The 226,863-nt window shown below is 64.8% G+C and carries 212 protein-coding genes, 3 tRNA genes and 2 pseudogenes (2 of these 217 only partly in view); 98 read left to right on the top strand and 119 right to left on the bottom strand.

What is annotated here, in order from left to right:
• Together AC1DR6_RS02715 and AC1DR6_RS02710 are read right to left on the bottom strand one after the other, a co-directional pair.
• Positions 1–429, bottom strand: the 5' portion of a protein-coding gene (locus tag AC1DR6_RS02715) for a hypothetical protein (protein ID WP_476827628.1). Its footprint begins 213 nt before the window's first position; 429 of the gene's 642 nt are visible here — the first part of the coding sequence; its start codon is at positions 427–429; its stop codon lies off the left edge, out of view.
• Positions 429–1,742, bottom strand: coding sequence for a tyrosine-type recombinase/integrase (locus AC1DR6_RS02710; protein WP_476827627.1), 1,314 nt, complete (start codon positions 1,740–1,742; stop codon positions 429–431). Before AC1DR6_RS02710 ends, AC1DR6_RS02715 begins: the two co-directional genes overlap by 1 nt.
• A 218-nt stretch (positions 1,743–1,960) precedes the next feature.
• On the opposite strand from AC1DR6_RS02710, the gene AC1DR6_RS02705 reads away from it, so the two are divergent.
• From AC1DR6_RS02705 to AC1DR6_RS02685, 5 genes are all read left to right on the top strand, one after another.
• Entirely contained in the window at positions 1,961–3,154 is a 1,194-nt protein-coding gene (locus tag AC1DR6_RS02705; RefSeq protein WP_476827626.1) for a tyrosine-type recombinase/integrase, read from the top strand.
• Positions 3,155–3,245: 91 nt separating this feature from the next.
• Positions 3,246–3,473: a helix-turn-helix transcriptional regulator gene (locus tag AC1DR6_RS02700; protein ID WP_476827625.1), complete on the top strand. Its 228-nt coding sequence runs from the start codon at positions 3,246–3,248 to the stop codon at positions 3,471–3,473.
• Entirely contained in the window at positions 3,470–3,670 is a 201-nt protein-coding gene (locus AC1DR6_RS02695) for a hypothetical protein (protein ID WP_476827624.1), read from the top strand. The genes AC1DR6_RS02700 and AC1DR6_RS02695 overlap by 4 nt, the downstream gene beginning before the upstream one ends.
• A gap of 144 nt (positions 3,671–3,814) precedes the next feature.
• Entirely contained in the window at positions 3,815–4,078 is a 264-nt protein-coding gene (locus AC1DR6_RS02690; RefSeq protein ID WP_476827623.1) for a hypothetical protein, read from the top strand.
• The gene (locus AC1DR6_RS02685) at positions 4,065–5,306 is read left to right on the top strand and encodes an AAA family ATPase (protein WP_476827800.1); all 1,242 of its coding nucleotides are present in this window, start codon (positions 4,065–4,067) and stop codon (positions 5,304–5,306) included. Before AC1DR6_RS02690 ends, AC1DR6_RS02685 begins: the two co-directional genes overlap by 14 nt.
• Positions 5,307–5,725: 419 nt before the next feature.
• On the opposite strand, the gene AC1DR6_RS02680 is transcribed toward AC1DR6_RS02685, so the two are convergent.
• Complete coding sequence (locus tag AC1DR6_RS02680; protein ID WP_476827622.1) at positions 5,726–5,968, bottom strand: hypothetical protein; 243 nt, start codon at positions 5,966–5,968, stop codon at positions 5,726–5,728.
• Positions 5,969–6,655: 687 nt separating this feature from the next.
• Between AC1DR6_RS02680 and AC1DR6_RS02675 the strand changes: the two genes are divergently transcribed.
• The 9 genes from AC1DR6_RS02675 (at position 6,656) to AC1DR6_RS02635 (ending at position 14,585) form a co-directional block, all read left to right on the top strand.
• The gene (locus AC1DR6_RS02675; protein ID WP_476827621.1) at positions 6,656–7,426 is read left to right on the top strand and encodes a hypothetical protein; all 771 of its coding nucleotides are present in this window, start codon (positions 6,656–6,658) and stop codon (positions 7,424–7,426) included.
• Positions 7,427–7,832: 406 nt separating this feature from the next.
• Positions 7,833–8,684 (top strand): hypothetical protein, encoded by an 852-nt coding sequence (locus tag AC1DR6_RS02670; protein ID WP_476827620.1) that lies wholly within the window; start codon positions 7,833–7,835, stop codon positions 8,682–8,684.
• A 147-nt stretch (positions 8,685–8,831) separates the two neighbouring features.
• Complete coding sequence (locus AC1DR6_RS02665; RefSeq protein ID WP_476827619.1) at positions 8,832–9,245, top strand: hypothetical protein; 414 nt, start codon at positions 8,832–8,834, stop codon at positions 9,243–9,245.
• Positions 9,242–9,592 carry a hypothetical protein gene (locus AC1DR6_RS02660; protein ID WP_476827618.1) on the top strand — a complete coding sequence of 117 codons (351 nt, stop codon included), beginning with the start codon at positions 9,242–9,244 and terminating at the stop codon, positions 9,590–9,592. Before AC1DR6_RS02665 ends, AC1DR6_RS02660 begins: the two co-directional genes overlap by 4 nt.
• Position 9,593: 1 nt before the next feature.
• A complete protein-coding gene (locus tag AC1DR6_RS02655; protein WP_476827617.1) occupies positions 9,594–10,169 on the top strand; it encodes a hypothetical protein in 576 nt (191 codons plus the stop codon).
• Positions 10,157–11,056, top strand: coding sequence for a head maturation protease, ClpP-related (locus AC1DR6_RS02650; protein ID WP_476827616.1), 900 nt, complete (start codon positions 10,157–10,159; stop codon positions 11,054–11,056). The genes AC1DR6_RS02655 and AC1DR6_RS02650 overlap by 13 nt, the downstream gene beginning before the upstream one ends.
• Before the next feature lie 35 nt (positions 11,057–11,091).
• Positions 11,092–11,316 carry a hypothetical protein gene (locus tag AC1DR6_RS02645; protein ID WP_476827615.1) on the top strand — a complete coding sequence of 75 codons (225 nt, stop codon included), beginning with the start codon at positions 11,092–11,094 and terminating at the stop codon, positions 11,314–11,316.
• A gap of 204 nt (positions 11,317–11,520) precedes the next feature.
• A complete protein-coding gene (locus AC1DR6_RS02640) occupies positions 11,521–12,156 on the top strand; it encodes a hypothetical protein (protein ID WP_476827614.1) in 636 nt (211 codons plus the stop codon).
• Positions 12,153–14,585 (top strand): phage tail tape measure protein, encoded by a 2,433-nt coding sequence (locus AC1DR6_RS02635; RefSeq protein ID WP_476827613.1) that lies wholly within the window; start codon positions 12,153–12,155, stop codon positions 14,583–14,585. The genes AC1DR6_RS02640 and AC1DR6_RS02635 overlap by 4 nt, the downstream gene beginning before the upstream one ends.
• Before the next feature lie 68 nt (positions 14,586–14,653).
• Here the strand turns inward: AC1DR6_RS02635 and AC1DR6_RS02630 are convergent, their stop codons facing one another.
• Positions 14,654–14,968: a hypothetical protein gene (locus AC1DR6_RS02630; RefSeq protein WP_476827612.1), complete on the bottom strand. Its 315-nt coding sequence runs from the start codon at positions 14,966–14,968 to the stop codon at positions 14,654–14,656.
• A 70-nt stretch (positions 14,969–15,038) separates the two neighbouring features.
• Positions 15,039–15,176: a hypothetical protein gene (locus AC1DR6_RS02625; protein WP_476827611.1), complete on the bottom strand. Its 138-nt coding sequence runs from the start codon at positions 15,174–15,176 to the stop codon at positions 15,039–15,041.
• Positions 15,177–15,966: 790 nt separating this feature from the next.
• Here AC1DR6_RS02625 and AC1DR6_RS02620 point away from each other — a divergent pair.
• Complete coding sequence (locus AC1DR6_RS02620; RefSeq protein ID WP_476827610.1) at positions 15,967–16,293, top strand: hypothetical protein; 327 nt, start codon at positions 15,967–15,969, stop codon at positions 16,291–16,293.
• Positions 16,294–16,491: 198 nt separating this feature from the next.
• Here AC1DR6_RS02620 and AC1DR6_RS02615 read toward each other — a convergent pair.
• A tRNA-Asn gene (locus AC1DR6_RS02615) sits at positions 16,492–16,566 on the bottom strand.
• Between the two features lie 160 nt (positions 16,567–16,726).
• Here AC1DR6_RS02615 and AC1DR6_RS02610 point away from each other — a divergent pair.
• The 4 genes from AC1DR6_RS02610 to AC1DR6_RS02595 all read left to right on the top strand — a co-directional run bounded on the left by AC1DR6_RS02610 (position 16,727) and on the right by AC1DR6_RS02595 (position 19,979).
• A tRNA-Cys gene (locus AC1DR6_RS02610) sits at positions 16,727–16,800 on the top strand.
• A 211-nt stretch (positions 16,801–17,011) separates the two neighbouring features.
• Positions 17,012–17,653 (top strand): protein-L-isoaspartate O-methyltransferase family protein, encoded by a 642-nt coding sequence (locus tag AC1DR6_RS02605; RefSeq protein WP_476827609.1) that lies wholly within the window; start codon positions 17,012–17,014, stop codon positions 17,651–17,653.
• Positions 17,654–17,851: 198 nt separating this feature from the next.
• Positions 17,852–19,231, top strand: coding sequence for a TolC family outer membrane protein (locus AC1DR6_RS02600; protein ID WP_476827608.1), 1,380 nt, complete (start codon positions 17,852–17,854; stop codon positions 19,229–19,231).
• 157 nt (positions 19,232–19,388) lie between these two features.
• Positions 19,389–19,979, top strand: coding sequence for a PopZ family protein (locus AC1DR6_RS02595; protein WP_476827607.1), 591 nt, complete (start codon positions 19,389–19,391; stop codon positions 19,977–19,979).
• Positions 19,980–20,045: 66 nt separating this feature from the next.
• Here the strand turns inward: AC1DR6_RS02595 and AC1DR6_RS02590 are convergent, their stop codons facing one another.
• Both AC1DR6_RS02590 and AC1DR6_RS02585 read right to left on the bottom strand, forming a co-directional pair.
• Entirely contained in the window at positions 20,046–20,351 is a 306-nt protein-coding gene (locus tag AC1DR6_RS02590; protein WP_476827606.1) for a hypothetical protein, read from the bottom strand.
• Positions 20,352–20,364: 13 nt separating this feature from the next.
• On the bottom strand, positions 20,365–20,850 hold the full coding sequence (locus tag AC1DR6_RS02585) for a pyridoxamine 5'-phosphate oxidase family protein (protein ID WP_476827605.1): 486 nt from the start codon (positions 20,848–20,850) through the stop codon (positions 20,365–20,367).
• 265 nt (positions 20,851–21,115) lie between these two features.
• On the opposite strand from AC1DR6_RS02585, the gene dps reads away from it, so the two are divergent.
• The 4 genes from dps to AC1DR6_RS02565 all read left to right on the top strand — a co-directional run bounded on the left by dps (position 21,116) and on the right by AC1DR6_RS02565 (position 26,787).
• Complete coding sequence (dps, locus tag AC1DR6_RS02580) at positions 21,116–21,631, top strand: DNA starvation/stationary phase protection protein Dps (RefSeq protein ID WP_476827799.1); 516 nt, start codon at positions 21,116–21,118, stop codon at positions 21,629–21,631.
• Between the two features lie 133 nt (positions 21,632–21,764).
• Positions 21,765–24,584, top strand: a complete 2,820-nt coding sequence (locus AC1DR6_RS02575) for a valine--tRNA ligase (protein ID WP_476827604.1) — start codon at positions 21,765–21,767, stop codon at positions 24,582–24,584.
• Between the two features lie 153 nt (positions 24,585–24,737).
• Complete coding sequence (locus AC1DR6_RS02570) at positions 24,738–25,319, top strand: YqaA family protein (RefSeq protein WP_476827603.1); 582 nt, start codon at positions 24,738–24,740, stop codon at positions 25,317–25,319.
• Between the two features lie 721 nt (positions 25,320–26,040).
• Complete coding sequence (locus tag AC1DR6_RS02565; protein WP_476827602.1) at positions 26,041–26,787, top strand: tetratricopeptide repeat protein; 747 nt, start codon at positions 26,041–26,043, stop codon at positions 26,785–26,787.
• 30 nt (positions 26,788–26,817) lie between these two features.
• Here the strand turns inward: AC1DR6_RS02565 and xth are convergent, their stop codons facing one another.
• The gene (gene xth, locus AC1DR6_RS02560; protein WP_476827601.1) at positions 26,818–27,597 is read right to left on the bottom strand and encodes an exodeoxyribonuclease III; all 780 of its coding nucleotides are present in this window, start codon (positions 27,595–27,597) and stop codon (positions 26,818–26,820) included.
• A gap of 261 nt (positions 27,598–27,858) precedes the next feature.
• The gene (locus AC1DR6_RS02555) at positions 27,859–28,293 is read right to left on the bottom strand and encodes a BA14K family protein (protein WP_476827600.1); all 435 of its coding nucleotides are present in this window, start codon (positions 28,291–28,293) and stop codon (positions 27,859–27,861) included.
• A 238-nt stretch (positions 28,294–28,531) separates the two neighbouring features.
• On the opposite strand from AC1DR6_RS02555, the gene AC1DR6_RS02550 reads away from it, so the two are divergent.
• Positions 28,532–29,104 carry a TIGR00645 family protein gene (locus AC1DR6_RS02550; RefSeq protein ID WP_476827599.1) on the top strand — a complete coding sequence of 191 codons (573 nt, stop codon included), beginning with the start codon at positions 28,532–28,534 and terminating at the stop codon, positions 29,102–29,104.
• 120 nt (positions 29,105–29,224) lie between these two features.
• Here the strand turns inward: AC1DR6_RS02550 and trpE are convergent, their stop codons facing one another.
• Positions 29,225–30,739, bottom strand: a complete 1,515-nt coding sequence (gene trpE / locus AC1DR6_RS02545; RefSeq protein ID WP_476827598.1) for an anthranilate synthase component I — start codon at positions 30,737–30,739, stop codon at positions 29,225–29,227.
• Between the two features lie 2 nt (positions 30,740–30,741).
• Positions 30,742–32,652, bottom strand: a complete 1,911-nt coding sequence (locus AC1DR6_RS02540) for a SurA N-terminal domain-containing protein (protein WP_476827597.1) — start codon at positions 32,650–32,652, stop codon at positions 30,742–30,744.
• 216 nt (positions 32,653–32,868) lie between these two features.
• Between AC1DR6_RS02540 and tpiA the strand changes: the two genes are divergently transcribed.
• From tpiA to AC1DR6_RS02520, 4 genes are all read left to right on the top strand, one after another.
• A complete protein-coding gene (gene tpiA / locus AC1DR6_RS02535) occupies positions 32,869–33,633 on the top strand; it encodes a triose-phosphate isomerase (protein ID WP_476827596.1) in 765 nt (254 codons plus the stop codon).
• Positions 33,634–33,810: 177 nt separating this feature from the next.
• Positions 33,811–34,224, top strand: coding sequence for a preprotein translocase subunit SecG (gene secG, locus AC1DR6_RS02530; RefSeq protein WP_476827595.1), 414 nt, complete (start codon positions 33,811–33,813; stop codon positions 34,222–34,224).
• 154 nt (positions 34,225–34,378) lie between these two features.
• Positions 34,379–36,007, top strand: a complete 1,629-nt coding sequence (locus tag AC1DR6_RS02525; protein ID WP_476827594.1) for a CTP synthase — start codon at positions 34,379–34,381, stop codon at positions 36,005–36,007.
• Positions 36,008–36,085: 78 nt separating this feature from the next.
• Positions 36,086–36,967 (top strand): VOC family protein, encoded by an 882-nt coding sequence (locus tag AC1DR6_RS02520; protein WP_476827593.1) that lies wholly within the window; start codon positions 36,086–36,088, stop codon positions 36,965–36,967.
• A 46-nt stretch (positions 36,968–37,013) separates the two neighbouring features.
• Here AC1DR6_RS02520 and mdoH read toward each other — a convergent pair whose 3' ends face one another.
• Positions 37,014–39,155 carry a glucans biosynthesis glucosyltransferase MdoH gene (gene mdoH, locus AC1DR6_RS02515; RefSeq protein ID WP_476827798.1) on the bottom strand — a complete coding sequence of 714 codons (2,142 nt, stop codon included), beginning with the start codon at positions 39,153–39,155 and terminating at the stop codon, positions 37,014–37,016.
• A gap of 32 nt (positions 39,156–39,187) precedes the next feature.
• Entirely contained in the window at positions 39,188–40,687 is a 1,500-nt protein-coding gene (locus AC1DR6_RS02510; protein ID WP_476827592.1) for an OpgD/OpgG family glucan biosynthesis protein, read from the bottom strand.
• 321 nt (positions 40,688–41,008) lie between these two features.
• Here AC1DR6_RS02510 and glmU point away from each other — a divergent pair, with 321 nt between their 5' ends.
• Together glmU and glmS are read left to right on the top strand one after the other, a co-directional pair.
• Positions 41,009–42,373, top strand: a complete 1,365-nt coding sequence (glmU, locus tag AC1DR6_RS02505; RefSeq protein ID WP_476827797.1) for a bifunctional UDP-N-acetylglucosamine diphosphorylase/glucosamine-1-phosphate N-acetyltransferase GlmU — start codon at positions 41,009–41,011, stop codon at positions 42,371–42,373.
• Positions 42,374–42,481: 108 nt separating this feature from the next.
• The gene (glmS, locus tag AC1DR6_RS02500; protein WP_476827591.1) at positions 42,482–44,308 is read left to right on the top strand and encodes a glutamine--fructose-6-phosphate transaminase (isomerizing); all 1,827 of its coding nucleotides are present in this window, start codon (positions 42,482–42,484) and stop codon (positions 44,306–44,308) included.
• Between the two features lie 53 nt (positions 44,309–44,361).
• Here the strand turns inward: glmS and AC1DR6_RS02495 are convergent, their stop codons facing one another.
• Genes AC1DR6_RS02495 through AC1DR6_RS02475 form a run of 5 tightly spaced genes read right to left on the bottom strand, consistent with a single transcriptional unit; the run spans position 44,362 to position 49,897 of the window.
• A complete protein-coding gene (locus AC1DR6_RS02495; RefSeq protein WP_476827590.1) occupies positions 44,362–45,360 on the bottom strand; it encodes an ABC transporter ATP-binding protein in 999 nt (332 codons plus the stop codon).
• Positions 45,357–46,391: an ABC transporter ATP-binding protein gene (locus AC1DR6_RS02490; RefSeq protein WP_476827589.1), complete on the bottom strand. Its 1,035-nt coding sequence runs from the start codon at positions 46,389–46,391 to the stop codon at positions 45,357–45,359. Before AC1DR6_RS02490 ends, AC1DR6_RS02495 begins: the two co-directional genes overlap by 4 nt.
• Positions 46,388–47,275, bottom strand: a complete 888-nt coding sequence (locus AC1DR6_RS02485) for an ABC transporter permease (protein ID WP_476827588.1) — start codon at positions 47,273–47,275, stop codon at positions 46,388–46,390. The genes AC1DR6_RS02490 and AC1DR6_RS02485 overlap by 4 nt, the downstream gene beginning before the upstream one ends.
• 5 nt (positions 47,276–47,280) lie before the next feature.
• Positions 47,281–48,234, bottom strand: a complete 954-nt coding sequence (locus AC1DR6_RS02480) for an ABC transporter permease (protein ID WP_476827587.1) — start codon at positions 48,232–48,234, stop codon at positions 47,281–47,283.
• A gap of 55 nt (positions 48,235–48,289) precedes the next feature.
• Complete coding sequence (locus AC1DR6_RS02475; RefSeq protein ID WP_476827586.1) at positions 48,290–49,897, bottom strand: ABC transporter substrate-binding protein; 1,608 nt, start codon at positions 49,895–49,897, stop codon at positions 48,290–48,292.
• A 280-nt stretch (positions 49,898–50,177) separates the two neighbouring features.
• Here AC1DR6_RS02475 and AC1DR6_RS02470 point away from each other — a divergent pair, with 280 nt between their 5' ends.
• From AC1DR6_RS02470 to hpxZ, 5 genes are all read left to right on the top strand, one after another.
• Positions 50,178–51,773 carry an ABC transporter substrate-binding protein gene (locus AC1DR6_RS02470; RefSeq protein ID WP_476827585.1) on the top strand — a complete coding sequence of 532 codons (1,596 nt, stop codon included), beginning with the start codon at positions 50,178–50,180 and terminating at the stop codon, positions 51,771–51,773.
• A 101-nt stretch (positions 51,774–51,874) separates the two neighbouring features.
• Positions 51,875–52,888, top strand: a complete 1,014-nt coding sequence (locus AC1DR6_RS02465; RefSeq protein WP_476827584.1) for an ABC transporter permease — start codon at positions 51,875–51,877, stop codon at positions 52,886–52,888.
• Positions 52,889–52,891: 3 nt separating this feature from the next.
• Positions 52,892–53,791 (top strand): ABC transporter permease, encoded by a 900-nt coding sequence (locus tag AC1DR6_RS02460; RefSeq protein ID WP_476827583.1) that lies wholly within the window; start codon positions 52,892–52,894, stop codon positions 53,789–53,791.
• A gap of 2 nt (positions 53,792–53,793) precedes the next feature.
• A complete protein-coding gene (locus AC1DR6_RS02455) occupies positions 53,794–55,515 on the top strand; it encodes a dipeptide ABC transporter ATP-binding protein (RefSeq protein WP_476827582.1) in 1,722 nt (573 codons plus the stop codon).
• Positions 55,516–55,568: 53 nt separating this feature from the next.
• Positions 55,569–55,949: an oxalurate catabolism protein HpxZ gene (hpxZ, locus tag AC1DR6_RS02450; protein WP_476827581.1), complete on the top strand. Its 381-nt coding sequence runs from the start codon at positions 55,569–55,571 to the stop codon at positions 55,947–55,949.
• A 44-nt stretch (positions 55,950–55,993) separates the two neighbouring features.
• On the opposite strand, the gene atzF is transcribed toward hpxZ, so the two are convergent.
• The gene (atzF, locus tag AC1DR6_RS02445; protein WP_476827580.1) at positions 55,994–57,799 is read right to left on the bottom strand and encodes an allophanate hydrolase; all 1,806 of its coding nucleotides are present in this window, start codon (positions 57,797–57,799) and stop codon (positions 55,994–55,996) included.
• Between the two features lie 193 nt (positions 57,800–57,992).
• Between atzF and AC1DR6_RS02440 the strand changes: the two genes are divergently transcribed.
• Both AC1DR6_RS02440 and AC1DR6_RS02435 read left to right on the top strand, forming a co-directional pair.
• Positions 57,993–58,220, top strand: a complete 228-nt coding sequence (locus AC1DR6_RS02440) for a DUF4089 domain-containing protein (protein WP_476827579.1) — start codon at positions 57,993–57,995, stop codon at positions 58,218–58,220.
• Entirely contained in the window at positions 58,217–59,620 is a 1,404-nt protein-coding gene (locus AC1DR6_RS02435; RefSeq protein WP_476827578.1) for an AtzE family amidohydrolase, read from the top strand. The genes AC1DR6_RS02440 and AC1DR6_RS02435 overlap by 4 nt, the downstream gene beginning before the upstream one ends.
• A gap of 192 nt (positions 59,621–59,812) precedes the next feature.
• On the opposite strand, the gene AC1DR6_RS02430 is transcribed toward AC1DR6_RS02435, so the two are convergent.
• From AC1DR6_RS02430 to AC1DR6_RS02390, 9 genes are all read right to left on the bottom strand, one after another.
• Positions 59,813–60,616, bottom strand: coding sequence for an MBL fold metallo-hydrolase (locus AC1DR6_RS02430; RefSeq protein WP_476827577.1), 804 nt, complete (start codon positions 60,614–60,616; stop codon positions 59,813–59,815).
• Positions 60,617–60,626: 10 nt separating this feature from the next.
• Positions 60,627–61,430, bottom strand: a complete 804-nt coding sequence (locus tag AC1DR6_RS02425) for a TatD family hydrolase (protein WP_476827576.1) — start codon at positions 61,428–61,430, stop codon at positions 60,627–60,629.
• Positions 61,430–62,989, bottom strand: a complete 1,560-nt coding sequence (gene metG, locus AC1DR6_RS02420; RefSeq protein ID WP_476827575.1) for a methionine--tRNA ligase — start codon at positions 62,987–62,989, stop codon at positions 61,430–61,432. Before metG ends, AC1DR6_RS02425 begins: the two co-directional genes overlap by 1 nt.
• 21 nt (positions 62,990–63,010) lie before the next feature.
• The gene (locus AC1DR6_RS02415; RefSeq protein ID WP_476827574.1) at positions 63,011–64,081 is read right to left on the bottom strand and encodes a DNA polymerase III subunit delta'; all 1,071 of its coding nucleotides are present in this window, start codon (positions 64,079–64,081) and stop codon (positions 63,011–63,013) included.
• Positions 64,081–64,728 (bottom strand): dTMP kinase, encoded by a 648-nt coding sequence (gene tmk, locus AC1DR6_RS02410; protein WP_476827573.1) that lies wholly within the window; start codon positions 64,726–64,728, stop codon positions 64,081–64,083. The genes AC1DR6_RS02415 and tmk overlap by 1 nt, the downstream gene beginning before the upstream one ends.
• Before the next feature lies 1 nt (position 64,729).
• Positions 64,730–65,935, bottom strand: a complete 1,206-nt coding sequence (locus AC1DR6_RS02405) for a D-alanyl-D-alanine carboxypeptidase family protein (RefSeq protein WP_476827572.1) — start codon at positions 65,933–65,935, stop codon at positions 64,730–64,732.
• A 79-nt stretch (positions 65,936–66,014) separates the two neighbouring features.
• Entirely contained in the window at positions 66,015–67,211 is a 1,197-nt protein-coding gene (locus tag AC1DR6_RS02400; RefSeq protein ID WP_476827571.1) for a septal ring lytic transglycosylase RlpA family protein, read from the bottom strand.
• A 455-nt stretch (positions 67,212–67,666) separates the two neighbouring features.
• Entirely contained in the window at positions 67,667–71,215 is a 3,549-nt protein-coding gene (mfd, locus tag AC1DR6_RS02395; protein WP_476827570.1) for a transcription-repair coupling factor, read from the bottom strand.
• A gap of 175 nt (positions 71,216–71,390) precedes the next feature.
• Entirely contained in the window at positions 71,391–71,687 is a 297-nt protein-coding gene (locus tag AC1DR6_RS02390; protein WP_476827569.1) for an FAD assembly factor SdhE, read from the bottom strand.
• A 195-nt stretch (positions 71,688–71,882) separates the two neighbouring features.
• Between AC1DR6_RS02390 and recG the strand changes: the two genes are divergently transcribed.
• Complete coding sequence (gene recG, locus AC1DR6_RS02385) at positions 71,883–73,982, top strand: ATP-dependent DNA helicase RecG (RefSeq protein ID WP_476827568.1); 2,100 nt, start codon at positions 71,883–71,885, stop codon at positions 73,980–73,982.
• 139 nt (positions 73,983–74,121) lie between these two features.
• Here recG and AC1DR6_RS02380 read toward each other — a convergent pair whose 3' ends face one another.
• Positions 74,122–74,844 (bottom strand): DUF502 domain-containing protein, encoded by a 723-nt coding sequence (locus AC1DR6_RS02380; protein WP_476827567.1) that lies wholly within the window; start codon positions 74,842–74,844, stop codon positions 74,122–74,124.
• A 106-nt stretch (positions 74,845–74,950) separates the two neighbouring features.
• Here AC1DR6_RS02380 and AC1DR6_RS02375 point away from each other — a divergent pair, with 106 nt between their 5' ends.
• Entirely contained in the window at positions 74,951–75,331 is a 381-nt protein-coding gene (locus AC1DR6_RS02375) for a YbaN family protein (protein WP_476827566.1), read from the top strand.
• A 31-nt stretch (positions 75,332–75,362) separates the two neighbouring features.
• Here AC1DR6_RS02375 and AC1DR6_RS02370 read toward each other — a convergent pair whose 3' ends face one another.
• A complete protein-coding gene (locus tag AC1DR6_RS02370) occupies positions 75,363–76,241 on the bottom strand; it encodes a LysR family transcriptional regulator (protein ID WP_476827796.1) in 879 nt (292 codons plus the stop codon).
• A gap of 3 nt (positions 76,242–76,244) precedes the next feature.
• Between AC1DR6_RS02370 and AC1DR6_RS02365 the strand changes: the two genes are divergently transcribed.
• The 8 genes from AC1DR6_RS02365 (at position 76,245) to AC1DR6_RS02330 (ending at position 82,524) form a co-directional block, all read left to right on the top strand.
• Positions 76,245–77,735, top strand: a complete 1,491-nt coding sequence (locus AC1DR6_RS02365) for an MFS transporter (protein WP_476827565.1) — start codon at positions 76,245–76,247, stop codon at positions 77,733–77,735.
• Positions 77,736–78,023: 288 nt separating this feature from the next.
• Positions 78,024–79,268, top strand: coding sequence for a tyrosine-type recombinase/integrase (locus tag AC1DR6_RS02360; RefSeq protein WP_476827564.1), 1,245 nt, complete (start codon positions 78,024–78,026; stop codon positions 79,266–79,268).
• The gene (locus AC1DR6_RS02355; protein ID WP_476827563.1) at positions 79,265–79,780 is read left to right on the top strand and encodes a hypothetical protein; all 516 of its coding nucleotides are present in this window, start codon (positions 79,265–79,267) and stop codon (positions 79,778–79,780) included. Before AC1DR6_RS02360 ends, AC1DR6_RS02355 begins: the two co-directional genes overlap by 4 nt.
• Before the next feature lie 140 nt (positions 79,781–79,920).
• On the top strand, positions 79,921–80,244 hold the full coding sequence (locus AC1DR6_RS02350) for a helix-turn-helix transcriptional regulator (protein WP_476827562.1): 324 nt from the start codon (positions 79,921–79,923) through the stop codon (positions 80,242–80,244).
• Positions 80,245–80,247: 3 nt separating this feature from the next.
• On the top strand, positions 80,248–80,577 hold the full coding sequence (locus tag AC1DR6_RS02345; protein ID WP_476827561.1) for a hypothetical protein: 330 nt from the start codon (positions 80,248–80,250) through the stop codon (positions 80,575–80,577).
• 201 nt (positions 80,578–80,778) lie between these two features.
• Positions 80,779–81,102: a hypothetical protein gene (locus AC1DR6_RS02340; RefSeq protein ID WP_476827560.1), complete on the top strand. Its 324-nt coding sequence runs from the start codon at positions 80,779–80,781 to the stop codon at positions 81,100–81,102.
• On the top strand, positions 81,099–82,325 hold the full coding sequence (locus AC1DR6_RS02335) for a hypothetical protein (RefSeq protein WP_476827559.1): 1,227 nt from the start codon (positions 81,099–81,101) through the stop codon (positions 82,323–82,325). Before AC1DR6_RS02340 ends, AC1DR6_RS02335 begins: the two co-directional genes overlap by 4 nt.
• Positions 82,309–82,524 (top strand): hypothetical protein, encoded by a 216-nt coding sequence (locus AC1DR6_RS02330; RefSeq protein ID WP_476827558.1) that lies wholly within the window; start codon positions 82,309–82,311, stop codon positions 82,522–82,524. The genes AC1DR6_RS02335 and AC1DR6_RS02330 overlap by 17 nt, the downstream gene beginning before the upstream one ends.
• 135 nt (positions 82,525–82,659) lie before the next feature.
• Here the strand turns inward: AC1DR6_RS02330 and AC1DR6_RS02325 are convergent, their stop codons facing one another.
• Positions 82,660–83,187, bottom strand: coding sequence for a hypothetical protein (locus AC1DR6_RS02325; protein WP_476827557.1), 528 nt, complete (start codon positions 83,185–83,187; stop codon positions 82,660–82,662).
• Between the two features lie 742 nt (positions 83,188–83,929).
• Between AC1DR6_RS02325 and AC1DR6_RS02320 the strand changes: the two genes are divergently transcribed.
• Entirely contained in the window at positions 83,930–84,718 is a 789-nt protein-coding gene (locus AC1DR6_RS02320) for a hypothetical protein (protein ID WP_476827556.1), read from the top strand.
• A 175-nt stretch (positions 84,719–84,893) separates the two neighbouring features.
• Positions 84,894–85,136, top strand: a complete 243-nt coding sequence (locus AC1DR6_RS02315; protein ID WP_476827555.1) for a hypothetical protein — start codon at positions 84,894–84,896, stop codon at positions 85,134–85,136.
• Between the two features lie 73 nt (positions 85,137–85,209).
• Here AC1DR6_RS02315 and AC1DR6_RS02310 read toward each other — a convergent pair whose 3' ends face one another.
• The 10 genes from AC1DR6_RS02310 to AC1DR6_RS02265 form a co-directional block, all read right to left on the bottom strand.
• Positions 85,210–86,190 (bottom strand): ComEC/Rec2 family competence protein, encoded by a 981-nt coding sequence (locus tag AC1DR6_RS02310; protein WP_476827795.1) that lies wholly within the window; start codon positions 86,188–86,190, stop codon positions 85,210–85,212.
• Between the two features lie 5 nt (positions 86,191–86,195).
• Positions 86,196–86,897: an ANTAR domain-containing protein gene (locus AC1DR6_RS02305; RefSeq protein WP_476827554.1), complete on the bottom strand. Its 702-nt coding sequence runs from the start codon at positions 86,895–86,897 to the stop codon at positions 86,196–86,198.
• Between the two features lie 4 nt (positions 86,898–86,901).
• Positions 86,902–88,950, bottom strand: a complete 2,049-nt coding sequence (locus AC1DR6_RS02300) for a sensor histidine kinase (protein ID WP_476827553.1) — start codon at positions 88,948–88,950, stop codon at positions 86,902–86,904.
• 49 nt (positions 88,951–88,999) lie between these two features.
• Entirely contained in the window at positions 89,000–90,271 is a 1,272-nt protein-coding gene (locus AC1DR6_RS02295) for a DNA methyltransferase family protein (protein WP_476827552.1), read from the bottom strand.
• A 463-nt stretch (positions 90,272–90,734) separates the two neighbouring features.
• The gene (locus AC1DR6_RS02290; RefSeq protein WP_476827551.1) at positions 90,735–91,142 is read right to left on the bottom strand and encodes a hypothetical protein; all 408 of its coding nucleotides are present in this window, start codon (positions 91,140–91,142) and stop codon (positions 90,735–90,737) included.
• A 9-nt stretch (positions 91,143–91,151) separates the two neighbouring features.
• Positions 91,152–91,349: a hypothetical protein gene (locus AC1DR6_RS02285; RefSeq protein WP_476827550.1), complete on the bottom strand. Its 198-nt coding sequence runs from the start codon at positions 91,347–91,349 to the stop codon at positions 91,152–91,154.
• Positions 91,350–91,609: 260 nt separating this feature from the next.
• A complete protein-coding gene (locus tag AC1DR6_RS02280; protein WP_476827549.1) occupies positions 91,610–91,858 on the bottom strand; it encodes a hypothetical protein in 249 nt (82 codons plus the stop codon).
• A gap of 205 nt (positions 91,859–92,063) precedes the next feature.
• Positions 92,064–92,285 carry a hypothetical protein gene (locus AC1DR6_RS02275; protein WP_476827548.1) on the bottom strand — a complete coding sequence of 74 codons (222 nt, stop codon included), beginning with the start codon at positions 92,283–92,285 and terminating at the stop codon, positions 92,064–92,066.
• Positions 92,285–93,307, bottom strand: a complete 1,023-nt coding sequence (locus AC1DR6_RS02270; RefSeq protein WP_476827547.1) for a phage major capsid protein — start codon at positions 93,305–93,307, stop codon at positions 92,285–92,287. Before AC1DR6_RS02270 ends, AC1DR6_RS02275 begins: the two co-directional genes overlap by 1 nt.
• A gap of 602 nt (positions 93,308–93,909) precedes the next feature.
• A tRNA-Ser gene (locus AC1DR6_RS02265) sits at positions 93,910–93,999 on the bottom strand.
• 189 nt (positions 94,000–94,188) lie between these two features.
• On the opposite strand from AC1DR6_RS02265, the gene modA reads away from it, so the two are divergent.
• The 6 genes from modA to AC1DR6_RS02235 all read left to right on the top strand — a co-directional run bounded on the left by modA (position 94,189) and on the right by AC1DR6_RS02235 (position 101,351).
• Positions 94,189–94,989: a molybdate ABC transporter substrate-binding protein gene (gene modA, locus AC1DR6_RS02260; protein ID WP_476827546.1), complete on the top strand. Its 801-nt coding sequence runs from the start codon at positions 94,189–94,191 to the stop codon at positions 94,987–94,989.
• Positions 94,990–94,999: 10 nt separating this feature from the next.
• Complete coding sequence (gene modB, locus AC1DR6_RS02255) at positions 95,000–95,698, top strand: molybdate ABC transporter permease subunit (protein ID WP_476827545.1); 699 nt, start codon at positions 95,000–95,002, stop codon at positions 95,696–95,698.
• Positions 95,695–96,792, top strand: coding sequence for a molybdenum ABC transporter ATP-binding protein (modC, locus tag AC1DR6_RS02250; protein ID WP_476827544.1), 1,098 nt, complete (start codon positions 95,695–95,697; stop codon positions 96,790–96,792). Before modB ends, modC begins: the two co-directional genes overlap by 4 nt.
• Before the next feature lie 66 nt (positions 96,793–96,858).
• Entirely contained in the window at positions 96,859–99,363 is a 2,505-nt protein-coding gene (locus AC1DR6_RS02245) for a heavy metal translocating P-type ATPase (protein ID WP_476827543.1), read from the top strand.
• Between the two features lies 1 nt (position 99,364).
• On the top strand, positions 99,365–99,766 hold the full coding sequence (gene cueR, locus AC1DR6_RS02240) for a Cu(I)-responsive transcriptional regulator (protein WP_476827542.1): 402 nt from the start codon (positions 99,365–99,367) through the stop codon (positions 99,764–99,766).
• 166 nt (positions 99,767–99,932) lie between these two features.
• On the top strand, positions 99,933–101,351 hold the full coding sequence (locus AC1DR6_RS02235; RefSeq protein WP_476827541.1) for an amidohydrolase: 1,419 nt from the start codon (positions 99,933–99,935) through the stop codon (positions 101,349–101,351).
• A 313-nt stretch (positions 101,352–101,664) separates the two neighbouring features.
• Here AC1DR6_RS02235 and AC1DR6_RS02230 read toward each other — a convergent pair whose 3' ends face one another.
• The 6 genes from AC1DR6_RS02230 to ssb form a co-directional block, all read right to left on the bottom strand.
• Entirely contained in the window at positions 101,665–101,913 is a 249-nt protein-coding gene (locus AC1DR6_RS02230; protein WP_476827540.1) for a hypothetical protein, read from the bottom strand.
• Between the two features lie 101 nt (positions 101,914–102,014).
• Entirely contained in the window at positions 102,015–102,887 is an 873-nt protein-coding gene (locus AC1DR6_RS02225) for an energy transducer TonB family protein (protein WP_476827539.1), read from the bottom strand.
• Complete coding sequence (gene exbD / locus AC1DR6_RS02220) at positions 102,884–103,330, bottom strand: TonB system transport protein ExbD (protein WP_476827538.1); 447 nt, start codon at positions 103,328–103,330, stop codon at positions 102,884–102,886. Before exbD ends, AC1DR6_RS02225 begins: the two co-directional genes overlap by 4 nt.
• Before the next feature lie 4 nt (positions 103,331–103,334).
• Positions 103,335–104,324, bottom strand: a complete 990-nt coding sequence (exbB, locus tag AC1DR6_RS02215) for a tonB-system energizer ExbB (protein WP_476827537.1) — start codon at positions 104,322–104,324, stop codon at positions 103,335–103,337.
• Positions 104,325–104,619: 295 nt separating this feature from the next.
• Positions 104,620–104,970: a winged helix-turn-helix domain-containing protein gene (locus tag AC1DR6_RS02210; RefSeq protein ID WP_476827536.1), complete on the bottom strand. Its 351-nt coding sequence runs from the start codon at positions 104,968–104,970 to the stop codon at positions 104,620–104,622.
• Between the two features lie 100 nt (positions 104,971–105,070).
• Positions 105,071–105,637: a single-stranded DNA-binding protein gene (gene ssb / locus AC1DR6_RS02205; RefSeq protein WP_476827535.1), complete on the bottom strand. Its 567-nt coding sequence runs from the start codon at positions 105,635–105,637 to the stop codon at positions 105,071–105,073.
• A gap of 249 nt (positions 105,638–105,886) precedes the next feature.
• Between ssb and AC1DR6_RS02200 the strand changes: the two genes are divergently transcribed.
• Positions 105,887–106,396 carry a cupin domain-containing protein gene (locus AC1DR6_RS02200; RefSeq protein WP_476827534.1) on the top strand — a complete coding sequence of 170 codons (510 nt, stop codon included), beginning with the start codon at positions 105,887–105,889 and terminating at the stop codon, positions 106,394–106,396.
• A gap of 4 nt (positions 106,397–106,400) precedes the next feature.
• Here AC1DR6_RS02200 and AC1DR6_RS02195 read toward each other — a convergent pair whose 3' ends face one another.
• Positions 106,401–106,973, bottom strand: coding sequence for a DinB family protein (locus AC1DR6_RS02195; RefSeq protein WP_476827533.1), 573 nt, complete (start codon positions 106,971–106,973; stop codon positions 106,401–106,403).
• A 150-nt stretch (positions 106,974–107,123) separates the two neighbouring features.
• Between AC1DR6_RS02195 and AC1DR6_RS02190 the strand changes: the two genes are divergently transcribed.
• Positions 107,124–108,305: a pyridoxal-phosphate-dependent aminotransferase family protein gene (locus AC1DR6_RS02190; protein WP_476827532.1), complete on the top strand. Its 1,182-nt coding sequence runs from the start codon at positions 107,124–107,126 to the stop codon at positions 108,303–108,305.
• Between the two features lie 64 nt (positions 108,306–108,369).
• Here the strand turns inward: AC1DR6_RS02190 and AC1DR6_RS02185 are convergent, their stop codons facing one another.
• Positions 108,370–108,633, bottom strand: a complete 264-nt coding sequence (locus tag AC1DR6_RS02185) for a DUF6894 family protein (RefSeq protein ID WP_476827531.1) — start codon at positions 108,631–108,633, stop codon at positions 108,370–108,372.
• 141 nt (positions 108,634–108,774) lie between these two features.
• Between AC1DR6_RS02185 and AC1DR6_RS02180 the strand changes: the two genes are divergently transcribed.
• On the top strand, positions 108,775–109,491 hold the full coding sequence (locus tag AC1DR6_RS02180; protein WP_476827530.1) for a Crp/Fnr family transcriptional regulator: 717 nt from the start codon (positions 108,775–108,777) through the stop codon (positions 109,489–109,491).
• Between the two features lie 439 nt (positions 109,492–109,930).
• Positions 109,931–112,948 carry an excinuclease ABC subunit UvrA gene (gene uvrA, locus AC1DR6_RS02175; RefSeq protein WP_476827529.1) on the top strand — a complete coding sequence of 1,006 codons (3,018 nt, stop codon included), beginning with the start codon at positions 109,931–109,933 and terminating at the stop codon, positions 112,946–112,948.
• 4 nt (positions 112,949–112,952) lie between these two features.
• Here the strand turns inward: uvrA and AC1DR6_RS02170 are convergent, their stop codons facing one another.
• On the bottom strand, positions 112,953–114,866 hold the full coding sequence (locus AC1DR6_RS02170) for a hypothetical protein (protein ID WP_476827528.1): 1,914 nt from the start codon (positions 114,864–114,866) through the stop codon (positions 112,953–112,955).
• 1,089 nt (positions 114,867–115,955) lie between these two features.
• Between AC1DR6_RS02170 and AC1DR6_RS02165 the strand changes: the two genes are divergently transcribed.
• Positions 115,956–116,225 carry a hypothetical protein gene (locus tag AC1DR6_RS02165; protein ID WP_476827527.1) on the top strand — a complete coding sequence of 90 codons (270 nt, stop codon included), beginning with the start codon at positions 115,956–115,958 and terminating at the stop codon, positions 116,223–116,225.
• 42 nt (positions 116,226–116,267) lie between these two features.
• Here AC1DR6_RS02165 and AC1DR6_RS02160 read toward each other — a convergent pair whose 3' ends face one another.
• Entirely contained in the window at positions 116,268–117,488 is a 1,221-nt protein-coding gene (locus AC1DR6_RS02160; protein ID WP_476827526.1) for a sensor domain-containing diguanylate cyclase, read from the bottom strand.
• A 237-nt stretch (positions 117,489–117,725) separates the two neighbouring features.
• On the opposite strand from AC1DR6_RS02160, the pseudogene cobA reads away from it, so the two are divergent.
• The 4 genes and pseudogenes from cobA to rimO all read left to right on the top strand — a co-directional run.
• Positions 117,726–118,490: pseudogene (cobA, locus tag AC1DR6_RS02155) on the top strand (uroporphyrinogen-III C-methyltransferase); the annotation flags it as partial.
• A 117-nt stretch (positions 118,491–118,607) separates the two neighbouring features.
• Positions 118,608–119,045 carry an OsmC family protein gene (locus tag AC1DR6_RS02150; RefSeq protein WP_476827525.1) on the top strand — a complete coding sequence of 146 codons (438 nt, stop codon included), beginning with the start codon at positions 118,608–118,610 and terminating at the stop codon, positions 119,043–119,045.
• Positions 119,042–119,902: a sulfurtransferase gene (locus AC1DR6_RS02145; RefSeq protein ID WP_476827524.1), complete on the top strand. Its 861-nt coding sequence runs from the start codon at positions 119,042–119,044 to the stop codon at positions 119,900–119,902. Before AC1DR6_RS02150 ends, AC1DR6_RS02145 begins: the two co-directional genes overlap by 4 nt.
• Positions 119,903–119,988: 86 nt before the next feature.
• Positions 119,989–121,329, top strand: a complete 1,341-nt coding sequence (rimO, locus tag AC1DR6_RS02140) for a 30S ribosomal protein S12 methylthiotransferase RimO (protein WP_476827523.1) — start codon at positions 119,989–119,991, stop codon at positions 121,327–121,329.
• A gap of 57 nt (positions 121,330–121,386) precedes the next feature.
• Here the strand turns inward: rimO and AC1DR6_RS02135 are convergent, their stop codons facing one another.
• Entirely contained in the window at positions 121,387–122,361 is a 975-nt protein-coding gene (locus tag AC1DR6_RS02135) for a quinone oxidoreductase family protein (protein ID WP_476827522.1), read from the bottom strand.
• A gap of 132 nt (positions 122,362–122,493) precedes the next feature.
• Between AC1DR6_RS02135 and AC1DR6_RS02130 the strand changes: the two genes are divergently transcribed.
• A complete protein-coding gene (locus AC1DR6_RS02130; RefSeq protein WP_476827521.1) occupies positions 122,494–123,678 on the top strand; it encodes an FAD-dependent monooxygenase in 1,185 nt (394 codons plus the stop codon).
• Here AC1DR6_RS02130 and AC1DR6_RS02125 read toward each other — a convergent pair.
• Positions 123,675–124,790 carry a CaiB/BaiF CoA transferase family protein gene (locus AC1DR6_RS02125; RefSeq protein WP_476827520.1) on the bottom strand — a complete coding sequence of 372 codons (1,116 nt, stop codon included), beginning with the start codon at positions 124,788–124,790 and terminating at the stop codon, positions 123,675–123,677. The two genes, AC1DR6_RS02130 and AC1DR6_RS02125, sit on opposite strands and share 4 nt — an antisense overlap.
• Before the next feature lie 22 nt (positions 124,791–124,812).
• On the bottom strand, positions 124,813–125,784 hold the full coding sequence (locus tag AC1DR6_RS02120; protein ID WP_476827519.1) for an AEC family transporter: 972 nt from the start codon (positions 125,782–125,784) through the stop codon (positions 124,813–124,815).
• A gap of 271 nt (positions 125,785–126,055) precedes the next feature.
• Between AC1DR6_RS02120 and AC1DR6_RS02115 the strand changes: the two genes are divergently transcribed.
• The gene (locus AC1DR6_RS02115) at positions 126,056–127,105 is read left to right on the top strand and encodes an HpcH/HpaI aldolase/citrate lyase family protein (RefSeq protein WP_476827518.1); all 1,050 of its coding nucleotides are present in this window, start codon (positions 126,056–126,058) and stop codon (positions 127,103–127,105) included.
• A gap of 109 nt (positions 127,106–127,214) precedes the next feature.
• The gene (hspQ, locus tag AC1DR6_RS02110; protein ID WP_476827517.1) at positions 127,215–127,544 is read left to right on the top strand and encodes a heat shock protein HspQ; all 330 of its coding nucleotides are present in this window, start codon (positions 127,215–127,217) and stop codon (positions 127,542–127,544) included.
• An 80-nt stretch (positions 127,545–127,624) separates the two neighbouring features.
• Here the strand turns inward: hspQ and AC1DR6_RS02105 are convergent, their stop codons facing one another.
• Positions 127,625–128,404: an invasion associated locus B family protein gene (locus tag AC1DR6_RS02105; RefSeq protein ID WP_476827516.1), complete on the bottom strand. Its 780-nt coding sequence runs from the start codon at positions 128,402–128,404 to the stop codon at positions 127,625–127,627.
• 240 nt (positions 128,405–128,644) lie between these two features.
• Between AC1DR6_RS02105 and AC1DR6_RS02100 the strand changes: the two genes are divergently transcribed.
• From AC1DR6_RS02100 to lexA, 10 genes are all read left to right on the top strand, one after another.
• On the top strand, positions 128,645–130,495 hold the full coding sequence (locus AC1DR6_RS02100; RefSeq protein ID WP_476827515.1) for an extracellular solute-binding protein: 1,851 nt from the start codon (positions 128,645–128,647) through the stop codon (positions 130,493–130,495).
• Between the two features lie 9 nt (positions 130,496–130,504).
• Complete coding sequence (locus tag AC1DR6_RS02095; protein WP_476827514.1) at positions 130,505–131,521, top strand: AMP-binding protein; 1,017 nt, start codon at positions 130,505–130,507, stop codon at positions 131,519–131,521.
• Positions 131,522–131,587: 66 nt separating this feature from the next.
• Positions 131,588–131,887 carry a hypothetical protein gene (locus AC1DR6_RS02090; protein WP_476827513.1) on the top strand — a complete coding sequence of 100 codons (300 nt, stop codon included), beginning with the start codon at positions 131,588–131,590 and terminating at the stop codon, positions 131,885–131,887.
• A 139-nt stretch (positions 131,888–132,026) separates the two neighbouring features.
• The gene (locus AC1DR6_RS02085; protein WP_476827512.1) at positions 132,027–133,538 is read left to right on the top strand and encodes a helicase HerA domain-containing protein; all 1,512 of its coding nucleotides are present in this window, start codon (positions 132,027–132,029) and stop codon (positions 133,536–133,538) included.
• 102 nt (positions 133,539–133,640) lie between these two features.
• Positions 133,641–134,258, top strand: coding sequence for an anthranilate synthase component II (locus tag AC1DR6_RS02080; RefSeq protein WP_476827511.1), 618 nt, complete (start codon positions 133,641–133,643; stop codon positions 134,256–134,258).
• Positions 134,259–134,275: 17 nt separating this feature from the next.
• Positions 134,276–135,289 carry an anthranilate phosphoribosyltransferase gene (gene trpD / locus AC1DR6_RS02075; protein ID WP_476827510.1) on the top strand — a complete coding sequence of 338 codons (1,014 nt, stop codon included), beginning with the start codon at positions 134,276–134,278 and terminating at the stop codon, positions 135,287–135,289.
• Between the two features lie 8 nt (positions 135,290–135,297).
• A complete protein-coding gene (gene trpC, locus AC1DR6_RS02070; protein WP_476827509.1) occupies positions 135,298–136,110 on the top strand; it encodes an indole-3-glycerol phosphate synthase TrpC in 813 nt (270 codons plus the stop codon).
• Positions 136,107–136,589 (top strand): cyclic pyranopterin monophosphate synthase MoaC, encoded by a 483-nt coding sequence (moaC, locus tag AC1DR6_RS02065; protein ID WP_476827508.1) that lies wholly within the window; start codon positions 136,107–136,109, stop codon positions 136,587–136,589. The genes trpC and moaC overlap by 4 nt, the downstream gene beginning before the upstream one ends.
• A complete protein-coding gene (locus AC1DR6_RS02060; protein ID WP_476827507.1) occupies positions 136,589–137,800 on the top strand; it encodes a molybdopterin molybdotransferase MoeA in 1,212 nt (403 codons plus the stop codon). Before moaC ends, AC1DR6_RS02060 begins: the two co-directional genes overlap by 1 nt.
• 105 nt (positions 137,801–137,905) lie before the next feature.
• Entirely contained in the window at positions 137,906–138,619 is a 714-nt protein-coding gene (gene lexA / locus AC1DR6_RS02055; protein ID WP_476827506.1) for a transcriptional repressor LexA, read from the top strand.
• A 7-nt stretch (positions 138,620–138,626) separates the two neighbouring features.
• Here lexA and AC1DR6_RS02050 read toward each other — a convergent pair whose 3' ends face one another.
• On the bottom strand, positions 138,627–140,876 hold the full coding sequence (locus AC1DR6_RS02050; protein WP_476827505.1) for a ComEC/Rec2 family competence protein: 2,250 nt from the start codon (positions 140,874–140,876) through the stop codon (positions 138,627–138,629).
• Between the two features lie 145 nt (positions 140,877–141,021).
• Between AC1DR6_RS02050 and gltX the strand changes: the two genes are divergently transcribed.
• The 3 genes from gltX (at position 141,022) to AC1DR6_RS02035 (ending at position 145,168) form a co-directional block, all read left to right on the top strand.
• On the top strand, positions 141,022–142,440 hold the full coding sequence (gltX, locus tag AC1DR6_RS02045) for a glutamate--tRNA ligase (protein ID WP_476827504.1): 1,419 nt from the start codon (positions 141,022–141,024) through the stop codon (positions 142,438–142,440).
• 309 nt (positions 142,441–142,749) lie between these two features.
• Complete coding sequence (gltA, locus tag AC1DR6_RS02040) at positions 142,750–144,039, top strand: citrate synthase (RefSeq protein WP_476827503.1); 1,290 nt, start codon at positions 142,750–142,752, stop codon at positions 144,037–144,039.
• 139 nt (positions 144,040–144,178) lie between these two features.
• A complete protein-coding gene (locus AC1DR6_RS02035; RefSeq protein WP_476827502.1) occupies positions 144,179–145,168 on the top strand; it encodes a Bug family tripartite tricarboxylate transporter substrate binding protein in 990 nt (329 codons plus the stop codon).
• Positions 145,169–145,192: 24 nt separating this feature from the next.
• Here AC1DR6_RS02035 and lpxB read toward each other — a convergent pair whose 3' ends face one another.
• The 14 genes from lpxB to AC1DR6_RS01965 all read right to left on the bottom strand — a co-directional run bounded on the left by lpxB (position 145,193) and on the right by AC1DR6_RS01965 (position 160,273).
• Positions 145,193–146,380 carry a lipid-A-disaccharide synthase gene (lpxB, locus tag AC1DR6_RS02030; RefSeq protein ID WP_476827501.1) on the bottom strand — a complete coding sequence of 396 codons (1,188 nt, stop codon included), beginning with the start codon at positions 146,378–146,380 and terminating at the stop codon, positions 145,193–145,195.
• The gene (locus AC1DR6_RS02025; protein WP_476827500.1) at positions 146,380–147,213 is read right to left on the bottom strand and encodes an LpxI family protein; all 834 of its coding nucleotides are present in this window, start codon (positions 147,211–147,213) and stop codon (positions 146,380–146,382) included. The genes lpxB and AC1DR6_RS02025 overlap by 1 nt, the downstream gene beginning before the upstream one ends.
• A 26-nt stretch (positions 147,214–147,239) precedes the next feature.
• Entirely contained in the window at positions 147,240–148,049 is an 810-nt protein-coding gene (gene lpxA / locus AC1DR6_RS02020; RefSeq protein WP_476827499.1) for an acyl-ACP--UDP-N-acetylglucosamine O-acyltransferase, read from the bottom strand.
• 90 nt (positions 148,050–148,139) lie between these two features.
• Positions 148,140–148,598 carry a 3-hydroxyacyl-ACP dehydratase FabZ gene (gene fabZ, locus AC1DR6_RS02015; protein WP_476827794.1) on the bottom strand — a complete coding sequence of 153 codons (459 nt, stop codon included), beginning with the start codon at positions 148,596–148,598 and terminating at the stop codon, positions 148,140–148,142.
• Positions 148,599–148,765: 167 nt separating this feature from the next.
• Positions 148,766–149,827, bottom strand: coding sequence for a UDP-3-O-(3-hydroxymyristoyl)glucosamine N-acyltransferase (gene lpxD, locus AC1DR6_RS02010; protein ID WP_476827498.1), 1,062 nt, complete (start codon positions 149,825–149,827; stop codon positions 148,766–148,768).
• Positions 149,828–149,861: 34 nt separating this feature from the next.
• On the bottom strand, positions 149,862–152,381 hold the full coding sequence (gene bamA, locus AC1DR6_RS02005) for an outer membrane protein assembly factor BamA (RefSeq protein WP_476827793.1): 2,520 nt from the start codon (positions 152,379–152,381) through the stop codon (positions 149,862–149,864).
• A gap of 210 nt (positions 152,382–152,591) precedes the next feature.
• Positions 152,592–153,740: an RIP metalloprotease RseP gene (gene rseP, locus AC1DR6_RS02000; RefSeq protein WP_476827497.1), complete on the bottom strand. Its 1,149-nt coding sequence runs from the start codon at positions 153,738–153,740 to the stop codon at positions 152,592–152,594.
• Positions 153,741–153,763: 23 nt separating this feature from the next.
• The gene (gene dxr, locus AC1DR6_RS01995; RefSeq protein ID WP_476827496.1) at positions 153,764–154,939 is read right to left on the bottom strand and encodes a 1-deoxy-D-xylulose-5-phosphate reductoisomerase; all 1,176 of its coding nucleotides are present in this window, start codon (positions 154,937–154,939) and stop codon (positions 153,764–153,766) included.
• Between the two features lie 4 nt (positions 154,940–154,943).
• On the bottom strand, positions 154,944–155,771 hold the full coding sequence (locus AC1DR6_RS01990; protein WP_476827495.1) for a phosphatidate cytidylyltransferase: 828 nt from the start codon (positions 155,769–155,771) through the stop codon (positions 154,944–154,946).
• Positions 155,768–156,526 carry an isoprenyl transferase gene (locus AC1DR6_RS01985; RefSeq protein WP_476827494.1) on the bottom strand — a complete coding sequence of 253 codons (759 nt, stop codon included), beginning with the start codon at positions 156,524–156,526 and terminating at the stop codon, positions 155,768–155,770. The genes AC1DR6_RS01990 and AC1DR6_RS01985 overlap by 4 nt, the downstream gene beginning before the upstream one ends.
• 65 nt (positions 156,527–156,591) lie before the next feature.
• Entirely contained in the window at positions 156,592–157,155 is a 564-nt protein-coding gene (gene frr, locus AC1DR6_RS01980) for a ribosome recycling factor (protein ID WP_476827493.1), read from the bottom strand.
• Positions 157,156–157,291: 136 nt separating this feature from the next.
• Positions 157,292–157,999 (bottom strand): UMP kinase, encoded by a 708-nt coding sequence (gene pyrH, locus AC1DR6_RS01975; RefSeq protein ID WP_476827492.1) that lies wholly within the window; start codon positions 157,997–157,999, stop codon positions 157,292–157,294.
• Between the two features lie 145 nt (positions 158,000–158,144).
• Positions 158,145–159,068, bottom strand: a complete 924-nt coding sequence (gene tsf / locus AC1DR6_RS01970; protein ID WP_476827491.1) for a translation elongation factor Ts — start codon at positions 159,066–159,068, stop codon at positions 158,145–158,147.
• Positions 159,069–159,262: 194 nt separating this feature from the next.
• Entirely contained in the window at positions 159,263–160,273 is a 1,011-nt protein-coding gene (locus AC1DR6_RS01965; RefSeq protein WP_476827490.1) for a 30S ribosomal protein S2, read from the bottom strand.
• Between the two features lie 201 nt (positions 160,274–160,474).
• Between AC1DR6_RS01965 and AC1DR6_RS01960 the strand changes: the two genes are divergently transcribed.
• Positions 160,475–161,608: a GGDEF domain-containing protein gene (locus AC1DR6_RS01960; protein WP_476827489.1), complete on the top strand. Its 1,134-nt coding sequence runs from the start codon at positions 160,475–160,477 to the stop codon at positions 161,606–161,608.
• Positions 161,609–161,637: 29 nt separating this feature from the next.
• Here the strand turns inward: AC1DR6_RS01960 and AC1DR6_RS01955 are convergent, their stop codons facing one another.
• From AC1DR6_RS01955 to AC1DR6_RS01910, 10 genes and pseudogenes are all read right to left on the bottom strand, one after another.
• On the bottom strand, positions 161,638–162,114 hold the full coding sequence (locus tag AC1DR6_RS01955) for an EVE domain-containing protein (protein ID WP_476827488.1): 477 nt from the start codon (positions 162,112–162,114) through the stop codon (positions 161,638–161,640).
• A gap of 11 nt (positions 162,115–162,125) precedes the next feature.
• A pseudogene (locus tag AC1DR6_RS01950) lies at positions 162,126–162,499 on the bottom strand (VOC family protein).
• Between the two features lie 82 nt (positions 162,500–162,581).
• Positions 162,582–163,277 carry a helix-turn-helix transcriptional regulator gene (locus AC1DR6_RS01945; protein WP_476827487.1) on the bottom strand — a complete coding sequence of 232 codons (696 nt, stop codon included), beginning with the start codon at positions 163,275–163,277 and terminating at the stop codon, positions 162,582–162,584.
• Between the two features lie 6 nt (positions 163,278–163,283).
• Positions 163,284–164,012 carry a bifunctional nicotinamidase/pyrazinamidase gene (gene pncA / locus AC1DR6_RS01940; protein WP_476827486.1) on the bottom strand — a complete coding sequence of 243 codons (729 nt, stop codon included), beginning with the start codon at positions 164,010–164,012 and terminating at the stop codon, positions 163,284–163,286.
• 75 nt (positions 164,013–164,087) lie between these two features.
• The gene (gene dnaE, locus AC1DR6_RS01935) at positions 164,088–167,561 is read right to left on the bottom strand and encodes a DNA polymerase III subunit alpha (protein WP_476827485.1); all 3,474 of its coding nucleotides are present in this window, start codon (positions 167,559–167,561) and stop codon (positions 164,088–164,090) included.
• Between the two features lie 519 nt (positions 167,562–168,080).
• On the bottom strand, positions 168,081–168,773 hold the full coding sequence (locus tag AC1DR6_RS01930) for an ABC transporter ATP-binding protein (protein WP_476827484.1): 693 nt from the start codon (positions 168,771–168,773) through the stop codon (positions 168,081–168,083).
• On the bottom strand, positions 168,773–170,062 hold the full coding sequence (locus AC1DR6_RS01925; protein WP_476827483.1) for a lipoprotein-releasing ABC transporter permease subunit: 1,290 nt from the start codon (positions 170,060–170,062) through the stop codon (positions 168,773–168,775). The genes AC1DR6_RS01930 and AC1DR6_RS01925 overlap by 1 nt, the downstream gene beginning before the upstream one ends.
• Positions 170,059–171,390: a proline--tRNA ligase gene (gene proS, locus AC1DR6_RS01920; RefSeq protein ID WP_476827482.1), complete on the bottom strand. Its 1,332-nt coding sequence runs from the start codon at positions 171,388–171,390 to the stop codon at positions 170,059–170,061. The genes AC1DR6_RS01925 and proS overlap by 4 nt, the downstream gene beginning before the upstream one ends.
• Before the next feature lie 283 nt (positions 171,391–171,673).
• Positions 171,674–172,174: a pantetheine-phosphate adenylyltransferase gene (coaD, locus tag AC1DR6_RS01915; RefSeq protein ID WP_476827481.1), complete on the bottom strand. Its 501-nt coding sequence runs from the start codon at positions 172,172–172,174 to the stop codon at positions 171,674–171,676.
• 94 nt (positions 172,175–172,268) lie between these two features.
• Positions 172,269–172,391 carry a hypothetical protein gene (locus AC1DR6_RS01910; protein WP_476827480.1) on the bottom strand — a complete coding sequence of 41 codons (123 nt, stop codon included), beginning with the start codon at positions 172,389–172,391 and terminating at the stop codon, positions 172,269–172,271.
• Between the two features lie 153 nt (positions 172,392–172,544).
• On the opposite strand from AC1DR6_RS01910, the gene AC1DR6_RS01905 reads away from it, so the two are divergent.
• Together AC1DR6_RS01905 and AC1DR6_RS01900 are read left to right on the top strand one after the other, a co-directional pair.
• On the top strand, positions 172,545–174,419 hold the full coding sequence (locus AC1DR6_RS01905; protein ID WP_476827792.1) for an ABC-F family ATP-binding cassette domain-containing protein: 1,875 nt from the start codon (positions 172,545–172,547) through the stop codon (positions 174,417–174,419).
• Between the two features lie 77 nt (positions 174,420–174,496).
• Positions 174,497–174,787, top strand: a complete 291-nt coding sequence (locus AC1DR6_RS01900) for a DUF1330 domain-containing protein (RefSeq protein WP_476827479.1) — start codon at positions 174,497–174,499, stop codon at positions 174,785–174,787.
• A gap of 11 nt (positions 174,788–174,798) precedes the next feature.
• Here the strand turns inward: AC1DR6_RS01900 and AC1DR6_RS01895 are convergent, their stop codons facing one another.
• The 4 genes from AC1DR6_RS01895 to AC1DR6_RS01880 form a co-directional block, all read right to left on the bottom strand.
• The gene (locus AC1DR6_RS01895) at positions 174,799–175,056 is read right to left on the bottom strand and encodes a hypothetical protein (RefSeq protein ID WP_476827478.1); all 258 of its coding nucleotides are present in this window, start codon (positions 175,054–175,056) and stop codon (positions 174,799–174,801) included.
• 14 nt (positions 175,057–175,070) lie between these two features.
• Positions 175,071–175,562 carry a hypothetical protein gene (locus AC1DR6_RS01890; RefSeq protein ID WP_476827477.1) on the bottom strand — a complete coding sequence of 164 codons (492 nt, stop codon included), beginning with the start codon at positions 175,560–175,562 and terminating at the stop codon, positions 175,071–175,073.
• Positions 175,559–176,011, bottom strand: coding sequence for a DNA polymerase III subunit chi (locus AC1DR6_RS01885; protein ID WP_476827476.1), 453 nt, complete (start codon positions 176,009–176,011; stop codon positions 175,559–175,561). Before AC1DR6_RS01885 ends, AC1DR6_RS01890 begins: the two co-directional genes overlap by 4 nt.
• Positions 176,012–176,136: 125 nt before the next feature.
• Positions 176,137–177,630: a leucyl aminopeptidase gene (locus AC1DR6_RS01880; protein ID WP_476827475.1), complete on the bottom strand. Its 1,494-nt coding sequence runs from the start codon at positions 177,628–177,630 to the stop codon at positions 176,137–176,139.
• A gap of 153 nt (positions 177,631–177,783) precedes the next feature.
• On the opposite strand from AC1DR6_RS01880, the gene lptF reads away from it, so the two are divergent.
• From lptF to rsmA, 4 genes are all read left to right on the top strand, one after another.
• Positions 177,784–178,977: an LPS export ABC transporter permease LptF gene (lptF, locus tag AC1DR6_RS01875; protein ID WP_476827474.1), complete on the top strand. Its 1,194-nt coding sequence runs from the start codon at positions 177,784–177,786 to the stop codon at positions 178,975–178,977.
• Entirely contained in the window at positions 178,977–180,071 is a 1,095-nt protein-coding gene (gene lptG / locus AC1DR6_RS01870; protein WP_476827473.1) for an LPS export ABC transporter permease LptG, read from the top strand. Before lptF ends, lptG begins: the two co-directional genes overlap by 1 nt.
• A 49-nt stretch (positions 180,072–180,120) precedes the next feature.
• Positions 180,121–182,673, top strand: a complete 2,553-nt coding sequence (locus AC1DR6_RS01865; protein WP_476827472.1) for an LPS-assembly protein LptD — start codon at positions 180,121–180,123, stop codon at positions 182,671–182,673.
• A gap of 152 nt (positions 182,674–182,825) precedes the next feature.
• Entirely contained in the window at positions 182,826–183,677 is an 852-nt protein-coding gene (gene rsmA / locus AC1DR6_RS01860; protein ID WP_476827471.1) for a 16S rRNA (adenine(1518)-N(6)/adenine(1519)-N(6))-dimethyltransferase RsmA, read from the top strand.
• 8 nt (positions 183,678–183,685) lie between these two features.
• Here the strand turns inward: rsmA and gmk are convergent, their stop codons facing one another.
• The 7 genes from gmk to fabD all read right to left on the bottom strand — a co-directional run bounded on the left by gmk (position 183,686) and on the right by fabD (position 190,459).
• Entirely contained in the window at positions 183,686–184,336 is a 651-nt protein-coding gene (gene gmk / locus AC1DR6_RS01855) for a guanylate kinase (RefSeq protein ID WP_476827470.1), read from the bottom strand.
• A gap of 5 nt (positions 184,337–184,341) precedes the next feature.
• Entirely contained in the window at positions 184,342–185,223 is an 882-nt protein-coding gene (locus tag AC1DR6_RS01850; RefSeq protein WP_476827469.1) for a YicC/YloC family endoribonuclease, read from the bottom strand.
• A 131-nt stretch (positions 185,224–185,354) separates the two neighbouring features.
• The gene (gene mltG / locus AC1DR6_RS01845) at positions 185,355–186,701 is read right to left on the bottom strand and encodes an endolytic transglycosylase MltG (protein WP_476827468.1); all 1,347 of its coding nucleotides are present in this window, start codon (positions 186,699–186,701) and stop codon (positions 185,355–185,357) included.
• Positions 186,702–186,911: 210 nt separating this feature from the next.
• Positions 186,912–188,183 (bottom strand): beta-ketoacyl-ACP synthase II, encoded by a 1,272-nt coding sequence (fabF, locus tag AC1DR6_RS01840; RefSeq protein ID WP_476827791.1) that lies wholly within the window; start codon positions 188,181–188,183, stop codon positions 186,912–186,914.
• 47 nt (positions 188,184–188,230) lie between these two features.
• On the bottom strand, positions 188,231–188,467 hold the full coding sequence (locus tag AC1DR6_RS01835; RefSeq protein ID WP_076438249.1) for an acyl carrier protein: 237 nt from the start codon (positions 188,465–188,467) through the stop codon (positions 188,231–188,233).
• Positions 188,468–188,719: 252 nt separating this feature from the next.
• A complete protein-coding gene (gene fabG, locus AC1DR6_RS01830; RefSeq protein ID WP_476827467.1) occupies positions 188,720–189,457 on the bottom strand; it encodes a 3-oxoacyl-[acyl-carrier-protein] reductase in 738 nt (245 codons plus the stop codon).
• A gap of 57 nt (positions 189,458–189,514) precedes the next feature.
• Positions 189,515–190,459 (bottom strand): ACP S-malonyltransferase, encoded by a 945-nt coding sequence (gene fabD / locus AC1DR6_RS01825; RefSeq protein ID WP_476827466.1) that lies wholly within the window; start codon positions 190,457–190,459, stop codon positions 189,515–189,517.
• 335 nt (positions 190,460–190,794) lie between these two features.
• Between fabD and rpsF the strand changes: the two genes are divergently transcribed.
• From rpsF to AC1DR6_RS01775, 10 genes are all read left to right on the top strand, one after another.
• The gene (gene rpsF / locus AC1DR6_RS01820; RefSeq protein WP_476827465.1) at positions 190,795–191,229 is read left to right on the top strand and encodes a 30S ribosomal protein S6; all 435 of its coding nucleotides are present in this window, start codon (positions 190,795–190,797) and stop codon (positions 191,227–191,229) included.
• 3 nt (positions 191,230–191,232) lie between these two features.
• Positions 191,233–191,478 (top strand): 30S ribosomal protein S18, encoded by a 246-nt coding sequence (rpsR, locus tag AC1DR6_RS01815; protein ID WP_038367644.1) that lies wholly within the window; start codon positions 191,233–191,235, stop codon positions 191,476–191,478.
• Between the two features lie 295 nt (positions 191,479–191,773).
• On the top strand, positions 191,774–192,718 hold the full coding sequence (locus AC1DR6_RS01810) for a DUF2232 domain-containing protein (RefSeq protein ID WP_476827464.1): 945 nt from the start codon (positions 191,774–191,776) through the stop codon (positions 192,716–192,718).
• Positions 192,719–192,746: 28 nt separating this feature from the next.
• Positions 192,747–193,316 (top strand): 50S ribosomal protein L9, encoded by a 570-nt coding sequence (rplI, locus tag AC1DR6_RS01805; protein WP_476827463.1) that lies wholly within the window; start codon positions 192,747–192,749, stop codon positions 193,314–193,316.
• Positions 193,317–193,513: 197 nt separating this feature from the next.
• Positions 193,514–195,001 (top strand): replicative DNA helicase, encoded by a 1,488-nt coding sequence (locus AC1DR6_RS01800; RefSeq protein WP_476827462.1) that lies wholly within the window; start codon positions 193,514–193,516, stop codon positions 194,999–195,001.
• Complete coding sequence (gene alr / locus AC1DR6_RS01795; protein ID WP_476827790.1) at positions 195,001–196,128, top strand: alanine racemase; 1,128 nt, start codon at positions 195,001–195,003, stop codon at positions 196,126–196,128. Before AC1DR6_RS01800 ends, alr begins: the two co-directional genes overlap by 1 nt.
• A complete protein-coding gene (radA, locus tag AC1DR6_RS01790) occupies positions 196,128–197,558 on the top strand; it encodes a DNA repair protein RadA (protein WP_476827461.1) in 1,431 nt (476 codons plus the stop codon). The genes alr and radA overlap by 1 nt, the downstream gene beginning before the upstream one ends.
• Positions 197,559–197,634: 76 nt before the next feature.
• On the top strand, positions 197,635–198,294 hold the full coding sequence (locus AC1DR6_RS01785) for a CvpA family protein (protein WP_476827460.1): 660 nt from the start codon (positions 197,635–197,637) through the stop codon (positions 198,292–198,294).
• Between the two features lie 50 nt (positions 198,295–198,344).
• A complete protein-coding gene (purF, locus tag AC1DR6_RS01780) occupies positions 198,345–199,817 on the top strand; it encodes an amidophosphoribosyltransferase (RefSeq protein WP_476827459.1) in 1,473 nt (490 codons plus the stop codon).
• Positions 199,818–199,833: 16 nt separating this feature from the next.
• The gene (locus AC1DR6_RS01775; RefSeq protein ID WP_476827458.1) at positions 199,834–200,574 is read left to right on the top strand and encodes an SDR family NAD(P)-dependent oxidoreductase; all 741 of its coding nucleotides are present in this window, start codon (positions 199,834–199,836) and stop codon (positions 200,572–200,574) included.
• A gap of 138 nt (positions 200,575–200,712) precedes the next feature.
• Here AC1DR6_RS01775 and der read toward each other — a convergent pair whose 3' ends face one another.
• From der to AC1DR6_RS01645, 26 genes are all read right to left on the bottom strand, one after another.
• Positions 200,713–202,101 (bottom strand): ribosome biogenesis GTPase Der, encoded by a 1,389-nt coding sequence (der, locus tag AC1DR6_RS01770; RefSeq protein WP_476827457.1) that lies wholly within the window; start codon positions 202,099–202,101, stop codon positions 200,713–200,715.
• 5 nt (positions 202,102–202,106) lie between these two features.
• Positions 202,107–202,769, bottom strand: coding sequence for a tetratricopeptide repeat protein (locus tag AC1DR6_RS01765; RefSeq protein ID WP_476827456.1), 663 nt, complete (start codon positions 202,767–202,769; stop codon positions 202,107–202,109).
• Positions 202,770–202,838: 69 nt separating this feature from the next.
• The gene (gene queA, locus AC1DR6_RS01760; protein WP_476827455.1) at positions 202,839–203,936 is read right to left on the bottom strand and encodes a tRNA preQ1(34) S-adenosylmethionine ribosyltransferase-isomerase QueA; all 1,098 of its coding nucleotides are present in this window, start codon (positions 203,934–203,936) and stop codon (positions 202,839–202,841) included.
• Between the two features lie 100 nt (positions 203,937–204,036).
• Positions 204,037–204,507: a peptidylprolyl isomerase gene (locus tag AC1DR6_RS01755; RefSeq protein ID WP_476827454.1), complete on the bottom strand. Its 471-nt coding sequence runs from the start codon at positions 204,505–204,507 to the stop codon at positions 204,037–204,039.
• Positions 204,507–205,157, bottom strand: a complete 651-nt coding sequence (locus AC1DR6_RS01750; protein ID WP_476827453.1) for a hypothetical protein — start codon at positions 205,155–205,157, stop codon at positions 204,507–204,509. Before AC1DR6_RS01750 ends, AC1DR6_RS01755 begins: the two co-directional genes overlap by 1 nt.
• Before the next feature lie 10 nt (positions 205,158–205,167).
• The gene (locus tag AC1DR6_RS01745) at positions 205,168–205,716 is read right to left on the bottom strand and encodes a peptidylprolyl isomerase (protein ID WP_476827452.1); all 549 of its coding nucleotides are present in this window, start codon (positions 205,714–205,716) and stop codon (positions 205,168–205,170) included.
• A 381-nt stretch (positions 205,717–206,097) separates the two neighbouring features.
• A complete protein-coding gene (locus tag AC1DR6_RS01740; protein ID WP_476827451.1) occupies positions 206,098–206,328 on the bottom strand; it encodes a DUF1467 family protein in 231 nt (76 codons plus the stop codon).
• Positions 206,325–206,717, bottom strand: coding sequence for a RidA family protein (locus AC1DR6_RS01735; protein ID WP_476827450.1), 393 nt, complete (start codon positions 206,715–206,717; stop codon positions 206,325–206,327). Before AC1DR6_RS01735 ends, AC1DR6_RS01740 begins: the two co-directional genes overlap by 4 nt.
• Positions 206,718–206,721: 4 nt before the next feature.
• Entirely contained in the window at positions 206,722–207,126 is a 405-nt protein-coding gene (gene mce, locus AC1DR6_RS01730) for a methylmalonyl-CoA epimerase (RefSeq protein ID WP_476827449.1), read from the bottom strand.
• Positions 207,127–207,165: 39 nt separating this feature from the next.
• Entirely contained in the window at positions 207,166–208,836 is a 1,671-nt protein-coding gene (locus AC1DR6_RS01725; RefSeq protein WP_476827448.1) for a ribonuclease J, read from the bottom strand.
• Positions 208,837–209,029: 193 nt separating this feature from the next.
• Positions 209,030–209,794, bottom strand: coding sequence for a biotin--[acetyl-CoA-carboxylase] ligase (locus AC1DR6_RS01720; protein WP_476827447.1), 765 nt, complete (start codon positions 209,792–209,794; stop codon positions 209,030–209,032).
• A gap of 106 nt (positions 209,795–209,900) precedes the next feature.
• On the bottom strand, positions 209,901–211,328 hold the full coding sequence (nuoN, locus tag AC1DR6_RS01715; protein ID WP_476827446.1) for an NADH-quinone oxidoreductase subunit NuoN: 1,428 nt from the start codon (positions 211,326–211,328) through the stop codon (positions 209,901–209,903).
• A 9-nt stretch (positions 211,329–211,337) separates the two neighbouring features.
• Positions 211,338–212,849 (bottom strand): NADH-quinone oxidoreductase subunit M, encoded by a 1,512-nt coding sequence (locus tag AC1DR6_RS01710; protein ID WP_476827789.1) that lies wholly within the window; start codon positions 212,847–212,849, stop codon positions 211,338–211,340.
• 4 nt (positions 212,850–212,853) lie between these two features.
• A complete protein-coding gene (gene nuoL / locus AC1DR6_RS01705; RefSeq protein WP_476827445.1) occupies positions 212,854–214,920 on the bottom strand; it encodes an NADH-quinone oxidoreductase subunit L in 2,067 nt (688 codons plus the stop codon).
• A gap of 28 nt (positions 214,921–214,948) precedes the next feature.
• Positions 214,949–215,257 carry an NADH-quinone oxidoreductase subunit NuoK gene (nuoK, locus tag AC1DR6_RS01700; RefSeq protein WP_476827444.1) on the bottom strand — a complete coding sequence of 103 codons (309 nt, stop codon included), beginning with the start codon at positions 215,255–215,257 and terminating at the stop codon, positions 214,949–214,951.
• Positions 215,254–215,877, bottom strand: coding sequence for an NADH-quinone oxidoreductase subunit J (locus tag AC1DR6_RS01695; RefSeq protein ID WP_476827443.1), 624 nt, complete (start codon positions 215,875–215,877; stop codon positions 215,254–215,256). The genes nuoK and AC1DR6_RS01695 overlap by 4 nt, the downstream gene beginning before the upstream one ends.
• Positions 215,878–216,138: 261 nt before the next feature.
• Entirely contained in the window at positions 216,139–216,627 is a 489-nt protein-coding gene (nuoI, locus tag AC1DR6_RS01690) for an NADH-quinone oxidoreductase subunit NuoI (RefSeq protein WP_476827442.1), read from the bottom strand.
• A 20-nt stretch (positions 216,628–216,647) separates the two neighbouring features.
• Positions 216,648–216,884, bottom strand: a complete 237-nt coding sequence (locus AC1DR6_RS01685) for a hypothetical protein (protein WP_476827441.1) — start codon at positions 216,882–216,884, stop codon at positions 216,648–216,650.
• Positions 216,881–217,933, bottom strand: a complete 1,053-nt coding sequence (nuoH, locus tag AC1DR6_RS01680; protein ID WP_476827440.1) for an NADH-quinone oxidoreductase subunit NuoH — start codon at positions 217,931–217,933, stop codon at positions 216,881–216,883. Before nuoH ends, AC1DR6_RS01685 begins: the two co-directional genes overlap by 4 nt.
• 6 nt (positions 217,934–217,939) lie before the next feature.
• On the bottom strand, positions 217,940–220,003 hold the full coding sequence (nuoG, locus tag AC1DR6_RS01675; RefSeq protein WP_476827439.1) for an NADH-quinone oxidoreductase subunit NuoG: 2,064 nt from the start codon (positions 220,001–220,003) through the stop codon (positions 217,940–217,942).
• Between the two features lie 4 nt (positions 220,004–220,007).
• Complete coding sequence (gene nuoF / locus AC1DR6_RS01670) at positions 220,008–221,312, bottom strand: NADH-quinone oxidoreductase subunit NuoF (RefSeq protein ID WP_476827438.1); 1,305 nt, start codon at positions 221,310–221,312, stop codon at positions 220,008–220,010.
• An 8-nt stretch (positions 221,313–221,320) separates the two neighbouring features.
• Positions 221,321–222,259 carry an NADH-quinone oxidoreductase subunit NuoE gene (gene nuoE / locus AC1DR6_RS01665; protein ID WP_476827437.1) on the bottom strand — a complete coding sequence of 313 codons (939 nt, stop codon included), beginning with the start codon at positions 222,257–222,259 and terminating at the stop codon, positions 221,321–221,323.
• Positions 222,259–223,449 (bottom strand): NADH-quinone oxidoreductase subunit D, encoded by a 1,191-nt coding sequence (locus AC1DR6_RS01660; RefSeq protein ID WP_476827788.1) that lies wholly within the window; start codon positions 223,447–223,449, stop codon positions 222,259–222,261. The genes nuoE and AC1DR6_RS01660 overlap by 1 nt, the downstream gene beginning before the upstream one ends.
• Before the next feature lie 14 nt (positions 223,450–223,463).
• Positions 223,464–224,069, bottom strand: a complete 606-nt coding sequence (locus tag AC1DR6_RS01655; protein WP_476827436.1) for an NADH-quinone oxidoreductase subunit C — start codon at positions 224,067–224,069, stop codon at positions 223,464–223,466.
• A 39-nt stretch (positions 224,070–224,108) separates the two neighbouring features.
• On the bottom strand, positions 224,109–224,693 hold the full coding sequence (locus tag AC1DR6_RS01650; RefSeq protein WP_476827435.1) for a NuoB/complex I 20 kDa subunit family protein: 585 nt from the start codon (positions 224,691–224,693) through the stop codon (positions 224,109–224,111).
• Positions 224,694–224,759: 66 nt separating this feature from the next.
• Positions 224,760–225,140, bottom strand: coding sequence for an NADH-quinone oxidoreductase subunit A (locus tag AC1DR6_RS01645; RefSeq protein ID WP_476827434.1), 381 nt, complete (start codon positions 225,138–225,140; stop codon positions 224,760–224,762).
• 321 nt (positions 225,141–225,461) lie between these two features.
• On the opposite strand from AC1DR6_RS01645, the gene AC1DR6_RS01640 reads away from it, so the two are divergent.
• Entirely contained in the window at positions 225,462–226,205 is a 744-nt protein-coding gene (locus AC1DR6_RS01640; RefSeq protein WP_476827433.1) for a YcbK family protein, read from the top strand.
• Between the two features lie 54 nt (positions 226,206–226,259).
• On the opposite strand, the gene AC1DR6_RS01635 is transcribed toward AC1DR6_RS01640, so the two are convergent.
• Positions 226,260–226,863, bottom strand: the 3' portion of a protein-coding gene (locus AC1DR6_RS01635; protein ID WP_476827432.1) for an amino acid ABC transporter substrate-binding protein. 416 nt of this gene lie beyond the right edge of the window; 604 of the gene's 1,020 nt are visible here — the last part of the coding sequence; its start codon lies beyond the right edge, outside the window; the stop codon is at positions 226,260–226,262.

Here is a 226,863-nt window from a genome sequence, read left to right as displayed (position 1 = left end):
GGCCCCAAGGCCCGCATGAAATGCATCGATCAGCTCATGGAGCCTCGCGGCTTGCGCGGCGATTTCGGCCAACGCGGTCGACTGCGTTTCCAGCGCCGTCATGAATTCGTTCGCCACAGCTCGGTGCCTGCTGCTGAGCTTGTCGAGAGGCTTCTTGTCGATAACATTCGCGTCGATCACAGGGGTGTCGCCGAGCACCGACCGCAGATTGAAAGCCGCTTTACGAGCAGACTTAAGTGCAGCGATTTCCTCGTGGAAACCTTCGATTTCGTAACTCCTGACGCGAAGTTGCGCTCGTTTCGCCAGAAGCAGCGCGAGATGCTGTAGGAACTCGACCATCGGCGTGCCGTGGAATTGGGGGAGCCAAGTTCCCGCCGCGGCGATCGATGCCAAGGTAAGATCGGCATGAATGTCGGCAGGCTCTGCCATTACACAGCCCTGATAGCGACGACCTTGCCACCGGACCTCAAACGATCCAGCTCGTCAGCCCACCACTGCGCCATCCGGACGCGTTCGTCCCAAAACTTCCCCCGTGCATAAGCTCGCCGAACAGCGTCGGTATCCTGATGGGCAAGGGCGGCCTCGATCGCGTCCGACGACCAAAGTCCGCTCTCGTTCAACAAGGTCGAGGCGGCGGCTCGAAAGCCGTGGGCGGTCATCTCGTCCTGAGCGAAGCCGAGCCGCCGGAGTGCGGCATTCATAGTATTCTCGCTGAGCGAGCGATGCTCGACCGGGCGCCCGTTACTGCCGCTCAGCCCATAGCCGGGCAACAGTAGCCGCCCCGCGCTACTCAACGGCCGAAGCCCTTCGATGATATCAATCGCTTGACGTGGCAGGGCCACCTGATGCGCCCGTCGCATCTTCATGCGCGTCGCCGGGATCGTCCAGATTGCTTTCTCGAGGTCAAACTCGGACCACTCTGCCTGCCGCAGTTCGCCGGGGCGCTGGAACAGCAGCGCCATAAGCTTAAGTGCCGCTTTGGTAACGGGCTGACCAGTGTAGCCCTCAATCGCCCGCAGAAGGCCGCCAAAGGCAACCGGGTCCGTGATAGCAGCGCGGTGTTTCACGACCGGCGCCATCAAGGCGCCTCGCAACGAGTAGGTCGGATCGGTGGTCGCGCGGCCGGTGGCAATAGCATACCTGACCGTCTCGCCGATTGTTGCCCGAAGCCGCTTCGCGGTCTCCCGACGACCTTTCGCTTCGACCCCCCGGATCACTGCCAGAACTTCCGGCGGTGTAATCGCGGCAATAGGACGCGGGCCTAGAGCAGGCAAGGCGAGATCGACGAGCCAGCGCAACTTCTCGAGCGTGCGGACCGCTTTGCCTTCTGCTTTTTTCTTAGCGATCAGTTCGGCGGCGATGACCCCGAAAGTTGCAGCGGCGGCAGAAGCGGCCGCCAACTTGTCTAGGCGGCGTTGCACTCCAGGATCAAGGCCTTCCCGCAACAGCCCGCGAGCGGCGTCCCTTGCTGCCCGGGCCGCCGCAAGGCCGATCTCGGGGTAGTTTCCGATGGAGAGCACCTTTTGCCTTCCATCGACCCGATAGGCGAAGCGCCACAGGCGGCTACCTGTTGGGGCGACCTGAACGTAGAGGCCGCCGGCGTCGGCAATTTTGCGAGGCTTATGGGTGGGCTTTAGCGCCCGTAGCGCGGCATCCGTTAGCGGCATGTTGGCATCGCCTTTGTTGATCTCGACGCGATACCAACAGCGATACCAACAACTTCGCTGGACGCCAGCGGACACCCTCGATCCGCTAAAGCCATGCACAAGCGAAAAAAATGCGCCGGAGCGGCGCTTTTGGACGATCTAGCACTGTGTCGGGGTGATTGCTGGCTCCCGGAGCAGGGGGCAAGTTATTGAATTTAGTGGTATAATTGACTTATAGCGGCGTCTGAACTAGCTCCTTACCGACAATTTCGACATTCAAGACAGTGGGTAGTTAGGAAAGGCGTTAGGATCGGATGGCGCGCAACCTCCTGACCACGGCTGCGATAAAGTCAGCAACCAAACCGAAAATCAGGGACGGGGACGGGCTATGGCTGCACAAAGCGGCGTCAGGTCGTCAGTATTGGGTTTTCATCTACACCCGCGCCGGCAAGCGACGCGAACTCGGGCTGGGCCGATATGGCGCCTTGCCGGGGGAGGTCGGCCTGACCTTGGCGCGACGCAAGGCCGACGAGATTAGAACTTTGCTCGCCGCCGGCCTCGACCCGTACACTGAACTGAGCAAGCGGAAGGCCGGCGAAGATCGCCCGACCTTCGGCAAGATCGCCGACGAATATATCGAAGCGATGAAGTCACAGTGGCGCGGTAGGCACACCGAGCCGAGATGGCGCCGCTTTGCTGATGTTCATGCGCTGCCGCTTCGCAAGATTCCGATCGCGGATGTAACGACGGACGACGTTGTGAAAATGCTCCGGGTGATATGGACGACGCTGCCGGAGACCGCGGGCAAATGCCGTGAAATGGCAAAGATGGTCCTCGACCACGCCAAGGCTCGCGGGCTGCGATCCGGTGACAACCCGGCACAGTGGAAAGGCCACATCGACCAAATCTTGCCGAAGCGCGACGCCCTATCCAAAGAGAACCACGCGGCGATGCCTTACACGGATGCGCCCGCGTTCTTTGCCAAGCTGGCGGATGAGACGAGCGTCTCGTCCCAGGCTCTGGCCTTTACCATCCTCACCGCTGCACGATCGGGCGAAACTCGCGGCGCCTTGTGGAATGAGATGGACATGGACGGCGCGCTTTGGGTCGTGCCGGCGGCGCGCATGAAATCAGGGAGAGAGCATCGGGTGCCCCTCTCTCCCGCGGCTGTTGGTATCCTGCAGGCCATGATGGCCCGGTCTGTGAGCGACTACGTGTTTCCCGGCGGTCGAGACAAGGCGCCGCTTGCTGACGTGTCGCTGTCGAAGCCGCTGGGCAAGCTCGGGGCCGGGGCCTTCACGGTTCACGGCTTCCGATCTGCATTTCGCGACTGGTGTGGCGAGGCCACTGATTTTCAGCGCGAGGTTGCGGAGGCCGCGCTTGCCCACTCGGTCGGCGACGCCGTCGAGCTAGCCTATCGTCGAGGTGACGCTTTGCAAAAGCGCCGGAAGCTTATGGATGCTTGGGCGTCGTTCCTCTTAAAGAATGACGCAATCGGGCATCGCTAAGCCGGCCATAGGCTAATTGTGGACAATAAGGAGTAGGAACCGCCATAAGCTTAGGGCTGTCGCTCATGGCAGCATCTTCCCCGAGGAAGTCATGCTTACCAGCGCTCCCAACAATGACAATTTGCCGGCTCTGATCAACATCGGCGAGGCCGCCCGCCTCACGTCGTTGAGCCGGCCTCAAATCAATATCCTTCGCGGAGACGGTCGGTTTCCGGAAGCCGTTCGGCTCGGCGAACGCCGCATCGCTTTCGTCCGCGGCGAGGTTCACGACTGGATAGCGGCGCGGATTGCAGCCCGGACGGGGAGGGCGGCGGCATGAGCCGCACCGACCAATTACAGGCCGCCCTTACCGCTCTAAACGTAGAGATGGTCGCGAAGCTCAAACTCGAGGCTGACGACCACTGGCCAGATTTCTGCAGCGATTACGACGAGCCGGAAGCGCGGCGCCAGCATAAGCGTCTCGTCGACCGCTTGGCCGAGACGAACAGCGGGATTCGTCCGATCGCGCCTTCCTGAACGCCGTCCCCGGCGCGGCCACCGCCCGGTCGAAACCCGTTGCCGCAGCGCCGCGCCGGGCTGCCTCCCCCGCCACGAACCCACCGCAACCTGCGCCGATCCCGGCGCCGGATCGCCCCCGCTTGTCCGGCAAAAGGAGCTTCCATGAAGATCACAGAACTGCGCCCCGAACGCGATCGGGGGTCGGGCTCACTGCTCGCCAGATTTGACCTGCAGGTCACCGACGGCCTTCGCATCTTCGGACTTCAACTTCGCCAGCGCGCCGACGGCTCATATCGGATCGCCGCGCCGAACCTATCCGGCCGGCACGTCGCAACCTTCACGCCGCCCGTCGCCATCGAAATCACCGCCGCCGCCGTTGCGGCTTACCTTGGAGGGCCAGACGCCCGTGACCATGCCCGCACCTGATTGCAGCGCCAAGCCGCTTGTCGACCTAACCGCTCTGATCGGTCCGATTAGGCCGTCCGATTGGGATGTCGAAAATCCTGGCCCGGAAACCGCAGACGACGTCGAGTGGCTCGCGCGAAAGCAGGGCTGCGAAGACCTGTCTTATAGCGTTGAGTTATCAGCCTATTTGGATCGCCAAAGACTAGCTGACTTTGACCGAGAGATCGGCGCCGCCGCCCGCGGCACTAGGCTCGACGTCGTGGCAAAGTTATGCGGTCTTAAGAACACCATGGACCTGAGGCGGGCTGCTCCTACAGCAGCCAATGACAACGCTCGTGTCTCCACATCCGTTGACGCCGAAACGCTGCTCGGCATGGTCTTTGCCCCGATCAAGTATGTCGTTCCTGGCTTCGTCGCTGAGGGCCTGACGATCCTTGGCGGACGGCCTAAGCTCGGAAAGTCCTGGCTCGCTCTCGACTTCGGTATTGGCGTCGCATCCGGCGGTGATTGCCTCGGCACGACCTGCGGTCAGGGCGATGCGCTGTACCTAGCACTCGAGGATAATCAGCGTCGGCTTCAAGACCGGCTGCGGCTTGTACTCCCCCAGCAGGGTCGTCCCGACATTCGGCGCCTTACGCTGGACACCGAGGCTCCCAAGATCGGCGCTGGCCTAATCGAACGCCTAGACGCCTGGCGCCTTTCGGTCGAGCTACCGCTGCTCGTCGTGGTCGACACCCTAGCCATGGTTCGGCAGCCCAAGGGCCGCAATCAAGATTCCTATGCAGCCGATTATGATGCGCTGTCTCCGCTGCAGCGTTGGGCCAGCGAGCATCGGATTGCAGTCGTCGTCGTGACGCACGTCCGCAAAATGGAAGCGGAAGACCCGTTGGAAATGATCTCGGGCACGAACGGCCTAACCGGTGCGGCGGATTCGATATTGGTGCTCACGCGCACTGCGGACGGGCCGAAGCTCTATGGACGTGGCCGCGACGTCGAAGAAGTCGAAAAGGCACTGCGGTTCGATGCCGGCCGTTGGTTTGTCATTGGCGATGCTGCTGACGCCAAGCGATCCGATGAACGGCGGCAGGTCATGGCCTCGCTGAGGGCCGGCAACCGCTCACCCGGCGAGATCGCTAAGGACACCGGCATGAAGTTGGCCAACGTCCAGTACCTGCTCGGTAAAATGGTTGAGGCGGGTGAGGCAGAAAAAGGGGGGTACGGTCTCTATGTACCCCCCTCAGAGTGCTAAGACTCCTCAGTCTGAGGACTCTGAGGAGTCTTAGGTACTTACATAAGAGCGAAACGGTCGTTGTAATCTGCAACGCCCGTCTGGCCGGCAAGCGGCGGTCAGGACCGCTGCGCTTTCTTTGCTCTTAAAGTCAGGACCGCCTTGATCGCAGACTGCTGAACACTCGGATCAAGCTCGCTCTGACGCATTGCGTGCACGGCCGACATTTTCCGTACCTCAACGTCGCATTGCCCTCTCATGGCCAAGGCGATTGTAGAAGCGTCTGAAATGCCATCATCGAGGCGTTGAGCGGATCCCCAAAGGCACGACGTCAAGCTTTCCAGTGCGTCCTTCGCATCAGCGCTTCCGGGCCTTTCTGACACGCAGCCCTGTAATGCGGTCGCACACATAAAGGCGACTAGGTAGGATCGAGACACTTGCTAGGCGCGCTCAACAAAAGGTTTCGCAATTATATGCGTGACTTTTACGATCGCGTAGCCATTTTTTGCGACCTCAGCAACAACACGGGCGTCGATGTCCTCTAGTTCATCTTCTTCGGTGACGTCCCATGTCGCGTCGCGGCCCATGTAGTCGGGTACATGCAGCCGGCTTTGGGCATAGACAACGTCTTTCATCGCGACAGACTTGCCGTCGATCATTTTCGTGAATTTGACCAAGATCATCGTGCTTCTCCCGCTGCCCATACCGACCGTCGCACGGATCGCGAACCCTACGCTACGGGCTGCACTCTCTGACGGGCGCTATCCCTGCGGGCCACACTGGTAGCGGACCTACGGCCCGTGCCCGTCCACGGCCCGCACTGCCCCGGCGTGATGCCATCGGCGCGAGTGGCGACCCTACCCCCCCCCCAGGCAAGGGACCGTGTGATAAATATCACACCGCCTCGGACGCAAGACCCCCAGATGTCCGCAGCCGCGGACTCCGAAAAGGGGGTAACAACTGTTACGAAAGGTAACAAGAAATGGCCTCTCAAAGCGAATATGCGGCCCATCGCGGCGTCAGCCGCAAGACGGTCACCGTGTGGAAACAGCGCGGTTTGCTCGTTTTAAACGCAGATGGCAGCGTCAACGCTGCCAAAACCGACGCATTTATTGCGAACCACGGTGGTAACATCACTCCGTTACCATCCCGGGCAAATGTGTTACCTAGAGTGCCCGCGGATGTCCCCAAGGTAACAACCAAGTGCCCCCACTGCGGACACCCCACTTTGCCAAGTCGTTGAGTTCGTTAGGGCAAGGTGCCCGCAGGCTGGGGACAGTGCGGACGCCGGCTGGGGACAGTGCGGACACCTTGCAATCCCGTTCTGGATCACGCAGCACTGGCCGCTACGACAAATCTGGAGTTGCGCGGTGTCTATGAGTTTCGAGGAAATCAAACAGGCTTCGAAAGAGAAGTTGGATTTTGATCGCCGACAAACCAGTGAAATATCCGAGACAACACCGCCTGCGATAACGTCAGCGATTATTGCTTTTGCACGGGGATTTTCAACGGGCGCCCCCGATTTCGTCAGCGTAGCGCCAGACCAATTCGGCACTTACGGTTGGTGCTGTGATGGTGTCCGAGCAAAAATTGCGACGGATGGCGGCAGTGAGGTTTTCGGTTGGACGATTTGGGAGTGGCCGCAAGTCCTACTCACTGCCGAATTCCACTGCGTTTGGAAATCTGACGACGGGGATCTGGTCGATATAACGCCAAAGCCTCAGCATGAAGAACGAATACTTTTCGTCCCTGATCCTAATTATAGTCCCGAATTCAATTTTGATAATCGCCCCGGAAACAAACGTGCTAGTTTATTTGAAGAACCGGACACTTATGAGATTGCCGATCAGAAAATCAGCAAAATGTCTGCGAGCCAACTAAGCTACGAGACTCGGCGATCCGAAAAAGCTGGCCTTTCACTGCAAGAATTTATTGCTAAAAAGCATGTTATCCATCCTCTTGCTGCGGCCATTGACGATTTTATACTGCAATACGAAGATCATGACCGTGAATTCGATAGCTTCGGAGTGTCGGGGCAGGTCGCGGTTACAAATAGCTTCATAGCCAAGGCAAAACGCTTGAATGAGACTCTTTTGAAGGTGCGGCGGCTTCATAAGGATTGGAAAGGCAGCAAGAGTTAAATGCGATCCCGCGCGTCAACGCTCCAGCATTTGGCATAGGTGCGCCCGCATGCGCTACGCGGCCCGATCTGTGGATAACGGGCAGAACAACCGCGCAGCGACGCCGTATAGGCTCGCTAATCCGCATAAGTTGCAGATTTTCCCGAAGCAATTTTTACGCGCTCTCCAACCCGTTGATTCCGTTAGGCAATCCAGAACGGCGTTATGAGGCCATGTGTTATAATTCCAAAGATTAGGAAATGGCCTGATCGCGAATGCGCCGCCAGCGCTAGCGAAAGCCCCGATGCCGCACGCGTCCCACTGGTCTCCCGTTGTCAGTCATCATCTAGGCAGCCTGCCGTTCCGAGTTCCTGCGAACGACAACACCCCGGCGGCCCGTCGCCGCATTCTGGAGACCTGGCGCGCCATGGCGCCCGAGAATGACAGAGCGATATTCTCGCGTCGGGCTGCGACTGCCGCGCCCCGGATGGCGGGCCTTGCTGCCGAGTTGGCCGGCCTGATGGTGTGGAAGCGCCTGCGTGAAGATTCTGAAAGCGATGGCGTCGGCTCGAACTGGCTGGCCGCGCATGAGGCCCCCTCGGCCGACAACGCGCCGTCGCAGTCGCCGCTCGTCGAGTTCGTAATCAAAGAGGACAGCGCCGAGGCGCTTTTACGCCGCCTCGGCGACTACGAGACCGCGGCGCGCGAGGACGTCATTTTGCGTCGTAACGTCGACGGCGGCTTCGACATAGCGGAACGGCGAACGTCGGTTGTCATCACCGGCCAACGGTCAGGCCAGTTCGAACGCTACCCCGAAACTCGATTCCGAAAGAAGCCGCGGTCGCGCACGAAGCTGGTCGCGCCAGGCGGGCTTCGCCGCTGCGGCCTGGCAGTGTTTTCTGGCCCGGAACACCGCGGCAAATCCGAACCGCCCACCGTGCGCGTCGGCACCCTCGGCTACCTGACGAGGTCTGGCGCCTTCGTCCGGCTCGATGCGGAGTGGGACCACGTAGAGCGCACGAGCAGCACCCCGCCAGCGGCCGCAGTCGTCGACCCAGACACGGTGATTGATGCGCGTCGCCGTATCGGCCGGCTGCTTTCGACGCTCGGCGAACGCGACGTCCTGGCGCTGGACGTCGCGTTGCGCGCCGAGAATTTCGCCGCGATGGGAGCGGCCCTCGGCCACGCCGGTAGCTATGCGCCGAAGGCAGCACGTCGCGCCCTCCTGGCGGCGTGCGAAGCTTTAGGTGCCGCCCTCGAAGAAATCGACGCCGCCTGACCGGGTTCGTGTCTCGGAATTGCAGCGTGTCGCAATGTATATAAGCGGCAATCAAGCCCGCGACGATAATCCGCCCGCCACTCCAAGGAGTTGGCGGGCTTTTCTATTGCCTCTCATTTCCACGTTCGCGAAGAACAGGAGAACGATATGTCCGACGTCCGCCGATGGCGCACGATCGACGCCGCGCGCGCGGCCGATTGTCCGTATCGCCACTTTAGTACGCTGCTCGATCGCCAAATCTTCCGCCTAGCCGAAGATGACATCGCCACGACCGGCCCCGGCCACAGCCGGCAGTTGACCCGCGAGTCGGTTTTTAGACTGGCCGCCACCGTCGCGCTTGCTCGAGCCGGCATCAACTACAGGCTAGCCGTCAAGATCGTCGACGACTTCGCCGTGCTCGGCGCCGACGACGACTTCCCGACGACGCTCGTCGCCGACCTGGCCAACGGCGGCCGGATCATCAGTGCCGGCGAGACCGCGTCGATCGCGCTCGCCGTTGACCTTGGCCCGATGTTCGCGGCCGTCAACGATCGCCTTTCCAAACTGGACCCGACATCATGACCAAGAAATTCTCCATCGACCCAGCGCGCGTTGAGCGCCTGACGTCCCGCAAGGACGCGTTGTTCGAGGTAGCGCGAGACGCCGAGCGTGAACGCAACGAAGCGATCGCTTCCCTAAAGGCGATCGAGACAAGTCATGCGCTCTCCCGCGAGACCGTCCGCCGTTGGATCGCGCCGCCATCAGAGGTCGCCAAGCTCGCGCAGTTGAGGGCGGATTTCGAAGCGGCCACGCGCCGAGCAGCGTCGGCCCTTGCCGACGCGCAGGCCTACGGCCGGATCGCAACATCCGTCGCCGAATACGCCAAACCCCGCCCCGCCACCTGGCGCGATGCGATGGGGGGATTCTGACATGGCCAGCAAGTCAACCACAGGCGGCTTGGCCGCGTCGATCGCCGCCGCCAATGCAGCAATCGAAACGAAGCGCGCGCGCATCGCCGAACTACAGGGCCACCTTAGTTTTCTTGAGACCGCCAATGTCAGCTTCGACGAGGTCGAGAGGCGTGTCGACCGCGCCATCGCATCCGCGCAAGGACGAGGTTTGCCGACACAGAACGGCCTACGGTCGCGCCGCGAAGGCGATTGGGAACGGGAGTTCAACACATCAGCAGCGGGACATTCCGGCACGGCTGGCGGCCCGCGGATTGACGCCCGGCCGTTCGATTTCTTCGCGATCCTGGCGCCCGACGCACTGCGGACCGCTTTGCTTTCAGGCTATCTGACCGGGTCGGTTACGGAGCCTGACCGGGCCGCAGAGATGGCGAAGGCCGAGGCCGAGCTATTCGAGTCAGAGTGCCACGAAGAAATCATGTGCCGTGGGTTCGACGCCGTAATGGGCCGAGGTGGCGACTTCCCCCGCCGTGAAGACGCGCAACCCGCGATTCTTTGCGCTCCCGATCATGAATTGGAGTCCGCATGCGTATCCTAAACGGGACGGAACTGCGCCTGTATGGCCCGGTCGGCTATCTCGACGGCAGCGAGGGATTCACCTCCGCAGATGTTGTCGACGCACTGGCCGCAGTTGGAGGGGATGCGGACATAACCGTTCGCATTAACTCGGGAGGCGGTTGGGTGCATGAGGGCGTGGCAATCCACACAGCCCTTGCGGCCCATAAGGGCAGGGTTGCTGTTCAGATCGACGCCGTCGCTCTTTCGGCCGCTTCCCTGATCGCCATGGCAGGTGACGAAATCACCATGGCGACGGGCGCCCTGATGATGCTCCATGACCCGAGCGTGATCACAGGCGGCAACGTCGACGACCACGGTCGCAGCATAGAGCAGTTGCGAGCGACAGCCGCCGCGATGGCCGATGTTTACGCCCGCCGTACACGCCAGTCGGTCGCAGCGATCCGCGCGGCTATGTCTGCCGAAACGTGGATGACTGCCGACGAGGCTGTCTCTCAGGGCTATGCTGACCGCGTCGGCAGCGCACCAGCCAAAACCGCTGCGTCGTTCGACCACAGCCTCTATTCCCACGTTCCGTTCACAGCGCTTGCCGCAATTGCTGCACAAGCCCGCGCCGATTCCCCCGCGGGCCGCGCCAGCGCTGCCGGATGGGCGAAAGCAGCGGCCAAGCTCAACGGTCCCGCGGCTGTCGACGTCGATTCCGCAATCGAGCGGGCCGAAGCCATTCGCGCTGCGGCTGCCGAGCGAGGCGTGACGGCTCTAGGCGAGGAATTGGCCGCCGGCAAACTGCCGGTCGCCGAAGCCCTGGCGCGCCTTTACCGGTATCCCGCCAAGATTGTCATGACATCGGCGCTTGCCGGCGTCCCGACGCTTGCGGCTACGCTTGCGGATCGGCGGGGCGTGCCGTGATCCGGAACTTTAAATGGGCGCCAAACGAAAAGACGTTGGCCAGGTTCAGCGTCGAAACGGGCGGCATTCTTCTGCGATCCGTCACGCTGAGCATCGGCGGAAATGGCGGCTACAAGATGTCGCCGCCAAAATTCGGCGGTCAGGCCGCGTTCGTCGTCCCGCCTGACATTTGGGCTGAGGTCCAAGACGCCGCGGTCGCCCGATACGAGCGCCATCGGCGCTCACTGACACAACGCCCTGCGGTCATCGCGGCGGGCTGATCCTTCCCAACATCACCTTCCCCACGCCGCCGGCATCCGCCGCGGGCTTTTTGCATTGCAAAAGGTGCCTCCGCGCCCATTCAAACCACAATATCGGCACCGTCCCCGACGACCCGCGCGCGTGGCCGATCCGTCCACACTCACAATCAACCGCGTCGGCCTTAGCCCCGCGCCGCCGCGCGCTTGCGGCCGAAAGGATTTCCCATGACCCAACGCATTCCAGCCAAACTCGATGTAATCCGATACAGGACCACATTCTCTCGGCTGACCAAGCCGAAGCGCCAAAGAATTTCTCAGCTACAATCTGCACTAGCAGAGCTTACGTGCCCAAGTGATAACGCCGAAGACGTCACCCTGCGCGCTGATCGTGCCATCGCCAAAGCTGCGCGGAGGCTGTCGAGCCGAAATGCTTCCGATCCCGCAGAAACTGAATGGCGGGAATTTTATGGGTACAGGATTCTGGCCGCCCCCGATCACGGGGTCGACGGTGAGCGCGCTGCCAAGCTCGCAGACATCGCAGACGAGTTGCTACAACTCGAATGCGAGGAAGAATTGTTGTTCCGCGCATATGAATTAGCGACTGGCTACAGCCGGTCCGACAACGCATCCCTTCGCCCCGACGCGCGGGATGATATTCAACGCGCGGGTGGCAACGATCTCATGTGTTGCTTGAGCGGGCCGGCACATGGGCGATTTCTGATTCAGAGAATGCCGGCGACGACCGGCGGCACGGATATCCGTTCGGTAGATTCCTGGTCCGCACTGGAGCCGCCGCTCACACCGGAGCAAACAGCGGATATTCGCACGCGCAGTCGCGCGCCAAGGACACTGCACCGATGACTGACATGCGGGCGCGGGCCATTATCGAAGCCGTCGACAAGACGGGCAAGACCTTCGACAATATTGCCGGGAAAATGAAGGCTGTCGACAAGGCTGCGGCCGCGCTCGGCAAGGCGTCGGGCATGGCCAAGCTCGGCAAGCAAGCCGACGCCGTCGCGGCGTCACTGCAGAAGGTCAGCGCGATCGACGCGTTTCGCGGATCGCAGGCCAGCTTTACGGCCGCGCGCACCGCGTTTCGCGACGCGTTGGCCAATGTCGCCCGTCTCGGCGCCGAAATGGCCAAGGCCGGCAAGCCGACCGCCGCACTCGGCCGGGGATATGCAAAAGCGCAGCGCGAGGTCCGCAGCGCGTCGGCCGCATTTGAAGCGCAGAAGTCCGCCGTCATCGCGAACAAGCGCGCGCTCGAGCAGGCCGGCGTTCCACTGTCCAAACTCGCCGCGCAAGAGCGTCAGCTAGCCGCAGCGACGAATACCGCCACGGCGGCCCTGCATAAGCGCCAGGCGGCTTTGATGCGGTCGCAGGGGCGCAAGGAAGCGGCCGGTGCGCTTGCCGCGGGAGCGGGCGCGGGCTTGGCCGCGAAGGCACCGGGCTTCATTGGAAAGGTAGCATCGACGGTTGCCGATTTCGACATCGCGATCCGAAAGCAGCGGGAATTCACTGACATAAGCGAGGCCGCGCAGAAGGGCGCACTGCTACCCCAGGCGAACCGGATCGCGCAGGCGACGCAGTTCAACAATCTCGACATCGTCAAAGCCCAGACTAAGGCCATGCAGGGCCTGCCGTCCAATATTACCGGCGATCTAAAGGCCGAAATCGGTCAGGGCATCATCGAGAACGTCAAGAATTACGCTCTCGTCATGGAAGCCGATATGGAAAAGGCCGCGGAGGCAATCCGCAGCTATTTGCAGTCGACCGGCAAGGACATTTCGACAAAGGAGAAAGCGCTTTTCGAGGCCAACAAGGCCACCAATCAGCTTGTCAAAATGGCCAAGCTCGGCGGCATGTCGGACGAGGACGTTCAGCAATATATCAAATACGCTGCCGCATCCGGCACGGCTGCCGGACTGACGCCCGAATCCATGATGTCGATCGCGGCCGTCGCCAGGCGCGCGGGCCTGCGCGGTGACGAAGCCGGCACGTTCATGCGATCTACGGCGTCCAAGCTTGTCGCCCCGACTAAAGACGGGCTTGCGGCTCTCAACGCGGCAGGGATCGACTATAACAAGTTCGTCAAGATGCCGGGCAGCCTCGACGTCAACGGCCTGCAAGGTCAGTTCCGCAATGGCATGGGCCTCGAGTTCACGCCGCAGACCCGCGCCAATCTCGAAAAGGTCTTGGCGGACAAGGGCCTGATTGGTGACAAGGGGAAATTCACGACCGCTGTCACCGAGGCCGTTGAAGGTCAGATGGGCAAGACGAAAAAGGGGACGATGAAACCCGCCGATCGGGTCAACGTTGCCAAGGCAGCCGGCAAGTTCCATCAGATGTCCGCCGAGTCCGTCGACGCTGAAGGGCTGCTCGACGCGGTCATGCAGTCGAAAATGACGCTCGCGCAGTTGAATGCGTTCCTGACCAACAAGCATGGTGGCAAGGGCGCGATCACGGCGGCGCAGCGTGACGAGTATGTCTCGAGCCGAAAGGCTTTGGGCGGCGCCGGGGATGATCCCGACTTCGCGAAGAAGAAAGCCGACGCGATCATGGCCGGCGTTGGCGGTTCCTTCGAGCAGGCAAAAGGCGCGATCGAGCAGTTCGTCTTGTCGGTTGGCAGAGCCAACGAAGGGCTGATCAAGTTTGGCGCCGATCAGTTTTCAAATGGCCTCGGACTGTTCGACAAGTTGCCGGACGGTGGGAAGCAGGCTCTGTCGCTTGGCGCAGGCGCTGCGGCCCTCTACGGCGGCGCTAGAGGAGCGATGAAGCTTTCGGGCCTCATCACAGGCGGTGCCGCCCTTGGCGCGTCAGCGGCCGCTCTGGATGCGTCAGCGGCGGCATTGACTGCGGCGGCCGTGAAGCTCGGTGGCGGAAGCGTCGTCAACGACGTCATGAAGAAAGGCGCGCCTGGCGTGGCCATCGGATCGGCTGCGTTGGGTGGCGCCGCTATCGCTGCCGTTGTCGGAACTACGGCGATCCTGCTCAACGACTACAAGCCTGCGGCGCCTGGTGTGACCAAGGAAAACGCCCTACCGGGGCAGGAGCATGACGACGCGAAAAAGCGTCGCCATGAGTATCACGAAAAGCTCCGTGCCGAGACGCAGGCGGTCAAGGCTACAGTTGAAGGGCCGGTCACCTCGACGCTCGAGGGTTCGATTGCGTCAACGCTAACCGTCAAGATCGACGGCCCTGGCACGGTTTCGGGCATGTCGTCGACGTCGTCAACGCCGCTGGTGAAGACCAGCGTCGGTACGTCTATGGGCCATCTGGTCACCCGATAAGGTTGACGGCCTTTGGGCTGTCATAGGACGCCCGCGTGATCCCGGATGTACGGACACGCGGGCGTCATTTAAACCGAGTACGTGTAGAATTTACCCTCGCCATAATCATAGAGTGATACCGTTTTTCCTTTTATGGTTCCGGTAAAATGGTGGCCGTCGCCATAATCATAGCCCTCAAACTTCTCTCCATTGACCTTTAGGCTAAGGTGGCTGCTTTCACCGTAGTGATAGCTATCGGAAAAGTGAGCGGACGCTTCAAAGTCGTAGCCTTTACTCATAATGGCGTACGCCGAACTGTCAAAGCTGTAGATGCTCGAAGGAGCCTTACCTGTATGCTTTTCGACGGCTGAACTTACGATTGCTCGCCGGATTGTCTCTTTCATATCGCCCCCGTGGTGGAGAGGTTGGTGCGGCGAGTTTCCTCTCGCCGCACCTTTGCAGCTAAGCTGAAACTCAGCGACGCCCCTTTTTCTCGTCCTGACTCAGAACCGACGCAGCGAGTGTCTTGACCTGAGCTTTGGTGGGCTTCGCTCCGCCGAGCACCTTTCCGGCGATCGACGAGGCTTTGTTACCAGTCTGCTTCGTTGCCATTTGAATGGCTCCGGGTGGCTTGCTCTGAACCCTTTTCCCGAGCTAAACACGCGTTGTTCAGACTACGTGATCCGGTACTGCTTAGGCGCACCGGACCTAATGCAGAGGGGCAGGGCCGCAGACGCAGCCTTGCCCTTTTTTACGCGAATCACCGGCTATTCGTCAATGACTAGTGCTGATTTGAGCCTGTGGACACGACATCTGGTAGGTTATGGAGCCATAGGCATAAGGTTCAAAGGCCTCGGCTAACGCTAGACAAACGCATAAGGAATTCGCGTGCACGGCAAGATTGTCACAATCTTCGCGCGAAAAAATACCTCAGATGCCCGTGATCCCAGTTAACGGGGAGTCGGGCGTTCAACTGGCACCGACCATTCGTCCGTCAAGCGCCGCGCGATCCATTTTGCCAGCGCCTCGGCCTCTTGCGGGCTGAATAGCTTCGCGACCTCGCGCCGTAGGTCGGCCTCCTCGCAGTAGATGCTAATTGTACGATCGAGCGCGTCGCGGATTTGGAAGCACGCGACCTTGTCGTTGAGTCCGTGAAGGCGGCGGATGCGGAGTGGGGGGCGCATCCGAATATGTTCCGCATTTGTTCTGCCTTTGCAAGCCAGGACCCGCGATCTGGGTCTGTTCCCGCGTTAGGTCGAAATACTCCCGATACCATCGGCGCATACTAATGATGCTTGACAAGCTCTAATAGTATTGCTTGTCAAGCAATATAGTATTTGACTAATTTCTTGTGCGAGAGATTTAATATATTCACGCCATTCCGGCGTCGGAGATTCCGATCATGAAATTCGTTGCTGTTGACATGGCTCCTGCGATTCCGAACGGCTGGCAGACACTTGAAATCATCGAAAGCGATTATCGGCCGAACGCCACCGGCGACGGCATGGTGCTGCGGCTCGATTGCCTCGGCATGGAGGGCGCCCGGCATATGATCGCCCTGCCGCTTGAGAGCGACGACCCCGCGACGCAACAGGCCGGCCAGGCAGCCTTTGCGGCGCTGCGGTCGGCGATCGGCGTCATAGACCCGGCGGATACTGCCGAGCTTTACGGCCGGCCATTTGAAATCCACACAGGAGCCCGCGGCACGCGTTTGCGGCCGGTGCAGTAGCGAAGCAAGGCCGGACACGGCCGAGCGGCTGGCGATCTGGCCACACACGATCAGGCGAGTCGCCCTGGGGCGATTCTGCCTCACGTCAAACCGCACAATCTTGCTAGTTGTGGCAATAGCGATTTGGGAAAAGCGCTAGGGGAGGGCGCCAAAGCGGCGTCATTTTCCCAACGATATCAACGATTTAGTGGATTTAGCTGGCTCCCGGAGCAGGATTCGAACCTGCGACCAATCGATTAACAGTCGATTGCTCTACCGCTGAGCTATCCGGGAACGGTGGCGGGGTAATAGCGGCGCGATGGCCACCGCGCAACCCCTTTTCGCCGGCAATCCGCAACCGTCTGTACATGGCCTCAAAACACGCTGCCCCGCTTGCGGCGCCGTGCCGCTTGTGGTTATAGCGTCCCTGCGAGACGGCTTGCCGCTCGCGGAAGGCCTCGTGGCGGAGTGGTTACGCAGAGGACTGCAAATCCTTGCACCCCGGTTCGATTCCGGGCGAGGCCTCCAAAGCAATTTTCGACATCATCGGTCGTTGCGTCCTGACCTGCGCTGTGGCGCGGTCCTCGGCGCAGCTTTGTCGGGAGTAAGCCGCGCTTGCCTTTTGCGCTGCACTCGAACAGATAGCAGCCATCAACGGCGCCGAATGCGCCGCTGCATCGGTCGCCGCCAGCCCTGTAGGCGCGGCTGCCGGTTCGGGCCGTGGACGGAGATTTCGGGCATGGAAGGTTTCCTCGAGCTGCGCCGCAACATGGTCGATTGCCAGCTGCGGACCTATGATGTGACGGACCGGGCCGTGCTCGCCGCCGCCGATGCCGTGCCCCGGGAGGCGTTCGTCCCGTCGGGCGCATCGCATCTTGCTTATCTCGACCAGCCGATCGCCTTGCCTGGAACGGGTCGCGCGCTCATGGCGCCGATGGTGGTGGCGCGGATGATCCAGAAACTCGAGCTGGAGCCCGGCGAAAACGCGCTCGAATATGCCGGCGGCAGCGGTTACGGCGCGGCTCTGATGCACCATGTCGGCGTCGCGACCGCGCTTTGGGAGCCGGATGAAGCGGCTCGCATGCTCGCGGGGCCGGCTTTAGGCGCTGCCGGTGCGGCTGCGGTCGCGATCCTCGACAAGGAGCCGGCGGCTGGCTCCTACGACGCGATTCTCGTGAGCGGCGCTTGCGAAATGCAGCCTTCGACGCTGTTTCCTCTCCTGCGGGAGGAGGGCAGGCTGATTGTGATCGAAGGCGTCGGGCGTGCCGCACGCGTCAGGCTTTACCAGAAATCGATGGGTGCGGTCTCCGGGCGGACCGTTTTTGACGCGTTTGCGCCGGAATTGGTCGAGTTCCGTCGTCCACCGGCATTTACCTTCTAATGTGCAAGGTGTCGCATTTTTGCGCCACCTTGCGGTTGAAACCGATCGGGCTGTGCCACCGCGTTGGCTCAGGAGCCGGATCGGAGTATGAGTCCAACACTTCTGCCGAGGCTGGGGCGATGCCTAGGCGCGACTTTGCGTGCGCACGAGAGGCGTCCAGTGGAAATACGACTGAATAAGAATCAGCTGGGTCTAGGCGTGGCGGGCGGCATTGCCTTCGTCATCGCAGCCGGCTTGTCGAACGGTGCGATGGCACAGACCATGGAGGCCGCGCTTGCGCGGGCCTATGGTGCCAATCCGACTTTGAACGCTCAGCGTGCCTCGGTGCGCGCCACCGATGAGAACGTTCCGCAGGCGCTGTCCGGCTATCGTCCGCGCATCACGGCATCGGCCGATATCGGCGCGAGCATCACCCAGTCCGAGATCCCGGGTCTGGCCAGTTCGTCCCCGTATCATACCTCGCAGACGTCGAAGCTTGGTCCGCGTGGCGCGGGCGTCCAGATTACGCAGAACATCTTCGACTCCGGCAAGACGCAGGCGCAGGTCAGCCAATCCGAATCGCAGGTGCTGGGCGCGCGGGCGGCCTTGCGCAACACCGAGCAGAACGTTCTGCTCGACGCGGCCACGTCCTACATGAACGTGCTGCGCGATACCGCGATCCTCAATCTCAACCGCAACAACGTCGAGGTTCTGGAAGAGCAGCTGCGCCAGACGCGCGATCGCTTTCAGGTCGGCGAGGTGACACGCACCGACGTGGCGCAGGCCGAGGCCAGCCTTGCGGCCTCGCAATCCCAGGCCATTCTCGCCGAATCCAATCTGAAGACCTCGGTCGCGCGCTATCGCCAGAATGTCGGCGCCGAGCCGCGCCAACTTGCGCCGGCCCGGCCGGTCGAGTCCTTGTTGCCGCGCAACCTGCCGGCCGCTCTTGGCCAGGCCTTGGTGAACCATCCGGCGATCGTCGCATCGCTCCACGGCGTGGATGCAGCCGAACTGCAGGTAAAGGTGACGGAATCGAGCCTTTACCCGGTGCTCGGCCTCACCGGCGCGGTCCAGCAGCGCTACGACAATCAGTATTATGGCGACAACCGCCTGTCGGCCAGCATCGTCGGCTCGCTGACGATCCCTATCTATGAAGGCGGCCAAGTTTACGCAGCGACGCGCCAAGCCAAGGAAACGGCCGGTCAGCGCCGCATCGAAGTCGATACGCAGCGTGACACGGTGCGCGCCGCGCTGGTTTCGGCCTGGGGTGGGCTCGAGGCCGCGAAGGCGCAAATCGTCGCGGCGCAGTCGCAGGTCGAGGCGGCAACCACCGCTCTCGCAGGCGTACGCGAAGAGGCGAAGGTCGGTCAGCGCACGACGCTGGACGTGCTCAATGCCCAGCAGTCGCTCGTCAGCGCGCGGTCCAGCCTCGTCAGTGCCCAGCGCGACCGGGTGGTCGCTTCCTATTCGGTCTTGTCTGCCTCCGGGCGCCTTTCGGCCCAGACGCTGAAGCTCAAGGCCGAATCCTACGATGCGCGCCAGCATTACGATCAGGTCAAGGGCCTGCTCTGGGGCACGCAGACGCCCGACGGTCGCTGAAAAGCCCCGTCAGCTTCGGCGCATTCTCGCAACAGCGCGGATTTCTCCTGTGGGAGAGGTCGCGCGCTGCTTGTGCCGCGCGAGTCTCATGGAATACTGCCGGCTGGAGCAGCGTTGATTCCATCGACGCGCATAGGATCCAACGGTCCAGGCTGTCATGAACGCGCAAGCGAAACCCAACGAACCGTCGATGGAGGAGATTCTCGCCTCTATCCGGCGGATCATCTCCGACGACGAGACCAAGCCGGCGGAGGAGGGCGCTCCAGCGGCAGAAGCCCCCATTGCGGACGAGCCTGAGCCGGCGCCGCTGGACGACGATGTCCTGGATCTAGGCACAGAGGCGGCTTTCGTCGCTGCTCCAGCGCCCACTCCGACACCCGAACCGCACTACGAATCCGATATCGATTTCGCGGAGCCTGAGCTGGAGCCGGAGCTTCAGGCACCCGTCATCGCTATGGCCGTACCCGAGCCCGTATCGATGCCGGAGCCGCCACTGGCTGCCGCGCCGATGCGGCCTGCCATCGACATGGCCACGCTGCTCTCGGATCAGACGAGCTCGGCGGTAACCAGCGCCTTCGGCAACCTCGCTAACACCGTTCTCAGCAGCAATGCTCGCACGCTTGAGGATCTTGTGAAGGATATGCTGAAGCCCATGCTCAAATCATGGCTCGACGATAATCTGCCGGGGATGGTCGAGCGTCTGGTGCGGGCCGAGATCGAGCGCGTTGCACGCGGCGGCCGCAGCTGAACCACGCTGCCAGTAGAACACTAAAAAGAGGCCGGCTCGCGAGAGCCGGCCTCTTTTGTCTTCGCCTCACGCTTCGGCTGGTCGGTCGCGCTCTTTCTGAGGCCGGTCAGGGTTGCTCTCGTCCGACGCTTCGCTTCGGCGGTCATTGAGCCGGGACGGAGCATTCGAAGAGCGTCGGGCCTGCTTGAAATCGTCGAAGGCGCCGGCCTCGTCGAGCCGCTTGAGCGCATAGCCGGCGATGGCGAGCGCCGCGGCAGGCGCGCCCAGACGAGACACGAGCATGGTGAGGCCAATGGCGACCGGGCGGGGGTAATGCCCTTCGGCGGCCCGAACGGCGACCCAGGCGCCGAGTGCGTTGACGAGCAATTTCATGTGCATCGGCTCCTTACAATGCGACCTTGCGATTTTCGCCGAGGTCGGGTTTGGCGCCGGTCAAAGCTGCGGCAGCCATCTTGACGCTGGTGACGATCTTGCCGGGGCTGTCCCAGTATTCGGCCATGCTCGGGCGAACCCGCAGGACACGAATGTTGGGGTCGTCCTTGCTGTCCCAGAAAGCCTTGTTGCTGTCATCCCACAGCTCGTGGACGCGCGCTCGGTCTTCGAGGACGCTCGCGGTCCCGGTGACTGACAAGTATTTGTGGCCACTGGTATCCGCGAAAGCCAGACAGACATTGTCGTTCACCTGGATTTCGTCATCCTTGTGATTGCGGCGATCGGTCAGAAAATAGATCGTGTCCTGATCCCGCTCGCCATGCGCGTACATCGGTCGAGCCCGCAGCTCGTCGCCCTGACCGTCATGGGTGACAAGCATGGCGAACTTGATCGAATCGATAAGCTCCCAGACCCGATCCTGATCGCTGTGATGAGACATGGTGACCCTCCTCGGGAATGACGTTCCGCTGAACTCGGGTTTTCAACCTCAGCCGGCCCGACAGGTTCCGCCGCTTCGTCGATTGGAGCAGGACGGAACATCGCGCGGGCCGGCGCGTAGTCGTCATCGGTGGGGCCGTGGGGGCCGTCCGCCTGGATCGCCATGCGGTCCGTCGACCAGGATCCGGGGGATCAATAAAATGGCCAAGATCAAGGGTAAGGTGGCTTCGCCGAAGAGCGAGATGCCGAAGGGCAACGATGTCATCATGAAGGGCGCCGCGCCGAAGACCGCCGACACGACCAAGGTCGTCAAGTCGAGCCGCATCGAGTTGGCCTCCAATACCAAGACCAAGGTCATCGGCGTTCTGAACGAGCGCCTCGCCGACGGCATCGATCTCGCACTGATCACCAAGCAGGCGCACTGGAACCTCAAGGGGCCGGGCTTTATCGGTATTCACCTGATGCTGGACGGCTTCCGCGACGAGCTCGACATCCATGTCGATACGGTGGCGGAACGCATCGCCCAGCTCGGCGGCATCGCGCTCGGCACGACGCAGACCACTGCGCAGATGACCTCGCTGAAGCCGTATCCGACCGAAATCATCTCGGTACAGGACCATCTTCAGGCCCTGGTCGAGCATTACGCCGATGCCGGCAACAAGGTGCGCGAGGCGATCGATGCTTGTGACGAGGCCGGCGACGCCGACAGCGCCGATATCCTCACCGCCTATTCGCGCATGCTCGACAAGTCGCTCTGGTTCATCCAGTCCAATATCGGCTGACCAGCCGGCCCGCGTGTGCCATCGAAAACGTTGACGCGCGGGGCGTCCATAGGCTCTTAGAACGCTCTAAGAGCTTTTGGCCTTTTGAAACGGCCGGGGCAGGTCCCCGGCCGTTCTGCGTTCGAGCGAAGCGATGATGGACAAGACTTTCGAGCCGGCAGCCGTCGAGGCCCGGATCAGCAAGGCGTGGGACGAGGCCGAGGCCTTCAAGGCCGGCCGTGGCGCGCAGCCTGGCGCCGAGCCTTATTGCATCGTCATTCCGCCGCCGAACGTGACCGGCTCCCTGCATATGGGCCACGCGCTCAACAACACGCTGCAGGACGTGCTGTGCCGGTTCGAGCGGATGCGCGGGAAGGACGTTCTCTGGCAGCCGGGCACCGACCATGCCGGCATCGCGACGCAGATGGTGGTCGAGCGCAAGCTGGCGGCCGAGAACAAGACCGACCGCCGCACGATGGGCCGCGAGGCTTTCCTGGCCGAAGTCTGGAAATGGAAGGAAGAATCGGGCGGCACCATCTTCAACCAGCTTCGCCGCCTCGGCGCCTCCTGCGACTGGTCGCGCGAGCGCTTCACGATGGACGAAGGCCTGTCCGACGCCGTTTTGAAGGTCTTCGTCAGCCTGCATAAGCAGGGCTTGATCTACCGCGCCAAGCGTCTGGTGAACTGGGACCCCAAATTCCAGACCGCGATTTCCGACATTGAGGTGCTCCAGCTCGAAAAGACCGGCTCGTTCAAATGGCAGCGCGGTGGCGAGGATGCGTTCGAGGAAGCCAAGCTCGACAAGGCGCTGAGCCGTGATCCGAACGGGCATCTCTATTATTTCGACTACCCGCTGGAAGGCGCGATCTACGATCCGGCTGACCCCTCGAGCTTCATCACCGTCGCCACCACCCGGCCGGAAACGATGCTGGGCGATACCGGCATCGCCGTGCACCCCGACAACGAGACGCTGGGCGGTCTGATCGGCCGCAACGCCGTGCTGCCGCTCGTCGGTCGCGTCATCCCGGTTTTCGGCGACGATTATGCCGACCCGGAGAAAGGCACCGGCGCGGTCAAGATCACCCCGGCGCATGACTTCAACGATTTCGAGGTCGGCAAGCGGCACCAGCTCGAGATCATCAACATTCTCGACGGGGAAGCGCGGATCACGCTGGCCGGAAACGAGGATTTTCTCGCAGGCGCCAAGCCGGAATCCGAGACGCTGGCGCTTGATGGTCTCGACCGCTTCGCCGCGCGGCGCCGCATCGTCGCGATGATGGCCGAGCGCGGGCTCCTTGCGAAGGTCGAGCCGAATACGCACACGGTCCCGCATGGCGACCGTTCCGACGTCGTCATCGAGCCCTGGCTCACCGACCAATGGTATGTCGACGTCAAGCCGTTGGCGCAGCGCGCCATCAAAGCGGTGCAGGATGGTCGCACGAGGTTCACGCCGGAGAACTGGACCAAGGTCTTCTACGACTGGCTGGAGAATATCGAGCCCTGGTGCGTCTCGCGCCAGCTTTGGTGGGGCCACCAGATCCCGGCCTGGTTCGGTCCCGACGGCGAAATTTTCGTGGCCGAGTCGGAGGCCTCTGCCCAGGCGCTGGCCGTCGGTCATTACGGCGGGCCGGTGGAGCTGCGCCGAGACGAGGACGTGCTCGACACCTGGTTTTCCTCGGCGCTGTGGCCGTTTTCCACGCTGGGCTGGCCGGACCAGACCCCGGAGCTGACCCGCTATTATCCGACGGCGACGCTGGTCACGGCCTTCGACATCATCTTCTTCTGGGTCGCCCGGATGATGATGATGGGCCTAAACACGATGGACGAGGTGCCGTTCAAGGACGTCTACATCCACGCCATCGTTCGCGACGAGAAGGGCGCGAAGATGTCGAAGTCGAAAGGCAACGTCATCGACCCGCTGGTACTCGTCGACCAATACGGCGCCGATGCGCTCCGCTTCACGCTGGCGGCGATGGCGGCCCAGGGCCGCGACATCAAGCTCAGCACGCAGCGCGTCGAGGGCTATCGCAACTTCGCGACCAAGATCTGGAACGCGGCCCGCTTCGCCGAGATCAATGGCTGCCTGCGGGCCGAGGGGTTCGATCCTGCCGCTGTGAAGCAGCCGCTGAATCGCTGGATTCTGAGCGAGGCGGCGCGGGCGGCCGACGAGATCGCGGCCGGCATTCCGAGCTTCAGGTTCAACGAGGCGGCCGGGGCGGCTTACCGCTTCGTCTGGAACCAGTTCTGCGACTGGTATCTCGAACTTGCCAAGCCGGTGCTGCAGGGCGAAGGGGTCGATGCCGCCGAGAAGGCCGAGACGCAGGCGACGGTCGCCTATGTCATCGATGCGATCTGCCAGCTCCTCCATCCGTTTATGCCGTTCCTCACCGAGGAGCTATGGGCGCAGAAGGTACAGGCCGGGGCGGCCCGAAAGCTCGCGACCGGCGATGCCTCACTCGTCTGCCTGACGCATTGGCCGGAACTTGCGAAGCTGAAGGACGACGCGGCCGAGGCCGAGATCGGTTTCGTCGTCGACCTGATTTCGGACATCCGGTCGGTGCGCTCCGAGGTGAACGTGCCAGCGGGAACACAGGCTCCGCTCGTCCTCGTCAGCGCATCCGATGCGACCCGCGCCACCATTGAAAGCTGGAGCCCGATGATCGAGCGGCTGGCCCGCGTCTCCGCAATTTCCTTCGAGGCGGCGGCGCCGGCCCAGTCGGCCCAGATCATCGTGCGAGGGGAGGTGGCCGCGCTGCCGCTCGCCGGGCTGATCGATCTCGAGGCCGAGCGCGCTCGCCTGACCAAGGAACTCGCCAAGCTCGACCAGGACATCCTCGTGGTCGAAAAGAAGCTCGGAAATCCCGATTTCATGGCGCGTGCGCCAGACGAGATCGTCGAGGAGAACCGCGACCGAAAGGCAGCAGCCGAGGCCCGCAAGCTGAAAGTCGGGGAGGCGTTGGCGCGGCTCGCCTGACCCTGCTGATCGCAATCCGGACATCGCTCTGTCGTCAAATTGACGCTGGAGCGAGAGAGTACTGGCCATCGCTCCCGAGGGAAGCTTATATGCGCCACGCGCAGCGCTGCCATGCGCATGCCTTGGCTGATAACAGGATGGTCCACCCGCCTCATGCTTAAGCGCGCTTACGACTGGTGCGTCTCTTACGCGTCCCATCCCGGTGCTCCGTGGCTGCTGTTCGCGCTGACGTTCGTCGAGAGTTCGATCAGTCCGCTGCCGCCGATTCCCTTGCTGCTGCCGATGTGCATCGCGAGGCCGGATCGCGCCTGGTTCTACGCCGGCGTGTGTTCGCTTGGTGCCGTACTCGGGGGCTATGTCGGCTATGGCATAGGGTTCCTGCTCTACGACTCGCTGGGTTCCTGGCTGATCGGGCTCTACGGCCTCCAGGACAAGGCCGCGCAACTGATTTCCAGTTCGCAGGATTACTGGTTCTGGGTGCTGGTCACGAAGGGGCTGACCCCGATCCCCTTCAAGATCGTGACGATCATGTCGGGATTCCTGCATTTCGACCTGTGGAAGTTCACCATCGGCATGGTGGTCTCGCGGACGAGCTTCTTCTTGCTGATCGCGCTCGCACTGCGGTTCTATGGAGACGACATCCGCATCTTCATCGAGAAGCATCTGCCGATGACGGCGCTGGCCCTGCTCGTCGTCGTGGTCGGCGGTTTCTTCGTGCTGCCGATGGTTCTCTAAGGCGCGCCACTCACTCGTTTGTGACATTGCCGCAACAGCGCACTCGCATCGAATGCAGCGGGCCGGGTTCATTCAACCCCGCCGCGAAGCCGCCACAAACCAAGCTCAGCAAATGCGCCTGCCAAGCTCCAAAGATCGAGTTCGATCGGAAGTTTGGCGCGGCTCGGAGCGGTTCCGGGTTCGGCGAGCGTCGACTGGCCAGGCGCCGGGCGAGGGTTACGAGTCGGGACGAATGAAGGTTTCGGGGTTCGATCGCGCAAGTCAGGGAGGCCGATTTCTCGGCCCCGCGATCGATTCCTTCCGGGCTCGGCGTTCGACCGTCCGGCGCTTCACAGGAATGCTTGGAGTTCGCCTTTCTGACGCCGAAGTTTTCGCGTCTGCTGCGGCTTGGACGAAGGACGACGATACGACTGCGTCGCTGTCCGGGTGCAGTCGGGTTGGCACTGCCGGGGGCAGTGTCGTGATTTCCCAGGAGGGGCGGTCGAAAACCATCGCGATGCGGATATCTGAGATCACGATAGCTTGCGTTTTGCTGAGTCTCGGCGTTCTTCAAGCCAGCCGGGCTCAGGACTTCGCGAACGGGCAGCCCCTGCTGCCCCCGCGGCCGATCCCGGGCATCGCCCTCCCGGAGCCGGGCGATCCGGCTCCTGCGTCTCCGCTGGCAGGCGCGGCCACCGTCGCGCCGGGACCGAATACCCCCACTGCTCACACAGCCCTACCGATGATGCCCTTCACCAGCGCACGCGATGCCTTGCGCGCCTGGATGCGCGATTCCTCCGCGGGCGACCAAGTCGGTGCGGTGCGGGCTTTGGAATATGCGGCCTCGCAAGGTCATGTCGCGGCCCAGTTCAAGCTTGGCCGCATGTATGCGGGCGGCGAGGGCGTGCCCGCCAACGACCTCAAGGCCTTCGAGTATTTTTCCAAGATCGCGGATGAAAATGCCGACGCGGTGCCTGGCACGGCCCAGGGCCGGATGGTCGGCAATGCCTTCGTCGCTCTCGGCGGTTATTTCAGCGATGGCATCAAGGGCAGCTATGTGAAGCCCAATCCCGACCGCGCCTTCGACATGTTCCACTATGCCGCTTCCTATTTCGGCGATCCGGACGGCCAGTACAATCTTGCCCGGCTCTACATGAAGGGGCAGGGCACGAATCGCGATCCGCGCCAGGCCGCGCGCTGGATGAAGCTTGCGGCCGAGAAAGGCCATGCCCCGGCCCGTGCCGCATTCGGCGAAATGCTCATACGTGGCGGCGAGGGCGTGCCGCGCCAGCCGGTCCTCGGTTTGATGTGGCTCGCCATGGCGCGCGAAGGCGCCGATCCGGTTCGCGAGACTTGGATCATCGAACGCCACGATGCGGCTTTCGCCGCTGCCTCGGCGCCGGATCGCGCCGCCGCTCTGGCGATGATCGAGCGCCAGCAAATGACCGGCACCCCCGTGGACCAGCGGGTTCCCGTCGAGCAGCGCTGACAGGCCTGGATCGGTCAGGCGCCGCCGCGCTCAGTTGAGCTCGATCAGAACCGGCACATGGTCCGAGGGCTTGTCCCAGCCACGGACATGCTTGGCGATCTGCACGCCGCCGAGGCGGTCTGCCGCTTGTGGCGACAGCAACAAATGGTCGATCCGGACGCCGTTGTTCCGCTGCCAGGCGCCGGCTTGGTAATCCCAGAACGTATAGAGCCCCGCCGCATCGGTCGTGGCACGCAGCGCTTCCGTCAATCCCAGATTGAGCAGGTTCCGGAAGGCGTCGCGCGTCTGCGGCAGGAACAGCGCGTCGCTGACCCAGGCACCGGGATCGCGCGCGTCCCGCTGGTCGGGAATGACGTTGTAGTCGCCCGCGAGTACCAGCGGCTCCTCCTGCTGCAGCAGCATGGCGGCATGGGCCGTCAATCGCTTCATCCAGTTAAGCTTGTAGGGATATTTCTCGGTGTTCGGCGGATTGCCGTTGGGCAGATAGATTGAGGCCACCCGCACGACGCCGGCGCCGAAGGGCAGCACGCCTTCGATATAGCGCGCCTGCTCGTCGCCATCGTCACCCGGCAGACCCCGGCGGACATCCTCGAGTTTGTCGCGGCTGATGATGGCGACGCCATTGAACGTCTTCTGGCCATGGGTCTCGACCTGCCAGCCCGCCGCTTCGATCTCGGCGCGCGGAAAATCGGCATCGACGCATTTGATTTCCTGAAGGCACAGCGCATCGAGCTGGGCTTCCTGCAGGAATTCGAGCAGATGGCCGAGGCGCTGTCGGACAGAATTGACGTTCCAGGTGGCGACACGCACGAAACCGCTCCAATCGGCCGCGACCGCGACCCCTGTTTCTGTTCAGCCCGAACCGATGCGCGGCACGGCAGGCCGCTGACCACGACACGCTTCGGAAGCACCCAGGATAAACGGCACGATCGCAGTCATGGCAAGCCCGTCCGATTCTGCGGCTTGGGACTGAACCAAGCCGGCATTGCCGGGCATCCAGCCGTCGTCTCAACCCAAAAAAGCCCCCCGCCGAAGCGGGGAGCTTGATGACAAACCACGAAGCCTGGTCGATCAGGGGCAGGAACGGATGACGCCGCCATTGCCGATATAGGTGCCGGTTTCGGGGTTGTAGGTCCGGAAGCGGCTCGAGCAATAGGCGACGGCGTCGGTGTCCTCGACCCCGTAGCCATAGGCGGGGGCCGGATAGGCGTAAGCGGGGCGGGGTGCGGCAAGAGCGCCCGCCGCCAGAGCGCCACCGATGATGCCCGCCGCAACGCCAGCGCCGACCGCCGGCCCACGACGCCAGCCGCCGCCATAACCATAGCGCGGGCCATAGCCGTAGCGCGGACCGTAACCATAACGGCGCCACTGCACGGTTTCGACAAGCGGAGCCTTGGCAGCATTTTCGAGCACCGCGGAAGCCGGTGCGAGCGGCGCCGCAGAAGCCGGAACCGTGACAGCGGCTGTGCCAGCCATCGCGGCGGCAATGAGGAAGGTCTTGACCATCAGAAAACTCCTTTACGCGTCAATGCGGGTGGAGGGCCGCATGTTCCTCTCGATCACGCGGAATTTAGCGGGTCATCGCGCGCGATGAAAGAGCGGCGGCTGGCGGAGCCGTCATGGCGCGGTCACATCGCGTCGGCTTGGGTCTCGACTACCGGGCCAACTTGCGCATCGGCAATGATGCCGCCATCTAGCGTTGCATCGCACCATCCGTACCAATTCAGAGGACATTGCCCGCACCATGGCCCAATCCGGCACCCCCATCCATAGCGCGCCTCTCGGCCCGATGAAGCCGCTGCCAGCGCTGATCTTCGGGAGCCGCTGGCTGCAATTGCCGCTCTATCTCGGTCTCATCGTCGCCCAATGCGTCTATGTCTTCCTGTTCATCAAGGAACTCTACCATCTCGTCACGCACGCCTTCGAGTTCACCGAGCAGCAGATCATGCTTGTGGTGCTGGGCCTGATCGATGTGGTGATGATCTCCAACCTGCTGATCATGGTCATCATCGGCGGCTACGAAACCTTCGTTTCGCGCCTGCGACTTGAGGGGCACCCCGATCAGCCGGAATGGCTCAGCCACGTCAATGCGAGCGTTCTCAAGATCAAGCTGGCGATGGCGATCATCGGCATCTCGTCCATCCACCTGCTGCGGACGTTCATCGAGGCCGGTAACATCGGCGGCCTCGGCCGCACCACGAACTACACGGAATCGGGGGTGCTGCTGCAGACCCTGATCCACGTCGTCTTCATTCTCTCGGCCATCGGCATCGCCTGGGTCGACAAGATGACCTCCGCGCCCGCCAGGGGGCACTGACGCAGTCGAAAAGCGTCATTCTCGGGCGCCGCGCAGCGGTGACCCGAGAATCTCATGACGAAGAGGTACTCGTTTCCGAGATGCCCGGGTCAAGCCCGAGCATGACGAGCGCAAAAACCCCTACTGTCCGCGCTCGCTGCGCGCCGCGAAGCGGATCGCTTCCTCGGCGGCGCGGAAGAGCGCCTTGGCCTTGTTGGCGCACTCCTCCTGCTCGGACGCGGGGTTCGAATCGTAGACGATGCCGGCGCCGGCCTGGACATGCATCTTGCCATCCTTGACCACGGCCGTCCGCAGCACGATGCAGGTATCCATCTCGCCGTTCGCGCCGAAATAGCCGATGCAGCCGGCATAAGCTCCGCGCGCGTCGCGCTCCAGCTCGTCGATGATTTCCATCGCCCGGACCTTCGGTGCGCCGGAGACGGTGCCTGCTGGAAATCCCGCGATCAATGCCGCGAGCGAATCGTGCTTCCGATCGATCCGCCCCTCGACGTTCGAGACGATGTGCATCACCTGGCTGTAGCGCTCGACGAAGAAGGAATCGGTCACCTTCACCGTGCCGATTTCGGCGACGCGGCCGACATCGTTGCGGCCGAGATCGAGTAGCATCAGGTGCTCGGCTCGCTCCTTGGGATCGGCCAGCAGCTCGGCCGCCAACGCCTCGTCCTCGCCCGGCGTCGCGCCGCGACGGCGCGTTCCGGCGATCGGGCGGATGGTGACGGTGTCGTCGCGCAGTCGGACCAGGATTTCGGGACTGGAGCAGACGATTTGGAAGTCGGCGAAGTCGAGATAGGACAGGAAAGGCGAGGGGTTGACCCGCCGCAGCGCCCGGTAGAGCGCGAAGGGCGGCAGAGCGAACGGGGCCTCGAAACGCTGCGAGAGCACGACCTGGAAGATGTCGCCGGCGCGGATGTACTCCTTCGCCTTCGCGACCATGGCGAGGTACTCGTCCTCGCTCGTATTCGAGGTGGTCATCGGCTCGGGCAGGGCGGCGATGTCGATCTCGGCCTCGACGGGGAGGGCGCCTTCCAGAGCTCGGGCGACCGCCTCGATCCGCTCCTGCGCCCGCTCATAGGCATGGCGCGCGGCGATGCCAGGCTGGTGACGCACCGGGGTGACCAGATGGATCTCGTCGCGCACCGCATCGAACACAGCCATCAGCGTCGGCCGCGTCAGGATCGCGTCGGGAACGCCCGTGCCGGTCTCTTTCGGCTCGGGCAGGCGCTCCATCAGTCGCACCATGTCGTAGCCAAGATAGCCGAAGACGCCGGCCGCCATCGGCGGCAATCCGTCGGCGTCCGGGATGAAGCTCTCCTCCAGCAGCGCCCGCAGGCTCTCGAACGCCGGGCGCGGATCGTCGAGGAAGCTGTCCCCCAGCGCCGGTCGGCAGATCGAGGCGACGCCGCGATGGCAGCGCCAGATCAGGTCCGGCTCCAGCCCGATCATCGAGTAGCGCCCGCGCACGGCGCCACCCTCGACCGATTCGAGCAGGAAGGCCGGGCCGCTCGTCGCATGCCGCAGCTTCAGGAAGGCCGCGACCGGCGTCTCGCAATCGCCGACGAGCACGCGCGTGAGAAGCTGCGGAGCGCCGCTCTCATAAGCCTTCGCGAAGCGCTCGAACTCCTGGAAGCCCTCCATCGTCAATTCTGCGTGCCTCCGGTGGCATTGCGGAAGGCGGCCTCGTTGATGCTGGTGCCGAGTTCGGCCTGGCGGCGCGAGACGTATTGGAGAAGCATGTCGTCGGCGATATTGCCGGAGAGGGCCTTCACGAAATTCTCGGCCTCCTGCGTCGTGCGGACATAAGGCGCCGTCGTCGCCGAATCGACCTTGAACAGGATGCGGCCGCCATCAGCGCCGGCTGCCGAGCCGCTCTTGCCGGCATAGGTGCCGAAGATCTGTGTCACGACGCCACCCGGCAGTTCGGGACGCTGATCCTGGCGGCCGAGATCGCTCGCGGTCTCGACGGTGAGGCCGGCCGAAGCGGCCACGGTGTCGAAGGCCTCGCCTTTGTCGAGGCGCTGGGCCAGTTCGCGTGCCTTGGTCGAGAGCTTCGAGGAGGTCTCGTCGGCGCGCCATTGCTGCTCGACGTCGGCCTTCACCTCATCGAAGTTGCGCTCGCGCGCGGGATCGATCTTGCTCACGTCGAACCAGACATAGCCACCATTCTGCGGCAGGCGGATCGCCTCGTTGTCGACGCCGAGATCGGACGCGAAGATGGCGCGCAGCGTCGCGTCGCCGCCGGGCAAAGCCTCTTCCTTGGTCCCGTCGGGCTTGATCATCGCCTGGCTGATCGGGCCGGCGCTGCGCAGTTCTATGCCGAATTGCTTGGCGATCTCGGCGAGCGGCTTCGCCGAGGCGCGCTCGTCCTCGATCTTGTCGTGCAACTCGGTGATGCGGCTGGACGCGCGGCCGGTCGCGACCTCTTTCCTGACCTCGTCGGCGACCTCCTCGAACGGTCGCACATGCTGCGGATCAACCTTGGTCACCCGCAGCAGCACCGTGCCGAACGCGCTCTTCACCGGCGCGCTGACGCCCTCCGGCTCGAGCGCGAAGGCCGCGTCGCGAACGGCGGGATCGAAAATCTGGTCGCGGGTGAAGGTGCCCAGCGTCAGGTCGGCGAAGGCGACATTCCGTTCGGTCGCGACTTCGTCGAAGGTCTCTCCGCCATCGATCTTCGCCTTGGCAGCCTTCGCGTCGTCCTCGTTCGGAAACGCGATCTGCTGGAGGGTACGGGTCTCGACCGTCGTATAGCGGGCCTTGTCGGCCTCATAGCGCGCCTTGGCCTCGGCATCCGTGACCTTGGCGGGATCAGCCAGGGCGCCGGCGGTCAGAGCCAGCATGGAGGCGGTGCGATATTCCGGCGCGCGGAACGCGATCTTGCGCTCGTTGAAGAACGTCGTGAGTTGGTCCTGGGTCGGCGCGGCGATCTCGCCAGCCGCGCTGGCGGGCATCCGCGCGAAGGTGATGGCCCGCTTTTCATTACGCAGGCGGCTGCCGATTTCCTGCAGCGCGACGGGCACGGTGAAGCCGCCTGTGACCATCTCCGACAGCTCCTGGCGCAGGACAGCCTGGCGCTGGATCGCGACATAGCTCTGTTCGGTATAGCCGTTCGTGCGCAGCAATTCGTTGAAGCGCGCCGCCGAGAACTGGCCCGCTGCATCCCTGAAGACCTGGTCGTCGAAGATCAGGTTGCGGATCGTCTCGTCGGAGACCGCGAGGCCCATCGACTTCGCGGTCTGGTCCAGCGTCGCGTCGGCGAGCAGGCGCGACAGCACCTGCCGGTCCAGTCCGAGCGCACGCGCGGCCTCCGGCGAGATCGGGCGGCGCTGCTGGCGCGTGAGGTTTTGGATCTCGTTTTGATAGGCGGTGCGGGTCTGCTCGACGCCGATCTCGGTCTGGCCGACCTTCGCCACCTCGTTGCGGCCATAGCCACGGAAGATGTCGCCGACACCCCAGATCGCGAACGAGCCGATGAGGACGCTGAACATGATGGCGATGATGGTCTTTCCGATGACCCCCTGTCCCGCCTTGCGGATGCCCTGCATCATCATGAAAGCTGTCTTTCCCTGAACCTGTTCGCGGGGCCCGTAGAGCCCGCGCGCGAATTTGTCGGCGCTGCTTATAGGAACCGGCGCCGAAAGCCGCAATCGTCGTGCGGCCGCAGCCTCGGTGCCGGTCCAGGCCTTGTCATGCGATTGCGGCGGCGGGCGGGCGTTGGTACAGCCGAACCTGCAGATTTCCGAACCTGCAGGTTTTGGAGGAACGACGTGACGCGCAGCATCAGGCCGCTGGTTGCAGGCAACTGGAAGATGAACGGGCTCAAGGCCGATCTCGCCATCATGGCGGAGATCGCGAAAGGCTACGATGCCGGTCTGAAAGCCGCCGTGGATCTCGCCATCTGCCCCCCGGCGACGCTGCTGTTCACCGCCACCGCCGCCTTGATCGGCTCGCGCATCGCGACAGGCGGGCAGGATTGCGGCATCGAGCCATCCGGAGCCTTCACCGGAGAAGTCTCGGCCGGAATGCTCGCCGATGCCGGTGCGAGTTTCTGCATCGTCGGCCATTCAGAGCGGCGGACGATTCATGGCGAAAGCAATGCGACGGTGCAAGCCAAGGCGGCCGCGGCGCGCAAGGCGCTCCTCGTGCCAATCGTCTGCGTTGGCGAGACGCGTGAGGAGCGTGAGGCCGGCAAGGCTCTGGCCGTCGTGCGCAAGCAGCTCAAGAGTTCGATTCTCGAAGGCCTCGACGGCGGCAGCCTGGTCGTAGCCTATGAACCGGTCTGGGCGATCGGCACGGGCCTGACGCCGACAGTCGACGACGTCGCCGAAATGCATGCTTTGCTTCGCGCCGACCTCGCCCGCATCGTCGGCAGGCAGGCGGCAGCAGGCGTTCGGTTGCTCTATGGCGGATCGGTCAAGCCTTCCAACGCAGCTGAGCTGATGAACGTCGCGCATGTCGATGGCGCGCTTGTCGGCGGCGCGAGTCTCAAGGCGGCGGATTTCCTCGCCATCGCCAAGGCCTGCGCGGCTTGAGGGCCCAAGGCCTACGCGGGCTAAAGGTAGGGCCTGCACGGGCCGAGGACGGGCGAGGACTGCGAGGGGTGGCGTGCCGGGAATGCGCATGCTATTGCCGCGCCGAATTCGCCTCGATTATGAGGAGGAGCGGACGGCCCTTGGTGGCGGCCCGCGCCATGCCCATTTCGTGAGACCATGCAGAACGTTCTGATCGTCATCCACCTGATCATCGTCGTCGCGCTCGTCGGCGTCGTGCTGCTGCAGCGCTCCGAAGGGGGCGGGCTGGGCATGGGCTCTGGCGGCGGCGGTGCCGGTGGCTTCATGACGGGGCGCGGCCAGGCCAATGCCTTGACGCGAGCCACCGCAATCCTCGCCGGCCTGTTCTTCCTGACTTCGATCGTGCTGGCGGTCGTAGCCAATCGCGGCCGGGTGCAGCGCTCGATCATCGATGGTGCGCCTGCGACGACCGCGCCGGCCAATCCCTCGGCCCCGGCTTCACCGAGCGCGCCCAATGCTGGCGGCGTGCTCGATCAGCTGCGCCAGATGCAGAACCAGAATCAGGGTGGCGCGCAGCCGCCGACTCCATCGGCGCCCGCGCCGCAGCAGTAGTACAGGGCGGGGCCGGGAAACCGGCCCTTCTCTTTAGAGGTGAGAGCGGGCCGGGAAACCGGCCTTCTCTTTTGTGGACAAGCGCTCAGGGCAGGGCGGGACTGCACCGCAAGTGTCTAGCGAATCGAACCCGTAGCGATAAAGGTGACCTCCCATGACGCGGTATGTTTTCATCACCGGCGGCGTGGTGTCCTCGCTCGGCAAAGGCCTGGCGGCGGCGGCTCTCGCGGCCCTTCTTCAGGCGCGCGGCTACAAGGTCCGCCTGCGCAAGCTCGACCCCTACCTCAATGTCGATCCGGGCACGATGAGCCCGTATCAGCATGGTGAGGTCTTCGTCACGGATGACGGCGCCGAGACCGACCTCGACCTCGGCCATTACGAGCGCTTTACCGGCCGGCCCTGCAATCGGGGCGACAACATCACCACCGGTCGCATCTACATGGACATCCTGACCAAGGAGCGGCGCGGCGACTATCTCGGCGCAACCATCCAGATCGTCCCGCACGTCACCAACGCGATCAAGGAGTTCGTGCTCGACGGCAACGAGGATTACGACTTCACGCTGATCGAGATCGGCGGCACCGTCGGCGACATCGAGAGCCTGCCGTTCCTGGAGTCGATCCGGCAGGTCAACCAGCAGCTGCCGCGCGGTCAGTGCATCTTCATCCATCTGACGCTGCTGCCCTATATTCCGACCGCAGGCGAGCTGAAGACCAAGCCGACCCAGCATTCGGTCGCCGAGCTGCGGTCGATCGGCATCCAGCCCGATATCCTGCTCTGCCGCACCGACCGCGAAATCCCGCGTGAGGAGCGCCGCAAGCTTGCGCTGTTCTGCAATGTCCGCGAGACGGCGGTGATCGAGGCCCGCGACGTCGCCTCGATCTACGATGTACCGCTGTCCTATCACGCGGAAGGGCTCGATAACGAGGTGCTGGCCGCCTTCGGGCTCGACGCCTCGGCCGAGCCGGACGTCTCGAACTGGACCCGCATTTCCGAGCGGGTGAAGAACCCCGAAGGCGAAGTCACCATCGCCGTCGTCGGTAAATACACCGGCATGAAGGACGCCTATAAGTCGCTGATCGAGGCTCTGACCCATGGAGGCATCGCCGCGAACGTCAAGGTCAACCTCGACTGGATCGAGTCCGAGGTCTTCGAGAAGGAGGACCCGACGCCGTTCCTCGATCATGTCCACGGCATTCTTGTGCCGGGCGGCTTCGGTCATCGTGGCGCCGAGGGCAAGATCAAGGCTGCGACCTTCGCCAGGCAGCGCAAAGTGCCGTATTTCGGCATCTGCTTCGGCATGCAGATGGCGGTGATCGAGGCGGCGCGCTCGCTCGCCGGTATCGAAAACGCGAATTCGACCGAGTTCGGCCCGGCGCAGGAGCCGGTCGTCGGCCTGATGACGGAGTGGATGCGCGGCAACGAGCTGGAGCAGCGCGCTTCGAATGGTAATCTCGGCGGCACGATGCGGCTCGGCGCCTATGCATCGAGCTTGGCGGAAGGGTCCAAGATCGCGCAGATTTATGGCTCGACCGAGATTTCGGAGCGGCACCGCCATCGTTACGAGGTCAATATGGGCTATCGCGACAAGCTCGAGGCCAAGGGCATGCGCTTCGCTGGCCTCTCGCCAGATGGTCTGCTGCCAGAGACGGTCGAATATCCCGACCACCCCTGGTTCATCGGCGTTCAGTATCACCCCGAGCTGAAATCACGCCCGTTCGAGCCGCACCCGCTCTTCGCCAGCTTCATCGAGGCGGCAAAGGCGCAAAGCCGGTTGGTCTGACGGCACGACGTCGCATGGGGTGGCGCAGCTGCCCTTGCGCTTGCTAGGCTTGGCGGCCCTGCTTCGACGGAGCCTGCCATGACTGCCACCGTTTACAGCCCCCGCGGCCTCGACCATCTCGTCATCGGCGTTCGCGATCTCGACGCCGCCGGCGCGTTCTATGAACGGCTCGGCTTCAGGGTCGGCAGCCGCAACCGGCACCCCTGGGGCACCGAGAACCGCATCGTCCAGTTTCCGGGCGCGTTTCTGGAACTGGTGACGATCGGCGACCCAGGTGCGATTCCGCCGCATGCCGAGCGCAGCTTCTCGTTTGGTGCGTTCGTGCGCGACGCTCTGGCGGGGCAGGGCGAGGGGTTGGCGATGCTCGTTCTCGAGAGCCGGGACGCCAAGGCCGATGCCGCCGAGTTCCAGGCAGCGGGCATCGGCGATTTCGTCCCGTTTTTCTTCGAGCGCCAAGGCAAGCGACCTGACGGGACCGCGGTCCGCGTCGCGTTCGAACTCGCCTTCGCGGCCGATCCCCGCGCGCCGGAATGCGGTTTCTTCACCTGCCAGCAGCTCGAACCGCAGAATTTCTGGAATCCCGATTTCCAGCAGCACCCGAATGGGGCGACGGGGCTCGCCGCTGCCGTTATGCTGGCGGAGGAGCCAGCCGCGCACCGCGCGTTCCTGACCGCCTTCACGGGCAGTGCCGAGGTGATGGAAGGCAACGAGGACTATATCCTCGCTTTGCCGCGCGGGCGCCTCGATGTCCTCGACCCCGAGGCCGCGCGGGCTGCCTATCAGCTCGAACCGGAAACGACGCCTGCTCGCTTCCTCGGCTTCTGTGTCGGGGTATCCGATGTCGAGGCCATTGCTACCCGGTTGGAGACGGCTGGCATCCCCTTCATCCGGGGCGAAGAGCGCGTCTTCATCCAGGCTCAGGACGCGATGGGCTGCCTGATCGCCTTCGAGCCGGCGTAAAGCCGGGGGAGAGTTGGCGGGAGCTGGGCCGCTCACCCGGACGATCTCAGGCGGCAGAACCCCCACGCTCTGCCGGCAGGGATGCCAGCAAGCCGATCAGCGCCCGGTCGTGGAGCACCACCATGCGCTCTTTCGGCTTCAGCCAAATCGCGGCATCCTCGATTGCCTCCGCGTCGACGAGCTTGGCCTGTGCAACGGCGCGGTCCGGCTCGACCTCGCCGCGACGACGGGGCTGCGCGTCCGGCAGCATCAGCTCGTGGGCGTGGCGCAGCTCGGCATCGGCATGGAGCGCGGTCATGGCGTCCGCATCGTCGAAGCCGGCTGCGGCGAATTCAGCTTGAAGTGCGTTGGCACGCAGCGCGATTGGTGGTGGCTCGCCTTCCTCCGGCGTCAGCAGTAGCTTGTGGCGCTTCAGCCAGAGCCCGATCGCAAGCTGGCCCGAAGCCCAGGACAGCGGGATCGCCAGCACCAAGCCGACGATCGTGGGCGACATCCAGGCGAAGAGCGACGTCGCGATCATGAACGCCGAAAGGCCGGCGATGAGGCCAAGCGCCGTATGGGTGCGGTGCCGGCGCACGATGTCCTTCATGGGGATCGATCCGTCGTCGCGCCGCTGCGGATTCCAGCCGGTGTCGCGTCCGAGCAGGATCTGGAAGACCGAGCCCGACTGGATCAGCATCATGATCGGCGCGAAGAAGGCAGAGAACAGCACTTCGATCAGCGCCGAGACGATCAGGCGGATGGCGCCTCCGCCAGCCCTGCGCAAGCGCGTCCGAAACAGCGTCAGCAGGAGCCCGAAGACTTTCGGCGCCAGCAGGATCGCCATGGTCAGCGCGAAAAGCCGCAAGGCGCGCTCCGGATCGAATCGCGGCCAGACCGGGAAGAGCGTAAACTCCTGCGTGAAGTACTCGGGCCGCGCATAATTCACCTGCAGCACGATCAGGATGCCGACCACGAGCTGCATCAGCCAGAAGGGCGAGGCGAGATAGCCCATGATGCCGGTGGCGAAGTGCTGACGTGTCGGCGAGACGAAGCCCTTCGCGCCGATGACGCGCGAATGCTGGAGATTGCCTTGCGCCCAACGCCGGTCGCGGACGGAGACATCGATCAGCGAGGGCGGGCTTTCCTCGTAGGAGCCCGTCAGGTCCGGCAGCATGTAAACCGACCAGCCGGCACGCCGGATGAGCGCCGCCTCGACGAAATCATGCGAGAGCACATGGCCGCCGAAGGGCGGCTTGCCCTTGAGATCCGGCAGGCCGCAATGGTCGGCGAAGGCCTTGGTGCGGATGATCGCGTTGTGGCCCCAGTAATTGCCGTCGCGGCCCGACCACATCGCCAGCCCCGTGGCGATGACGGGTCCGTAGACGCGCGCGGCGAATTGCTGGAGCCGGGCGAAGAAGGTGTTCCGGTTGATGATCAGCGGCAGCGACTGGATGATGCCGGCATCGGGATCGGCCTCCATCGCGGCGGCGAGGCGCACGATGCAGGTGCCGGTCATCAGACTGTCGGCGTCGAGCACCACCATTTGCTCGTAATGCCCACCCCAGCGCGTGACGAAGTCGGCGATATTGCCGGCCTTGCGATGGTGGTTCTTCGGGCGATGGCGATAATACAGCCGCGATTGGGGTCCGATACGCTCGCGCAGGGCCAGGAAGGCACGCTCCTCGGCGATCCAGATGTCCGGGTTGGTCGTGTCCGAGACGATGAAGTAATCGAAATGCGCGCCGAGCCCCGTTGCCTCGACGGATTCCCGGATGGCGGCGACCGCCGCAAAAGTCCGCGCCGAGGATTCATTGTAGATCGGCATCACGACGACGGTGCGATGCTGCAAGGTGTCGGCATGGGGCGCCTTGCCGGCACCCATCAGCACGCCGAAAAAGCCCAGCACAGCGCTGGTGAAGGCAAGCGCGATCCACGAGAAGTTGATCGTGAACAGCACCAGCAAAACGTACTGCAGCGACGTCGTGCGGCTGACAGACACGACATGGTACATTTCCCACGCGCCATAGGCCGTGAGCGCCAGGCCACCGCCGAAGACGAAAAGCCGCTTCAGCCAGGGCGTCGTCCAGTTTCCCGGTGCGGCGGGGCTGCGACGCTCCGCCTTGTTCCACACGCGAAACGACTGGACCGGCATGACCAGCCGGCTTTCCGGCGGCGTCGCGGGTTCGTGGGCCGGATTGTAGCGCATCTCGGACGCCGCTGCCTCCGGGCGCAGCTCGCTCACCACGTCCATCGGTTCAACCAGGTCTCGGAAATGGGCTGATTGCCCGATTGCAGGACGAGTCTGAGCTCGCAAAGGGTGTCGGTGCCGGGGTCGATCTCGAAGCCGACGCGCATCAGCTTGCGCTCAGGATAGGGCCAGATGCGAACATTCTGGACGGTCCCGGGCTGGCTCGTGATCATCGCCTTGGTCGAGGCGACGAGCGCGGGATCGGCGAGCTTGTCGCCAGCGAACTCGACGACGAAACGGCGGCGGCGCCCTTGCGAGCCCTTGCCTTGACGCATGCGGGTCGCGATGGCGAGGTCCGGCCGCTCCGGCGGCTGCCAGCACCAGGCCTGCCGGTAGTTGACGGTGGTTTCGCTGCCGGCGGCCAAAGGCTGCTTTGGCCGCCAATACATGATGACGTTGTCGTTCTGCTCGGAATCGCTGGGAATTTCGATGAGCTGGACGGAGCCGGCGCCCCAATCGCCCAGCGTCTCCATCCATACGCTGGGGCGCGATTCGAAGCGCTGGTCGTCGTCGGAGAAGGCGGCCGGGTCGCGCTCGCGCTGGACCAAGCCGAACCCCTTGGGATTGTCGTCCACGAAAGACGAGACTTGAAGCGCGGCCGGGTTGCTGACAGGGCGGTAGATCCACTCGCCGCTGCCGGACTGCATCTGCACGCCGGACACCTCGTAGATCGACGGGCGGATATCATCGAAGGTCCGGCGGCTCTGCGGCCCGGCGAAGAAGGTCCCCATCGCGCAGCCAAAGCCGATATGCTCCAACGCCTGGCGCGCGAACAGCGTGGTCTCGACATCGATGAAGGTGACGTCGCCCGGCCGCAGCGTCAGGCGCACCGCGCCGGCCACGCTTTCGGAATCCATCAGGCCGTGAATGACGAGGGCGGCCGTGGCGGGGTTGGGCCGCTCGATCCAGAACGCCCGGAAGAACGGGATCTCCTCGCCGCGCTGCTCGCCTGGCCGCACGATCAGCGCGCGAGCGATGGAGCCGAAGTTCTGTCCTCGCGCGATCGCCTTGAAGAAGGTCGCGCCCTGGAAGCTTGCCACCTCGAACGGGCGTTCCAGCCCCGTTGAGATACGCATGCCGGAAAACTGCAGATCGGCATTGGTCGAAGGCGGCGTGACGCGGCCATAATCGAACTTGCTGCGATCGAACCCGACCCGGTGAATGACCTCGTCCTCGACGGTGAAGAGGCTGACGGGATTGGAAAAAACATAGCCGCGATGCAGCGGCTCAAGCGTAAAGCCCCGGTTTTCGCCCGCCCAGATCGCGGCGGCCGGCTGAAGCCTGATCCCCTGGAACTGGTCGAAGGGGAGGTTAGTATATCCCTCCGGCAGGTCGGTCGCGTTCAGGGGAATCAGCGGCTTCTGCGCCAGCGCCTTGGCGGCCTCGACCACCTTGGCAGGGTCGAAGCGCTGGCCGTCCGTCAACGTCTGGATGGTGAAGGCGCCGGCGCCCGTCGCGTTCTGCGCGGCGGCCGAGCCCGCTATCGACATGGCAGCGGCCCCGCTGGCCGCCGCTTCGAGAAATTGCCTGCGATTCAACGACTTCGACATTTTACCCAACTGCGCAGGGCGACGCCCTCGCCCTCCGCGCTTCTAGAGCATTTCCAATGGAGCTGGAAGGAGTCGGCACGCGAAAACGGCGTCGTTTTCGCCACGGCGCATGGCTCGGCCGCATGACCCCCTTCAATCTCCGCGATGACTTTGGCAAAAGCCGCGCGGATCGGCTATCCACTGCGCCTGCAACACCCGCATGCATGGAATTGTAGGCACGACCTTGGTCTCGCCTGATGGGAAACGATAAAGATGACGGAAATGCAGTCCGGCCGCTCCTGCCTCGCCATCATTCTGGCGGCAGGCGAGGGGACGCGGATGAAATCCGCCCGGCCGAAAGTGCTGCACGAGGTGGGAGGCCGTTCTCTGCTGGGCCATGCGCTCGCAGCTGTGGCGGACGCCGGCGCGCAATCTGTCGTCGTGGTCGTTTCGCCCGGGCGTCCCGAGGTTGGGCAGGAGGCGCAGCGCCGTCTTCCGGGTACTTCGCTCGCCCACCAGCATGAACGACGCGGCACCGCGCATGCCGTGCTGGCGGCGCGGGAAGCGCTCGCGCAGGGTTACAACGACATCATCATCGCCTTCGCCGACACGCCGCTCGTCAGGCCGGAAACCTTCGTCGCGCTGCGGGCCGAGCTTGCCGGCGGCGCGGCCGTTGCCGTGCTCGGTTTCGAGGCCGGAAATCCCGCCGGCTATGGCCGGCTGGTCGAGCGTGACGGCCAACTCGAAGAGATCGTCGAGGACAAGGATGCGACGCCCGCGCAGCGCGACATCACACTGTGCAATGCCGGCCTCATGGCGCTTAGCGGAGAGCACGCCCTGGCGATCCTCGAGGCGATCGGCGACGACAACGCCCAACGCGAATTCTATCTGCCCGACGCCGTCGCGGTGGCACGCACTCGGGGACTCAATGCCACAGTGATCCGCGCCCCTGAAAACGAGGTTCAAGGTGTCAACGATCGCGCTCAGCTCGCTACCGCGGAGGCCGAGTTCCAACGCCGCAAACGCCTCGCCGTCATGGCGGAAGGCGCCACGCTGATCGCACCCGAAACCGTGTTCTTCAGCTTCGACACCCAGGTCGGTCGCGATGTGGTGATCGAGCCGAACTGTGTCTTCGGGCCCGGTGTTAGCATCGCCGACGGCGCCGTGATCCACGCCTTTTCGCATCTGGAGGGAGCCGAGGTCGGTCCTGCCGCGAACGTCGGGCCGTTTGGCCGCCTCCGGCCAGGTGCGAAGCTGGCGGAGAAGGCCAAGGTGGGCAATTTCGTGGAGATCAAGGCGTCCGAGATCGGCGTCGGCGCCAAGGTCAGCCACCTCACCTATATCGGCGATGCATCGGTAGGCGCCGGCGCGAATATCGGAGCCGGAACGATCACCTGCAACTACGACGGTTTCTTCAAAGCGAGGACGACGATCGGGGCAGGGGCTTTCGTGGGGTCGAACTCCTCGCTCGTCGCGCCCGTCACGATCGGCGAGAACGCCTATATCGGCTCTGGCTCCGTCGTCACGGAAGACGTCGCCCCGGATGCGTTGGCGGTCGGCCGCGCCCGGCAGGTCGAAAAGCCGGGCTGGGCCGCGCGCTTCCGCGCGGTGGCGTCCGCGCGCAAGGCGAAGAAGGCGGCGCCGTAGCGCTGTCGGGCCGCACAGCCACCGTTCACAGTTCGTCACGCAGATTGATTAGGTGGCGGCGCATTTCGCGTTTATGCGCTTCCCCATCGTCAGGTTTGGAGAGTTCGCATGTGCGGCATCGTCGGGATCCTCGGCAAGGAGCCGGTCGCGACCCAGGTCGTCGAGGCGCTGCGGCGGCTCGAATACCGCGGTTACGATTCGGCTGGCGTCGCCACGCTCGAAGCCGGGCAGCTGGTGAGGCGGCGCGCCGAAGGTAAGCTGAAGAATCTCGAAGTTCGCCTTTCCAGCGAGCCGCTCGATGGAATGATCGGGATTGGCCATACCCGCTGGGCCACCCATGGCAAGCCCAACGAGGTCAACGCCCACCCGCACGCCACGAAAAAGCTCGCCGTTGTCCATAACGGCATCATCGAGAATTTCCGCGACTTGCGGGCCGAGCTGCAGGCTGACGGCTACGTCTTCGAAACCGAAACCGACACCGAGATCGTCGCGCATCTCGTCACCCGCGAGCTCGATCGCGGCAAGACGCCGGTCGATGCCGTCGCAGCGAGTCTGCCGCGGCTGCATGGGGCCTTCGCGCTCGCTTTCCTGTTCCAGGGTGAGGAAGACCTGCTGATCGGCGCCCGGAAGGGATCGCCGTTGGCGGTCGGTATCGGCGAAGGCGAGATGTATCTGGGCTCCGACGCGCTCGCGCTCGCGCCCTTCACCAATCTCATCGTCTATCTCGAAGAGGGCGACTGGGCGGTGCTGCATCGCAGCGGCGCGACCTTTTACGACAAATCGAACACCATCGTGGAGCGCCGTGCCCAGCGCGTCGCGGCCGGCGCCTTCCTGGTCGAGAAGGGCAACCATCGCCACTTCATGGCCAAGGAGATCTACGAGCAGCCCGAGGTCGTCGGCCACACCCTGACGCAGTATCTGGACATGGCGGCCGGCAAGGTGCGGTTGCCGTTCGGTGACAAGATCGATTGGGCCGGCCTGTCGCGCCTGACGATCAGCGCCTGCGGAACATCTTTCTATGCCGGGCTCATCGCGAAATACTGGTTCGAGCGGCTGGCCCGCTTGCCGGTGGAGATCGATGTTGCCTCCGAGTTCCGTTATCGCGAAGCGCCGCTGCCGCAAAACGGCCTGTCGCTGTTCATCTCCCAGTCCGGCGAAACCGCTGATACGCTGGCGGGCCTGCGTTATGCACGCCAGAACGGGCAGGGCATCCTGTCGATCGTGAATGTGCCGACCTCGACGATCGCTCGCGAGAGCGACGCGGTCGCGCAGACGCTCGCCGGACCGGAAATCGGTGTCGCCTCGACGAAGGCCTTCGTCTGCCAGCTGGCGGTGTTCGCCTCGCTCGCGCTCGCGGCCGCGCGGGCTCGCGGCACGCTGACCGCCGAGGACGAGGCGCGTCATGTCCAAAACATGATCGCGCTGCCCGGCCTGATGGCCCGCGCACTCGAGCTGGAGCCGCAGATCGAGCAGCTGGCGCGCGAGCTGTCGAAGGCCCGCGACGTGCTTTATCTCGGGCGCGGCACCAGCTTCCCGCTGGCGCTGGAAGGCGCGCTGAAGCTCAAGGAAATCAGCTACATCCACGCCGAGGGCTATGCGGCGGGCGAGCTGAAGCACGGGCCGATCGCGCTGATCGACGAAGCGATGCCCGTCATCGTCGTGGCGCCCCATGACGCATTGTTCGAGAAGACCGCGTCCAACATGCAGGAAGTCGCGGCACGCGGCGGCCGTATCATCCTGATCACCGACGCCAGGGGCGCCGCCGAATGCGGCATCGAGCCCGAGGCGACGATCGTGATGCCGGATATGGACCCGACTTTCGCGGCGATCGTTTACGCGCTGCCGATCCAGATGATCGCCTATCAAACGGCGGTTTTCATGGGCAAGGACGTCGACCAGCCGCGCAACCTCGCGAAATCCGTCACGGTCGAGTGAGGCGAGGGCGCCATCGCGCGCCTCTTATCGCGGGTTTGCAGGTGCGCTGACCGTTAGGACGCCATCGCATCCGGCATCAGGCTTGGCGCTCGCCAGCACCGCGCCGCATGAGTGGGGCTGAGCGGGACGAAGTCCGGCACGTCGCGTGCGCACATCTCGATAAAATCGCTGCAGCGGGGCCCGAAGGCGCAGCCGGCGGGTGGGTCTGCCAGATCGGGCGGCGAACCGGGGATCGCAGTCAGTCGCTCGTCCCTGCCGAGCGTAGTGTGGGCACGTGAGGCGAGCAGCCCGCGTGTATAGGGATGCGCGGGGTTGCGGATGACATCCCGGCACGAGCCGTTCTCAACGATGCGCCCGGCATACATCACAGCGATCCGGTCGGCGACCTCGACGGCGACGCCGATATCGTGGGTCACGAAAACGATGGCGAGGCCGAATTCTCGCTGGAGCTCCCGCAGCAGCAGCAGAACCTGAATCTGCACGGTGGCGTCGAGAGCCGTCGTCGGCTCGTCGGCCAGCAGCACTTTGGGGCGGCAGGCCAGCGCGAGTGCGATCATGGCGCGCTGGCGCATACCGCCCGACATCTCGTGGGGGAAATTATCGAGCCGGCGCTCCGGAGAGGGAATGCGGACGCGCTCGAACAGTTCGAGCCCGCGCCGGCGGCCTTCCGCGCGCGAGACACCCTCATGCCGCATCACCGTCTCGGCGATCTGGTCGCCGATGCGATAGACGGGATCGAAGGCAAGGCCGGGGTCCTGGAAGATCATCGAGACGGTCTTGCCGCGATAGGCGCGCAAGGCGCTGGGCGAGAGCGCCAGCACATCCTCGCCATCGACCTTGATGGAGCCGCCGATCCTCGCGGATTTCGGATGGAGCCGCATCAGCGCCCGCAAGGTCACGCTCTTGCCGGAGCCGGATTCGCCGAGGAGCGCCACGGTCTCGCCCGGCTTCAGCGAGAGATCGACGCCGCAGACGGCGCGCACCATGCCGCGTCCGGCCGCGAAATCGACAGTCAGGTCCTTGGCTTCGACGATCGGGGCTGTGCTGCTCATGCGGCGAGCCTCGGATGGCCGGAAGCAGGGTTGACCAGATGGCAGGCCGCCAGATGCTGCGGGCTGGCTTCGGCCAGTTTTGGTTCGGCATGGCTGCACACCGCCGAGGCCAGCTTGCAGCGAGGGTGAAACCGGCAGCCGCTCGGTGGGTCGATCGGGTTCGGCGGATCGCCGGTGAGCGGTGCTTCCTCGGTCAGATTGTCGGGATCCATCGAGGGCATCGAGGAGAGCAGGGCGGCCGTATAGGGATGGCCCGGCTGCCGGAAGATCGGCTCGGAGGGGCCGACTTCCGCGACCTTGCCAAGATACATCACCATGATCCGCTCCGACATGAAGCGCACCACGTTCAGATCATGGGTGATGAACATATAGGTCAGGCCGAAATCGCGCTTGAGGTCGAGCAGCAGGTTGAGGACCTGGGCCTCGACCGATTTGTCCAGCGCCGAGACAGCCTCATCCAGGATCAGCAGGCGCGGGTTCAGCGAGAGTGCGCGGGCGATGTTGACGCGCTGGCGCTGGCCGCCGGAAATCTCGTGCGGGTAGCGCCCCGCGAAGCGGCGCGGTTCGAGACCGACGCGATGGAGCAGGTCGTGCGCCACGGCGATCGAGGCCGTCGCGGAAGCGCCATGGATGCGCGGGCCGAAGGCGACCGTGTCCTCGACCGTGAGTCTGGGGTTGAGCGAGGCGTAGCTGTCCTGGAACACCATCTGGACCTGACGGCGAAAGGCCTTGAGATCGAGCGCCGCCGAGCCGACCTTCTCGCCGTCGAACAGAATTTCGCCGGCATCGGGCGCGATGATCTGCATTACCAGCCGGGCGGTCGTCGATTTGCCGCAGCCGGATTCGCCGACGATGCCGAGCGTCTCCCCCTTGGCGATGATGAAGTCGACGCCGTCGACGGCGCGGACAATGCCGCTCGGCCTGCCGAAAAGGCTGCGCTTGCCGCCGAAATGCTTGACCAGCCCGCGCACGTCGAGCAGCGGCGTCCCGGCGCCGCCGCGGTCTCGCGGGTCCTGCGTCGAGGCGCTCATTGCCGCACCTCCATCGCGCTTCGCAACCCGTCGGAGAACAGATTGAAGGAAATCGAGGTGACGAAGATCATGGCGCCCGGCAAGGCGGCGACCAGCGGCTGGCTGTAGATCGCCGTGCGCAGGGTGTTCAGCATCAGCCCCCATTCGGGCTCGGGCGGCTTCACGCCGAGCCCGAGAAAGGAAAGGCCGGAAGACAGGATCATCGCGACGCTGATCAGGCTGGTCGCATAGACGAAGATGGGCCCGAGCACGTTGCCGAGAACATGGACACGCACGATGGTCAGCATGCCCGCCCCCGATATGCGGGCCGCCTCGACGAAATCGCGGTTGCGCGTCTGGGTCGTCACGGATTCCGCGATGCGCGCGATCTGCGGCACGAACACGACGGTCAGCGACACGATCGAGTTGAGGATCCCGGCACCCAGCGCGCCCGAAAGCGCGATGGCCAGCAGCACCGAGGGAAACGCGAAGAACACGTCGATGACGCGCATCACCAGGGTGTTGATCCAGCCCCCGACATAAGCCGCGAAGATGCCGATCGACGAGCCGACGACGAAGGCGAGAATGACCGGCGTCACCCCCATGAAAAGCGAGAGCCGGCCGCCATAGATCAGGCGCGTCAGCATGTCGCGACCCAGTTCGTCTGAGCCGAACGGATAGTTCGGCGTGCCGATCGGCCGCAGCCGTCGCGCCATCGCCCCGCGGAAGGGGTCTGCGGCCGTGACGTAGGGCGCAAAGATCGCAGCGAGCACGATGAGCAGAATCACGGCCAGCGCGAACATCGCGACAGGGTCGCGCACCAGCCTACGGCCGACGCTCGACCAGTATCCCTCGCTCCTCACGGGTTTCACCGTGACCATGGCGCCGGCTTCGATGCTGGTCATAAAGGTCAACCCCGCTGGATGCGTGGATCGAGCGCGGTCTGAACCACGTCGACGATGAGGTTGAGGCCGACAAAGAACAGCGCCAGCACGAGGATCGTCCCCTGCAGCAAGGGAAGATCCCGCTGGAAGATCGCGGTATTGAGCAGGAAGCCCGTCCCCGGCCAGGCAAAGACCGTCTCGATCAGGATCGACCCTCCGAGCAGGTAGCCGAGCTGCAGGCCCATCACGGCGAGCGCGGTCGGCGCGGCGTTGCGCACGACATGCTTGAACACGCCCCACTCGCCCATGCCCTTTGCGCGCAGAGCCTGGACGAACTCCTGCGAGAGAATATCGGCGACCAGAGCGCGCACCGTGCGCGCGATGATCCCCATCGGGATCGCCGACATCGTGATCGCCGGCAGGATGATGTAGCTCAGATGCTCGGCGTCGAAGCGCCAGGCGGCCGAGCCGCCGGGGCCTGCCCCGGTCGCCGGCAGCCAGCCGAGCTCCGCCGAGAAGACGATCACCGTGACCATGCCGAGCCAGTAATGTGGCACGCTGACGCCAAGGATGGAGATCAGCGAAGCGACCCTGTCGAGGACACTGCCGCGAAAATAGCCGGCGACGAAGCCGAAGAAGGTGCCGAACCCGAAGCCGATCAGCGTCGCCAGCGAGGCTAGGATCAGCGAGTTTCCGACGGCGCGACCGACCTCCGACACCACGGGGCGGCCGGACGCGATCGAGGCGCCGAGATCGCCGTGCAGCACCTTCCAGAGCCAGAGCCCGTATTGCACCGGCAGCGGCTTGTCGAAGCCATAGGCGACCCGCATCTCCGCCTGCTGCGCGGCGGTGGCATCGATCGGCATGATCGCGGTCAGCGGGTCGCCGGGTGCGAGATGAACCAGCAGGAAGCAGACGATGCTGACGCCGAAGGCGACAGGCAGAACATAGACGAGGCGCTTCAGGGCATAGAGGAGCAAGGGTCACCTCCGGCGACAAGGCGCAGCCCCGCGAGGCGGCTGCGCCGGCGCGGTTTCACTTGTCCATCGTGATCGGCGAGAAGTCCTGGAACCAGTTCTGCGCCTGGACGAAACCCTTCACCTTGGGAGTCATCGCCCGTGGGTTGACGTCGTGCGTCACCATCAGGAACAGCGCGTCGTCGACATATTTCTCGTGGATCTTCTGCAGGATCGCCGTCTGTGCGTTCTGATCGAAGGTGTTTCGCACCTGATCGAACAGCTTGTCCATCTCAGGGTCGCAGTAATAGCCCCAGTTCGTCCCCGCCGGCGGCGCGAGATTGCATTGGAGATGGCGAATAAAGCCGGTGAAGGGATCCTGGATGAAATAGGTGTAGTTCATTCCCGTCGCGCCGCGCGCGCTCGGATCCTTGGCGCCGGCGCGCCAGATGTTGATGAGCTGGTTCCATTCCACCACCTCGAAATCGACCTTGATGCCAATATCGGCGAGGTTCTGCTGCACCATTTCGTTCATCGGCAAGGGCTGCATCTGGCCCGAGCCGGAGGGCGAGATCAGGATCTTGGTGACGAGCGGCTTCTCCGGGGTGTAGCCGGCTTCCTTCATCAGCTTCTTGGCTTCGTCGGGCTTGTATTCGAGCTTGAAGCTGGGCTTGCCGAACCATTGGTGTCCCGGTGGATAGAAGCCCTCGGCCGGGATCATCATGCCGGCGAGCAGCTCCTTCATACCCTCGCGATCAATGGCGAGATTGGCCGCCTTTCGGATGCGGATGTCGTTCCAGGGCGAGCCTTCGACGCGCGAGAGATGCCAGGTCCAGTTATGCGGATAGGCGTTGGTAACGATCGTGAAGCCGGCCGAGATCAGCGATTTCGCCGCATCCGGTGCCGGAGCCTCGATCCAGTCGACCTGGCCTGAACGCAACGCGGCGACACGGGCATTGGCCTCCGGCAGCGGCAGCAGGATCAGCTTGTCGAGCTTGGGAACGCGCGCCTTGTCCCAGTAGTCCGGGTTCGGAACCATCTCGGCCCGCTCGCGCGGCACGAATCCGGTGAGCTTCCAAGGGCCGGTGCCGGAAGGCGACTTGGCGACGTTCTCCCAGCTCTTGCCTTGCTTTTCCCAATTGGCCGGGGAGGACATCAGGATCCAGGCCAGCTGATAGGGCAGGGTGGCATCGGGCGATTTGGTCGTGATCTCCAGCGTCAGCGGATCGATAGCCCGATAGGATGCGACCGCTGGGATGCGCGACTTGCCCTGCGCCGACTGGCGCTGGTCGAATTGCGGCGCATCGTTCTTGAGCAGCTTGTCGAGATTCCAGACCACGTCATCGGCGCTGAAGCCGGAGCCGTCATGAAACTTCACGTCCGGGCGCAGCTTGAAGAGCCACCGGGTCTTGGTGGTATCGGCGGGATCGAGCCCCCAGCTGAGAGCCAGGCCGGGTGTCAGGTCGGACGGCTTCGTCGCGCTCGAAAGGTCCCAATTGATCAGCGCATCATAGACCGTATAGCCCATGAAGCGCATGCCTTCGCCGCCATTGTCGGTTTGGCCCGTGGTCAGCGGAATATCGGAAGCCGTCATGCCGATCCGCAGCGTGCCCTGCGCCCAGGCCGCAGCTTGAAGCGTCGGCAGGATGGCGAGCACGAAAGCGGTCTTGAGAAGGGATCGGCGCATGGAGCTCTCCAGATGGCAGCGATCCATCCGAGCAAGCGTCGTGCCATGGCCTGCGAGGCCTCACGCGGAGTGCCAAAGATCCATCGAGCGACGCCTCACCCGACGCAGTGCAATTATTGGGCAGAAAATGGGGCCTCGATGCAAAAATGCGGCGGTTGTTTGCCTGTAAACAACCTTTTCGCGCTGCCAGCCATCGCCACGCTCGGCACGGTAACTGCATTGCCTCCTCCGAATTGAATCGTCCGGCGCCCGTGTGCCCCGGCAATCTCGGGAGAGCATCATGGCCATCACGCGTCGCGCCGCCATCGCCGGGGGCATCTCCGCGCCGTTTCTGATGTCGGCCCGTGCCGAGGCCCAATCGGCCAGCCGCAACGAAACGCTGCTGCTGGTGCAGGAATATGGCCCCAACAGCCTCGACATGCAGGGCATCGGCGCGTCGCAGCCCGTCAACGGCGTCGCGCTCAATTGTTACGACAGGCTGCTGCGCTTCAAACCGGTGCCGATCCCGGGTGGCGGGGGCTCTCAGGTGTCGATGAGCCAGCTCGAAGGCGAACTCGCGGAAAGCTGGGAGATCGCCTCCGACGGCATGAGCTGCACCTTCAAGCTGCGCGACGCCAAATTCCATTCCGGCAGGCCCGTCACCGCCAAGGATGTGAAATGGTCGCTCGACCGCGCCGTCACGATCGGCGGCTTCGCCACGACGCAGATGAATGCCGGCTCGCTCGAAAAGCCGGAGCAGTTCGTCGTGGTGGACGACAAGACCTTCCGCATCGACTTCCTGCGCAAGGACAAGCTGACCATGCCGAATCTGGCGGTCACCATCCCCTTCATTTTCGACTCCGAACTCGCGATCAAGAACGCGGGCGGCGATCCGCTCGCCAAGGAATGGCTGAAGAACAACGTCGCCGGCTCGGGCGCCTTCAAGATCGAAAGCTGGAAGCCGGGCGTCGAGACGATCTACGTCCGCAACGACGATTGGGCGAGCGGACCCTTGCCGAAGCTGCGCCGCATCATCGCCCGCGACATCGCCTCGCCCTCGACCCGACGCGCGCTGATCGAGCGCGGAGACGCCGACATCTCCTACGGGCTGCCGCCCAAGGATTTCAAGGATCTGCTCGACGCGGGCAAGATCAAGGTGGTCGGTGTCCCGATCCCCAACGGCGTGTGGGGGCTCTATCTCAACAGCCAGGTCGGTCCGTTCAAGGATGTCCGTCTGCGCCAGGCTGTCGCCTGGGTCTTGCCCTACGACAAGATGCTTCAAGCCTCGCTCTTCGGCCGTGGCGTCGACATGTCCGGTGGTCCCGAGACGCCGCCGGCCGCCTGGCCGACGCCCTTCGCCTACAAGACCAATGTCGAGAAGGCGAAGGCCCTCGTCGCGGCCGCGGGCGGCGGGTTCGCGACCACGCTGCAATTCGATGCCGGCAACGCAACCGTCGCCGAACCGATGTCGGTGCTGATCAAGGAAGCGCTGGGCAGCATCGGCATCGACGTCGAGATCAGCAAGGTGCCGGGTGCCAACTTCCGCACCGAGATCGCCAAGAAGACCAATCCGATGGCGCTGAACCGCTTCGCCGGCTGGCTCGATTATCCCGATTACTACCTGTTCTGGACGATGCACGGCAACAATTCGATCTTCAACATCGCCAATTACCAGAATCCGGAGCTCGACAAGCTGATCGATGCCGCCCGCTTCACCACGGACAAGGCGGCTTACGAGAAGTATGTCGTCGACTTCGTATCGCTGGTGGAGCGCGAGGTGCCGATGATCCCGATCGCGCAGCCAACGCACGACGTGGCGATGCAGAAGTCGATCGGCGGCTACCAGTTCCAGCCCTGCCGCGAACCGGACTTCCGCTACCTCACGAAGGGGGCGTGAAGGCTCTGTCTCCGTCGTGTCCGGCAGTGGGCTCGCGGAACGTCGGACCAGGGCTTTGCAGATGACCGCGTGAGGATGGAACGCTTGACGGAGGCTCACGCATGCTCGGCCTGATTTTCACCCGGTTGAAGACGACGATCCCCTCGGTGATCGGCGTCATCATCGTGACCTTTCTGCTGACGCGCGTCCTGCCGGGCGACACGGCGGCCTATTTCGCCGGTCCGGCCGCGACGCCGCAGGCCATCACGGAAATCCGGAGCAAGCTCGGCCTCGACCAGCCCTTGCCCGTGCAATTCGTCTCCTATGTCGGAGCCCTGGTGAAGGGCGATCTCGGCACCTCGCTGACGACGGGGCAGCCGGTGACGGCCGACCTCGCGCAGCGCCTGCCGGCCTCGGCTGAACTGACCTTGTTCGGCCTGCTGATCTCGATGGCGGTGGCCTTGCCGCTCGGCGTGCTCGCGGCGGTCCGGCAGGGGTCGTGGATCGACCATCTCTGCCGGATCGTGGCGACGGCCGGCGTCTCGCTGCCTGTCTTCTTCACCGGGCTGCTGCTGGTCTATGTCTTCTATTTCATTCTCGGCTGGGCTCCTGCCCCGCTCGGGCGGCTCGACGYCTTCTTCTCCGAGCCGCCGCGCGTCACTGGTTTCCTGTTGATCGACAGCTTGTTCGCGCGCGATTTCGAGATATTCCGGGCCGCTTTCGTGCAGCTTCTGCTCCCCGCGCTGACCCTTGCGATCTTTTCGCTGGCGCCGATCACCCGGATGACACGCGCCTCGATGTTGGCCGTGCTCGGTGCGGATTTCGTACGGACGGCCCGCGCCAGCGGCCTCTCCGGCCGCAAGGTCATCGGCACCTACGCCTTCCGAAACGCCATGCTCCCCGTTGTCACGACGCTGGGCATGGTCTTTTCCTTTTTGCTCGGCGCCAATGTGCTGGTCGAGAAGGTCTTCGCGTGGCCAGGCGTCGGCTCCTACGCGGTCGAGGCGCTGCTTGCTTCGGACTATGCACCGATCCAGGGCTTCGTGCTGACGATGGCGATCCTCTACGTCGCGCTGAACCTGATGATCGATATTCTCTACGGCGTCATCGACCCCCGTGTCCGGCTGGAGGGCTGAGCGATGAACGAGGTTAGCAGGATCGAGCCCGCCCCACTGCGCTTCGAGGCGCCGCCCTCGACCTCGCTGCTCGCCCATGCCCGGCATATCGTCACCGAGAACCCCGTCACCGGCTTCGCCTTCGGACTGTTCGCGCTGATCCTTCTGGCCGCCGTGTTCGGGCCCTCGCTGGTCCCGTATGATCCGCTGGCCTCGAACACCAACGCGTCGCTGCAAGGGCCGAACGCGGCCCACTGGTTCGGCACCGACCAACTCGGCCGCGATATCTTCAGCCGGGTGGTCGCGGCGACCCGGCTCGATTTCTCGATCGCGGTTGCCTCCGTCGCGCTGGTCTTCCTGCTCGGTGGGCTCGCAGGCGTCATGGCCGGCTTCTTCGGCGGCTGGGTCGATACGGTGGTCGGGCGTATCGCCGACACGATCATGGCTTTTCCGCTGTTCGTGCTCGCCATGGGGATCGTCGCTGCGCTGGGAAACAGCGTGACCAACATCGTCGTCGCCACCGCCATCATCAATTTTCCGCTCTATGTCCGCGTCGCCCGGGCCGAGGCCAATATCCGCCGCGACGCCGGCTTCGTGCAGGCGGCCAGGCTCTCCGGCAACTCCGAATGGCGGCTGCTGCTGACGCAGATCGTACCCAACATCATGCCGATCATGGCGGTGCAGATGTCGCTGACCATGGGCTACGCCATCCTGAACGCGGCGGGGCTTTCCTTCATCGGTCTCGGCGTCCGGCCGCCGATGCCGGAATGGGGCATCATGGTCGCCGAAGGCGCGAGCTTCATCGTCTCCGGCGAATGGTGGGTCGCGTTCTTTCCGGGTCTGGCGCTGATGACGGCTGTGTTCTGTTTCAATCTGCTGGGTGACGGCGTGCGCGACCTTCTCGATCCGCAGAGGAGGAGCTGACGATGAGCCCGCAGGCTCTCCTGGAAATCAGGAACCTCACCGTCGAGTTCGCCACGAGGCGCGGCACCGTGCAGGCGGTGAAGGCGATCGACATCAGCGTCGGCAAGGGTGAAACGGTCGCGATCGTCGGCGAATCCGGCTCCGGCAAATCCGTCACCTCCTATGCCGTGGTGCGCATTCTCGATCGTGCCGGCCGGGTCGCCGCGGGTTCGATCGCATTTTCCGGCGTCGACCTCGTCTCTGCGACCGAGGCGCAGATGCGGGACCTGCGCGGGCGCGAAATCTCGATGATCTTTCAGAACCCGCGCGCCGCGCTGAACCCGATCCGCAAGGTCGGCAAGCAGATCGAGGACGTGCTTGTCCAGCATGTGCAGGCGACACGAGCCACCGCGCGGGCGAAAGCGGTAGAGGCGCTGGAAAGGGTGCGGATCGCGCGCCCCGCCGAACGCTATGACGCCTACCCGTTCGAGCTGTCCGGCGGCATGTGCCAGCGCGTGGTGATCGCCCTGGCTCTGGCCTGCCAGCCGCAGCTCCTGATCGCGGACGAGCCGACGACCGGCCTCGACGTGACCACCCAGAAGGCGGTGATGGATCTGATCGTGGAGCTGACGCGCGAGCGCGGCATGTCGACCATCCTCATCACCCACGATCTCGGCCTTGCCGCGGCCTATTGCGACAGGGTCGTGGTGATGGAGAAGGGCCGCGTCGTGGAGACGGCGAGCGCCGCCGAGATCTTCCGCGACCCGCAGCACCCCTATACGCGCAAGCTGATGCAGGCGACGCCACGCATCGGCATGAACCTGCGCGACCTCCTGCCGGACGCCCGGGCGCAGCGCTCGCCCTCGAACCCGCCGGCAGCGCCATCGGCCCCGCGCGCTCGGCCGGCCTCGTCCGACGTGGCGCCGCTCCTCGTCGTCGAGAATCTGGTCAAGGAATATCCTCGCCTGGCCAATAATGGCATCTTCGCGAAGCTTCGCGGGAAGGCTGAACCGGAGCAGCCGGCCTTCCGTGCCGTCGGCGGGATCAGCTTCGAGGTACGGCGGGGCGAAACGCTCGGGCTGGTCGGCGAATCCGGCTGCGGCAAATCGACGACATCGATGATGGTCAACCGGCTGCTTGACCCGACGGCGGGCCAAATCCTCTTCGATGGCCACGACATCGGCAAAATCCCGGCCCGGCAGTTCGCCGCATCGCCTTTCCGGCGGCGCATCCAGATGGTTTTCCAGGACCCGACAGACAGCCTCAATCCGCGTTTCACGGCCGAGCGGGCTATCGTCGACCCGATCCTTCGCATGGGCAGCATCAGCGGGCGCGCCGCCCTTCGAGCCCGTTGCGAGGAACTCGCGCAGCTGGTCGGCCTGCCGGTCGAGCTGATCGACCGCTTCCCGCACCAACTCTCGGGCGGGCAGAAGGCCCGCGTCGGCATCGCGCGGGCAATCGCGCTCAACCCCGATCTGGTCATCCTCGACGAGCCGACGGCGGCTCTCGACGTCTCGGTCCAGGCCGTCGTGCTGAACCTGCTGGAGGAGCTGAAGGAGCGGCTCGGCATGAGCTACATCTTCGTCTCGCACGACCTGAACGTCGTGCGCCTGCTTTGCGACCGCGTGATCGTCATGCGTGGCGGAGAGATCGTCGAGCAGGGCACGGCCGAGGCGGTGCTTGGCTCGCCCACGGCGGAGTATACCAAGGAGCTGCTGACGGCGATCCCTCATCCGCCGGTGTGAAGCTGCCGATGAGACGACCATGCCAAGGACGATCGCATGCCAAGGACGATCGAATGAAAATCAACGACCCCGCCGTCCTCGCCGAAGTCGAGGCCGCCTTTGCCACCTATGAGAAGGCGCTGACGACCAACGATGTCGAAACGCTCGACCGGCTGTTCAAGGACGCGCCGGAGACGCTGCGCTATGGCATCGCCGAAAATCTCTACGGCTATGCCGAGATCGCGGCGTTCAGGGCAGGGCGCTCGCCCGTGGGGCTGACGCGGATTCTGGAGCGGACATCCATCACCACCTATGGCGACGATTTTGCAACCGCCAACACGCTGTTCCGGCGCGACAGCCTGCCCGGCAAGGTCGGGCGCCAAAGTCAGAGTTGGGTCCGCTTTCCGGAAGGCTGGCGGGTCGTGGCCGCCCATGTCAGCATCATCGTCGCGTAACGGCCGGACGATCGCACCTGGCTCCGTCGGGCGTATTCTCCCGGCTAGGCCAAAGCGCGCTCGACCTGCTCCGCGGCGATGAAGGCGCGCCAGCCGCCGAAATCGGTGACATCCCGCGCCTCGTTCGTGGCGACCGCCTCGCACAGGAAGCCCTTGACGCGCGTCCCATCGGCCAAATTCAGCGTGCCGATGCCGAGCGGCGCAGGAATGCCGGCGACGAAGCGGCCGAACCCCTCGGCCGGCAGCGACCAGATTTCGACCACGACAGGCCCTCCACCAGCCGCGACACGCACCAGCCCCGGCCGCATCGGTGGCCCGCCGGGCAGGGCGTAGAGACGATAGTCGCTGCTGGTGGTCGCAGCGCGGATGAAGCAGCCGCCGAGATCGGTCAGTTCGCGATTGAGCGGCATGCCCGACAGATGCGCCCCGACGACCGCAATCTCGATCTCTCCTACCTTGGCCGAAGCGGGCCAGTCCGGAGCGGGCGGCATCGGCAGGCCCGTCGCGCCAAGCGGCAGGCTTCCGGCGGCATGGAAGGCACGCCCGAACCCTGCCAGCGCCGCATCCTGTCCTGCCGGTGCGATCAGCGTGACGCCGGCTGCAGTGCGGTCATCGGCAAGGCTGACCGGCACGGCCAGCGCGGCGAGATCCAGCAGGTTCACGAAATTGGTGTAGCGGCCTAGCAGTGAATTGGCGCCGATCGGGTCGGCCGCCATTTCGGCCAGCGCGACAGGCCGTGGCGCGGTCGGAACCATCAGCATGTCGACGGACTTCATCGCCGCCTTTGCAGCAAGCGCAAGTTCGGCCAACCGATAGCGTGCCGCAAAGGCGGCGGCTGCATCCGGCAGCGGTCTGCCGGCGATCACCTGACGGATGACGGGCAGGATCGCCTCGGGCGTGCGCTGATAGAGCTCTCGGATGGCAAGCCAGCGCTCGGCCACCCAGGGGCCGTCATAAAGCAGGCGGGCGGTTTCGTAGAACGGCGTGAAGTCGAGCGGTACGATCTCGGCTCCGAGCGCGGCCGCCCGGTCGAGCGCGGCCCCGAAGCTGGCCTCGGCACGCCGATCGCCTGCAAAATCACGATCCGCCGACCGGGGAACGCCGAGCCGGATCGCGGGCGGAACGACGCCGGGACGGCCCAGCGGCAGCGACCGCGAAAACGGATCGGCCGGATCAAGACCGGCGATGACCTCCAGCACCGTCCAGGCGTCCTCGACCGTGAGGGCGAAGACCGAGATGCAGTCGAGTGTGCGACATGCCGGTACGACACCGGCGCTGGGAACCAGCCCGACGCTCGGCTTCAACCCAACGATATTCTGCAAGCCGGCTGGAACCCGGCCCGAGCCGGCCGTGTCCGTGCCCAACGCCACCGGCACGATCCCGGCCGCGACCGCGCTTGCCGAACCCGAACTCGACCCGCCGGGCACGAGGTCGGCGCGCAGGGCATTGCGCGGCGTCCCATAAGGCGAGCGTGTCCCGTTGAGGCCTGTCGCGAACTGATCGAGATTGGTCTTGCCGATGATGATCGCGCCTTCCGACCGCAGCCGTGCCACGGCGCTGGCGTCCCGCGCCGGCTCATAGGCAAAGGCCGGGCAGGCGGCCGTGGTCGGCAGGCCTGCGACGTCGATGTTGTCCTTCACGGCGACGGGAATGCCCCAGAGCTTGCGTCCGCGTGGACCTTCCGCCTGCAGGCGCTCCGCCTCCGCGAGAACCTCGGCCTCGGCGCGGAGCGCGATGAACATCGCGGGGTCGCCATGCGCCCGCCAGCGGTCATAGCAGCCCGCCACCGTCTCACGCAGGCTGCGGGTTCCGGCCAGATGCGCCGCCAGAAGCTCGCTCAAAATGTGCACGCGACGGCCTCCATGGCTTGCCCGGACCTCCGGGTTCGAGCCGCTCGAGATGCAAGAGTTGTGCGCGGCCTCGGGGAGGGGACTCGGACGCCCCGCGCGGGCACGCGCCTTGCAATGTCCCACGCATCTCGGGCTGGGGATCGGCGCAAGCCAAGTCGGCGTCTTCGGCAGATCGCAGAGAGGAAACGACAGGATGAAAACGGGCACTGGTTCGATGGGTGAATTCGATCCCGCCCGCCATCTCGAGGTCATGGCACCTGCGCTGGGCCTTACCATCGACGAAGCGCAAAAGCCGGTCGTGCTGCAATTTCTCGCCATTGCCCACAGCATGGCGCGCATCGTCGATGCCGCGCCGCTTGCGGACAACTCGCTGGATCTGGCGCCGAGTTTTCGCCCTGGCATCCCGGGAGATTTCCGATGAGCGACGCGTTTCTCCCGGCTCACGAGGTCGCGCGCCGGGTTCGAGCCGGCGAGGCGACGGCGGAGGAGGTGGTGACGGCCGCGCTCGCCCGGATCGCGAAGCTCGATCCGCAGGTGAACGCCTTCACCGACGTCACGGCGTCACGCGCGCTGGCAGCGGCTCGCGAAACCGATCTTGCGCGCTCGCGCGGCGAACCCCTCGGCCCGCTGGCGGGCGTACCTTTTGCCGCGAAGAATCTGTTCGACATCGCCGGATTGCCGACTCGCGCCGGCTCCAAGATCAACCGCGAGCGGCCGCCGGCCTCGCGCGACGCCGTGCTGGTCGAGCGCCTCGGCGCCGCTGGCGCGATCCTCCTCGGCGGCCTCAACATGGGCGAATATGCTTATGATTTCACAGGCGAAAACGCCCATGACGGCCCCTGTCGAAACCCGCATGATCTTGCCCGGATGGCCGGCGGTTCCTCGTCGGGGTCAGGTGCTGCCACGGCCGCCGGCTTCGTGCCCATCGCGCTCGGATCGGACACCAACGGATCGATCCGCGTCCCCGGATCTCTTTGCGGCGTTTTCGGATTGAAGCCGACCTATGGGCGGCTGCCGCGCACGCGTTCCTTCCCGTTCTGCGACTCGCTTGACCATCTCGGACCGCTGGCGCGGGACGTGACCGACCTGGCTCTGGCCTATGATCTGATGCAGGGCCCTGACGCTGGTGATCCCGCCTGCGCGCAAAGGCCGACCGAGCCGACGATGCCGCAATTGCGGAGCGGTATCGGGGGCTTACGCGTCGCCGTGGCAAAAGGCTATTTCGCGACCGAAGGCCTGCCCGAAGCGGACGCCGCCGTTGCGACGGTCGCCAAAGCGCTCAGTGCGACCAGCGAACTGGATATCGAGGGTGCCGCGATCGCGCGTGCGGCCGCCTTCCTCATCACCAATGCGGAAAGCTCCAGCCTCCATCTTTCGCGTTTGCGGGAGCGCGCGAATGATTTCGACCCCGAAACCCGGGATCGTTTCCTGGCCGGCGCGATGTTGCCGGCTGCGTGGTACGTTCAGGCCCAACGAGCCCGCCGCTGGTTTCACGATCGGACGATGAGGCGCTTTGCCGATGTCGACCTCATCCTGGCGCCCGCGACGCCGTGCTCCGCGCCGCTCATTGGCCAAAAGACGCTGGAGGTGAGGGGGGAAACGCTGCCCCTGCGCCCCAGTCTGGGGCTGTTCACACAGCCGATCTCCTGCATCGGGCTGCCCGTTGTCGTCGTGCCGGTCAAAGGCGCCGGCCTGCCCATCGGTGTTCAGCTCATCGCGCCGCCCTGGCGCGAGGATCTATGCCTGAGGGCGGCTTACGCATTGCAGACAATGGGCGTTTGCGGCGCCGCCGGCTTAGGCGAGATCACAGGCCTCCACTGATCGCAGACGGCACCGAATGACGGTCTCGTGCCTGAGCGTTTACAGTTCCAGTGTGCTCGCGTTGTCTTATGAAAACTGCAGAGAGCACCAAGCCGCGCATCCGGAAGGATCGACTGGCAAACCTCAAATTCAATTCGCATAAGACATATTATGGAACTTAAATCGGCCGTGCGAGCAGGCGTTCCTGTGCCCTCAGTCGCCGGTCGTGATCCGCATGCCGTCGAACGCCACATCGATCCCCTCGGCCAAACGGCTGGAAAGATTGGCATAATCAAGATCGGAGTGCAGGTTCGTCAGGATGGCTCGCTTCGGCCTCAGCGCGGCGATCGTCGCGAGCGATTGCGCGAGATGGAAGTGGCTGGGATGCGGCTTCTCGCGCAGGCAGTCGAGGATCAGCACATCGAGGTCGGCCAGCGTCTCCATAGCTGCTGCCGGGATCAGGCTGACGTCCGGCAGATAAGCCAGGCCGCCGAACCGGAACCCCAACGCCTCGTAGTTCGGGCCATGCTCGACGCGGAACGGCAGCGCCTCGATCGGTCCGCCAGCGCCGTCGATCGTCTGGCTGCGGCCGGCACCCAATTCGTCGAGATCGAGGATCGGCGGATAAGAGCTGCCCGGCGGCGTCTCGAAGAGATAGCCGAAACGCGTGCGCAGCGAGTTTTGTGTCCGCTCGTCGGCATGGACGCGAACGCGGCGATGGTTGTGCAGGACAAGCGCCCGCAGGTCGTCGATGCCGTGGGTGTGGTCGGCATGATCATGTGTCATCAGGACGCCGTCGAGGCTTTGTACATCTGCGGAGAGCAGCTGTTCGCGCAGGTCCGGCGAGGTGTCGACGAGCACGCAAGTCGTGCCGGCCGGGCCTTGGCGCTCGACCAGGATCGAACAGCGCCGTCGTCGGTTCTTGGGCTCGGCGGGGTCGCAATCACCCCATCCCAGGGCCGGTCGGGGAACGCCGCCGGAGGAACCACAGCCGAGGATGGTGACGGTGATGCTCATCGGCGCGGGGTCAGACGCTCTCGCCGGCCGCGGGCGTGGCACGGTCCATTTTCCAGTAGCAGCGCTTAGCGTTGCCCGTCGTCAGCTGCGCCGTCTGCTCGAAACCAAGGCCGATCGTTTCCGCCAGCACCTTAGCTGTTTCAAGGACATAGGACGGTTCGTTGCGCTTGCCCCTGAATGGCACGGGGGCTAGGTATGGTGCATCCGTCTCGACCAGAAGCCGTTGGCGCGGCACCATCCGGGCGATGCGGCGCAGGTTTTCCGAGGTCTTGAACGTCAGGATGCCGGAAAAAGAGATGTAGAGCCCCAGCTCGACACCCGTCATCGCCAGCGCTTCGCCGGCGGTGAAGCAGTGCAGAATGGCGGGGAAGGCGCCCTTCCCCATTTCTTCGCGCAGGATCGCCGCCATGTCGTCATCGGCCTCGCGCGAATGGATCACGAGCGGCAGCTGCGTGATACGCGCCGCTGCGATATGGGTGCGCAGCCCCTGCGCCTGCGCCTCGCGGGGGCTTGAATCATAGTGGTAGTCGAGCCCGGCTTCGCCGATCGCGACGCAACGCGGATGCCGCGACAGCTCGACCAGCTGCTCGGCCGTGACCTCGAGTTCCTCATGAGCCTGGTGCGGATGGGTGCCGACCGAAAACCAGACGGAGGAGAAGCGTTCGGCGATTGCCTTATAGGCGTCGTAGCGCGCCACGCGCGTGGAGATCGTCACCATCCGTTCGACGCCGGCGGCTTCGGCCCGCGCGACATAGTCCGGCAATTCCGCCGCGAAGTCGGGAAAATCGAGATGGCAGTGCGTATCGATCAGCATCAGGCGGCCTTGCCGTCCTCCGGCTCGACATAGCGCGGAAAGACTCCGCTGGGCGCGGGAAGCTCCGTGCCGGCTCCCAGACGATGCCCGGCGCCAAGCGCGGCAAAATCGCGCGCTTCTGCGGGAATCGCCAATAAGTCGAGCAGCTTGCCGGCCGCAACCGGCATCACCGGTTGCACCAGGATCGCGACCTGCCGGATCACCTCGACGGTGACGTAGAGCACGGTGTCGCGCCGCGCCGGATCGCTCTTGGAGAGGCGCCAGGGCTCGTTGGCCGCGAAATAGCGGTTTGCCTCTGCGACCACCGTCCAGATCTCGGCGAGCAGCGTATGCAGCGCGAAATCGGCCATGACCGCGCGCGCCTTGGCCAGAGCACTGTCGGCCATGGCAAGCATCGCCTCGTCGGCTGCGGTGAGGGCACCGCAGGCAGGCACCCTGCCCTCGCAATTCTTGGCGATCATCGAGAGCGAGCGCTGCGCCAGATTGCCGAGATCATTGGCGAGATCGGCATTGATCCGCCCGACGATGGCGTCGTGGCTGTAATTGCCGTCCTGCCCGAACGAGACCTCGCGCAGGAAGAAATAGCGCAGCTGATCGACGCCATAGGTCGCGGCAAGCTCGAAGGGATCGACCACGTTGCCGAGAGATTTCGACATCTTGGTGCCCTTGTTGAGCAGGAAGCCGTGTCCGAAGACTCGCTTCGGCAAAGGCAGCCCGGCCGACATCAGGAAGGCCGGCCAATAGACCGTGTGGAAGCGCACGATGTCCTTGCCGATGATGTGAACATCGGCCGGCCAGTAATGCGCGCGCGGGCTCTCGGGATCGGGAAAGCCCGTTCCGGTCAGGTAGTTGTTAAGCGCATCGACCCAGACATACATGACGTGCTTGGGGTGGCCCGGAACCTTCAACCCCCAATCGAAGGTCGTGCGGCTGATCGAAAGATCCTCGAGGCCCGACTTCACGAAGGAGACGACCTCGTTCCTGCGCGTCTCGGGCGAGACGAAGTCCGGCACGTCCGCGTAAAGCTTCAGCAGCGCATCCTGATACTTCGCGAGGCGGAAGAAATAGCTCTCTTCCTCGACCCACTCGACCGGTGTCCCCTGCCCGCCCAGCCGCGTTCCATCGGGCTGCAGCGTCGTCTCGTCCTCCCCATAGAAGGCCTCGTCGCGCACCGAATACCAGCCGGAATATTTGGCGAGATAGATGTCGCCATTCGCCTCCATCCGGCGCCACAGCTCGTCCGTGGAAACCTGATGGTCTTCGTCGGTCGTGCGGATGAAACGGTCGAAGGAGCATCCGAGAGCCTGCTCCATCTCCTCGAAACGCGCCGCGATCTTGTCGACGAAATCCTTAGGCGAAAGCCCGTTCTGCTCGGCCGTGCGCTGCACCTTTTGGCCGTGCTCGTCGGTGCCGGTCTGCGCATAGACATCGTAGCCGTCGAGGCGCTTGAAGCGCGCGATCGCGTCGGCCGCCACCATTTCATAGGCGTGTCCGATATGCGGCGGCCCGTTGGTGTAGTGGATCGCGGTGGTGAGGTAGAATTTCGGGGCCGTGGCCATCGTCCGTCCGGGAGCTTCACTTCACGCTGCGCGCGAGCGGGACACCGCAAACGACAGATCATGAAAGATTGAAATCACCAGCGGCCGGCGGTCGAGATTGTATGTCTCGACGTCACGAGCCGCCTTTTCCAGCTTTTCCCATACCTCCGCCAGCGGTGCAAGGCGCGCCGGTTGCGCCGCAGCATAGGCGTGCAGATGATCGGAGAGCCATCCCTGGATCGTCTCCAGCATGACGGCGAAATCGCGTTCGCCCGCCTTCCCGGCGACATCCTCGGCGAGCGCCAGCAGGGCGGTGAGATCGACCTGCGGGAGAGCGTCGAGCCTGGCCCGCACAGCCTCCACCAGTGCCAGCGTCGCGGGGTCGATATAGCTCAGGGCGCGCTTGACCGATCCTTCCGAAAGCATGGCCGCCCGTGGCAGTGCCGAATCGTCGAAAGGCGCCTCCATCCGCTGCAACGCGATGCGCCCGGCCTCGACGACCTGCTCCGGCGAGAGCGGCTCGAAGCTCAGCAACCGGCAGCGGGAGCGGATGGTCGGCAGCAACCGGCCCGGCGCCTGGGCGACGATCAGGAACAGCGCCCGCGGCGGCGGTTCCTCCAGCAGCTTCAGCAGCGCATTCGCCGTTGGGCGGTCCATGTCCTCGGCGGAATCGACGATGCAGATACGCCAGCCGCCTTCGGCCGCGCTTGAGCCGAAGCGGTCAATCACACGGCGGGCGGCGTCGACCGGGATGTTACTGGTGTAGCTCTTGCCGTCCGGCTTCAGGCTGCGCCGCAGCAGATGCAGATCGGGATGGGACCGCGCCATTACCCGCCGCGTCGCCGGATCGTTCTCTGGCATGGCGAGGCTGCTGCTGGATTGGGCACGGACCGCCGGGTCGCCCGCCGCCAGCATGAAGCGCGCGACGCGATAGGCGAAGCTCGCCTTGCCGATGCCTTCCGGACCCCCGAGCAGCCAGGCATGGTGCATTCGCCCCGAGCGCAAGGCGTCGAGGAAAGCGCGCTCCTGAGTGGAATGGCCGACCAGTTCCAGCGTCTCGCGCGGATGGGGCGCGATCGGCAGGCGGTCGGGCTCGTCGGTGGTCTCGCGCATCAGCGCTCCCGATTGTCGATCAGGCGCTGGCTTACGACACTCCAGGCGGCGTCCGCCAGAGCATCCGGCGGTAAGCTCGCGTCGAGCACGGCGCAACGCGCCGGCTCGTCCTTCGCGATCGCCAGGAAGGCCTCTCGCAAACCCTGGTGGAATACGAGGGTCTCGCGCTCGAATCGGTCGGCCGCCTCATCGGGCGCGCGTCGCTTGGCGGCGCGTGCCAGCCCGGTCTCGGGGGCGAGGTCGAGGATCAGCGTCAGATCCGGCACGACCCCATCGATCGTGGCGGCCTCGAGCTCGGCCAGTACGGAGGCGCTGACCGCGCCCACGGCGCCCTGATAGACCCGCGTCGAGTCGATGAAGCGGTCGCAGATCACCCAGTCGCCCCGCGCCAGCGCGGGGCGAATCAGCCTGTCGAGATGGTCGATCCGTGCGGCCGAGAACATCAGCGCTTCGGCAAAGGCGCCCCGCTCTTTGAAGCGGCCGGACAGGATGGCGGCGCGGATCGCTTCCGCCTTTGGCGAGCCGCCGGGCTCCCGCGTGGTGACGACCTTGCGCCCCGTCGCCTCCAGCCGCTGCGCCAGGGCGCGCGCCAGCGTCGATTTCCCAGCGCCCTCGCCGCCTTCCAGCGTGATGAAGCGGCCGGTCACCTCAGCCCCGCGTGACGCGCGCGAGCGCCTGACGAATCCAGCCGGTCGAAAGTTCGAGCACGGCGTCGAGCGCCCGGCTTTGCAACGAGCCGGGCTTGACTGTCTCGGCCGCATAGAGCGGCAGTTCGAGCGTCTTGACGTCGCCGCGCATGATGACGAGTTGCGCCAGCGGGTCGCCTTCGTTCACAGGCACGCTGAGCGGCCCGCGATAGACGATGCGCGCGGCGAGCTTGTCGGTGGTCCCGCGCGGCATCAGCAAGGCCACCGCACCTTTCGTCCTGAGCGGAACCCGCCCCTTTTCGCCGCCATAGACGCTGGCCTCGCCGACGATCTCGCCGTCCGTAAAGAGTTGCCGCCGCTCGAAGGCCCGGAAGCCCCATTCCAGCAGCTTCTGCGCCTCGGTCGCACGATCACGCGACGTTTTCAGCCCATGCACGACCACGACGAGCCTCTGCCCGTTCTCGATGGCGGCACCTGTCAGCCCAAAGCCGACGCCATCCAGATCGCCCGTCTGCAGGCCGTCCGCACCAATATCCATCGTCAGCAGCGGGTTGCGGTTCACCTGCCTGATCTTGTTCCAGGTGAATTCGCGCTGGCCGAAAATCTTGTAGAGTTCGGGATAGGTCTTGACGATATGGTCGGCCAGCATCGCCATCTCGCGTGCCGTGACCTTCTGCTCGGGATCGGGTATCCCTGAGGCATTGCGGAAGACCGACTTGCTCAGGCCGAGCGCTTTCACGCGCTCGTTCATGATGCGCGCGAAGGTCGTCTCGTCGCCGGCAATGGCCTCTGCCAGCGCGATTGCGGCATCGTTGCCGGCCTGGACGATCAGGCCCTGCAGAATATCTGAAAGCTTGATGCGGCTGCGGACGGCCGCAAACATCGTGGTGCCGCGCGCCGGTGCGCCGCCCTTGCGCCAGGCGTTCTCGGAAATGCCGATCTCGCTGTCGAGGGTCAGCCGGCCGGCTGCGATCTCCTGAAAGGCCACGAGCGCTGTCGCGATCTTGGCCATGCTCGCCGGTGCCACCAACTCGTCGGCCGCTTTTTCGTAAAGCACGGCCCCGCTTTGCGAATCGAGCAGGAAGGCGATTGGAGCCTGCGACTGGAAGTTCTGGGCATTGGCCGGCTGGAGCGCAGCGGCATTCAGCCCGATAACCAGCCAAAGCAGAAAACGGACGGAGGACCGGCCAGGCCGCGAGCGTCGCATATCCGGATTTCGCCTGAGCGCCGCACTCATGCCTTGCCCTGAAGCAGGGAGTGCCGACCCCAGTCGACCTGGACCTGCGTCAATCGCGTGCCAGCGTCTCGAGCTGCTGCGACGAGACCTTCTTCAGGGGATGGCGAGCCGGGAGCTTGTCGAGCGCGCCCTTCTCCGGCGTCGCATACAGGCTGGCGACAGAACCGCGGATCGGCGGGAGCGTCGTACGCAACGTTGCCGGAACCGAAACGGGACGAGCGGCGTTGGCAATGGTATCGAGATCGAACGGGCGGCTCGGAGGCATCGGCGCAGCCCTGACGGCCATGCCAGTCAGCGGCGCGGCAGTTGCGACATACCCGGTCGACGCCAGCGAAGCGACGACGGGTACGCCCGGCTGAATGATACGCGGCTGCGGCGCAGCATAAGCCTGTGCGATTGATTGCTGCATGACGGGCTGCTGCACAATGGGCTGTCGAACGACAGGCTGGCTCACCGGAAGCTCTGCTTCCGCCGTTTCTGGCTCGATATCCGGGTTCGGCGTGCGCGAAAGCGACGTGTCGGCATTGCTTGCGACCATGGTCCGCGCGCTCGTGCCTGGGATCGCGGCGGGCGTTCCATCGGTGCGCAAGGTTGCGAGCAGCAGATTGTCGTCCGAGCCGGCAAGCGAAGCCTGCCCGAGATATTCCATCTTGACCCGCGCCGTCCCGAGATGGCGGAAGGCCAGAGCTTCGGCGGTCTTCTGCGAGACGTCCATCAGGCGGTTGCCGTGGAACGGCCCGCGATCGTTGACGCGCACGATGATCGAGCGGTTGTTCAACAGATTGGTGACGCGGGCATAGGCCGGCAGCGGCATCGTCGGGTGCGCGGCGCTGATGCTGTCGCGGTCATAGATCTCGCCATTCGAGGTCCGGCGGCCATGAAAAGCCTCGCCATACCAGGAGGCGGTGCCGACAGCGCTGAACCCGACAGGCTTCTCGAACGGCACGTAGCGCTTGCCTGCCACCGAATAGGCCTTGCCGATCAGCAGGCGTCCACCGCCCTTCGGGACAGGCTCGCCATCGGCGATCACCCGCGGGCTGGCAGCGCCATATTTCGACTGCGGAAACGCGCCGATTTCCTTGGACCGGCGTCCGGCGACCTGGTTTCCCGCGCAGTTGGCGGCAAAGAGGCCGGCCAGAACCACGCAGCCGAGCCGCGCGGCAGAGGCTGTCCGAGAAGGCAGGATCGTCGGGTTCGTTACATTGGACAACGTAGCGGTGGCCGAAAGATCTGCGTCTCGGGTCATGCCGTCCGTCCGTCTGTTCGCACCGAAAACCATAGTACAGGCTTGCCGCACGGGCGGCGAAGCCGAGTTTTCGGTCAATTCCGTTAAGGGATCGTTAAGTGCCGACGCCCTGCGCCGGCTCAAACGCGTCATCCCCACGCCTCAGAGCGGGCACAGAAGTGTCGGAAACCGGCCACATGTCAACCCGATCTGTGGACGATTGCCATTTTTCAGCCGCAGCGTGTCACGGATGCGACAATTCTGCCGGTCGATGCCAAGGCGCGGCATGCGCTGACGTGAAGAAGAAAATCGCCAAACCGAACAGGAATAAAAAGCTGACGTAACGGATTTGCATAAGCCCCCCACAGGCCGCTGGCTGTGATGGGTTTCATAGAGGGCCGGCACTCAAATTCGCTTCAATTCGATCGGTAAAATTGATCGCACCGCGCCGATTTACGTCGACGAGCCATCATCGCTCACGCAGCCTTCTTGCGCTCCGCGATCCGGACGAGATCGGTCAACAGCCGCCGCGTACCCTTGAGCCGCTGCTCGGCCGTCTCGAAATCATCGATGAAGACCAGCCGCATGTCGGGCCGCACTTTCGCCAGGGTGCCGATCTTGGCGACATAGGACACCAGCCCCTCCGGATTGGAGAATTCGTTGCCCCGGAATGCGACGATGATTCCCTTCGGCCCAGCCTCGACCTTCTCGACATTAGCGCGCTTGCACAGCGCCTTAATCGCGACGATCTCGAGCAACTGATTGACCTCCTCCGGAAGCGCGCCGAAGCGGTCCACCAGTTCAGCGCCGAAGGATTGCAGTTCGGCGTCGTCGTCCATCGTCGAGAGCCGCTTGTAGAGCGACAACCGCAAGCTGAGATCGCCGACGTAATGCTCGGGGATCGTGACGGGTGCGCCGATCTGGATCGCCGGGGACCATTGCGTCTCGGTCTCGAACTCGATGCCGGCCTTGAGCGCTGCCACCGCCTCTTCCAGCATCTGCTGGTAAAGCTCGTAGCCGACCTCCTTGATATGGCCGGATTGCTCGTCGCCCAGCAGATTGCCCGCGCCGCGAATGTCTAGGTCATGGCTGGCGAGCTGGAAGCCGGCCCCCAGTGTGTCGAGCGATTGCAGCACCTTGAGCCGTTTGTCGGCCTGGTCGGTCAGCTTGCGGTTGGCCGGCACCGTGAACAGCGCATAGGCCCGCGTCTTCGAGCGACCGACGCGGCCCCGGAGCTGGTACAGCTGCGACAGCCCGAACATGTCGGCGCGGTGGATGATCAGCGTGTTGGCCGTCGGGATATCGAGACCGGACTCAACGATCGTGGTCGAGAGCAGGATGTCGTACTGGCCCTCATAGAAGGCCGTCATCACGTCTTCCAGCGTGCTCGCCGCCATCTGACCGTGTGCGATGCCGACCTTGCACTCCGGCACCTGCCTGTCGAGGAAGTCCTTGACCTCGGCGATGTCCTCGATGCGCGGCACGACATAGAACGAGCGCCCTCCCCGATAGCGTTCGCGCAGCAGCGCCTCGCGGACGATCAGCGGGTCGAAAGGCGTGACGAAGGTTCGCGTCGCCAGCCGGTCGACCGGCGGCGTCGCGATGATCGAGAGTTCGCGCACCCCGGTCATGGCGAGCTGGAGCGTGCGCGGGATCGGCGTCGCGGTCAGCGTCAGCATGTGCACCTCGGCGCGCATCTCCTTCAGCTTCTCCTTATGGGCGACGCCGAAATGCTGCTCCTCATCGACGATGACGAGGCCGAGATCCTTGAAGTCTATGCCCTTGCCGAGCAGCGCGTGGGTGCCGACGATAATATCCATCGTGCCGTCCCGGGCGCCTTGCTTCACCGCCTTGAGGTCGGCGCTGCCAACGAAGCGCGAGGCCTGCCCGACATTGACCGGGAGGCCGGAAAAGCGCTCGGCGAAATTGCGATAGTGCTGGCGCGCCAGCAATGTCGTCGGGACGACCACCGCGACCTGCTTGCCATTGAGCGCGGCGGTGAACGCAGCCCGCAGCGCGACCTCCGTCTTGCCGAAGCCGACATCGCCGCAGACCAGCCGGTCCATCGGCCGCCCGGCCGCGAGATCGTCGAGCACCGCGTCGATGGTGTTCTGTTGGTCCTCGGTTTCCTCATAGGGGAAGCGGGCGCAGAACTCGTCGTAGATACCGGAGGGCGGAATGAGGCGTGGCGCCTCCTTGAGCATCCGCGCCGCCGCGATCTGGATGAGCTTGCCTGCCATCTCCCGGATGCGCTGCTTGAGCTTGGCCTTGCGGGCCTGCCAGCCGCCGCCGCCGAGCCTGTCGAGCTGAACTTCCGTGTCTTCCGAGCCGTAGCGCGAGATCAGCTCGATGTTCTCGACCGGGAGGAAGAGTTTGGAATCGCCGGCGTAATGGATTTCGAGACAGTCATGCGGCGCGCCGGCGGCGGTGATCGATTGCAGGCCGATGAAGCGGCCGATGCCATGATCGACATGGACGACGAGGTCGTTCTGTCCCAGCGACGACAGCTCGGAAATGAAATCCTGCGGGCGCCTGGACTTGCGGCGCGGCCGCACCAGCCGGTCGCCCAGAATGTCCTGCTCGCCGACGACGGCGAGCTTGCCGGCCTCGAACCCGCTCTCGAAGCCCCAGACGGCGAGCCCGATCGTGCCGGGCTTCAGATCGAAGGCCGCCCGCAGACTGCCGACGGTCTGCACGCTCTTCAGCCCATGGTCCTGCAGCACATGGGCGAGACGCTCCCGCGAGCCTTCCGACCAGGCGGCGAGAATGACGCGCTTGCCGTCGCCTTCAAGGGCGCGGACATGGGCTACGGCGGCCTCGAAGACGCTGCCTGACTCGCCGGCTCGCTCGGCTGCGAAGCTGCGGCCCTGTTTGCCGCCGAGATCGAGGATCAGCTTGCCCTCGCTGTCGGGCAACTGGAACGGAGTTACGCTGGCGACGCCGGCATTGTCGACGACGCCGCGCCATTCGGCGGGTGTCAGATAGAGCGCTTCGGGCGGCAGCGGCTTGTAGGGAATGCCCCCCGCCCCGGCTTGGCCAAGCGCCGATTTACGGGCGTCGTAATAATCCTTGATCAGGCTGATGCGTTCGCCGACCGCATCCTCCGCCTGATGGTCGAGCACGACAGGCACGTCGGGCAGATAGGTGAACAGCGTGTCGAGCTTGTCGGCCAGCAGCGGCAGCCAATGCTCCAGCCCTGCCGGACGCCGCCCCTCGCTGACGGCCTCGTAAAGCGTGTCGTCGCGCCCGGGCGTGCCGAAGGTCGAGATATAGGATTGGCGAAAGCGCCGGATGCTGTCGCTGGTCATCTGCGCCTCGGACATCGGCACGAGATCGAGCCCGCGCATCTGCCCGGTCGTGCGCTGCGTCTCGGGATCGAAAGTGCGGATCGATTCCAGCGTGTCGCCGAAGAAGTCGAGCCGGATCGGCGCCGGCATCCCCGGCGGGAACAGGTCGACGATGCCGCCACGGACCGCGAATTCGCCGGTCTCTCGCACGGTCGAGGTGCGCATATAGCCGTTGATGTCGAGCCAGCGCGCCAGCTCCTCGGTATCGACCATGTTGCCGGGCGCGGCCGAGAAGCTTTCCGTCGCGACCTTTCCGAAGGCCGGCACGCGCTGGAGAGCGGCGTTGACGGTGGTCAGCAACAGGCGCGGCTTGTCGCCGGATTTGGTTTTCGTCAGCCGCGACAGTGTCGTCATCCGGTGTGCGACGACGGCCGGCGCCGGCGAAACCCGGTCATAGGGCTGACAGTCCCAGGCCGGGAAGCTCATCACCTCGAGATCGGGCGCGACGAACTGCAGCGCATTCTCAAGCACTTGCAGACGCTGCCCATCGCGCGCGACGAAGACCAGCAGCGCGGCGCCTTCCGATTTCTTGGCCCGCGCGCGGGTCAGGTCTGCAAGTACGACCGCGTCGAACCCGTCCGGCACGCCCGAAAGCGTCGGCTTGTCGCCGCGGTTCAGTGCATCGAGCAGGCGGTCGAGTTGCGGCTTGGCGATCAGGGAGGGAGGCGGAATGCTCATCGTGACGCTTCGGTTCTATCTCTTGTCATTCCGGGGCGCGCCTCAGGCGCGAACCCGGAACCCACGACTGCGTGGGACATCTTGTATTGGGTTGCGAGTCGTTCACCCAGTCGTGGGTTCCAGGTTCTTCGCTGTGCGAAGCCTCGGAATGACAAGGCAGTGAACGTTGCGAGTCTCACACGTGGATCGGCTTGTCGTGGTGGTGGAAAGCCTTCAGCCGCCGGAACAGTTCCGTGTCGTAATTCTCCGGCACGGCGATCTCCCCGGTGATCCAGCCGAGCAGGTCGCGGTCCAGAACCTCGATCAGGCGCTCGAACTCGTCGAGCTCGACATCGGTGAAGCCCGCGATCGCGTCGTCGGCGAAGCGACCCATGATCAGGTCGTTCTCGCGCATGCCGCGATGCCAGGCGCGGAACAGCAGCTTGCGGCGGCGCGGGTCGAGATCGGCACTGGAGCGGGTCGAACCGGACATGAGGACCTCAGGAAGAAACCGGACGGGAAGGCTGCAGCAAGAAATCGGAACGGGAAAATCGGGGGACGCGCAACGGGAGTGGAGCCGGCCCCGTCGCGGAGCCTGCCTGTGCGAGCTATATAGCGGGGCCATCCGGCGAAGTCAGCGGCCGAACCGCCGCGATCTTCGCGCTCCTGACAGTTTTGCCGAGACGCCTTGCGCCCTTCGATCCTCGACCCGCTCTTCGCCTCCGCCACGACGCTGTCCGGCGTCGGTCCGAAGCTTGGCAAGCTCCTCGACCGCTTCCTCGGTAGCGAGCTGCAGGCCGCGCGAGCCATCGATCTGCTGTTTCATCTGCCGACGAGCGCGATCGACCGGCGGCCGAGCCCTTCGATCGCCGAAGCGCCCATCGGCGACGTCGCCACCTTCTCGGCCCGTGTGAGCGAACATCGCCCTCCCCCCACCGGCAAGAAGGGGCCCTATCGCATCCTCGTCGAAGACGAGACCGGCGACGTGACGCTTGCCTTTTTTCATGGCGACAGCCGGCATCTTGCGCAGACCCTGCCGGTCGGCGCGTTCCGCATCTTCTCGGGCAAGCTCGAGCTTTGGGACGGCATGCGGCAGATGGTGCATCCCGAGCGCATCCTCGACCCCAAGCTCGCCCACACGCTGCCTGCCTTCGAGCCGGTCTACCCGCTGACCGAAGGCATCGGCCCGCGCATCATGACCCGGATCGTCCACGCGGCGGCGGAGCGCTGCCCCGACGCGCCGGAATGGCAGGACCCGGCCTTTCTCGCCAAAAACGACTTCCCCACGTTTCGGCAGGCGATCGAAGCCCTGCATCACCCCGCCGACCGGAAGGCGGCCGAAGGCGATACCGTCGCGCGCCGCCGCGTCGGCTATGACGAATTGCTGGCGAGCCAGATCGCGCTCGCCCTCGTGCGCCGCCAGCAGAAGAAAATCGCCGGCCGCGCCACGACCGGCGACGGAGCCTTGCGCCATCGCATCCAGTCCGCCCTGCCCTTCGACCTGACCGAGGGCCAGCGTAAGGCTATCGCCGATATCCACTCCGACATGGCCAAGCCCGAGAAGATGCTGCGCCTGCTGCAAGGCGATGTCGGCTCGGGCAAGACGGTCGTCGCGCTCATGGCCATGGCCGCCGCGGCCGAGGCCGGCCGGCAATCGGTGCTGATGGCGCCGACCGAGATCCTCGCCCGCCAGCACGCCGAGCGGCTCGCGCCCTTGGCGCAGCAGGCTGGGCTCAACCTCGCGCTGCTCACGGGCCGCGAGAAGGGAGCCGGCCGCCGGCAGGTGCTGGAAGGGCTCGCCGATGGCTCGATCGATATCGCCGTCGGCACGCATGCGCTCTTCCAGGAGGGCGTCGCCTTTCGCGATCTCGCTTTGGCAGTCGTCGACGAACAGCACCGCTTCGGCGTGCATCAGCGCCTGTTGCTCGGCTCCAAGGGCGAGGCGGTCGATGTGCTGGTGATGACCGCGACGCCGATCCCGCGCACCTTGTCGCTGACCTGGTTCGGCGACATGGATATCTCGATCCTGTCCGAGAAACCGGCGGGCCGTAAGCCGATCGTCACCCGCGCCATTGCTTCGGAACGCCTTGACGAAGTCGTCGGTGCGATCGGCCGCGCGGTGGAAAACGGCCAGCAGGTTTATTGGGTCTGCCCGCTGGTGCAGGAATCCGACACGCTGGACGTCGCCGCGGCTCAAGAACGCTCCGAAACCCTGCGCGAAATCTTCGGCAGCAAAGTCGGGCTGCTGCATGGCCAGATGCCGGGCCGCGACAAGGATGCGGCCATGGCTGCCTTCGTGGCAGGCGAAACCCGCATCCTCGTCTCGACCACGGTGATCGAGGTCGGCGTCGACGTGCCCAATGCCAGTGTCATGGTCATCGAACACGCCGAGCGCTTCGGGTTGGCCCAGCTTCACCAATTGCGTGGCCGCATCGGGCGCGGACAGGCGGCCTCCACCTGCCTCCTGCTCTACAAGGGTCCGCTCGGCCCGGTCGCCGAAGCCCGGCTGACGATCATGCGCGAGACCGAAGACGGCTTCCGCATCGCCGAGGAGGATCTGCGGCTGCGCGGCGAAGGCGAGGTGCTGGGCACCAAGCAGTCCGGCTCGCCCGATTGGCGCGTCGCCAGACCGGAGACGGATGGAGATTTGCTGGTGGCGGCGCGCGACGACGCCAGGCTTCTGATCGAGCGCGACCCGCAGCTGGAATCGCCACGCGGCCAGGCCGCGCGCGTGCTGCTGTATCTCTTCGAGCGCGATGTCGCGATCCGGTTGCTGCGGGCTGGCTAGGTTCGTTTGGTCAGGAGCCTCTAGAAGGCGCTGTCATGCTCGCCCTTGTGGCAACCATCCTTGGGCTTGAATGCGACCTTCGGCCAGCAAAGACATGGATGATCGGGACAAGCCCGACCATGACGACAGACGCGTCGGCTCAGTCCTTATCTGCCGCCGCCGGGGCCAGCTTCGGCGCTCCCTCGCCGGGCTGGATCAGGCCGGCCGACATGATCAGCTTGGCGCCCTCCTCGATCGAGATCGTCAACTCCACCACCTCCCTGCGCGGAAGGTAGAAAAAGAAGCCGGTGGTGGGGTTCGGCGTACAGGGCAGAAAAACGCCGATCTGCTCGTCGCTTGGATCCTGGCCACCCGGGAGGCGCTCGGCGATCTCGGGCGCGGCCTCCTGCGCAATGAAGACGATCGACCACATGCCGGGCTGCGGGAACTGCACCATGCCGACCTTGCGGAACGAGGTGCCGGATTGGGAGAAGATCGTCTCGAAGATCTGCTTCACGCCCTTGTAGAGGCCGCGCACGAACGGCATCCGGTCGAGCAGCGACTCGCCTGCCCGGATCAGCGAGCGGCCGACGAGATTGGCGGTCAGGAAGCCGAGCAAAGTCAGCGCGACCAGCGCGATGACGAGGCCGATGCCTGGAACGGGAAACGGCAGGTAGTTGTCGGGCAGGTAGGCATTCGGGATCAGCGGCTTGACCAGCCCGTCGATCAGCGTGACGAACCACCATGTCACCCAGGCCGTTATGGCCAAGGGCGCCGCGATGACGAGCCCGGTCAGGAAATAACGCCGCAGACGCGCGCCGAAGGTCGGCCGCAGCGGATCGGGTGGGAGCACGAGGCGTGGATCGAAGGGTTGTGTCGTCATGGTCCCGCGCCGTCGGCCGCTGCAGCGCGGTCGTCGCGCTGCGTGAAGATAAGCGAAGCAGCGGCGGCTGCCACCCCCTGCCATCCTGCCGAGCAAGGATAATGCCGTGACGGGCCGGGCCGGACGCCGCTGGGCAAGGCCACTGTTCTTCGCGGCCGGCTGGCTTTTCACCGTGCTCGGCATTCTCGGGCTGGTCCTGCCGCTGATGCCCGGCACGATCTTCCTGATCCTGGCGGCGGCGTGTTTTTCGCGCTCCTCGCCGCGCTTCGAGGCCTGGCTGCTCGGTCACCCCAGGCTCGGCCCCCATGTGCGGCGCTGGCGCGAGACGGGCGCGATCTCGCGCCGCGTGAAGCTGATTGCCTGTGGCTCGATGGCACTCAGCTTCGGGCTGGTGACGCTGACCCCGGCACCACCGATCGCGCTGGCGGCAACCGCGCTATGCCTGCTGGCATCCGGATATTACGTCGCGAGCCGCCCCGAAGCCTGACCGCCGCAGGCGCCGAAGCCAAACCTCAGAACTAGCGGGTGGGGTCCGCTGCCGTTCCGGGAAAGGGCCTGACCGAGAACGGTTCGCCGCCATGTTGAGCGATGAGCGCGACGACGAAATCCATCACAGCACGGACGGAAGGCGTCTTGCGCAAATCGCGATGGACGACAAGCCAGATGTCCCGAGAGAAGCATGGAACATCCTCCCCAATCCGCGCGAGGTCCGGGTCGATGTCTCCTAGAAAGCAAGGCAGCCCGGCGACGCCTGCGCCGGCCCGCGCCGCAATGAGATGCCCGCTGATGTCGCTCAGCTCGCACGCCACCGGCCGTGCGCCGGCAATGCCAAGCAACCATTTCTGCTGCGGCATGTCTCCAAAGCTCTCGTCGTAAGCGATGAACTGCCATCGAGCAGGCATCTCCCGATGCACATAGTCGCGGCGCGCGTAGAGACCGAAGGCCATCGTCCCGATCTTTCGCGCGAAGCTGCCGGTCTCCTCGGGACGCACCAGCCGGAGAGCTACATCCGCTTCCCTGCGGCTGAGCGAAACCTGGTGCGCCTGCGCCGCGAGAGAAAGACGGATATCCGGATAACGAGACCGGAAGTGCGCGAGATGCTGCGCCAGCACATGGGCCGCCAGCACCGGCGGAGCGCTGAGTGTGACCTTGCCGATAAGCGGCGTATGCGCAGCCCGGGCAATCCGGGCAATGCCGTCCGCCGCGCTTTCCATCCCGACGGCCCGCTCGAAGACCTGCTGTCCGATCGTCGTCAGGCGACAGGATCGTGGCAGGCGATCGACCAGCACCACATCAAGTTCGGCTTCGAGCACCGCCAGCCGACGGCTGACGGTAGCGTGGTCCACCTTCAAGGCGCGCGCCGCACCGGACAGGGTGCCACTGCGTCCCACTGCCATGAAATGGCGAAGATTTTCCCAATCGGCCATCTGTGCGATTTCTCAGGGTTCTCTGGCAGATATACCGAATTTTCGCACATAAATCACGGGTGTAGTTTCGAGGCAAATTATCCTTGCAGGGTTGTCTCGATGTCTGTCTCTCTCCCCGTTCACCCACGCATCACGCTTGCTGCCGCTTCGATTGGCTTCGTGGTCGTTCTTCTCGACGTCAGCGTCGTCAACGTCGCACTCGATGCCTTGCGCACCAGCTTCTCCACCGATGTCGCCGGCCTCCAATGGGTCGTCAACGCCTACACGCTCATCTTTGCCGCCCTGCTGCTGATGGCTGGAGCCCTGGGAGACCGCTTTGGCGCGCGGGCCATCTTCATCACCGGCTTCGTTCTCTTCACATTGGCCTCGCTGGCTTGCGGTCTGGCGCCGACGCTGGCGACACTGATCGTGGCGCGGCTTGCGCAAGGCGTTGGCGCCGCGCTGCTGGTTCCGAACTCGTTATCGTTGCTGCAGCAAGCATTTCCCGACAAGGAGCAGCGCAACCGCGCGGTCGGCTGGTGGGGAGCCGCGGGCGGCATTGCGCTGGCGGCCGGCCCCGTGGTCGGTGGCTTCCTGGTGACGCATTTGGGCTGGCGCAGCGTTTTCCTGATCAACATTCCGGTCGGGCTGTTCGGCCTGGTCCTGATCCTGCGCTATTCCACGCCAGGTCCCAGAAACGGGGATCGCTCGCTCGATCTGCCCGGGCAGGCCGCCGCCATCATTACGCTCGCATCACTGGCAACAGCGCTGACGGACGCGGCGCATCTCGGCTGGACGCATCCACGGATTCTCGCGGCCCTTCTCGTGGCCGTCCTCGCCGCAATAAGCTTCATCCTGATCGAGGCGCGAAGCCACGCACAGATGCTGCCGCTGTCATTCTTTTCCAGTTCCGCCTTCGTGATCGCCTCGATCACCGGCGTCCTCGTCAACTTCGCCTATTACGGCCTGATCTTCGTCTTCAGCCTGTTCTTCCAACTGGAGCAGCATCTTTCACCGCAGGAAACTGGCATCGCCTTCCTGCCGATGACCATTGTCCTCATGGTCGTGAACATCATCGCAGGCCGATTGATCGCCAGCCTTGGCGCGCGCCGGCTCATGATGTTCGGCCTCGTTCTGGCAGCGGTCGGATATCTTCTGCTGCTCCCGGTAAGTGTTGACGGCTCCTATTGGCAACTCGTCGTGCCGATGCTGATGGCGGCAAGCGGCATCGCGCTGATCGTGCCGACGATGACGAATGTAACTCTCTCCTCCGTCGATCCGTCACGGGCGGGCATCGCGTCGGGTGTCCTCAACACGGCGCGGCAAGTCGGCGGGATGCTCGGTGTCGCGACGTGCGGCTATTTAGTGCGCGAGACAGCACCGTCCGCGTTCATGCATGGCATGCATCTCTCGCTCATCGTAGCTGTCGTGCTGCTGTTTCTCGGCGCTGCGCTCTCGTTCTTCTGTCTCAGTCGGGAGCTTTGAACAGAAGACAAGCGCCTTCGAGGCGCTATGCAGCAATCGGCGGCGACGAGGCGCCTATGGCGTAGAATATAGCACCACAGAGCGCAATCGGCGGGAATGGCGGAAGGGGTGTCCGTTTCCGCCAAGTTCGGTAAGGTCCGGAGACGTCCAAAAAGCGCAGATTGTGCAATGCTTTGACCCCTTTCAATGATCCGATATCGTCCGTTGATGTTCGCCAAAATCCAGCTTATGGATGTGGGTAGAAATGTGGGCTGATTGGGTTCGAATCCCATTTGGCGGGGGCGCGTCTTGGCTATCGAGAGACTTACCGCACTGGCTGTTTCGCGCCTCACCGCGCCTGGCCTGTATTCTGACGGCGGCAATCTAGCGCTGCAGATATCGAGATCGGGCACCAAGTCGTGGAGCTTCAGATTCACGTTAGGCGGCAAGGCGCGACAAATGGGGCTGGGCGCTCTGGCCGATGTATCATTGGCCGATGCACGCGACGCCGCACGCGAGGCTCGGCGGCTTCTGCGTGATGGTGTCGATCCTATCGAGGCGAGAAAGGCCCGCCTTGCTGTCGCGCGTGCTGACAGCGCCAAGACAATCACCTTCCAGGAAGCCTCGAAACAATTCATCGCTGCCCAGCAGGCCGGCTGGAAATCTGCGAAGCATGGCGACCAATGGTCGGCTACGTTGGAGCGCTACTGTTTTCCTTCAATTGGAGACACTCGCGTCGCCGATATCGATACCGGCTTGGTCCTTAAGATCCTTGAGAAAGACCAGTTCTGGGAAACTAAGCCTGAAACGGCAAGCCGAGTGCGCGGCCGCGTAGAGGCGATATTAGATTGGGCCCGAGTGCGAGGATTCCGATCGGGCGATAATCCCGCTCGCTGGCGTGGGCACCTCGACGCCATTCTGCCGGCCAAAGCCAAGGTGAAAGCAGTACGGCATCACCCTGCCCTGCCGATCGATGAACTGCCCGGCTTTTGGCGCGAACTGCGCGCCCTTCAATCGTCTTCGGCGCGAGCTCTCGCTTTTCTCATTTTGACCGCATCGCGAACCTCGGAAGTGATCGGCGCTCGGTGGGCCGAGGTTGACATGAAAGCTAAGGTTTGGACCGTGCCGGGCCCTCGGATGAAGTCTGGTCGAGAGCACCGTGTGCCGCTCTCCTCCGCGGCGATGACCTTGCTTCAAGTTCTTCCGACAGAGCAAGGCAATCCGTTCGTTTTCATTGGCGCTAAGGAGGGTCGGGCCCTCTCCAACATGGCTCTATTGGAGTTGATGCGCGGGCTGCGGCCTGAGAGTGGGTTTGTGCCCCATGGCCTGCGAAGCACTTTCAGGGATTGGGCAGGAGAACGCACGAATTTTCCGCGAGATCTTGTCGAGCATGCTCTCGCGCATCAGGTCGGGGATGCGGTGGAGCGAGCTTACCGCCGAGGCGATGGCTTGGAGCGGCGCCGCCGGCTGATGGACGCTTGGGCGGGCTTTGCCGAACATGGCTCAAAAGCGCGCCAGAATGTGGTCGACATGCGCTCTGGTAGTTCAGCATGATCGACAGGCGCTGCCCCGAGATCGTCGACGACTTCGACGAATTCTCCTTCGAAGCTTCCGCCGCAAGGTGGAAGCCTCACCCTGCAAAACCTACGCGCGACGCAAACGACCGGATCCCCCCGAACGCATTGATACGCGAGCTGAACCGGCTAGCCGAGATGGTTGGGCAAGAGGACGGGCGCGTCTTTCGAGATGCGATCGATTCCCTACATTACCTAAAGCTTGTCAACTTTACCGCTGGCAAGTGGGCTGAGCATTGGAACGGAGCTTCGATTGGTAACGGCCATGCTGAAGCTTACGGCTGGGGCGCCCATCGCGTCAGTGAACTTATTAGCTGCAAATTTCATGGACTGAGCGAGCGTGAGATCGTTGCGTTTGTCGTTGCGGAAGAGGAATTGCCCGCCGCAAATTTCCAGTCCGCTTGGACGCGACTGAGGTACGCCTATGACCAGCGCTATCCCAATCGAGAAAAGCCAAAGCGCGGCCGGCGGCCGGCTGCCAAACGAGGCTGATGCCAGGTCCGGCTAGCCGCCACCAATCTCAATTATAACGGAGCCCCCCTGACGATTTAAAATTACAGGGCCGAATACTGTGCCTAATCGAATGGCTTCCCAAGGCGTCCGGCAATAGCCGGCACAGTTCGGAGGCTCTTTTGAAGAAATTTTTGCGCTTGCCCGCCGTCATGGCTGCAACCGGGCTCGGTCGAACAGCGGTCTACGCCAAGATCGCGGCGGGCGAACTCCCTGCCCCCATTAAAATTGGAGCTCGTGCGTCGGCATGGGACGCGGATGAGGTCGCCGCGTGGCAATCGGCCCGACTTGCGGCTCGACAAGTTAGCGAGCGTCAGAATATTTCGGGGAAGGCGCGAGCAGTGGAGCCGCTGCCCCCTGCCCTCACCCAGCCGTCTCCCGCTCCAAAGCGCAGAGGTCGCCCGCCGAAGCCCCGCCCGGCCTCGTCGGTACAGGCGGAGGGGTGATCGATGGCTGATCATCTGAAAGCCGCCGTCATCGCTGAAATCGCTCGGACCATGGTTGCGGCCGGCGAGGATTTCGAAGCCCGCAAAGCTGCCGCGCTCAAGGCATTTCCCGGCTGCCCGACTTCTATCTTGCACGAGGCAGATCTAGAGGCCGACCGGCTTGTCGAGGAGGCGTTTCTCCGGCCGCTTGAGCCCCGCTTCTCAGATCAGGTTGCCGAGCGCCAGAGGGAGGCCGACGCCGACCGCGAACGCCGGTTTCCTGGCTACGGCGAGCGCGCGCCATATTCCGGTCGTGCGTCGTCGAGCCATCTCGATCTCGACATCCCGTTTTGATCGGAGGCCAGCCATGACATCCGAACGAAACGGGCCCGCATCGGTTGCAGCCGATGACGAGCCCAAAATCGAAGTCCACAACCACGATCTAGCCTCCGCCATTCCGGCCGGCAAGGCTGAGGCCCAGTCCGCGCCCTCAGCGATCGTCACCGCTTGCCGTGTGCTCGCCGAGCGCCGCCGTGAACGGAGGCGGCCTTGAGCATGACTTGGGACGAAGTCGAGCGTTTTTTTGACCGGACATTCGAGCTTGCCGAGGAGCTTGGGTTAGAAAGTGCGCACGAGAAGGTCGTTTTCGGCGCATGGCAGTACGGCGGGCTTCAAGCTCACAATTACTTTGATAGGCGGAATAGAGCCCGTTCCAAGCGGCATGCAGAGGAGTGGATCCGAGACGGCATCACAGGCGTCTGCAACTGCAACTTGCATCTCGATCCGACCCTAAAAGCCTTGTTTGAACGATGGACGTTGGTGGCCTTCAGGCTGCGGCTGTCTCATCTCATTGCCAGCTCGCTCGGGGCCGGGTCATGAGCCGGCCTCCGTCTCCCCGCCAGGCGGCCTCGCGTCGCCTGGCCGAGTTGATCGTAATCGGGAAGTATCGCCGCCTGACCGGCTGTCGGCTCGATCCCGGCAAGTGGCTATTTTATCTGGCGAACACTCTCGGCCATGCGCCAGCAAGCACCGCTCCCATGCGAAGCGGTGCAATTTGGCGAGGGATCGATCTTCTTGAACTACGTCGCGTCGTCACGATGATTGATCTCGGCGAGTTCACCGATGACGAGCTCGGCGAGCAGATCGCCCGGATCAAGATTGGCTCGCCGCTTATCGCATCGCAGAGCCTCGGCGAGCAGATCGGCTTGACAGTCGAAGAGCGCGACAACTTGGACGTTCGCTCAATTGGTGCTGCCGGACAATCCAAGGAAGCTCGCGATGAGGCCAAACGTGAGCGTAACCGTGCCGCCGACCGTGGTCGCAAAGCGGCAGAGCGCGAAGAGGCCCGCGCAGCCGGACAGGTGAAACCCCGCCTGGAATATTGCGCGGGTTCCTTCGAGGCTACGAAGCCGTGGATTGAGGAAAGATGCTCGCGGCGGACTTGGTACTATCGCCGTAAAAAGGAACTGTTGGCGAACATTGCACAGGTTGCGTCCGAGATAGATGGTACATTGGCTGCACAGGTCCCGTCCGGCATTTTTGGTACATCGGCTGCACAGGTTCAGTCCGACCACCTTACTCTTAATAGGGTCGACGGACCGGACTTGTGCAATGTGGCAGACGTTGCATTAAGCGATCGCCTGCAGCGCTCCGGACCATCGACCGGCCCCGACCTCGGCGCTGCCTTTGCCGTCGCGGATCGCAGCACGAACGGAGCATCTGCGGGAAGCGATGCGCCCGACAAAAGAGATGGGCTTGGCGATGGATGCAGTCCGCCAAAGAGCGAAGCGCCAAAAAAAGAGACGGGGCGGACTGGCCGAACGGTTCTCGAGAAGGATCCGCGCGAGCAGGTCCTGGTCGAGATCTTCCGCGATCGCACTTTGGCCGCCTACATCGGGGAAGAGGTCGGCGCCGGGCACTTCGAGACCGGCCTGAAGCTCGCGGATGCTCTGGGGCGGTCTAGGCTTGAACGTCTGCGAGATCAGGTCGCCCGTGCCGGCGTTTTGAGCCAAGGCGCCGAAGCCGCAATCGCGGAAGCACGATCGCTCGCTATTCGGCTGATCCGCGAAGCAGAGGAAGATCGCCATGTCGCGCACGCGTAAGAACGCTGACCAGCTCGATTTGCTCATCTGGGCAGCCGATCGCCCGACCGCCGAGGTCGTTGACTTCCTTGCCCGGCGGGAGCGCTTGCCGCGGTGGCTGCTGACCCGCGAGGCGCTCGAGCTGCGCCGGCTTGAGCTTCGGTTCGAGAGGGCATGTGGCGAGCCCGTTCCGCCGGTCATTGCGCTACGGCGCGCCTGAGACACACCGGCGGCGTTCCTGCGCCGCCGCTTCCCCATCACCGGAAAACCGCCGGGCGCCGCTGGTGACCTGTCGTAGGCCCGCAAACCGCATCGATGTCGTGATGAGCGTCGCGCCGGTTGTGAGTGCCAATTTCTATCTGAGAGCCCGACCCGCTAGCCGCGCTCCTTCAACTGGCCTCCCTTGTCTCTGAGGACCGATGACACCTTCGACCATTACGTTTTTGAGATATCTGGTGTCTTTGACATTCCTCAATTCGCCATTTTTCGACAAACCCATACCGATTAGAGATTTTTCTAACCAGTCGATCAGTCGTTTGTTGCTGCGGCCCGCATAGCTGATTTTTTTGCCAGGCGTCGCTAAAGCAAAAAGGGTAATATTGCCCGCTAGTTTGTTCGATTTTTCCAGAGCTGCTTGGTAATGCTCGATCTTGTGCGGTGTAAAAATCTCGCCGTAGAATCCCGTATCGGCGATCGTTTTGCCAATGTACCAAGGTATTTCCCGAGATCCGCGGCTTGTCGAGAACAGGTAGCAACCGACTGCCGGCCGTAAAGCGTAATCATCAAATCCATAAACGCGGGCTTTTTCGGCAACGCTTTCCCAAAATTCGGATCGGCTAAAGCCGCTTCGATATTCGAACGGTCCCCAAGTCCAAAATTCCATCGCTCTCACCCCCCGGGCTCGATCCATAGCGTCTCAACTACAGTTCGATCGAGTTTGATAGATACACGATATCAGGCGGCGCGACGTAGCTCGCCACTTGAGCTGCGGGGCGACCTGATCGCCGAGAAGCGGAGGTCGTGCTGGATCCGGCGCACCGCGCACGAATTACGATAGAGGCCGAGCAGTGAGGCCGCCGGGAAATGCCCTCGGCGCGGGCATTAACCTGACTGCCGGGCAGGTTTTAAGCTCGAGGTCATGCAATCGCAAATAACCTGATGCACGTCAGATTTTTGCGCTGGCCGGCCAGAGCGCCGCTGCCGAAACGCCGAGCAACGCAAGCGCGTTCCAAATCGGCGGAGGCTCGCCGCCTCGAAAAAAGCCGCGGGTCAGGATGCCGTGGGTGGTTACGGCCGAGGCGCCGGCTGAGTAGCCGATCGCTCACCGCGCTCGCGATGAGCAGGAAGCCGGCGAATGCGACGGCCGCCACGGGCACCAAGGCAAGTCTCAGGATGATCATAGTGCGCCCCCCGGCGTCGTGATCATGCGCCGCGGTCGCTACCAGATCACAACTAAGGACTTTCGGTAGTCCTCAGGAATGGCAGAGGGCTGCAGCCCGGCCTTTTGAACTCGCCGGCCACCACGTATGGAAGACCGTTGACTCAATGCGATCGACGCTAGAGTGACTTTCTCATATTCGGCTCGCAACGGCACGAGTACTGCGAAGAGTTCCAGCGGGGCAAACATGGTCGGTAAAGACGGAGAGTTCGGAGACATTTTCAGGGTGCCGCCCGAAGGTCGTATTGGGATCGAACTCGTTCTTGCGACCGACGGCAGAGCGCCATCTATCGCGAAAGCGCAGGAGGTTTTGTTTAAAGCAAAATTGGCGCAAATTTTCGTTTCCTCCACCATTCGTGTCATAGACGTTCATTACGGAAATGACGGTGAAAAAATTGATCCTAACCATCTCGACGCAGTAAATCAGTATATTTCATTTTTGAATTCGCCAGAATTTCGGCAGGCAGACCATTTCTCGGAAGAATTTGGCGCTCTATGCCAGCAAAAGGCTTGGGAGCTTTCCCGAAGGCTTTGGGATATTTCTTATTTATTTCCGCTGTCGCCATTCTATCCCAGTATCGATTCCGAGCTGCATTTCGAATTCGTCGGCGCGTTCCGGGAAAATCCGCTCAAATTTCGCTTTCTTGGATATGCAGCTGGCGGAGCCCTAGTTGTCGCCGTTGTAGTGTTTGCGTCGGTTCACGTTCAGAAAGAGCTTGGTGYCCCTGAGTGTCGGGCGCGCTACCAAGAAATCGTAAGCAATCAGACGCAAATGTTGCGCGATCAAGCGAAACTGGAAGGAAAGTGGACTGCAGAACATGGAAAAAGTTTTGAGGTCGCCACCAACGCTGCCCAAGCCGCAGCTGCAGCCTGCGGTTCTGCATTGAGCAGCCTAGGCATGACATTCACCCTCGACCCCTTTCGGTTTGAGATCACACTAGGTGGCGGCGGCGCGCGAGCAAACAACGGCCGTTGACTGCCGCTACCTCCAAATTCCCCAAAATGCCGGCCGCAACTCTAGTGCAGGCGTGCCTGAGCCCGCACTAGACAGATTTGAGCTCAACGCACTCAAGCCTTGTGACGCCGAGGCGAACTCACGCCAGCTGCAGTCGACCGCGACTATGGGTTTCATATCGCAGTCCGCTGCATCTATGCAGAATATCGGCCATCGCAACCAATCGGTGCCGTTCCTCCTGTCCTGGCGCCTCCATCGTCTCGGTGACGGTCAGCACCCCTACGAGGTGCTCTGCCTCGCCGATCGCAGCCAGGCCGACGCGTTCCGAGATGTCATCCAAGGCGAGGAATTTGATCCCCGTGATCGCTTGGGCGGCAGGTGGCTGCGCGGGCGCGGCGCGACACGGGATGCGAAGCGGAAGGCGCGCGGTCTGTGGTGAGCGATCCGGTGCGGCCGGCGCTTGAAACGCAGCACCGGGCTAGTTGCAATTGGTGGGTTACTCAGCAGCGCTATCACGGCGCTCTTGGCGCGAGCCTTTGGCGACACATGGGCGTGGGCACGAGCGTGTTGACGAATTCCGTGAATCGCTCCTCGCCGTTGCCACGCCGCGTGGTCGCGTCCGCGAGATCGAAGGTCATCGATCCCGCGCAGGAATGGCCCGTGCGCCGACCATGGGCGCGCATGTCTTCCAGATGATCCATCGCCAGAATGGCGAAGGCGTTGCAAGCGGAAGGCAGTTGGGTACAGGCGATCTTACACCCGGACGCCACAACTGCCTCAACGATGGGCTTGAGAGGTAGGTCGTATCGGTTACGGCCGTTTGAGAAGATAACCGTTTCCGGCTCGACCGCAGCGATAAGCTGATCGACGAAGGCAGCCGCGTCTTCGCCCGGCGATCCGCCGTGGTGCGGAAAGACAAGGACATCAGCCTTCAGCGGCGCGCAATGGTCAAGGGCGTCGGCTAGGCCGATCTCATCCAGATCACCGGCCAGCAGAATGCCTCGACCGCTCTTTCCCTCGATGCTGAGCACCGCCGAGAGGCTGTTCTGGGTTACGATGGCCCCGCTCTCAAGTTGGCCGCCCACGCCGCGCAGCGCCAGCGCTGCCGATGGAGCGGCGACACGAACAGTCAGGTCCCCGACGCCAATCGCGCCCGGATTTGTAGACGAAAGGCTGTTTGAGACCGCGCATGTGCCTTTTTTCTGGGCCACGCTAACGGCCGCGAGCAGGCTATCCCAAATCGCTGAATTCTTCCCGGCATCGGGATTCACATACAGGCGCGCCACTTCCACCTCGTCGCTAGTCAGGAGGGCGACAATGCCGGCGAGATGATCTTTATCTGAGTGGGAAATGAAAGCTGCATCGATCCGCTTGATCTCCATATCTCTCAAGGTATCGAGCAGCAGGCTTCCGATCGGCGCATCGACAACGGCCAGGGCGTCGCCGCTGCGCACGATGGCGCAATTGCCGTGTCCCACATCCAGAATGGTCACAGAGTTCAAGTTAAGCCCTCGACCTCGCCAACACCTACGATCTCGTCGATCCGGGTAAAGAACAGGTCGTCTTCGCGCTCCGCCCCAATATTGATGTTTCCGAGTAGGAAGTCTCCCGTGCGGATCTTGCCGCGAATCGCCGGATCGATACAGGCCGAAGGGACCGTCACAGCATGGTCTGGAGACCAGCCGTTGACAACCACATCGACGGTTTCGTTGCCGGTGTCGGGATCCGCCCATTCCACCTTTAGGAGCGTTCTGTGGGCGCGTCTTTCGTCTACGGGATCCTTTTTTAGTTCGCGGATTACGATCTCGGCGTAACGGTCGACATTCTCCGGCTCGAAATCGTCACGACCGGCAATGACGGGTATCAGATGGCGCGAGCTGCGGAGGACCATGCGCATTCGATCGGTCTGCTGATACATGGTGAGCAGCATGGCCGGTCGCTGCGCGTCCAAGAGCTCGCGCACCACCCCAAGTCCGTTGAATGCCGCTAAGCCGAAGGGTTGGAGGCGATGATCGCAGATCACGAAGTCCGGGTTCTGTTCCACGATCTCTCGGACCATCCGGTCAAGTTCGTTCCCGTACTGGTCCTTCAGCGTCATCGGCTCATAGTTGAGGTCGCGGAGTCCATCCATCAAATGCTCGAGAACGAGCTCGTCGTCGTCGATGACGGTGATCTTGGATCGCGCATTCAGAAAGGACATGGGGTCACTCGAATAGCTGCCGCATGGGCGGGATACGGACCGTGAACTGAGCGCCGCCAGTTTCGGTTAGAGCGGCGGCCTCGACCGTCCCGCCGGCGTCAGCGACGGAATCGCGGACAATGGTTAGCCCGAAGCCAGTGCCCTCGGCTTCCGTGGTCACACCTGGGAGCCAGATGTCGGCTAGATCGACGCCGTCAATGCCCCCAGCGTTGTCCGCCACGGACAAGATAACCGCCGCCCCGTCATAGGCCGTGGATATCCAGATGCGGCGGTCGGCCTGATGGCGACCGTCGCGTTGGAAGGCGTTGATCGCGTTCATGACGAAGTTCAAACAAACCGCGTCAATCAGTGCGTCGCTGCCAGCGATATCGGTATAGCCCTCAGTCAGGTCGAGCTCGAGTGTGATCCGGTAATAGGCCATGATCGGCTCGATCATAGTCGCAAGGCTGAGCACTGCGGCGTTCACTGTGACGCGGCCGGCCCGCCGCTTCTTTTTGGCAAGCAGGCCCAATGGAATTGAGACGAAGGAGTTGACCCGTCGCTTGGCCTCAGCGATCCGTGAGATGCGGGTTGCGGCTGCCTCCTGCTGTTCGGCTGGGATCAGCTTCAAGATAGTCTTGATTGCGCCGTCTATCAGGGTCAGCGGGCGGCCGATCTCATGAGAGAAGACCGCCGAGGTCATACCCGCGGTCGCCAGCGACCGGTAGAGTTGCAACTCCTGACGCAGGGATTTGGTGTCACGATCGACATCCTTGACGTATTGCTGGATGGCGTCCTCGACCAATTTGCGGTCGGTGAGTGGCACCGCCTTGGTCAGGACCGCTTCCAGACGGGTGGCCGCCTTTTCAGTTTTTTGCCTATCCGCCTGACGCTCAGCCTGCCTCCTCTGGTCCCGCTCGCGCGTGCGAAGGCGCCCTGCCCACTCCATGGCGTCGCCGCAGCACCGGCGCAGCTCACCGAAGGCTTCGTTTTCGATGTAGCCGATCCGGTCGGTCTTCTGCACGAGCGATCGGTCGAGATTGCTTAGCCGGACGCGGCCTACCGCGGTGTTGGTGCTGGGGCGGAGTTCAGGATTGCGGGCCCGACGAAGATTGAGGTCAAGCCAGTCATCGCCCGAGCCGCCGTAAGGAGGCACGCGGATCCCGTCCTCATAGATGTGAACCCCGCCGACATTGGCCAGCCAAGCTTTGACCTCGGCCATGGTGGCGGTCTTGTTGGAGAAGCGCCCGCCATCTAGGATGAAGGCCCACAGGTCGAACACGAAGGGCGGTGACCGATAGGGCTCTTCGGGTTTCTGTTCGTGAAGAACATCGCCCTTCCAATCGAGGAGACGAAAGGTCGCTTGGCCCGCCTCTTCCAGCACGGCCTGGATGCGATATTCGGCGTCTCCGAAATACGACCGGCGCACCTTGCGGGCGAGTTCCTTGAACTCTTCAGACAGAAAGTCCGGCTTAAAGCCCGGATCCGGCTCGAAGATTGTGTCCAGCGTCGCGCTTTCCACAGTTCTCGCGTCGTCCTGCCCGCCGTCGAGTTCATCAATAAAAGGATCGGCTAAGAGGATCAGTCCCCTAGCCAGTTTGTTGGCTGTGGAACGGCTAAGAGGCGTCTTCAGATCTTCAACTAAGATGTCGGTGCCGTGCCCCCTGTCAGTGTTCGAGCTCTTCACCTCGATCGACACGTCCTCGATCACGCGAGCGTCGTCGAACGCCCCCCAGTCCAAGGTCAGTTGATATTCGACGCCCGGTTCCTTAATCGGCCGCGTTCGCAGAAAGACGCGCCGGCCGAGCCGAAGCGCCGCCAGCCGGCCGAGCCCCTTGTCACCTACCGGCATCCGTCCGAATCTTGGCGTCGGCGTCTTCTGGCGCTTTCCTGATCGACCGATCACCAGCCAACCATCTCGCAGGCCGGCCTCGGTCATGCCGTTGCCGGTATCGTGGATGATGATCGAGTTGACGCCTCCGGAGTCCGTCTTAAATTCCACTGTGCACACCGATGCATCGGCATCGTAGGCGTTCTTCACAAGCTCTATGATGCCCTGATCGACATCAGGCACGAGCTCCTCACCTAAACGGGCGAGAATGTCGGGCGAGAACCTGAGTCGCTCAGCCGACATCGTCGGACCACGGAATGGCGGCCAAGGTTCCGGTAGTCAGGTGCCGGCAGCGGATCGTTCTGTTCAGGTGATCTGTGACCTCTTGCGACTTAAGCCGGTTGAGCAATCGACGGCAGGCAGCGACGCCCCCACTAACCGGGATAGCGACGATCAGATGGTTCTCGACAGCCACCTCTGCTGTCCCGACTATCACCGTTCCTACCGCCCTATGGCGATCGCTGGGGCTGGAAGTTCGGCGGATCACGACAAATGGGGGCTTGAAAACCGTTCCGTTGAATGCGCGGCGAATATTGGGGATGAATCCAGTCTCCCAGGCCGGGGTGGTTTTGGCACAGAGATAGAGATAGTCCGGCCCAGCGAGCCCATGACGATGCGGCACTACGGCCCCGACGCGCATGATGAAATTGGATCCGACCGCCTTCTCGACCGGCCCCTCTGAATCTCTCCAAAGACCTCCGGCCTGGCCTGCTTTCAACAGGGTGATGAAGACATCGACGTCCGTCCAAGCGTCGAACCGCCCTAAGGACTGAAAGCCGCCAACCAGCCCCCGATCCAACAGATGATTGCGGAACCGACCGTAGCGGGTGCCGCTCCTCAGAACCTCAGGCAGGAGGGCGGCGATGGGACGGGGCGGAGTCTGCGCGCCTAGGAGCGCGTCCAGGAATAAAGCCGCTGCATTGATCCGTCCCGCCGACCATTCCGGTGTGATCTTGGGCGAGGTCTGGCCGAACGGAGGGTTGAATAGAAAGCCTCTCGCCGTCGCCAGAACGGCGGGGTTCATGAGGGCGTCTCCAACCTGGATAAGCGGGAAGGTTTCGTCGATCTCGACGTTCAAGCCGCCGAAGCCGCCCTTGGCCCGGGCCAACATGACCAGGCGCACCTTGGTCATCCGCACCAAGTCTTCGCGCAGGTCGAGGCCGGAAAGCCGCTCGCCCCAAACGCGGATCGTTTCCTCCAGTGACTCAGCGATGGGGAGCCGCTCGGCGTAGGCCAGTAAAAGATCTCCCATGCCGCAGGTCGGGTCCGCAATGATCGCATCTTCTGTGACTTCCTCCGCAATCAGGTCGGCTAGCCGCGAAGCGATAGCCGGACCCGAAAAGAACGTTCCTTCATCACGCCGATCGGCCAAGTCGATAGCCTGGCGGAAAGCCTTGTAAGGTGCCCCATTGAGCAATGGATGAGCGCGCGGGGAGGCACCTTGGGCCGGATTATCTTCCCGGGTTGCCCGCACTGCAGCTTCCACATAGGTCTCAAAGGCCATCAGGCGCACGCTCATCCTGTCAGGCGAGAAGGTGTCGATATGCCCGCGTCGGCACGAGCCGATTCCGTCACGTCCGGAAACGGTCTATATCAGTGCTTGCAAGGACCGTCTCTATCCGCGCGCGCGTTGTCTCCCGCAGGCCATAGCAACCTCCCGCAAATGGCACTCAGGCACAATGGGGCCACATTGGGATAAATTTTATCAACCGGTGTTGGCGGCTTAAACGATCGGTTAGAGACCGTATCAGCTGCCTCCAGTGCGTTGCGCTCTTCCGCTTATCTGCTCGGTCGGCGCCCGAAATCCCCACGACATAAAGCGGGCGGTTGCCGAACGCCGCTATAGCCAAATCCGCTCCGATCTCAGAGCCACCAAATAGACCGCCCGAAAGCGGACGTTCCATGAGCCAGATAAAAGCCATTTGCCCGTTCAGCTGACGCGGACAGGTTAGGGATGCCGCCAATAGCTAATGCTCATCGCTGCCGAGGGGTTCACGCCGGCTCTCTCGCAAGCGCCGCGCCATCGCATCAGCCTCGGCGGCCAGCATTTCCCCGGTAAGCGTGAGCTTCACCGCCGTCGCCATCCGCGGCTTGGAATCGTAGTCCAGCAGGCGATGGTGCTGAAGTTCCCGCAATAGGTTAACGGCCCAGTCGGCGGCGACCGCGTTGCCTGCCATCGCTGCAAGTTCGCGCGGCCTCAGCATTGCCCGGCCTTCGTCATCGGCCGCAGCCACGAGGGCACAAAACAATCGCGCTGCGCCGGCCGAGATCGCTGGCATCGAGGTCACGATCGCGATCTGCCGCAGCCGGATGTCAGTGCTCAGTGCCGCAGGCGCTCGCTGCGACCTGGCGTTTCTGTGGTTTAGGGCGAGCATAGATCAACCTCAACCGACCAGCTTGAGGTCGCTCGCGAGGCGGCGCACAACGCCGGCAGCGCGATCGATCGCCGACGCGAGGGCGAGTTGCTCTCGCAAGAAAAAATGCGCGCCGGCCGCCTTTTCGGCTTCGGTCTCCTGCAGGATTTCGAGACGCGTCCGCGCGGACAAATAGTCCCCCAGCAAATCGCGCTCGAGCGCCGACACCGGCCTGCCAGCTGCACGCCGGAGGCGACAAATGCGCTTAAACTCACCACGTTCTGACCGATTCAGGCCACGAGGTGGCAACGGATCCCGGTCGAGTGCCGGTGACGGAGCCAATGATTGCTGCGATTTCGACATCTGACGCCTGTTGAAGTGAGGTGATTTCGCCGGAAAATTTGCGGGAGGACGAAAATAAAACCCGCGAATGAGCCCCTGTGCGGTGGTGGCCCCTGGGGCTCCCTTTTTCGACCCTCCCCCCCGACCTAGGCCGCTGCCGGTTCGGCGCTCGGAGGCTCGGGCAACTCGGCGCCGATCTCGGCCTCCACCTGTGTGGCCCACGCGCTGAAGCGCTTTCGCTCGGCGGCCACCAGTTCGTTAAGGTCGAGACCTTCGAAGCCCGCCGCGGCGAGTTGCTGGCGCTGCCGGTCGACGGCGACTTCGACCGCGACAGAAAGGTTGCGGCGCAGGTCGCCGCGGTGGCGGACCGGACCTAGGGAGACGCGATCGCTCATCGGCTTGCTCCCGGCGTTGCGGCTTCCCGTAACACGGCACCTGTAGCTCTTGAGCGCCATGCCCGGATAACGCATCGAGCCGTCGCCATGCGCCTCGCGAGTTCGCCCGCATCGAGATGCTCCCGTGCGAGCCTCTCGCCCTCGCGGCGCAGTGCCTCGCGGGCCATGTCGTCGAGGCGGCGTTCGGTCCCTTCGATCGTCGCGCTCATGAGCGGTACGCCTTCGGCTTGGCGGCCGTCGGTGCGGCCGGCGTAGGCTCGTGCTGCTGGGCAGGTGGGGCGAGAGCGAGGAGTTTCAGCTCGGCGACCAAGGCGCGGCGCTCGGCGCGCAACGTCTCGAGCTCGCGGTGCCATTCGGCGCGTGCCTCACGGATGACTGTGCCAATCGCCTCCGCGACTGCGTCGGGCAAGGTGTCCTCGTACGACATCACGCGCTCCAGGCAATGTTTGCGAGGATGGCGACGGCGCCGGACCTAACCTTCTCTGCACCGAAGACGCAGCGGGCGAGCACGGCGATCAAGTTCTGCCGCCACAAGCTGGTGAGGACCGTCCCCGCATTGGGAGGCGCGTCCGGGGTGGTCGACATCTGGACCGCTGCCTGGTCGCTTAGCGAAACCGTCACGGCCTCGATCTCCGCAGCGATCGAGGCCGCGTCGACAAGCATGAGCTGACCAGCCGGGAGAGCGGACGAAGTCAACGCCGGCAGATTCACCATCTCGCCGCCCGAAGGAGACATCGCCGGAAACGCGTTCGACCCATCGGGTCCGGCAAGCGTCGAAGCCGCGTTAGCGACGCTTGGTGACATGAGCCAGTAGAGCTTGCCCGCGCCAGAGACATTAACGACATCGAGCAGCCGCTTGAGATCCGCGAGCGCGTCGCCCGCAGTCATGCCGGTGGCGGCAGTCGGCGTGATGCCGGCTGAGATGATAGAGACGAACGCGGCGTCGATCGCGGTGCTGACGGCGCTACGCAGAGAGGCGTCGACCAGCGCGCGCGCGGCCGGGCTGGCCGACCGGATCAATTCGCTCGTCAGCACCACCATGCCGGCCGCGGTACGCGGCTGAAGGCTCTTGGAGGCGAGTGAAAGGGAAGAGACCGCGATCGGCGAGCCGGCGCCAATCGCGAAGGCAGTCGCATTGGCGACCACGGCGGCTGCGCTGGTGCCCAGCGGGAGCCGCGTCACAGCGTCATCAGCGAGCAAGCGGCCGAGGATAGAGGAAGAGGCCAGCGAGCCGACGAACGCCGTGACCATGTTGCTATAGCCGTCGAGCGATCCGGCCCATGCTGGATCGCTGAGATTTCCGCCGCCGGCGGCCGACTTCAGGACGGAGCGAACAGCCTCCGGTGCCCTAGTGGCTTCGGCGATGACGGCGGCCTGGGCGCAATTGCCGCCAGAGATTGCGACGACGCGCGCCAGTTCGGAGAGATCAGTTGCACGAGCTCGGGTCACTTGAGGCCTCCAGAATGAGGCCCAAGCATCATCGGCCGGGTCGGCCGCGTCGATTGCAGGGAATGCGTAGAAATGCGCTTTGCGTCAGAGCGGGCCTAAACTTCTTCCATCGTTGAGGCGAGCCAACTCACAACGTCGCCGACGCGGTATGTTATTTTACCGCCAACCCTCCACCCTCGCGGCGCCCGGCCTTCAGCGCGCATATTACGAAGCGTGTTCTTGGTATAGCCGAGCAACCTACCGGCTGTTTTTTCATCGACCCTGTCATCCCCGGTTGTGACGACATTCCAGGCGTGGAGCCAATCGCGAAACAAGCGGTCGATGACCTCGGCGCGGTGTGCCTTGGTCTCCCCATCGTCCTCATATCTTCGCGGCGGCATCATCATGCCCATCACCGAATCACACCTGATTCCGGCGCGCAAATCGCCAACATTTCCGGGCTCTGTTTCGGGGTGGCGCTGGCGCAAATCGCGCAGGGAATGGCTTCAAAGCCCGCGGGCAAGCCTCCATCATCGCAGCAAAAACGTTGTGGGTGGAGACGTGGGCTGACTCGAATGATCCAAGCCAAAACAAAGTGTTATCATAGTCTTATGCAAGTATTCTGGCGGAAGGGGTGGGATTCGAACCCACGGTGGGCTTGCACCCACGGCGGTTTTCAAGACCGCTGCCTTAAACCACTCGGCCACCCTTCCAGCTCGCCCGTTCAATGCCGAGCCGGGAGCGGGTTGGCAAGGGGGCAGGTGTATCTGGCGATGTCGCATTCGCTTCCGGCACACGCGGCATCCGCCCGCGTCCTCGACGCCGCTCGCCTTGACTTGGACCAAGCCGCACGGCAACCATCGTTATACCCACAGATATACAACGGATGCCGGAGAACCAAAATGAGGCGTCGAACATTGCTCGCGGCTGGTCTGGCCTGTGCCTTGGTGCTCGGCGCGGGCATCGAAGCCGCGCAGGCGCAGAGCAAGGATCTTGTGATCTTTGCTGCAGCCAGCATGAAGAATGCGCTGGACGAGGCCGCCGCCAGCTGGGCGAAGGAAAGCGGCAAGCCCGCGCCGAAAATCTCCTATGCGGCGAGCAATGTGTTGGCGAAGCAGATCGAGAGCGGCGCGCCGGCCGACCTGTTCATCTCGGCCGACCTCGACTGGATGGATTATGCGGCGGGCAAGAACCTGATCAGGCCGGACACCCGCGTCAGCCTGCTCGGCAACAGGCTCGTGCTGGTCGCGGAGAAGGCTTCGACCGCCAAGCTCGAGCTGAAGCCCGGCGTCGAACTCGCGGCCGCGCTCGGTACGAACCGCCTCGCCATGGGCAATGTCGAATCCGTCCCGGCCGGCAAATACGGCAAGGCGGCACTTGAAAAGCTCGGCGCCTGGGACAGGCTCAAGGACAAGATCGCGCAGGCCGACAATGTCCGCGCCGCGCTGCTGCTGGTCTCGCGCGGCGAGGCGCCTTTCGGCATCGTCTATGCGACCGATGCCGCGGCCGATCCGCAGGTCAGGGTCGTCGCCACCTTCCCGGAGGACTCACACCCGCCGATCGTATACCCGGTCGCAGTGACCCGGGATTCCACCAACCCGGACGCTGCGACGTTCCTGGCCTATCTGCGCGGCCCGTCCGCCAGGCCCGTTTTCGAAAAGCAGGGCTTTACCGTGCTGAACAAGCCGGCCTCCTCGTCCTGAGCGAGGCCGCTTGAGCCACTGGCTGACACCCGATGAATGGACGGCGGTCCGGCTCAGCCTGATCGTCGCGACCACTGCAATGCTGGCGAGCCTGCCCTTCGGGCTCGCCGTGGCCTATGTGCTGGCGCGCGGCCGCTTCTGGGGCAAGTCGCTGCTGGACGCGGCAGTGCACCTGCCGTTGATCCTGCCCCCGGTCGTTACCGGCTATCTGCTGCTGATCGGTTTCGGGCGGCGCGGGCCGATCGGCCAGGCCTTGTATGATTGGTTCGGGATCACCCTCTCCTTCCGCTGGACGGGCGCGGCTCTGGCCTGCGCCGTCATGGGCTTTCCCTTGATGGTGCGGGCCATGCGGCTCTCGATCGAGGCCGTCGACCGCAAATTGGAGGCCGTCGCCGCCACGCTGGGAGCCAACCCTGTCTGGGTCTTTCTCACCGTGACGCTGCCGCTCTGCCTGCCGGGCATCATAGCCGGCATGATCCTGTGCTTCGCCAAGGCGATGGGAGAATTCGGCGCGACGATCACCTTCGTCTCGAACATTCCCGGTGAGACGCAGACCCTGCCCTCGGCGATCTACACTTTCACGCAAGTGCCTGGCGGCGATAGCGGCGCGATGCGGCTGACGCTGATTTCGATCGCGATCTCGGTTTCCGCGCTGTTCCTTTCGGAATGGCTGGCGCGGCTGGTCGGGCGGCGGATCGCGGTCGCATGACAGCGCCGATCCTCGACCTCGCGGTGCGGCACAAGCTCGGCAGCTTTCGGCTCGATGCGAGCTTTCAGTCGCCGGGGAGGCTGACGGCGCTGTTCGGCGTTTCCGGTTCCGGCAAGACATCGCTGGTCAACGTGATCGGCGGGCTGATCGCGCCCGATGCCGGCCATGTGCGCGTCGAGGGCGAGACGCTGGTCAATACCGATCGCGGCATCTTCCTGCCGCCGCACCGGCGCCGGCTCGGCTATGTCTTCCAGGAGGCGCGGCTTTTCCCCCATCTCTCCGTCCGGCAGAACCTGCTCTTCGGGCACCGGTTCGTCCCGCGGGCCCTCCGCACGCCCGCCGAGTTGGACAAAGTGCTCGAACTGCTCGGCATCGGCCATTTGCTGGGGCGCCGCCCGGGCGGGCTCTCCGGAGGCGAAAGGCAGCGGGTCGCGATCGGCCGGGCTCTGCTGGCCCAGCCCCGGCTGCTGCTGATGGACGAACCGCTGGCGGCGCTCGACGAAGCGCGCAAGGCCGAAATCCTGCCCTACATCGAAAGGCTGCGCGACCAGGCCGATATCCCGATCGTCTATGTCTCGCATGCGCTGGGCGAGGTGGCGCGGCTGGCGACCACCGTCGCGCTGGTCGAGGACGGGCGGATCGCCGCCTGCGGCCCAACCGCCGAGATCCTGTCGCGGCTCGATCTCGCCTCGCGGGCTGGTGCGCCGGAAGCGAGCGCTGTGCTGCCGGCCCAAGTCACGAGTTTCGACGAGAGCTTTGGCCTCGCTTTGCTCGCGACGCCGGCCGGTGAGCTCACGATAGCACGCGGGACACTGGAAGCCGGCCGGCGATTGCGCGTGCGCATCATGGCAAGCGACGTCATGGTGAGCCTCGCCAAGCCCGCCGGGATCAGCGCGCTGAACGCCCTGCCCTGTACCGTCGCCGAGATCGGTCCACGCACCGGCGAAGGCGGCAGCACCGTCCATCTCCGGCTGCGTTGCGGCGATGCCGCGCTGGTCGTCCGGCTGACCGCCAGATCGGTGGCCAGCCTCGGGCTCGCTGTCGGAACGCCAGTGCATGCCGTCATCAAGAGCGTCTCTGTCGAACCGTCCTGAGACGTCTTGACCTTCCCACGATGGGAAGCCCTATATCAGCTGTCATAAGGCACCATGGAGGCAGCGATGACGGTCATCGAAAACACGCGGGACGGGTCGGCGACCTTCGATATGGCTATCGAGGGCATGTCCTGCGCCGGCTGCGTCGGCAGGGTCGAGCGTGCCATCGCCGCGATCCCGGGCGTCGATGCCGTTTCCGTCAACCTCGCGACCGAGCGCGCCCATATCGGCCTCGCTAAGGGGGGCGCCCCTGCCGGCGTCGTGAAAGAGATCGAGAGCGCGGTCCGCCAGGCCGGATACGAGCCGGTCGAGCAGACCATCGACCTGGCCGTCTCGGGCATGAATTGCGCTTCCTGCGTCAGCCATGTCGAGAAGGCGCTGCTCGCCGTGCCGGGCGTGGTCGGGGCATCCGTCAACCTGGCGACCGAGCGCGCCAGCGTGGTCACGCTGGCCGGCGGCGATCTCCTTCCGAGTCTTATTCACGCCGTTGGGAAAGCCGGCTACGAGGCCGGTTCGGTGACGGCCGGCGCCGGCCAGACAGCCGTCGATCAAGGCCCCGTCAACACGGCGAAGGCTCAGGAACAGGCGCGGCTGAAGCGCTCGGTCATCCTCGCCGCCGCGCTGACGCTCCCGCTGCTGGTGATCGAGATGGGCGGACATCTGGTCCTTGCTCTGCACCATTGGCTTGGCGACCGATTTGGCGAGGGCAATTTGCGCCTGCTTTCCTTCGTTTTGGCGACGGCAGTGTTGCTCGGGCCAGGGCTGATTTTCCTGCGCAAGGGGTTTCCGGCGCTGCTGCGCGGGGCGCCCGACATGAACACGCTGGTGATGCTCGGTGCCGGCGCGGCCTGGCTTTATTCCAGCGTCGCAACCTTTCTGCCCGGCCTGCTGCCGGCGGGGACGGCGCTGACCTATTTCGAATCGGGTGCCGTCATCGTCACCCTGATCCTGCTCGGCCGCTGGTTCGAGGCGCGCGCCAAGGGCCGCACGGGTGCGGCGATCGGCAGCCTCGTCGCGCTTCAGCCGAAGACGGCTCGCGTCTTGCGCGGGAGTGACGAGACCGACATCCCGGTCGCGGAGGTGAAGCCCGGCGACAGCGTCATCCTGCGGCCGGGGGAGCGCGTCCCGGTCGATGGGGAGGTCATCGAGGGCTCCTCCTTCGTCGATGAAGCGATGCTGACGGGCGAGCCCGCACCGGTCCATAAGGCGCCTGGAAGCCGCGTCACCGGCGGCACCGTCAACGGCTCCGGTGCGCTGAGCTTCACGGCCCGCAAGGTCGGCGCGGATACGGTGCTGGCCCAGATCGTGCGCACCGTGCAGGCGGCGCAGGGCGCCAAACTGCCGATCCAGGCAGCCGTCGACCGCATCACGCTTTGGTTCGTGCCGGCCGTGATGGGGCTGGCTGCGCTGACGTTCCTGGTCTGGCTCCTGCTGGGGCCGAGCCCTGCCCTGTCCTATGCGCTGGTCAATGCCGTTGCGGTGCTGATCATCGCCTGCCCTTGCGCCATGGGCTTGGCCACCCCGACCTCGATCATGGTCGGTACCGGCCGCGGCGCCGAACTGGGTATTCTCTTCCGGCAGGGCGATGCGCTTCAGGCGCTGCGCGATGTCCAGATCGTCGCGCTCGACAAGACAGGCACGCTGACGCGGGGCAAGCCCGAGCTGACCGATCTCGAACCGGTCGCCCCCTTCTCGGCCGACGAAGCCCTGCGGCTGGCGACGTCCGTCGAAAACCGATCCGAACATCCTCTCGCGCTCGCCATCGTCGCAGCAGCAAAGATGCGGGGGCTGGCCCTGACCGAGCCTTCGGAGTTCGTCAGCGATGCCGGCCTTGGCGTCACGGCGCTGGTCGAGGGCCGGCGCGTCGCCATCGGCGGCCATCGGCTGATGCGGCAGATCGGAGCCCAGACCGAGGCTCATGCCGATTGCGTGCAGGGCTGGGCAGAGGCCGGCAAGACGCCGCTCTTCATCGCGATCGATGGCCGCTTGGCGGCGCTTCTCGCCGTCGCCGATGCGGTCAAGGAAACGACGCCGGCAGCAATCGCAGCCCTGCACCGCCTCGGGCTCAAGGTCGTGATGGTAACGGGCGATGACCGGCGCACCGCCGAAGCCGTCGCCCGCCATCTCGGGATCGACGAGGTCAAGGCGGAGGTGCTGCCGACCGACAAGGCGGAGGTGGTCAAAGCGCTTCAGGCCGGCGGTCGCAAGGTCGCTTTCGTCGGGGACGGCATCAACGATGCCCCCGCGCTGGCCCAGGCCGATGTCGGCATCGCCATCGGCACTGGCACGGACATTGCCATCGAAAGTGCCGATGTCGTGCTGATGTCAGGCGATGTGACGGGCGTCCCGCGCGCGATCGCCCTGTCCAAGGCGGTGATCGCCAACATCCGCCAGAATCTCGGCTGGGCCTTCGGCTACAATGCGGTGCTGGTCCCGGTGGCGGCAGGCCTGCTTTATCCGCTGTTCGGCATCCTGCTCTCGCCTGTCTTCGCGGGGCTCGCCATGGCGCTGTCGAGCGTCAGCGTGCTGACCAATGCGTTGCGGCTGCGGCGTTTCAAGGTGGAGGCGTGAGATGAATATCGGCGAGGCTTCGGCCGGCTCCGGCGTCAGCGCCAAGATGATCCGGTATTACGAGAGCATTGCGCTGATCGCGCCGGCTTCGCGCAGCGCGGCGCAGTACCGCGTCTATGGCGAGGAGGACGTGCACACGCTGCGCTTCATCCGGCGTTCGCGCGATCTCGGCTTCTCGCTCGAGGAGACGCGCGAGCTGCTTGCCTTGTGGCGTGACCGCAGCCGGGCCAGCGCCGACGTCAAGGCGCTCGCCACCGCTCATATTCGCGACCTCGAGGCCAAGGCGGCGGAGTTGCAGGCGATGGCGGATACGCTGCGGCACCTGGCGGCGCATTGCCAGGGAGACGCCCGGCCCGACTGCCCGATTCTGGCCGATTTCGCAGCGCTGCCCGACAAGGCCTGAGACGCCGCTCCGCCATGCGCAGGCGTTGTGGACGCGAGCCGGCGGGATTGCTCTTATGCGCTGGCATCGCGCCGGGGCGGCCTTGCCTCGCCGCTCGGCGGGTTGAATGTCAAAACGAGAACGGGGCCGGCCGGCTCGTTCGGAGCGGCTCCCAGGTGGAACGAGCATGGATAATCGAAACGATCTCTGGCGGCATGTCGACGCCAACAAAGAGCGCCTGATCGCGCTGTCCGACCGGGTCTGGGGCATGCCCGAGGTCTGCTACACCGAGCAGCGCTCCGTCGCCGAGCATATCGCCGAGCTGAAGCATCAGGGCTTCCGGATCACCGAAAACGTCGCCGATATCCCGACCGCCGTCATCGGCGAGGCCGGCGAAGGCGGACCTGTCATCGCCTTCCTCGGCGAATACGACGCCCTGCCCGGTCTCTCGCAAGAGGCCGGCCTCGCCGAGCACAAGGAGATCGAGACCGGCGGCCACGGCCATGGCTGCGGCCATAATCTGCTCGGCTCGGCCGCCCTGCTCGCGGCTGTCGCGATGAAGGAGTGGCTCGCCGAGAACAAGATTCCGGGCCGCGTGCGCTATTACGGCTGCCCGGCCGAGGAAGGCGGCGCCGCCAAGGCCTTCATGGTCCGCGCCGGCGCCTTCGCGGACGCCGATGTCGCAATCTCCTGGCACCCGTCAAGCTTCTGGGAGGTGGCCCCCGCGCTGGCGCTCGCCAACACCCGCGCGGACTTCGTCTTCACCGGCCGCGCCTCGCATGCCGCCGCTGCCCCGCATCTCGGCCGCTCGGCACTCGATGCCGTCGAGCTGATGAATGTCGGCGTGAACTATATGCGCGAGCACATGCCCTCCGATGCGCGGGTTCACTACGCGCTGCTCGACACCGGCGGCATCGCGCCCAACGTCGTCCAGGCCCATGCCCGCGTGCGCTATTCGATCCGCGCCCGCGACCTGCGCGGCATGCTCGAACTCGTCCAGCGCGTGAAAAAGATCGCCGAAGGCGCCGCATTGATGACCGAAACCAAAATGGAAATGCGCATCGTCAGCGCCGTCTCCGACCTCGTCGCCAACACGCCGCTCGAAGACGCCATGCACAAGGTGATGGAGGATCTCGGCCCACCGCATTTCGACGACGCCGACAAGGCCTTCGCCGAGGACATCCGCAAGACGCTCTCGCCGCAGGATATCGCCGCGATCTGGCGGACCGTGGGCATGACCGACACCGGCGCCCCGCTGGCCGACTTCCTCGTGCCGCGCGACGCCAAGCGCAACCCGGCCATCGGCTCCACCGATATCGGCGATGTCAGCTGGGCCTTGCCGACAGTGCAGGCTCATGCGCCGACGGTGGCGATGGGCACGCCCTTCCACACCTGGCAGGTCGTGGCGCAGGGCAAGCAGTCCGCCGCGCACAAGGCGATGGTGCATGTGGCCAAGGCGATGGCCGCGACCGGCGCCGCCGTGCTGACCGATGCCACGTTGATGGAAGCGGCCAAGGCCGACCACAAGGCGCGGCTCGGCAAGGATGGCTACACCTCGCCGCTACCGCCCGAGGTCCAGCCGCCGCTGACGATGTCTCTCGGCTGACAACGCACGAAACCCGACCCGGCCGCCGCTCGTCGGCGGCCGCTGCCTCGTCAGGCTGGCGCGAGATGAGGCAGGGAGCCGCAGGCCTGCCTGAAATAAGATCAGACGCACTGTAAAAGACTGATTTTATTGCGCTTTCGGGAGAGCAAATTAAGTCAGCTTTGCTAACCTTTTGCCCTTGCGGGCAAACGTTTGCCATCCTATTTCTATCGCAGCGCAGCAGAGATGTTGCGCCGCCCTCCTTGGGCGTTTCCTCCCTAGACTTGGGCTGCGCTCTGCGCGGCCCTTTTTTTGTCCGGGGCTCGGGCCGCGCTTACCAGCGACGCCAACCATACGGGCCGGGTCCGTAGAACCCTCCGTCGAGGCGGTCGAAACGGGCACGCCGGGCAGCGGAGCGGTCAAGGTCGATCTGCAGCAGGCAGTTGGAAAAGGCCTCGCTCGGCGCACGGAAACCGTAGGATTGGCATTGCGCCGCGTCAGAGGCGCGAAGATCCTCCGTGGTGACGCAGCCGCTCAATGCCGACCCGAGCAGCAACACTGCAGCCAGTCTGTGTACGACCATGACGGCTCTCCTGTCCGTGTCCCTCGCTCGACGGAATGTCGAGGCGATCTGTCATCGAAGCGATCGGGATCGGACACCCGGCCGCTTCAATCGACAACGCATCAGCGCGAGAATCGGATCGGTACTGCGAGCGATATCGCTCCCCCGCCCCCCATCCCGTCGGGCGGCGCGGGCACGGGGCTGGCACGGCGGATCATCGCGACAGCCTCATCGTCCAGGGCGGCGTCGCCCGAGCCGCGCACGAGGCGCGCCGAGGTTACCCGCCCGCCCCGGTCGATGCTGAAGGCGACCTGCACGGTGCCCGGCGTCGCCCCGTTCGGGAAGCGCTTGAAGCGGTTGAGATGAGCGATCAGCGAACCGCGCCAGCTCGCGGCAGCGGCCGGCGAAGCCGAGGATGCGCCGGGAGCCGGCGCCGCGGCCCGGTCGGAGACTTGCGCCTGCGCGGCCGGCGCGGAAGTCTGCTCGGCGCGCGGCTTGTCCGGATGGATCGGCTTCTTGCGCTCGGCCACCACCTTGGGTTTGGGCGGCGGCTTGCGCTTGACCTCCTTGGGCGGCGGAGGCGGCTCCTCGTTTTTCGGGGGCGGCGGCGCCAACATCGCGGCAGCATCCGGCAAGGACGGCAGCTCCGGAATCTTGATCTCGGGCTGCGGGACCGCGACGGGCTCCGGCTCCTCGGAGGGCTGCGGCTCCATCTCCTTGGGCGGCTCGACCGGCTTTGGCGGCTCGGGTTCGGGTTGCGCCTCCACCATCTCCTGCCCTGGCGCCAGATCCTGCGGCGCTTCGGGCGCGACGGCCAGCGGCGCGAGCTCGATCATCACGGCCGCCGGCGTGGCGCCAGGCGCAGCCTCCGCACCTTGCCAGTTCGCGACCACCCAGCCCGCCGTTCCGTGAGCCCCGGCGACCAGCAGCGCCGCGAGGCTCCAGCGCAGGGTCGCCGGGCCATAGCGCTCGAACGCTGAGCGACGAAGGCTCACGGCTTGGCTCCCGCCGCGCCCTGCCCGGTATCTTCCAGCCCGACGAGCGCGATCTTGAGATAACCGGCCGTGCGGAGCTGGTTCATCACCTCCATCAGGTCGCGATAGGAGACGCCGCCATCGGCTCGCAGGAAGACGCGTTGCTCGCGATCCCCACCGGTGCGCTGGTCGAGCGTCGCCTGCAGGGCCTCGCGCGGCAGGGCGTCGTTGCCGAGCGCCAGCGAAAGGTCGCCTTTCACCGTGAGGAAGACGGGCGTGTCAGGCCGTGGCTGCGGCTGCGCGTTGGACACAGGCAGGTCGACGGCGACGTCGACCGTGGAAAGTGGCGCGGCCACCATGAAGATGATCAGCAGCACCAGGATGACGTCGATGAACGGCGTGACGTTGATGTCGGCGACTTCGCCGAGATCGCCGTCCTGCGGGTCCTTGAGCGAGACGGCCATGACTTTACTCCGCCGGGACGAGCGGCATCGCCACGGGCTGTTGCGTCTGTGACGAAGGGGTGCGCGGCGGCGCGGATACGCTGCGCTGGTGGCGCTCGAGGTCGCGCGAGAGATGGCGCAAAATCTCTCCCGAGGCGTCCGACAGCGTGGCGCGGTAGCCGGTAATGGCGCGCGCGAAGACATTGTAGATGATCACGGCGGGAATCGCCGCGACGAGCCCGATCGCGGTGGCCAGCAGCGCCTCTGCGATGCCGGGCGCCACCACGGCCAGATTTGTGGTCTTGGCCTGGCTGATGCCGATGAAGGCGTTCATGATGCCCCAGACCGTGCCGAACAGGCCGACGAACGGCGCCGTCGAGCCGATCGTCGCCAGCAACCCGGTGCCGCGCGCCATGTTGCGCCCTGCCCTGGCCTCGATCCGCGACAGCGCGATGGACGCGCGCTCCTTGATGCCCTCCGTGCCGAGTTCGGCCGAGCGTCGAGCCTCGTCCACCGCGGCGGAAGCGAGTGTGCCGACCGCGCCGCGCAGTCGCCCGCCCTTGGCCTGCATCGCCTTGACGGCAGCCTGAAGACTGTCCGCCTGTTCCAGTTTGCGCACGGCCCGTGTCGCGCCGGTCTTGGCCGCCGTCAGTTCCAGGACCTTCGCAAGCCAGATCGTCCAGGTCACCACCGAGGCGAAGGCTAGTCCGACCATCACCACCTTCACGACGATATCGGCCGCCATGAACATGCCCCAGGGCGAAAGGTCGTGCGGGAGCACGGCCGTTGCCGGCGCGGCGGTCTGGCTGGCCGGCGCGGTCTCGAGCGGCAGCGCCGGGTGGGCCGTGCTCGGCGGGTTGATGCCCATCTGCGGCAGGGACTGAGGCAGCGGGTTGCTTGGCGTCCAGGATGCAGCCGGCGGAGCAGGCGGCTCTTGCGTTTGGGAGAAAGCCGCCGAAAGCGGAAGCATCACGAGGCCGACCGCGATGAAGGCCGAACGAAGCACGCTAGTCATGACAGGTCCCATACTCCGAAGCGCCCGGCGCTTCGTCCCACCGCACAAGGGCCGCCACAGGCTTCATGCCGCGTGATCCGAGCCATGCCGTGCAGGTTCTTCCACATTGGAACAATTAAAATATGCAAGCCTTATCAATCACTTGCCTCACGCTAGGCAGTGTTGGAAAGGTCTTCGCCTGTCAAGAGCGGTCAGCGCGCCAAGCCGACCTGAGCGCGAGATCGCTCGTTAAACGGCGCTTGCATCCGGGGTTTTTTCAAGCGGGCTAAAACGCGATCCGCTGCGCTCGTCGGCCCTATTGAGGGTCCCGGCGATCGATTTCCGCCTGCAACGCCGCAAGGTGCTCCCCGGCGGCGATGGCGGCTGCCGCCTCGACGGCGCGGAAGCGTACGACCAGCGTGTGACCGAGGCTCGTCAGGCTGGCGCCGCCGCCATTGCGCCCGCCGACCTGCCGCTCGACCACGGCTTTGCCGAACAGGACGTTCAGCTCTTCGACCAGTTCCCAGGCCCGCCGATACGACATCGCCATGGCGCGTCCAGCAGCCGAGATCGAGCCCAGCGCCTCGATTTTTTCAAGCAATTCGATCTTGCCCGGGCCGATGCGGCCCTCCGGATCGAGCTCGATGCGCAGGCTTAGTGACGGCAACGCTTCACCCGGAGCATACTGACAAGCCGACGCTGGACCTGACATCCAGCGCCGGCCGAGCCCGCTTGTTCAATGGCGCCGGGCGCCGACAACAATCGGCCTAGAACGGAATATCGTCGTCGAGATGGCTCGACGAAGAGCGCCCCCCGGCATTGCCACCGCCACCACCTGCGCCACCGCCGCTCGACATCGCCGGTTGGCGCGAGCCGCCGCCGCTCATCGCGCCCTGTCGGCCAAACGAGCCGCCGCCCCCGCCCGAACGCTCTTCGCCATAGCCGCCGCTGGCGCCTTCGCCATATTCGTCGCTGCTGCCCTGGCGGCTGTCGAGGATGGTGAGCTCGCCACGGAAGCGCTGCAGCACGATCTCGGTGGTGTATTTCTCAACGCCGGACTGGTCCTGCCATTTGCGCGTCTGGAGCTGGCCCTCGATGTAAATCTTGGAGCCCTTCTTCAGATATTGCTCGGCGACCTTGGCGAGGTTCTCGTTGAAGATCACCACGGAGTGCCATTCAGTGCGCTCCTTGCGCTCGCCCGACTGCTTGTCGCGCCAAGTTTCCGACGTGGCGATGCGCAGATTGACCACGGGCTCGCCGCTGCCGAGACGCCGCACTTCGGGATCTTTCCCGAGATTGCCGACCAGAATGACTTTATTGACGCTGCCAGCCATGGCCGCTTCCTTCCTGCGCACTTCATCACGAAAACGGCCTCGCGACCGGAGCCGGACCCTAGGCGTCCGATGCCGCAGGATCAATCCTGTTCCTGCTTTGTTCAAGTGCCTCGGCGCCGGTTGTCCCCTGTTTTATCGGACCCCGCCGGACCGGGCGGGCACCAGCCGGGCGATCGCTAAAATACCCGGTGTTCTCTCAAGCGGAGCTTCATCCAGAACCGTTAGGAAAGCCGCGGCTGGAGGAACCCGATGTCGCTGAAATTCATGATCGCCAGTGCTGCCGCGACGATGTTGCGCCAGATGCCCGCCGTCGTCGCCGCGCCGGAACAGCCGCCGCTGGTCGCCCATGCGCTCGGCGATCTCGCGATGAAGCCCGCGCCGATCCAGCCGGACTGGGTTCTGGCCGGCGATCCGCAAGCGCGCGTGGCGCTGCATTCGCGCAGCGGCGACGAGGCCGCCAGCACGGCCGTATGGGACTGCACGGCCGGCACCTTCCGCTGGCATTTCGACTGGGACGAGACCGTGGTGATCCTCGAAGGCGAGGTCCACGTCACCGCCGAGGATGGCTCGGAACGCGTGCTGCGCACCGGCGATATCGGCTATTTCGCCGGCGGCACCTGGGCGACCTGGCGCATCGACAGCTATGTCCGCAAGATCGCCTTCTGCCGCAAGCGCTTCCCCAAACCGGTCGCACTCGCCTACCGGCTGCGCAACGCGTTGCGCGGTGATGCCGGCTCGCAAGGCGGACTCGCCGCCTAAGGTCTCAGGCCAGGTTGCCGACGTCGGCCCAAATCCCCTCCTCGGTGAAGCCCATCACGGCGAATTCCGCGGCGCGCAGCGGCGCTTCGCCCGCCGAATAGAACTCGTCGAGCTGCGGCGCTGCCACGGCCGTGCCGCTCAGCATGGCATGCGCCTGGCCGCGATGGTGGATCTGGTGCTGGAACAGATGCAGCAGCAGCCGGTCGAGCCGCTCCCACTGGACATGGCTGTGCCGCTCGACATTCACGACCCGTTCGAAGCCATGGGTGCCGGCGGCCTCGACGACCGCGATCAGCCGCCGATCGACCGCTTCCTGTGCTCCGCGAAGCGCTTCGACCTCCTTGCACGGTTCGGGGTCGGCCCATGCATCCGGCCCGAGCCGTCCGCCCTCCATCGCATCGACATAGAACCGGTCGATCACGAGGATGTGGTTCAGCGTCGCGCGCAGGCTTGGGAAAAAACCGGTGCGCAGCGCGGCGAACTCTCCGGGCGCGAGCCCGGTGCAGGCGCCCAGCAGGCGATGGTTCGCCCAGGCATTGTTGTGGGCCATTGCACGAAACAGCAAAGCCACGTCCATATCGGTCCTCCGACCCCTGATGGCCGACGCCATCGTTTCACGCCCGATGACAACGCATGACAGCAGCGCCCGTCATGCTGCCCGCGACCCTTGCACAGGACGGCCGGATATCGGATGGCCTGCCATCGATCTCACGCTGGAACCGCCCACATGACCTTGGCTTATGGCCGGCCGCTTCTCGCGATGCCGGGACCGACCAATATCCCCGACCGCGTGCTGCAGGCGATGATGCGCCCGGCCGAGGAGCTCGCCTCCGCATCCATCACCGGTATGACGGATTCGATCCTCGCCGATCTGAAGCGCGTCTTCCGCACAACGGGTGAGACCTTCATCTATGCCGCCAACGGCCATGGCGGCTGGGAGGCCGCCTTCACCAACGTGCTCTCGCGCGGCGACAAGCTGCTGGTGCTGGCGAGCGGGCGCTTCGCCATCGGCTGGGGCGAGATGGCCGGCATGATGGGCGCCGATGTCGAGATCCTGCCGGGCAACTGGCGCGCGGCGGTCGATCCGGCAGCGCTGGAGGCGCGGCTGCGTGCCGATGCCGGCCACGCCATCAAGGCGATCATGACCGTGCAGATCGACACCGCATCCAGCGTCGTCAACGATATTCCGGCGATCCGGCGCGCGATCGATGCTGCCGCCCACCCGGCCCTGCTGATGGTCGACGGCGTCGCCTCGATCGGCTGCATGCCTTTCGAGATGGACGAATGGGGCGTCGATGTCGCGATGGGAGCGTCGCAGAAAGGGCTGATGGCCTCGCCCGGCCTCGCCTTCGTCGCCGCGAACGCGCGGGCTCTGGAAGCGCACAAGAGCGCCGACATGCGCAGCGGCTATTGGGACTGGACCGGCCGCATGAGCGGGTTCGGCTACATGAAGCATTGCGGCACGGCGCCGGAGCACCTGCTGTTCGGCCAGCGCGCCGCGCTCGACATGATCTTCGAGGAAGGGCTGGAGGCGATCTGGAAACGCCACGCCGTGCTGGCCGCTGCCACGCATGCGGCGGTCGAGGCCTGGTCAGCCGGTGGCGTGCTGGGCTTCAGCGTGCCCGTGGCGGCGCAGCGCGCGCCTTCCGTCACCGCCATCCTGACCGAAGGGGTCGATCCCGCAACGATCACGAATTTCACCCGCGACATCTGCGGTGTCTCGCTGGGGCTCGGCATCGGCGACTATGCCGGCAAGGCCTTCCGCATCGCCCATATGGGCCATTTGAGCGCTGCGGCCCTGCTGGGCGTTTTGGGTGCGGTCGAGTTGGCCCTGCAGGCGAAAGACATTCCGCACGGCGCAGGCGGGGTGACGGCCGCGATCGCAAGCTTGGCCCCTCTCGTGAGCTGAGCATGCGGGTGTGACGCTTACTTGCGCCCTTGGCCAAGGTGCAGTGCGGCGGGTAGGGGTGGTATCAGCTTCCCCCCGCAGCAGACACTCGCCGTAATTGCGTAAATTCCACGGTCGCCGTGTACAAGACCTCTCCATTCGCCCGGCGCACTTTGACCTCGAGCCGCTGATGAGCCGGCGGAAAATAGGTGACGATAGCGGAACGGACCAGATCAGCCATTCCTAGCAAGGCCGCCAAGATTGCCTCCTCGTCGCTGTCGAGATCATGACCCTCGTCATCGATGACGGTCATGCGCTCATCCACAGTGTCGATGAAATAAAGGGGCATGGAATCCATACGCATGTGACGCGCGATCAGTTTCGCCGCATTGAACAGAGGGTGCGGTGACGCTCTTGCCCTTCATTCGATTTTGCCCCACGCCTTGTTGCGGCAGGAGGCGCAGTCGACGCGGCACAGCTTGGGGCTGACATGAACGCTTTCGAACGTAAGCTTTTGAGCTTCGGCGCGATCACCCCCCAGGAAGCGGCGGTGTTGACCAAGGCGTTGCGCGATGTGCGTACGGTCGCGCCCGGTGCCGATGTCATTCGTGAGGGTGACAAGCCGAACGATGTCAACGTCGTGATGTCAGGCTTCGCTTTCCGCTACAAAGACACCTTGAGCGGCCGGAGGCAGATATTTGCCTATCTGCTACCAGGTGATTTCTGCGACCTCAACGTCGCGCTGCTTGGCCATATGGATCACAGTATCGGCACTCTGAGCCCATGCGAGATCGCTCACATCCCGCGCGCCACGATCCTCGACCTCCTTCAGCATCCGCGCATCGCGCACACCCTGTGGATGTGCAATCTGGTTGACGCGGCGACGCTCCGCGAATGGGTCTTGAATGTCGGCCAGCGTCATGCCGAGCACCGGATCGCGCATCTGTTCTGCGAGACCTACACCCGTATGAAGGTGGTCGGGCTGGCCCCTGCAAAGGAATTCAGGCTTCCTATTCCACAATCGGCGCTGGCGAACACCGTTGGGATTTCGGATGTTCACGTCAACCGAAGCCTCCGGACCCTTCGCGAAAAAGGTCTTGCCAAATTCCATGGCGGTCTTGTGACTATTCCTGATATTCGCAGTTTGATCGATTACGCCGAATTTGAACCCGGATATTTGCATTTACGGTTGAGAGACCAACCCTGATCGAGACCTTCAGTGATTCTGCTGCGGTCCGTGGATTTTCCTTTGTCATCTCAGCGAGCGCTAGTCTTGTCTCCGTGCCTGCCTGTTCATGGTGGCGCTCGGAGCGGCGGCAAAGACAAGTCAACTCGCTACAGCATTCGCCAGCGCCTTATGGTCGGGCGATCAGCTGCGTCTGAGGCGAGCACCATCCACCGCATCTCAACGAGCGCGCGCGGCGATGCGACAGCGGCCTGGGTCATCCGCTATCCCTCGCGGCATTGCGCGAACGGCCCCGATGCACCATCTGCGCTCCTGCCATCGACTGTCAGGACTGGGCGGCCGGAGCGGGCCGTCGCGTGATAGGGATGTGCAGTCGTATCGCGGCCGCCCTGCCCTTTCCCGGTCTGGCGTCGTTCGGCATTTGCCCTATCTCTAGGCCTCCTCCGAGACGGACTTTTCGATGGCCCGCAAATCTTCCTTGCCCGGCAAGACCACTCCCGCCGCTGCGAAGACGGCTGCCGAACAGGCCGCCGCGCTCGAGACCATGTTCGACCGCAATGCCGGGCAAGGCTCGGCCGCCGATCGCAATAGCCGCATGATCACCGTGCGCGGCGCGCGCGAGCACAACCTGAAGAACGTCGATCTCGCCATCCCGCGCGACAAGCTGGTGGTGTTCACCGGCTTGTCCGGCTCGGGCAAGTCCTCGCTCGCCTTCGACACGATCTATGCCGAGGGCCAGCGCCGTTATGTCGAGAGCCTCTCGGCCTATGCCCGCCAGTTCCTGGAAATGATGAGCAAGCCCGATGTCGACCAGATCGACGGGCTCTCGCCGGCGATCTCGATCGAGCAGAAGACGACATCGAAGAACCCGCGCTCGACGGTCGGCACCGTCACCGAGATCCACGACTACATGCGCCTGCTCTGGGCGCGAACCGGCATCCCTTATTCGCCTGTCACGGGCCTGCCGATCGAGAGCCAGACCGTCCAGGTGATGGTCGATCGCCTCTCCGAGCTGCCGGAGAAGACGCGCGGCTATCTGCTGGCGCCGGTCGTGCGCGGCCGCAAGGGCGAGTTCCGCAAGGAAATGGCGGAGTGGCTGAAGCGCGGCTTCCAGCGCGTCAAGGTCAATGGCGAGTTCTACGAGATCTCGGACGCGCCGACCCTCGACAAGAAGTTCAAGCACGACATCGACGTGGTCGTCGACCGCATCGTGATCCGGCCCGATCTCGGCGCAAGGCTGGCCGACTCGCTGGAGCAGGCGCTGGAGCTGGCGGACGGCATCGCCGTGTTCGAATATGCCGATGCGAAGGAGGAGAACGGCGAGGCCAAGCGCGTCACCTTCTCGTCGAAATTCGCCTGCCCGGTCTCCGGCTTCACCATTCCCGAGATCGAGCCCCGCCTGTTCTCGTTCAACAACCCGTTCGGCGCCTGCCCCACTTGCGACGGTCTCGGCCATGAGATGCGGATCGACCCGGACATGATCGTGCCGGACCCTTCGGCCACGCTGAAGAAGGGCGCCATCGCGCCGTGGGCGAAGTCGACCTCGCCCTATTATGGTCAGACGCTGGAAGCGCTGGCGAAGCATTTCGGCTTCCCGATGAACAAGCCCTGGTCCGAGCTGCCGGAGAGCGCGCGCAAGGCGATCCTGTTCGGCACGGGCTCGGAGGCCGTCCGCATGGCCTATAATGACGGCCTGCGCGCCTATGAGGTGAGGAAGCCCTTCGAGGGCGTCATCACCAATATGGAGCGGCGCTGGAAGGAGACCGATTCCGACTGGGCGCGCGAGGAGATCGGCCGCTTCATGTCGGAGACGCCCTGCGCCGCCTGCAACGGCTTCCGCCTGAAGCCCGAGGCGCTGGCGGTGAAGATCGACATGCGCCATATCGGCGAAATCTCGAAGCTCTCGGTCAAGGACGCGCTGGCCTGGGTCAGCGCCCTGCCCTCGCGGCTGACGAAGAAGCAAAACGAGATCGCCCCGCGCATCCTCAAGGAAATCCGCGACCGGCTGACCTTCCTGCTCGATGTCGGGCTGGAATACCTGACGCTGGCCCGCGCCTCGGGCACGCTCTCGGGCGGCGAGAGCCAGCGCATCCGCCTCGCCAGCCAGATCGGCTCCGGCCTCACCGGCGTGCTCTATGTGCTGGACGAGCCCTCGATCGGCCTGCATCAGCGCGACAACGAGCGCCTGCTCGGCACCCTTCGAAGACTGCGCGACCTCGGCAACACCGTCATCGTGGTCGAGCATGACGAGGACGCGATCCTCACCGCCGATTATGTCGTCGATGTCGGCCCTGGCGCCGGCATCCATGGCGGGCGGATCATCGCGCAAGGCCGCCCGCAGGACATCCTCGACGATCCGAACTCGCTCACCGGCAAATACCTCACCGGCGAGATGTCGGTCGCGGTGCCGAAGGCGCGGCGCAAGGCCCAGAAGGGCCGCGCCCTCAAGATCGTCGGCGCGCGCGGCAACAACCTGAAGAACGTCGATGTCGAGATCCCGCTCGGCCTCTTTACCTGCATCACCGGCGTCTCCGGCGGCGGCAAGTCGACGCTGGTCATCGACACGCTCTACAAGGCGGTGGCGCGCAGGCTGAACGGCGCGATCGAGCACCCCGCCCCGCATGACCGCATCGAGGGCATGGAGCATCTCGACAAGGTCATCGACATCGACCAGTCGCCGATCGGCCGCACCCCGCGCTCAAACCCGGCGACCTATACCGGCGCCTTCACGCCGATCCGCGAATGGTTTGCCGGCCTGCCGGAGGCGAAGGCGCGCGGCTACCAGGCCGGGCGCTTCTCCTTCAACGTCAAGGGCGGCCGCTGCGAGGCCTGCCAGGGCGACGGCGTCATCAAGATCGAGATGCACTTCCTGCCGGATGTCTACGTCACCTGCGACGTCTGCAAGGGCCGGCGCTACGACCGCGAGACGCTGGAGGTGAAATACCGCGACCATTCCATCGCCGATGTGCTCGACATGTCGGTCGAGGAGGCGAAGGGCCTGTTCAAGGCCGTGCCCTCGATCCGCGACAAGATGGAGACGCTGGCGCGCGTCGGCCTCGACTACGTCAAGGTCGGCCAGCAGGCCACCACCCTGTCGGGCGGCGAGGCCCAGCGCGTCAAGCTCTCCAAGGAACTCTCGAAGCGCGCCACCGGCCGCACGCTCTACATCCTCGACGAGCCGACCACCGGCCTACATTTCCACGACGTCGCCAAGCTCATGGAAGTGCTGCACGAGCTGGTCGACCAGGGCAATTCGGTGGTGGTGATCGAGCACAACCTCGAAGTGGTGAAGACCGCCGACTGGGTGATCGACATGGGCCCCGAGGGCGGCGACGACGGCGGCGAGGTCGTGGCCGAAGGCACGCCGGAAGACATCGTCCGCATCGGAAAAGGCCACACCGCGCGCTTCCTCAAGGAGGTGCTGGCGCGGCGGCCGATCAAGAAGGGAAAGGCGGTTCAGCGGGAGGCGGCGGAGTAGCCGCTCAGAATGCGGTCGGGCTCTTTCTAGAAGTAGGCTCTACCAGACAGGCCACCCTATCGATCTTGGACATAAAAGAGATATCTTCATTTGAACCTATGTGCTGCCGCAATGCAGATTCAATCTCATCTATTACCGCATCTAGGGCAGGTGCTTGCCTCGCGCATTCAAGGGCCTTTTTGAGAAGCGTTAAAGCTGAAACCAAGGGGAATAGATTGGCATCAGCAAGATAGGCTCCAACCCCGATTGCAGCGTCCAATAGCAAGGATTTCTCTGCTAAAGCCTTTAATATGCGCGGCTTAGCTTTGAGATCGATCTGTAACTTAGAGATCTCGGCTAATTGCTCATCCGGAGGCAAATCCGCGAGACGGGAAATCAGAGCTCGCCCTTTACGACGCGAAGATGGGGCAGAGGTAATCTCTAGAATTTCATCGAGACTTGCCCCTCGCGCGAAATCAAACAAGGGAACCGGAGGAAGAACAAGTCGGCGCTCTTCCTTGCGCCGCTCATTTACTGCCCAAGCTGCGGCAATTCTCGTATTGAAAGAGCGATAAAAATTCAGCCGCTCGCCCATGAGGCGCATCGGCCGAATCCAAGTAGATACGTAGCTATCGTGAGGCGTGTGAGGGATATAGGTTGCATCAAGCATATGTGCGATGTGAATATGAGAGCCGAATGATCCGGCCTCCAACTCGACTTCCTTGTTACGTAGCCGTTTGTACGTCTCAGCAAAAACTGGTCCTTGCCCCATCGACGCGTAGGCCATCAGACCTCGACCCAACAAAGGACCAAAACACTCACGTCGAGCTTGAAGGGGATATAGCAAAAACCGTGCGATTTCGATTGACGGCGTATTTGTATCAGCAGCCATTCGTTCTATTAATTCGATAATCTGAGGTCTTAAATGATCCTGCGCTAGTATGTATTCATCGGCCGTTTCAACAACCTCAGCAACCATTAACGCTGCGGAGCGCCTTCGACCTATAACCCCACGAGGGTTGAGCGCATGAGCATCGCGTAGGAAACCCAAGTCTGACCGTTCTTCTGGTTGAGAATGCAAAATCCTAACACGATCAGCCTCGATCAATTCCAGCAAATCGTCTGGTCCAATATCTTGGCTTTCCCAAAAGGGAGATGAACGCCCATCATTAAGTGGAGGTTGGAGGTAGATCGTATCGTAAGCAAGCAAAGCTTGACGGATATCAATTTGAGGGAATGCTGTTCCTCCGATAAAACAAGATGACCCTGCCCCCTCGATAAAATTGAATGATCTTGGCGATATGCGTCCGGAAAAAAGGCCCTCTAGGTTCTCGAACCACCAACTCTCTTCCTCCGCGATAAAATTCGGAACCATAGGTCGCTTTGAAATCGGCTTGAAGCTCAAGGCATCGATCGAGCTGATGATATCCTCAGATTTCTGTAATCGAGCTTTATCTTCTGGCCGAATGGGCGCTACGCCGAAGCTAAACGGCCTGCCCATCAGGCAGCCCTCAAGGAACTGAGTCAGATCTTCATTTAATTCATCAGGAATTTCTTTATCAAAATTGATTTTTAATTGATGTGAATCTCCGTCTATAAGAGATGTAATTACAGGAATATTTTGAAACATTCCCGACAAAACGGTGACTAAGTCGGCGCGATTGAACGGAATGCTGGATAGATGATCTGCAATCTCGTCATCGGAAATAGGCGGAACTACTGTCGATGCGACTGGCCGAGTGTTCGTGAACTCAACACGGCAACCCAAAATTCGATATTGGTTAGCAAAAATCTGAGAAAATTCGTCTGCATCTAGCTGTTGCTTTGCTACAAATATCTGGTGGTGATAGGGCCTTATTTCATGGATCTCCGTATCTACGTGCGGAAAGTCAGCCCGTAAGCGGAAATCGGTCCATTTTACTGAGTTACGCTGACTCATAACAATTATCCCAGCTAGATTCGGCCGCTCACAACCCTAAGGGGATTTCGTGTGACCACAAGAGTATCGGGAGGTGACCGGGGATCGACGGCTGATAAATGGGCTACACTTCGCTTCGAAAGCTTACTGGCGTCCCTCATAAACATAGGCGCTAGAGCCCCTTTACAGGGCACAGGGGTAGGGCAGAGGGCCCGCCGCCAACAGCATGAGCGCAACGGCACCACTTCGCTCTCTCCGGCAACGGCAGGCCCTCATCCGGCGCTTCGCGCCACTTTCCCCCCGCTCGGAGAAGGGAGGGCGTCGCGATTCCCTTCGCCGTCATGGTCGGGCTTGTCCCGACCATCTACGTCTCGCGTCGCCGATAGCGGGCGACAGTTCGTAATGAAGCGCGCGCCAATGGCTCCCGTGCAAGACGTGGATGGTCGCCACAAGGGCGACCATGACGGCGGTGGGTGACCGTTATGGCGCCCGCGTCTGAACTTATCCCCGCCCCTCCTCACCCGCCCTATCCTGCCCTCGCCCATCACCCAAACGGGGCGGCCGTCCGGAGGTATGCTGGTGGTTGGGTGATGGGTCGGCGCCTGCGGGTGGGGGTTACGCCCTGCTCCCGGGAGTCTTCGGGGCACCGCCCTGGGGGTACTACGGCCCCTGTGCGAGGAGCTCGCTGGAAGGAACGGCGCGGAGGGTTCCGCGAGCGAGGCTGTGGCGTTCCCGTCAGGGGAACCGGCAGCGGAGCGAACGGCACCCGACACACCTGTCCGTATAAGCGCGGCCCGGAGTCTTAAAATCGCCGAAGGCGGAGCGCCACGGGGCGTGCGACGGCAGGTTTGCCGGCGCGCCGCTTCCTGGCTCAACGGAAGCGGATTTTTTCGCGCCTCGCGGCGCTCCGCCAGCCCCGTATCTCATCCCCGCCGCGCGCTGTCGCGCGGGCGGCGGGTCCTGCACGCCTGTCGCTCAGCGGAGTTCCTCATGTCCAGATCCCGCATGCCCGAGTCCCGCTTGCCCGAGTCTCGCTTGCCCAAAACCGGAAGATCTCTGCCGCCTCTCCCGCCGATCACCGATTTCGAGAGCTGCCAGCGGGTGCGCCCGATGCTGTTCCGGCGCATCACCGACGGGTTCGGCATTCACCAGTACTGCCCGAACAAGACCTGCCGCCGGCAGCGCGCCTGCCAGGAGCCGCGCGCGCTGTGCTTCTACGCCATGCTGGAGGCCATGCCGGACGAACTGCGCCGCACCCTCGCCTATTCCATCCGCAACTGCGTCAACGGGCTCGGCCCCGAAGAGGCGTTCAAGCAGGCGCAGGCGCTCGTCGCGCTGGAAGAAGGCACGCCCGTGCCCGATCTGTCCGCTGGTCTCTGACGACCGCTCGGTCCGCCCGAGGTCGCGACGGGTTCGCAGGCCTCAAGCGAAACGGACCTCGAGTTCGCCGCCGGCCTTGCGGGCGATCTCGCAGGTCCTGGAAAAACCATCCGCCGCGATGGCGAGCTTGAAGCGCTCGGGTACGCCCGCGCTGCTCATGACGGCGAGGCTCGCGCCCTGCTCGGAGAGCCGCTTCACCGTGCAGTCGATCACCGAGCGGCCGGCATTGAAGACGATCTGCCCGGCCTTGAGCACGCGCCGGCCGGCCCCGCTCTCCCCCTCCGCCACCGTGGCGACGACGCAGCGGTCGCGCCCCTGCTCCTTGGCGGCATAGAGCGCCTCGTCGGCGCGCCGGAGCATGGTGTCGAGATCGGCTGCCGCAGGGCTGAAGGTGGCGAGGCCGCAGCTCGCCGTGACGGAGAAGGGCCGCTCGCTCCCGGCGAAGCGCTGGGTGGCGATGGCGGCTCGCAGCTTCTCGGCCACGCCGAGCGCCGCCTGTCGTCCGGTCAGCGGCAGAAGCACGGCGAATTCCTCCCCGCCGATGCGGCCGATGAGGTCGCTCTCGCGCAGCAGGCTGCGGCTGGTCGCGATGGTTTCGGCCAGCACGGTGTCCCCCGCCGCATGGCCATGGTTGTCGTTCACCGCCTTGAAATGATCGAGGTCGAGCAGCAGGCAGCTCGCTTCATGCCCGTGGCGCTTGGCGAGCGCGAGCTGCCGCGTCGCCGCCTCGCGAAAGGCACGGCGGGAAAGCGCGCCGGTCAACCCGTCGACGGTGGCGAGCATGCGCATTTCCAGCGCATCCGTCACCACGCCGGCGAGGTCGATCAGGGTTGCGATCTCGTTGGCGTCGATCGCGCGCGGCTCGGGGCCCATCGCGCACAGCGTGCCGATGTTCTGCCCCTCGGCCGTGCGCAAGGGAATGCCGGCGTAGAAGCGCAAGAACGGCGGCCCGGTCACCAGCGGATTGTCGGCGAAGCGCCCGTCCTGCCACGTGTCGGGCACGATCAGCGGGTCGCTCTGGCGGATGGTGAGGTCGCAGAAGGCGGGCCCGCGATCGCCCTTGCAGGCATCGATGCCCTGCCGCGCCTTGAACCACTGCCGGTGCCCATCGAGAAAGGTCACCGTCGCCATCGGCACCCTCAAGGTGCGGCAGACGAGCCGGGTCACGCGGTCGAAGGCCTCCTCCTCGGGCGTGTCGAGGATGTCGTAGCGCGCCAGCGCATCGAGGCGTTGCTGCTCGCGGAGAGCATCGCGGGTGGACATGGTCGCGTCTCCCGTTCCGACGACGAATATAACCCTCGCAGCACGCCTGAGGAAGTTTGAAGATCGCGTTAATGGGCTACCAGGCTGCATCTGGCCCGCAGCCGGCTTTGCTCCTATGATGCGCCGCAGCAGAGGTCGAGGCGTCCGGGTTCAAGGGCAAGGTCAAGCGTGGGCCAGACAGACGAAAATGCGAGGGATGCCGCACGCCCGGCCGCGCCGGAGCGGGAGGCTCGTCGCGGCTGCGTCACCCTCGTCGGCGCCGGGCCGGGCGACCCGGAGCTTCTGACGCTCAAGGCGGTCAAGGTTCTGCAGAGCGCCGACATCATCCTCTACGATGATCTGGTCTCGGCCGGCGTCCTCGAATTCGCCCGGCAGGAGGCCAAGCGCCTGCTCGTCGGCAAGAAGGGTTACGGGCCCTCGGTCAAGCAGGCGGAGATCAACGCGCTGATCGTTTCGCTCGCGCTACAGGGCAAGCATGTGGTGCGTCTGAAGGGCGGCGATCCCGGCATCTTCGGCCGCGCCGGCGAGGAGATCGAGGCCTGCCGGGCCGCCGGAATTCCTGTCCGGGTCGTGCCGGGCATCTCGGCGGCGCAGGGCGCGGCGGCCTCGCTAGGGCTCTCGCTCACCCATCGCGACCACGCCCGCCGGCTGCAGTTCGTCACCGGCCACTCGCGCGAAGGCGCGCTGCCGGCCGATCTCGACTGGCGCGCCATGGCCGATCCTGCGGCCTCGACGGTAATCTACATGGCGCGCGCCACCCTCACGGGATTTCGCGAGCAGGCCCTGGCGGCAGGCCTCGACCCGGCGACGCCGGCCGTGGCCGTGCTCGCCGCCACGCGGCCCGACGAGATGCGGCTGGCCGCCACCATCGCGACGCTGCCGGAGCGGCTGGCTGAATTACCGGCGGATCGCCCGGTGCTGGTTCTGCTGGGCCATGCCTTCGGTGCGGCGCTGATACAGCATGCCACCGCGACCGATAGCCGTCTGGCCGGAACCGGATAGACCGGCCGGAAACATCGCGTCCGCTCGTGGCTTGTGGCCCGGCGGGCTTAGCCTTTAGCGTCGCGCCTCCCGAATCCAGGCTGGGAAGCCGGGACGAGGCCAGGACAGGAGACCGCCATGAAAGCACGCGCGAGATGGGTCGAAGGCATGGCCTTCATGGGCGAAGCCGGCAGCGGCCATGCCGTGATGATGGACGGCGCGCCTGAATATGGCGGCCGTAACATCGGAATCAGGCCGATGGAGATGCTGCTGATCGGGCTTGCCGGCTGCACCGGCTTCGACGTGGTCAGCATACTGAAAAAGGGCCGTGAAAGCGTGACCGGCTGCGATGTCGAGGTGGAGGCGCAGCGTGCCGAGACCGATCCGAAGGTCTTCACGAAGATCCACCTCTCCTACCGCATTTCCGGCAAGGGGCTCTCGCACGCCAAGGCCGAGCGGGCCGTCACATTGTCGAAGGAAAAGTACTGTTCCGCTTCCATCATGCTCGGGGCGACGGCTGAAATGACGACCAGCCTCGAGGTCATAGACGAACTGCACAAGGATGCCGCTGCATGAACGATGCCGAATTCTCAGGGCTGATCTCGCCCGACGCGCTCGCTGCCCGGCTCGGGAACGAGAAGCTCGTCATTCTGGATATCCGCTCCGGCGAAGGGGCCCAGGCCGCATTCGAGGCCGGACATATCCCCGGTGCCGTACGCACCGATTATGCCGGCGATGGCTGGCGGGCGAAGGTCGGCAATGCGCTGGGCATGGTGCCGCCGGCCGAACAGCTCGCCGCGCTGGTCGGACGCCTCGGCATCGAGCCGCATGATGACGTGGTGATCGTGCCGGCCGGGCTGTCGCCCAACGATTTCGGTGCCGCCGCCCGGATCTATTGGACGCTGAAATACATCGGCCATGGCCAGCAGGCGATCCTCGACGGAGGCTTCGCGGGCTGGACGGCCGACGCAACGCGACCGGTCGAAAGCGGTGCAGGCGCAATGAAGAATGCCGATCCCTACCCGATCGTAACTCAGCAGCGGCTGCGGAGCACGACGGATGCCACCTTCATTGCTTCGCGCAGCAAGCTGGCGAGCCTTGTCGATGCGCGCAGCCCGAGCTTTTTCGAGGGCACGGACAAGGCAGCGGAAGCGACACGGGGCGGTCATATCCCCGGCGCGATCTCGCGCGACTATGCGGATGCCTTCGAGCCCGGCAGCGGCAAACTCAAGCCGCGCGCCGAGCTGGAGAGAATTTTCGCCCCTGTGCCGCGCGGGCCGGCGATCTCCTATTGCAACACCGGGCATTCGGCGGCGGCGAACTGGTTTGTCATGTCCGAGGTGCTCGGCCGTGACGAGGTCGCGCTTTACGATGGTTCGATGACCGACTGGACGCAGGATCCGGAACGCCCGGTCGCGACCGGACCGGCCTGACACGACCGGAAGAATTGCAAAACAGGCTGAAAAGGTTCAAAGGAGGCGCCGACCGCGTGGCATGAGCGCCGGCGCCTCCTGACATCATGGACATAAGCCACCAGCCGATGAACGCCGTCGCGCCGAAAATCTCTTTCGTTTCGCTGGGATGCCCCAAGGCGCTCGTCGATTCCGAGCGGATCATCACGTCGTTGCGCTCGGAAGGCTACGAGCTTTCCAAGAGCCATGCCGGCGCCGACCTGGTGATCGTCAACACTTGCGGGTTTCTGGATTCCGCCAAAGCTGAGTCGCTCGGCGCCATCGGCCTGGCCATGGCCGAGAATGGCAAGGTCATCGTCACCGGCTGCATGGGCGCTGAGCCGGAGCAGATCCGGGATGCGTTCCCGAACGTGCTCGCCATCACCGGCCCGCAGGCTTACGAGAGCGTGGTCTCGGCCGTGCACCAGGCGGTGCCGCCGCGACATGATCCCTTCGTCGATCTCGTGCCCGACCAGGGCATCAAGCTGACGCCGCGGCACTACGCCTATCTCAAGATTTCCGAGGGCTGCAACAATCGCTGCACCTTCTGCATCATCCCCAAGCTGCGCGGCGATCTCGTTTCGCGGCCGATCGGCGACGTGCTGCGCGAGGCCGAAAAGCTCGCCAAGGCCGGGGTGAAAGAGCTGCTGGTGATCTCGCAGGACACCAGCGCCTACGGCCTCGACATCAAATACGCGCCCTCGATCTGGAAGGACCGGGAGGTTCGCACCCGTTTCTTCGAGCTCGCCCGCGAGCTCGGCCAGATGGGCATGTGGGTACGCATGCACTACGTTTACCCCTACCCGCATGTCGATGAAGTCATCCCGCTGATGCAGGAAGGGTTGATCCTTCCCTATCTCGACATTCCGTTTCAACATGCGTCGCCAAGCGTGCTGAAGGCGATGCGTCGCCCGGCGCATCAGGACCGCACGCTCGATCGCATCCGCAAATGGCGCAGCATCTGTCCCGACCTTGCCATCCGCTCGACCTTCATCGTCGGCTTCCCGGGCGAGACGGAGGAGGACTTGCAGTTCCTGCTCGACTGGCTGAAGGAAGCGCGGCTGGAGCGCGTCGGCTGCTTCAAATACGAGCCCGTGAAGGGCGCGCCTGCCAATGATCTCGGCCTGCCGCTCGTCCCGGAGGAGGAAAAGGAAGCCCGCTGGCATCGCTTCATGAAGGCGCAGGCGGAAATATCGGCCCGTATCGTCAAGGGCCGCGTCGGCAAGCGCATTCCCGTCATCATCGACGAAGCCGGCCCGACCGTCGCCAAAGGCCGCTCGAAATGGGACGCGCCCGAGATCGACGGCAACGTCTATGTGTCGAGCCGCCGGCCGCTGCGCCCCGGCGACATCGTCACAGTGAAGATCGAACGCGCGGACGCCTACGATCTCCACGGCATCGCCGTCTGACGGCGCCGACCCGGATTGGGAGACACTCGGCCACAGGCCGAGTGTCTCCCCTCCGGATCAGGGAATCAGCACCGTCGAGCCGGTGGTGCCGCGCGATTCCAGAGCCCGATGCGCCTCGGCCGCGTCTTTCAGCGGGAAGGTAGCATTGACCGGCACCTTGACCTTGCCCGAGAGCACGGCGTCGAACAGGTTCTTCGCCATCGCCACCATCGTCTCGTGCTTCGCCGTATGCGTGTTGAGCGTCGGGCGCGCGACATAGAGCGAGCCCTTGGCTGCCAGCAGACCGAGGTTGAAGGGCTCGACCGCGCCGGATGCGTTGCCGAAGGACACCATCATGCCGAACGGCTTCAGTGTATCGAGCGACTTCAGAAACGTATCCTTGCCGACGCCGTCATAGACCACGTCGCAGAGCGCGCCCCCGGTGATTTCCTTGACGCGGGCGGCGAAATCCTCCTCGCGGTAGTTGATGACGTGATCGGCCTTGTGGGCCTTCGCCAGCTCGGCCTTTTCCTTGGAGCCGACCGTGCCGATGACGGTGGCGCCGAGCGCCTTGGCCCATTGGCACAGGATCAGCCCGGTCGCGCCGGCGGCGGCATGGACCAGGACCGTATCGCCGGGCTTCACCTTGTAGGTCCGGTGCAGCAGATATTCGGCGGTAAGGCCCTTCAGCATCATGCTCGCGGCAGCTTCATACGAGATGCCCTCAGGCATCGCGACGGCTGTCACCGCCGGGACGATGCGTTCCTCGGCATAGGCGCCAAGGCCGGCGACGACCGCGACCCGATCGCCCGGCTTGAACTCGGTGACGCCCGAACCGACAGCCAGCACATCGCCGGCGCTTTCGTTGCCGAGGATGAAGGGCATCTGCGGCGCCGCATAAAGGCCCGAGCGAAAATAAGTGTCGATGAAATTCAGGCCGATGGCGCGATTGCGGATCAGCAATTCGCCGGGCCCCGGCTGCGGCAGCACGACATCCTCGAATTGCAGGACCTCCGGTCCGCCTGTCTTGTGGGCACGAATGGCTTTGACCATGGAAGGCGTCTCCTCGATGAAGCCCGACCATAGACCGAGCCACATCGTGGATGCATCCGCCGTTCGCGCAGACGCGGCTTGCGACTTTGCGGACCGTGGCCAAGCGGCGCGCGCCGCGCTAGCGATGGAAGCATGAGCACGAACACGCCTCGCAGGGTCGACATCGCCATCGTCGGAGCGGGAACGGTCGGCCTCGCCGCCGGTCTCGCCTTGGCAGACAGGGGCCGCAGTGTCGCGCTGTTGGGCTCGGCTTCGGCGGCACGCGATGGGCGAACGGTCGCGCTGTTCGAAGGCTCCTGGCGCTTCCTGCTCGACCTCAGCCTTGGCGAGGCGCTGCAAGCGATCGCCGCGCCGCTTTCAGTCATGCGGATCGTCGATGACAGCAGCAGCCTGTTTCGCCAGCCGCCGGTCGAATTCCGCGCTTCGGAGATCGGCCTCGAAGCCTTTGGCTGGAACATCGAGACAGCGGAACTCACCCAAATCCTGACTGACGGGGCCGCGCGCCGCGATATCGAACGGATACCTGGCCTCGTCGGCACGATCGAGCCAGAGCCAGACGGGATCGTCTTAGCGGGCGAGGGCTTCGAGCCTGTTCGCGCCGGCCTCGTCATCGGCGCTGATGGCCGCAATTCGCGGGTCCGCATCGCTGCGGGCATAGAAAGTCGCGACTGGCGCTATCCGCAGGTGGCACTGACCGCGATCCTTGACCATCACCGCGACCACAAGGACACGTCGACCGAATTTCACACCCGCAGCGGGCCCTGCACCCTCGTGCCGCTGCCCGGCAAGCGCTCCTCGTTGGTCTGGCTGCTTGCGCCAGCCGACGCCGAGCGCGTCGCCGAACTCGACGATGCGGCTTTTGCGCGACGGGTCGAGCGGCAGGTGCAGTCCATCCTCGGGCCGATGCGCCTCGCCGGTCCACGCGGACAGGTGCCGATGGGCGGGCTTTCCGTCCAACGCTTCGCGGCCGGGCGCATGGCGCTGATCGGCGAGGCGGCGCATGTCTTCCCACCGATCGGCGCTCAGGGGCTCAATCTGGGTTTGCGGGACGTGGCGGCGTTGCGGGGGGCAGTGCGCGACAGCGCCGATCCCGGCAGCGCGCAAGCCATGGCGGCCTACGATGCGGCCCGCCGGAGCGATGTCAGGCTGCGGACCGGCGCGGTGGATGCGCTCAATCGCACCCTGCTGACCGATCTGCTGCCCGCCGATCTGCTGCGGGGCGCGGGATTGCTCGCACTTTCGCGGATCGGGCCGTTGCGCCGATTCGCGATGCGGCAGGGGTTGGGCGACACCGCAGGCCGTCGTACGGCATTCTAATCGAGAAGCTTCCCGGTATCCTCACCGCTCTCGGCGACGGGGCGGATCGCTTCGGCCTGCTCGCGAAAGATCGGTGCGAGCGGGAGCGATGTCGATGGAATCGAGCGGCCTCTGCCTTCCCTCGCCTCCGCCGCGAACAGACCGCGCCCAACGAAGTGCGGATCCGCCCTCGCTTCGTCCAACGTCCGAACCACGCTGCAGCAGCAATCCAGAGGCTCCAGCCGCGCGCGCCAATGTGGAGCGTTCTCGCCGAGGATGATCTTGGCGATGGCATCATGCGTGCCATGGGGATCGCGCCGGTCGTCCCGCAGGGGCTCGGCGAGGCCGATCGCATCACAGAAGCCTTGCCAGAATTTCGGTTCCAGTGCGCCGACCGCGAGAAACCAGCCATCGGCGGTCGCATAAAGGCCGTAGCGAGGGCTGACGCCGGTCAAAAGCCCCTGCCCGCCTTCCGGGAAAGCTCCGGTGGCGTGGCCCTGCGCCAGCCCGTACCAGCCGAAGGTCGGCATGGCATCGGCCATGGCGATGTCGAGATGGCATCCCTGCCCGGTTCGTTCCCGCTGGCGCAGCGCCAGCAGGATATTCAGCACCGCCGGCATCGTACCGCCGCCGATATCGGCGACGAGCGGCGGCGGCAAGGGCGGCGGCTCGCCGCGCTTCAGCGACTGGCCGAGCAGTCCGCCAAGCGCCTGGTAATTGATGTCGTGCCCGGCCTCCTGCGCGCGCGGACCGTCCTGGCCATAGCCGCTGATCGAGCAATAGATCAGGCGAGGATTGAGCGCGGCCAGCGCCTCGTAGCCGAAGCCGAGCCGCGCCATCACGCCGGGCCGGAACTGTTCGATCAGGATGTCGGCCTGCCGGATCAGCGGCGTCAGCCGATCGAGCGCATCGGCGGCTTTCAAATCGATCTCGACGCTCTGCTTGCCCCGGTTCAGGGCGGCGAACGGCGCCGACGTTTGACCCAGGCGCGGCGGGAAACCGCGCATGTCTTCGCCGCCTGGCCGCTCGATCTTGATCACGCGCGCACCAGCCTCGGACAGAAACAGGCTCGCCAACGGGCCCGGCAGCAGCGTCGAGAAATCGAGGACCAGAAGATCGTCCAACGGCAGCATGGTGTCCTCGACGGCGGATCGCTCAGTGGAACAGATCGGCCACCATCCTGCCCGTCTTCACCAGCCACAGGAAGCCCGAGAGCGTCACCATCGAAACGATCGTCCCGATCAGGATGCAGGCCGACGCGCGCTCGATGCCCACGCGATACTGCGTCGAGATGACGAAGATGTTCAGCGCGGGCGGCAGCGCAGCCATGATGACAGCGGCATAAATCCAGTTCTGCGGAATACCGCCCACCGCCGAGAGCAGCAGCCAGACTGTCAGGGGATGCAGCAGCAGCTTGACGCCGACCAGCGCTGGGACTTCCGGCGGCAAGGTTTTCATCGGCCTGAGCGCCACGGTCACGCCCAGCAGGAAAAGCGCACAGGGCGCAGCGGCTTGAGACAGCCACAGCATCATCCGGTCCAGCGCCACCGGCAGCTCAAAGCGCGTATAGCTCGCCAGGACGCCGGCCAGCGTCGCCAGATTGAACGGGTGAGTGAGGACGCGCCAGACCACGCCCCCGGCCGTCGCAAGAACGCTTTTCTTCTCGACCCCGGCAAAGGCCATCAGCAGCGGCACGAGCGAAAACAGCAGAACGCTGTCGAAGACGAAGATCAGGACCACCGGTGCACTGGCATCCGGGCCAAGGGCCGCAAGGATCAGCGGTGGGCCCATATAACCGATGTTGGAATAGGAGCCCGCGACGGCCTGCATCACGGCCTGTGGCAGGTCGCCCCTGGCGCTCTTCAGCCCGATCGCGAGCGAGACGCAGAACGCGATGAAGGTCGCGGTTGTCGTCGTCGCGATGAATGTCCAGTTGGCCAGCTCGTTCAGCGGCTTGTCGGCGATCAGCCGGTAGAACAGCGGCGGCAGCGCCACGTAGATGAGGAAAAACTGCATCCAGGCCAGCCCGGATTCCGGCAGCTGCTTGTAGCGCCCGATGGCGAAGCCCAGCAGGATCAGCCCGAAGAAAGGCGCGACCAGGTTGAAGATGCTGACGAGATCGGCCATCGGCTGTGTCGGTTCCGGCCCGCGCGGGACCCAGCTTGGGCCGCGACTGCGGATGACCTGCTCTAACCGCTCGGCAAAACGGGGCAAGATCATCCGTGTGGGGGGCGATCGCTGCCGCCTGCAACCCGAGGATATCAAGCCTAGGTATTTTTTCTCACTGAATTGAATAAGATTTATTACCTAGGCTCCTTTTCCTGCACGCAATCCAAAAGCATCATGGACGCCGGCCTCGACCTGCCCCACATTTGCCGCGCTGCAACATGGTGAGCCGATGACCGTCAAGACACCGCGCCAGTTCTTCCGCCCGCTCGCCATCGGCGCACCGGAGCCCCTACGCGAGGTGCCGCTGAAGCTGGAGCGGATGATCCATTTCGTGCCGCCGCATCTGGAGAAGGTGCGCGCAAAGGTCGGTGCGCTCGCCGGCGAGGTCGACATCATCCTCGGCAATCTGGAGGACGCCATTCCCGCCGAGGCCAAGCAAGCGGCGCGCGATGGCTTCATCGCCATGGGGAAGGCCGTGGATTTCGGTGAAACCGGACTCTGGACCCGCCTGAATGCGTTGAACTCACCTTGGTTCCTCGACGACATCAGCGCGATCATGGCCGAAATCGGCGGCAAGCTCGACGTGGCGATGATCCCGAAGGTCGAGGGGCCCTGGGACATCCATTACGTCGATCAGCTTCTCGCGCAGTTCGAGGCGCGCCATCTCCTGCGCAAGCCGATCCTGATCCACGCGATTCTGGAGACGGCCGAGGGCGTGAAGAACGTCGAGGCCATCGCCACCGCGTCGCCGCGGATGCATGGCATGAGCCTCGGGCCGGCCGATCTCGCCGCGTCGCGGGCGATGAAGACGACCCGGGTCGGCGGTGGGCACCCCGAATACAAGGTCATCGCCGACCCCTCCCCGGAGGGCGGGCCGCGCGCCGTGGCCCAGCAGGACCTCTGGCACTACACCCTGGCGAAGATGGTCGATGCCTGCGCGGCCGCCGGGATCAAACCTTTCTACGGGCCTTTTGGTGACTTTGCCGACCTCGCCGCCTGCGAGGCGCAGTTTCGCAATGCTTTCCTCCTCGGTTGCTCGGGCGCGTGGACGCTCCACCCCTCGCAGATCGACATCGCCAAGCGCGTCTTCAGCCCGGACCCTGACGAGGTCCTGTTTGCGGAGCGCATCCTCGAGGCGATGCCGGATGGCTCCGGCGCAGTGATGATCGACGGCAAGATGCAGGACGACGCGACCTGGAAGCAGGCCAGGGTGATCGTCGATCTGGCGCGGCAGGTCGCTGCGCGCGACCCGGCTCTCGCCCAGCGCTACGGAATGTGATCGGATTCAACAGATATTCGATTGATTCCGACGCATTTGCGACGCAATTCTTTCGCAAGGGCGATAGGCTAGCCGGCGGCGTATTGCGCCGGAGCAGCATGGAAAGTTGATGGAAGCGCGTTCAGCCAAGTTCAGCATCGGCCAGGTGGTGAAGCACCGGATCTACCCCTTTCGCGGGGTGATCTTCGATGTCGATCCGGTCTTCTCCAACACCGATGAATGGTGGATGGCGATCCCCGAGGAGATGCGACCCTCGAAGGACCAGCCTTACTACCATCTCTTCGCCGAGAACGAGGAGACCGAATACGTTGCATACGTCTCGGAACAGAACCTCGTCAGCGATGAGTCCGGCACACCGGTTCGGCACCCGCAGGCGCGCGAGTTCTTCCGCCGTGACCGCAAGGGCCGCTACAGGATCGACCGGACCGAGCTGAACTGACCAACTGCAAGGCAGCAGCCAAGAAAAAAGGCCGGCCCTTGAGGCCGGCCTTTTTGTACTCAATGCCGTCGACGGCCCGATCAGGGCTTCGGAGGAGTCGCCGGTGCCGGGGCGGCGCCGGGCGCGGGGGCAGCTCCCGGAGCGGCGTTGGCATCCGGGCCGAGGCGCTTGCGCAGCTCTTCCTGACGCTTGGCGAGTTCGTCCTGCAACTGCTTCTGCTGATCCTCGAGCACCTTGGGATCGATCGCGGCGCCGTCGAAGCCCTTGGCGAAATCGGCAAGCGGGATCTGGAACGTCACCTCACGGGCGCCCTGGTTCTGGACGCTGACGTTGAGGTTGGTGCCCTTCTTCATCGCGTTGATGAAATCGTCCTTCACCTGTGCCTCGGCGAAGCAACCATTAGGGAAGCAGATCGCATACCGGCCGCCGGTGGGCTGCGCGCTATCGACGCCGAAACGGATGCCCGGCTGGAGCAGCAGGCCGAGCGGCATCAGGAAACGCACGATCTTGTTGGGGTCGCCCTTCACGTCATAGACCGCGGCCGCGAGCACCGGCTGGCCCTGATCCGAGACGAAGTCGCGGGTGGTGTAGCAGATTTCCTTGTTGGCCGCCTGATCCTTGCCGCAGACCTTGGTCCAGCTGGTCTGCGACGGCTCGGGCTTGACCTGCACGATGGTCGGGCCGGTCTGCGCCGCGGCGTTGTTCTGCTGTGCGGGAGCGGGCTGGGCCGGCGCTGCCGGGCGCTGCGCGGGGGCCGCGGGTCGCTGCGCCTGCGCGAAGGCCGCTGCGGGCACGAAGCCGACGGCCGCGCTCAGCAGGAGCCCGAGGGCAGACGAGGACAGGCGAAACGATGCGGACATTCTTGTCTTCCTTACAGGCGAATTCGAGAATCACGACTTCGCAAGCCGCGTGCGTCACCGCTGGCGGCCCAATCGCATGCCGGTGCCGGCCACCGCAAGCCGTGCACATCAGGGGCGATTGAGGCGTTTGAATGACACCCGCTTCGCCTTTAGCGACTTCGCTTGGTCAATTCCAGCCCGAATACCTGCATTGTCGGGCAGCGTGCATGCTATTCTGCGCGAAGGGAATCAGGTCAAGCGATGGAATTGCCTCGATCGACCGCGACGCCGTCGCGGCGTGCGTTCAACATGCTGCTGACGGTAGCCCCGTTCGCCTTGGCGAGCGGCCGTGCCGCGCGCGCTGATTCGGCTTCTGCCAGCCACGCCATCGCGATGCATGGGGCCCCGGCGCTGCCGGTCGATTTTCCGAATTTGCCCTATGCCGACCCCGCCGCGCCGAAGGGCGGGCGGATCATCTTCGGAATCCAGGGCACCTTCGACAGCCTCAACCCGCTGGTCGTGATCGGCGTCGCGCCCGATGCAGTCCCGAAATATGTCCAGCAGAGCTTGCTTTACCGCTCGGCGGACGAGCCGTTCACCGCCTACGGCCTGCTGGCCGCGAAGGTCGAGCTCGACGAGGCCCGCACGCGGCTTGCCTTCGAGATCGACCCGCGTGCCCGCTTCTCCGACGGCAAACCGGTGACGGCCGCCGACGTCCTGTTCACCTACGAGATGCTGAAAGCGAAGGGGAAACCCTATCACCGCACCAGCCTCGGTGGGGTCACGCGCGCGGTCGCGTCATCACCGTCCCGGGTCGAATTCGAACTCGGCACCGGCGCCAACCGCGAACTGCCGTTGGTGATCGGCGCGCTGCCGATCTTCGCCGCGCACGCGACCGATGCTGCGAGCTTCGGCGAAACCAGTTTTTCGCCCGCCCTCGGCTCCGGCCCTTATGCCGTCAGCGAGGTCCGGCCGGGCGAATCGCTGACGCTGCGGCGGCGTGCCGACTTCTGGGGCGCGGACCTCCCAGTTTTGCGCGGGCTCTTCAATGCCGACGAGATCCGCTACGATTTCTATCGCGATGCCAACGCCTTGTTCGAAGCGTTCAAGGCCGGGCTCTACGATGTCAGGCTGGAAGGTGACGCGACCCGCTGGATGACGGGTTACGATATTCCGGCCGTCCGCGAGGGCCGCATCAAGCGGGAAACCCTGCATTTCGATACGCCCAAGGGCATGACGGGCCTCGTTTATAACACGCGCCGCCCGCTCTTCGCCGATATCCGGGTGCGTGAGGCACTGGGTCTGCTGTTCGACTTCGAATGGGTGAACCGCAATCTCTTCTACGGCGTCTATCGCCGCGCCGGCAGCTTCTTCTCCGATTCGGATCTGTCGGCGATGGGGGTGCCCGCCGATGAACGCGAGAAATCTCTGCTGGCGGCCTATCCCGGTGCGGTCCGGGAGGACGTGCTGGCCGGCCAATGGCGACCGTCGGAGACGGACGGGTCCGGCCGCGACAGGGAGCAGGCCCGAAAGGCGCTCGCACTGCTGGAGGCCGCCGGCTTTGCGTTGCGGGACGGCGCGCTCAGAGACAGCCGCGGCGAGCCCTTTGCCTTCGAGATCATGGTGACGAGCCGGTCGCAGGAGCGGCTTGCCTTGAACTTCGCGCAATCGCTCGGCCGCCTCGGCATCACCGCCAATGTCCGGCTGATCGACGATGTCCAGTATTGGCGCCGCCTCTCCGCCTATGATTTCGACATGATCCAGTGGACCTGGCCGGCCTCGGCCTCGCCGGGCAACGAGCAGATCGGCCGATGGGGTTCGGCCAATGCCGACCGCAAGGGCTCGCTGAACTATGCCGGCGTCAAATCACCGGCGATCGACGCTGTGCTGCAGGCGCTGCTCTCGGCCAGGCAGCGGGAGGACTTCGTTGCGGCCGTGCGTGCGCTCGACCGGCTGCTGGTGTCGGGCTTCTATGTGGTTCCGCTGTATTACCTGCCGGACACGTGGCTCGCCCATTCGCGCGATGTTGCGATGTCGGGACGGCAGCCCGCCTATTTCCTGTCCAACGAAACGCTCGCGCGGCTTCCTCAGCCGTCGGCGCCTGCGAATTGAAGGGCGCGCATGCGGGCTGAACAGGACGAAGCGGCTGCCCTGCTGGACGGGCTCGATCTCGATACGCTTCTCGGCGCCCTGACGCGCGGACGAGCCTATGAGGCGGCGCTGCGGGACCCGCCGGGCCGGCGTGGCTGGAGCGACGTCAATCCCGCTTCGGTGAACTTCCTCCAGCTCGACCAGCGGGTCGATCGGCTCGCGCGGCTGCTCGCGATCAACAAGGCCCAACCCGGCGCCAGCGTTGCCATTCTTGCGCCGCTTGGCCCCGAATCGATCGTGGCGCTGATGGCGAGCCTGCGCGCGGGACTGTCTCCGCTGCTGTTGCCGATCCATGGCAACGAACTCGAGCTGCTGCGCCTGATCGAGGCCTCTGGCGCGGTGATGGCGCTCGGCGTCAGCCGGGTCGGAACTGTCAGGCCGCTGCTGGTTCTTCGCAATCTGGCGATGCGGGTCTTCGGAACGCGATTCGTCGGCGGCTTCGGGCCTGACATCCCCGATGGGGTCGCGCCACTCGATACGCTGATGGCAAGCGGTGGCTCGCATCCGCTTCCGGACGGAGCCGCTCGCTGCGCGATTCAGGTCGCCGACGCCGCCAGCATGGCGGGACCGTTCGCGATCTCCGAGCGCGACCTCCTGAGCAAGGCGCTCGAGCTGTCGCGCTTGCTCAAACCGGAACTGTCGGCCCGCATCGTGACCACACTGGTCGGCGGCGATCTGGCGGCACTGTCGAGCGGGCCTGCGATGGCGCTGCTGACCGGCGTGGAGCTGCTGCCGCTCGGTCTGTTCGACCTCGGCGATCTCCAGGCCTGCATCGAGGGTGGACGCGATGTCCATCTCGTCTTGCCCGGCGAGATGGAGCCGGCTCTGGCGCATTCCAGATTGGCGGCGCATGCTGCGCTGGCGAGCGTCGTCTTCGTTCAGCGCGGCGGTGGCGAGCGGTCCTATCCGGCTGTCGATCGGCCGGGTCTGCCGGTCGTCGATCTCCTCGTGCGATCGGCAAGTGAGTTCGACATCGTGAAGCGCTGAAGCCGGCCGGACATGGCGTTGGGCCGGAGCGTTCGGGCTATTTGGATGCGCCGAGGAGTGTTCGTCATGATCATCGCCGGGTTGATGTCGCTATCGCTGGCCGCCGCTCCCGTCATCCCTGTCGCGGATGGTCCGCCCCGCTTTGATATCGCCGCATCCTGCCGCGACGTCGGCAAATCCGGCGCCGGCGTGGGCCGTCCAGCGAGCGCCTGTGTCGACGACGAGGAAAAGGCGCGCGACCAGCTCGGCGCGAAATGGTCGCAATATCCCCTCGCTGAGCGCGATACCTGCGTCGAAGGAGCCAAGCTCGGTGGGCCGCCCAGCTATGTCCAGGTGATCACCTGCCTCGAGATGAAGAGCCCCTGATTTCCAGATCACAGCCCGTGGTCGGTCGGAGCCGATTGCCTGTGGAAGGCAGGGCAGCCCTGTCCCCGGCGCCGGTGTGGGCGTGCTAGAAGCGCCGTCCGCAGGATGCGGCGGCGACATAAAGCGATCACAGACAGGCATGACGACAGCCATCGAGATGGGAACGACACGGACGGGCGAGCCCGGTCTGATCGATCTCGCCGAGCTGCTGGCGACGCGGCTGCTGGTGCAGGGCAATTCCGGCTCGGGCAAATCGCATCTGCTGCGCCGCCTGCTGGAGCAGAGCGCGCCGCTGGTTCAGCAGGCCATCATCGATCCGGAAGGGGATTTCGTCTCGCTTGCCGATCAGTTCGGGCATGTCGTCGTTGATGGCGAATGTGGCGAAGCCGAATTGCAGCGGGTCGCCCTTCGCGTGCGTCAGCACCGCGTCTCCGTCGTGCTCAATCTCGAAAACCTGGAAGCCGACGAGCAGTTGCGCGCGACGGCGGCTTTTCTCGGCGGGCTGTTCGACGTCGATCGATCGCTCTGGTTCCCGATGCTGATCGTGGTTGACGAAGCGCAGCTGTTCGCACCCGTGATGGCGGGCGAGGCCTCCGACGAAGCGCGGCGCCTTTCGCTGGGTGCCATGACCAACCTGATGTGCCGGGGCCGCAAGCGCGGGCTCGCCGGCGTCATCGCGACGCAGCGTCTGGCGAAGCTTGCCAAGAACGTCGCGGCCGAAGCCTCCAATTTTCTGATGGGACGCACCTTCCTCGACATCGACATGGCCCGCGCCGCCGATCTGCTCGGCATGGACCGGCGCCAGGCCGAGATGTTCCGTGACCTGGAGCGCGGGCAGTTCGTCGCGCTGGGCCCGGCGCTGTCGAAGCGGCCGCTGCCTCTTCGGATCGGCCCGGTCAGTTCGGTCGACCGCGGCGGCGCGCCGGGCCTCATGCCATTGCCGGAACAGGCACCCGCCGAGGCCGGACGCCTAATCTTCACGCCTGGCGAGGACGAGCCGGCGCCATCCGAGCGGTCTCTGCGGCCTGCCCCAAGGCCACGCCCGGCGGCCAACGACGTGTTTCGCCAGATAGAGACCTATCGGCCTGCGGCGCTACCCGAACCTGAGCCGGAGATCGAGCTTGAGCCGGCCGAGCGCGAGGCGATCATGGCCGAGATCCTGCGCGAACTCGTCAGCGATCCGGAAGCGCGATCGCGCCAGGTCGCGGTGCTCTATCAGGATTTCACCGTGCGGTGTCGGATGCGCCGGCTCGGTCGCACGCAGCTGAGCCTCGAGGAGTTTCGCCGCAAGCTCGCGGTCGCGCGCGCCGGGGTGAGCGACAGCATCGCCGAAAGCGAAGGCTGGAAGGCTGCGGTCGCGGCCTCCGGCGCATTGCCCGAGGATCTGCAAGGCCTGTTCCTTTTCATCGCGCGCACGGCGATCGAGGGTGCGCCCTGCCCTGGCGACGCAGAACTCGCGCGTGTCTATGGCAGCCATTCGCCAAGCCGGGCTCGTCGGCTGCTCGGCTATATCGAGGAGCGCGGCCTGATCGTCTGCCATGTCGATTTCCGCGGCCAGCGCACCCTGGCCCTCCCCACGCTCGGCGTTGAGACGGCGCCCGGCTTGCCGCTGCCCCGGACGGCGGGGCTGCCGCGCAGCGCACGCGGATGAACCGGCTCTTCGGGGCCGAGCGACCTCGAGCGCGCTTGCGGCGAACCTTGACCATCGCGCTCGTGACCGGCATGACCTCAACCCGCATTCACGGGTAAGGCCATGCGCGTCCTGCTGATCGACAATTACGACAGCTTCACCTGGAACCTCGTCCACCTCATCGGCGGGCTGGGCGCGCAGGTCGATGTCCGGCGCAACGACGCGCTGTCGGTCGAAGAAGCGCTGAGCGGTGACCATGAGGCGATCGTGCTGTCACCGGGGCCCTGCACCCCCAACGAGGCGGGGATCTGCCTCGATCTCGTCAGGCAGGGCGCCGGCACCAAGCCGATCTTCGGCGTTTGCCTCGGGCTGCAAGCCATGGGACAGGCTTTCGGCGGCGATGTGGTGCGCGCCCTGTCGCCGATGCACGGCAAGGTGTCCCCGATCCGCCATCAGTCACGCGGCCTGTTTCGCGGAATCAACGGCCCGATCCAGGCGACACGCTACCACTCGCTCGTTGTCGATCGTGCGACGTGCCCGCCCATCTTCGATATCGAGGCCGAGACGGAAGACGGGTTGATCATGGCGCTCTCTCATCGCGAACTCCCCGTCAGCGGCGTCCAGTTCCATCCCGAAAGCATCGCCTCGGAGCATGGCGAAACGATCCTGCGGAATTTTCTCGATCTCGCCCGGCGATGGCGCAGCGAGCATGACGCTGCCACCCTGATCCCAACCGTCTGATTTTCCGCAGAGTTCCCATGGACGACTTCAAACCCTTCATCGCCAAGGTCGCGACCGGCGCGAGCCTCTCGCGCGAGGAGGCGCGCGACGCCTTCGAGACCATTCTCTCCGGAGAGGTCACCAATGCTCAGTCGGCAGCCTTCCTGATGGCGCTTCGGGTGCGCGGCGAGAGCGTCGACGAGATCGCCGGCGCCGTCGGCGCGATGCGCGGCAAGATGCTCAAGGTCCGGGCGCCGACAGACGCGATCGACATCGTCGGCACGGGAGGCGATTCCTCCGGCTCCTACAACGTCTCCACGCTTGCCGCGATCATCGCCGCCGCATGCGGCGTGCCGGTCGCCAAGCACGGCAACCGCGCCGCCTCCTCCCGCTCGGGGGCCGCCGATGTCCTGACCGCTTTGGGCGTCAAGGTCGGGCTCGATGCAGCCGCGACCGAGCGTTGCATCCGGGAAGCCGGCGTCGGCTTCATGTTCGCGCCGACGCATCATGCCTCGATGCGCCATGTCGCGCCGGTTCGGACCGAACTCGGCACCCGCACGATCTTCAACCTGCTTGGCCCACTCTCGAATCCCGCCGGCGTCAAGAAGCAGCTCATCGGCGCCTTTTCCGAGACGTGGCTGGAGCCCATGGTGAAGGTGCTGGCCTCGCTCGGTTCGACCCGCGTCTGGGCGGCCCACGGCTCCGATGGTCTCGACGAGATCACCACCACCGGACCGACCCGAATCGTCTCGCTGGAGAACGGCAAGATCGAGACCCTCACGATCAGCCCTGACGATGTCGGCCTTGCATTGGCAAAGCCCGAGGATCTGCGGGGCGGAACGCCAGAGCAGAACGCGGCTGCGCTGCGCGCGGTGCTGGACGGCGAGAAGACCGCTTTCCGGGACATCGCCGCCTTCAACGCCGCCGCCGGCTTGCTCGTCGCCGGCAAGGCAAGCGACTTGAGGGACGGCTTCGCCCAAGCAACGGCGGCGCTCGATTCGGGTAAGGCCAAAGGCGTGCTGGCAAAGCTCGTCGCCACGTCGAACGCGTGAGGCCGGCGATGACCGATATCCTCGCCGAGATCGAGACCTATAAGCGCCGGGAGATCGCAGCCGCCAAGGCAGCGGTTCCCCAGGCTGAGATCGAGCGCCTCGCCCGTGCCGCCGGCAAGCCGCGTGGCTTTGCCGACGCCATGGCGGCGAAGATCGCGGCGGGGAAACCCGCGCTGATCGCCGAGATCAAGAAGGCGAGCCCTTCCAAAGGCCTGATCCGCGCCGATTTCGACCCGCCCGCTTTGGCGCGTGCCTACGCGGCGGGCGGGGCGGCCTGCCTCTCCGTGCTCACCGACGCGCCCTCTTTTCAGGGTCGGCCGGAATTCCTTGCTCAGGCCCGTGAGGCCGGCGGACTGCCGGTGCTCCGCAAGGATTTCCTCTACGATCCCTATCAGGTCTATGAGGCGCGCGTCTGGGGCGCCGATTGCATCCTGATCATCATGGCCGGCGTCGATGATGCGACCGCGCATGTTCTCAACGACACCGCGCGGGACCTCGGCATGGATGTGCTGGTCGAAATCCACGATGACGCCGAACTGGACCGGGCGCTCACGCTCGACAGCCGGCTCCTCGGCATCAATAACCGCGACCTGCGCAGCTTCCATGTCGACCTGGCCGTGACCGAGCGGCTAGCGCCGCGTGTGCCGCCTGATCGCATCGTCATCGGCGAGAGCGGCATCTTCAGCCACGCCGATATCCTCCGGCTGAACGCGGCCGAGGTGAACGCTTTCCTCGTCGGCGAAAGCCTGATGCGGCAAGGCGATGTCGCGGCCGCGACCGCCGAGTTGCTGACCGGCCTGTCGCCAGCGACTGCGGCATGAGCCGCCTCAGCCATCTCGACGCGCAGGGCCAGGCCCATATGGTCGATGTCGGCGACAAGGCCGAGACGGTCCGCGTCGCGGTTGCGGAAGGCAGCGTGGTGATGGCGCCGGAAACAATCGCGATCGTGCGGGACGGGAACGCCAAGAAGGGCGACGTGCTGGGGACTGCACGCCTCGCCGGCATCATGGCGGCCAAGCGCACCCACGAGCTGATCCCGCTCTGCCACCCCTTGCTGCTGAGCAAGATCGCCGTCGAGCTTGAAATCGATGAGGATTTGCCGGGCGTGCGCGTCCGGGCCGAGGTCAAGCTGACCGGTCAGACCGGCGTCGAGATGGAAGCGCTGACCGCGGTCTCCGTCGCCTGCCTCACGGTCTACGACATGGTCAAGGCCGTCGACCGGTCGATGCGGATAGAAGGCATCCGGCTCGTCCATAAATCGGGCGGACGCTCCGGCGATTTCGAGGCGGGTCCGCGCTGATGGCGCTCACCCCTGTTCCCGTCGCGCTGCGCGCGCTGCTGGACAGCGTCCCGGCTTCGACGGACATGGAGCGGTTGCCGCTCGCTCGCTGCGCCTGGCGCGTGCTGGCCGAAGACGTCGTCGCGCTGCGGACGCAGCCGCCCTTCCCCAATTCGGCGATGGACGGTTATGCCGTGCGGGGCGTCGACATGGCCGAGGGCAAGGTGCTCCAAGTCGTCGGCGAATCCGCCGCCGGGCGCGGCTGGGCAGGCTCGGTCGGCACCGGGCAGGCGGTCCGGATCTTCACGGGTGCGCCGATGCCGGACGGCACTGATACCGTGCTGATCCAGGAAGATGCCGATGGCGTCGGCACCGACGCGATCACCGTGCGTGTACCACCCCCGACAGGCAAGTTCCTGCGGCCGGCCGGCCTCGATTTCAGCGAGGGCGACGTGTTGTTGAAGTCCGGGCGCGTGCTCGACAGCGCCGCGCTCGGGCTTGCCGCGGCGATGGGCCACCCTGCCCTCCCGGTTCGTCGCAAGCCGCGCGTCGCGATCCTCGCGACCGGAGACGAACTCGTCGCGCCGGGCGATACCGTCGGGCCCGATCAGATCGTCGCCTCCAACTCCTTTGCGCTCATGGCGCTGGTCGAGAAAGCAGGCGGTGAAGCCTTCGACCTTGGCATAGGCCGTGACAATCACACCGATCTCGCGGCCCGGATTGCGGCCGCGCGAGAGGCCGACGCGGACGTTCTCATCACCCTGGGAGGCGCATCCGTCGGCGCCCACGACCTCGTGCAGGAGGCGCTGACGCGCGCCGGCATGCAGCTCGGTTTCTGGAAGATCGCCATGCGGCCGGGCAAGCCGATGATGACCGGCCGGCTCGGACGCATGGTGGTGGTCGGCCTGCCTGGAAACCCGGTATCCTCGATCGTCTGCGGGCATCTCTTCGTGTTGCCGCTGATCGAAGCTCTGCTGGGGATGCCCGACCCCGCGCGAGACCGCAGCGTCCCTGCTATCCTCGGATGTGATATGCCGGCTAACGATGAACGTGAGGACTACGTTCGCTCGGAGGTCGCGCCAACTCAAAAGGGCTGGCTGACGACGCCGTTCGCGCGTCAGGATTCGTCGATGCTCGGCACTCTCGCCCGTGCCGGCGCCTTGACGATCAGGCCAGCGCTCGCTGAGTCGGCAAAGCAAGGCGATCCCTGCCGGATCCTGCTGCTTCGTTAGCCGGCATCATCTGAGGTCTCCCTGCAGGCACGCTTGCGGAACACAAAGCGAACAGCTATGGTGTTCGTGCTTTGTTTCGAATCTATCATTTCGTTGGCGGGGACGATGCTGACACGCAAGCAACATGAACTCCTGCGCTTCATTCAGGAGCGTTTGCGCGAGAGCGGCGTGCCGCCCTCCTTCGACGAGATGAAGGACGCGCTCGATCTGCGCTCCAAATCGGGCATCCATCGCCTGATCATGGCTTTGGAGGAGCGCGGCTTCATTCGGCGGTTGCCGAACCGGGCGCGTGCGCTGGAGGTCATCAAGATGCCCGAGAGCGCCGGCGGCCCGCAGCCACGCCGGTTCAATCCGGCGGTGGTGCAGGGCGGCCTGTCCAACCAGACGGCGGCGGCGAAACCCCGCATGGCGCCGGCACCCGAAGAGGACGTCCGAGGCGCGATCGCGATCCCGGTCATGGGCCGCATCGCCGCGGGCACCCCGATTTCGGCGATCCAGAATGCCAGCCATACCGTCTCGCTGCCGCCCGACATGCTCGGTGCCGGCGAGCATTACGCGCTCGAGGTGCGCGGTGATTCGATGGTCGAGGCCGGCATCCTCGACGGCGACACGGTCGTCATCCGGCGGCAGGACACGGCCAGTAACGGCGACATCATCGTCGCGCTGATCGATGACGAGGAAGCCACGTTGAAGCGGTTGCGCCGTCGCGGTTCGTCGATCGCGCTCGAGGCTGCCAATCCGGCCTACGAGACACGCGTACTCGGCCCCGACCGCGTCAAGATTCAGGGGCGCCTGGTCAATTTGCTCCGTCGCTATTGAACGCGGGCTATTGAACGTTGTCGGCGTCTTCGGCTGGCTCCGCCACTGGCGCTGGCGCCGGAGCTGGACGTGAGGCGGCGGGCGCTGCCGGACTTGGGGATCGTCGGCGTGTCCAGGGACGCTCGGTGTTCGCCTGTTCGGAAGCGCGGAAGCTCCAGCCCTCGCTGTGCCTGAACAGCGAGGTGGCCCCGTCTCGCGACAGGTCCATGCGGTGCACCAGCGTAGCCTCACAGGGCGCGCTCCAGGGAATGCTCGTCACCACCAGATCGGCGCGCCGGCAGTCCTCGATGATCGCGATGCGATCGCGCGCATAGGAGATGGTACGGCCCTCAGCCGTTCGGGTGACGCAGCCCAGACTGTCGCAGACGACACCGTTCCGCAAAGTGGCGTCGTCCGGCGAGCGGTTGTCGCCATCCGCAGCGAGCCATTGCTGAAGAACGAAGCGGCTGGGCTTGCCTGCGATGGCGAACCGCCCGTCGGCGCCGCGTACGGCGATGCCGGAACCGTCGCGCTCGATCAGGATCTCCGGTCGTTCGGGTTTCGCGGCGAATGCCACGCCGAATGTGAGCGGCAGGAGACCGAGCCAGCGCAACCGCGTCGTCCAAAGGCTGAGCCAGAGCAGGGATATGGCGAAGCTCAGCAACACCGCAGGGCCGAATGCGGCGACGGTTACGGTCGAATAGTCGATGGTGGCGACCCAGTGTGCGACCTTCAGCACCATCTCGGAGGCCAGGCCCATCAAGGCCCAGGCTGGCCAGTCGAGCCCGAACGGATAAGCCAGGACGCCGAAGACGGCGGCCGGCATCACGCAAAGCGAGACGAAGGGCAGCGCCATGGCATTGCCGAGCAGCCCGAAGGGATTGAAGGTCTGGAAATGGAAGGCTCCGAACGGCGCGGTAGCGGCGGTGGCGAGGATCGTCGTGACCAGAATGCCGAGCGCCGCCGTCCAGAGCGCATCCAGCGGCCAGGGCAGCACGCGCGGCGGCTTAGAGCGCTCGCGCCGCTCCCAACGCTCGGCGAAGGCGATCAACGCGGCGACGGCGCCGAAGGACATCTGGAAGCTTGGCCCCAGCAGCGCGTCCGGTTCGCGCAGGAGCACGATCAGCGCGGCGAGCGCGAGATTGCGCATGCTGAGCGCCGCGCGATCGACGAGGATCGCCCCCAGCATCACCAGCGTCATGATCAGGGATCGCTCGGTCGCGACGTCGCCGCCTGAGAAAACGCAATAGGCCGTCGCGCCGATCATGGCCGCCACCGCCGCGATCTTCTTGACGGGCCACGCCAGCGCGATCGTCTGCGACAGCGCCATCAGGGCGCGCACGAGCCAGAAGATCGTGCCGGCCGCGAGCACCATGTGGAGGCCCGAGATCGAGACGACGTGGTAGATGCCGGCGGCCCGCAGATCGTTATTGGTCGCCTCGGTGATGAGCCCGCGCTTGCCGGTGACGAGCGCGGCGCCCATCGCCCCGCCCTGCCCGCCTCCGGAACTGGCGATCCGCTGCGTCAGGGCGTTGCGCGCGCGATCGAGCGCCGCGTCGAAAGCCAGCCGCAGCGGTATCGCCGAAGGCGGCGGCGTGAGCGCGATCTTGCCGGCGATGCTGCCGACCCCGCCGATCCCTTTGAAGAACGCATCGCGGCCGAAATCATAGCCGCCGGCCCGTGCCGGCCCAGGCGGCGGCAACAGGCGCACGGTCGCAAGGATATGGTCGCCGGGCGACACCGTCCCGCTGCGGATGTTGACGCGCACGCGCTTGGGCCGCTGCTCGGGCGCAAGCCCCGCAATGTCGGTGACGAGCAAAACCAGGCGCGCGCCGACATCCCGCGCCTCGACGCTTTCCACGAAGCCGGTCAGCTTCGCGACGCGCGGCCGCTCCAGCATCGGCGTGGCGATATCAGCCGTGCGCCAGACTCCCGCACCGAAGCCGGCAAAGACCGCAGCAAAGGCGATGCAGGCGCCAGAAGGCAGCGGTCGCGCCCGCAGCAATCCCGCCAGGGTCGCGGCCAGCCCGAAGCCAAGCGCCGGCGCCCAGAACGAAGGTTCGCTGTCGGCCGAAAAATACAGCAGCACGCCGATGCCCATCGCAACCGGCAGCCAGAGGAAAAGTCGACGGCGCTCGGCCTCCAGCGCCAGCGCATTCATCAACCCGCGCCGGAAGTCGGCGATCAGCGAGCCGCCGCCGACCACGAAAGGCGGCAGCAGCCGAACCGGCAAGGCGGCGGCGATCAGCTTCGCGCGACCGGGCGGTGCCGATTGCATCGCCTTCCCCTTTCCGCCGGCACGATTGAGGCCTTAACCCCCCGGCGAAGCCATGTTACAGGGCGCGCGCCGGTTGTCATGCGCGACTTGGCCTTTTCCCTTCCTCGCCTCGGGCTGATGTTTCCGCCCGGCCGGAGCCGCTTTCATGAGCAACGCCGTCGTCACGCGCTTTGCGCCCTCACCTACCGGATTCCTGCATATCGGCGGGGGGCGCACCGCGCTGTTCAACTGGCTCTATGCCCGCCGCCACGGCGGCAAGATGCTGCTGCGCATCGAGGACACCGATCGGGAACGGTCCACGGACGCCGCGATCGCCGCGATTCTCGATGGGCTGAGCTGGCTCGGCCTCGATTGGGACGGCGACACGGTCTATCAGTTTTCGCGCGCGCAGCGGCACCGCGAGGTGGCCGAGCAGATGCTCGCCGCCGGCAACGCCTATCATTGCTATGCCTCGCAGGCCGAGCTCGAGGAGATGCGGGAAAAGGCCCGCGCCGAGGGCAAGCCGCTGCGCTATGACGGCCGCTGGCGCGATCGCGACCCATCCGAGGCGCCTGCCGGCGTCAAGCCGGTGATCCGCCTGAAGGCGCCACAGACCGGGGAGACGGTCGTGAACGACGAGGTTCAGGGCCGGGTTGTCTGGCAAAACGAGAACCTCGACGATCTCGTGTTGCTGCGCTCCGACGGAACGCCCACCTACATGCTCGCGGTGGTGGTCGACGACCATGATATGGGCGTGACCCATGTCATCCGCGGTGACGACCATCTGACCAATGCCGCTCGCCAGACTCAGATCTACGATGCACTTGGCTGGTCGGTGCCGAGCATGTCTCATATCCCGCTGATCCACGGCGCCGACGGCGCGAAGCTCTCGAAGCGCCATGGCGCGCTCGGCGTCGATGCCTATCGCTCGATGGGATATCTGCCCGCCGCGCTGCGCAACTACCTGGTGCGCCTGGGCTGGAGCCATGGCGACCAGGAGACATTCTCGACGCAGGAGATGATCGACGCCTTTAACCTCTCCTCGATCGGCCGCTCGCCGGCGCGTTTCGACTACGCCAAGCTGGAAAATCTCAACGGCCTCTACATGCGGCAGTCCAGCGATGCCGAATTGCTCGACGCGTTGAAGGTCATCCTGCCCCAGATCGGGCCGGCACGCGGCATCGGTGCCACGCTTTCGCCGGAGCTGGAGGCGAAATTCCTCGCTGCGATGCCAGGTCTCAAGGAGCGCGCGAAAACCCTGATCGAACTCCTCGACAGCGCATTCTATCTCTATGCCCAGCGCCCGCTGCAGCTCGACGACAAGGCCAAGGGTCTGCTGGACGCCAGTGCCCGGGCGCGGCTGCCGGGGCTGGCCCAGGCGCTCGAAGCCGTCAACGACTGGTCGCCGGCGCCGCTGGAGGCCGCGGTGCGCGCCTTCGCCGAAGCAAATGGGCTCAAGCTGGGTCAGGCTGCCCAGCCCCTGCGCGCGGCATTGACGGGCCGAGCCATGTCGCCGGGGCTGTTCGATGTCATGGCCGTTCTCGGCCGCGAGGAGAGCCTGGCGCGCCTCGGCGATCAGGTCTGAAATCGTCGGGCGGCGCCGGCATACATCGCCTGCCGTCCGTCATGATACGGACGCGGAACGAACCGCCTTTCGGCTCGGTTGAATGCGCCGTGCAAATGGTCTAGTGACGCCAAAGTGCGTTGCGCCGCAACACGACGCAAAGGCACGAAAATTGCTTGTAAATCAGTTGCATGGACCGCATTCGCCTCGACCCGCCGACATGTTCCCGTCACGTCAGGCCGTTCGGATGAGGAGCGTTCCGCGCCATCGCGCGGACGAGCTGCACCAGCCACTGCCGAACAGCAGCGAGCCTTGAAAGGATCGGTATCGATGAGCGAAAACACCAGCAAGCTCCAAGTCGGCGACAAGAACGTCGACATGGCGATCAAGCAGGGGTCGATCGGTCCGTCCGTCATCGACATCGGCAAGCTTTACGCCCAGACGGGCATGTTTACTTACGATCCCGGCTTCACCTCGACGGCGAGCTGCGAGTCGCAGATCACCTATATCGACGGCGACGCCGGCGTGCTGCTTTATCGCGGCTATCCGATCGAGCAGCTCGCCGAGCACGGCGACTTCCTCGAGACCTGCTATCTGCTGCTCGAAGGCGATTTGCCGACGGCCGCCCAGAAGGCCGATTTCGACTACCGCGTCACGCGCCACACCATGGTGCATGAGCAGATGGCGCGCTTTTTCCACGGCTTCCGCCGCGATGCGCACCCGATGGCGATCATGGTCGCCTCGATCGGCGCGCTCTCGGCCTTCTACCACGACTCGACCGACATCTCGGACCCGTATCAGCGCATGATCGCCTCGATGCGCATGGTCGCAAAGGTGCCGACGCTGGCCGCCATGGCCTACAAGTACACGATCGGCCAGCCCTTCGTGTATCCGGAGAACGCGCTGGACTACACGTCCAACTTCCTGCGCATGTGCTTCGCGGTCCCGGCCGAGGAGTACAAGGTCAATCCGGTGCTGTCGCGTGCGCTTGACCGCATCTTCATCCTGCATGCCGACCACGAGCAGAACGCCTCGACCTCGACCGTGCGCCTCGCCGGTTCGTCGGGCGCCAACCCGTTTGCTTGCATCGCCGCCGGCACCGCCTGCCTGTGGGGCCCTGCTCATGGCGGCGCCAACGAAGCCGCGCTGAAGATGCTGGAAGAGATCGGCTCGGTCGAGAACATCCCGAAATATATCGCCAAGGCGAAGGACAAGAACGATCCGTTCCGCCTGATGGGTTTCGGCCACCGCGTCTATAAGAACTACGATCCGCGCGCCAAGATCATGCAGAAAACCACGCATGAGGTGCTGAACGAGCTCGGCATCAAGGACGATCCGCTGCTCGACGTTGCGATCGAGCTGGAGCGCATCGCGCTGTCGGACGAGTATTTCATCGAGAAGAAGCTCTATCCGAACATCGACTTCTATTCGGGCATCACCCTGAAGGCGATGGGCTTCCCGACCTCGATGTTCACGGTGCTGTTCACGCTTGCCCGCACGGTCGGCTGGATCGCGCAGTGGAAGGAAATGATCGAGGACCCGTCCCAGAAGATCGGCCGCCCGCGCCAGCTCTATACCGGCGCGCCCAAGCGTGACTACACGCCGATCGGCCGCCGCTGAACACAAGCGTTCACGACGGAAATTCAAAGGCACGGTCTCAGGACCGCGCCTTTATTGTTTCCGGGCATTGATACTTTCCGGGGGGATGACGAGGCGGGCGAAGGCTCTACATTCGTTCTTCAAAAGGGAGAACGCATCGATGACCGCTCATGATTGTCTCGACCGCCGTGCATTTCTGCTCGGCGCTGGTGCCGTCGCATTGGGCGGAAGCGGTGCCTCGGCGCAAGCCGCCTTCCCGACGCGCCCCGTCACCATCGTCGTGCCCTTCGCAGCGGGCGGCTCGACCGATATCGTTGCCCGGCTGGTCGGTCAGAAGATGGCCGAGCTGCTCGGCCAGAACGTCGTGATCGAGAACCGTGCCGGCGCCGGCGGCAATGTTGGCTCGACCGCCGTCGCGCGCGCCGCTCCCGATGGTTACACCCTGCTGCTCGGCACGATTTCGACGCACGCCCTGAATCCTGCGATCCTGAAGACCGTGACATTCGACGCGGTGAAGGATTTCACACCCATTTCGCTTCTGGCGATCGTGCCGAACGTGATGGTCGTCAATCCGAATTTTCCAGCGAAAACGGTCCGGGAGGTCATCGCCGTCCTCAAGGCCAACCCGGAGAAATACGCCTACGCCTCCTCTGGAGTCGGCACCCCGCTTCATCTTTCCGGAGAACTCTTCAAGACGATGGCCGGGGTCCAGATGGCCCATGTGCCCTATCGCGGAGCGGGTCCGGCGCTGAACGATGTCGTCGCCGGCACGGTGCCGATCATGTTCGACAACCTGCCCTCCTCCGCCGGCTTCATCCGGAGCGGGCAACTGCGCGCGATCGCCGTCACCACCAAGGAGCGCGTCAGCTCTTTCCCGGATATCCCGACGATCGCCGAAAGCGGCCTGACCGGCTACGAAACCTATACTTGGAACGCGCTTTTCGGACCGGGCAAGATGCCGGACGCCATCGTTGCCAAGCTCAACGAGGCGGCCAACGCCGCGCTGAAAGACGAGACCGTCAAGAAGCGGCTCAATGACGTCAGCGCCGACATCGTCGGGTCGACGCCGGCCCAGCTTGGTGAACACGTCAAGATCGAACTGGCCAAATGGGCCCCGATCGCCAAGGCCTCCGGCGCCGTGGTGGAGTGACCGCGGCATCAAAAAATGCACCGGCTAAAGCGACACGACCGGCCGGCCGCTCTTGTGTTCGACAGACGCCAGCGCGGCGGAGACCGCGTTGGCGGCGGGGCTCGGACCTGCCGAGCGCATGATCGCCTCGACATCCGCGAAGCCGGAAAGTTGTAAGTCGCGGGCGGGGCCGTCCGCGAGCACAGCGAGCAGATGCCGGCTCAGTGTCTCCGGCGTCGCTTCCTCCTGAATAAACTCCGGCACGATGTTCCGGCCGAGGATCAGATTGGGCAGGATCACGCTCGGCAGTTTCACCAGGCGACGAGCGAGCGCCGCTTCCCAAGCCGCGCCCCGATAGGCCGCGACGGTCGCAACCTGCGAGAGGGCGAGTTCAAGCGTGACCGTGCCGGAAGCGGCGAGCGCCGCCCTGGCACTGCGGAAGGCCGCGAGCTTGGCGGCCTCCCCGGTGACGATCTCGGGCTTGACCGGCCAATGGGCAGTCGCTTCGGCGATCATGGGCTGCAGTCGCGCCACCGCCGGCAGAACGAAACGTGCGCCCGGCATCGATCCCGCGACCTTGGCGACCGTCTCCCCGAAGACGGGCAGCAGATGCTGGATCTCGGACCGGCGGCTCCCCGGCAGGACAAGCACGAGCGGGCGGGTCGCATCGTCGCGCTGGTGCTGCTCGATGGCATTCGGCCGCAGCTCGGCAAGCCGCTCCATCAGCGGATGGCCGACATAGACCGTATCGGGCCCTTGCAACCGCGCCAGCGCCTCCGGCTCGAACGGCAACAGTGCAAGGATCCGATCGATATGCGGCCTCATGCGAGGGGCGCGGCCGGAGCGCCAGGCCCAGACACTAGGGCAGACCCAATGCACGATCGGGATCGAAGGCGCGCGCGCCCGCACCTTTTTCGCCACGCGAAGGCAAAAATCCGGGCTGTCGATGGTCAGGAGCAAGTCGGGCTCGAAGGCGACAACCCCACGCGCCGCGTCCTCCATCCGCCGTAACAGAAGCGGAAGCCGGGCGATGACGGGGCCGAATCCCATCACCGCGATATCGGCCTGCGGAAAGAGCGCCTTGAGCCCGGCCTCAGGCAGGCCGTGATCGCCGACGCCGCAGAGTTCGATCTCGCGGTCTCCGAGACGCTCGCGCAGACCGGTCAGGAAGCGCAGGGCCAACGCGTCTCCGGAGGCCTCGCCTGCGATGATCGCGAGCCGGAAAGGACGCATCAGATCATCCCCTCCACGAACAGACCGAGTTCATCGGCGAGGCGGCCCAGCGCCAGGCGATCGCCGACCAGCACCTGCCCGGCCTTGGCGCCGACGCCTGCGAGCCCGGCGGCCTTGATGTTATGCAGCGTTTGCGGGCCGATCGCCGGCATGTCGACGCGCAGATCCTGTCCGGCCTTGGGGGCCTTGACCAGCACGCCATCGCCCTCGGCAAGCTTCAGCCGCCTACGCGCGACGAGGTCCCCGACACGCGCGATCATCGCGTCAGTGCCCTCAGCCGCCTCGATCGCCACGATCCGATGATCGGCGAGCACCGCTGCCTGGCCGACATCGAAAGGCGACATGGCTTCGATCAGCGCAAAGCCGCGTTTCAGCACGGCCTGCTGCGCCTCGGACGCCTGGCGCCGCCCAAGCGGGCCTGCGGGCATCGTAAGCTCAGGCGCGATCTCGGCCGGGCCATGAACCCGAAATCCCTGCTCCTCGAAGAACCTGACGACCCCGCTCAACAGGTGGTCGTCTCCGCCCCGAAACGCCTTCGCGAAATACGGCATATAACGCAGCGTCGCGAGTTCCGGCCGCAGCGATCCGAAGCTGGGCCGTGGCAAGCCGCCGAGCATGACAAGATCGGCGATGCCGCGGCGCCGCAAATCCTCGAGCAGGCTGCCGAGCTGGCCAAGACGGTACATCTTGAGAAGCGCATGGCCATAGGCGGATGGGTCTGCGACGCCCTCGATCGCGGCGACGAAAATAGTTCCGCCCCGCGCCGTCACGATCTTCGCCAGAGCCGGCGGATAAGTGCCGCCGCCTGCGATCAGGCCGAGCGGTCCTTGCAAGCCGGCCGCGCTATCGGCCAGCGGTATCACCGGTCGACGAGCGACACGTCGCGAGGTGTGACTATACCCCTATCGCCGCCCGCGCGGATGAAATCGAGGATTTCATGGATCAGGGGATGATTGGCGAATTCGGTCGCAACGTCCTCGACGCGTTCCGCAAGCGTGCCTTCGTCGGCAAAAAGGGAGCGGTAGGCGCGACGCAGTTCATGGATCTGCTCGCGCGTGAATCCGCGCCGCTTGAGGCCGATCAGGTTCAGCCCGGCCAGGTGAGCGGGATTGTCGCGCACCGCGCCGAACGGGATGACGTCGGTCAGGACTCCGGCGCCCCCGCCGACAAAGGCATGGTCGCCGATGCGGACGAACTGCTGAATGCCGCAGCCGCCGCCCAGGATGGCAAAATTGCCGATCGAGACGTGGCCCGCGCACATCACATTGTTCGAGAAGATGATGTTGTTGCCCAGCCGGCTGTCATGCCCGACATGCGAGCCGGCGAGAAAGAAGCAGCGATCTCCGACCACCGTCGCCATGCCGCCACCTTCGGTGCCGGGGTTCATCGTGACACCTTCCCGGATCTTGCAATCGACGCCGATGGTCAGCGTCGACGGCTCGCCGCGGTATTTCACATCCTGCGGAGGGTGCCCTATCGAGGCGAAGGGATAGATCGATGTGCGCGCGCCGATGTTCGTTCGGCCGGCGACGACGACATGGCTGACCAGCTCGACGCCCTCGCCAAGTACGACGTCCGCGCCGACCGTGCAGAATGGGCCGATAATCACCCCATCGGCAAGTTGCGCCTTGGGGTCGACGATCGACATGGGATGAATGGAGACGCTCATGGCGCGTTCGTTGATCCTGTCCGGCGTTTCATCCGGAGCCGCGCGGCATGCCGTTTCCGCTGCTGGCTCGTCATAGGAGAGCCTGATCGCTCAGGACACCATCGCGGAGATTTCGGCCTCGGCCACGAGCACGCCATCGACACGTGCTTCCCCGCGATAGAACCAGATATTCCGGCGCCGCGCCTTCTTGACCAAATGGAAGCGGACCTGATCACCTGGCGTTACCGGCTTGCGGAACTTCGCCTTGTCGATGGTGGTGAATAGGACCGTACTGACTTTTTCCTCGGCTGGACCACGGGCATTGACGACGAGCACGCCGGCTGTCTGCGCCATGCCCTCGATCATCAAGACGCCCGGAAAAACCGGTCGGCCAGGAAAGTGACCGGTGAATTGCGGTTCGTTGGCTGTGACGTTCTTGATGCCGACGCCCGATTCATCGCCATTGATCTCGACCACGCGGTCGACGAGCAGGAACGGATAACGATGCGGGATGCACGTCATAATTTTCTGGATGTCGATGACATCCAATGTGGTCGTCGGCTCGCTCATCGCACTCGTTCTCCAGCCGCTCCGGCGATCTTGCGGCGCCGGTGCTCGTTCGCGGCATCCGGTACCAAAGATACCGCCAGCCCCCATTTTGCCTTGATCGTTTGCCGGAAAGCGAGCCGATCGGGCAACAGAAATTTGGCCTGTGGGCCGATGCCGGCCTGCAGGCATCAGGCCTTTGGCGGTTCGTCCTTGCGCCCTCGCCGGCTGACCGCCGCCTTGAGCCAGGCGCTTTCACGAGCCCAGCTCAGCGCCGGCTGCGCCGGGTAGCCGCCGTAACGGGAGCCGCGCGGCACATCGCCTGCGACGCCGCTCTGCGCTGCGATCTGCGCGCCCGCGCCGATCGTCAGGTGCCCCGCAAGCCCGACCTGCCCACCCAGGACCGCGAAATCCTCGAGTGTCGTGGAGCCCGCCATGCCGACTTGCGCGCAGATGACGCAATGACGCCCGATGACGCAGTTATGGCCGATCTGGACGAGGTTATCGATTTTTGTGCCCTCGCCGATGACGGTGTCGCGGCTGGCACCGCGATCGATGCAGCTATTGGCGCCGATCTCGACATCGTCCTGCACGATCACGCGGCCGATCTGTGGAACCTTCATATGGCCCTTGGGGCTCATCGCGAAGCCGAAGCCATCCTGCCCGATACGCGCGCCGGGATGCACGATCACGCGGTTGCCGATCAGCGAGGCCTGGATCGTGCTCCCGGCGCCGATCGAACAGTTGCGCCCGATCCGCACCTGCGGTCCGATGATCGCATTGGATGCGATGACGGTCCCGGCGCCGATCTCCGCCCCTGGGCCGATGACGGCTCCGGGATCCACGGTGACGCCCTGTTCGAGTACCGCGGTGGCATGAACCACAGCGCCCGGCGCGACACCTTGCGCGCCAAAGACCGATTCCGGCCGTAGAGCACTCGGGAAAAAGCACGTAAGGACGCGCGAAAACGCATGATAGGGCGTCGCGGTAACGAGGATGACAGCCGACGGCGGAGCGCGATCTGCGAAACGCGACGAGACCAGGACAAACCCCGCCTTCGTCGCCGAAAGCGCGGCGACATATTTCGGGTTGTCCATATAAGCGAGATCGCCGGGGCCGGCCATCTCCAGGGCAGCCGCGCCCGAGACGACGCGCGCAGCATCTGCGCCCTCGGGAAGCGTGGCGCCGGACATGTTTGCGACCTCACTGAGGCTCAGCGAGGTCGCAAACGGAAAGAAAACAGGTTCTGTCATGAGGAAACCGAGACGGGGCGCGAGCCCCGTTTCGTCAGAAGCGCGTGCCGCCGGAGAAGCGGAAAGCCTGCAGGCGGTCGCCGCCATACTTGCCGACGAGGCCGGTCGGACCGACACCCCACTGACCGTCATCCTTGGTCAGCGCGTAAGCGTAGTCGAAGCGGATCGGACCAAGCGGCGATTGCCACAGTATCGAGGCGCCGACCGACGAGCGCAGGATGTTCTTGTCGCGCACGCAGGCGATATTGCTCTGGCCGTAAATGCCGCCGCCGGTGGCGACATTGAACTGCCGTGGCGCCGAACCCGCAGGGCAGCTGCCGAAGTTCGAAGCCGAGCCGCCATCATAGCTGAAGAGCGTACCGGCATCGGCAAAGATCGCACCACGAAGCCCCAGATCGCGCGGCAGGCCGAAGATCGGGAACTGGATCTCCGCCGTACCGCCGAAATAGCTGGTGCCGCCGAGCGCGTTCGCCGTCGGATCGCTGAGCACGTCGCGCGGGCCGATACCCGACGGCGCGAAGCCGCGAACGAGTGTCGGTCCGAGGAAGTAATGGTCCGCCATGCGCAGATTACCGCTGGTGGCTTCGACATGGCCACCCTGAACCCGCAGGAAGCCCACTACATCGTCGAAGATCTCGCGATAGTACCGGGCGTCTGCAGCGACGCGCAGGAACTTGGAGTCGCCACCGAGACCGGCGAATTCAGGCTTCAGCTCGGCGATGAAGCCGTTGCGCGGGTTCTGGACGTTATCGAGCGAGTTATAGTTGAAGTTCAGGCCGACCAGCGACGTCAGCGTCGAGCCCTGCGCTTCCTTCACCGCCACCGAGGCTTCGCCGTTGGTCACGCAGTTATAGATCTGGTCGGAATTGATCGCACCGGGTGTGCCCGGGGTGATGCCGGGGAACGGGGAGCTACAATCGTTATAGGGCCGATCGGCGGTATTCGGGATCTTGATCTCGGTCGTGTAGATCGAATAGCGCGGCGTGATCGAGAATTCTTCGGTGATCGGGAAAGTGAAGCGCAGCTGACCGCCCGTCACACGGCTCGAGAAACGGCCGGTGGTGTAGTTGTCGTTGTACTTCGAGAACAGGTCGATGCCTGCCGCCACGCGATAGCCCAGGAAGTAAGGCTCGGTGAAGGAGAAATCGACGCCCTGCGTCTTCTGGCCGAGCGTGCCGGCGATGCGAACGAACTGGCCACGGCCGAGGAAGTTCGACTCCGACAGCGAGACCTCGCCGATGATGCCGTCTGACGTGGAATAGCCACCCGCGACCGAGAACGAACCGGTCGCCTTGTCCTCGACATCGATGTTGACCACGACGCGGTCGGGAGCGGAGCCCGGCTCGTTGGTGATGCGAACCTTCTGGAAGAAGCCGAGGTTGTTGAGCCGACGCTCGGCGCGGTCAACCATCACCTTGTTGTAAGCATCGCCCTCGCCGAGATCGAGCTCGCGGCGGACGACATAGTCACGGGTACGGGTGTTGCCGCGCACATTGATGCGCTCGACATAAACCCGCGGGCCCTCGTCGATGACGTAGGTGATGCCGATCAGGTTGCCGGCGGCATCACGGTCGCCACGCGGACGAACCTGCGCGAAAGGATGACCTTCGCGAGCCACTTCGGTCGTCAGAGCGACAAGAGACTTCTCCACCGCCTCGGCGTTGTAGGTATCGCCGGTGGACGTCGCCACATAACGCTGCAAGCGCGGGCCGTCGATGTCGCGCACGGAAGAATCGACCGCGACGTTGCCGACCCGGTACTGCGGGCCTTCCGTCACAGAGATATCGACCACCCAGCCGCCGATCGCATCGTCGAAACGCGCGGTTTCGTTGACGATCTGGAAGTCGGCATAGCCGTTCTTCAGGTAGAAGCGACGGATCAGGTCGAGGTCGGAGTTGATCCGGTCGGGATCATAGACGTCGGAGGTCTTGATCCAGCTCAGGAAGTTCGACTCGGTCGACTGCATCAGCCCGCGCAGGCGCCCCGACGAATAGATCGTGTTGCCGGTGAAATTGATCTGCTTGATGCCGGTCTTGCCGCTCTCGTTGATCGTGAAGACCACGTCCTCGCGGCCATTCGCCAGCGTCACGACGCGGCCGGAAACCGACGACAGGCCGTACCCGCTCCGGCGATAGGCTTCCTTGATCCGCTCGGCGTCGGAGTTGATCAGCGCCTGACTCAGAGGTCCGCCGACCTTCGACTGCACGATGGGGGCAAGCTGGTCGCTCTTGAGGCGCTTGTTGCCTTCGAAGGCAACGCGATTGACCGCACCGCCCTGCTCGCGCACGGCGATAACGTACTGACCGCCGCTGCGATTAACCTGAACGCTGCTGAACAGCCCGGTCGCAAGGAGGCTCTCGCGAATCTCCTGCGGATTGTCGCGGCCCTGGGCGTAGGAGCGGATCGTTTCTGCATCGACGCGCTGGTTGCCGCGGACCACAACGGCCTGCGCAAACGCCACGCCACCACTCACGGCCAAAATCAGAGCCGAAAGTCCGATCGATCGAGAGAGCCGCGCCTTGGTCGTCCGGCTCTTTTGGGTCGACGTCATCAGGTCGCCTATTCCATTTATCTGGTCACCACCCCGTAAGGGGACCACCATCGGCAGACGGCAGTACGGGACATTTGCAGTGCGATTGCTTCTACAAAGTTTCCCGACGGGTGCAAACCACCATCATCGTTAACAAAGTATTTTTAGGGATCTCGTGGCCGGGAGGCCACGGATCGGGCGTTCACCACGACGAAACGCTCGTCCGGCAGAGCCTTAGAGCAGTCCCTTGACGTGAACCAGATCGTTCCACGTGACGAACAGCATCAGCATCAGGACAAGCGCGAGGCCGAGCCTGAAACCGATCTCCTGCGCCCGCGGGCTGAGCGGCCGGCCCCGCAGGGCTTCATAGAGGTAGAACATCAGATGGCCGCCATCGAGCATCGGCACGGGCAGCAGGTTCATCAGCCCGATCGAGACAGACAGGACCGCCGCCAGGTTGATCAGCCCGAGGAGCCCCGCATTGGACGCGACGGCGCCCGAGACCTGCGCGATCCGGATCGGCCCGGACAGCTGATCGGTCGAGGCGCGCCCCTGCACGACGCGGGAAATGTAATCATAGGTCTGAGAGATGATGAACCAGCTCTCGGTCACGCCCTGTTTCAGGGAATCGGCCAGGCCAAACCTCTGCGTCGTCCAGTCCTCGGCACGCGACGAGGCCCTGACCCCGATGACGCCGATGCGCTGCTTGCCGATCGGCGAATCGACTTCCGCCAGCGCAGGCGTCACCGGCAGCGTCAGCGCGCTGCCACCGCGGGTGACCGTCACCTCGAGAGGCTCGCCCGGGCGCATCGAGACGATGCGCTGCATGTCGGAGAAGCTGTGGATGTCCTGCCCGCCGATGGCGATCACCAGATCGCCCGGCTTTAACCCCGCCTGCTCGGCCGCACTGCCGGCCACCAGAGAATCGACCCGTGGGGTCAGCACCGGCTTGCCGAACAGAAATGCCGAGGCGGCGAAGATCGTGATCGCAAGGATGAAGTTCGCGACCGGCCCGGCCACGACGATCGCGGCTCGCTCACCGATCGACTGCGCCGGGAACGAGCGCTCGCGCTCCTGCGGCGTCATGTGGCTGACGGCATCCTGATCCGGTGCGCTCGAGGCATCGGCATCGCCGGAAAACTTGACGTAGCCGCCGAGCGGAATCAGCGCGAAGCGCCAGCGCGTACCGTGTCTGTCGTTGAAACCGAAAAGCTCGCGCCCGAAGCCGATCGAGAAGGTTTTGACGTCGACGCCGCACCAGCGCCCGACCAGGAAATGGCCGAGCTCGTGGACGAAGACCACCAGCGTCAGCACGAACAGAAACGGCACCAGATAGCCGAGCACGAAATGCCCCGCGCTGCCGAGCGATGCCAAAATGTCCATGAAAGGCTCCCTGATCCTGTCCCTTAGGTGACAGTGAAAGGGGCCTGCGACAAGAGCGAGGCGGCGCGTCGCCGCGCATCATGGTCAATGGCGAGCGCTTCGGGGATGTTGCGCGGCGCCTGGGAGCCAGGCCCGGTCTGGGCGCAGACCGCTTCGACGAGCGCCGCGATCCCGGGAAACCGGATGCGCCCCGCCAGAAACGCGGCGACCGCGATCTCGTTGGCCGCATTCAGGATCGCGGGCTTCGCACCGCCCTCGGTCAATGCCGCCATGGCCAGCGCCAGCGCCGGAAAACGTGTCAGATCAGGGCGTTCGAAGGCGAGCGGCTCCTGCATCGCCAGGTCGAAGAAGCGGGAGGGCGGCGCATCCAGCCGCCCGTCGATACCGAGGCAGTGGGCCGCGGCAACGCGCATGTCCGGCACGGCCATGCCCGCGCTGACCGATCCGTCGCGGAAAGTGACCAGGCCGTGGACGATCTGCTGCGGGTGCACCAGCACGTCGAGCTGCTCCGGCGCCAGACCGAACAGGAACCGCGCCTCGATCAGCTCCAGCCCCTTGTTCATCATCGAGGCGGAATCGATCGTGATCTTGGCGCCCATCGCATAGTTCGGATGCTTCAGCGCCTGCTCGGGCCGGGCCTGAGCGATCTCTTCCGCGCTCCAGCTTCGGAAGGGCCCGCCCGAAGCCGTCAGCGTCATGCCGCGCACGGCTTCGATGGGTTCGCCGCCGAGCACTTGGAACAGTGCGTTATGTTCGGAATCGAGCGGCAGCAGACGCGCGCCGACGGCCCGCGCACGGGCCATCACCGCCTCTCCGGCGCAGACGAGGCTTTCCTTGTTGGCCAGCGCCAGCACCCGGCCGGGAGCCAGCGCCGCGAACGTCGCCTCAAGGCCCGCCGCCCCCGAAATGGCGCTGACCACGATGTCCGAGGGTCGGGCGACCGCCTCCATCACGGCGCTCCGCCCTGCCCCGCAGGAAATGCCGGTGCCCGCCAGCGCCTCCTTGAGAGCGCCGTAAGCGGTCTCGTCGGCCAGCGCGGCGAACGCGGCCTTCGTCGCGACGGCGCAGCGTGCCAGCGCAGCGGCATCGCGGCCGCCGACGACGGCGTCTATCCTCAAACGGTCGGGGTTCTCCGCCACCACGTCGCAGACCGAACGGCCGACGGAGCCGGTCGCTCCCAGAAGGGTGACGCTGCGCATGGGTTCAGACTGACAGGTAAAACGCGAAGAGCGCCAGGCCGGCGAGGACCATCACAGCCCAGTAACCGTCGAGCCGGTCGAGGAAACCTCCGTGGCCGGGAATCAAGCCGCTCGAATCCTTGGCGCCGAAACGTCGCTTCAGGGCCGATTCGAACAGATCGCCGGCCTGGCTTGCGACGGAAGCCAGGAAAGACGCCAAAGCGACCACGCCGACCGCCGGCCCCGGGTATCCGGCCGTGCCCCAATGCCAGATCAGACTGCCCGCCACGGTGCCCGCCAGTGTCCCACCGATGGCGCCTGACCAGGTTTTCTTCGGACTGACGCTGGGCATCAGCCTCGGGCCGCCAAGCGCGCGCCCGGTGAAATAGGCGGCGATGTCCGTCAACCAGACCACCGCGAAACTCCACAGGATGATCGCAAGCCCGATCGCCGGCCAGTCTCGCAGCGCCGGGGTGATCAGCGCGAGCGCCAACGCATAGGCGACGCCGCAAAGCTCGAGCGCAAGGCGCGCCTTGACGACGGGCGCGGCAACGGCCCCGAGCAACGCGGCAAATCCCGCCGCCCCGGCCAGCGCGGGCGGAGCGACCGGCAGAAACGACAGAAGAACCCCGGCAGCGACGACACCGACCGCGCCCGCCACCGCATTCGCCCCGCTGACGATCGCCAGCCATTCATAGGCCACCACGCCCGCGACCAGGATCCAGACGAGCCGAAACGGCCAGCCGCCCCACAGGGTCGCAGCCAGGATGCCGCCAGCCAGAATCAGCGCCGAGACGACCCGCAGCTTCAGCTCGCCGTTCGGCCTCGGTGCGGTTGGAGATGGCCCGCTCACGCGACATCCACGCTGGGCACCGGCGAAACGCCGACGCCGCCGAAGCGTCGTTCGCGCCGGCGATACTCGGCGAGCGCATCCTCGAAGGCGGCGCGGTCGAAATCCGGCCAGAGGACAGGCGTGAACACGAACTCCGCGTAGGCTGACTGCCAGAGCAGGAAATTCGAGATGCGGCTCTCGCCGGAGGTCCGGATCACCAGTTCGGGGTCCGGCAGGTCGTGGGTGTCGAGCCTGGCCGTCAGCGCCGCCTCGTCGATCGCCGTGGGGGCCAGCCGACCGGCAGCGACCTCGACGGCAAGCTGGCGCGCGGCCCGCAGAATCTCGTCGCGCGCGCCATAATTGAATGCGATCGCGAGCACGAGCCCGGTATTCTCTCGTGTCCGAATTTCGGCGCCCTCGACGAGACGCCGGAGGTCCGCCGGCAGATCCTCGCGGTTGCCGATGATGCGAACGCGCACATTGGCAGCGGCGAGTTCCGACAAGTCCTTCTCGACGAAATGTTTGAGCAGCCCCATCAGGAAGCTGACTTCGGCATGCGGCCGGCGCCAGTTCTCGGTGGAGAAGCTGTAAAGCGTCAGGACGGACAGGCCGAGATCGCTTGCATTGCGCACGGTGCGGCGCAGCGCTTCGAGCCCGCGACGGTGGCCCTCCTGGCGCGGCAGGCCGCGCATCTTGGCCCAGCGGCCATTGCCGTCCATGATGATGGCGACATGGGTCGGGTTAGGCACATCTGCCTCGCGCTGACCGGATGACATGCGGATGAGCCTCGCTGGGCCTTGCCGAAATGAAGCGGTGCTCCGCCCTGCAGGGCAGCATACGCTCAGACGTGCAGGATTTCCTTTTCCTTCGCAGCCAGCGCCTGGTCGATCTCGCCGATATGCTGGTCCGTCGCCTTCTGGACGAGGTCGGAGTTCCGGGCGGCATCGTCCTTGGTCATGTCGCTGTCTTTTTCGAGCTTCTTGATGATGTCGATGCCGTCGCGCCGGACGTGCCGGATGGCGACCTTCGCCTCCTCGGCGTATTTATGCGCGACCTTGACCATCTCCTTGCGGCGCTGCTCGTTCAGCTCCGGAATGCGGATGCGCAGCACCTGGCCCTCGGTCTGAGGGTTGAGGCCGAGGTCGGATTCGCGGATCGCCTTTTCGACGGCGTTGACCATCGAGCGGTCCCAGACCTGGACGCTCAGGAGGCGCGGCTCCGGCACGCTGACGGTGGCGAGCTGATTCAGGGACTGGCGGGCGCCATAAGCCTCGACCGTGATCGGATCGAGAATCGTGGGGGAAGCGCGGCCGGTGCGCAGCGAGGAGAGATCGCCCTTGAAGGACTGCACGCCGCCATCCATGCGGCGGTTGATGTCGGCGAGATCGAACGTCGTCTGGGCCATTTTAGTCAAGACCTTGCAACTCATCGGAATTCGGCGCGACCATGGCCGCGAGGGCGGCTATGGTCAAGAATTTCATGCCGAAAGCAGCCACAGCCGCAGGGACGGCTGGCGATAGGCGGCTCGGCAGCCGGTTTGATCAGGGCGTGACGTAGGTCGCCCTGCCCTCGCCCCGCAGCACGGCGGCGAGCGCGCCCTTTTCGGCGATCGAGAAGACCACGATCGTCAGGCCCGCATCGCGAGCAAGCGCGAAGGCTGCCGTGTCCATCACCTTGAGATCGCGCTTGATCGCCTCCTCATGGGTCAGCGAGTCATAGCGCGTCGCGCTTGGGTCGAGCTTCGGGTCGGCGCTGTAGACACCGTCGACCTGCGTTGCCTTGAGGAGGTGGCTGCAACCGAGCTCGGCCGCGCGCAGCGCCGCACCGGTATCCGTGGTGAAATAGGGGTTGCCGGTGCCGCCGCCGAGAATCACCACCTTGCCGTGGCTGAGATGGTCGAGCGCGCGCTTGCGGGCATAGCTCTCGCAGAGCGAAGGCATCGGCACGGCCGACATGGCGCGGGCCGGCGCGCCGGCGGCCTCGATCGCGTGTTCCAGGGCGAGAGCGTTCATCACCGTGCCGAGCATGCCGATCGAATCGGCCGTCGTGCGGTCGAGCCCCTTGTTGAGCCCCTGCACGCCGCGAAAGAAATTGCCGCCGCCGACGACGATGCCGACCTCGACACCCTCATGCGCGGCATGGGCGATATCGGCCGCGAGCGCGGTCAGCGTGATGCCGTCGAGGCCTGAGCCCTGCGGCCCGGCAAGCGCTTCACCGGAGAGCTTCACGAGAACGCGTTTGGGTCTCATCGATGGGCTCTCCGTCGTCTCATGGACGCTACTGAAATCGACGCGCTGGCCCAAAAGGAAAGGCCGCGCGATGCGCGGCCTTTCTGTCATCTCGGGCCCTGCTTGTCAGCCCGCGAATTCACCCCGCAGGGGGTAAGTCGGCCGTTCAGCCGGTGGTGCCGCCGGCCGCGGCGACTTCCGCCGCGAAATCCTGCTCTTCCTTCTCGATGCCCTCGCCGAGCGCGAAGCGGGCAAACCCCTTCAGCGTGACGGGAGCGCCGACCTTGCCCTCGATGTCCTTGAGGACCTGCGAGACCGACTTCGAGCCGTCATGGATATAGGCCTGCTCCAGCAGGCAATATTCCTTGGCGTAGCTCTTCATGCCGCTCTCGGTGATCTTCTCGAGCACGTTGGCGGGCTTGCCGGCGTTCTTCTCGGCCAGGATCGCCTTTTCCCGCTCCAGCACGTCCGGAGCGACCGAGGCGAGGTCGAGCGCGACGGGGTTGGTCGCGGCGACATGCATGGCGAGCTGGCGGCCGAGCGTGGCGAGCTCGTCCGACTTGCCGGTTGATTCGAGCGCGACGATCACGCCGATCTTGCCAAGGCCGTCGACGATCGCGCCGTGGACATAGGAGCCGATCACGCCCGACGACACCTTCAGCGAGGAGACGCGGCGCAGCGTCATGTTCTCGCCGATGGTGGCGATCGCATTGGCAACGGCATCCTGCACGGTGCCGCCACCCGGATAATGATGGCCGAGCAGCGCCTCGACATCACCGCCGCGCTCCAGCGCGACATCGGCGATCGTCTTGGCCAGCGCCTGGAACTCGGGGTTGCGCGCGACGAAATCGGTCTCGGAGTTGACCTCGACGACGACGCCCTCGGTGCCCTGCACCATGACGGCGACGAGGCCCTCGGCGGCGACGCGGCCGGCCTTCTTGGCGGCCTTGGCAAGCCCCTTCGCGCGCAGCCAATCGACGGCGGCCTCGAGGTTACCGTCATTGGCGGAAAGCGCCGTCTTGCAGTCCATCATGCCCGCGCCGGTCTTGTCGCGGAGTTCCTTTACGAGTGCGGCGGTGATCGCTGCCATGTCTCAAATCCTTGCTGTCGGTGCGACACGGGCCAAAAGGCCGGTCGCAGGTCGGAAATTCGGACGCTTGATGGGAAAACGCCGACGCTCCGTTTCCGGCCGTCGGCGGGTTTTCTCAACGTCTCGAAGTCGGCGTCACATCGAAGGGCCGAATGCGACGCGCCGATGACGCATCGCATCCGGGCAACCATTCGTCAGGCGTCGGCGAGTTCGCGCGCTTGGGCGACCCAGCCTTCACGCTCGATCTTGCCACCGAGCTTCAGGTCATGGTCGATCTTGGTCACGTCGGCCGGCGACATCGCTGCGACCTGCCAGAAATGGTAGATGCCGCCATCGTTCAGCTTCTGGACGGCGTCCGGACCCATGCCCGACAGCTTGGTCAGGTCGTCCGGGGCGCCGCGCGGCGTCGTCAGGGTCTCGAAGCCCTGGCCCTGGCCTTCGACGGCTGCAGGCTCGAGAGCCTCTTCCACGACCGGAGCTTCGGAAGCGCCGAGGTCGACACCATGATCGCCCGAAGCGCGGCCGATGCCGTCGATGGCCGAGCGCGCGACCAGATCGCAGTAGAGAGCGATGGCGCGGCCGGCATCGTCATTGGCCGGAACCGGGAAGGTGATGCCATCCGGATCGGAATTCGAATCGATGATCGCGGCGACCGGAATGCCGAGGCGCTGGGCCTCCTTGATCGCGAGCGCTTCCTTGTTGGTATCGATCACGAAGATCATGTCCGGCGTACCGCCCATGTCCTTGATGCCGCCGAGCGCCTTCTCCAGCTTGTCGCGCTCGCGCGACAGCATCAGGCGCTCCTTCTTGGTCAGGCCGCCGCCGCTGCCGGCGTTCAGCATCTCGTCGACCTTACGCAGGCGCTGGATCGAAGCCGAAATGGTCTTCCAGTTGGTTAGCATGCCGCCGAGCCAGCGGGAGTTGACGTAATACTGGGCCGAACGCTTCGCGGCATCGGCGATGGCGTCCTGCGCCTGGCGCTTCGTGCCGACAAACAGCACGCGGCCGCCCTTGGCGACGGTGTCGGACACGGCCTGCAGGGCGCGATGCAGCATCGGTACCGACTGCGACAGGTCGAGGATGTGGATGTTGTTGCGGGTGCCGAAGATATAGGGCGACATCTTCGGGTTCCAGCGATGCGACTGGTGGCCGAAATGGGCGCCGGCTTCGAGCAGCTGGCGCATAGAGAGTTCGGGCAGAGCCATGGTCTTCGTCGTCCTTCCGGTTTGGCCTCTGGGGTGCGAATGAAACGACCATAGGCTGGCCGATCACCGGAACGCCTCGGTGTCGAGGTGATGCTCCCCATGTGGAATAAGGCGCGCCATACACGCCGTGGCCGGCGATTGCAAGTGCCGTTTGGTCAGGGTGACGGCGAAGCGCCGCCGCATTAGCAAGGAGGAGCGTGCTTGCGGCGGCTGGCTTTCGACCTCGTGATCCTCGACCTGCGGACCATCTTCATCAGCGGAGCGATGACCTGTTATGTCATCGGCGCGACCCTTTTGCTGGCCTTCGCGACCGGGCGGTTCACGCGCTGGCCGGCCTGGTGGGGCGTCAGCAGCCTGTGCATCGGGACCGGCCTGCTCTGTGCCGCCCTGCGCGGGCGCATTCCCGATATCCTGTCGATCGAGTTCGGCAATACGATCAACATCGCCGGCGCACTCCTGCTGCTGATGGGCGTGCGGAGTTTCGCGGGTAAACCGCCGCGCTGGGCGCTTCTCGGCGTGATTCTGTCGGTGAGCTGGATCGCGCTCGCGGCGATGCCGGGCGAAGAGGGCTTTGCCGGGCGGGTGGTCTTCACGGCGATCGTGCTGGCGTTATGCGACGCCGCGATCGTACGCGAGGGCGTGCTGCTGGCGCGCCGGGAGCGCCTGCGCTCGGGCTGGATCCTGGCGGGGTTCTTCGCTCCAACCGTACTGCTCTATGCGATCCGGGCGATCTCGGTCTTGGCCGATGGCAGCCAGACCACGCTGTTCCCGCCGGAGGCTCCGGTCCAAAGCTGGGCCGCCGCCTGCGGCATCGGCTTCGTCGTCCTGCGTGGCAACGCCCTGTTCCTGCTCGTCGCCGAGCGCAGCAACGACACGCTCGTCACGCTCGCCCGGCGCGATCCCCTGACGGGCCTGCTCAACCGCTCCGGGTTGGAGGACGCGCTTGCCGCCATGGCGCGCCACGCGCCTCGCGGCACCCGCCAAGCTTCGCTGCTCGTGGCCGACATCGATCATTTCAAGATGCTCAACGACGGCGCCGGCCATGCTGCGGGCGACGAGGTGCTGCTGCTTTTCGCTGATGTGGCCCGCAAGGTCCTGCGCGCGGGCGACATCCTCGCGCGCCAGGGAGGCGACGAGTTCGTCGTCGTGCTGCCCGGCCTCGAGGCGCAGGAAGCGGCCGTGGTCGCCGAGCAGCTGCGCCGCGCCTTCCGCGACGCGACCGCGAGGCAAACCCATTGGCCGGTGCAGCCCACACTCAGCATCGGCCTGGCTAAGGCTGAATTCGGTCGCCGCCCGCTCGCGGAATTCCTGAAGGACGCTGATATCGCGCTCTAACAAGCCAAGAGGCTCGGCCGAGACAGGGTTCAAGCCCAGGCCGAATTGGCAGATATCTGAGCCGGTCCCGCTGCGGGGGCGCGGGAAGACATCGCATGCATCGCGGCGGCAATGACGCGGAAATCCGCTTCGTCGATCGCCAGCACGCCGAGACGCAGCCGATAGCCCCAATTCTGGCCGTCCCCGGCAAAAAGCAGCGACGGCAGCAGCGGCCGGATCGGTGCCCGCTCCGCCACGGACCATGCGACATCCCGTCGGAAAGGCTCGAAGCCGCCGGCCATCACCCCACGGTAGGGCTCGCCTTCGCGAATGAATCCGATCGCCGTGAAGGACTGTAGCCCGTCCGGCTCGCCTATCCGCTCGCTCGGCGAATAATAGACGATGCCATCGCCGGGTTGCATCCGCCGCAGTGGCCCGGCCTTGCCGTGATTGACCTGCATGAAGCCGCCTTCGAGGCCGCGCCGGACATGCTCGGCGCAGGCGACCGCGATCCAGTGCTGGGTCATGGCCACCCCCCTCAACCTTCGATGGGGCAAAACACCCGCAGGCGATGCCCGTCCGGGTCGGCGGCCGTGAAGGTCCGGCCGAAATCGAGATCGGCAGGCTGCTGCAGGATCGCGATGCTTCGTGCAGACCATTCAGCGCAGGTCGCATCGACTGCCGCCGCCGACGAGACGACCATCGCGATCTCGGCGGCGCCGCCTGTGACGGTCGAAGCAGGCTCGACCGTGTGCCGCGACCACAACCCCAGCCGCGCGCCCCCGAGGGCAGCGCGAACATCGCGAAGGTCGGCGACAGCTCCAGGGGCTGCGAGCCCAGCAGATCGGCATAGAAGCGCGCGCTCTCAGTGGGGCTTTCGACGTGAAGCAGGATGAAATGGGCGTCGAACATGATCGGTCTCCGGTTCGCGTCCGAGACATCTCGAACAGTCCCGACGCTAGAACCCGATGCTGCCAATTTCCGGCAGTGTCTGTCACTGCGGCGAGGGAATGCCTTCCGTCTCGCGCCAGCTCTTCAGCAAAACCGCCCGCCGCTGCGGGTAACGCGTGTCGAAAGGCTCGAACCGGCCGATGCGGTCGGCGCGGAAATGGCGGAAGCCCTGACGCAGTTCGCACCAGGCGACGAGGATGCGAACATGATCGAAGAAGGAGAGCGCGAGCGGCCAGACGATGCGTTCGCTCGCCCGCCCCTGCCCGTCCCCATAGGAGATTAGCGCCTTGCGCTCGGCGCGGATCGCACGCCGCACGGCCGACAGATCGATGTCCTCCCCTGACGCGATGGCGCGGCCGGGTCCTAAAATCAGCACCGCATCCTCGACCCGGCGCGAAAGATCAGGCGGCAGCACCGCGACGATCTTCGCCATGGCGTCGCGGGCGGCAAGCGCGAGCGGGCCGTCCGCCCTGTCCGCGACCCAGCGCGAGCCGAGCAGGAGCGCTTCGATCTCGTCTTCGCCGAACATCAGCGGCGGCAGCATGAACCCAGGCTTCAGCACATAGCCCAGCCCCGGCTCTCCTTCGATCGGCGCGCCCTGTGCCTGCAAGGTGACGATATCGCGATAGAGCGTGCGGATGCTGACGCCGAGTTCATCGGCTAGCCGCCTGCCGGACACCGGCTGGCGGTGACGACGCAGAAGCTGCACGAGGTCGAGCAGGCGCTGTGCGCGCGACAACGGCCTTCAGCCTGAAAGGTCGGCCGCCTGGATCCGCATCACATCGTTCTCGGCCATTTCAGCCCAGGCCTTGTCCAGCGAGCCCTCGAGATCGATGGCGCGGCAGGCATCCTCGACGACATAGGTCTCGAAACCGGCGGCGGCAGCATCCTGTGCCGTCCAGCTCACGCAGAAATCCGTTGCGAGACCGGCGATGACGGTGCGGAGGAAGCCGCGTTCGCGGAGATAGCCGGTGAGCCCGGTCGGCGTCCTGCGGTCCGCCTCGACAAAGCCCGAATAGCTGTCCATGTCCCGGCGAAAGCCCTTGCGGATGATCGCCGCCGCATGGAGTAGGTCGAGGTCCGCGCAGAACTCTGCGCCCTTCGAACCCTGAACGCAGTGGTCCGGCCAGAGCACCTGCCGGCCATAGGGCATCTCGACCGCCTCGAAAGGCTTCTTGCCGGGATGGCTGGAAGCGAAGGACACATGGCCGGCGGGGTGCCAGTCCTGCGTCATCACCACATGGGTGAAGCGCTTCGCCAGGGCGTTGATGACAGGGATGACCTCGTCACCGCCCTTCACGGCCAAGCTTCCGCCGGGGCAGAAATCATTCTGTACATCGACGACGATCAGCACCGTGCGTTCGTCGATCACCGGCCTCTCCTGCGCCTTGCTGCCACGGGCGACCGTCGCGGCCGTCAATGCCGTCGCTCCGGCGATGAGTTTTCGCCTGTCGATCCCCAACGGTCCAGCCATAGCGCCCTCCTCGCAGATGCAGCGTGCTTCAAGCGCAAGCGCTCGGCAAGGGTAGCGGTCGAAACAAGGTTTCGCTCAGCGCAATTCCACGCTCACGACTCCGGGAGCGGCCCGCACGGCATTGGCGATCTGCTGGCTGACGGGATACTGGCCCGGCAGTTCGATCTCCACCTCCTGCGCCCCGTCGTCCAGAATCATCACGATCGACACCTTGCCGTCGGAACGCGCCGCCTCGCCGCGCGGACGGATGCGCTCGGCGATCGAGGACACCGCCTTGTCGTCGCGCAGATAGATCAGAAGATCCTGCTTCTGCCGCGAGGCGAGATCGTCCAGCACCTCGACATCCTCGATGCGCGGGCGGACATCGTCGCCGTCCAGGACCGCCGAGAGGCGCAGCACGAGCGCCCGGCCCGGTTCGAGCAGATCGCGATGCCGCATCAGCCCTTCCGAAAACAGCACGGCCTCGAATTGCCCGCTCGGGTCCGAGAGGTTGACGATACCCATCTTGGAGCCGGATTTGGTGCGCCGCTCCGACTTGTCGATGACCGAGACCGCGACCTTGCCGACGCCGGTGCCATTGGCCCGCACGGTCTGGGCGAAATCGGCATAGCGCTGCACGCGCAGGCGCTTCAGCACATGCTCGTATTCGTCGAGCGGGTGACCGGACAGGAAAAATCCGACGGCCTCGTGCTCACGCTTCAGCTTCTCGGCCGGAGTCCAGGGCTCCACCTGCGGAATGCGGAAGGCCTCCTGGACCATGCCGTTGCCCAGAAGATCGAATTGCCCCGCCGCCGTCTCGTCGCGAATGCGGTTCGAGAGCGCCAGCATACCGTCGAGCGCGGCGACCGCCCGCGCGCGATCCTCTTCTAATTCGTCGAGCGCGCCGGCCGCAATCAGCGCTTCGAGCGTGCGGCGGTTGACGAGCCTGGTGTCGATCCGGCGAGCGAGATCGGCAAGATCGCGGAACGGCCCGGCGGACTGGCGCGCCGCCACAAGCGATTCCACCGCCGCGGTGCCGACGCCCTTGATGGCGCCGAGCGCGTAGAAAATCTTGCCGTCCGCGACGTCGAACTCGACGCCGGAGCGGTTGACCGCCGGCCGCTCGACCTTGATGCCGAGGCGTTCGGCATCGCGCCGGAATTCCGAGAGCTTGTCGGTATTGCCGAGGTCCAGCGTCATCGACGCGGCCAGGAATTCGACCGGGTAATTCGCCTTGAGATAGGCTGTCTGGAAGGCAACGACCGCGTAGGCCGCCGCGTGGCTCTTGTTGAAGCCGTAATCGGCGAATTTCGCCAGCAGCTCGAAAATCTCGGACGCCGTTTCCTTCTTGATCTTGTTGTCGATCGCGCCCCGGACGAAGCGGTCGCGCTGGGCGTCCATCTCCGCCTTGATCTTCTTGCCCATGGCGCGGCGCAGCAGATCGGCTTCGCCGAGCGAATAGCCCGACAGCGCCTGAGCCACCTGCATCACCTGCTCCTGATAGACGATGATGCCGTGCGTTTCGGAGAGGTAGGGCTCCATGCCGGGATGAAGATAACTCGGCTCTTCCAGCCCGAGTTTCCTCCGGCAATAGGTCGGGATGTTGTCCATCGGGCCCGGCCGATAGAGCGCCACGAGCGCGATCAGATCCTCGATCCGGTCGGCCTTCATCTCGACCAGCGCCTTGCGCATGCCGGCCGATTCCACCTGGAACACGCCGACCGTCTCACCGCGTGCCAGCATCGCGTAGGTCGGGGGGTCGTCGAACGGCAGATCGGCGAGATCGATCTTGATGTCGCGCTGCGCGATCAGCTTCACGGCCGTGGTCAGCGTGGTCAACGTCTTCAGGCCGAGGAAGTCGAACTTCACGAGGCCGGCTTGCTCGACCCACTTCATGTTGAACTGGGTGACCCGCATTCCGGTGCGCGGATCGACCGAGAGCGCGACGAGCTGCTCCAGCGGCCGGTCGCCGATCACCACGCCGGCGGCGTGCGTCGAGGCGTGGCGATGCAGACCTTCCAGCTTTTGGCCGATTTCGAGCAGGCGCGCGACGATCGGCTCATCTTGCGCCGCCTGTTGCAGCTTCGGCTCGCCCTCGATGGCATCCTTCAACGAAATCGGCTTCGCCGGATTCTGCGGCACCAGCTTGGTCAGCTTGTCGACCTGGCCGTAGGGCATTTCAAGTACGCGGCCGACGTCGCGCAACACGCCGCGCGCCAACAATGTGCCGAAGGTGATGATCTGCGCGACGCGCTGCTCGCCATAGTGGTTCTTGACGTATTCGATCACCTCTTCGCGCCGGTTCTGGCAGAAGTCGATGTCGAAATCCGGCATCGAGACGCGATCGGGATTGAGGAAGCGCTCGAACAGCAGGCCGAAGCGCAGCGGGTCGACGTCGGTGATCGTCAGCGCATAGGCCACGAGCGAGCCGGCGCCCGAGCCACGGCCGGGGCCGACAGGAATATCGTGCGCCTTGGCCCATTTGATGAAGTCCGAGACGATCAGGAAGTAACCCGGGAACTGCATCCGGGTGATGATCGAAAGCTCGAATTCCAGCCGTTTTTCATAGACCTCGACGGTGTTGCCCTCGGCCGGCCCATGCTTGGCGAGCCGCGCCGCCAGACCGGCCCGGGCCTGGTCCTGCAGCTCCAGGGCCTCGTCGCTTCCCTCCGCGCTGAAGCGCGGCAGGATCGGCTTGCGTGTCGTGACCCGCCAATGACAGCGCATCGCGATCTCGACCGTGTTTGTCAGCGCCTCCGGCAGATCAGCGAAGCGCCTCTTCATCTCGGCCCGCGAGGCGAAATAATGCTCCGGCGAGACGCGCCGGCGTTCGCCGTCCGAGACGAGCCGGCCCTCGGCCACCGCGAGCAGCGCGTCATGCGCGTCGAAATCGGCTGGTTTGGCGAAGAAGGGCTCGTTGGTCGCGACGATCGGCAGATCGGCATCATAGGCCAGGCGCAGCAGATGCGCCTCCAGCGCCGCCTCGTTGTCCCGGCCGTGCCGCTGAAGCTCGACATAGAGCCGGTCGCCATAAATGCGCGCCAGCGTCGCCAGCCGTACCGCCGCCTGCGTCGGCTGACCATGGCGCAAGGCGAGGTCCACGGGCCCGTCATTTCCGCCGGTCAAGGCGATGAGACCGCCATTGAAGGCGGCGAGCCGTTCGATCGTGGTGACGGGATCGCCGCTGCCCCCCGTCGCGAGCGCGCCCTCGCTGACGAGCTTCATCAGGTTGCCGTAGCCGGCCTCGTCCATCGCGAGCAGCACGATATGCGGCAGGCGTTGGATCTGCATGGGCCGCCGCCCGTCGCCATCATCGGCAAAATCGACGGAAAGCTGGACGCCCGCGATCGGTTGCAGCCCGGAGCCCGAGAGCTTTTCGGAGAATTCGAGGGCACCGAACAGATTATCGCTATCGGTCAGCGCCAAGGCCGGCTGGCCGTCCGCAGCCGCCATCTTCGCGATCGTGGCCACGGTCATTGCGCCTTCGAGCAGCGAATAGCTCGAATGGACATGGAGATGGACGAAGCCGATCTCGGCCAGAACGCGCCCCTCGCCTGCTTCCCGGCTCATACCTTGCTCCGCAACCCGACTCGCCTGCCCGGTTGCTGTTATGCCGCCCGCCTGCCCGCACAGTCGAGAACAGAACGCGGCGCCTGTGGATGGCTCCTGCCGCGATCAGACATGCGGCGCGGAGAGAAGCGCTGCCCAGAGCCAGATCATGCCGAGAAACATCCCAAGCGAAGCGATCTCGGCGACACCGGCGGCGACTTTGCGGGCTGCGATCATGACGAAAATCTCCTCGTTCCCAATGAATTTCATCTTAGTTCATGTTTTGTTCTCGTCAATCACGGCAAGTGCATCGGGCTCCGCGGTGCGAGGAGAGAGTCAACCGGAGGTTAATGCGGCGGTGATGGGGGCGGCTGAGATATCGGCCACTATCTGTGGGGTATCGTAGACCATCGCGCGGAGCGCTTCGGCCCCGTCGCACTCGATGGCTTTGACGTTTCGGTTCTAACGCCGCGGCCGGAGCCATCGCCGCCGTCTCGCAGCCGGCAGGCAAGTTCCCGACGCGTCGACTCTGGCAGCCGCTCAGCGCAGCGGAACGACCAGCCCGTCGCGGATCGTGACCTGGCGGTCCATCTTGTTGGCGAGAGCGAGATTATGCGTCGCGATGAGGGCCGCCAGCCCCGAGGCCCGGGCGAGCGCGATCAGCGTGCCGAAGACGTGCTGCGAGGTCACGGGGTCGAGATTGCCGGTCGGTTCGTCCGCTAAGAGCAGACGCGGCCCGTTGGCGACGGCCCGGCCGATGGCGACCCGCTGCTGCTCGCCGCCGGAGAGTTCGCCCGGGAGATGATCGAGCCGCTGGCCCAGGCCGAGAAAGGTCAGCAGTTCGCTCGCACGCTGTTCCGCGACGCTTTTCGCGAGGCCCCGGATGCGCTGCGGCAGCACGACGTTCTCCAGCGCGGTGAATTCCGGCAGCAGGTGGTGGAACTGGTAGACGAAGCCGATCTCGGTCCGTCGCAGGCGCGTGCGCCCCTTGTCGTCGAGCTTGGTCGTGGCCAGCCCGCCGACAAAGACCTCGCCCGCATCAGGCTTTTCCAACAGGCCGGCGACATGAAGCAATGTCGACTTTCCGGTGCCGCTCGGCGCCACCAGCGCGACGACCTCGCCGGGCCAGAGGGCGAAATCGGCCTTGCGCAGCACTTCGAGCGGCGCATCGGCCTGCGGATAATAGCGTTCGACCTGCGAGAGGAAGAGCGCGGGGGTCTCCTGCGCGGCCATCAGCCCATCCTCAAGGCTTTGACCGGGTCGAGCCTTGCGGCCTTCCAGGCGGGATAGAGCGTCGCCAGCAGAGACAGCACCAGCGCCATCGCGACCACGCTGACGACGTCGCGCCATTCGATGACCGAGGGGACGTCGCTGAGGAACCGCACCGTCGGGTCCCAGAGATTGGCGCCGGTCAGCCACTGAATCCCGCCCATGATCGACTTGATGTAGTGCGAGAAGGCCAGCCCCAGGACAAAGCCTGCCAGCGTCCCGACGACGCCGATGGCCGCCCCCGTGATCAGGAAGATGCGTAGAACAGTGCCGCTCGTCGCGCCCATGGTGCGCATGATGGCGATGTCCTCGGTCTTGTCCTTCACCAGCATGATCAGGCCGGAGACGATATTAAGCGCCGCCACGAGCACGATCAGCGTCAGGATGATGAACATCACGTTGCGCTCGACTTCGAGCGCATTGAAGAAGCTGCGATTGCGCTGCCGCCAGTCAGACAGCACCAGCGGGCGCGGCGCGTCGCTTTCGATGGCGTTCCGGACGCTTTGCGTATTGTCGGGATTGTCGACGAAGATCTCGATGACGTTCACATCGCCGTCGCGATTAAAATAGGCCTGCGACTCGTTCAGCGGCATGTAGACGAAGGTGCCGTCGAACTCGGTCATGCCGATCTGGAAGATCGCCTTGACCGGATAGGCCTTGATCCGCGGGGCGGTCCCGAAGGGCGTCGAGGCACCTTGCGGCGTGACCAGCGTGATGCTGTCGCCGACCTGCACGCCGAGCGCGTTAGCAAGCCGGATGCCGATCGCGACGCCCGGCGTCGAATCGAAGCCTTCGAGCGTGCCCGAAACGATGTTTCCACCGATGAAGGGGATCGATTTGATGTCGGCCTCGCGCACGCCGCGCACCAGCACGCCGCTGTTGCCCGTCTGCGAGGAGGCCAGCGCCTGCCCTTCGACAAGCGGGATCGCAAGCTTGATGCCGGGAATGCCGCGCAGCTTGGCGGCGACGGGGTCGTAATCGTCGAGCGGCCGGTCGATCGGCGTGGCGAAGATATGCCCGTTGACGCCGACGATCTTGCTCAGCAGTTCGATCCGGAAACCGTTCATCACCGACATCACGATGATTAGCGTCGCGACACCGAGCATGATGCCGAGGAACGAGAACCCGGCGATGACCGAAACGAAGCCCTCCCGCCGGCGCGTCCGCAGATAGCGCCCGGCGAGCAGCCATTCGAAGCCCGCGAAGGCTTTCGTGCCGGTCGGAATGTCGGAGGTCTCGGCGATGTCGCTCACGCGGCGCGGCCCTGGAAGCGTTCGAGTGCCGCATCGAGCGACACCGTCTCGCGCTCGCCGCCGGCGCGGCGCTTGATCTCGACCTTACCCTCGGCCAGCCCCTTGGGACCGACGATGATCTGCCAGGGCACCCCGATCAGGTCGGCCGTCGCGAACTTTCCGCCCGGCCGCTCCTGCGTGTCGTCATAGAGCGCGTCGTAGCCCTTCGCGAGCAGGTGCTTGTAGATGCGCTCGCTCGCCTCGTCGGTGCCCGCATCGCCGACCTTGAGGTTGATGACCTCGATGTCGAAGGGCGCGATCTCTTCAGGCCAGACGATGCCGGCATCGTCATGTCCGGCCTCGATCAGCGCGGCGACGAGCCGGCTCGGCCCGATGCCGTAGGAGCCGCCATGGAGCATGACCTGCTGGCCGTCCGGCCCCGTGACGCTCGCGCCCATCGGCTCGGAATATTTGGTGCCGAAATAGAAGATGTGGCCGACCTCGATGCCGCGCGCAGAGACCTTCTTGTCTTCGGGGATCGCGTCGAAGGCGTCCTTCTCGTGCATTTCCTCGGTGGCGGCGTAAAGGCTCGTCCACTTGTCGACGATGCCCTGCAGCGCGTCCACATTGTCGAAATCGGTGTCGACCGCAGGCGTCTCGAAACCCAGATAATCGCTGTGGCAAAAGACTTCGCTCTCGCCGGTCGAGGCCAGCACGATGAACTCGTGGGAGAGGTCCCCGCCGATCGGACCCGTATCGGCCTTCATCGGGATCGCCTTCAGCCCCAGCCGCGCGAAGGTGCGCAGATAGGCCGTGAACATGCGGTTATACGCGTGGCGCGCGGTGTCCTTGTCGAGATCGAAGGAATAGGCGTCCTTCATCAGGAATTCGCGCCCGCGCATCACGCCGAAGCGGGGACGTACCTCGTCGCGGAACTTCCACTGGATGTGATAGAGATTCAGCGGCAAGTCCTTGTAGGATTTGACATAAGCGCGGACGATCTCGGTGACCATCTCCTCGTTGGTCGGCCCGAACAGCATCTCCCGCTCGTGCCGGTCCTTGATGCGCAGCATCTCCTTGCCATAGGCGTCGTAGCGCCCGCTCTCGCGCCAGAGCTCGGCCGACTGGATCGTCGGCATCAGAATCTCGACGGCGCCGGAGCGGTTCTGCTCCTCGCGCACGACCTTGCAGATCTTGTCGAGCACGCGCAGGCCCAGCGGCAGCCAGGCATAGATGCCGGCCGATTCCTGCCGGATCATCGCGGCGCGCAGCATCAGCCGGTGCGAGACGATCTCCGCCTCCTTGGGCGTGTCGCGCAGGATCGGCAGGAAATAACGGGAAAGACGCATCGGGGAACCTGTCGGGGGCAGCACTTGCCGGGCAAAGGGCCCGAGTCACTTCACGCCAGCAACACCATCGCTAAGGCGAAAATGCAATTGCAAATGCGGGTTTTGCTCTGAGGCGGGGCGCCACACACATGAGAACGCGCGCGTCATCCCGGACAAGCTGCGAAGCAGCGCCAATCCGGGATCCATGCCTGAGGCTTTGTCTGAGAAGTTCTGGAATGGATCCCGGGTCTCCCTGCGGTCGCCCGGGATGACGGACACTTAAACCAGCCGGCCGTGCAACAAATCAGGCCTTTTTGAACTTCTCGCGCAGCGCCTGCGCCACCACCTTTGGCACGAAGGGCGTCACGTCACCACCCATGCTCGCGATCTGGCGGACAAGGGTCGCGGTGATGTGACGCACGCCGATCGAGGCCGGCAGGAAAACCGTCTGGATCGCACCTTCCATGGTGCGGTTCATCCCGCAGAGCTGCATTTCGTAGTCGAGGTCGGAGCCGTCCCGCAGACCGCGGATGAACAGCGTCGCGCCAGCGTCCCGAGCCGCCCAGACCGCGAGATTATCGAAGGTGATGACATCGACGGTCGCGTTCTCCGATGCGGCCAGCGGAGTGGCAACCTCACGCAGCAGGCGGGCGCGGTCTTCGGCGGGAAAGATCGGCGTCTTGCCGGGATGGATGCCGATGGCGAGCACGAGATGGTCACAGAGCCGGCAGGCTCCGGCGATGACATCGAGATGCCCGTTGGTGACGGGGTCGAAAGACCCGGCATAGAAGGCGATGCGGCTCATCCTGCCAGCGTTAGCGACAGGCACAGGCGCCGACAAGCTCCTGCGGTCGAAGAATGGTTGGGAGGCAGAAAGGCTGCGAGGGGTAAGGCTGGGATCAGGTGAAGGGCACGATCGCGGCGAGTGCCGCCGCACTTCCCGCGATGATCGACAGGCAGATGATCAACGAGGCCGCGAGGGAAAGGCGGCTGGAAGACAGGTAAGGCTGACGCGTATCCATGTAACGCCTCGGCGAATCGTTGTTGTGCTTCGGTTCCCTTGCGTGACCTTCGGGGCGGGCCATCGCGGGGCGAGATCGTGACCAAAACGTGACGAGCCCCGACAAGTTCCGGTTTCGATTGCCTTTTTGCGCGGTTACCTCCACATCCCCGCCATGCTGACGTTGAACGACATCACCTATCGCCTGGGCGAACGCCTGTTGCTCGACCATACCGGTGCCGCGATCCCGGATGGTGCGCGCGTCGGGTTCGTCGGCCGCAACGGCACGGGCAAGACCACGCTCTTCAAGATCATCACCGGCGATCTCGGTACGGAGAGCGGCAATATCGCGATCCCGAGGGGCCGGCGCATCGGCGGCGTGGCTCAGGAGGCGCCGGGCGGCCCCGAGACGCTGATCGAGGTGGTGCTCGCGGCCGATACCGAGCGCACGGCGCTGATCCTGGAAGGCGAAACAGCGACCGACCCGCACCGCATCGCCGAAATCGGCACGCGGCTCGCGGATATCGGCGCCCACTCCGCCCCGGCCCGCGCAGCGATGGTGTTGCACGGCCTCGGCTTCAACGAGGAGGCGCAGCAGCGCCCCTGCTCGGACTTCTCCGGCGGCTGGCGCATGCGTGTGGCGCTGGCAGCCGTGCTGTTCTCCGAACCTGATTTGCTGCTGCTGGACGAGCCGACCAACTATCTCGACCTCGAAGGCACGCTCTGGCTTTACGATTATCTGGAGCGCTATCCGCATACCGTGCTGGTCATCAGCCATGATCGCGAACTGCTGGACACCTCGGTCGACCACATCCTGCATCTCGACCAGGGCAAGCTGACGCTCTATCGCGGCGGTTATTCGTCCTTCGAGAAGCAGCGGGCCGAAAAGCAGATGCAGCTCGCCCGCGCAAAGGAAAAGCAGGACGCCGAGCGCAAGCACCTGCAGTCCTTCGTCGACCGCTTCAAGGCGAAGGCCACCAAGGCCCGGCAGGCGCAGTCGCGCGTCAAGCGGCTCGAGAAAATGCAGACCATCGCCGCGATCGTCGATCGCGACGTGCAGCCCTTCAACTTTCCGGGGCCGGAAAAGCCGCTCTCGCCGCCGATGATCGTGCTGGACGATGCCGCCGCGGGCTATGGCGAGCGCAAGGTGCTGTCGCGGCTCAACCTCAGCCTGGCTCCGGACGACCGGATCGCCCTGCTCGGCTCCAACGGCAACGGTAAATCGACCTTCTGCAAGCTGATCGGCGGACGTCTCGACGTCATGTCGGGCGAGATGAAGAAATCGAGCAAGCTGGAGACCGCCTATTTCGCCCAGCACCAGCTCGACGAACTGCGCATCGAGGACACGCCGGTCGGCCATCTGCGCGACCTGATGCCGGACGCGCCGGAAGCCAAGGTGCGGTCGAAGGCGGCGCAGATCGGGTTTCCCGCCTCGAAGGCCGACACGCCGGTCAAACTGCTCTCGGGCGGCGAGAAGGCGCGGCTGATGCTGGGGCTGGCGACCTTCCACGGGCCGCATCTGCTGATCCTCGACGAGCCGACTAACCACCTCGACATCGACAGCCGCACGGCGCTCGTCAACGCGATCAACGACTATCCCGGCGCCGTCATGCTGGTGAGCCATGACCGCTTCCTGATCGAGGCCTGCGCCGACCGGCTCTGGCTCGTCGGAGGCGGCACCGTCAAGAACTTCGACGGCGACATGGACGACTACCGCACCTATGTGCTGGGCGCCGCCAAGGCCGAGAGGCGCGGCAAGCCGGCACCGGAGGCCGGCGCCGCGAAACCGAAAGTCGACGAACGCAAGGAAGCGGCGACCAAGCGCGTCGCACAAGGGCCGCTCAAGCAGAAGCTCAATCTCGCCGAGGCCCGCATCGCCAAGCTGACCGGTCTGATCGAAAAGGTCGACGCAGCGCTCGCCAACGGCGCCTTCTCGCGCGAGCCGGACAAGGCGCGCGAACTCTCGAAGCAGCGCGCCGTGCTGGTGAAGACGCTAGAATCGGCCGAGGAAGAGTGGCTGCTGCTTGGCGAGGAATTGGAAAGCGCCTGAGACGCCCCCGATCGGACTCAGGTGACACGTTGCGGAAACCCGCTAGAGTCGCAGGCATCAAACGGAGATGACCGGCTATGGCCAAGGCTTATTGGGTTACCACTTATCGTTCCGTCAGCAATCCCGACGCTGTCGCGGCCTATGCCAAGCTGGCCGGACCTGCGATTGCGGCCGGCGGCGGCCGCTTTCTGGCGCGCGGCGTACCGGCCCAGACCTATGAAGCAGGACTTCAGCAACGCACGGTGCTGATCGAGTTCGACTCGGTCGAGCACGCCAAGACCACCCACGACAGCCCGGCCTATCAGGAAGCGCTGGCCGCGCTTGCCGGCGGGGCCGAGCGCGACATGCGCATCGTCGAAGGCGTCTGAGCGCGGTCGCCTTACTGCCGGGGCACGCAGACCCCGAGCCGCACCATGGTCCCGGCCGGACAGGTCTTCTCACCGGACGGCTGGGACACGGCACGAATGGATTCGCAGCAAGCGCCCCTGAGGACATAGCCGCTCTGGCAACCACCCTCGATCTCGACCCGGTCCTTGCCGTCACGCGTCGGGCGGCAAGAGCCGGCCGCGAGCGCCTCAGTTGCCGAACCGACGATGGCGATCCCGAGCAGGACCGCGAAGGAAGCAGATCTGAACATCGGCCATGGTCCTTCTATCGCGCCGTCGTCGAAACGCCGGCGGGCGCTGTCGAAACGCCGGTGGGCGCTGGGGAGCTGTTCTGATCGGCTGGCGTTGCCTCGGACCCCGGCTTCAAGATCCGCCCCAGCCTGTTGTCGGTGAACAGGTAGAGTTCCCGCCCGCCGGGCTCCGAATAGAGCACCTGCACCTCGCGTTGGCCCTTTCCGCTCTCGCCGATCAGCACGTCGGTCGGTGGCTTGGCCTTGAGCTTGACGAGTTCGCACTCGGTGATGCCCGGCGCGATCGCGCCCGGCAGTGGGCGGGTCGAGGGATCGAGCGAGACGCCGGTGCTGCAATCGCCCTCGGGCGTCAGCACGGGTTCGCGCGTCGAGACACCAGCGCTGGCTGTGGTCGTCTTGGTGGTGGTGACGCCACCCTTGGTTTCGGACTGGAAGGCAAAGCCGCCCATATCGACCGAGCAGCCACCGAGCGCGGCGGTGCAGAGCAACAAAACAGGCAGTCTCACGCTTTCTTCTCCCAGCGGCCGGCGTCGTCCTGCTGCCAATAACTGGCGGCATGGCCCGAACCCTTGGCCTTTTTCCAGTCCTCCCGCGCCGCAGCGAGCGCCTCGGAGTCGTCTCCATCGAAGATCAGGACCACGCGCTCGTAGTCCTGCAATGCGTCGGGAATGCGAATTCCGTCCGCGCAGACCCGCACTTGAGCGCTATTGGGATTATGCGCCTGGTTCGTCAGCACGATCGGGTTTTGCGCCGCATCGGCCTCCATATCGGTGACATGCGGCAGGAAGCTGTCGTCCGAATAGCTCCAGAGATGATCGTCGATCACGCTCAGCCGCTCCTGGCTGGCCACCTCGACGACCACCTTCTGCCCGCGAGACAGCGCCCGGTCGAGAATGGTCGGCAGCACCTGCTCGAGCGGGCGCGACTGGAGGTGAAAGAACAGGATTTCAGCCATGGCCTTTACCGCCCCCCGTCATTGCGAGGGGCAAAGCGAGGAAACAATCCAGGGGGAACGCTGAGCTCTGCCGCCCTGGATCGCTTCGCTGACGCTCGCAATGACGGTGAAGCCTGCACCGTCCCTCACCCCTCGTAATGGTCCCGCACCAGCCGGTCGAGCAGGCGCACGCCCCAGCCCGGCCCCCAGGAGCGGTTGATCTCGGTGTCCTTGGCGCCCATGCCGGTGCCGGCGATGTCCAGGTGCACCCAGGGAACATCGTTGACATGGCGCTGCAGGAACTGCGCGGCCGTGATCGAGCCGGCATGGCGGCCGGCCGCATTCTTCATGTCGGCGAATTTCGAATCGATCATCTTGTCGTAGGCCTTGCCCAGCGGCATGCGCCAGACCGTCTCGCCGGTCGCGGCGCCGGCGGCTGCGAGGCGCTCCGCCAACTCGTCGCTGTTGGTGAAAAGCCCGGCATGCTCCTGCGCCAGCGCCACCAGAATCGCGCCGGTCAGCGTCGCCAGGTCGATCATGAAGCGCGGCTTGAAGCGCTCCTGCGTGTACCAGAGCACGTCGGCGAGCACGAGCCGGCCCTCGGCATCGGTGTTGATGATCTCGATGGTCTGGCCGGACAGCGATTCGACGATATCGCCCGGCCGCTGCGCGTTGCCATCCGGCATGTTCTCGACAAGACCGATGACGCCGATGGCGTTGACCTTGGCCTTCCGGCCGGCCAGCGCCTGCATCAACCCGGTGACGCAAGCCGCGCCCGCCATGTCGCCCTTCATGTCCTCCATGCCGCCCCCGGGCTTCAGCGAGATGCCGCCGCTGTCGAAGGTCACGCCCTTGCCGATGAAGGCGACCGGCTCGTCATGCTTGCCGGCCCCGTTCCAGCGCATCACCACGACGCGGCTTTCGCGCCGAGAGCCCTGCCCGACGCCGAGCAGCGCGCGCATCCCGATCTTCTTCATGTCCTTTTCGTCGAGAATTTCGATCTCGACGCCGAGCTTTTCGAGCTTGCCGGCACGATCGGCGAACTCTTCGGGATAGAGAACATTCGGCGGTTCGTTCACCAGCTCGCGGGCGAGCAGCACGCCGCCGGCGAGCGCTTCCGCCCGCTTCACCGCTTTTTTGACCGCCGCCGGTTCCGCGACAAGCAACGTCGCCTTGAGTGGCTCGACCGCATCCTTGTCTTTCGTCTTGGTCTTGTATCGGTCGAAGCGATAGCTGCGCAGCACCATCCCCAGTGCGATATCGGCGGCCTGTTCTGGCTCGACAGTGCCCCCGGGGAGCGCGACCACCACATCGGCATGGCGACCTGGCGCCAGCCGTCCGGCGATGGATCCGCCGAGCTTGACGAAATCGAGTTCGCTGCGCTCGCCGACAGGGCCCGTACCGATGACGATGAGGCGCTCATAGACCGCACCTTCCACTGCCGGGACGACCAGGGCCGAGAAGGGCTTGCCCTTGAATCCATCGGCATCGGCCGCACGCGCGACCAGCGCTGCCATCCCGGCGCCGACGAGCAAATCCGCAGCCTGCGCCATCGCCAGCCCTTCCGCGACGAGGACCACGAGGTCGCGACCCTCGGCCGCATTCAGGCTTTTGATCTCGAGCTTCAGACGCTGCAACATGATGGACTCACATTCTCGCGAAATAGACGCGACGACGACGTTTTCGAGGATGCCGCAAACGATTCCCGTTTGCGCCATGATCCCGCCTATACCATAGGGTGAGTTCGACGAACCACTTCGGGAGCTTCGGTTCCTGCTCGCCGGAAGCCACGCGTGCCGCTGAACCGTCTCGACCGATACATCCTGAAGATCGCGGCCGGCGCGGCGATCGTGCTGCTCTTTGGCCTCACCGGCGTGATCTGGGTGACGCAGGCGCTGCGCGAGGTCGATCTCATCACGGGCAAAGGCCAGACCGTCCTGATCTTCCTGACGGTGACCCTGCTCTCCTTGCCCGCGCTGCTGGCGGGCATCGCGCCGGTCGCGCTGTTCATGTCGACGCTTTACTCGCTGAACAAGCTCAACGGCGATTCCGAGCTGATCGTGATGAACGCCGCCGGCGTCGCGCCGCATCGGATCACGCGGCCCTTCCTGGCGCTCGCGCTGATCACGTCGCTGTTCGTGGCCTGGATGACGGTCTGGGTGATGCCGACGAGCTTCCGGACCTTGCGCGACCTGATCACGCTGATCCGCGCCGACTTCGTCGCGAACGTGGTGAAGGAAGGCCAGTTCGTGTCGCTCGATTCCGGCGTCACCTTTCACTATCGCGAGAAGTCCGGCGACGCGCTGGTCGGCATCTTCATGCAGGACCGGCGCGATCCGACGCAGCCTTCGATCTATCTCGCCGAGCGCGGCCGCACCGTCGAGGCGGAAGGCCAGAGCTTCCTGATGCTGGAAAAGGGTACGATCCAGCGCGAGGCCAAGAACACGAATACCACCTCGATCATCTCGTTCGAACGCTATGCGCTGAACCTCTCGGCCCTGACCGGCGACCCGACAGGCGGCCCCGGCGAAGGCGACGCCGACAAGGTCATCTACAAGCCCCGCGAACGCACGACCTGGGAACTGCTCCGGCAGAATACCAACGAGGCCTATTACAAGATCCAGGAGGGCCGGTTCCGGGCTGAACTGCATAACCGGCTCTCGGCCCCGTTCTACCCCTTCGCGTTCATGCTGATCGCGTTTGCAGCCATCGGCGAAGCCCGCACGACGCGCCAGGGTCGCGCATTAGCGATTCAGTCCGGAATCATGATCGTAGGCGCCGTCCGCATCGGCGCCTATGCGGCCTGGACCGCCAGCGTGCGCTCACCCTTTGCAGCCGCCCTGCTCTACATCCTGCCGGTCGCCTCGATCCTACTTTCGGTCGCTTTCATCTACCAGGGCCGGAGGCTAAAGCCGATCCTGGCGCGGCTGACGGCGCCCGTGACCGACCCGCTCCTTGCCCTTGCTGCTCGTTTCCGGCGCGCCTGATGCTGCTCTTCACGACATTCGGCCGCTATCTGACGCTGCGCTTCACCCGCGCGATCATCAGTGTTTTCGGCACATTCTTCTTCCTGATCGGCACGCTCGATTTCGTCGAGCTGATGCGCCGCGCCGGAGATTCGCCTATCGCGACGACCCCGCGCATCATCACTCTGGCGCTTTACCGCGTGCCGAGCGTGGCCGAGCAAATCTTCCCCTTTGCCGCCCTGTTCGGCGGCATGTTCGCGCTGCTGACGTTGAGCCGGAAGCTCGAACTCGTGGTCGCGCGCTCAGTCGGCGTCTCGGCCTGGCAGTTCCTGCAGCCCGCCGCGGTGGTGGCGGGCGTTATCGGGTTGATCTCGATCACGGTCTACAATCCGGTCGCTGCCGAGCTGAAGCGCAAGGCGACCGCGCTCGAGACGCGCCTTTTCGTCCGGGCCGGCAGCTCCTCCAACACCGCCATTCCCGAGATTTGGCTGCGCCAGCGCAGCAGCGGTGGGCAGGCGATCATCCGGGCCGCCGGCGCCCTGCCTGACGAGGACGGCTTGTCGCAGGTCGCGATCTTCAACTTCAATCCGGACGGCTCCTTCCGCGATCGAATCGACGCGCGGCAGGCCTTCCTCAAGACGGGCCATTGGGAGCTCAGCGACGCGCGGATCATCTCCGCATCGCAAGAACCGCGGAGTTTCCCGACCTATTCGCTGGCCACGAACCTCGAGCCCGAGCAGATGCGCCAGAGCTTCACGCCGCCCGAGGCTGTGGGCTTCTGGTCGATGCCAAGCGTGATCGAAAGAACACAGCGGGCAGGTCTCGACACGACGCGATATGAGCTGCGTTATCAATCGCTTATGGCGCGTCCCCTGCTGCTCATCGCGATGGTGCTGGTGGCCGCATCCGTTTCCTTAAGATTTTTCCGGTTTGGTGGCGTGACCAAACTGGTGATAGGTGGCGTCGCAGCCGGCTTCGTGCTCTACGTTGCGACACAGCTGTCGGAGGAACTCGGATCGTCGGGAATCGTCAATCCGGTCGTCGCGGCGTGGTTGCCCGCAGCATTGGGAACGATGCTGGGAGCGCTCGCCCTTCTCCATCAGGAAGACGGGTAAAACGTACTGTGCCTATGGTTAATTTTGGGTTGAGCGGATGGACCTGGGCGTGAAAGGCGTTGCGCGATATGCTGCGGCGACCGCCCTGGCCTCCAGCCTTGCCTTGCTGCTGGCCGGTGCCGCGCTCGCTCAGGGCAAGCCCAGCCTCGGCACGCCGGCGTCTGCGACCCCGGGCACTGCCAAGCCGCAGGACCGTATGGTCGTCGATGCGCAGGAACTCGTCTACGACAACGACAAGAAGACCGTCGCGGCCGTCGGCAAGGTTCAGATCCTGTATCAGGGCCGTACGATCGAGGCCGACCGGGTCGTCTATGACCAGGCCGGAAAGCGCGTCATCGCGACTGGCAATGCGCGCATCATCGAGTCCAACGGCACGGTCATCACCGGCGACCGCTTCAACCTGACCGACGATTTCCGCGACGGCTTCATCGACTCGCTGCGGGTGGTGAACCCGGACAAGACGCGCTTCACCGCTCCTCGCGCCGAGCGCACTGACGGCGAAACCTTCATCTTCGAGAAGGGGATTTATACCGCCTGCGAGCCCTGCAAGGACAACCCGGAGCGGCCGCCGCTCTGGCAGGTGCGCGCCGCGCGCATCATTCACAAGAAGTCCGAGCAGACGATCTATTACGAGGATGCCAGGCTCGAATTCGCCGGTATCCCGATGGCCTATATTCCCTACATGTCCGGGCCGGACTCGACGGTGAAACGCAAGACTGGCTTCTTGGCGCCGCGTTTCATCAATACGGCCGCGCTCGGTTACGGCGTAAGCCTGCCCTATTTCCTCAACCTCGCGCCGAACTACGACCTGACGATCACCCCGACGCTGCTGACCCGTCAGGGCTTGCTCGGCCAGGCCGAATGGCGGCATCGGCTCGTCAATGGATCCTATACAATCCGCGCCGCCGGTATCTTCCAGCAGGACAAGACCGCTTTTCTGGTGAGCCCGCTTGGTGCCGGCGACAAGGATTTCCGTGGCTCGGTCGAGACCAACGGCAAGTTCTTCATCAACCCCAGCTGGAGCTATGGCTGGAACGCGTCGATGTCGACCGACCGGTGGTTCTACAAGAATTATCGCGTCCGCAACGAGACCTTCAGCTCGACGACCTATCTGCAGGAAGCGATCTCCACCGCCTATCTCAATGGCCAGAGCGCGACCGCCTGGTTCGATCTGCGCGGCTACTATTTCCAGCCGTTGAACTATCAGGATTGGCAAAAGCAACAGCCTGTAGTTCTGCCGGTTCTCGACTACGACAAGCGGGTCCAGAAGCCCTCCTTCCTCGGCCTTGGCGGCGAGTTCGAGTTCAACGTCAACGTCACGAACCTGTCGCGCGATACGGCGGCGTTCACCGAGCTACCGCAGCAGAAGACCTTTCTCGTCAACGGCACGACCAGTGCTGGAACGGGCTTCTCGCTCTATGATGGCTGCGCGGTCTACCAGAAGAGCACCTGCCTCGTTCGCGGCCTTGCCGGCAACATGTCGCGCGCCTCCGTGCAGGCGTCCTGGCGCCGCAACATCATTGATCCGCTGGGCCAGATCTGGACCCCATACGCCTCGCTCAAGGCCGATCTCTTCTCGATCAACCCGGACGTCAGCGGCGTGATCAATTCGCGCGTAGCGACCATCGCCGACCCGTCGGATGAAGTCTTCGGGCGCGTCATGCCGGCGCTTGGCCTGATGTATCGCTACCCCTTCGTCGCCAAGACCGAATGGGGCACGCATATCATCGAGCCGGTCGCGCAGATCGTCACRCGCCCCAACGAGACCAACAGTCTGCGTGTCGCCAATGAGGATTCGCAAAGCCTCGTCTTCGACGCCAACAATCTGTTTGATTGGAACGGAAAGTTCTCCGGCTACGACCGCACCGAAGGCGGCACGCGCGCCAATGTCGGCGCGCTCTATACCGGCCGCTTCGGCAAGGAGGCTTACGCCAACGTCCTGCTCGGGCAGTCCTTCCAGCTCGCGGGCCGCAACTCATATGCCGCAGGCGACCTCCTCAACACGGGCGTCAATTCGGGCCTCGACACGCGCAGCTCTGACTATGTCGCCCGCGCCCAGGTCTCCCCGGCCAAGGGCTTCTTCCTGACCGGCTCGACCCGGCTCAACCAGAGCACCTTCGAGATGCAGCGCATCGACGCAGCTGCGGCCTATTCCAACAGCATCGTGGCGGGCTCGGTCGGTTATGCCCGCTACGAGCCGCAACCGGAGCTCGGCATCCCGCGCCGGCGCGAAGGCCTTTCGCTCAACGGCTCGGTGCTGGTGGCGCAGAACTGGCGCCTTCGTGGCGGCGTTCTGTTCGACCTCGACAAATTCAAATACGATCGCGAGCTTTGGCGCACGGCGCTCGCTGCCGGAACCTCGACGATCGCCAATTACCCGACGTCCGGACCTTTCCAGACGGCCTCGACCTCCTTCGGCATCAATTACACCGACGATTGCACGATCTTCGACGTGAGCTATTCGCAGAGCTACGCCGACCGGTATTCCGGCTCGACCAAGGATACGCGGACCGTCATGTTCAAGCTCGAGCTGCGGACGCTGGGAGAGCTCAGCTACTCGCAGAACCTGGGCGGCGCCTCTTCGAGCGACGGCGTCAATTAAGACGCCGGATCGCCTGAGCTGTCGCCTGTCGATCTGCGGAGAGCTTCCGTGTTAGCCCCTACCGCAACGAACTTGATCGACCTCGCGGAGACGGGAACCGCATATACGCGCGGCACCTTGCCGCCTGCGGTCTTCAGACCGGATCGATCGGAATGAGTCAGATCGACGAATTGCCGCCGCTGCGGGAGGTGGTCGAGCGGCATGGGCTGATGGCGCAGAGGGCGCTCGGGCAGAACTTCCTGTTCGACCTCAATTTGACCAGCCGGATCGCTCGTTCCTCCGGCCTGCAGCAGGGGGACACGGTCGTCGAGATCGGCCCAGGCCCCGGTGGGCTGACAAGAGCGCTGCTCACTGCGGGCGCGGGCCGGGTCATCGCCATCGAACGGGACCGGCGCTGCCTGCCGGCTTTGGCCGAAATCGCGGCGCATTATCCCGGCCGGCTCGATGTGATCGACGGCGATGCTCTGGCGGTCGACCTCGCGCCGCACCTCAACGGGGGCAAGGCCCGCATCGTCGCCAACCTGCCCTACAATATCGGCACGCCCTTGCTGGTAGGGTGGCTGAGCCTGGAGCCTTGGCCGTCCTGGTGGAGCTCGCTCACCTTGATGTTCCAGCGTGAAGTTGCCGAACGCATCGTCGCAAGCCCGGAGCAGCGCGCCGACTATGGCCGGCTCGCCGTGCTCTCGAACTGGCGTTGCGAGACGAAGATTCTCTTCGACGTGCCACGCAATGCATTCGTGCCGCCGCCGAAGATCACCTCATCGGTGGTCCAGCTGGTGCCGCGGGCAAAACCGGAACCTTGCGACCGGCGCATGCTGGAAAGGGTCACGCTTGCAGCCTTCGGCCAGCGCCGGAAGATGCTGCGGCAAAGCCTCAAGGCCGTCGCGCCCGACCCCGGCGCGATCATCGCCGCAGCCGGGCTCGACGAAACCTCCCGGGCGGAGGAGGTACCGGTGTCAGGGTTCGTGAAGCTCGCCAACGCGCTCGGCGGCACGCCGGGCTAAGGCAGGCGTTACAGCTGTTCGCCCAAAAGCGCGTCCACGAATGTGGCCAGGCCCGTGGCTCGGCTCCGTTTCAGACGTTCCGCGGCGAGGATCGCGCGGACGGCCTCATAAGCCTTTTCGAGATCATCGTTGACGATGACGTAGTCGTAGACCGTCCAGCGGGCGATCTCTTCGCGCGCATTGGTCAAGCGCTTGGCGATGACCTCGGGAGCGTCTTCGGCCCGTCTGACGAGCCTGGACCGCAGCTCGGCCATCGAGGGCGGGAGGATGAAGATCGAAACGACGTCGTCGCGGGCCTTTTCGAGGATCTGCTGTGTGCCCTGCCAGTCGATGTCGAACAGCACGTCCCGCCCAGCCTTGAGCGAGTTTTCGACCGGCTTGCGCGGCGTGCCATAGCCATTGCCATGCACCTCCGCCCACTCCAGCAACTCCTCGTGCTGGCGCATCGAATCGAACGTTTCCCGGTCGATGAAATGGTAATGCACCCCGTCGATCTCGGACGGACGCCTCGGTCGTGTCGTCACCGAGATCGAGAGGTCGAGATTGGTCTCGCTCGCCGATTTGGAGAGGGTCCGCGTCAACGTCGATTTGCCGGCTCCGGATGGAGACGACATGATCATGATCAGGCCACGGCGGGCCGGGCGGGTCGTCTCGGCCATGCCGCTCACTCCACGTTCTGAACCTGCTCGCGCATCTGGTCGACGACCGTGCGCAGCTCCAGGCCAATTCGCGAGAGGCCGGGGTCGTTGGCCTTCGCGCAGAGCGTCGAGGCTTCGCGGCCGAATTCCTGGGCCAGGAAATCGAGCTTGCGGCCGACCGGCCCACCCTTATCTAGCAGCTCTCGCAGCGCGACGACATGAGCATGCAGCCGATCGATTTCCTCGCGGATATCGGCCCGTACGGCAATCAATGCCGCTTCCTGATGCAGGCGCTGCGGATCGAGTCCGTTCGCTGCGCCTAGCAAGGCTTCGACCTGCGTGGCGATACGGGCGCGGACCGCGTCTATGCTCCGTGCCGGATGGACTTCCGCCTCTCCGGTGAGCCGCGCGATCGCGTCGAGCTGGCCGCGAACGATCGCCTCCAGCGCGCGCCCCTCGCCGGAGCGTGCGTCCTTCAATGCCGAGGCCGCTGCTTCCAATCCTGCCAACGCAGGCGCTTCGACCGTACCGAGCGCGTCCTGGGTCTCGTCGGCATAATCGACGATGCCGCGGATGCCGAGCAGCCCGTCATAGGTCGGCGGCGCAAGACCGGGACCGACCGGGAGCCTGGCGACGGCCTCGATCAACGCCGACAGCGCGGCTTCGTTGATGCGCGGGCGTGGCGGCCCAGCATCGCTGGTCACCGCCAGATTGACGTGAAGCGTGCCGCGCGCGAACGCGCTGGAAAGTCGCTTCCGGGCGGCTTCGCCGAGAGCCTCGAAACCAGGCGGGACGCGAACGCGCAGATCGAGGCCGCGTCCGTTGACGCTGCGGATTTCCCAGGCCCAGCCGTGGATGCCGGCCGTTCCCGCCTCGCGGGCAAAGCCCGTCATGCTTTCGATGGCCATGCGCCGTTCCGCTCCCTCGCAATTGCGGCGGGACCGTAGTGTCGCCTCGCCCCTGCGGCAAGCGCGCAACGTCGGAAGATGGGGATGAGACAGCCGCCGCAGCGACCCCCACGCCCGATACCAAGGACGACTCAGGGCTTGAGCTGCGGAACTTGCTTGGGAGAATTCAGGTCGAAGGTCTTGTTCAGCAGGGGGTCGCGGGCAGTGCCTTCCGAGGCGTCGAAGGCGCGCGCCCGCGTCCCCGCAACGCCTCCGGCCTGCTGGGCCAGTGGCAGCGCGGCTCCGCTATTATCGGCGGCGGGCTGCGTCCCGGCCGGCGCTTCCGTCCGGTTATCGGGCGCTGCCGGGGGCTCGACTTTGTCGATGGAATCAGCGGGCGGCTTGCCGCCCTGCTGGGTGCGTGTGGTTTCGATCTGGCGCCAGCGGCCGACATTGCGATTATGCTGTTCGAGCGTTTCCGCAAAAATGTGCCCGCCACTGCCGTCGGCGACGAAATAGAGATCTTTCGTCCGCGAGTGATTGACCACCGCTTCCATCGCGGCGCGGCCGGGATTGGCGATCGGCCCCGGCGGAAGACCGGCGATCACATAGGTGTTGTAAGGCGTGGGCGCCGTGATCTCGCCCCGCTGGATCGGCCGGCCGAGCGTGCCCTTTCCGCCAACGATGCCATAGACGATCGTCGGGTCGGATTGCAGCTTCATCTTCTGGTTCAGCCGGTTGATGAAAACGCCGGCGACGCGCGGCCGCTCATCGGCGCGGCCGGTTTCCTTCTCGACGATCGAGGCCAGCACTACCAGTTCCTGCGGCGTCTTGATTGGCAGATCGGCGGGCCGACGCTCCCAGATGCGGGCCAGCACGGTACGCTGGTCGCGCGCCATCCGGTCGAGGATCGCCTGCCGCGTGAAGCCGCGTGGGAAGCGATAGGTATCGGGCAGGATCGAGCCTTCCTGCGGCACCTGAGCGATGTCGCCGCTCAACAGGTCGTTGTTGCGCAGGCGCTCCACGATCTGCTCGCTCGTCAGCCCCTCTGGCACGGTGACCGAGTGCTCGACGACCTTGCCGCTGGAGATGATGTCGAGGATCTCCTGCGGGCTGACGCGGGCCTTGAACAGGTATTCGCCGGCCTGCAATTTATGCCAGTCTCCGCCCATCACAGCGGCGATCCGGAAGCTCAGCGGGTGTTCGATCATGCCTTCGCGCTGGAGCAGTTCGGCGATCTCGGTCAGGCCGCTTTCCTTGGGGATGATCAGGACGCGGTCACTAGCGAGCGGACCCGGCGCCTTGCTCTGGCTGGAGACGAGCGCGATACCAGCGCCGCCGACGCCGGCGGCGACCAAGGCCAGCGTAAACAGGCCGCTCAGCATCGCAAGGAACGGGCTGCGCCGACGGCGACGCAGTTTCGGCGGCGGAGCCGGAGGCGCTACCGGCTTGAGGGCCTCGCTCGGACTTTTGGGGGCGACGCGGGGCGTATCGTTCACAATCGTGGCGCTCGCAGAACTCTGGTCGGCATGATCAACCCTGGAATGCGCGGGCAGACCCACGATTCAAGGCGGCATCGTTCATTAGAGCCGGTTTTTCGCCGACTGTGAACGCGAAATCACCGAACGGGCGATATCCGCTGGCGATCTTACTGGAAAATATGGCAAAACGGCGCTGGCGGGCGGAATACCGTGGGTCTCCCGCTTGGCTCAGCCTTCGGGATGATAACGCCGCAGGACCAGCGATGCGTTGGTGCCGCCAAAGCCGAAGGAGTTCGACAAGGCATAGTCGATCTCCTGCTTGCGGGCTGTATGCGGCACGAGATCGATCTCGGTCTCGACCGAAGGATTGTCGAGATTGATCGTCGGCGGCGCGATCTGGTCGCGGATCGCGAGCACGGTGAAGATCGCCTCGATCGCGCCAGCCGCACCCAGCAGATGCCCTGTCGCCGATTTCGTCGAGGACATGGACGGCCGCTTCGGCGCATTCGCGAGCAGCCGCTCGACGGCGCGCAGCTCGATCTCGTCACCGAGAGGCGTCGAGGTCCCATGCGCGTTGATGTAGTCGAGGTCTCCCGCCGTCACGCCTGCACGGTCCAAGGCGGCCTGCATGCAGCGATAGGCGCCGTCGCCATCCTCGGAAGGCGACGTGATGTGATAGGCATCGCCCGACATTCCATAGCCGACGACTTCTGCATAGATATGCGCGCCGCGCGCCAGAGCGTGCTCGAGCTCCTCGAGTACGACGACACCTGCCCCCTCGCCCATGACGAAACCGTCGCGATCCCGATCATAAGGTCGCGATGCCTTCTCGGGCGTGTCGTTGAAGTTCGTGGATAGTGCGCGGCAAGCGCAAAAGCCAGCGATGCCGATCCGGTTGATCGCCGATTCGCTGCCGCCCGCCACCATCACCTCGGCATCGCCGAGCGAAATCATGCGTGAGGCATCGCCGATCGCATGCGCGCCGGTCGAGCAGGCGGTCACGACCGCATGGTTCGGGCCTTTCAGCCCATGCTCGATCGAGACGTAGCCCGCCGCCAAATTGCTCAGCCGACCGGGAATGAAGAAGGGAGAAAGCCGGCGCGGGCCACGCTCTTTCAGCAGGAGCGAGGCCTCATAGATTCCGCCGAGACCGCCGATACCGGAGCCAATGGCGACACCGGTCCGGATCTGGTCCTCGTAACGCTCGGGCTTCCAGCCGGAATCCCTGAGGGCCTGCGTGGCCGCCGCCATCGCGAAAACGATGAAGTCGTCGACCTTGCGCTGCTCCTTCGGCTCCATCCACTGATCGGGATCGAAGGTTCCGTCGCTGCCGTCACCCCGGGGGATGTTGCAAGCGATTCGCGCTGGCAGGTCGCTGGCGTCGAAGCTGGTGATGGGGCCGGCGCCACTGGCGCCGGCGAGCAAACGCGACCAGGTCGGCTCGACGCCGCAACCGAGCGGCGTCACCATGCCGAGACCGGTCACGACGACGCGCCGCAAGGAGATGCTACGAGAAGCCATGGCGCCCTGGACGAACGAGCTGCCGCTCAKGCCGTCTTCGACGAAAGGAACTTCACCGCGTCGCCGACCGTCACGATCGTCTCAGCGGCATCGTCCGGAATTTCGACGCCGAACTCTTCCTCGAAGGCCATCACGAGCTCAACGGTGTCGAGGCTGTCGGCACCCAGATCCTCGATGAAATTCGCGCTGTCGATGACCTTCTCGGGCTCGACGCCGAGGTGCTCGACCACGATCTTCTTCACGCGCTCGGCGACATCGCTCATGAGTCTCTTCCTTAGAAACTGAAAACGCATCGCGATCCGCGACGCGCATATTGGCTTTATTCCTGTCGGCCCCGCCATCTTGGAGGCGCGACCGTGGAACGTGAGAAGCCTGCACAAACGCAACAACAGGGTTCTCGTCAAGTCCCCGGCAGTCGGAAAGGCAGTGCGACGGCGCTAGTTAGCACACCCCATCGGCGGAGGCGAGAGCACCGCGCCCTTCACGCACCGTCTCAACAGAATGCTGGAACACACTCAGATTCGGGCCATTCCGCCGTTAACGTGCAATGTCTGGCCGGTCACGTAGCCGGCCTCCTCGCTGGCGAGAAAGGCGACGGCGGCGGCAATGTCCTTGCCCGCACCCAATCGGCCCATCGGCACATCCGCAAGGATGCCCTCGCGCTGCTTTTCGTTCAGCGCATCGGTCATCGGCGACTCGATGAAGCCCGGCGAGACGACGTTGACCGTGATGTTGCGGCTTGCGACCTCCGCCGCCAACGCCTTCGACATGCCGATCAGGCCGGCCTTCGCGGCGGCGTAATTGCCCTGCCCCGGATTGCCGGTCGTGCCGACGACGGAGCCGATCGAGACGATCCGCCCATAGCGCTTGCGCATCATCGACTTCACCGCTGCGCGGGTCAGCCGGAAGGCGGCCGTCAGGTTGACAGCCAGGACGCTGTCCCAGTCCTCGTCCTTCAGGCGAATGAAGAGATTGTCGCGGGTGATCCCCGCATTGTTGACGAGGATATCGAGCCCGCCGAGCTTTTCTTCCGCCGCCGGCACCAGAGCCTCGACCGAGTCCTTGTCGGAGAGGTTGCCCGCGACCACGAAGACCCGCTCGCCGAGTTCGGTTGCCAGGGCTTCGAGCGCCTCGGTCCGCGTGCCGGAAATCGCGACGCTTGCGCCCTGAGCATGGAGGGTCCGGGCGATGGCACCACCGAGGCCGCCGGTCGCGCCGGTGACCAGGGCCTTGCGGCCGGTCAGATCAAACATGTTCGCTCCCTTTGCTCGGCATTCTGCCGTCTAGTCCGGGCACCGGGCCCGGTTATCTCAGGCGCCGCGCGCCTTCCAGGCCGCGATATCGTCCGCCGTGGCGATCGAGGTCTGGGTGGTGCCGCTCGTAATGCGCTTGACGAGGCCGGCCAGCACCTTGCCGCTGCCGAGCTCCACGAAATCGGTCACGCCGGCGCCGTTCATCGCCAGTACGCATTCGCGCCAGCGCACCGTACCGGTGACTTGTGCCACCAGCGAGGCGCGGATCGCATCCGGGTCGGTGAGCGGTGCGGCGCCGACATTGGCCATGACCGGCACCACCGGCGCCTGCATCGCAACCTTGGAAAGAGCTTCCTGCATCGCATCGGCGGCAGGCTGCATCAGGGCGCAATGGAAGGGCGCGGAAACCGGCAGCAGCATGGCGCGCTTGACGCCGCGCTCGCCGGAGAGCGCAATCGCGCGCTCGATCGCGGCTTTGGTGCCGGAGAGCACGACCTGCCCGCCGCCATTGTCGTTGGCCGCCTCGCAGACCTCACCCTCGGCAGCGGCGGCGGCGATMTCGCGAGCGAGATCGAGTTCGGCGCCGAGCAGCGCCGCCATCGCACCCAGGCCTGCCGGGATCGCCTTCTGCATGGCATCGCCACGGGTCCGCAGCAACCTCGCCGCATCGGTGATAGAGAAGGTACCGGTTGCGGCCAGCGCCGAATACTCTCCAAGAGAGTGGCCGGCGACGAAGGCGGCGTCGCGCTTCAGGTCCAGCCCGGCTTCGCTTTCGAGCACACGCACGACCGCGAGGCTGACCGCCATCAGTGCCGGCTGGGCGTTGGCGGTCAGCGTCAGCTCCTCGGCCGGCCCTTCCCACATCAGCTGCGACAGCTTCTGCGAGAGCGCGGCATCGACTTCGTCGAAGACCGAGCGAGCAACCGGGAACGCCTCGGCCAAGCTCTTGCCCATGTTCACGGCCTGCGATCCCTGGCCCGGGAAGAGGAAGGCTGTGGTCATCGCTGCGAGCTCTCGCTTTTTACGTTTCGTTCAGTATGTCGCGGCTGTCACAACGGTTTCGCCTCCAAGTCAAGCGCGATGCCATGATTTTCCGCACCAGATGGTGGTGGATGGCCAGATTTTGATTGCCAGACCGCGGATCGCCCTGTATCGACCGCCACTGCTTGTTCGGCCGGAGGCTGAACGGATGGCGCACGCCGCAAGGCTTCGCGCAAGGCTTCGATGAAGCCGTCATCCCGTGTCTCCGCCTTCGATGAAATCCTGTCGGGCCTGTTCCAGGGCTCGGAGGGCTCCGCGCCGGGCGAAGCAGGGTGAAACAGAAAGGCCAGATTTTCATGGCATTATACGAGCATGTGCTGCTCGCGCGGCAGGATGTCAGCGCGCAGCAGGTCGAGGCGCTTGTCGAGCAGTTCAAGGGCGTTATCGAGGCCAATGGCGGCGCCTTCCGCAAGGTCGAATACTGGGGCGTCAAGTCCCTCGGCTACCGCATCAAGAAGAACCGCAAGGCGCACTACACGCTGCTGAACATCGAGGCTCCCTCCGCCGCCGTGCTGGAGATGGAGCGCCAGATGCGCATCAACGAGGACATCCTCCGCTTCATGACCGTCAAGGTCGAGGAGCTCGAGGAGGCCCCCTCCGCCATGCTGCAGAAGCGTGACCGCGACGACCGTCCCGAGCGTGGCGGCGACCGTTTCGAGCGCGGCCCGCGCCGTGACCGTCCGCGTCGCGAAGACGAAGCGACCACCGAAACCGCCGAAGCGGAGGCTTGATCCATGTCGACTGCATCCGCTGGCGCCCGTCGCCCTTTCTTCCGCCGCCGCAAGTCCTGCCCCTTCTCGGGTGAAGGCGCCCCGAAGATCGACTACAAGGACGTGCGTCTGCTCTCGCGCTACATCTCGGAGCGCGGCAAGATCGTGCCGTCCCGCATCACGGCGGTCTCCGCCAAGAAGCAGCGCGAGCTTGCCCAGGCGATCAAGCGCGCCCGCTTCCTCGGCCTTCTGCCTTACGTCATCCGCTGAGCGGATGTTATTTTCCGGAGGTGCTTCAGAGCACCTCCGGTTTCGCATTGCGGTCTTCCGTCATTGCGAGCGGAGCGAAGCAATCCAGGAGGACTGGTTGAGACGCTTCGACCCGATCCTCCTGGATTGCTTCGTCGCTGACGCTCCTCGCAATGACGAGGGTCGGCTCGGATCGCTCCAGTAAACCCAACCAGTCGCCCGGCGGTGAGACTCCACCGGGTTTGTTGAGGCAGCAGCCTCTCACCCTGCCGCATCGTCTTGGACGGTCAGAGCAGCGGGACAGCAGGACGGACGAATGATTCCGATTGTCGGCATCGGCGCGGGCCTCGTGGCGGCCCTGCTCTTTTCAGTGGTGATCACCGGATCGCCGCTGTCGGTGCTACTGTATTCCGCCGCTCCCCTCCCGATCTTCATCGCTTCGCTCGGCTGGAACCACCGGTCCGGCCTGTTTGCGACAGCCGCGGGTGCGCTCGCCGTCATGCTGGTGCTGTCCCCGACGGGCGGCCTGGCCTTTGCGCTGATCATCGGCCTGCCGGCTTGGTGGATCGCCTATCTTTCCCTGCTCGCGCGTGGCGATGCGAGAGGCGTGGCCGAGTGGTATCCGCTCGGCAAGCTCATGCTTTGGATCGCCGGGACCGCGGCTCTCGCCACGGTCGGCAGCGCGCTGGTGATGACGACCGACTACGAGACCTATCGCGGCGCCATTTCGCGCATGATCGCAGCGATCCTCAACGAGATGGTGCGCGGTCGCCTGGTCTCGTTGCCGGCGGACATGCCGGTCGGTGATCTCGCCGATAGCCTGTCGCCGGCCGTGCCGCTCGGCATCGGCGCCTCCTTCGTCACGACGATCACTCTCAATCTCTGGCTTTCCGCACGGATCGTGAAGATCTCCGGCCGCCTGCCCCGTCCCTGGCCGTTCATTCCGTCGATGGCGTTGCCGCGTGTCGCCCTGCTGCTGCTGTTGGGCGCGGGCGTGCTGGCTTCGCTCGGCAATTATCTCGGCGTCGCGGCCATGGCCTTCACCGGCGCCCTGCTCGCCGCCTTCATGTTCAGCGGGCTCGCCTTGCTGCACGACCTCTCGCGTGGCCGCTCCTGGCGGCTGCCGATGCTGATCTCGGTCTATGTCTCGCTCGTCGTGATGCAGGCCTTGCTGACGCCCCTGCTCGCGCTCATCGGTCTGGCCGACACCTTGTTCGGCCTTCGCAAGCGCGCGCTGCCGCCTCCACCTGCCCAATCCTGAACCCACACGATCTCAAAGGAGAAGACCCATGGAAGTGATCCTGCTCGAACGCGTCGCCAAGCTCGGCCAGATGGGCGATGTCGTCCGCGTCCGCGACGGCTTCGGCCGCAATTTCCTGCTCGCCCGCGGCAAGGCGCTGCGCGCGACCGACGACAATCGCAAGCGCTTCGAGAGCCAGAAGCTCGAGCTCGAGACCCGCAACCTCGAGATGAAGTCGGAAGCCGATTCGGTCGGCGCGCGCCTGAACGGCCAGAGCGTCATGATCCTGCGCCAGTCCGGCGAATCCGGCGTGCTGTACGGTTCGGTCGCGGCCCGTGACATCGCCGAAGCGCTGGCCGGTGAAGGCTTCAAGGTCGGCCGCAGCCAGGTGACGCTCAACACCCCGATCAAGACGCTGGGCCTGCACACCGTTCCGGTCGTGCTTCACCCGGAGGTCACCGTGACCATCACCGTCAACGTCGCCCGTTCGGCTCAGGAAGCCGACCGTCAGGCCGCCGGCGAGAACGTCACGGCCCATGAAAAATTCGACCTCGACGATCTCGGCCTCGAAGTCGGCGCCGCGCTGGCGGAAGCCGGCGACGACGACGACCGCCGCTGAGCCCAAACGCCAGAGACAAAAAGGGCGCCGCGGCAACGCGGCGCCCTTTTTGATTCGCCGTCGGGCACGGCAGGAGATTGCGCCGGACGAGCGCCGCCACGGCAACGCTGTGGACAGCGGGCAAAGCTTCCGGGAAATGTTGCGTTCTCTATACGTTCCTGTACACGTTACGCCGTCCCTGACGTATCCAAGAACCCATGGCCCCAGTCACCGCCCTCGTAGCCCGCCTCGACAATCGCGAGGCCGATTACCGCGTCCAGCCTCATAACATCGAGGCGGAACAGGCGTTGCTGGGCGCGATTCTCGTCAATAACGATGCGTTCTACCGCGTCTCCGACTTCCTGCTGCCGGACCATTTCTTCGAGCCGATCCACCAGCGCGTCTACGAACTGATCTCGAGCATGGTTCGGGCCGGCAAGCTCGCCACGCCGATCACACTCAAGACCTTCGTGGGCGATCTGGACCTCGGTGAGATCACGCCCAGCCAATATCTCGCCAGGATGGCCGCGGAGGCGACGACGGTCATCAACGCCGGCGATTACGGCCGCACGGTCTACGACCTCGCCATTCGCCGCCAGTTGATCGGCGTCGGCGAGGACCTCGTCAACGTCGCCTATGATGCGCCGGTCGAAATGCCGCCGCGCGAACAGATCGAGGATGCCGAGCGCAAGCTTTACGAGCTCGCCGAGAAGGGCCGCTATGAGGGCGGCTTCCAGAAATTCGACGGGGCGCTGCGCCTTGCCATCGACATGGCCGCGAGTGCCTATCAGCGCGCTGGCGGCCTGTCGGGCATCTCGACCGGCCTGCGCGACCTCGACCAGCGCATGGGCGGCCTGCAGCGCTCCGACCTGCTGGTGCTCGCCGGCCGTCCCGCCATGGGCAAGACCTCGCTGGCGACCAACATCGCCTTCAACATCGCCAAGGCCTGGCGCGGCGAGCGGCAGGACGACGGCACCATCAAGAGCGTCGACGGCGGTATCGTCGGCTTCTTCTCGCTTGAAATGTCTGCCGACCAGCTCGCCACCCGCGTGGTCGCCGAGCAATCCGGCATTTCGTCCTACAAGATCAGGCAGGGCCGGATCACCGAGGGCGACTTCGCCAAGCTGACCGATGTCGCCGCCCAGATCGAAAAGCTGCCGCTCTACATCGACCAGACCGGCGGCATCTCCATCGCGCAATTGATGGCCCGCGCGCGCCGCCTGAAGCGCCAGAAGGGGCTCGATGTCCTGTTCATCGACTATCTCCAGCTTCTCTCCGGCTCGGCCAAGAGCGGCCAGAACCGCGTGCAGGAGCTGACCGAGATCACCACCAGCCTGAAGGCACTGGCGAAGGAACTCAACGTTCCGATCGTGGCCCTCTCGCAGCTCTCCCGCCAGGTCGAGAGCCGCGACGACAAGCGTCCGCAACTTTCGGATCTGCGCGAATCCGGCTCGATCGAGCAGGACGCCGACGTGGTGATGTTCGTCTACCGCGAGGAGTATTACCTCAAGGGCAAGGAGCCGCGGCCGGGCACCGAGGACCACAACAAGTGGCAAATCGAGATGGAAGCGATGCACGGCGTCGCCGAATTGATCATCGGCAAGCAGCGTCACGGTCCGACGGGGGCGGTCGCGCTGCAGTTCGACGCCGATGTGACGCGCTTCTCCGACCGAGCCGACGAACTTCGCCTCCCGGATCGTGAATGATGGCAGCCGGATCGCTCCCGATCTCCGCCGACGCCGCGACGCTGACCGTCGATCTCGATGCGCTGGTCGCGAATTGGCGCCTGCTGGGCGAACTCGCAGGGACGGAAGCCGGCGCCGTCGTCAAGGCTGACGCCTATGGCATTGGCATCGAGCCGGCGGTGACCGCGCTGTCGCGGGCCGGCTGTCGCAATTTCTTCGTCGCGCATTTGTCGGAAGGTATCCGTGCCCGCAAGGCCGCGCCTGCGGCAACCGTCTACATTCTCAACGGGCTGCTGCCCGACACATGCGGTATCTATGCCGAGCATGGCCTCTCGCCGGTCCTGGGCTCGCATGAGGAGCTGCTCGAATGGGCCTCCTTCCGTCAGACCGGCGCCAGGGTCCGGCGGGCGGCGCTGCATGTCGACACGGCGATGAATCGGCTGGGGCTTTGGCCTGGCGAAGGCCTTTCGCTCGCCCGCGAGCGATCCGGCACGATCGCCGCAGCCGATATCGGGCTGCTGATGAGCCATTTCGCCTCGTCCGAGGACGAAGCCGATCCGGCCAATGCGCGCCAGATCGCGGCGTTTGCCGAGATCGCGGCGGCTTTGCCGGAGCTGCCGGCCTCGCTCAAGAACTCGTCGGGGCATTTCCTGAAAGACTGCCCGTCTTATCAGATCACCCGGCCGGGCTACGCGCTCTATGGCGGCAACCCGACGCCCGGCAAGCCGAACCCGATGAAACCGGTCGTGGGGCTGGAAGCGCGGATCATTCAGATCCGCGAGGTCGAGGCCGGCACGCAGGTCGGCTATAACGGCCGCTGGACGGCCAGGGGCAAGCGTCGCCTCGCCACGATCTGCCTGGGATATGCCGATGGCTACCCCCGCAATGGCAGCTGGACGGATAGCGTCACGGGCGGCTCGGCCTTGGTCGGTGGCCTGCCCTGCCCCTTCGTCGGCTCGGTCTCGATGGATCTGATCATTATCGATGTGACGGACGCGTCGCCTGGCGCCGCCCAGCGCGGGGCCAACGTCACGCTGATCGGTGGCCCGCTCGATCTGGAGACGGTCGGCGCGGGAGCAAAGACGATCGGCTACGAGATTTTGACCAGCCTCGGGCGCCGCTACCAGCGGCAATATATCGGCGGCTGATGGCCAAGCGCGGTCCGACCTATCACTGTCAGGCCTGCGGCGCGGTCTATCACCGCTGGCAGGGCAAGTGCGACGCCTGCGGCACCTGGTCCTCGCTCGTCGAGGATGTCGCCACGGCGCCGGTGCCCGGCGGCGGGCGCTCGTCCGGCGGTGGGCGGGCGCGGGGCCGTATCTTCGCGCTCGAAACCCTGAAGGGCGAAACGGAGGATGCGCCGCGCATCGTCGCCGGGATCGGCGAACTGGACCGGGTCACCGGCGGCGGCTTCGTTCCGGGTTCGGTGCTGCTGATCGGCGGCGACCCCGGCATCGGGAAGTCGACCTTACTGATGCAGGCCTGCGCGGCGCTCGCCTTGGCGGGCCAACGCGTCGTCTACGTCTCGGGCGAGGAATCGACGGGGCAGGTGCGGTTGCGGGCAGAGCGCATGGGGCTGGCCGGGGCACCGGTCGATCTCGCCGCCGAGACCAATGTCGAGGACATCGTCGCGACACTCAGCGAAGGGCGGCGCCCTGCCCTGGTGGTGATCGATTCGATCCAGACCATGTGGTCGGGCGAGGTCGAGAGCGCGCCCGGCACCGTCACCCAGGTGCGCGGCTCGGCGCAGGCCCTGATCCGCTACGCCAAGACGAGCGGCGCCTGCCTGATCCTCGTCGGGCACGTCACCAAGGACGGGCAGATCGCCGGCCCTCGCGTGGTCGAGCATATGGTCGATGCCGTCCTCTCCTTCGAGGGCGAAGGCGCGCACGCGTTCCGGATCCTGCGCGGTCAGAAGAACCGCTTCGGCCCCACCGACGAGATCGGCGTCTTCGAGATGACGGGTATGGGATTGTCTGAAGTGACGAATCCCTCGGCGCTGTTCCTCGCCGGCCGCGACCAGCCGGCACCGGGCGCCGCCGTCTTCGCCGGGATCGAAGGCACGCGGCCCGTGCTGGTCGAGATCCAGGCGCTTGTCGCCCCCACTTCGCTCGGCACGCCGCGGCGGGCCGTCGTCGGCTGGGAAAACAGCCGGCTTGCCATGGTTTTGGCCGTGCTGGAGACCCATGGCGGCCTGCGGCTGGGACAGCACGATGTCTATCTCAACGTGGCTGGCGGCCTGCGCGTCAACGAGCCGGCAGCCGACATCGCCGTCGCGGCCGCGCTGGTCTCGTCGCTGACCGGCGCGATCCTTCCGCAGGAGGCGGTTTATTTCGGCGAGATCGCGCTGTCGGGCTCGGTGCGCCCGGTCTCGGTCACGGCCGCGCGGCTGCGCGAGGCAGCCAAACTGGGGTTCGAAAGCGCCCTGATGCCCGCCGGCGGAAGCGATCATGGCGATGGCAGCGGGCTTACACTGCGCCGCTTTGGCCATGTCACGGAACTCGTTGCCGATATCGCCGCCCGTGCCCCGCGCAAGGATGTGAAATCGCGCAGTCCGAAGGGTGACGAAGAAGCATGAAACGCGTATAGGCAAGCCGAAACGGTGGCTTGTTTGCAGGCCGCCGCCGTCAGATCACAGCAGAGCGGCCCTCCCCATGCCAGTCACCATTCTCGATCTCGTCGTCATCGGCGTGGTTCTGCTCTCGGCTTTGCTCGCGGCCGTCCGTGGTTTTACGCGCGAGGTTCTGGCGATCGTGTCATGGGTTGCGGCCGCCGCCGTGGCCTGGGCGTTTCACCCCCAGCTGGTGCCGCTGATCAAGCAGTACATTCCGGCCAGCTCGGCGCAGGATATGATCTCGTTGGTGGCGGCGATCGCGGTCCTGTTCCTGGGCACGCTGATCGTGGTCTCGCTGATAACGGCACGCATTTCGGACTTCGTGCTCGATTCGCGCATCGGCACGCTCGATCGGACATTGGGCTTCGTGTTCGGCGCGGCGCGCGGGCTGCTGCTGGCCGTGATCGGCTATGTCTTCTTCACCGCCCTGGTCGGCGCAGAGAAGATGCCGGTCTGGGCCAAGGAAGCCAAATCGCGCCCGATGCTGGAAGAGACGGGGCGCTCGCTCGTCGCCATGCTGCCGCAGGACATCAACGCCGATTTCATCAAGAACCTGCTGAAGAAGCCGGCGCCGGGCGCGACCGACGCCCCGGCCGAGGAACCCAAGACACCGGCCACGGTGGCGCCGACCGGCACCGCGCCTTCATCGCCCACGCCGGCGAGACCCGCACCGGTTGCGCCCGCCCCATCGCGACCCTAATTGACGGCTAAAGACCCGAACGCCCGCCCCTGCCGCGTGGAGCTTCATCGATGACATCGCCGACCGCATCCGACGCCGCCTTCGATCCGAATGCCGACCGGCTGCGGGAGGAGTGCGGCGTCTTCGGCATCTTCGGCCATTCCGACGCCGCGGCGCTGACGGCACTCGGCCTGCATGCGCTCCAGCATCGCGGGCAGGAGGCGGCGGGTATCGTCTCCTTCGATGGTAGCCGGTTTCATTCGGAGCGCCGGCTCGGCCTGGTTGGTGATGCTTTTTCCGAAGCGAGAGTCATCGACAAGCTGCAGGGCACGCAGTCCGTCGGCCATGTCCGCTACTCGACGACGGGCGAAACCATCCTGCGCAATGTGCAGCCGCTTTTCGCCGAACTGCATGGCGGCGGCTTCGCCGTCTGCCACAACGGCAACCTCACCAACGGCATGACCTTGCGCCGTGAGCTGGTGCGCGACGGCGCGATCTACCAGTCGACCTCCGACACCGAGGTCCTGCTCCATCTCGTGGCGCGCAGCCGCAAGGCTAATTTCGTCGATCGCTTCATCGAGGCGATCCGCCAGATCGAGGGCGCCTATGCCTTCGTCGGCATCACCAACAAGAAGCTGATCGGCGCCCGCGACCCGCTCGGCATCCGCCCTCTGGTGCTCGGCGAACTCGACGGCGCCCCGATCCTGACATCCGAGACCTGCGCGCTCGACATCATCGGCGCCAAATTCATCCGCGAGATCGAGAATGGCGAGGTCGTCATCATCTCGGAAAGCGGCATCGAGAGCCACAAGCCTTTCCCGCCACAGCAGGAACGACCCTGCATCTTCGAATATATCTACTTCGCCCGGCCGGATTCGGTAGTGAAGGGTCGCAGCATCTATGAGCGCCGCAAGGCCATGGGTGCGGTGCTGGCGCAGGAAGCGCCGGCGAACGCCGATGTGGTCGTGCCTGTGCCGGATTCCGGCGTGCCGGCCGCCCTGGGTTACGCGCAGGCGAGCGGTATTCCCTTCGAGCTCGGCATCATCCGCAATCATTATGTCGGCCGCACCTTCATCGAGCCGACGCAGAAGGTCCGCGAACTCGGCGTCAAGCTGAAGCACTCGGCCAATCGCTCGGTGGTCGAGGGCAAGAGCATCGTCCTGGTCGATGATTCGATCGTGCGGGGCACGACCTCGTTCAAGATCGTGAAGATGATGCGCGAGGCCGGCGCCAAGGAGGTGCATTTTCGCATCTCGTCGCCGCCCATCACCCATCCCGACTATTACGGCATCGACACGCCCGACCGCGAGAAACTGCTCGCCGCGACACATTCGCTCGAGGAGATGCGCCAATTCGTCGGCGCCGATTCTCTGGCCTTCATCTCGGTCGATGGGCTCTACCGCGCCATGGGCCATGAGCGGCGCGATCCGGCGCGGCCGCAATTCACCGACCACTGTTTTACCGGCGATTATCCGACTTCGCTGACAGATCTGGTCGGCGAGAGTGCCAAGCAGCGGATCTCGCTGCTGGCTGAAGCCGGTTGACCTCGCGGATCCGACGATGACCAAGCCGCTAGAAGGGCGCGTTGCGCTCGTGACGGGCGCGTCCCGCGGCATCGGCCGCGCCGCAGCACTCGCCTTTGCCCGCGCGGGCGCTCATGTCGTGGCGCTGGCCCGGACCTCGGGCGCGCTGGAGGAACTCGACGACGAGATCAGGGCGATCGAGGGTAACGCCACTCTGGTGCCGCTCGATCTTTCCGATGCCGGCGGAATCGAGAAGCTGGGACCGGCCCTGCTGGAGCGCTGGGGCAGGCTCGACATCCTGCTCGCCAATGCCGGTATTCTCGGCTCTCTCTCGCCGCTGGGCCATGTCACCGATACCGACTGGGCCAAGGTGCTCGACATCAACGTCACCGCGAACTGGCGACTGATCAAGTCGCTTGATCCGGCCCTGCGGGCTTCGGATGCCGGCCGGGTGATGCTGATGACCTCGGGTGCCGCCCATAAATGCACGGCCTATTGGGGGCCCTATTCGATTTCGAAGGCCGCCGTCGAGGCGCTCGCCCGGACCTATGCGGCCGAGACGGCAACCACCCCGGTCAAGGTCATGCTGGTGAACCCCGGCCCGCTGCGCACCCGGATGCGCGCCGAGGCGATGCCGGGCGAAGACCCGCTGACGCTGAAGACGCCCGATGATCTGGCGCCGTATCTCGTCGAGATGGCCTCACCCCAATGGGCCGAAAGCGGCAAGATCTTCGACTTCCCGCAAGGCCAGGTGCTGACGCCGCGCTCGCCGGCCTGAACGGCTGTCCAGCAGCGGCAGCGATCTGCTCGCCTGTTCTGTGGTGGTGCCGTCAGCAAGCGCGGAATTCTGCCCGGCGCCACTATCCTCGATATTCGCAAGCGTAGCCGTCGGCGTTAGCCGACGACCCGCATCGTCTCAACCCTTGCGCTGCTTGTCGTAAGGGTTTTCGCCGCCACGCCGGAGCAGGCGGATCGGCGTCCCCGGCAGCTCGAACGCTTCGCGGAGATTGTTCACCAGATACCGGGTGTAGGATATCGGCAGGTGGTCGAGCTGGTTTCCGAACAGAGCGAAGGTCGGCGGACGAGCCTTGGCCTGCGTCATGTAGCGGATCTTGATCCGGCGGCCGGCCACGGCTGGTGGCGGATGGGCGGAGAGGACGCCGTCGAGCCAGCGATTGATGCGGGCTGTGGAGACGCGCCGGTTCCAGACGTCATAGGCTGAGAACACGGCCTGCATCAGCCGGTCGATACCCTCGCCCGCCAGACCGGACAACGGAATGATCGGCACGCCACGCACCTGCGCCAGCACATGGTTGGCCTTCTCCTTGAGCTCGGCCAGCAGGCCCTGCTTGTCGGCGACGAGATCCCATTTGTTCAGGCCGATGACGACCGAACGCCCCTCGCGCTCGGTCAGATCGACGAGCGTCAGATCCTGCTTCTCGAAAGGGATCGTGGCGTCGAGCAGCACGACCACCACCTCGGCGAAGCGGATCGCGCGCAGCGAATCGGCAACCGAGAGCTTCTCCAGCTTTTCCTCGATGCGGGCGCGCTTGCGCATGCCGGCCGTGTCGAACAGCTTGACCTTGCGGGTCCGCCATTCCCAGTCGACCGAAATCGTGTCGCGGGTGATGCCGGCCTCGGGTCCGACGAGCAGGCGATCCTCGCCGATCATCTGGTTCACAAGGGTCGACTTGCCGGCGTTCGGGCGACCGATGATGGTGACGCGCAGCGGCTTGTCGGGATCGGCGTCCTCATCCTCATCGGCTCCGGAGACGTCTTCCCAGAGGGGAAACTCTTCCTCTTCGGGTTCGTCGTCGATGAAGGGCGCGAGCGCCTCCAGCAGGTCGGAGGTCCCTTCACCATGTTCTGCCGAGAACGGCACGGGATCGCCAAGGCCGAGCGAATAGGCTTCGATGATGCCGTCCGCGCCCTTGCGACCCTCGGACTTGTTGGCGAGCAGGATCACCGGCTTGCCGGAACGCCGCACCAGATCCGCGAAGGGCTGATCCATCGGGGTGATGCCGAGGCGCGCGTCGATCATGAACAGGACGACATCGGCCTGCGCGATCGCGGTTTCGGTCTGCGCCCGCATCCGCCCCAGCAGCGAATCCTTGTCGGCTTCTTCCAGCCCGGCCGTATCGATCACCTTGAAGCGCAGATGGCCGAGCGAAGCGTCGCCTTCGCGACGATCACGGGTGACGCCGGGCCGGTCGTCGACCAGCGCAAGCTTCTTGCCGACGAGCCGGTTGAACAGGGTCGACTTGCCGACATTGGGGCGCCCGATCAGGGCGACGATTGCTGTCATCGAATTTAGTTCTTTACCTCGACCGGACCACCGCGAACGAGCGCGAGATAAAGCTCGGCGCGCTGGCGCTCGGCCGCCGAAGTCGCGGGGTCGGTCACAATAGCGTCGAACCAGCGGCCTGCTGCTTCGAAATGATTGGCTTTGAGCGCCGAGACACCCAGGAACTCCCGAGCGGTATGGCGCCAGGCTCCCTGCGGCGCCGCCAGTGGCTCCAGCGTCGTCTTCAACTCGTCATAGGGTACGAGGTCGACACGCAGGATGCTGGCACGCAGCCGCGCGAGATCGCGATAGACCGGCCCCACCGCGCCGTCATTGGCGATGGTATCGAAGGCGGCGGCGCCGGCGGCCGGATCGGTCTTCGCGGTCTCGGAGGCTAGGCGGAAGCGGGCGATCTCGCGATAGCCGGCAGGCGCGTTGGCCGCGAGCTCCTTGAGCATGGTGTCAGCCTGCGCGCTGTCGCCGTCCCTGGAGGATTTCAGTGCGGCCTCGAGCCGGGCACCGAGGGCAGCGGCAGCTTGATTCTGGCGGTGCTGCCAGAACTGCCAACCCGCCACCGCGACGACGGCCAGTACGGCCAGCATCGTGACGACCCAGCCATATTTCTTCCAAAGCTCCGCCGCCTTGTCGCGACGAACCTCTTCCTCGATCTCACGAAAAATATCGGCCATATGACAATCAAAATCCCTGTTGGGAGCGCGGTAGCATTTTCATGCCGCAATGGCGAGCCGGAACGGGGCTCAGGCCTCCGGCTTCTGCGCCCTGAACAGAAGACTGCCATCGCCATAGCTGTAGAAGCGATATCCGTCCGCGATGGCGTGGTCGTAAGCCCGCCTCATCACATCGAGCCCGCAAAACGCCGAAACGAGCATGAACAGCGTCGAGCGCGGCAGATGGAAATTGGTCATCAGCGCATCCACGGCTCGAAATTGGTAGCCCGGCGTGATGAAGATCGCGGTATCGCCTGCGAAGGGCCGGATCGCGCCATCTTCGCCGGCAGCGCTTTCCAGCAGGCGCAGAGAGGTCGTGCCAGCGGCCACGATACGCCCGCCCCGCGACTTCACGGCATTCAGCGCATCAGCCGTCTCGGCCGAGACCACGCCCCATTCGGCATGCATGCGGTGCGCGTCCGTATCCTCCGCCTTGACCGGCAAAAACGTCCCGGCGCCGACATGCAGCGTGACGAAATGGCGCGACACGCCGCGTGCTTCCAAGGCCGCGAACAGCTCTGGCGTGAAATGTAGGCCCGCTGTGGGGGCTGCAACCGCGCCGTCATGCCGTGCATAGGCGGTTTGATAATCGGCGGCGTCAGTGGCATCAGCCGGGCGCTTGCCAGCGATATAGGGCGGCAATGGCAGCTCGCCCAGCCGCGCGATCGCTTCGTCCAGATAGGCGCCGGTGAGGTTGAACCGCAGCTCGACCTCGCCGCCCTCGCCTTTCGCCACGATCTCGGCCTGCAGACGCGCCAGCTCGCAGGCGTTGCTGGTGCCTTCCCTATCGAAGACGAGCGTTTCCCCGAGCGCAACCTTCTTGGCCGGCCGCGCAAAGGCGAGCCAACTCTCGGCCGACTCGCGCTTGTGCAGCATGATTTCGATGCGGGCCGAATCCTCCCCGCGCCAGCGCCGGCCGCGCAGCCGCGAGGGGATGACCTTGGTATCGTTCAGCACCAGCGCATCGCCGGGCTGCAGCAGCGAAGGCAGATCGCGAACGATCATGTCCGCGAGGGCTTCCGTCGCATCGGGCCGCACGACAAGCAGGCGCGCAACGTCCCGCGGGCTGACCGGCCGCAGCGCGATACGCTCTTCGGGCAGCTCGAAATCGAAGAGGTCGACGTTCATCGGTCCAAATCTGCCTTCAAACGAAAAGAGCCCTCATTGCGGTGGTGGCGCGGATACCGCGCCACCATCCGCAACGAGGGCTCGATGGAAAGCGAGGCGATCAGGCCGCGTCGGCCATCACCTTCATCGACACGATGGAGTCGGGATCACGCACCGGCTCGCCGCGCTTGATGCGGTCGACATTCTCCATACCTTCCACGACCTGACCCCAGACGGTGTACTGCTTGTCGAGGAAGCTGGCGTTCTCGAAGACAATGAAGAACTGGCTGTTCGCCGAGTTCGGGTTCTGCGAGCGGGCCATCGAGCAGATGCCGCGCACATGCGGCTCGGCGTTGAACTCCTGCTGAAGATCGGGATGCTTCGAGCCACCGGTGCCGGTGCCATGCGGGCAGCCAACCTGCGCCATGAAGCCGTCGATGACGCGGTGGAAGACGATGCCGTCATAGAAGCCCTCGCGCGCGAGCTGCTTGATACGCTCGACATGCTTCGGAGCCAGGTCGGGGCGCAGCTGGATTACCACCTTGCCCTTGGTGGTTTCCATGACGATGGTGTTTTCGGGATCGAGCGACATCAGCTCTGCCTTTCGTTGGGCGGCACGCGGCCGTGGAAGCGTAGGGTGAAGGGTCGCCCCGCGATACTCGCTCCGAGGTCCTTCGACAACCTCATCGGCGTGCAGCTGCGGATCGCGGCGACTGCGGAATCTGCGAAACGGCGCTGGAAATCGGCATCGCCCCGGCGGGTTTCCCAGGAAACGCGCGGCTGGCCGAACAGGCTGCCGTCGCGCCGTAGGCTGAAGCGCACGGTCGCCATCGCACCGGTCAATTCGCCCGGCAAGGGTGGCGGCGACCAGCAGCGGCGAATGGCCGGGCCGATATCGTCAAGGCGTGCGACGGTCTCGCCATCGCCCGCGGGCTGTGCGGGAGAGACAGACCCGACGAGCCCGAGTTCCCCCGCCCCCCGCCGCAGACTGCCTTGCTCGCCGAGCGGCCGCTGCTGCATGCCGGGAAGATCCGTCGAGCCGCCGAAACGCCCGCCGATGCCGGGATTGTAGCGCTGACCGCTTTGTGGCGGCAAAACCGGATTCTGCGAACCGGAAGGCGGCGGCAGGACAGGGTTCTGAGAGCCTGAAGGCGGCGGCAGGCCAAAATCATGCGTCTCCTGCGCTCCGGCAGGCGATGCCGCGAGCAGGAGGAACAGGCAAATCCCGGCCCGGACGCTCATGCCGGCGGCCTTATTTGGCGTCCGCCTGCATGCGCATGGAGATGATCTTGTCCGGGTTCGTCACCTGGCCGCTGCCCTGCGCGCCCTTCTTGATCTTCCGCACGGCGTCCATGCCCGAAACCACGTCGCCGAACAGCGTGTATTCACCGGTCAGCGAACCGCAGCCCTCGTAGCAGATGAAGAACTGCGAATTCGCCGAGTTAGGCGAGGACGAGCGGGCCATGCCGACGGAGCCGGCCTTGAACGGCGTCGGCCCGAATTCAGCGGGAATGTTCGGCAGGTCGGAACCGCCGGTGCCGGTGCCGGTCGGATCGCCCGTCTGCGCCATGAAGCCGTCGATGACACGGTGAAACACGATGCCGTCATAAAAGCCACGCTTCACCAACGCCTTGATCTGGGCGACATGCTTCGGCGCAAGATCCGGGCGGAGATGAATCGTCACCGGGCCGTCCTTGGTCGTGAGCACGACAGTGTTGTCCGGATCGGCCTTCGGCGCCTGCGCCTGGACGATTCCGACCGAAACCAGCAGGGCGAGAGCGGCAAGCGAGCTGCGCAGCATGAAAATCTCCATAGCCGCTCGAAAGGCGCGGCAGTGCCGTTCGGATAGCGGCAAGCTTTGACGGGAACAAGGCGACAAAGCGCAGGCCCACGCTCTTGTTGCACTGCACAAGTGCAGCCTAGGATATATTTGCAAAAAGTTGAGGCTGGACCTGCTCAAACTGGTGACAGCATCGTCACAATCGGTTATTCGTTTTCGCGCTGGGCACGCTTTGTTAAGGCAAGGCGCCGCGGACCAGGTCTCGGGAGGAAGAAACGCACCGCCGTATACGAGCCTTACGCATAAGACGTGTGCCGATACTGTGGATAAAAGCGGACTGAAGCAGGCAAGGCGCGAGCCTTGCCTTTTCTTTTGGTCGGTCGGCCGATTGCGGCCACCGGATCAGAAATCGAAGTTCGACCAGCCGTACCAAACGAACGCGAAGATCACCGCTGCGATCGCCGACGTGATCGCGGCCTTTCGAAGAAGCCCCGGAAGAACCGGCGCGCCCGGCTCGGTCCCCTCGACGATGTCGCCGGCCTCCTGCTGACTGCGGATGCCAAACGGCAGCACGGCGAAAAGAACCGTCCACCAGATCACGAAGTAGACTGCAAGCGCGCTGGCGATGTTCATCTTGCCTCCCCCGCGAGCGCGATGCAGGCAAAGGCAACCCGCGCCTGCGTCGGCACGCCGAAACGCGCGGTATGGCGTGCCGGCAATCCACCCGGAAAATGCTTCACATATTCGGCGTTGCAGGCGTCGTAATCGGACGGATCGGTGATCAGCATCGTCATCTGCACGACGCGATCGAGCGAGGAGCCGGCATGGGCAAGGATCTCGGCGACCCGGCCGAGCGCATGGCGAACCTCCTCGCCAGCCGAGTCACCGCGATGAATGCCCCGCGCGGGATCGTGCGGCGCCGACTGCCCCGACACGAAGACGAGCCCGCCGGCAGCGGTGGCAGCGCTGAAGGGGCGCGTCGAGCCGGCCTCCGGCTCTCCGAAAAAGGCGATCTGCGACATCCGCTCAGGCCTGCTCCAGCTCGACCAGCGTGCCGAGGAAATCCTTAGGGTGCAGGAACAGCACCGGCTTGCCATGGGCGCCGATACGCGGCTCCCCCGACCCGAGAACGCGGGCACCCTGCTCTTTCAGCCGGTCCCGCGCTGCCAGAATATCCTCGACCTCGTAGCAGATGTGGTGGATCCCGCCATCGGGATTGCGCTCCAGGAACTTGGCAATTGGAGAATCCAGCCCCATCGGCTCCAGCAGCTCGATCTTGGTGTTCGGAAGTTCGACGAAGACGACGGTGACGCCGTGCTCCTCTTGCGGCGAAGGCTGCGAGACTCGCGCACCAAGCGTATGCCGGTAGAGTGCTGTGGCCGCCGTGAGATCCTTCACCGCGATGGCGACGTGGTTCAGTCGTCCGATCATGATCATTCTCCCAAGGCGGCAGTCAGGCGCCGTCGAGCCCTAGACCTCGACGATCAACGCTTGCACCATCGGCTTCTTGCCCCATTCCTCGTTGACCGCGCTGCGGACACCGCGCTCCAGCGCGTTGCGCAAGGCTTCGGGATCGCGGCGGCGCGCCCGAGGGATGCCGTCGAGCAATTTGTCCACGGTATCGGCGACATATTCGTCGAAATCGGTGCCGTCACGGGTGCGAGGCGGCAAGCCGACCACCGCGATCTCCGGCTCTCCAGCGATGCCGCCCTTGTCGTCAACCGCGACCGCAACCGAGATGACACCGGCAAAGGAGAGCCGACGGCGCTCCTGCAAGGTCTTTTCCTGGCCGTTCACGAGCAGCATGCCGTCCTGATACAGACGTCCATGCTGAACCTGGTCGACCTTGCGCGCGCCCTCGGCCGCGATGAGGACCACATCGCCGTTCCCCGCACGGACGACATGCTTCACGCCGAGCCCGCGCGCGAAACGCTCATGCTCCGCCAGATGCAGATCCTCGCCATGGGCGGGAATCGCGATCTGCGGCTTCAGCCAGCCATAGAGCCGAGCCATCTCCTCGCGGCGTGGGTGCCCCGAGACGTGGACGAGATGCGTCCGGTCCGTGATGATCTCGATCTTGTCGCGGGCCAACGCATTGAGGATATTGCCGACCGCCTTCTCATTCCCGGGGATGGTTCGCGAGGAGAAGATCACACGGTCGCCCGCCGACAGCGCGATTTCTGGATGGTCGTCGGCCGCGATCCGCGAAAGCGCGGCGCGCGGCTCGCCCTGGCTTCCCGTCAGCAGCGCGACGACCTTGTCGCGAGGCAGATAGCCATAAGCATCCATCGAGCGGAAACTGGGAATGCCGTCGAGATATCCGCATTCGCGCGCGACATCGATGACGCGGTCCATCGCACGGCCGACGACGACGACTTCACGATCGTTGGCCATAGCAGCCTCCGCGACGGCGCGCAGACGCGCGACATTGGAGGCGAAGGTGGTGACGGCGACCCGGGCAGGCGCCGTCTCGACCAGCTCCTTGAGCTTGGCTGCGACTTCGGCCTCACTCGGGCTGATGCCGTCGCGCATGACGTTGGTCGAATCGCAGATCAGCGCGAGCACGCCTTCTTCGCCGAGCTCGCGCAGGCGCTTCTCGTCGGTCGGCAGGCCGACACCGGGCATCGCGTCGATCTTCCAGTCGCCGCTGTGCACGACGAGGCCCGCCGACGTGCGGATCGCCAGCGCATTCGATTCGGGGATCGAGTGGGCGACCGGCACGAACTCGATCTCGAAGGGCCCGAGCGTGATGCGCCCGCCCTGCGGCACGATGTTCATCTCGACCTTGGGGGCGCCGGGCTCGGACAAACGGCGCGTTGCCAGCAGGCCGGCGGCAAAGCGCGTGCAGTAGACCGGCGCGCGCAGGCTCGGCCACAAGGCGGCGAGCGCGCCGATATGGTCCTCATGGGCATGCGTGATGACGATGCCGAGGAGGTTCGCCCTATCCTCGATGATGTAACGCAGATCGGGCAGGACGATATCGACGCCCGGAGCCTCTGGCCCGGCAAAGGACAGCCCGCAATCGACCAAAATCCATTTCCGCCGCCCCTCCGGTCCAAAGCCGTAGAGAGCGGCGTTCATGCCGATCTCGCCGAGGCCGCCAAGAGGAACGAAAACGAGTTGGTCGGTGGAACGGGTCACGGAATGTCCTTAAGGGGCGGCAGGCCGCGCAGCCCTAACACGATGGGCGGCGCGTCTCCAGAGCGGTCGAACCATCCTTCACCCGCCATGTCTATCGTCACTGCGGGAAGCCGAGCGACGGAGCAATGCAGAGGACCGGGCTGTGGGTCGAGCCTATCCTCTGGATTGTTTCGCCTCGCTTGCGATGGTGGGGTCAGGCCGGCGTGCCCGAACCGAAGAACAGGTCGCCTGCATCGATCAGTCGTCGACCGGCTTGTGTCTCCAGTTCCAGCCTCCCGGTGGGGTCGATACCGGCAAAGCGTCCGGTGAGCGGGCCGTCCGGCAGGCGGATGGTGATCGCCTCCCCGAGAAAGGCCGCCCGCTCCAGCCAGGCGGCGCGCGTCGGGCCGAAGCCGCCGGGCTGCGACCAAGTGGTGAAGCGTTGCGCCCAGAAATCGCTCAGGGCCGCGAGGAGCGCCTCGACGCTGGCGCTGGGCTCCGCCGCTTTCAGGAAGGTCGCCGGATAGGGCGTGTCCGACGGGCAGGAGGCAATGTTGACGCCGCAGCCCAGAATGACGTCGAAACGCCCTGCCCCGCTCTCGGCCTCGAGCAGCAGCCCGGAGGTCTTGGCGCCGTCAAGCAGCAGATCGTTCGGCCATTTCAGCTTCAGCCGGTCTGACGCGGCGCCGAGCAGCTTTGCCGCCGCATCGTGCAAGGCCAGCCCGGCGACGAAGCCAAGCTGCGGCGCGAGCGCCGGCTCGCAGGGCGAGGTCATCAGCAGGCTGACGTAGAGATTGCCCGGGGGCGAGCCCCATTGGCGCCCATGCCGACCGCGTCCGGAATTCTGGCTGCGGGCGACGATCCAGAGCTTTCCGGGCTCGCCCTGATGAAGCGCACGACGCGCCTCCTCCATCGTCGAGCCGACATCGTCGCGGATGATCAGCCGGTAGCCAGCGGCGCGGGCGGCTTCACCGAGCATACGAACTTACCGTCATTGCGGGGAGCGAAGCGACGAAGCAATCCAGGAGCGTCAGCGCGCTACGTCCTTCTGGATTGCTTCGCTGCGCTCGCAATGACGGCGCGCATCAAAACAGCGATTTCGCTGCCGCGGCAGCCGAGTCGAACAGCGGCGCGGGCACGAAGGACAGCACCAGCACGAACAGTGCCGAGACCAGCAGCACGGTCCGCACGCCAAGGTCCGCGCGCTCGAAGGCGGGCTTCGGCTCGTCGAAATACATCACCTTGACGAGGCGCAGATAATAATAGGCGCCGACGACGCTGGTTAGCACGCCGATGACGGCCAGCACGTAGAGCTTTGCATTGATCGCGGCGAGGAAGACGTACCACTTCGCCCAAAAGCCGGCGAGCGGCGGGATGCCGGCGAGCGAAAACATCATCATCGCCATGGCGAACGCCATCCAGCCATTCGTGCGCGACAATCCGGAGAGCTCCGAGATGTCTTCGACCAGCTTGCCGTCGCGCCGCATCATCAGCACGCAGGCGAAGGCGGCGAGCGTTGTGGCAAGATAGATCGCCATATAGGTCATCACGCCCTGGATGCCGTCGGCGGTGCCGGCCGCGAGCCCGATCAGGGCATAGCCCATATTGGCGATCGAGGAGTAGGCGAGCAGGCGCTTGATGTTGGTCTGGCCGATCGCGGCAAAAGCGCCGAGCGCCATCGAGGCGATCGAGATGAAGACGATGATCTGCCGCCAGTCGCCGATCGCGCCGGGAAAGGCGCCGACGAAGACGCGCACGACCATCGCCATCGCCGCCATCTTGGGCGCCGAGGCGAAGAAGGCCGCCACCGGGGTCGGCGCGCCTTCATAGACGTCAGGCGTCCACATGTGGAACGGCACGGCCGAGATCTTGAAGGCGACGCCGGCGGCGATGAAGACGATGCCGAAGATCAGGCCCAAGCCCGCATGACCGCCCGCCGTCGCCGCGGCGATGCCGGGGAAGGTCACGGTGCCGGTAAAGCCGTAGACCAGCGAGGCGCCGTAAAGCAGCATGCCGGAGGAGAGCGCTCCGAGGACGAAGTATTTCAGGCCCGCCTCGGTGGACTTGGCATTGTCGCGGTCGAAGGCCGCAACGACATACAGCGCCAGCGACTGCAATTCGAGCCCCACATAAAGGCTGATGAGATCGTTGGCCGAGATCATCATCATCATGCCGATGGTCGCCAGCACGACGAGGATCGGAAACTCGAAGCGCATGATGCCGTCGCGCCGCAGGGTGCCGCCCGCGAGCAGGATCGACGCGCCCGCGCCCAGCAGCGTCAGCACCTTCATGAAACGAGAGAACCCGTCGGCGATAAAGCCGTCATTGAAGGTCAGCAGCCGCCCTTGCCCGGACACGACCAGAACCAGCGCGACAGCCAGAAGCACCAGCGCCACGCCTTCCAGCAGCCGCGACGAGCGCTCGCCCTGGATGGCGCCGACCAGCACCATGGTGATGGCGCCGAGCGCCAGGACGATTTCCGGAAGGGCCGGACCGAGGGCGGGCAGAGCCATGTCGAGACCTTACTGGGCGATGGCAAGCGCGGTCTTGGAGACGGCGATCGCGGCCTGATAGTTCTTGAGAAGCATTTCCGTCGGCGCCGCGAAGGCGTCGAGTATGGTGTGCGGCTGGACGCCATACCAGATTGTCAGAACGACAAGCGGGACGAGGATCGCGATCTCGCGGCCGTTCAAATCCTTGATGTCCTTGAGCTCGGGCTTGACCAGCTCGCCGAACACGACCCGGCGGTAAAGCCAGAGCGCGTAGCAGGCCGAGAGGATCACGCCCGATGTGGCGATGAAGGCGACCCACGGGTTGGCGCGGAAGGCGCCGAGCAGCGTCAGGAACTCACCCACAAACCCGGCCGTGCCTGGGAGCCCGACATTGGCCATCGTGAAGACCATGAAGATCACCGCATAGACCGGCATCCGATTCACCAGCCCGCCATAGGCCGCGATCTCGCGGGTGTGCATCCGGTCGTAGATTACGCCGACGCAAAGGAAGAGCGCGCCTGAAACCAGGCCGTGGCTCATCATCTGGTACATCGCGCCCTGCACGCCCTGCGGCGTCAGCGTAAACAGCCCCATCGTGACGAAGCCCATATGCGCCACCGACGAATAGGCGATCAGCTTCTTGATGTCCTCCTGCATCATCGCCACCAGCGAAGTGTAGACGATGGCGATCACGGAAAGCGCGAAGACAAGCGGCGCGAAATAATGCGACGCCTCCGGGAACATCGGGATCGAGAAGCGGATGAAGCCGTAGCCGCCCATCTTCAGCAGGATCGCCGCCAGGACGACCGAGCCGGCCGTCGGCGCCTCGACGTGAGCGTCCGGCAGCCAGGTATGCACCGGCCACATCGGCATCTTAACCGCAAAGGAGGCGAAGAAGGCGAGCCACAGCCATTTCTGCATGCCAGACGGGAATGTATGCGCCAGCAGCGACGGAATGTCGGTGGTGCCCGCGTTCCAGTACATCGCCATGATGCCGAGCAGCATCAGAACCGATCCCAGCAGGGTGTAGAGGAAGAACTTGTACGAGGCGTAGACCCGGCGCTTGCCGCCCCAGATGCCGATGATCAGGAACATCGGGATCAGGCCTGCCTCGAAGAACAGGTAGAACAGCACAAGGTCGAGCGAGGCGAAGACGCCGATCATCAGCGCCTCGAGCACGAGGAAGGCGACCATGTATTCCGGCACGCGCTTCTGGACCGATGTCCAGGACGCGCCGATGCAGAACGGCATCAGGAACGCCGTCAGCACGATGAACGGAAAGGAGAAGCCGTCGACACCGAGCTTGAAGCGGATCGCGTCCGATATCCAGGCATGGCTCTCGACGAGCTGGAAGCCGGGGTCGTTGGAGTTGAACCGATACCAGGCCACGCAGGCGAGGACGAAGGTCAGAACCGTCGTCGCCAGAGCAACCCAGCGGGCGTTCGACGCGACCGCCGCTTCATCACCGCGCTGGGCGAGAATGAACGCGGCGCCGACCAGCGGCAGGATCAAAAGACCGGTGAGGATACCGAAGCCGAACATCATCTCACCCGCGAGCCACGAGATACCAGGTCACGAGCCCAGCGACGCCGACCAGCATGGCGAAGGCATAGTGATAGAGATAGCCGGTCTGCAGGCGCACGACGCGGTTGGTGACGTCGACCACGCGGGCCGAGACACCATCGGGACCGAAGCCGTCGATGACGAACCCGTCTCCCTTTTTCCAGAGAAAGCGGCCGAGCCACTTCGTCGGACGAACGAACAGGAAGTCGTAGATCTCGTCGAAATACCACTTGTTGAGCAGAAACTGGTAGAGCGCCGGGTTCGCCGCGGCGAGCTTGGCCGGGATTTCCGGGCTGCGGACATACATCAGCCAAGCCAGCGCGAAGCCGAGCAGCATCGCCACGAAGGGCGAGAGTGCGACCCATTCCGGCACTTCATGCATCTCGTGCAGGATGTGGTTGTCCTTGCCCATGAACAGCGCCGACTTCCAGAAATGCTCGAAGTCGTGGCCGATGAAGTATTCCTTGAAGGCGTAGCCAGCCGCGATCGCGCCGAGAGACAGCACGGCAAGCGGAACAAGCATGACCCACGGACTCTCATGCGGCGTATGATCGTGGCCGTGATCGTCGTGCACGCCGGGGCCGTCCTCATGCGCCGGCGGGTCGCTGATCGGGTGCCCGGCGTCGCCATGGGTCGCGTGGGCATGATCGTGGTGACCGTGAGCGGCATGCGCGTGTGCATCATGACCCTGGCCCCAACGCGGCTTGCCCTCGAAGGTCATGAAGTAGAGGCGCCAGGAATAGAACGAAGTCATGCAGGCTGCGACGACCAGCAGCACGAAGGCATAGGAGCTGGCAAAGCCACCAGTCCCGACCGAGGCATAGGCGCTCTCGATGATCGCGTCCTTGGAGAAGTAGCCGGCGAAACCGGGGAAGCCGGTCAGCGCCAGCGTGCCGACCGTCATGGCGGCCGCCGTCAGGGGGATATGCTTGCGCAGGCCACCCATGTTCCGCATGTCCTGCTCGTGGTGCATCGCATGGATGACGGAGCCGGCGCCCAGAAACAGCAGCGCCTTGAAGAAGGCGTGGGTGAACAGGTGGAAGATGCCGGCGCCGTAATTGCCGACGCCAAGCGCAACGAACATGTAGCCGAGCTGCGAGCAGGTCGAATAGGCGATGACGCGCTTGATGTCGTTCTGTACGAGGCCGACCGTCGCCGCGAAGAAGGCGGTGGTGGCGCCGATGACGACGACGACCGTGAGCGCGACCGGGGCGTATTCGAAGATCGGCGAGAGCCGGGCCAGCATGAAGACGCCGGCGGTGACCATCGTCGCCGCATGGATCAGCGCCGAAACCGGGGTCGGGCCTTCCATCGCATCCGGCAGCCAGGTGTGCAGCAGGAATTGCGCCGATTTGCCCATCGCGCCCATGAAGAGCAGCAGGCAGGTGATCGTCAGCGCGTTCCAGTCGTAGCCGAGGAAGTGGAAGGGCTTACCGACAAGGCCCGCGATGTTCGGGAAGATCGAGTCGAAGGCCACAGAGCCGGTCAGAACGAAGACCAGAAAGATGCCGAGCGAAAAGCCGAAATCGCCGACGCGGTTGACGATGAACGCCTTCATCGCAGCCGCGCAGGCCGAGGGCTTCTGATACCAGAAGCCGATTAGCAGGTAGGACGCCAGGCCCACGCCTTCCCAGCCGAAGAACATCTGGACGAGGTTGTCCGACGTCACCAGCATCAGCATCGCGAAGGTGAAGAGCGAGAGATATGCGAAGAAGCGCGGGCGATGCGGATCCTCGTTCATGTACCCGATCGAGTACAGGTGCACGAGGCTGGAGACCGTATTGACCACGACCAGCATCACCACGGTCAGCGTATCGACGCGGAACGCCCAGTCGACCTGCAATTCGCCGGACGAAATCCAGCTCGCGATCTGAATGCGGGTGGTGCCATGGCCGAACCCGACCTGGAAAAAGGCGACCCATGACAGGACCGCCGACACCACCAGGAGCGAGGTGGTAAGGATTTCGGAACCGCGCGCGCCGATCAGTCGGCCGAAGAGGCCGGCGATCAGGAAGCCGATCAGGGGGAGGAAGACGATCGCGTGATACATGGTCGCTAGGTCCAGGCGCGAGACGCGCTCAGCCTTTCATCATGTTGATGTCTTCCACCGCGATCGAGCCGCGGTTGCGGAAGTAGACGACGAGAATGGCGAGCCCGATCGCGGCCTCGGCCGCCGCCACCGTGAGCACGAGCAAGGCGAAGACCTGGCCGACGATGTCGTTCAGGAAGCTCGAGAAGGCGACGAAGTTGATATTGACCGCCAGCAGGATGAGCTCGACCGACATCAGGATGACGATGACGTTCTTGCGGTTGATGAAGATGCCGAGCACCCCAAGCGTGAACAGGATCGCGCTGACGGAAAGATAGTGGCCGAGACCGATCATCATGCCATCTCCTCGGGAACGCCAGCGCGTGTAGGCACCTGCTTCACGTCCATCGCCATCGTCTTGGTGCGGGCGTTCTGCACCGGGATGCTCTGGCGCTTGATGCCGACCCGCTCGCGCAGTGTCAGCACGATGGCGCCGATCATCGCGACCAGCAGCACCAGGCCCGCCGCCTGGAAGTAGTAGACATACTGCGTGTAAATCACGCGCCCGAGCGCCTCGGTATTGGTGATCCCGGCCGGGATCGCCGAGATCGGGGCCTTGACCACCTGCGGGTCGATGACCCAGGCGCCAACGACCATCAGGAGCTCGACGGCGAAGATGAAGCCGATCAGCGCGCCGATCGGCAGGTAATTCAGGAAGCCTTGGCGGAACTCGGCGAAGTCGACATCGAGCATCATCACCACGAAAAGGAAGAGCACCGCGACCGCGCCGACATAGACGACGACGAGCAGCATCGCGAGGAACTCGGCCCCCAGCAGCATGAACAGCCCCGCCGCGTTGACGAACGCCAGGATCAGGAACAGCACCGAGTGCACAGGATTGCGCGAGGTCACCACCATGAAGGCGGATCCCACGGTGATGCCTGCAAAGATGTAGAAGAAAGCCGCTGCGGCATTCATCTCGGCCAGCCCTTCCCGCCCCTTCCGGCGCGGTCCTTACGTGTTTCATGCACCGGGACTCAAAAGGACCCGGTGCCGTTGGAGCGTCTATAATCAGGCCCGCCGGACGGGACAACCACGCGGCGGGTCTGGCCTCATTCTAGCGGCGTCATTCTCAGGCGGAGCGGAGCGCAGACCCGAGTATCTCTGGCAGAACGAGGCGCTGGAGCCCCTTCCTGCATGAGATGCTCGGGGCACACCCGAGCATGACGGCAGTTCACCTCACCGGTACGGCGAATCCATCGCGATGTTGCGCGCAATTTCGCGTTCCCAGCGCGCGCCGTTTGCGAGCAGCTTGTCCTTGTCGTAGAACAGCTCCTCGCGGGTTTCGGTCGCGAATTCGAAGTTCGGCCCCTCGACGATGGCATCGACCGGGCAGGCTTCCTGACAGAAGCCGCAATAGATGCATTTCGTCATGTCGATGTCGTAACGCGTCGTGCGGCGTGTGCCGTCGTTGCGGCGCGGGCCGGCCTCGATCGTAATGGCTTGGGCCGGGCAGATCGCCTCGCAGAGCTTGCAGGCGATGCAGCGTTCCTCGCCGTTCGGATAGCGGCGCAGCGCGTGCTCGCCACGGAAACGCGGCGAGAGCTGGCCCTTCTCGAACGGGTAGTTCAGCGTCGCCTTGGGCTTGAAGAAATAGCGCATCGAGAGCCCGATGGCCCCGACGAACTCCTTCAGCAGCAGTCCCCTTGCGGCTTGCGCGAGTGACATCGCCTACGTCCTTTACATCCTCAACCGGACACCGCCCGGCCGATCGCGAAACCCAGGATCGGCATCAGGCCGATCGTGATCGTCATCAGCGCCCACCGCAAAATGCGGATGCGGCGCTCGTAATCGTCTTTCTCGGCCGGCGTCACCGAGCGATCCGTGCGCCGCAGCGCCCCAGTCACCACCGTCGACATCAGCCGGTATTCCAGCAGGCCAAGCCCGAAGCCGATCAGGGCACCGAGCAGGCCGAACCAACTCACCCCGCCACCGGGCCCCAGCCCGTCAGCTGCAACACCAGTGCCACGATCACCACGCAGGCCAGCGAGAGCGGCAGGAAGACCTTCCAGCCCAGGCGCATCAACTGGTCGTAGCGGTAGCGCGGCACGAAGGCCTTCACCAGCGCGAACATGAAGAACACGAAGCACACCTTGAGCGCGAACCAGAACACGCCCGGCAGCCAGGTGAACGGCGGCAGCGCCACCGGCGGCGCCCAACCCCCGAGAAACAGGATCACCGTGAGCGAGCACATGGTCATGATCGCCACGTATTCGCCGAGCATGAACAGCAGATACGGCGTCGAGGAATACTCGACCATGAAGCCCGCCACGAGCTCCGATTCCGCCTCGGCCAGATCGAAGGGCGGTCGGTTCGTCTCGGCCAACGCCGAGATGAAAAAGACGATGAACATCGGGAAGAGCGGGATGAAATACCAGTTCAGGATCGAGAGCCACGGCACGCCGAGCGCATGCGCCAGCCCCCGATTCTGCTGCGCCTCGACCACCGCCGACAGGTTCAGCGACCCGACGCAGAGCAGCACGGTGACGATGACGAAGCCGATCGAGACCTCGTAGGACACCATCTGCGCCGCCGAACGCAGAGCGCTCATGAAGGGGTATTTCGAATTCGAGGCCCAGCCGGCCATGATGATGCCGTAGACGCCGAGCGACGAGATCGCGAGAATATAGAGCACGCCGACATTGATGTCGGCGATCGCCCAGCCTTCCGCCACCGGGATGACCGCCCAGGCGCCAAGCGCCAGCAGGCAGGACACGAAAGGCGCCAGCAGGAACAGGCCCTTATTGGCGCCCGACGGAATGATCGGCTCTTTCAGAGCGAATTTGATCAGATCCGCGAAGCTCTGGAACAGGCCGAAAGGCCCGACCACGTTCGGGCCGCGACGAAGCTGCACCGCTGCCCAGACCTTGCGGTCAGCCAGCAGGATGTAGGCGATGAAAACCAGCAGGCAGACCAGCAGCAGCAGGCTCTTGCCGAGCACGATCGCGATAGCGAGGACGATGTCCCAGTTCATGGCCGCTTACTCCGCCGCCTGCCGCATCCGGCCGGAGGCCAGAGCCGAGCATTCCGCCATGACGGCCGAGGCCCGCGCGATCGGGTTGGTCTGATAGAAATCCGTGACCGGCGAGACGAAGCCCGCCTTGTCGATCATGCCGCCAAGCCCGGCAAGATCGCCGAGGCCGGCCGCGTCGTTAACCGGCAGTCGATCGAGCGCGGCGAAATGCGGATGCGCCTCATAAAGCGCCTTGCGCAGCCCCGCCAGCGAATCGAACGGCAGCGTCTGGCCCAGCACGGCCGAAAGCGCCCGCAGGATCGCCCAATCCTCGCGGGCGTCGCCCGGCGGGAACGTGGCGCGGTCACCCATCTGAACCCGGCCTTCGGTGTTCACATAGGTGCCGGACTTCTCGGTATAGGCTGCGCCGGGCAAGATCACGTCGGCGCGATGTGCGCCCTTGTCACCATGCGTGCCCTGATAGATCACGAAGGCGCCTTCCGGCACCTCGATTTCGTCGGCGCCCAGCAGGAAGAGCACATCCAGCGCGCCCGGCTGGAGCATCGCGGCGACGTTCTTGCCGCTTTCGCCTGGCACGAAGCCCAGATCAAGCGCGCCGACGCGCGATGCAGCGGTGTGAAGCACGCCGAAGCCGTTCCAGTCCGCCGTCACCGCGCCGAGCGCCTGCGCAGCCTTGGCCGCGAGCGAGAGAATGGCCGCACCGTCGGTGCGGGCCAAAGCGCCCTGCCCGACCAGCACCATCGGCTTCCCGCCCTTGGCTTCAGCCGATTTGACGATCTCGGCCAATGTCTCCGGGCCGGCGCCAAGATAATCGTAAGCATAGGTCAGGTCGGCCTGCTCGCCGATCACCGAGACCTTGAAGTCGCCGCGCAGCCAGCGCTTGCGGATGCGTGCGTTCAGGATCGGGGCCTCGCGACGCGGATTGGCGCCGATGATCAGCAGCGAACTTGCCTCATCGATCCCCGCGATGCCGGCGTTGAGGACGTAAGAGGAGCGACCGAACTGCGGATGCAGAACACTGCCGTCCTGCCGGGCATCGAGATTGGCACTGCCGAGCGAAGCGATCAGCGCCTTGAGCGCGAACATCTCCTCCACGGCAGCGAGATCGCCGGCGATGGCGCCGATCCCATCAGGCGCTGCCGCCTTCACCTTCGCGGCAATGGCCGCGAAAGCCTCGGTCCAGCTTGCCGGACGCAGGCGGCCATCCTCGCGGATATAGGGGCGGTCGAGGCGCTGGGTCTTCAAGCCATCGGCGACGTGGCGGGTCTTGTCGGAAATCCACTCCTCGTTCACGGCCTCGTTGAGGCGGGGCAGGATGCGCATCACTTCCTTGCCGCGTGAATCGACGCGGATGGCCGAGCCGACCGCGTCCATCACGTCGATGCTCTCGGTCTTGGAGAGCTCCCAGGGCCGGGCCTTGTTTTGGTAGGGCTTCGAGGTCAGCGCGCCGACCGGGCAGAGATCGACGACGTTGCTCTGCAGCTCCGACGACATCGCGTGCTCGAGATAGGTCGTGATCTCCATGTCCTCGCCACGGCCGATCGCGCCGAGATCGGAGGCACCGGCGACCTCCGTGGTGAACCGGACGCAGCGCGTGCACTGGATGCAGCGGTTCATCGAGGTCTTGACCAGCGGGCCGATATACTTGTCCTCGACCGCGCGCTTGTTCTCGGCATAGCGCGAGGTGTCGGCGCCGAAGGCCATCGCCTGGTCCTGCAGATCGCACTCGCCGCCCTGGTCGCAGATCGGGCAGTCCAGCGGGTGGTTGATCAGGAGAAACTCCATCACCCCCTCGCGGGCCTTCTTTACCATCGGCGACTTGGTCAGCACGACCGGCAATTCGCCATTGGGGCCGGGACGCAGGTCGCGCACGCCGATGGCGCAGGAGGCCTGCGGCTTCGGCGGGCCGCCCTTCACCTCGACGAGGCACATGCGGCAATTGCCGGCGATCGACAGCCGCTCATGGAAGCAGAAGCGGGGAATCTCGGCGCCGGCGGCCTCGCAGGCCTGCAGCACGGTATATTCGGCCGGCACGTCGACCTCGATGCCGTCGATGAGGAGTTTGGTCATGATCTCACTCCGCCGCCATCAGCCGCACGGGCTCTGAGTGCGGGTTAGCGGCATAGTCGTCGATGCGCTGCTCGATCTCGTGACGGAAATGCGCGATCAGGCCCTGGATCGGCCAGGCCGCAGCATCGCCGAGCGCGCAGATCGTGTGGCCCTCGATCTGCTTGGTGACGTCGAGCAGCATGTCGATCTCGCGCTTCTGGGCGCGGCCTTCGGCCATGCGCTCCATGACGCGCCACATCCAGCCCGTGCCCTCGCGGCAGGGCGTGCACTGGCCGCAGCTTTCATGCTTGTAGAAATGGCTAATGCGGGCGATGGCACGGACGATATCGGTCGACTTGTCCATCACGATTACAGCCGCCGTGCCGAGGCCCGACTTGAGCTTCGAGAGCGAGTCGAAATCCATCGGCGTGTCGATGATCTGTTCGGCCGGAACCATGCGGACCGACGAGCCGCCGGGGATGACCGCCTTGAGGTTGTCCCAGCCGCCGCGAATGCCGCCGCAATGCTTGTCGATCAGCTCGCGGAACGTCAGGCCCATGGCCTCTTCCACGTTGCAGGGCTTGTTCACATGGCCAGACACGCAGAACAGCTTGGTACCGACATTGTTCGGCGTGCCGATGCCTGAGAACCAGGCGGCGCCGCGACGCAGGATAGTCGGCGCGACCGCAATCGACTCGACGTTGTTGACCGTCGTCGGGCAGCCATAAAGGCCCATATTGGCAGGGAAAGGCGGCTTCAGGCGCGGCATGCCCTTCTTGCCTTCGAGGCTTTCGAGAAGCGCCGTTTCCTCGCCGCAGATATAGGCCCCGGCGCCATGGTGGACGTAGAGATCGAACGGATAACCGTGGACGTTGTCCTTGCCGATCAGCTTGGCCTCATAGGCCTCGTCGACGGCGCGTTGGAGCGCCTCGCGCTCGCGAATATATTCGCCGCGAATGTAAATGTAAGCTGCATGCGCACCCATCGCGAAGGATGCGATCAGGCAGCCTTCGACCAGCGTATGCGGGTCGTTGCGCATGATCTCGCGATCCTTGCAGGTTCCCGGCTCCGACTCGTCGGCATTGACGACGAGGTAGTGCGGGCGTCCGTCGCTCTGCTTGGGCATGAACGACCATTTCAACCCAGTTGGGAAGCCGGCGCCGCCACGGCCGCGAAGGCCGGACTTCTTCATCTCGTCGATGATCCAGTCCCGGCCCTGCTCCAGGATGAACTTGGTGCCGTCCCAGCCGCCACGCTTGATGGCGCCTTGCAGCGTCTTGTCGTGCAGGCCGTAGAGATTGGTGAAAATGCGGTCGCGATCGGCGAGCATGTCGGACCTCACTTATCCAGCTTGTCACCGGCCACGGGGGCCGGCTTAGCTGATTCCTTGGCGGATTTGTCATCCACCTTGCCGGTCGTCGCCGGCGTATCGTTCGCGGCGCTCGAAGGCTGGCCCTCGCCCGAAGGCTTCGGCCTCCCCGGCGATGCCGTGTCTGTCGCGGGCGTGGCGGCGGCGGGCGCGGCATCCGCCTTGGGCGTTTCCGCCTTCTGCATTTCCGCTTTCTTGGCCTCGGCCTCGGCGGCAGCCTTCGCTGCGGCAGCTTCAGCCGCAGCCTTGCGCTGCTCTCCGACGCGCTTTTGCCAGTCGCCGGCGCCGATCATCGAGCCGTCATAGAGCGCCTGGTCGGTCAGAGTCTGAGCGCCGCCTTCGGGCTCGGAGCCGACACGGTCATTCTGCGGGCCGGGCCGGGTCGCGCGGCCGTTGCGGAGATCGTCGAGGAGCTGGCGGAAATTATCCGGCGTCAAATCCTCGTAGTAATCCACGTTGATCTGCGCCATCGGCGCATTGCAGCAGGCGCCGAGGCATTCGACCTCGAGCCAGGACAGCTTCCCGTCAGCCGTCACAGTCGATTGCGGGCCGATAACCTCGGCACAGACCTTCTTCAGCGCCTCGGCGCCGCGCAGCGCGCAAGGCGTCGTGCCGCAGAGCTGGACGAAGAACTCGCCAACGGGCTGCAGGTTGAACATGGTGTAGAAGGTCGCGACCTCCAGCACCCGCATCGGCGCCATGCCGAGGCGGCGCGCCACGGTCTCGATCACCGCGCGCGAAACCCAGCCCTCCTGCTCCTGCGCCTTCCACAAAAGCGGGATGACGGCGGACGCCTGACGGCCTTCCGGGTATTTGGCGATCTGCTGGTCGATCCAGTTCTCGTTCGCCGCGTTGAAGGCGAAGGAGGCCGGCTGGATGGGATCAGGCGCAAGACGACGGACGGACATCAGCGGTCAACTTCACCAAAGACGATATCGAGAGAGCCGAGGATCGCGGAGACGTCGGCGAGCATGTGCTTGCGGCACATGAAATCCATCGCCTGGAGATGGGCGAAGCCTGGCGCCTTGACCTTGCAGCGATACGGCTTGTTGGTGCCGTCCGAGACGAGATAGACGCCGAACTCCCCCTTCGGGGCTTCTACGGCGGCATAGACTTCGCCGGCCGGCACCTTGAAGCCTTCTGTGTAGAGCTTGAAGTGGTGGATCAGCGCTTCCATCGAGCGCTTCATCTCGCCGCGCTTGGGCGGCACGACCTTGCCGTCGAGCGAGGAGATCGGCCCGCCGCCATCGGCTGCCAGCAGCTTCTCGCAACATTGCTTCATGATATGCGCCGACTGCCGCATCTCTTCCATGCGGATGTGATAGCGATCGTAGCAGTCGCCGTTCTTGCCGACCGGAACGTCGAATTCCATGTCCTCATAGCACTCGTAGGGCTGCGACTTGCGCAGGTCCCAGGGAGCGCCGGAGCCGCGCACCATCACGCCCGAGAAGCCCCATTTCCAGCAGGTCTCGAGATCGACGACGCCGATATCGACGTTGCGCTGCTTGAAGATGCGGTTGTCGGTCAGCAGCGTTTCGAGATCGTCGCAGATCTTGAGAAACGGGTCGCACCATTCGGCGATGTCGTGGATGAGCGAAACCGAGAGGTCCTGGTGCACGCCGCCCGGCCTGAAATAAGCCGCATGCATGCGCGAGCCGGAGGCGCGCTCGTAGAAGATCATCAGCTTCTCGCGCTCCTCGAAGCCCCACAGCGGAGGCGTCAGCGCGCCGACGTCCATCGCCTGCGTCGTGACGTTCAGCAGATGCGAAAGGATGCGTCCGATCTCGGAATAGAGCACGCGGATCAGCTGTGCGCGGCGCGGAACCGAGATGCCGACCAGCTTCTCGACCGCCAGGCAATAGGCATGCTCCTGGTTCATCGGCGCGACATAGTCGAGCCTGTCGAAATAGGGCAGCGCCTGCAAATAGGTCTTGGCCTCGATCAGCTTCTCGGTGCCGCGATGCAGCAGGCCGATATGCGGATCGACGCGCTCGACGATCTCGCCGTCGAGCTCCAGCACGAGGCGCAGGACGCCGTGAGCCGCCGGATGCTGCGGGCCGAAATTGATCGAGAAGTTGCGGATGTTGTGTTCGGTCATCGTGCCGGCCCCGCTCATGCCGTCTTCGCCTTCTCATCGCCGGGCAGCACGTATTCCGTACCTTCCCAGGGCGAGAGGAAATCGAAGTTGCGGAATTCCTGGTTCAGCTTCACCGGCTCATAGACCACGCGCTTCTGCTCGTCGTCGTAGCGAACCTCGACGAAGCCGGTCAGCGGGAAGTCCTTGCGCAGCGGATAGCCCTCGAACCCGTAATCGGTGAGGATGCGGCGCAGATCCGGGTGGCCGGAGAAGAGAATGCCGTAGAAATCATAGGCCTCGCGCTCGTACCAGTTCGCCGCCGGGAAGACCTCGATGACGGAGGGAACGGGGGTCGCCTCGTCGGTTCGGATCTTCACGCGGACACGGCGATTCTTGTGCGGCGCCAGCAGGTGGTAGACCACGTCGAAGCGCTGCTCGCGGCCCGGATAATCGGCGCCGGCGATGTCGACGAAATTGACGAAGCGAAAGCGCGGATCGCTGTAGAGCGTGCGGAGCACCTCGACGATCGAGCCAGCCTCGGCATGGATCGTCAGCTCGTCGAGGGCGACGACTGCATCGGTGACCGCGCCGGGAAGCGCTGCCTTGATCTCTTCGCCGAGTTGTCCGAGCGCTTCGCTCATCATCTCACCTTCAACACTGCCACGACGACCGACCGGCGCTCAGCGCTCGATCGTGCCGGTGCGGCGGATCTTCTTTTGCAACAGCAGCACGCCGTACAGCAGTGCCTCGGCCGTCGGCGGGCACCCGGGAACGTAGATGTCGATTGGGACGATCCGGTCGCAGCCGCGCACCACCGAGTAACTGTAATGATAATAGCCGCCGCCATTGGCGCAGGAGCCCATCGAGATGACATAGCGCGGCTCGGGCATCTGGTCGTAGACCTTGCGCAGCGCCGGGGCCATCTTGTTGGTCAACGTACCCGCCACGATCATCACATCCGACTGGCGCGGTGAGGCACGGGGCGCAAAACCGAAACGCTCGACGTCATAGCGCGGCATCGAGAGCTGCATCATCTCGACGGCGCAGCAGGCGAGCCCGAACGTCATCCACATCAGCGAGCCGGTACGGGCCCAGTTGATCAGATCGTCAGTCGCCGTGACGAGGAAGCCCTTATCGGCGAGCTCATTGTTCATATCGACGAAAAACGGGTCACGCGCGCCGACGGGACTTCCGTCCGGGCCGAGAAGGCCTTTGGGCGCAGGCGCGACGAGCGGATTGCCGCGATCGATCGCTGTGACTGCCATGAACCTGATCCTCGTGAACTCTCAGACTGTCATATAGGAAGCGGAAAACCGTTTTCCCAGCGACAGTTAGTCCCACTCAAGCGCGCCTTTGCGCCACTCGTACACGAAGCCCACGGTCAGCACGCCCAGGAAGATCATCATCGACCAGAAACCGTACCAGCCGAGGCTGCCGAACGCCACCGCCCACGGGAACAGGAAGGCGACCTCGAGGTCGAAGATGATGAACAGGATCGCGACAAGATAGAACCGCACGTCGAACTTCATGCGCGCGTCGTCGAAAGCGTTGAAGCCGCACTCATAGGCCGACAGCTTCTCGGCATCCGGGCTGGAATAAGCGATCGCGAAGGGCGCGATCAACAAGGCCAGCCCGATCACGGCCGCAACCGCGATGAACAGCACCAGCGGAAGATAATCGGTCAGCAGGGAATGAACCGGGAGAGCTTGCATCGTCGAACTCGCTTCGCGCAGCCATGCAACGGCCCGCTGCCCCAGTCGCTTAGACCCTCGATTAGAATGAAGCAAGACTCCGCCGCACCGCACAATCGCCGGGGTGGCCTGATTGCGACGCAAGGTGCCGGAAAATCACCCTTCCGGGCGGCGCCATCTCGCGGGGACGTTCCGAAACTGGGCACAAGCGCCGGCTTTCGGGTTACAGGCGCTGGCTCGCCCTCGCGCTGTCTCGAATCGCCGACGACCCGCCATGCCTCGAAAGACCGCCATGCCGTCACCAAGCCGAGTGAACCGGGCCCTGCCATTTGGCGTCGGCGCATGAGGCGGATCGGCGTCGCGCTTCTCACGGCCTCGTGGCTCCTGACGGGGTTGTCCTCCAGCTTCGGGCAGGATGGCCAGACGATGCGCGTCCCGCTGCCTCCCCAGCGGCCCTTCGATCTGGATCTGGAGGGCACGCCGAGGCTGCCACCGATCGTCGTGCCGCCTGCGGCGCGCGAGACGTCTCCGAGTGCGACCTCCCAAGATGCGACCTCCCATGGTGTGACCTCGCAAGGTGTGACCTCGCAAGAGACACCGCAGGATACGCCGGCCGCCTCGACGCCGGCAACGGACGGGGCTCCCGCGACGCCGCCGGCCGGCGGCGGACCGCCGTCACCGGTGCTTGAGGAGGACGAGGAAGAGGGTCCGGTCTGGCCCAAGCTGACGCCGGGCCAGAAAGCCGGCGCCGAGCCGCAATACGACCCCAACGAAAAACCGGATCGCCCTGGCATCTCGACCGACCCCGGTACGTCGATCGGCTGTCTTCCGAAGCCGTTGAAAGCGGTTCTCGACCGGGTCGCCGAGAAATACGGAGCGCTCAAGGTCACCTCGACCTGGCGGCCTGCATGGCGCGCGCGGCGCAATTCCTATCACCGACGCTGCGAGGCGGTCGATTTCCGCGTGCCGGGAGTCAAACCCCGCATCGTTCTGGAATGGGTGCGCGCCATGCAGGATGTCGGCGGGCATCATGTCTACTGGAACGGCCTGATCCATGTGGATACAGGCCCGCGCCGGCCCTGGTAAGCCGGCGCGTCGTCGTGGCGGACGGGGGCTTCGCAGCCCGCTATCTGACTGTGATCAGCGGATCGGCGGGGCGTATTGCAAGCCGCCTTCGGTCCAGAGCGCATTCTTGCCGCGCGCGATCTTCAGCTCGGAGCCCTTTCCGACGCTGCGCTCGAAGGCTTCGCCATAATTCCCGACGAGCTTGACGATGCGATAGACCCAATCATTGCTCAGGCCGACGCCTTCGCCGAACTTGCCCTCCGCGCCGAGCAGGCGGCGGATTTCCGGATTGTCCGACTTCATCATCTGGTCGACATTGGCTTGGGTAACGCCGAGTTCCTCGGCGTTGAGCATCGCGTCATGCGTCCATTTCACCAAATTGAACCACTGGAGATCGCTGCTGCGGACGACTGGGCCGAGCGGCTCCTTCGAGATCAGCTCCGGCAGGACGATCGCGTCATCCGGCTTCACAAGCTTGAGCTTCAAGGCATAGAGGGCCGATGAATCGTCCGTCAGCGCGTCGCAGCGCCCAGATTCGAAAGCCTTGATCGCCTCGTCGCCCTTGTCGAAGGTGACCGGTTCGTACTTGATCTTGTTCTTGCGGAAATAGTCGGCGACGTTGAGCTCGGTGGTCGTGCCCTGCTGCAGGCAGATCGAGGCGCCATCGAGCTTGAGCGCG

It is taken from the genome of Allobosea sp. P5_A5 (assembly GCF_056400625.1).
This window is presented reverse-complemented; position numbering and strand designations above follow the sequence as displayed.

Coding starts and splice junctions, on each gene's coding strand:
- AC1DR6_RS02705 (WP_476827626.1), top strand. CDS start 1,961: ATGGCGCGCAACCTCCTGACCACGGCTGCGATAAAGTCAGCAACCAAA.
- AC1DR6_RS02700 (WP_476827625.1), top strand. CDS start 3,246: ATGCTTACCAGCGCTCCCAACAATGACAATTTGCCGGCTCTGATCAAC.
- AC1DR6_RS02695 (WP_476827624.1), top strand. CDS start 3,470: ATGAGCCGCACCGACCAATTACAGGCCGCCCTTACCGCTCTAAACGTA.
- AC1DR6_RS02690 (WP_476827623.1), top strand. CDS start 3,815: ATGAAGATCACAGAACTGCGCCCCGAACGCGATCGGGGGTCGGGCTCA.
- AC1DR6_RS02685 (WP_476827800.1), top strand. CDS start 4,065: ATGCCCGCACCTGATTGCAGCGCCAAGCCGCTTGTCGACCTAACCGCT.
- AC1DR6_RS02680 (WP_476827622.1), bottom strand. CDS start 5,968: ATGATCTTGGTCAAATTCACGAAAATGATCGACGGCAAGTCTGTCGCG.
- AC1DR6_RS02670 (WP_476827620.1), top strand. CDS start 7,833: ATGGCGCCCGAGAATGACAGAGCGATATTCTCGCGTCGGGCTGCGACT.
- AC1DR6_RS02665 (WP_476827619.1), top strand. CDS start 8,832: ATGTCCGACGTCCGCCGATGGCGCACGATCGACGCCGCGCGCGCGGCC.
- AC1DR6_RS02660 (WP_476827618.1), top strand. CDS start 9,242: ATGACCAAGAAATTCTCCATCGACCCAGCGCGCGTTGAGCGCCTGACG.
- AC1DR6_RS02655 (WP_476827617.1), top strand. CDS start 9,594: ATGGCCAGCAAGTCAACCACAGGCGGCTTGGCCGCGTCGATCGCCGCC.
- AC1DR6_RS02650 (WP_476827616.1), top strand. CDS start 10,157: ATGCGTATCCTAAACGGGACGGAACTGCGCCTGTATGGCCCGGTCGGC.
- AC1DR6_RS02640 (WP_476827614.1), top strand. CDS start 11,521: ATGACCCAACGCATTCCAGCCAAACTCGATGTAATCCGATACAGGACC.
- AC1DR6_RS02635 (WP_476827613.1), top strand. CDS start 12,153: ATGACTGACATGCGGGCGCGGGCCATTATCGAAGCCGTCGACAAGACG.
- AC1DR6_RS02630 (WP_476827612.1), bottom strand. CDS start 14,968: ATGAAAGAGACAATCCGGCGAGCAATCGTAAGTTCAGCCGTCGAAAAG.
- AC1DR6_RS02625 (WP_476827611.1), bottom strand. CDS start 15,176: ATGGCAACGAAGCAGACTGGTAACAAAGCCTCGTCGATCGCCGGAAAG.
- AC1DR6_RS02620 (WP_476827610.1), top strand. CDS start 15,967: ATGAAATTCGTTGCTGTTGACATGGCTCCTGCGATTCCGAACGGCTGG.
- AC1DR6_RS02605 (WP_476827609.1), top strand. CDS start 17,012: ATGGAAGGTTTCCTCGAGCTGCGCCGCAACATGGTCGATTGCCAGCTG.
- AC1DR6_RS02595 (WP_476827607.1), top strand. CDS start 19,389: ATGAACGCGCAAGCGAAACCCAACGAACCGTCGATGGAGGAGATTCTC.
- AC1DR6_RS02590 (WP_476827606.1), bottom strand. CDS start 20,351: ATGAAATTGCTCGTCAACGCACTCGGCGCCTGGGTCGCCGTTCGGGCC.
- AC1DR6_RS02585 (WP_476827605.1), bottom strand. CDS start 20,850: ATGTCTCATCACAGCGATCAGGATCGGGTCTGGGAGCTTATCGATTCG.
- dps (WP_476827799.1), top strand. CDS start 21,116: ATGAAGGGCGCCGCGCCGAAGACCGCCGACACGACCAAGGTCGTCAAG.
- AC1DR6_RS02575 (WP_476827604.1), top strand. CDS start 21,765: ATGATGGACAAGACTTTCGAGCCGGCAGCCGTCGAGGCCCGGATCAGC.
- AC1DR6_RS02570 (WP_476827603.1), top strand. CDS start 24,738: ATGCTTAAGCGCGCTTACGACTGGTGCGTCTCTTACGCGTCCCATCCC.
- AC1DR6_RS02565 (WP_476827602.1), top strand. CDS start 26,041: ATGATGCCCTTCACCAGCGCACGCGATGCCTTGCGCGCCTGGATGCGC.
- AC1DR6_RS02555 (WP_476827600.1), bottom strand. CDS start 28,293: ATGGTCAAGACCTTCCTCATTGCCGCCGCGATGGCTGGCACAGCCGCT.
- AC1DR6_RS02550 (WP_476827599.1), top strand. CDS start 28,532: ATGGCCCAATCCGGCACCCCCATCCATAGCGCGCCTCTCGGCCCGATG.
- trpE (WP_476827598.1), bottom strand. CDS start 30,739: ATGGAGGGCTTCCAGGAGTTCGAGCGCTTCGCGAAGGCTTATGAGAGC.
- AC1DR6_RS02540 (WP_476827597.1), bottom strand. CDS start 32,652: ATGATGATGCAGGGCATCCGCAAGGCGGGACAGGGGGTCATCGGAAAG.
- secG (WP_476827595.1), top strand. CDS start 33,811: ATGCAGAACGTTCTGATCGTCATCCACCTGATCATCGTCGTCGCGCTC.
- AC1DR6_RS02525 (WP_476827594.1), top strand. CDS start 34,379: ATGACGCGGTATGTTTTCATCACCGGCGGCGTGGTGTCCTCGCTCGGC.
- AC1DR6_RS02520 (WP_476827593.1), top strand. CDS start 36,086: ATGACTGCCACCGTTTACAGCCCCCGCGGCCTCGACCATCTCGTCATC.
- mdoH (WP_476827798.1), bottom strand. CDS start 39,155: ATGCGCTACAATCCGGCCCACGAACCCGCGACGCCGCCGGAAAGCCGG.
- AC1DR6_RS02510 (WP_476827592.1), bottom strand. CDS start 40,687: ATGTCGATAGCGGGCTCGGCCGCCGCGCAGAACGCGACGGGCGCCGGC.
- glmU (WP_476827797.1), top strand. CDS start 41,009: ATGCAGTCCGGCCGCTCCTGCCTCGCCATCATTCTGGCGGCAGGCGAG.
- glmS (WP_476827591.1), top strand. CDS start 42,482: ATGTGCGGCATCGTCGGGATCCTCGGCAAGGAGCCGGTCGCGACCCAG.
- AC1DR6_RS02495 (WP_476827590.1), bottom strand. CDS start 45,360: ATGAGCAGCACAGCCCCGATCGTCGAAGCCAAGGACCTGACTGTCGAT.
- AC1DR6_RS02490 (WP_476827589.1), bottom strand. CDS start 46,391: ATGAGCGCCTCGACGCAGGACCCGCGAGACCGCGGCGGCGCCGGGACG.
- AC1DR6_RS02485 (WP_476827588.1), bottom strand. CDS start 47,275: ATGACCAGCATCGAAGCCGGCGCCATGGTCACGGTGAAACCCGTGAGG.
- AC1DR6_RS02475 (WP_476827586.1), bottom strand. CDS start 49,897: ATGCGCCGATCCCTTCTCAAGACCGCTTTCGTGCTCGCCATCCTGCCG.
- AC1DR6_RS02470 (WP_476827585.1), top strand. CDS start 50,178: ATGGCCATCACGCGTCGCGCCGCCATCGCCGGGGGCATCTCCGCGCCG.
- AC1DR6_RS02460 (WP_476827583.1), top strand. CDS start 52,892: ATGAACGAGGTTAGCAGGATCGAGCCCGCCCCACTGCGCTTCGAGGCG.
- AC1DR6_RS02455 (WP_476827582.1), top strand. CDS start 53,794: ATGAGCCCGCAGGCTCTCCTGGAAATCAGGAACCTCACCGTCGAGTTC.
- hpxZ (WP_476827581.1), top strand. CDS start 55,569: ATGAAAATCAACGACCCCGCCGTCCTCGCCGAAGTCGAGGCCGCCTTT.
- AC1DR6_RS02440 (WP_476827579.1), top strand. CDS start 57,993: ATGAAAACGGGCACTGGTTCGATGGGTGAATTCGATCCCGCCCGCCAT.
- AC1DR6_RS02435 (WP_476827578.1), top strand. CDS start 58,217: ATGAGCGACGCGTTTCTCCCGGCTCACGAGGTCGCGCGCCGGGTTCGA.
- AC1DR6_RS02430 (WP_476827577.1), bottom strand. CDS start 60,616: ATGAGCATCACCGTCACCATCCTCGGCTGTGGTTCCTCCGGCGGCGTT.
- AC1DR6_RS02425 (WP_476827576.1), bottom strand. CDS start 61,430: ATGCTGATCGATACGCACTGCCATCTCGATTTTCCCGACTTCGCGGCG.
- metG (WP_476827575.1), bottom strand. CDS start 62,989: ATGGCCACGGCCCCGAAATTCTACCTCACCACCGCGATCCACTACACC.
- AC1DR6_RS02415 (WP_476827574.1), bottom strand. CDS start 64,081: ATGCGCGAGACCACCGACGAGCCCGACCGCCTGCCGATCGCGCCCCAT.
- AC1DR6_RS02405 (WP_476827572.1), bottom strand. CDS start 65,935: ATGCGACGCTCGCGGCCTGGCCGGTCCTCCGTCCGTTTTCTGCTTTGG.
- AC1DR6_RS02400 (WP_476827571.1), bottom strand. CDS start 67,211: ATGACCCGAGACGCAGATCTTTCGGCCACCGCTACGTTGTCCAATGTA.
- mfd (WP_476827570.1), bottom strand. CDS start 71,215: ATGAGCATTCCGCCTCCCTCCCTGATCGCCAAGCCGCAACTCGACCGC.
- AC1DR6_RS02390 (WP_476827569.1), bottom strand. CDS start 71,687: ATGTCCGGTTCGACCCGCTCCAGTGCCGATCTCGACCCGCGCCGCCGC.
- AC1DR6_RS02380 (WP_476827567.1), bottom strand. CDS start 74,844: ATGACGACACAACCCTTCGATCCACGCCTCGTGCTCCCACCCGATCCG.
- AC1DR6_RS02370 (WP_476827796.1), bottom strand. CDS start 76,241: ATGGCAGTGGGACGCAGTGGCACCCTGTCCGGTGCGGCGCGCGCCTTG.
- AC1DR6_RS02365 (WP_476827565.1), top strand. CDS start 76,245: ATGGCGAAGATTTTCCCAATCGGCCATCTGTGCGATTTCTCAGGGTTC.
- AC1DR6_RS02355 (WP_476827563.1), top strand. CDS start 79,265: ATGATCGACAGGCGCTGCCCCGAGATCGTCGACGACTTCGACGAATTC.
- AC1DR6_RS02345 (WP_476827561.1), top strand. CDS start 80,248: ATGGCTGATCATCTGAAAGCCGCCGTCATCGCTGAAATCGCTCGGACC.
- AC1DR6_RS02340 (WP_476827560.1), top strand. CDS start 80,779: ATGACTTGGGACGAAGTCGAGCGTTTTTTTGACCGGACATTCGAGCTT.
- AC1DR6_RS02335 (WP_476827559.1), top strand. CDS start 81,099: ATGAGCCGGCCTCCGTCTCCCCGCCAGGCGGCCTCGCGTCGCCTGGCC.
- AC1DR6_RS02330 (WP_476827558.1), top strand. CDS start 82,309: ATGTCGCGCACGCGTAAGAACGCTGACCAGCTCGATTTGCTCATCTGG.
- AC1DR6_RS02325 (WP_476827557.1), bottom strand. CDS start 83,187: ATGGAATTTTGGACTTGGGGACCGTTCGAATATCGAAGCGGCTTTAGC.
- AC1DR6_RS02315 (WP_476827555.1), top strand. CDS start 84,894: ATGCAGAATATCGGCCATCGCAACCAATCGGTGCCGTTCCTCCTGTCC.
- AC1DR6_RS02305 (WP_476827554.1), bottom strand. CDS start 86,897: ATGTCCTTTCTGAATGCGCGATCCAAGATCACCGTCATCGACGACGAC.
- AC1DR6_RS02295 (WP_476827552.1), bottom strand. CDS start 90,271: ATGGCCTTTGAGACCTATGTGGAAGCTGCAGTGCGGGCAACCCGGGAA.
- AC1DR6_RS02290 (WP_476827551.1), bottom strand. CDS start 91,142: ATGCTCGCCCTAAACCACAGAAACGCCAGGTCGCAGCGAGCGCCTGCG.
- AC1DR6_RS02280 (WP_476827549.1), bottom strand. CDS start 91,858: ATGAGCGATCGCGTCTCCCTAGGTCCGGTCCGCCACCGCGGCGACCTG.
- AC1DR6_RS02275 (WP_476827548.1), bottom strand. CDS start 92,285: ATGTCGTACGAGGACACCTTGCCCGACGCAGTCGCGGAGGCGATTGGC.
- modA (WP_476827546.1), top strand. CDS start 94,189: ATGAGGCGTCGAACATTGCTCGCGGCTGGTCTGGCCTGTGCCTTGGTG.
- modC (WP_476827544.1), top strand. CDS start 95,695: ATGACAGCGCCGATCCTCGACCTCGCGGTGCGGCACAAGCTCGGCAGC.
- AC1DR6_RS02245 (WP_476827543.1), top strand. CDS start 96,859: ATGACGGTCATCGAAAACACGCGGGACGGGTCGGCGACCTTCGATATG.
- cueR (WP_476827542.1), top strand. CDS start 99,365: ATGAATATCGGCGAGGCTTCGGCCGGCTCCGGCGTCAGCGCCAAGATG.
- AC1DR6_RS02235 (WP_476827541.1), top strand. CDS start 99,933: ATGGATAATCGAAACGATCTCTGGCGGCATGTCGACGCCAACAAAGAG.
- AC1DR6_RS02230 (WP_476827540.1), bottom strand. CDS start 101,913: ATGGTCGTACACAGACTGGCTGCAGTGTTGCTGCTCGGGTCGGCATTG.
- exbD (WP_476827538.1), bottom strand. CDS start 103,330: ATGGCCGTCTCGCTCAAGGACCCGCAGGACGGCGATCTCGGCGAAGTC.
- exbB (WP_476827537.1), bottom strand. CDS start 104,324: ATGACTAGCGTGCTTCGTTCGGCCTTCATCGCGGTCGGCCTCGTGATG.
- ssb (WP_476827535.1), bottom strand. CDS start 105,637: ATGGCTGGCAGCGTCAATAAAGTCATTCTGGTCGGCAATCTCGGGAAA.
- AC1DR6_RS02200 (WP_476827534.1), top strand. CDS start 105,887: ATGTCGCTGAAATTCATGATCGCCAGTGCTGCCGCGACGATGTTGCGC.
- AC1DR6_RS02195 (WP_476827533.1), bottom strand. CDS start 106,973: ATGGACGTGGCTTTGCTGTTTCGTGCAATGGCCCACAACAATGCCTGG.
- AC1DR6_RS02190 (WP_476827532.1), top strand. CDS start 107,124: ATGACCTTGGCTTATGGCCGGCCGCTTCTCGCGATGCCGGGACCGACC.
- AC1DR6_RS02185 (WP_476827531.1), bottom strand. CDS start 108,633: ATGCCCCTTTATTTCATCGACACTGTGGATGAGCGCATGACCGTCATC.
- AC1DR6_RS02180 (WP_476827530.1), top strand. CDS start 108,775: ATGAACGCTTTCGAACGTAAGCTTTTGAGCTTCGGCGCGATCACCCCC.
- uvrA (WP_476827529.1), top strand. CDS start 109,931: ATGGCCCGCAAATCTTCCTTGCCCGGCAAGACCACTCCCGCCGCTGCG.
- AC1DR6_RS02170 (WP_476827528.1), bottom strand. CDS start 114,866: ATGAGTCAGCGTAACTCAGTAAAATGGACCGATTTCCGCTTACGGGCT.
- AC1DR6_RS02165 (WP_476827527.1), top strand. CDS start 115,956: ATGCTGTTCCGGCGCATCACCGACGGGTTCGGCATTCACCAGTACTGC.
- AC1DR6_RS02160 (WP_476827526.1), bottom strand. CDS start 117,488: ATGTCCACCCGCGATGCTCTCCGCGAGCAGCAACGCCTCGATGCGCTG.
- AC1DR6_RS02150 (WP_476827525.1), top strand. CDS start 118,608: ATGAAAGCACGCGCGAGATGGGTCGAAGGCATGGCCTTCATGGGCGAA.
- AC1DR6_RS02145 (WP_476827524.1), top strand. CDS start 119,042: ATGAACGATGCCGAATTCTCAGGGCTGATCTCGCCCGACGCGCTCGCT.
- rimO (WP_476827523.1), top strand. CDS start 119,989: ATGGACATAAGCCACCAGCCGATGAACGCCGTCGCGCCGAAAATCTCT.
- AC1DR6_RS02135 (WP_476827522.1), bottom strand. CDS start 122,361: ATGGTCAAAGCCATTCGTGCCCACAAGACAGGCGGACCGGAGGTCCTG.
- AC1DR6_RS02130 (WP_476827521.1), top strand. CDS start 122,494: ATGAGCACGAACACGCCTCGCAGGGTCGACATCGCCATCGTCGGAGCG.
- AC1DR6_RS02125 (WP_476827520.1), bottom strand. CDS start 124,790: ATGCTGCCGTTGGACGATCTTCTGGTCCTCGATTTCTCGACGCTGCTG.
- AC1DR6_RS02120 (WP_476827519.1), bottom strand. CDS start 125,784: ATGGCCGATCTCGTCAGCATCTTCAACCTGGTCGCGCCTTTCTTCGGG.
- AC1DR6_RS02115 (WP_476827518.1), top strand. CDS start 126,056: ATGACCGTCAAGACACCGCGCCAGTTCTTCCGCCCGCTCGCCATCGGC.
- hspQ (WP_476827517.1), top strand. CDS start 127,215: ATGGAAGCGCGTTCAGCCAAGTTCAGCATCGGCCAGGTGGTGAAGCAC.
- AC1DR6_RS02105 (WP_476827516.1), bottom strand. CDS start 128,404: ATGTCCGCATCGTTTCGCCTGTCCTCGTCTGCCCTCGGGCTCCTGCTG.
- AC1DR6_RS02100 (WP_476827515.1), top strand. CDS start 128,645: ATGGAATTGCCTCGATCGACCGCGACGCCGTCGCGGCGTGCGTTCAAC.
- AC1DR6_RS02095 (WP_476827514.1), top strand. CDS start 130,505: ATGCGGGCTGAACAGGACGAAGCGGCTGCCCTGCTGGACGGGCTCGAT.
- AC1DR6_RS02090 (WP_476827513.1), top strand. CDS start 131,588: ATGATCATCGCCGGGTTGATGTCGCTATCGCTGGCCGCCGCTCCCGTC.
- AC1DR6_RS02085 (WP_476827512.1), top strand. CDS start 132,027: ATGACGACAGCCATCGAGATGGGAACGACACGGACGGGCGAGCCCGGT.
- AC1DR6_RS02080 (WP_476827511.1), top strand. CDS start 133,641: ATGCGCGTCCTGCTGATCGACAATTACGACAGCTTCACCTGGAACCTC.
- trpD (WP_476827510.1), top strand. CDS start 134,276: ATGGACGACTTCAAACCCTTCATCGCCAAGGTCGCGACCGGCGCGAGC.
- trpC (WP_476827509.1), top strand. CDS start 135,298: ATGACCGATATCCTCGCCGAGATCGAGACCTATAAGCGCCGGGAGATC.
- moaC (WP_476827508.1), top strand. CDS start 136,107: ATGAGCCGCCTCAGCCATCTCGACGCGCAGGGCCAGGCCCATATGGTC.
- AC1DR6_RS02060 (WP_476827507.1), top strand. CDS start 136,589: ATGGCGCTCACCCCTGTTCCCGTCGCGCTGCGCGCGCTGCTGGACAGC.
- lexA (WP_476827506.1), top strand. CDS start 137,906: ATGCTGACACGCAAGCAACATGAACTCCTGCGCTTCATTCAGGAGCGT.
- AC1DR6_RS02050 (WP_476827505.1), bottom strand. CDS start 140,876: ATGCAATCGGCACCGCCCGGTCGCGCGAAGCTGATCGCCGCCGCCTTG.
- gltX (WP_476827504.1), top strand. CDS start 141,022: ATGAGCAACGCCGTCGTCACGCGCTTTGCGCCCTCACCTACCGGATTC.
- gltA (WP_476827503.1), top strand. CDS start 142,750: ATGAGCGAAAACACCAGCAAGCTCCAAGTCGGCGACAAGAACGTCGAC.
- AC1DR6_RS02035 (WP_476827502.1), top strand. CDS start 144,179: ATGACCGCTCATGATTGTCTCGACCGCCGTGCATTTCTGCTCGGCGCT.
- lpxB (WP_476827501.1), bottom strand. CDS start 146,380: ATGCGTCCTTTCCGGCTCGCGATCATCGCAGGCGAGGCCTCCGGAGAC.
- lpxA (WP_476827499.1), bottom strand. CDS start 148,049: ATGAGCGTCTCCATTCATCCCATGTCGATCGTCGACCCCAAGGCGCAA.
- fabZ (WP_476827794.1), bottom strand. CDS start 148,598: ATGAGCGAGCCGACGACCACATTGGATGTCATCGACATCCAGAAAATT.
- lpxD (WP_476827498.1), bottom strand. CDS start 149,827: ATGACAGAACCTGTTTTCTTTCCGTTTGCGACCTCGCTGAGCCTCAGT.
- rseP (WP_476827497.1), bottom strand. CDS start 153,740: ATGGACATTTTGGCATCGCTCGGCAGCGCGGGGCATTTCGTGCTCGGC.
- dxr (WP_476827496.1), bottom strand. CDS start 154,939: ATGCGCAGCGTCACCCTTCTGGGAGCGACCGGCTCCGTCGGCCGTTCG.
- AC1DR6_RS01985 (WP_476827494.1), bottom strand. CDS start 156,526: ATGTCATCCGGTCAGCGCGAGGCAGATGTGCCTAACCCGACCCATGTC.
- frr (WP_476827493.1), bottom strand. CDS start 157,155: ATGGCCCAGACGACGTTCGATCTCGCCGACATCAACCGCCGCATGGAT.
- pyrH (WP_476827492.1), bottom strand. CDS start 157,999: ATGAGACCCAAACGCGTTCTCGTGAAGCTCTCCGGTGAAGCGCTTGCC.
- tsf (WP_476827491.1), bottom strand. CDS start 159,068: ATGGCAGCGATCACCGCCGCACTCGTAAAGGAACTCCGCGACAAGACC.
- AC1DR6_RS01965 (WP_476827490.1), bottom strand. CDS start 160,273: ATGGCTCTGCCCGAACTCTCTATGCGCCAGCTGCTCGAAGCCGGCGCC.
- AC1DR6_RS01955 (WP_476827488.1), bottom strand. CDS start 162,114: ATGACCCAGCACTGGATCGCGGTCGCCTGCGCCGAGCATGTCCGGCGC.
- pncA (WP_476827486.1), bottom strand. CDS start 164,012: ATGGCTGGACCGTTGGGGATCGACAGGCGAAAACTCATCGCCGGAGCG.
- dnaE (WP_476827485.1), bottom strand. CDS start 167,561: ATGAGCCGGGAAGCAGGCGAGGGGCGCGTTCTGGCCGAGATCGGCTTC.
- AC1DR6_RS01930 (WP_476827484.1), bottom strand. CDS start 168,773: ATGGCCGCGCAGGAGACCCCCGCGCTCTTCCTCTCGCAGGTCGAACGC.
- proS (WP_476827482.1), bottom strand. CDS start 171,390: ATGCGTCTTTCCCGTTATTTCCTGCCGATCCTGCGCGACACGCCCAAG.
- coaD (WP_476827481.1), bottom strand. CDS start 172,174: ATGAGCCGCATCGCCTTCTATGCCGGGTCTTTCGACCCCGTCACCAAC.
- AC1DR6_RS01910 (WP_476827480.1), bottom strand. CDS start 172,391: ATGGATACGCGTCAGCCTTACCTGTCTTCCAGCCGCCTTTCCCTCGCG.
- AC1DR6_RS01905 (WP_476827792.1), top strand. CDS start 172,545: ATGCTGACGTTGAACGACATCACCTATCGCCTGGGCGAACGCCTGTTG.
- AC1DR6_RS01900 (WP_476827479.1), top strand. CDS start 174,497: ATGGCCAAGGCTTATTGGGTTACCACTTATCGTTCCGTCAGCAATCCC.
- AC1DR6_RS01895 (WP_476827478.1), bottom strand. CDS start 175,056: ATGTTCAGATCTGCTTCCTTCGCGGTCCTGCTCGGGATCGCCATCGTC.
- AC1DR6_RS01885 (WP_476827476.1), bottom strand. CDS start 176,011: ATGGCTGAAATCCTGTTCTTTCACCTCCAGTCGCGCCCGCTCGAGCAG.
- AC1DR6_RS01880 (WP_476827475.1), bottom strand. CDS start 177,630: ATGTTGCAGCGTCTGAAGCTCGAGATCAAAAGCCTGAATGCGGCCGAG.
- lptG (WP_476827473.1), top strand. CDS start 178,977: ATGCTGCTCTTCACGACATTCGGCCGCTATCTGACGCTGCGCTTCACC.
- rsmA (WP_476827471.1), top strand. CDS start 182,826: ATGAGTCAGATCGACGAATTGCCGCCGCTGCGGGAGGTGGTCGAGCGG.
- gmk (WP_476827470.1), bottom strand. CDS start 184,336: ATGGCCGAGACGACCCGCCCGGCCCGCCGTGGCCTGATCATGATCATG.
- AC1DR6_RS01850 (WP_476827469.1), bottom strand. CDS start 185,223: ATGGCCATCGAAAGCATGACGGGCTTTGCCCGCGAGGCGGGAACGGCC.
- fabG (WP_476827467.1), bottom strand. CDS start 189,457: ATGTTTGATCTGACCGGCCGCAAGGCCCTGGTCACCGGCGCGACCGGC.
- rpsF (WP_476827465.1), top strand. CDS start 190,795: ATGGCATTATACGAGCATGTGCTGCTCGCGCGGCAGGATGTCAGCGCG.
- rpsR (WP_038367644.1), top strand. CDS start 191,233: ATGTCGACTGCATCCGCTGGCGCCCGTCGCCCTTTCTTCCGCCGCCGC.
- AC1DR6_RS01810 (WP_476827464.1), top strand. CDS start 191,774: ATGATTCCGATTGTCGGCATCGGCGCGGGCCTCGTGGCGGCCCTGCTC.
- rplI (WP_476827463.1), top strand. CDS start 192,747: ATGGAAGTGATCCTGCTCGAACGCGTCGCCAAGCTCGGCCAGATGGGC.
- AC1DR6_RS01800 (WP_476827462.1), top strand. CDS start 193,514: ATGGCCCCAGTCACCGCCCTCGTAGCCCGCCTCGACAATCGCGAGGCC.
- alr (WP_476827790.1), top strand. CDS start 195,001: ATGGCAGCCGGATCGCTCCCGATCTCCGCCGACGCCGCGACGCTGACC.
- radA (WP_476827461.1), top strand. CDS start 196,128: ATGGCCAAGCGCGGTCCGACCTATCACTGTCAGGCCTGCGGCGCGGTC.
- AC1DR6_RS01785 (WP_476827460.1), top strand. CDS start 197,635: ATGCCAGTCACCATTCTCGATCTCGTCGTCATCGGCGTGGTTCTGCTC.
- purF (WP_476827459.1), top strand. CDS start 198,345: ATGACATCGCCGACCGCATCCGACGCCGCCTTCGATCCGAATGCCGAC.
- AC1DR6_RS01775 (WP_476827458.1), top strand. CDS start 199,834: ATGACCAAGCCGCTAGAAGGGCGCGTTGCGCTCGTGACGGGCGCGTCC.
- der (WP_476827457.1), bottom strand. CDS start 202,101: ATGACAGCAATCGTCGCCCTGATCGGGCGCCCCAATGTCGGCAAGTCG.
- AC1DR6_RS01765 (WP_476827456.1), bottom strand. CDS start 202,769: ATGGCCGATATTTTTCGTGAGATCGAGGAAGAGGTTCGTCGCGACAAG.
- queA (WP_476827455.1), bottom strand. CDS start 203,936: ATGAACGTCGACCTCTTCGATTTCGAGCTGCCCGAAGAGCGTATCGCG.
- AC1DR6_RS01755 (WP_476827454.1), bottom strand. CDS start 204,507: ATGTCGCTCGATCCCGAAAACACCATCGTCATGGAAACCACCAAGGGC.
- AC1DR6_RS01750 (WP_476827453.1), bottom strand. CDS start 205,157: ATGAGCGTCCGGGCCGGGATTTGCCTGTTCCTCCTGCTCGCGGCATCG.
- AC1DR6_RS01745 (WP_476827452.1), bottom strand. CDS start 205,716: ATGCTGCGCAGCTCGCTTGCCGCTCTCGCCCTGCTGGTTTCGGTCGGA.
- AC1DR6_RS01740 (WP_476827451.1), bottom strand. CDS start 206,328: ATGAACATCGCCAGCGCGCTTGCAGTCTACTTCGTGATCTGGTGGACG.
- AC1DR6_RS01735 (WP_476827450.1), bottom strand. CDS start 206,717: ATGTCGCAGATCGCCTTTTTCGGAGAGCCGGAGGCCGGCTCGACGCGC.
- mce (WP_476827449.1), bottom strand. CDS start 207,126: ATGATCGGACGACTGAACCACGTCGCCATCGCGGTGAAGGATCTCACG.
- AC1DR6_RS01720 (WP_476827447.1), bottom strand. CDS start 209,794: ATGCTCGGTGAAGCCGCCCGCGCCGCTGGCTACCGGCTGATCATCCGC.
- nuoN (WP_476827446.1), bottom strand. CDS start 211,328: ATGGCTCTGCCCGCCCTCGGTCCGGCCCTTCCGGAAATCGTCCTGGCG.
- AC1DR6_RS01710 (WP_476827789.1), bottom strand. CDS start 212,849: ATGTTCGGCTTCGGTATCCTCACCGGTCTTTTGATCCTGCCGCTGGTC.
- nuoL (WP_476827445.1), bottom strand. CDS start 214,920: ATGTATCACGCGATCGTCTTCCTCCCCCTGATCGGCTTCCTGATCGCC.
- nuoK (WP_476827444.1), bottom strand. CDS start 215,257: ATGATGATCGGTCTCGGCCACTATCTTTCCGTCAGCGCGATCCTGTTC.
- AC1DR6_RS01695 (WP_476827443.1), bottom strand. CDS start 215,877: ATGAATGCCGCAGCGGCTTTCTTCTACATCTTTGCAGGCATCACCGTG.
- nuoI (WP_476827442.1), bottom strand. CDS start 216,627: ATGTCACTCGCGCAAGCCGCAAGGGGACTGCTGCTGAAGGAGTTCGTC.
- nuoH (WP_476827440.1), bottom strand. CDS start 217,933: ATGAACTGGGACATCGTCCTCGCTATCGCGATCGTGCTCGGCAAGAGC.
- nuoG (WP_476827439.1), bottom strand. CDS start 220,003: ATGACCAAACTCCTCATCGACGGCATCGAGGTCGACGTGCCGGCCGAA.
- nuoF (WP_476827438.1), bottom strand. CDS start 221,312: ATGCTCGCCGATCGCGACCGCATTTTCACCAATCTCTACGGCCTGCAC.
- nuoE (WP_476827437.1), bottom strand. CDS start 222,259: ATGTCCGTCCGTCGTCTTGCGCCTGATCCCATCCAGCCGGCCTCCTTC.
- AC1DR6_RS01660 (WP_476827788.1), bottom strand. CDS start 223,449: ATGACCGAACACAACATCCGCAACTTCTCGATCAATTTCGGCCCGCAG.
- AC1DR6_RS01655 (WP_476827436.1), bottom strand. CDS start 224,069: ATGAGCGAAGCGCTCGGACAACTCGGCGAAGAGATCAAGGCAGCGCTT.
- AC1DR6_RS01650 (WP_476827435.1), bottom strand. CDS start 224,693: ATGGCAGTCACAGCGATCGATCGCGGCAATCCGCTCGTCGCGCCTGCG.
- AC1DR6_RS01645 (WP_476827434.1), bottom strand. CDS start 225,140: ATGCAAGCTCTCCCGGTTCATTCCCTGCTGACCGATTATCTTCCGCTG.
- AC1DR6_RS01640 (WP_476827433.1), top strand. CDS start 225,462: ATGAGGCGGATCGGCGTCGCGCTTCTCACGGCCTCGTGGCTCCTGACG.